Source organism: Stenotrophomonas sp. Marseille-Q5258, from assembly GCF_946900935.1.
Lineage (GTDB): Bacteria > Pseudomonadota > Gammaproteobacteria > Xanthomonadales > Xanthomonadaceae > Stenotrophomonas > Stenotrophomonas nematodicola.
In genome coordinates, this window is record NZ_CAMPPN010000008.1 from 1 (window position 1) to 189,588 (window position 189,588).

Here is a 189,588-nt window from a genome sequence, read left to right on the forward strand (position 1 = left end):
ACGGCATCGCCTTCGACGATGAAGCGATGCGCGCCAGCACGCCGCGCAACCGCTATGCGCTCAGCGCCGGTGCCAAGGTTGCATTCCGCCCGGGCGTTTCGGCCTGGGGTGGGCTGGGCCTGATGCGCGGCGACAGCGGCTACCGCGAAGCCAGTGCGCAGCTGGGGATGTCCTACGCCTGGTAATCCATCCCACCCGTTGGCCGTACAGACAGGAACGCCGGGCACTGCCCGGCGTTCCTTTATCCTGGTGCGTATGGCTCAACCGAAGTGCTGGTAGCCACCCGCACCTGCATCGTCTCCGTCGCAGGCAACGCCCTGCCCGTCGGTGATGGTGCCGATGCAGGTCAGCCGGAGCTGCAACTGCGCCGCCAGCGCCGCCAGCGCATCGCGCCGCGCAGGAGCCGCGGTGAAGCACAGCTCGTAATCGTCACCGCCGCGCAGCGCGCACTGGCGTGCGTCCGCGTCCGCGAACAGGCCGCGCAGGGCATCCGACAATGGCAGCGCGGTGGCATCGAGCTGCGCACCAAGACCGCTGCGTGCGCAGATGTGTCCCAGATCGGCGATCAGCCCGTCGGACACGTCCACGGCGGCATGCGCCAGCCCGACCAGCGCGCGGCCCAGGGCCACGCGCGGGGTAGGCCGTGCCAGGCGCAGGCGCAGGGCTTCCCACCGGGGATCGGCATGGGGCTGGCGCACGTCGAGCGTGCCGGCCTGCCACGCGCGCAGCGCGCCGGCCGCGTCGCCGGGTGTGCCGCTGACCCAGATGTCGTCGCCCGCCTGCGCTGCATCGCGACGCAGCGCGGTACCGGCCGGCACCTGGCCCATCGCGGTCACCGACAGCGACAGCGGGCCACGGGTGGTGTCGCCTCCGATCAGCACGATGTCGTGTGCGTCGGCCAGCGCGAAGAAGCCTTCGGCAAAGGCGTCGATCCAGTCCGTGGTGGCGTCGGGCAGCGACAGCGCCAACGTGCACCAGGCCGGGCGCGCGCCCATCGACGCCAGGTCGGAGAGGTTCACCGCCAGGGTCTTCCAGCCGATGTCGCCGGCCGGGGTCTCGGCAGGGAAATGCACGCCGCTGTTGAGGGTGTCGGCGGTCACCACGAGCTGCTCGCCAGCGCGCGGCTGCAGCAGCGCGGCATCGTCGCCGATGCCCAGCACCACGTCCGCGCGCTCGCGGGTGCGGACGCGGATGCGGTTGATCAGGGCGAATTCGGCGAGCGACACGGGGTCAACCCCCGTTTTCGACCTTGCGCCATTCAACGGCGGCGCGGTCGAGCACGCCATTGACGTAGGTGTGGCCGTGTTCGGAGCCGAACCGCTTGGCCGATTCGATGGCCTCGTTGATCACCACGCGGTACGGCACATCCAAGCGGTAGCGCATTTCGTAAGCGGCCACGCGCAGCGCGGCGCGTTCGATGGCGTCCACTTCTTCGATGCCGCGATCCAGGTACGGGTCCAGCGCCTCGTCCAGGTCCTTGCGGTGGTCGAGCACGCCGTGGACCAAGGCTTCAAAGTACGCCAGGTCGGCGATCTCGCGGGCCTGTTCGTGGGCGAACTGGGCGATCACCGACTGCGCGTTGCCGCCGGAGATCTGCCAGGCATAGATCGCCTGCAGGGCACGACGGCGCGCGCGCGAACGCAGCACGGGGTCGATGCCATCACGGCGGACGGGCTTTCCGGAGGGCTTGCCCGGGGTCGACTTGTTCACGGCAACTGCTCCAGAAGATTGACCATTTCCAACGCCGTCAGTGCGGCTTCCTCACCTTTGTTGCCGTGGCTGCCGCCCGCGCGGGTATCGGCATCCTCGACACGTTCGACCGCCAGCACGCCATTGAGCACCGGCACGCCGAAATCCAGCTGCACGCGCATCAGGCCTTCGGCACAGCCGTCGGCCACGTGTTCGTAGTGGCGGGTATCGCCACGGATCACGCACCCCAGGGCGATGATGGCGGCATGTTCATGCGCGGCCGCCAGGCGGGCGGCCACCAGCGGCAGCTCCCACGCGCCCGGCACGCGGATCACGTCGATCGCTGCTTCCTCGATGCCGTTGCCAGCCAGGCTCTTGCGTGCACCGGCCACCAGCACATCGGTGATGCGGGCGTTCCAGCGGCTGGCGAGAATGGCGAAACGGGCCTTTTCCGGCGTCCGGAGGTCGCCTTCGTAGTGGCTCATGGTCGGCGTAGGGTCCATTTGATAGATGAATATTCTAACAGGCCCCGTAGAGCCGGGCTCTGCCCGGCTGACGCGGCTGTAGCGCCGGGCTCTGCCCGGCTGACGCGGCTGCAGCGCCAGGCGCTGCCCGGCTGACGCGGCAGCGAAGCCCGGCGCTACGGGGGCGTCAGGGCGCGACGGTCTCGACGACTTCCAGGCCGTAACCCGCCAGGCCGATCTGGCGGCGCGGGGTGCCCAGCACGCGCAGCTTGCCCAGGCCGAGGTCGGACAGGATCTGCGCGCCGGCACCGTTGCGGCGCCACTGGCTCACATCCTTGTCCTTGCCCGGGGTCAGCGGGGCCGGCTGCTGGCGCAGGCGGGCCAGCAGACCGTTGGTGTCGCGCGGGGCCGACAGCACCACCATCACGCCACGGTCGGCGGCGGCAATGGCGCGCAGGGCGTCGGTGGAGGCCACGCCGAAGTCGTCGCGACGCCAGTGCAGCAGGTCGGCCAGCGGATTCTCCACCTGCACCCGGACCAGGGTCGGTTCGGCATCGACGGGGCCACGGACCAGGGCGAAATGCAGATCGTGGGCGATCCGGTCGCGGTAGGTGACCAGGGTGAACGGGCCGAACTCGGTGTCGATCGGGCGCTCATCAACGCGTTCGACGGTCTTCTCGGTGGCCAGACGGTAGGCGATCAGGTCGGCGATGGAGCCCATCTTCAGGCCGTGTTCGCGGGCGAACACCTCCAGCTCCGGCCGGCGCGCCATGCTCCCGTCCGGGTTGAGGATCTCCACCAGCACGCCGGCCGGTTCCAGCCCGGCCAGCATGGCCAGGTCCACGCCGGCCTCGGTGTGGCCGGCGCGGGTGAGCACGCCGCCCGGCTGGGCGATCAGCGGGAAGATGTGGCCCGGCTGGTGCAGGTCGGCCGGCCTGGCATCGGGCTTCACGGCCGTGCGGATGGTGTGGGCGCGGTCGTAGGCCGAAATACCGGTGGTGACGCCCTCGGCGGCCTCGATGCTCACCGTGAAGTTGGTCTGGAACTGCGCGGTGTTGGCCTGGACCATCGGGGCCAGGCCCAGGTCGGCGGCGCGCTCGCGGGTCAGCGGCAGGCACACCAGGCCGCGGCCGTGGGTCACCATGAAATTGATGTCCGAGGGCTTGACCAGCTCGGCGGCCATGATCAGGTCGCCTTCGTTCTCGCGGTCTTCGTCATCGACGATGACCACCATGCGGCCCAGGCGGATGTCCTCGAGGATTTCGGGGATGGGGGCGAAGTTCATGCGGCCTCTCCCTGTGCCTGCCCACGCTGGGCGGGCACGCTGATCAGCCGCTCCACATAGCGGGCGACCAGATCGATTTCCAGATTGACCGCACTGCCCACACCGGTCGCGGCGAACGCGGTACTGGCAACGGTATGCGGAATCAACGCGACTTCGAAGCCGGCGTCGTCCACGTCGTTGACCGTCAGGCTGACCCCGTCCACGCAGATCGAGCCTTTCCTGGCGATGTAGCGCAGCAGCGCGGCCGGCGCGGCAAAACGCCAGCGCTGGGCGCGGGCATCGTCGTGGATGGACAGGACCTGACCGAGGCCATCGACATGGCCGCTGACCAGATGGCCGCCGAGGCGGTCGGTCGGGCGCATCGCGCGTTCGAGATTGATCACCGCGCCATCGGCGAGCTGGCCGAGCGTGGTCAGGCCCAGTGTTTCGGTGGAGGCGTCGGCCTGGAAGGTGCTGGCGTCGAACGCGATCACGGTCAGGCACACCCCGTTGATGGCGATGCTCTCACCAAGCTGCACGGCGTCGAACGGCAGGCTGCCGACGTGGAAGGTGAAGCGGACGTCGCCGCCGAGGGTCTCGCGTGCGGCCACATGGCCGACGCCTTCGATGATTCCAGTAAACAAGTAACGTTCTCCGCGAAAAGTGAGCGAAAAACGCCGCAAGGCAAACAGGCGGGCGCAGGGCCGGCAAAGGCCCTGTAGCACCGTCTTCTTTCATCCGGACTATACCGTCGGCTCCGGCATCTGACCGGATCTGCTGACCTTCCAGCAGACCTGGAAGCGCTCGCGGGCTCGTGCTTGCGCACCTACCGCCGGTGGGGAATCGCACCCCGCCCTGAAGACGTTTGTGTACCGGCGAACCGGCCCGCGCATTGTACCAGCGAAGCCTGAGTGCTCGCTTTCTGTAAAAAACTTGTTAATATCCGCGCCGCGCGACACGACGTCGCTCCTGCCGCCGCCAAGAAGGTGGCGGCTGAAACGGACATCACCACCCGTGAGGATCTACCCATGCGCAAGACCCTGATTCTGGCCGCCCTGCTGGCTGCCACCCCGATCGCTGCCTCGGCTGCGGACGGCCTGAGCTACACCTACGCCGAAGCTGGCTGGACCCAGATCCAGGTCAACGACGACTACCTCAACGACCCGAAGGTGGACGGCGGCTACATCCGCGGCTCGTTCGCGATCGCCGAGCAGGTGCATGTCTTCGGCGCGTGGTCGACGGTCTCCAAGAAGTACAACTACGCCGATGGCAGCCTGAAGCTGGAACTGAACCAGCCGGAGCTGGGTATCGGTTACCACATGCCGATGAGCGACCGCGTCGACTTCACCGCCGACATCGCCTGGGTGCGCCAGAACGTGGAAGCCAAGTCGACCTACGACGGCTTTGGCACCGTGCGCGAGAAGGACCACACCAACGGCGGCCGCGCCAGCATGGGCGTGCGTGGCAAGCCCTCGCCGCGCACCGAAGCCTGGCTGAAGGCCGGCTACCTGGACGGCAGCGACATGGACGGCACCTGGATCGGCACCCTCGGCGGCCAGGTCAACTTCACCAAGGCCTGGGGCCTGGTCGGTGAAGTGCAGGCTTACGAAGACGTCACCCAGTACTCGGTGGGCGTGCGCGCGAGTTTCTGATCGGGCGGCGGCCTCCGGGTCGCGCCATGATCGAACGGGCCCCGAAAGGGGTCCGTTTTTTTTTGCCTGGCGGGCGCGCCCTCACTGCCGCAGCAGCAGGCGCAGGTCGTTGCCGAGCACGCGCTGGTCGATCACGCGCAGGCGGCGCTGCTGGTCCATCGCGTGAATGCCCAGTCCGGACAGCAGCGGACGCCCGTGCTCGCCGAGCAGGATCGGCGCCTGGTAGAGCAGCAGTTCGTCGACCAGGCCGGCCTGCACCAGCGCGCCGGACAGGGTGGCGCCGGCTTCGGTATGCACCTCGTTGATCCCACGGTCGGCGAGCAGGGCCAGCACTGCGGCAAGATCGAGGCGACCGTTGTGGCTGGGCACGCTGGCAAACGCCGCATCGGCGGCATCGGGGGGGCTCACGGCTGCGTCGTGCAGGTACAGCGTGGGTGCCCCGCCCTCGCGCACGCGCGCGCACTCCAGCGAGCGCAGGCGCGCATCGAGCACCACGCGCAGCGGCGCGACGACCTCGGTGTCGGCCAGCCGCACGGTGAGCATCGGATCGTCGGCCAGCACCGTGCCGGCGCCGGTCAGAATCGCACCGGCGCGCGCGCGCCAGTGCTGTACGTCCTCGCGCGCGGCTGCACCGGTGATCCATTTGGAACTGCCGTCGGCCATTGCCGTACGGCCGTCCAGGCTGGCCGCCAGCTTGACCCGCAGCCACGGGCGACCGCGTTCGATGCGCGACAGGAAGCCGTGGTTGAGGTCGCGCGCCTGCGCGGCCATCAGCCCTTCGGCGACGTCGATGCCGGCCGCGCGCAGCAGGTCGAACCCACCGCCGTCGACCTTCGGAAACGGATCGCGCATCGCCGCCACCACACGGCCGATACCCGCCTCGATCAGCGCCAGTGCGCACGGCGGCGTGCGCCCGTAGTGGGCGCAGGGCTCCAAGGTGACGTACGCGGTGGCCCCGCGTGCACGCTCACCCGCCTGGCGCAGCGCGAACACTTCCGCATGCGGGCCGCCGGTGCGCTGATGCCAGCCCTCGCCCACCACGTCGGCACCCTGCGCGATCACGCAGCCCACCATCGGGTTGGGTCGCGTGGTGTACGCGGCGCGCTCGGCCAGGCGCAGGGCATGCGCCATGTGCAGGTGGTCCAGTGCGGAGAAGTCGGTCATGGCAACGGTCATCGGCAGGCAAGCAGCCGCGATGGTAGCCCAGCCGGGCCGGCGGCGAAGCGTAGGGGCTCAGCCCTTCTTCTTCTTGCCCAGTGCGATCACATCCCCGAGCAGTTGCAGCTGCTCGGTGCTGGAGGGCAGCTCGCGTTCGAGCTTCTCGATCTCCTCGCGAAAATCGGCCACGTCCTCGAAACTGCGATACACCGAGGCGAAGCGCACGTAGGCCACGTGGTCGAGCTTGCGCAGTTCGTTCATGACGAACTCGCCGACCTTGATCGACGGGATTTCGCGCTCGCCGCAGGTCCGCGCCTGCTGCATCACCGCGCGTACCGCCAGTTCGATCTTGTCTTCCGGCACCGGGCGCTTCTGCAGCGCGCGGTCGAAGCCGCTGCGCAGCTTGCGGGCGTCGAAGGCCTCGCGGCTGCCATCGCTCTTGATGATCGCCGGCAGCTTCAGTTCGATGGTTTCCAGGGTGCTGAAGCGCTCATTGCAGGCCTCGCATTCGCGACGACGCCGGATCGTCGCGCCGTCTTCGGAGACGCGCGAATCGATCACACGGGTATCGGCATGCTGGCAGAACGGACAGTACATGGAACGCCTAGCTGGAGAAAAACGTCATGCCACGGTCATGGCAGCGTCGCAACGGTACCTGAGAAGAACCGGGGCGGCAAATACGCGTCTGTGCATCAGCTTGGTCCCTCCGATCGGCGCAACCACACCAGGTGTGCGCTGGGCACCAGCAGCAGCGGGCCAAACACCAGATACCCCAGCACCTGCCAGCGTCCCACGGCCCCGGCGTACAGGAGGACGAGCAGCAGGCCGCCCGCCGCCAGTGCCCCCATCGCCAGACCGGCCCACGGGAGGGTCCCGGCCCGACGCAGCCCGTCGCGGCCGCGCCGGAGATACCGGGCGCTCAGCCACAGCCAGGCCAGCAGGCCGAGCAGGCCGGCGCCGCCCCAGAGCAGCAGCAGACCGCCCTCGTTGCCCGCGAGCAGAAAACCGCGATGTACATCGACATGGCGCAGGCCCTGGACCCCAGCCACGCCGCAGGCCACCACGGTTGGCAGCCCCAGCAGCCCGCACTGGAGCGCGTACAGACGCCGGTGGACGCCATCGCGCATGACCGGCCCACCTCGCGACCTGGCTCTCATGCCTGCGTCTGGCCCGACCAGCGCATCCATGCCAGTTGTGCGCTCGGCACCAGCAACGGCGGACCGGCGGTCAGATAACCGAGCACCTCCCAGCCGCCCTGGGGGAGAAGGCGCATGACGACCACCAGCACACTCAGCGCGCCGATGACGCCGCAGGCAATGCCGATCCAGCCCAGCGGGCTGCTGCGGCGCAGGCCCTCGCGGCCGTGCCGCAGGTACACGCCGCTCAGCCACAGCCAGCCCAGCAGACCGAGAATGCCCGACAGGCCCCAGGCCAGCAGCGCCAGGCTTTCCAGGGTGCCCATGTAGCTGTTGCGGGAGAAAAAGACGATGACCGCCAGCACCGACAAGGTGCCGCCGACGGCCAGCGTGGGCAGGCCCAGCAGCAGAGCCACCACCGCATAAGTGCGACGTTGCGCGATGTCATTCATCCGTGGTCAGCGTCCGTGCGGGGGGCGTGTGTTTGGCATCAGGCCGGGCGCGCGCGGCCAGGGCCGCGGCGGGCACCGCCAGCAGCAGGCCGGCCACCACCAGTGCGACGGTCTGCCGCCCGCCGTCCTGCCAGTGCCAGAGCAGCGTGGCCAGAACGAACAGGCCGGTGAGCAGCCCCAGCAGCAGGCCGATCCACGGCAGCACCCCGGCGCGGCGCAGCCCCTCTCGACCACGCCGGAGGTAGGCCACGCTCAGCCACAACCAACCGGCCGGTGCGGCTGCGCCAGCCAAGCCGAACGCCAGCGTCAGCAGGCGCTCGGAAAGACCCATGTAGTGCGGTCCGAACACTGACAGGACGATGCCGAACAGCGCCAGGGCGCCGCCCCCGGCCAGGCCGGGGACGCCGAACGCGAGGGCCAGGATCGCGTAGCGTCGCTGCGCGCGGCCCTCGCCCATCTCACCCGTAGACCGGGTACTTGCGGCACTGCGCGCTGACCGCCTCGCGCACGCGGGCGATCACCGCCTCGTCCGCCGGGGCGTCGAGCACGTCGGCGATCCAGTTGGCCAGGTCCACACAGTCCTGTTCGACATAGCCGCGGGTGGTGACCGCCGGGGTGCCCAGGCGCAGGCCCGAGGTCACGAACGGCGAACGCGGGTCGTTGGGCACCGAGTTCTTGTTGACGGTGATGTGGGCCTTGCCCAGTGCGGCTTCCGCGTCCTTGCCGGAGACGTCCTTGCCGATCATGTCCACCAGCATCAGGTGGTTCCGGGTACCGCCGGAAACGATCTTGTAGCCACGCGCGATCAGCGTGGTGGCCATCGCCTGGGCGTTCTTGACCACCTGCTGCTGGTAGGACTTGAAGCCCGGTTCCAGCGCTTCCTTGAACGCCACGGCCTTGCCGGCGATGACGTGCATCAGCGGACCGCCCTGGATGCCCGGGAACACGATCGACTGCAGCTTCTTGACCAGGTCCTCGTTTGCCCCCTTGGCGATGATGATGCCGCCGCGCGGGCCGCGCAGGGTCTTGTGGGTGGTCGAGGTGACCACATGCGCGTGCGGCAGCGGGCTCGGGTACACCCCGGCGGCAACCAGGCCGGCGACGTGCGCCATGTCCACGAACAGGTACGCACCGACCTGGTCGGCGATGGCGCGGAAGCGCGCCCAGTCCACCACCTGCGAATAGGCCGAGAAGCCGGCCACGACCATCTTCGGCTTGTGCTCCAGGGCCAGGCGCTCGACTTCGTCGTAGTCGATCAGGCCCTGCTCGTCCACGCCGTACTGCACGGCGTTGAACAGCTTGCCCGAGGCGTTGACCTTGGCGCCGTGGGTCAGGTGGCCGCCGTGGGCCAGCGACATGCCCAGAATGGTGTCGCCCGGCTGCAGCAGCGCGAAGTAGACGGCCTGGTTGGCCTGCGAACCGCTGTGCGGCTGCACGTTGGCGTAGTCGGCATCGAACAGCTGCTTGAGGCGGTCAATGGCCAGCTGCTCGGCGATGTCCACATACTCGCAGCCACCGTAGTAGCGCTTGCCCGGATAGCCTTCGGCGTACTTGTTGGTCAGCTGGCTGCCCTGGGCCTCCATCACGGCCGGGCTGGTGTAGTTCTCGCTGGCGATCAGCTCGACGTGGTCTTCCTGGCGCTGGGTTTCGGCGGCGATGGCCTTGGCCAGTTCGGGATCGTAGGTTTCGATGCGGACGTCACGCGGGAACATCGGTTACTCCAGGCAGGCAGAGGGGGTACAGCGCGAGCTCTGGATTGTAGTCCCCGCGACGCGGGGTGACCAATCGGGTCGACCGCCCCCAGAACGACGGACGGCGCCCGCGAGGGGCGCCGTCCTGGGTGGCGAGGCCGTGGCTGGCCTTACCGGTTGTTGATCACGTAGTCGGCGATGATGCCGGTGGCGATGGCCACCAGCAGCAGATTGCCACGGTCGTCGCGGATCCAGTGGTGGTCGCGGGGCGGACGGCGCACCGAGTAGCGGCTGTAGTCGTTGACCACGTAGACCGGGCCACCGTAGTACTCGCGGTAGCGGTGGCCACGCGCCCAGCCGTAGGAGCCGTAGCCGGGTGCCGGGCGGTAGACCACGCGCGGCGGGGGCGCCGGGCGGTAGTAGCCACGGTTGTCGTAATAGCGACGGTCGTGGCGGGCTTCGCGGTGGTCATCGCGCCACTCCCGGCGGTCATGGCGGCGGTCGTGGCGATCATCATGACGGTCGTAACGGTCATGGCGGTCGTGACCACGGCCGCGATGGTCGTTGTCGGCGAAGGCCGGTGCAACCGCGCCCAGGGCCAGCAGCGAGGCCACGGCCCCGACCACAATTCGATTCATGCGCATGACGGGCCTCGCTCGAGTGGATGGATGATTACATCATGCTGACCGGATCTGAACGGTTTCCGGCTGGAAACGGTTTCCATTTCAAGGGCTTTGACGACCCGTTCAGGCGGCGGCAAGCCCCACCCTCCCGGGCCGGCCGGCGGTTGTCACCGCTTCCCGCTATAATCGGGGGTATTCCTTTTACATCTGTTCCTGTTCCCAACGGAACGGGCGCAGGGTTGCGCCTTCGGAGACCACATGTCCTCGCAATACATCTACACCATGAACCGCGTCAGCAAGGTGGTCCCGCCCAAGCGGCAGATCATCAAGGACATCTCGCTGTCGTTCTTCCCGGGTGCCAAGATCGGCCTGCTGGGCCTGAACGGCGCCGGCAAGTCGACGGTGCTGAAGATCATGGCCGGCGTGGATACCGACTTCGAGGGCGAAGCCCGCCCGCAGGCCGGCATCAAGGTCGGCTATCTGGCCCAGGAACCGGAGCTGGACCCCAACAAGACCGTGCGTGAAGCGGTCGAGGAAGGCGTGGGCGAAGTGCTGCAGGCGCAGGCCGCGCTGGACGCGGTCTACCTGGCCTATGCCGAGGAAGGCGCCGATTTCGACAAGCTGGCCAAGGAACAGGAGCGCCTGGAGGCGATCCTCGCCGCCGGCGACGCGCACACCCTGGAAAACCAGCTGGACGTGGCCGCCGACGCACTGCGCCTGCCGCCGTGGGATGCCATCGTGGGCAAGCTGTCCGGCGGTGAAAAGCGCCGCGTGGCACTGTGCCGCCTGCTGCTGCAGAAGCCGGACATGCTGCTGCTCGACGAACCGACCAACCACCTGGACGCCGAGTCCGTGGAATGGCTGGAGCAGTTCCTGGCGCGCTACACCGGCACCGTGGTGGCAGTGACCCATGACCGTTACTTCCTGGACAACGCCGCCGAGTGGATCCTGGAACTGGACCGCGGCCGCGGCATTCCGTGGAAGGGCAACTACACCGACTGGCTGATGCAGAAGGACGAGCGCCTGAAGCAGGAAGACAACCAGGAAAAGGCCCGCCAGAAGGCGATCCAGAAGGAGCTGGAGTGGTCGCGCCAGAACGCCAAGGGTGGCCGCACCAAGGGCAAGGCCCGTCTGGCCCGCCTGGAAGAGCTGCAGTCGGTTGATTACCAGAAGCGCAACGAGACCAACGAAATCTTCATCCCGCCGGGCGAGCGCCTGGGCAACTCGGTGATGGAGTTCAAGAACGTGTCCAAGAAGTTCGGCGACCGTCTGCTGTTCGACGACCTGAACTTCCTGGTCCCGGCCGGCGCGATCGTGGGCATCATCGGCCCCAACGGTGCGGGCAAGTCGACCCTGTTCAAGATGATCACCGGCCAGGAAAAGCCGGACTCCGGCGAAATCGTGGTCGGCCCGACCGTGCAGCTGTCCTACGTGGACCAGAGCCGCGACGCGTTGGAAGGCAACCACAACGTCTTCCAGGAAATCGCCGGCGGTCTGGACATCCTCAACATCAACGGCGTGGAAATCCAGTCGCGCGCATACATCGGCCGCTTCAACTTCAAGGGCCAGGATCAGCAGAAGCTGGTCGGTTCGCTGTCCGGTGGTGAGCGTGGTCGCCTGCACATGGCCAAGACCCTGCTGCAGGGGGGCAACGTGCTGCTGCTCGACGAACCGTCCAACGATCTGGACATCGAAACGCTGCGTGCGCTGGAAGATGCGCTGCTGGAATTCCCGGGCAATACCTTCGTCATTTCGCATGACCGCTGGTTCCTGGATCGCATCGCGACCCACATCCTGGCGTTCGAAGGCAATTCGCACGTGGAGTTCTTCCAGGGCAACTACCGCGAATACGAAGAAGACAAGCGCCGCCGCATGGGCGACGACGCCGCCCCGAAGCGCCTGCGCTTCAAGGCGCTGAAGTAACAGCAGAAGAAACGGCCGCGCTCGCGCGGCCGTTTTGCATGTGTGGTTTGTTGATTGGAAACAGAAGCAGAAGAAACAGCAGAAGCGCGGCGTCTGTGTTGGGTGCGAGGTGGGGCGGGCGGCGGGTAGCCCCCTCCGGGACACGCCGTGAATCCATCCCTGGAGGCTTGTCAAAAACATCCATGTTTTTGACAGTCCCTACGGGGGCTACCCGCCCCCCGCCCCCACACAGTGTCATGTGCGGTCAGAAGAAGCAGCCACGCAAGGCGTGGCTCTACGCACTGACGATGGCGTTGCCGTTGCCGTTGATCTTTTCTGGTCACCGACCTGTTATCGGAGGGACGGCGGGTGTAGGGGTACGGGGGGCTTTACGAAACATGGATGTTTCGTAAGAGCCTACACGGACGTATTCACGGCGCCCCCCCGTACCCCTGCAGCCGCCGGCCCTCAGCGCGCGATGCTGCAGCCCAACGCTGTTGCTGTTGCTGTTCCTTGCAGTGCTTTGCTTAGAAATGGATCCCCAAACCATGAACCTGTCAGAACGCCTGTTCCAGCTCCAGCAGCACGGCACCACCGTGCGCACCGAACTGCTGGCCGGGCTGACCACCTTCCTGACGATGTCCTACATCGTCTTCGTCAACCCCGACATCCTGTCCACCACCGGCATGGATCCGGGCGCGGTATTCGTCGCCACCTGCCTGGCCGCCGCGCTCGGCTCGCTGGTGATGGCGTTCGCCGCCAACTTCCCGGTCGGCATGGCACCGGGCATGGGCCTGAACGCCTTCTTCGCCTTTACCGTGGTCGGTGCGGCCGGGCTGCCGTGGCAGCAGGCGCTGGCGGCCGTTTTCATTTCCGGGCTGGTGTTTCTGGTGCTGTCGCTCACCGGCGTGCGCGCCTGGCTGGTGGCGGGCATCCCCGCGTCGCTGCGCGCGGCCATCGTCGCCGGCATTGGTCTGTTCCTGGCGATCATCGCCCTGCAGAAATCCGGCGTGATCATCGCCAACACCGACACCCTCGTCGCGCTCGGGCCCCTCAACACCGCACCGCCCCTGCTCGCGCTGGCCGGCTTCCTGTTGATCGCCATCCTCGAAGCGCGGCGCGTGCGGGGCGCGATCCTGATCGGCATTCTCGCGGTCACCGGCGCGGCCTGGCTGCTGGGTGACGTGCAGTTCCACGGCGTGGTGTCGCTGCCGCCGAGCCTGGCCCCCACCTTCCTGCAGCTGGACCTGCCCGGCCTGCTGCACCACGACGGCGGTGCGCCGATCGCTGTGCTGCTGCAGGTGGTGCTGGTGTTCGTGCTGGTGGAGGTGTTCGATGCCACCGGCACCCTGTACGGCGTGGTGGGACGCGCGGGGCTGCTCAAACTGCCGGGCGCACAGAAGCGCTTCGGCCGCGCCCTGCTCGCTGACAGCACCGCCATTGTTGCCGGCTCGCTGCTGGGCACCAGCAGCACAACCGCCTTCGCTGAAAGCGCCTCCGGCGTGCAGGCGGGCGGGCGCACCGGCCTGACCGCGCTGGTGGTGGCGGCCCTGTTCCTGGCCGCGCTGCTGTTCTCGCCGCTGGCGGCGATGGTGCCCGGCTACGCCACCGCCCCTGCCCTGCTGTTCGTTGCCGGCCTGATGCTGCGCGAACTGGTCGATGTGGAATGGGGTGACCTGACCGAATCGGTTCCGGCGGCCCTGTGCGCGTTGGCGATGCCGTTCACCTACTCCATCGCCAATGGCCTGGCGTTCGGTTTCATCGCCTATGCCGTGCTCAAGGCCGGCACCGGGCGCTGGCGCGACGTGCACCCGGCGGTATGGCTGGTGGCCGGGTTGTTCGTACTGCGCTACGGGCTGGAATAAACGCGGTTCACCCCTCGGCAACGCGGCTCTGGGATGATGCGTGCATGACCGATGTCCGCCAGCCCACCGATCTGTCGTCCCCGCTGCGCCGGCGCCTGCTGCGCGCAGCGCTGCTCGCGCCTGCGGCCGCCGCACTGGCGACCTTGCCCGGGTGTTCGACCCCGCCGCATTTCGACGGCAGCTTCATCCAGCCCTGGCGCAGCCACCTGGACCTCACCGCACAGGACTGGCAACGGCACATGGCGCTGGCCCGGCAGCTTGGCTGCCGCCAGATCGTGGTGCAGTGGGCGGGGCTGTACGGCAGCGGCGGCGACGCCGACTGGGATGTACCCGATCCGGTGATGCAGCTGATCTTTTCCACCGCCGCGGCGGAAGGGTTGCGGGTGCGCGTCGGGCTGCCGTATCACAGCGGCTGGTGGAAGGCGTTGCAGGCAGCAGATCCGGCCGCGCTGGATGCGTTTCTCGCACTCACCCTGGACCACGCCCGCCGCTACCTGCAACGGGCGCCGTGGGCGCGGCAGGCCAATTTTTCCGGCTGGTACCTGCCCTACGAACTGGAACAGTTCCACTGGGCGCAGGACGACCGCCAGCAGCGGCTGTGCACCTGGCTGGCCGCGCTGAGCGCGGCGGCGAAAGCAGGTACGCCGCACGTCACCGCCATTTCCACGTATTTCAGCCGGCTGCCCACCACCGGATCGCTGGCGCAGCTGTGGACCCGCATCCTGGAACAGGCGCCGCTGCGGCCGATGGTGCAGGACGGCGTCGGCGTGGCTGGCCTGGACAACCTGGACGGCGTCGATCCGCTGCTGGCGCTGCTGCGCGCGCGCAACGTCGACTTCGACGTGGTGGTGGAACTGTTCGAGGAACTGGCCAGCTCGCCCGCCGACGGCAGCCATTTCCAGGCACAGACCGCCGACGCCGCCCGCATCGCCAAGCAGCTGGCGTGGGCCGAGCGCAGCGGCGCGGCCGGCGTGTTCGCCTTCGCGCTGGACCCGTGGCTGTCGCAGGACACCCCGCGCGCGCAGGCGTTGCGCCGGCGCTGGCGTACCAGCGCGCCATAGCGCGCGCTAGAGCGCGCGCCCGATGATCTCGCGCAGGATTTCGCTGGTGCCGCCAAAGATGCGCAGCGCGCGCGCGTCGGCCCATGCGCGGCCGATACCGTATTCGCTGCTGTAACCGTAGCCACCGTGCAACTGCAGCAGATCGTCCAGGACCTGCCCCTGCAGTTCGGTGGCATTGAGCTTGGCCATCGCCGCGCGGGTCGCGTCCAGCCGCCCCTCCATCTGCTCGCCCAGACACTGGTCCAGGAACGTGCGCAGCATCGCCAGCCGTGCCGCCGCATCGGCGAGCACGAACCGGGTGTTCTGGTGGTCGATCAGGAACCGGCCGAAGGCCTTGCGCTGGCGCACGTAGGCCACCGTTTCGGCCAGCATGCCCTCGGCCGATGCCGCCGCACGCAGCGCGATCGCCAGGCGTTCGGCCGCCAGCTGTTCGCCGAGATAGTCGAACCCGCGCTGTTCCTCGCCGAGCAGGTGCGATACCGGCACTTCCACGTCCTGGAAGAACAGCTCGGTGGTGTCCTGCGCGTGCTGGCCGATCTTGGCCATCGGCGCGCTGCGGGTGATACCGGGCAGATGCGCGTCCACGCACAGCAGAGTGAGCCCGCGCGCGCCCAGTTCCGGCGCGACCGTCGCCACCACCACCACGACATCGGCATGGGCGCCGTTGGTGATCCAGGTCTTCTGGCCGTTCAGTACGTAGTGGTCGCCACGGCGCTCGGCGCGGGTGCGGATCGCTTTGAGATCGCTGCCGGCGCCGGGCTCGGTCATCGCGATGGCGCCGATCGCCTCGCCACGCGCCATCGCCGGCAACCACGCATCACGCAGCGCATCGCTGCCGTACTGCATCAGATACGGCGCGACCATGTCCGAGTGGATCGAGAAGCCGATACCCAGATAATTGGCGCGCGCCAGCTCCTCGATCACACAGGCGGCGTGCCCGTAATCACCGCCCACCCCATACGGGTCGGGCAATTGGCAGTTGAGCAGTCCGGCCTCGCCCGCCTCGCGCCACAGCGCGCGCGGCGTGATGCCGTCGCGCTCCCATTGCGCGTAGTGCGGCGCGATATGCGCTTCGATGAAGCGCTGCACCTGGTCGCGGAACAGGGTGTGGTCATCGCGGAAAATGGAACGCGCATGCATGGATCAGCGCCCCACCGGATCGGTCCCGCTGAGCTGGCCCTGCAGGACAGGCGCACTGGCGCTGCCGGTCAGGAACAGGCTGTAGTGGTCGCCGGGCTGCAACGAGGGCAGCGCCACCGGCAGGCTGTCCTTGCCGCCGCAGCCGGCGACCAGTCGCGCCTTGACCGGATTGATGGCGCGCGCGCTGCTGGCGCCGGCGGCGACCGCCGGGAACACCACCGCCCCCTTGTCGGCCATCGCCAGCCGCGCCTGCGCGCAGCCCGTGGCCAGGTTGTAGAAGCGGATTTCCGCCTTGAGCGCATCGCTGCTGCCCCCGCCGTCGGCCAGCACGGCCAACGGCCGCGACGGCGTCGCCGGGTCCAGCACCAGCGTGGTGAAGGTGCCGGCGGCGACCTGCCCCTGCGTGCGCGGCTTGCCGGCCACACGGACCGGGAACGGTTTGCCGCCTTCGACGATCGCATAGCGCGTGGCGCGCGTGGCCGGGCCGATGCTCTGGTCGGCACCGTTGCCGACAGCAACCTTCAGCGCGGTCGCGCCGGGATTGAGCACGCGCACGAATGCCGAACCGGCGGGCGGTCGCGCCGCATACAACTGCGCAAGGCGGCCTTCCGGCGCGCCCTGCTGCGCGTTCGCGGCCACGGGGGAGCACGCCAGCAGGGCGGCGGCGAGCAGGGTCAGCGGCATCTTCATCGTTTGGGTTCCTGGCTGCGGAGCGTCCGCGCCAATGCGTAGCGCTGCTCCAGTTGTTTGCGATCGACCTTGTTGGTGGCGCCGGTGGGCAACGCGTCCACGGCAATCAGTTCGGAGGGGATCATGTAAGGCGGCATGCGCCGGCCAAGCTGGTCCTTCCAGTCCTGCAGGGCCTCGGGCAAGGGCTGCACCGCGCCTTCGCCCGGCTGGGTGAGCTCGACGAAACCGATCATGCGCACCAGGCTGCCGTCGGGGCGGCGCAGCACCACCGCCGCACCCGCAACAACGCCCTCCAGCGTGGACAGTGCCGCATCCACTTCGGCCAGTTCGATGCGGTAGCCGTTGAGCTTGATCTGGTCGTCCTTGCGGCCGCGGAAGTACACCCGGCCCTGCGCATCGAGATCGCCGAGGTCGCCGCTGCGGTAGGCACGCTTGCCGTTGTGTTCGAACAGCACGCCCTGATCGAGATCGGGTCGGTCGAGATAGCCCCGCATCACGTGGTCGCCGGCCATGCAGATTTCGCCGTCGTCCAGGAAGACTTCGGCATACGGCTTGGCCACGCCGATCGGGAACGGATTGGGGGCGGCGGCGCGCAGCCCGGCATCGATCTCCACCCAGGTGGTGGAACAGGTTGCCTCGGTGGGGCCGTAGGAGTTGATGATGCGCGCCTGCGGGAACCGCGCCCACAGTTCCTCGGCCACGCGCGGGGTCAGCGACTCGGCGCCGAACACGAACACACGCAGCGACGGCAGCTGGGCGGCGGTGAAACGCGGGTTGAGCATCTGCTGGCGAACGAACGACGGTGTGGAGGCCCACACCGCGACATCGGACTGGCGCAGGTGGTCGACAAAGCGTTCGCTGTCGGCGATCACCTCACGCGGACAGAGTACGCAGCAGCCGCCGAGACCCAGCGCGCCGCACAGATCGAACAACGAGAAATCGAAGCTGAAGAGCATCTGGTTGAGGAACGCCGGTGCCTCCCCCAACGCCAGGCAGTCCCGGATCCAGCCGGTGAACAGCGCCACGCTGTCGCGGCCGATCTGCACGCCCTTCGGATCACCGGTGCTGCCGGAGGTGAACATGATATAGGCCAGCCCCGGCACGGTCAGCGCGCGTGGCGCGGCAGCACCGGGGCCGAACCTATCGGCGGCCGCATCGTAGACCGCAACGGCATGCACCAGCCCGGTGATGCGCTGCAGGCGCGCCGGCGGATTGATGGTGTCCACCGGCACGTAGGTCACGCCCATCTGCAGGCAGCCGAGCATGGCCACAACGAAGGCGGCCTGCTTGTGGCCGGAAATCACCAGGGCATGCCCGGGCAGCACACCGGCCGCCTGCGCCCGGGTCATCCAGGCCTGGGTGGCCCTCTCCAGCTCCGCCCAGTCCATCACCCCGTCGGCATCGTGCAGGGCCGCCGCGTGCGGGGCGTGCGCGTGATCGACGAAGCGGCCGTGGTCGAAATCGAATCGCATGCGGTCGGCTCCTGCGGAAGGTGGGCGGCTCAGCGCTGGTGCGCGGCCACGTAGTCGGCCAGCACCTGCACCGAATCGACCAGCGCGTCGATCTCATCGACCGGCAGGGTGACACCCAGGCGGTCCTTGACCTCGACCATCAGCTGCACCTTGGACATGGAGTCGAACAGCGACTCCATGTACTCGTCGGGCTGCACGCGGGTGCCGATCACCGACTCGACGATGTCGATCAGCTGGGTCTGGAGGGTCTGGATATCCATGTGGTTCACCTTGTCAGAACTGGAAGTAGAGGAAACGCGATTCTTTGTGCAGGCTCATCAGGCACAACCCGAGCAGAACCAGCATCACCAGCAGCCACCGCAGGGTGGGCTGCCAGCGCATCCACGCACGCGGCGCCGGATTCGGCTTGGCCAGCGAAGGCGAGTACACGCCCATGATCTGGTGTGCGTTGGGGGTGCCCCACACGATTGCCAGCAGCACCACGATATACACGAACTGCAGGTGATGCCCGATCAGCAGGCGCGCACCGTCGGCCAGGCCCAGTCCGGCCGCATGGGAAACGCTCTCGAGCGCTTCCCAGCCCCGCACGCCGGCCATGCCCTGCACCAGCTGCCAGGCATCACCCACGCCGTCGGCGCGGAAGAACGCCTGCGCCACCAGGACCGCGCCGAAGGTCAGCAGCAGGTAGCCCACGTGCTGCAGCCTGCTCACCTTGCGCAGCGCCACCGGCGTGCGCCCGCCGACGAACACGCGCCAGGCGTGGTTGATCGCCAGGTAGCCCGCATGCAGCAGGCCGAAGATCAGGAACTGCAGGCCGGCGCCGTGCCAGATGCCCGCCAGGCCCATTGCCCATACCGTGGGCAGCACGATCATCGACAGGAAGCCACCGGCCGAGGCTACCGCGGTGGGGCCGGTCGGGCGGCCGTGGCGGGTGCGCCAACGGGTCACCGCCATCGCCACCGGGTAGTACAGGTAGGCGGTGATGTAGCGGGTCAGCGTCATGTGCCAGCGCGCCCAGAAGTCGATCACGCTGGTCGCCTTGTACGGCGAATTGAAGTTGAGCGGGAAGCGGATGCCGAACATGCGCGCCAGGCCGAGCGCCATGTCCGAGTAACCGGAGAAGTCGAAATACAGCTGCAGTGCGTAGCTCAGCGCCGTGGCCCACGCGCCCCAGAACTGCACGCTGCCGGTCTCGGCGAATCCGGCGTCGGCATACGGGGCGATGGTGTCGGCCAGCAGCACCTTTTTGGCCAGGCCGATCACAAACAGCATGCCGCCCACCGACAGGTTGTCGGCCTGGAAGCGGTAGGTCTCGCGCTTGCTGAACTGCGGCATCATCTCCTTGTGGTGGAGGATCGGGCCGGCGATCAGATGCGGGAAGAAGGTCACAAACAGCACATAGCTGAGCGGGCTGCGGTCGTTGACCACGCCGGCGCGACAGTCGAGCAGATAACCGATCTGGGTGAAGGTGAAGAAGGAGATGCCCAGCGGCAGGATCAACGCGTCCATCGGCCCGACGTTGAAGCCCATCTCGCCGACGAAATTCACCATCGCCGCGAAATACTTGTAGTGGAACAGCAGCAACAGGTCGGCCGCCACGCCCAGCGCGGTGACCAGCACCTGCAGGCGCGGGCGCGTGGCCAGTGACAGGATCGCCAGGCTGACCAGATAGTTGAATACGATGGAGCCGGCCAGCAGCACCACGAACTGCGGGTTCCACCAGCCGTAGAACACGATCGAGGCCACGCACAACCACAGCGCGGCCATCCGCGGCTTCCAGGCACCGAGCAGATAGTGGATGCCCAGTGCGATCGGAAGGAACACCAGCAGGAACAGGAAGGAGTTGAAAAGCATCGTCGTTCGGCGCTCAGTCGATCTCGGCCAGCGTCGCCTGCTCACCGTCGGTCAACGGCAAGGACAGGGCCATTTCGGAGTATTCCCAGATCACCAGTTTCAGGCTGGACGGCCATTGCGCCCGCTGCGGCAGCGCGGCCAGCAATGCGCCGGAGAACTGGCCGCCATCCAGGCTCTGGTTCCACACTTCACGCCCCAGCGCGTTGCCGAGGCGTTCGGCGAACAGGCTGCGGCGGCCGTTGGAACTGCCCAGCAGCAGCACCTCCACCGGCGGGGTGTCATCGAGCAGTCCACCGCTGCGCAGCGGTTCGATCACCTGCACAGGCTCGCGGTCCAGTGCCGGCCGCCAGCGTGGCGGCGCATGCTCCAGCCCGGCCAGCACGATGAGGTCGCCCATACGCGGCTGGGCCGGGCCCGGGGCGCCCACCTCGAACGCCTGCTGTCCGCGACCGCCCAGCAACGGCAGGGCGGACGCGGCGACCGCATCGGCGGCGCGCTGCGCGCCGATCCGGTTCATGTGCACGTCGGTGCGGAAGAACACCGGTTCGGATGCGCCCTGCAGCACCGGCAGCAGGTCGGTGGACGGCACGCCGGCGGCGGCGAGCGCCTGCTGCCACTGCCCCAAGCGCGCGCGCATCGGCGCGGAATGGCGCAGGCCGCAGGTGTGGGACGCCTCAATCCGCGATTTGTCCGGCACCACCACCACCAGCAGTTGCACGCCCTGCGCCTTGAGCTGCTGCGACCAGTGCTGCATCAGGCGCGTACGCTGGGCGAAGACGGCATCGCCTGTACCGGCCGGCGGGCGCAGCCCATCGCGGTAGAACAGCCAGTCCGGGCAGCCCATCGCCACCTGCGGACCGGTGTCGCCCAGAAAGCGGTAGCGCACGGCGGCACTGGCCAGATCGGCCTGCGCCTGTATGGGCAGCTTCAGCGCGTCGTTGATCGCGCGTCCGGCTTCGCCATCGGCCCAGCGCGCCGGCGCCAGTGAGGCCGCCGGCAGTCTGGCGTGGGCCAGCATCCAGGCGCCGGACGCCAGGCCGAACACGAGCAGCACGATCACCACCACAGCGGTGGCGATGTGCGCACGGGCCGGCGCGGCCGGTGGCAGGGGCGCGGGTGCGCCGGGGCGGGCACTCATCGGATCACTGTCCCAGGGCTTTGAGCAGGCGCGCCTGCCACTGCTGCGGCGTCATGATCGAGGCGTTGTCCCACTGGCCACGCGCGTCCGGGCCCTGCACGTAGGAGGGCTCGAACATCTGCCATACCAGCACCTGCGGCTTGTGCTGCTTGAACTCGGGCGATTCCAGGTACTCCAGCAGCATCACCCAGTGACCCACGTTGCCGGGCTTCCAGTTCACCGACACCGGCCGGTCGAGCACATTGGACAGCTTCTGCGGGAACCCGAAGTACGGCTGCACCATGCTGTGTCCGGTCACGTGCACGGGCGCGGGCGCGTCATCCAGCAGCGACTGCTGGTCGGACTGGCGTCGCACGGTGAAGGTGTCGCGACCGATGGCCTTGCGCTGTGCGTCGGTGAGGAACAGCTCGGCCAGATCGCCGAAGCGGCGCTCCTTGATCTCGCTGCCCAGCGCCATGCCGGTGCCGGCCTCGCCAGCGAGCGTGGGCACCTGCTGCCGCACCTGGGCAGCCACGGCCACGGCCACCGCATCGGCGGCGGCCTGGGTCCAGTGCTGATCGCTGCGGTAGAACACGTCCTGCCCGCCCTGCTTGGTCTGGCGCAGCACCTGCAGCGCGTCCACCGCCGGCACGCCCGCCTTCTCCAGGCCGTCGTGCACCAGCGCATAGCGCCCCCGCACCGCATCCCCCAGCCGTTTGCCGTCGGGCAGCCTGTCCTCGTAGAACAGCGCCTTGTCCGGCAGCACCAGCACCTCCAGTTTGACGCCGGCGGCGTCCAGGGCGCGCTTGGCATCGGCGATCAGTGCAGTGTTGCGGGCGATGGCCGGCGCATCCACGTCGGTCAGGCTGCCCCAGGCCGGGAACAACCAGCCGTCCTTGCCGATCAGCACGATCGAGGAATCCTGGTTGGCCGCGGCGGGGGCCGGCGCTGCGGCCGGCGCCTGGGCAACTGCCGGGGCCGTTGCCAGCAACGTGGCGCACAAGGCGGCCGGCAGCAGCAGCGCCGAACGGAGCGGCGGCGTGGGGCGATGGGGTCGGGTCATCGTCGATTCCTTTTCGATGGTCAGTAGTAGAGCGTGGCGGTGGCGAACAGGCCCTTGGCCCGCTGGGTGTCGCCGCCGCCAATGGCAAAGCGGTACTGCACGCCCAGATCGAGGTACGAGCGCGCCGCGTTGTAGTGGTCTTCGCGGAACCAGTAGCGCACGCCCACGCCCGGCCCGGCACCCAGCGACCAGCTGCTGGCGGTGTCGGACAGGTCGAAGGACTGCGCGCCGATCAACGGATAGGCGATGCCGCGCACCTTGGAACGCTGATCGATCCAGTCCGCACCGACCACCAGGTAGGGATTGATCACCCAGCGGGTCTGGTCGGCGCCGAAACGGTAGCTGCGTCCGGCACGCAGCTCGGCCGCGCCAAACCACTGCTGGCGGCGCAGGCGGCCGTCGGAGTCGGTCAGGCGCGCCATCGTGTCACCGTTCATGTCGATGCGGTCGACGGTGAAATGCGCACGGTTGTCATCCCAGCTGAAGCCGGCCTGGGCATAGCCGCTGATGGTCCACCACTGATTGACGTCGGTGCGCACGCCGGTGCCGTTGTAGAAGCCGTAGGTCAGGTAGGACATCCAGCCGCCGGCGTTGTCGCTGAGCCGGTAGCGCGCGGCGGTGGTCATCTGCAGCGGCTGGCTGGATTCCAGCTGGATACGGCACTGGATCGCCGCCGAATCCGGGTAGACGCCGCCGTTGCGGGTGGCCGTGCCGATGAACTGGCGGCGCTCGATGCCGGCGCTCAGGCCGGTCTGGCCGAAGGCGTAGCGGACGCCGAACGAGGCGATGGTGGACGGCCAGCCGGCAATGGAGCGCGACCGGCTGAGGCGTTCGGCACGCGCGCGTGCGTCTTCGGTCGCCACGCCCGTGCAGGGGTCCACAGCCAGGATCGACTCGTAGGTCCCGCCTTCGTCGTACAGCGTGTTGGCGATGCGCGCATACGCCTCCAGCGTCCCGTGGCGGGTGTTCAACGCCGGCGGACGCCAGAACGCTTCCAGCGTACCGAACACCGAATCGCCGGGCGTGCTGATGGCCGCGCCGCCCAGATTGGTGGCGGCCTGGCGGGCACCGCGGTAGCCGGCCGAGGCGGTGATGCCCCATTCGCGCGAGAGATTGGCGATCGAGCTGCGGGTGTTGTAGCGCTGGCTTTTGTCCAGCTTCAGCGTCCCCGCGTCGGCGCTGTCGATGGCGCCGCGCAGCAGGCTCACGGCCTGGCGGTTGTCGCCACTGGCGGCACTGGCGTAGGCCTGGTCCAGCACCACGGTCGGCGGTGCCTTGCCGGTGGCCTGGGCCGCGCGGAAATCGGCCAGCGCCTGGTCGGGCTGGCCGACGCGCTGGTTGAGGTAGCCGCGCTGCATCAGCAGACCGGCATCGGCGGGCCTGGCTGCCAACGCCGTATCCAGCCGCTCACGGGCCTGTGCCGCTTGGGCGCGATCACCGGCCGACAGCGTGGTGGTCAGCAGCGACTGCAGTGTCGGGTTCTGCGGATCCTCCTCCACTGCGCGCTGTGCCTGGCGGATCGCTTCCTGGTAGTCCTGCCGGCCGAACGCCGCGTAGGCACGCTGCGCGGGGCCGCCTTCGCCCTGCAGGTCGGCCGGCATCAGTTCGCACTGCGTGCCGTAGGGCGTGTCGCGGCACTGCTGGAACGGTGCAGGGTAATCGGCCAGGGTGAGTTCCTTGCCGCTCCCGGCATGGCGCAGCGTCTTGGCACGCTGCGCCACAGCAGCCTCGAGGACCTGGCGCGCATCGCCATCCAGGTCGGCATAGGTGTCCTGCTGCAGCGGCTGCAGCAGCGCCGCCGCGCGCGCGCGGTCACCGGCCGCGATGGCGGCATCGGTGGCGAGCAGTCGCACATTGCGCCGCTGCTGGTCGTCCAGCCAGTCCTGCTGCAAGGCCGCATCGAAGTCGGCATTGGCCGCCTCGGTCTTGCCCTGGCGCTGGCGCAGGTATGCGCGCATGACCAGTGCCACGGTATCTTCGCTGTCGTTTTCCAGCGCCTGGTCGGCGGTGCGCTCGGCCGCAGGCAACTGCTCGTCGAGCAGTTGCGCGGTCATCAGCAGCAGCCGGTGGGATGCCACGTCCGGCGCACGCGCAACGGCCTCCCGGGCATAGCCGGTGGCCGCGTTGAAATCCTGCGCGATCAGCGCCTGGTAGCCTTCCTGCGCCGGCTTGACCGCGCGCTGGCGCCCCAGCGCGACACGCTTGGCCTGCAGGTCGCCGACATTGGGCGCGCCCAACTGGATGGCCATCGCCGCCGCCGCATCGGCCTGTTCCAACTGCTGCTGCGCTTCCAGCGACGCCACCCACAGGGTCGCCCAGGCGCCCTGCTGCGGCTGCTGGCGGAAGGCCTGCTCGGCCTTGCTGGCCGCTTCATCCATGCGGTCGTTGTTGTAGGCCTCGTACGCCTGCGTGGCCAGCGCGAAGGCACGCTGGTACGCCTGTTCGGACGCGCTTGGCCGGGCGGCAGCGGACGGGCGGCCGCCGCTGGTGGAGGCACCGCGCGCTGGCGCCGCAGCGGCCAGACCGGGCAGCGCCGGGTCGCGCAGGCCATCGGCGATGGCCCGCTGGGCCAGGCGGCGTGCCTCGTCGGGGCGGCCGAGTTTCTGCGCGGCGTAGATCTGCAGCAGGCGCAGGCGGACCACGTCGGGGCGCAGGCGCGCCGCCTCGGTGGCCGTGCGGTAGGCCTGCGGATAGTCACCGCGCTCGTAGGCACCGAACGCCTGCTCGGCAATGCGGTAGGCGTTGCCGGACAGCGGCAGCGGTTCCTGCGCCTGCGCGCTGGCGCAACCCAGCCCGAGCAGGCTCAGCGCGATCATGCTCGAAAGCAGCGTGGTTCTCATGCCTTCAGCTCTCCGCTGGCACTGTACTGGGGAAGGCCCGAGCGGCGGTGCTGCTCGCGCACGGCGGTGGCGATGGCCGCTTCGGTGGCCACGCCATGTTTGACCAGATAGTCGCCGATGCGGCCGTCGCGCTGCGGCTTGTACTCGTCCAGCACGCGCTCGAACTGGTCGCGCGGGATCAGGCGCATTTCCACCAGCAGGTCGCCGAGCAGCGGCACCGCGTCGATGCGGTAGGTCTCGCCACTGATCAGGCGCAGGCCGGCATTGATCTCGCTTTCGCGGGCGATCGACTGCACCACCGAGGTGGCCGGCAGCCCCTTCAGCAGTTGCGCCTGTTCGGCCTCGGACAACGGGTTGGCGACCGCCACCGACAGTTCGTCGGGCGTGTCCGAGGGCAGCGGCAGCAGCCGCCACTGCACGCATGCGTCCACCGGCAGCGGGAACTGCCCGCTCTGCAGGTACGCCACGTCGATCACCGCCCGCGGCAGGTCACCCTGGAAGGCGATGGCTTCGGCCAGCGTTTCATCATCCAACCACCCCTGCGAGACCAGAATGCGGCCGAGCGGCTGCTGACGCCCGCCCTCCTGCTGCTGCAACGCTTCTTCCAGCCGTTCCGGCTCGACCGCCTGCCAGGTGGTGAGCAGCTCGCCCAGGCGTTTGCGGGTCTGCACAAGCTGCGAGGCGCTGGGGAAATCGTGCATGGTCTTGTCCCATACCATGCGCTTGCCGAACAGCAGGTACAGCAGGAACATCCGCCACGCGCGGGCGGTGGCCATGAAGTTGATCATGTTGCCGACCACCATGCGCGGGATCGACATCAGCGCATGTTCCCAGCCGTACAGCTTGTTGACGAAATAGAAGCGCTGCACCACGCGCGTGGCCAGTGCGGCGGTGGTCAGCAGCGCCACGTTCATCTGCCAGGTGCCGGCCTGGAAGATGGTGGGGAACTGGGTGTTCCACAGGCCGCTGACCTTGAGCACCCAGAACAGCAGCAACTGCAGGAAGATCACGTAGGCAATGATGCTGACGAAGGACGTGACAATGCCCTTGCGATCGCGCGCGAGCAGGTATTTGGTCGCCAGCGAGCCGCGCCAGCCCAGCATTTCCCAGCTCTGCAGGCCGATGCCCAGCACCCAGCGCGCCTTCTGCCGGTAGGACGCGCGGAAGTTGTCGGGGAAGTACTCACGCACGCACAGCGCCATGCCCTGGGTGCGCTCGCGCACCGGACCCCAGCCAAACCACGACGGACGGCGCACGCGGAACTGCACCGGGAAGCGCGCGAAGATGGAATGCATGCCCATCGCCGCCAGTCGCGCGCCGACGTCGTAATCCTCGGTCAGGCTGTCAGTGTTGAACGGCTGGTTGTTGGTGGCCTCGCTCAGTGCCAGCAGTGCCTTGCGCGAGAAACACGTGCCGACGCCGGCCGAGGGCACCATGCCGGAAACGCTCTCGCGCACCACCAGGTCCTTGGCGTGCCATTCGGCGAACTCGTCCATGTACACGCCGGCGATCAGCTCGTACCACTCGCGGTCCAGCGAGGTCACCGGCAACTGGATCATGTCCTTGCGCGGCAGCAGGTAGTTGAAGAAGCGCAGCTCCATCGGGTGCAGCACGTCCTCGCTGTCGTGCAGGATCACCCCGGCAAACTCGATGCCGTGGCGCTTCTCGTAGTCGAAGATCGACAGGATCAGCCAGTTCAGGCAGTCGGCCTTGCTGGTCGGCCCCGGATGCGGCACTTCGACGCGACGCAGCCGCTTGTAGCGGCGGCGCATGCGCTCCACTTCGGCGATGGTTTCGGCATCGTTGGGATAGGTGCCCACGAAGACGATGTACTCGCGGTAGTCGAGCACGTCGATCATGTTCTCGACCATCTGCGCGATCACGTCGTACTCGGCCCAGGCCGGCACCATGATCGCCAGCGGCTGTTCCGGCCGCTGCAGCAGGTCCTGCTGGGTCAGCGGCCGGTATTCGCGGCGCTTCTTCACTGTCAGGGTGCGCCAGGTTTCGCGCACCCAATACCAGACATCGATGAACAGGTCGTCCAGGCTGGAAATCAGGATCAACACGGCCACCGCCGCCGCGACCGTTTCCAGTCCGGCGTAGTAGTTGGCCAGGTAGATATCCCAGTGCAGGCCGTCCACGGCGAATCAGTGACCGGTCGAGGCGGACTTGCGGCGACGACGGACCTGCGCAACGCGCGCGGCCAGCAGCATGAACACCACCACGCCCACCAGCACCAGCAGCCACACCATGTGCTGCTGCCAGACCGGTTCGGGATTGCCCTGCTTGGCGACGTTGGCACCGGTCGGGTCCTGGCCATCGAAGTCCTGGACCACGCCACGCCCGTCCAGCAGCGCGATGTTGCCGCGGATCAGCCGGAACGGTTCGCCGATCTGCGGCGCATGCGCGCCGAGCTCGCGGTAGATCACCCCGGTCCTGTCGCCGCTGCCGACGACTTCCACCAGCGCCGACTGGTCCAGCCCGGCCACATCCAGCAGCACCTGCTTGCCGGTGCCGGCGATCACCAGGTGGCCATCGCGCACCGCGCCGCTGGACGCCACGTCCTGCGGGGCCAGCGCAAAGCTCAGGTAGGCACCGGTCGGCGCGATGGACGCCTTGGCGTCACTGACCTTGAGCACCGCGTGGGTCGGCGAGGCGCCGGCGGCGCTGGCGATGTGGATCACCTTGGCCAGCGAGGCCGGCGCATCCTGCAGCCAGGTCGCCGGTACGAACACGTCGTGCTTGCCGGCGAGCTGCGCGGCGGCGCCGACGAAGTCCGGCGCCATGCTGCGGTCGGCCAGGCGCAGGTGGCTGCTGGGCAGCACCGACACCGGATAGCCGGTGGCCGGGTCATGGCAGTACGGCCGCGCCGGTTGGCGCAGGAAGCTGATTTTTACCTGATTGCGGGCGGCCAGCGCGTAGCTGGGCACGGTGGCGACCAGGCGTTGCGGCTTGCCGTCGTTGGCCAGCACCTTGGCGCCGAGCAGGTAGTCGTTGAAGAAGATGGACGCTACCGCGCCCTGCCCGGCCGGGTTCGGCGCGGCAGACACGTCGAGCACCACTTCGCTGGGCAGACGGCCTTCGCTGGACAGTGCGCCCAGATCGAACGTGGCAATGCGGTCACCGCGCGTGACGATGTCCTGGGTGCCGGCCATCGCTCCGAGGCGGCTGAGCAGCACCACGTCCTTGTCGGCCTGCGGCAGCAGCGCCTGCTCCACCTGCAGCGAACGGCCCAGCGCATAGGCGCGCCACTGTTCGGTCAGCAGGCCGGCCACCTTGGCGCCGGCCCCCACCGCGACCAGCAGGGTCGGACGCCCGCCGACCATCGCCACCTGCACCGACGCGGTCCCCGGGGCGGTTTCCAGGCCGGCCATGTCGGCGCGGCGCCACTGGGTGAATGCCACTGCCGCATCGGGCGACGCCGCAGCGACCTCGGTCGCCAGCGCATCCAGCGCGGCGCGCACGGCGGCACGCAGCGGGTCGCTGGTCACCGCCACGTCCGGCGCGAGCGGACCGTCGGCCAGCGACAGCAGCGCGCCGACTTCGGCCAGACTGCCGATCCGGTGGGTGGCGCTGCCATCGGCAAGGGCGGCATACGCGGGAATGCCGGCCAGGCTGGCCGGGATCACCAGCCCGCGCAGGTCCACCGTGCCGCCCACGGCCGGCAGGCCCACCACGTCCACGCGCTTGCCGCCATTTTCCAGTGCAGTGCCCACGCGCCAGGCCGCGTCGTAGCTTTCCACGCCGAGCGCGCGGCCATCGACCAGCAGGCGGACCCGGGCCGGCAACGCGCCCCATGCCTTGGCCACGGTGTCGATCTGGCGGCCATCGAAGCGATAGCTGAAGCGCGTGTCCGGCGACAGCCGCAACACGTTGGCCGGCGCGCTCTGGTCGGCGCACTGGTAGTCGGACACCACGGACCACCAGCCCACGCCGAAGCGGACGAAGCCGCTGGGACGGGCGAAGCCGTCGATGCCGATCAACTGGCTGGCGTCGCCCTGCGCGTCGGTGATCGAGCGCGCCGAGACCGGGTCGCCATCAACCGACAGCAGACTGGAGGTACGCCCGGTATGGCCGCGCACGTAGCGGGCATCGAGCTGCAGCTGCGCCTCGCGGGTCTCCACCCCGGCGGGCACCGGCAGGTAGATCTCGCGCTGGCTCTCCTGCCCGCTCAGCACCACCGGCTGGGTGAAGCCCAGGTCGCGGAGGGTCATGCTGCGGCTGACCGTGCTGTCGCCGGCCCACTCGGTGAACTGGCCGGCCACACTGTCGGCAGCCAGCGCCGTCGGCAGGGGACAGATCAGGACCAGGGCCAGCGGCAATACCTTGGAGAAGCGTGCGGTACTACGGTTGGTCTTGGTCATGAGGTGGCTTCAGTCAGGAAGGGAGTGGACAGAGCGTCGACCGCACGGCCGGGCACGAACTCGTCAAAGGGCACGCCGCGCAGCGCGGCGACGATGCGCGCGGATGCACGGCCGTCGCCGTAAGGGCTGGCATCGGGGCGGAACCGCGCAGGGGTCGGTGCGGCATCGCAGGCGGCGCCAACCTCGGCAACGATGCGCGCCGCGTCGGTGCCGACCAGCTTGACCACCCCGGCCTGCACGGCTTCAGGGCGTTCGGTGACATCGCGCATCACCAGCACCGGACGGCCGAGCGCCGGCGCTTCTTCCTGCACACCGCCCGAGTCGGTGAGCACCACATGCGCGCGCTGCATCAGGCGGACGAAGTGCAGGTAATCCTGCGGCGGGATCAGGTGCACATTGTCCAGGCCGCCGAGGTGCTGGTGCACCGGGCCCTGCACGTTCGGATTGAGGTGGACCGGATAAACGATTTCCAGATCCGGGCGACGGGCCAGCTCGGCCAGCGCGCGGCAGATGTTGGCAAAGCCGTCGCCGAAGCTTTCGCGGCGGTGCCCGGTGACCAGCAGCAGCTTGCGACCCGGGGTGAGGAACGGGAACGCGGCATCCAGACCCGCGCGCAGCGGCGCGTCGCGATCGATGCGGTCCACGGTCTGTTCCAGCGCGTCGATCACGGTGTTGCCGGTGATGGTGATGCGGCCCCCGAGATTCTCCTGCTCCAGGTTGTAGCGGGAGCTGGCAGTAGGGGCGAACAGATGATCGGCGACCACGTCGATGACGCGGCGGTTCATTTCCTCGGGCCAGGGCTGATCGAGGTTGCCGGTGCGCAGCCCGGCTTCGACATGCCCGACCGGGATGCGCCGATGGAAGGCGGCCAGCGCAGCGGTCATTGCGGTGCTGGTGTCGCCATGCACCAGAACGCGGTCGGGCTGCACCTGCTCGTAGAGCGCATCGAGCTTGGCGAACAACCGGCCGCACAAGCCGTTGAGCGTCTGGTTGGCGACCATGACGTCGAGGTCGTGATCGGGTTGGATGTCGAACAGCGACATCACCTGATCAAGCATCGCCCGGTGCTGTCCGGTGATGCAGACCACGGAGTGGATTCCCGGCGCTGCTTCCAGCGCGCGGACCAGGGGGCCCATCTTGATGGCTTCAGGGCGAGTACCAAAGACAGAGAGAACCTTCACCTGACCGCTCCATGTGCTGACTAACGATGTGTGACGTCCATCACGCAAATCGTAGGCCAAGTGGGGCTTCCTAGCCAGCTCAACGTGATGCGTATCACATTTCGACATCCAATGTGACGCTGTACGTCACTTTGTGTCGCCACCCGAATGTGATTGTCTCTCTGTGGGCGCGTTACTCAGGTGAAAGTTCGAACACCTGGCGCAGATAGGCCAGGTAGCCGGGGTCGTCGCACATGCTCTTGCCGGGCGAGTCGCTGAGTTTTGCCACCGGCTGGCCGTTGCAGCGGACCATCTTGATGACGATGTTGAGGGGCGTCGGACCGAGGTCGTTGGTGAGGTGCGTGCCCACGCCGAACGCCACCTGGCAGCGCCCGCGGAAATAGTCGAACAGCTGCATCACCTTTTCGATGTTGAGCCCGTCGCTGAACACCAGCACTTTGCTGCGCGGGTCGACACGACGTGCGTTGAAGTGCGCGAGCATGCGGTCGCCCCAGGCGAACGGATCGCCCGAATCGTGGCGCACGCCATCGAACAGCTTGCAGAAGTACATGTCGAAATCGCGCAGGAAGGCCTCCAGTCCGACCACGTCCGACAGGGCGATGCCGAGGTCGCCACGGTACTCGCGTGCCCACGATTCCAGCGCCGCCACCTGCGAATCGCGCAGGCGCGGCCCCAATGCCTGGAACGCCTGCAGGTACTCGTGCGCCATCGTGCCGTGCGGCGTCATGCCGTACAGGCGGGCGAAATGCACGTTGCTGGTGCCCACGAACTGGGCGCCCAACGCATCACGCATCATCGGCAGCATGCGCGCGTGCCACGCGCGCGAGTAGCGGCGGCGGCTGCCGTAGTCGGCAATGCGGCACAGCTCGAAGCCGGGCGTATCGCGCAGCAGTGCGGTCTTGGCCTGCAGCCGCCGCTCGCCTTCGGCGAAGTCGGGCGTGCTGGTATTGCGGAACCAGACCTCGTTGATGATCGCCAGCAGCGGTACTTCGAACAGGATGGTGTGCAGCCACGGGCCGGTGATGTCCAGCTCGATCTCGCCGGGAACGGTGTCCGATGCGCGCAGACCGATGTACTTGCGGTCCAGGTGGAACAACCCGAGAAAGTCGGCGAAGTCCGGCTTGACGAAGCGCAGGCCGCGTACGTAGTCCAGCTCTTCGGCGGTGAAACGCAGGCGGCACAGGTGGTCGATCTCGTCGTTGATCTGATCGATGTACTGCGCCAGGTCGATACCCGGCGTGCGGCATTTGAACCGGTACTGCACCTGGGCGCCGGGATGCTGGTGCAGCACCGCCTGCATCATGGTGAATTTGTACAGGTCGGTGTCGAGCAGGGACTGGATGATCATGCGGAATCCACGCGCGTTCGGAAGGTGCGCCGGTAAAGTATGCGCCGGGCGTGGCGTTCACCGCCGCCCGGGCGCGGCCGTGCTTGACCACGCGTTCATCTCGGTGCGGCCTCAGGCCGGGCGTCGTGCCCGCAGCAGACGCGGCACCTGCGCCGCCGCGTGGGCCCAGATCGCTGTCCATACCGCGCCCTGCACCAGCAGGTTGCGGCGCGGCGCCTCGAACTTGCGGAAGTAACGCCACAGTCCGCGGTGCTTGTGCCATTCGACGAAGAACGGCCGCGAGCGGCTGGAGACGCCACGGACGTGGGTGACCTGCAGATCGTTGGCAATGGCCACCACCGCCCCGGCATCGCGGGCGCGGCGGCACAGGTCCAGGTCTTCGGCATGCAGGCGGTAACCGGCATCCCACCCGCCAAGGCGGTCGAACAGACTCCGTGGCATCAGCAGCAGCGCACCGGACAGCGCCGGCACGACCTGCAGTGTCTGCGCCGGATCGGCCGGAATCGCCAGGCGCGCGCCACGGCCGGGATTGCGCAGCATCGCGGCGAAATCCGGATCGCGGCGGCGTACCGCGTCGTCGCGGCGACCGTCCTCGTCCACCTGCTCCACCCCGAGCAGACAGTCGCCCAGTTCGGCGGCGCGGGCGCACAGCCGCGACAGTGTGTCCGGCACGACCAGCAGGTCCGGGTTGATGAAGGCCAACCACGGCGCCTGGCAGTCGGCCACGCCCTGGTTGTTGGCGGCCGCAAACCCGGGGTTGTCCGGATTGGCGATGAAGCGTACCCGCGCATCGGCCGTGGCGTGGCGCTGCACGATGTCCAGGGTCGCGTCGGTCGAGCCGTTGTCGACCACGCGGATCTCGGCGACATCGTGGGCGGCGCGCAGCCGGGTCAGGCAGGCATCGAGGGTGCTGCCGCTCTGGTAGCTGACAATGATGGCGGCGATGGCGTGGCTCAAGCGGGAAACTCCGGTGCGGCGGGCGGCGCGAACAGGTCACCCTGTGCACGTGGCATTATCGCCTGCTGGTAGCTCTGCTGCAGCGCCTGGCGTGCCTGGCGCAGCGGATCGCCCATCAGAAAGGCGGCAAGCCGTGGCCGCCAGCCAGGCCAGCGCGTGCCCAGCGCGTCCATGTCCCCGTCGTGCGCACGGCCCTCGTCTGCCCGCGCGACGAACGCGGTTTCGCACAGCGCATTGCGCCAGCCCAGCCCGGCCATGCGCAGGCTCAGGTCGATCAGCGCCGCATTCCAGGAGCCGTAGCTGTGCGCGTCCAGGCCCCCCGCCCTGCGCCGCGCGTTGCCGCGCAGCAGCACCGCGTGGGTCACCGCCGAGGGCAGTTCGGGGTGCACTGGCGGCAATGCCGCGCAGGCATGGGCCACGGCATCGAGCGCCTCCGGGACCGGATTGATTTCACCCAGCCGTGGCCAGGCGGCGGTTTCACCGGCATTGCACCACGGCGTGGCCGAGCCGATCGATGGATCGTGCGCGAAACAGGCCTCCAGTTGCTGCAACCAGCCCGGCGCGGGGATCGCATCGGGCGCCAGCACCACCACATCGGCACCGGCACAGGCCTGCAGCATCTCATCCAGGTGCGCCACCTCGCCGATGCTGCGCGCGCGCCGGGTGTATTCGGCACGCAGCCGGGTCTGCACCAGCCAGTGCTCGATCACCGCCTGCGCCCGGGGCCCGGCCTGCCCGTCGTCGGCCAGCCACACCGCCGTACCGGCAGCGGTGCCGGTCTCCAGGGCGCCCAGGCACTGGTCCAGGGCGGTGTCGTCGACGCCGATCGGCAGCAACACGATCGTCCCCATCGCTTCCCCCTGTCTGTGGTGGGTGCCGGATGCGCGCAGCGTAACAGGCAGCGCGGGGGGCGCGTCAGTTCTTCTTCGGGTGGTTCGGGAACGGCTCCATCGCACGGAAGCGGCTGCTGTATTCGTCGGTCAGGTTGCGCGACTCCTGCGCGTTGCGCACGATCGTCGGGGTGAGCAGTACGATCACTTCCGAGCGACCGCTGTTCTGGGTCTTCCTGCCGAACAGCGCACCCAGCACCGGGATCTTGCTCAGCCCCGGCACGCCGTTGCTGCCATCCTCGTCGGAGTTGGTGATCAGTCCGGCCAGCATGATGGTATCGCCGCTCTGCACGGCCGCCTCGGTGGAGATCTTGCGGGTATTGATCGGCGGGTTGCAGGTGGTCTTGGTCGGATCGCAGCCGGCGGGAATCGCGCCGGCCGAGCTGACCTCCTGCACGATGTCCAGGAACACCACGCCATCGCGGGTGATGCGCGGGCGCACCTTGAGGATCACGCCCGTGTCCAGGTACTGCACCTGGCTGTAAGTGTTGTCGCCGCCCACGCCGGTGTTGACCGAGACCGAGTTGATCGGGATCTGGGTGCCGACGTTGAGCGTCGCCTCGGCATTGTTGCGGACGAAGATGGAGGGGGTCTGCAGAAGGCGCAGGTTGCTGACCTTGTCCAGCGCGGTGACCACGGCGGCCGCGTTCTTGCCAAGGAAGGTCCAGCCCACGCCTCCATCGCCGACGACCCCGGAAATGCTGCCCCAGATCGAGCGGCCCAAGGCGCTGGGCAGGTCGACGCCGCTTTCGGTCTTGCCGGTGGCCACGGCCTGCTCGAAGAACCAGTTGACGCCGTAGCTGAGGTCGCCGGTGAGCGACACTTCGGCCACCTGCGCCTCGATGTGCACCTGCATCGGCATCACGTCGAGCTTTTCGATCACCTCGCGGATGGAGCGCCAGGCCTGCGGCGTGGACCGCACCAGCAGGGTGTTGGTTTCCTCCACCGCCGACACGCCGACGCTGTCGCCCTGCACTTCCAGGTTGAAGCTGGCGTTGCCTGCCTGCCGCTGCGGCAGGCTCATGCTGCCCTCGCCCAACCCGCCACGGCTGTTGCCGTTGCCGCTGCCGGTGGTACTGATGTTGTTGGTGTTGCCGCCCAGGTCGCGGCTGCCGACCTCCATCTGCGAGCCCCCCGGCGCCAGCGAGGCGCTGCTGCTGCCACGGCCGCGGCCGTTCTCGCTGGCGAACGCCTCGGCCAGGCGCTCGGCCAGGTCCTTGGCTTTGACGTAGCGCAGCTCGTAGGAGAACAGGCGGGCGCTGCCGCCGGCGGTGTCGATGCGGTCCAGCCACTGCTGGATCTGATCCAGGTAACGTGCCTGTGGGGTGATCACCAGCACCGCGTTGGCGTTTTCCAGCGGCAGGAAGCGGAACATGCCCGCGCTGGGGGTTTTGCTCTCTTCGCCGAACACCTTTTCCAGATCCGCAGCGACCTGCTCGGCCTTGCCCGACTGGATCGGGAACACGCCCACCGACATGCCCGACAACCAGTCGACGTCGAAGATCTCCACCGTGCGCAGGTAGTTTTCCAGTTCGTTGCGGGTACCGCCGAGGGTGATCACGTTGCGCCCGCTGTCGACGTTGACGATCGCGTTGGGCCGCGCATACGGCTCCAGGACCTTCTTCATCTCCGTGGCGGAAATGAACTGCAGCGGCACCACGCGCACCTCGAAGCCACGCGCGCTGGCGGCCGGGGCGGTGCTCGGCGCGACCGTGCCGGCGAGCGCCTGGTCGGCGGGCACGATGTTGTACCGGCCGCCGCTGTAGACCATGCGCGCGTTGTTCCAGCCCAGCACCATTTCCAGCAGGTTCAGCGCCTGCGCCGACGACACCGGCTTGGGCGTGGCCAGCGTCACGGTGCCCTGCACGCCCGGCGCGATCACGTAGTTCTGCCCGAGCATGTCGCCCAGGATGGCCTTGACCACGGCATGCACCGATTCGCCTTCAAAGTTGAAGGTCGCCTGCCCGCTGCCGGCCTGCGAGAGCGCCGGCTGCGGCGCCGCAGCGGCGCTGCGGTTGATCATGGTGCCGGTGCCGCGGCGGATCACCGCCTGCGGTGCGCCGGCCTCCAGGCCTTCGGTGGCCACGCCCTCGCGCGAGCCGTCGCCGGCCACCACCTGGTGCGGCCCGTCCAGCACGGCGTCGCGACGCACCTCGGGAGCAGGCACGGTGGCGCAGCCCACCAGCAGGGCCACGGCAAAGGAAATCGGGAAAAGACGCAGTGTCATGCTTTCACTCTAAGGGTTTTGGCCGGAGCCGCCCGCGGGCGGTCGCTGCGACGACTGTTGTTGTTGCTGCTGTTGCTGCAGTTGCTGGCGGCGCGCCTGGATGCGCTCGCGGATCGCACTCATCTGTTCTTCGCTGGGGCCTTCGTTCTGCGCCGGTGCCGGCGCGGGTGCCGGTGCGACCGGCCGCGCCACCGCGGCGGGTGACGGGCCATTGGTCGGCCGGGCCTGGGCCGCCGCCGACGCCGGTGGTGGAAGCGCGGGCATCGGCTGACCAGCTGGCGGCACGCCTCCACCGGGCGTGGGGTTGCCGAGCACGGTGGGCGGCTCGCCGCCCTGCCCGTTGAACACCGGCAGCTCCAGTACCTGGGTGCCGCCGGGGCCGGCGACAGTGGCACGACGCGGCTCCAGCGCCAGCAGCTGCCAGCCGTTGACAGCATCGCCATTGAGGCGCAGGCGCAACGAGTGGTGCTGGTCGGTGGTGAGAATGGCCATCGCGAAACTGTCGGTGAGCAGCACGCCGGTCAGACTGACCGTGCTGGCCGCACCCGGTTCGCTGCCGCCCAGCAGGTAGGGCCGGGGGGTACGGTCTTCGGCAAACAACGGGCGCGTGCCGATGTCGGCGTAGCTCGCGGCCGTGGCCATGCGCTCGGGGGCCGCAGGCGGCAGGACCGGCAGCGCGGCGGCGCCGCGTCCGGGCGGCGGCGCCGGACCCAGGCGACCGCCCAGCCCGAACAGGGTCGCCAGCCAGATTGCCGCGGCCCAGGCCAGTACCGCAGCCAACCACCAGGTGCGCAGGGGCGCCACGTCAATTTTCATGCGCGCCCTCCTCATCCGGCACCGCGTCGCCACCGTCCGCGTCCATCGGTGCGGCGGGCATGGCCATCGCATCCCCCATCGACGGCGCGGCGACCGCTGCGGCGGATGCCGCGGCACCGGCGGCGTCGGCCGCAACGGGCGCCTGCGCGATGCCATCGGTCGCGGTGTCGTCCAGATACCCCACCAGCTCGAACGACACGTCCAGCCCCGTCCCGGTTTCGCTGGGCGACTGCTGGAAGCGCTGCGCGAGCAGGTTGAGATTGTCGATGAACAGACGCGGCGTGCCGGTTTCCAGGGTGTGCAGCACCGCCGCCATTTCCGGTATGCCGCAGCGCAGCCGCACCTGCAGCGCCACCCGTGCAAAGCGCGCATCCGGCGTGGTATCAGGCAGGGGCGAGCGGTTGCTGATCGTGCAGCTGCGATTGCCCGGGCTGGCCGAAGCAACCGCATCCTGCAGGCGGGTGGAGAGCGCGGCGGCGGCGGATTCGGCGGTGGCCTCGCGCAGGAAACCGGGGCGTCCCTGCAGCGCCGCGCGTGCCTGCGCCAGGCCCTGCGCCACCTGTGTGCGCTGCTGCAGCTGGGCCTGCACGCGTTGCTGGCGCTCCTGCAGCCCGGCAATGTCGGCATCGATGGCGCGCAGCGGCTGGGTAAACCACGGGTGCACCAGCAGCAGGTAGGCCACGCCGATCACCGCGATCAGCAGTGCCAGCGCCAGCCAGCGGTCACGGCGTGTCGTTGGTTGCGCCATCGGCACCCTCCGACGTTGACGGGATGGAGGCGGTGCCCTGGCCGGGCAGTGGCTGCAGCTCGGCGGTCAACGTGAAGCGGTCGCGGCCGGCGGCGCCACCGTCGGCCTGCAGCACACCGGTCAGGTTGACCTTGCGCCACAACGGCGACACCTGCAGCAGCGGCACCAGCTGCGAGGCTTCACGGCTGAGCCCGATCAACTGCAGCGTGTTGCCTTCGATGGACAGCTTCTCCAGATAGGTTCCGTCGGGCAGCAGCCGGGTCAGCTCGTTCCAGATTTCCACGCTGCTGGCATGGCGCCCGCGCTGTTGTTCCAGGAACGCCGCACCGTCCACCAGCGACTGCAGCTGCTCGCGTTCGGCCGCCACCTGGCGGGCGTCGCGCGCCGCTGCATCGACCTGCGCCCGCAGGCGCTCGGCCGCCGCCTGGCGGTTGTCCAGCAGCTGCAGGCCAGCAAGTACCAGCAGCAGCACGCTGGCCGCGCCCAGCAGCAGGTTCCAGCGCCGCATCGGATCGCGCGTGGCCTGGCGCTGTGCCGGCGGCAGCAGGTTCACGCCGAGCGGCACGCCGGCTGCATCGACCGCATCCAGTCCGGCCAGCCCCTGCGACCACGCGCCGTACTGCTGCGCCCACTGCGCCAGCGCCTGCAGCGGCACCACCACCAGTTCGACCTGGAGCTGGCCGTCGTCGAGCACGCCGAGCTCGCGTACGTCGAAGGCGACCTGGCTTGCATCGAACGGCGTCTGCCGGTCGATCTCGAAACGCACCACGTCGTGCAGCCGCTCGGCCGCGGCCGCCGGCAGCCGCAGTGGCCGCCGCAGCACCGCCGAGGCCGGCAGCAGCCAATGCCGCGGCAGGGTACGCAGGCGTGCGTCAAGGAGACTGTCCAGCGCAGTGGGCGACGTCGAGAGCGGCACGTCCACGACCGGGCCGATCATCGCGCCGGTTTCCTGCATCAGGCGCACCTGCCCCGCCTGCGCGGATAGCAGCAGGCGCGAGCGCGACCAGCCCAGCGCCCACTGCCAGCGCGCCGGCAACCACGCCAGCAGCGAACGCCGCCACCAGCGCAGGCCACGGCCCACACCCGGCGCCATCTGCCCCTGCGCCCGCACCAGACTGTCACGCCATGCCGTCATCGTGCTGCCATTCCCTGTTCCCAGCGAAACACTGTGTAGACCCTTCCCGGCGTACCCGCCGACCCCATCCGCACGACGGCGCGCAACACCGAAACACGGCCCCGCGCGTCCGTGGCGCGGCTCTCGATACTATAGGTGCCGCCGCCGCTGGCAAGCGGTGCGACAGGAACACCGGCTTCGACCGCCGCCTGCGCACGCTCGCGTTCGGCCAGCAGCCGCTCGGCATCCAGCCCCAGCGCGCTCAGTACCGGACCGGCGGCGAAGCGAGGGTCCGGCCGCGACTGGCGGCTGTACAGCGTCAGCATCGGCTCCATGCGCGCATACAGCGCCGCATCCATGCCGAGCACCCGCTGCAGTTCGCCCAGGCTGTCAAAGCGCGCATTGCGCGCGCCATACGGCAGCCCGGCTGCCCGGTAGTCCGCCGTTTCGGCGCCGCCGCCGGGTTGCTTGAGGTTGTCGGCGTCGCGCCAGTCCAGGATCGCCCCGGCCAACTGCTGGGCACGTGGCGGCGGTTCACCCAGCGCGCGCAGGAAGCCGGACAACAACGCCGCATCGGCAAGGTTGAGATTGATCTTGCCGTTCTCATCGACGATACGCAGGTCGATACGGCGTTCGTCGAACTGCCACCGGTAGCGCCGGCCATCGGGTACCCACGCCGGCTGCGTGGCGGTGGGCTGCAGGCGGTGCAGCGCGTATTCCAGGCCCGCCCGCGCATGCTCCTGGCCGATTGCGTCATCGCCGACCACGCGTTGCTGAAGATGCTCCACCCGGGCGGTAAGCGCGTACGCGCCCACCACGGCCGTCAGCAGCGCGATCAGCCACAGCACCAGTACCAGCGCGGCCCCCCGCATGCGCCGCGTCATGGGCGCGCGGCCTGCTGCTGCGACAACGCCACCACCAGCGTGGGCCAGGCCGGCCCCTGTGCCGGCTGCACATCGATGGACACCAGCAGCGGCAGGCGCCGGGTATCGTCCCACCGGTCCTGCCAGGCGCCGACGTCGCCGGTGCGCGGGTCGATGCCGCGATAGCGGAAGTGCACGCCCCGCAGGCCATCGACGAGCAGTTCGGGGGCGCGCGGCGGGGTTTCCTCGATGCGCTCGCCGTTCTGCACCAGGGTGAGCGTCAGGTCCAGCCGCTGACTGCGGCCATCGGGGCGCAGCGCGAGTTCGTGCACATACGGCCCGCCCCGGCCGAGATAGCCCGGCAGTTCGGACACGAACAGCATGTGCTGCGCGTCACCGGCGAAGTAGACCGGCTCGCGGGTCGGGTCCGGCGGCGTGGTGGCGGTGCGCGTGGCCATTGCCAGGCGGCGCCGCAGGAACCCTTCGACCGCCCGCATGCGCTCGTTGTGCGCGGCCACCGCTTCGCCCCGTTGGCTGATCGCCATCGCCGAGCGGATCGTAGCGAACGCCAGGGCCAGCCCGCCCACCAGCAGTGCGGTGGCCAGCAGCACTTCGATCAGGGTGAACCCTGCGCGGGTGTGAACCGCCAGCGGCCTCATCGGGGTGCCCCCGGCACTGCGGCCGTTGCCGGCGGCAGCAGGCGCAGACTGCGCCACTGCAGCGTCTCGCCGCCACCGTCGCCCCAGCGCACCTGCAGGGTGATCCGGGCCAGGCGCGGCGCAGCGGGGTCGATGACCGACGGCGCGGTATCGCCACGCGCGTCCACGAACGGCTCCACCTGCAGTTGCCAGCGGTAGCGGCCGTCCTCCCACTCACCGCGGGTCTGCCCCGGTTGCAGCGGCGCGTCGATGCCGGTGGCCTCGAGCAGCGACTGCGCATGCAGTACCGCGCGGGTCCGCAGATCGGACTGGCCGACCTGTCGCGACGCGCCGGACAGGCTGCCCAGCAGCAGGGTCAACGCCAGCGCCAGCAGCGCGAACGCGACGATCACTTCCAGCAGCGAATAGCCGCGCTGGCGCTTCATGGGCGGTCCCGCCGCATGCCCGAGCGCACCTCGCCGGTGATCCAGCCCACCTGGATGTCCCACACCGCATCGCGCGCGCTCAATGCGATCCGTCCCCCGCTGGCGCCGCCATCGGGATAGAACGCGATGGCGGCCTGGCCGGGCCCGGGGGCGACTTCGCGCGCCGCACTGACCTGGACCTCCAGCGTCGCCGGCAGGGTGCCGTGGCGGCCATTGGCGGCGGTCCAGGTACGCGCCTTCGGGTCCACCACGAAGCGCTGCTGCTCACCGGTGGCGATCGCCTGGGTCCGGGTGTAGCGCAGCTGGTTGGCCATTTCCTTGCCGGCGTTGCGCAGCCGCATGCCGTCGATGCCCCCCCGCATGCCACTGGCGGTGATCAGCCCGATTACCGCGATCAGGGCCACCACCAGCAGCATTTCCAGCAGCGACAGGCCACGCGCGCCCGTCCGCGGGGCAGCGCGGTGGTGGCGCGGCGGGCGCGGGGCGGCCGCCTCCATCACTCGTAACGGATGTCCGCGTCGTAGCTGCTGCCGCCGACCTTGCCGTCCTTGCCGAGGCTGATCAGCTCGAACGGCTGGCCTTCGCCGGGCACGCGGTACTCCAGCGCGTGGCCCCACGGATCGTTGAGATCGGCCGGCTTGGCGTACGGGCCGAGCCAGCCGCTGCTGCCGCCGGGCTGGGTGACAAGGTCGTCGAGCTTGGCCGGCAGCTTGCCGGTATCCAGCTGGTAGTTCTCGATCTTGCCGGCCACGGTCTGCACCTGGGCCTTGGCGATGTTGGCCTTGCCGCGGTCGGCGCCGCCGAGAACGCGACTGCCGACCAGGGTGAGCACCGCGCCGATCAGCACGATGACGATGATGATTTCCAGCAGGCTCATGCCCGACTGGTTGCGCGGCGAGGAGAAGCGGATCAGGCGGCGTTGCATGCAGTGGGCTCCTTGGATCGGGTCGGTCGGGGATGGGCCGGCGGCGCTCAGCCGATGGCGTTGGTGAGGTCGTACAGCGGCACCAGCACGGCCACGATCACCAGCCCGACCACCGAGGCCAGCACCAGGGTGATCACCGGTACCAGCGCCGACAGCAGGCGGTCGATCGCGCGTGCGCTTTCCTGTTCGAACGTGTCGGCGGTCTTGAGCAGCATGGTATCCAGCGCGCCGGATTCCTCGCCGACCTGGATCATCTGCAGGGCCAGACGTGGGAAGCGCTTGCCGCGCGCCAGCGAGGCGGACAGGCCGTTGCCGTTCTTGACCTCGTCGCTGGCCGCATCCACGTCGGCCGCCAGCGCGCGGTTGCCCAGCACGTTGCGGGCGATGCCCAGGCCGGACAGCAGCGGCACACCATTGCGCAGCAGCGTGCCGAGGGTGCGTGCCAGCCGCGCGGTTTCCAGCTTGGCCACCAGCGCGCCGATGCCGCGGCGCTGCAGCAGCCAGCCATCCAGCGCCAGGCGGAACGCCGGCTGGCGCAGTTTGCGCTCGATCACCAGCGCCACCAGCGCCGGGACCACGATCACTGCGATCCAGCCTTCACGCACCACCGTGCCGGCCGCCAGCACCCACTGGGTGAACCAGGGCAAGGCCACGTCCAGGCTTTCGTACATGGTGGCAAACTGCGGCACCACATAACCGAGCAGGAACAGCAGCGCGCCGCCGACCACGGCCAGCAGGATCGCCGGATAGATCAGCGCGTTGATCACCCGGCCTTTCAGCTCGGCGCTGCGTTCGAGGTAGTCCGACAGGCGCTGCAGGGTGTCGTGCAGGCTGCCGCCGGCCTCACCGGCGCGCACCATGTTGATGTACAGCCGCGAGAACAGGCCGTGCTGGCGTTCCAGTGCGGTGGACAGCGCGGCGCCCCCACGCACGATGTCGCGGATCTCGGTGATCACCCGGCGGCTGCGCTCGTCCTCGGGCAGCTCCAGCAGGATGGTCAGCGCGCGATCCAGCGGCTGGCCCGCGCCGAGCAGCGTGGCCAGCTGCTGGGTGAACTGCACCAGCGCGGCGCCGTCGAACGGTTTGCGCCGCAGCAGCGTGGCCCACGACGATGCGCTGGCCACGCCGTCGCTGGCCAGCCGCGCTTCCATCGGCACGTGGCCCTGGTCCTGCAGCCGCGCGGCGACCTCGGCTTGGCTGGCGGCCTCCATCTGCCCGTCGAACAGCTCACCGTGGGCGTTGAGCGCCTTGTAGCGGTACTGGGGCATGCTCAGCCGCCGCTCCGCTGCCGGCACGCGCGGCGCATCAGGATTCCTCCGTCACGCGCAGCACTTCCTCAAGGGTGGTGTGGCCCTGCAGCGCCTTGGACAGGCCATCTTCATACATGGTGCGCATGCCGGCGGCGCGTGCGATCTGCTCGATCTCGCCCATGCCGGCACGCCGCATCACCGCACGCCGCAGTTCGTCGTTCATCACCAGGAACTCCATGATCGTGGTGCGCCCCAGGTAACCGGTGGGCGCTGCCGCCGACGGCTGCGCGCGGTACAGGAAGATCTCGCCCTGCGGCTGCAGGCGGCGCAGGCCGAACTTCTCGATCTCCTCCGGCGAGGCCGGATAGCGCAGCGCATGCGACGGCTCCAGGCGGCGCACCAGGCGCTGGGCGAGGATGCCGTTGATGGTGGACGTCAGCAGATAATCCTCCACGCCCATGTCGAGCAGGCGGGTGATGCCACCGGCGGCGTTGTTGGTATGCAGCGTGGACAGCACCAGGTGGCCGGTGAGCGCGGACTGGATGGCGATGCGCGCCGTTTCCAGATCGCGCATTTCGCCGATCATGATGATGTCCGGATCCTGGCGCACGATGCTGCGCAGGGCGTTGGCGAAATCCAACCCGATCTGCGGCTTGGCCTGGATCTGGTTGATGCCTTCGATCTGGTATTCCACCGGGTCTTCGACGGTGATGATCTTGACGTCGGCGGTGTTCAGCTGGCTCAGCGCGGTGTACAGCGTGGTGGTCTTTCCCGATCCGGTCGGGCCGGTAACCAGCAGGATGCCATGCGGCTGTTCCAGCACCCGGCGGAACTGCGGCAGGAAGGCGTCGGTGAAGCCGAGGCGCTGGAAGTCGAACACCACCGTGTCCCGGTCGAGCAGGCGCATCACCACACTCTCGCCGTGCGCGGTGGGGACCGTGCTCACGCGCAGGTCCAGCTCTTTGCCCTGCACGCGCAGCATGATGCGGCCGTCCTGCGGCAGGCGGCGTTCGGCAATGTTCAACCGGGCCATGATTTTGACGCGGCTGATCACCGCCGCGGTCAGATTGGCCGGCGGACTTTCGCCGTCGATCAGCACACCGTCGACGCGATAGCGCACCTTCAGGCGGTTCTCGAACGGTTCGATGTGGATGTCCGAAGCGCGCAGTTCCACCGCGCGTTGGATCACCAGGTTCACCAGGCGGATCACCGGCGCTTCGGAGGCCAGGTCGCGAAGATGTTCGATGTCGTCCACCGCAGCGCCTTCGCCGTCAGCGGTCTCGATGATCGCGCCCATCGCGCTGCGGCCCTGGCCGAACCAGCGTTCGATCAGATCGTCGATCTCCGAGCGCAGCCCCACGTGCAGGCGCACCGGAACCGAGGTGGCCAGCTGCACCGCCTCGGCGGCGTACGGGTCCTGCGGGTCGGAGACCCACAGGTCGAGCACGCCGTCCTGCAGCGCCAGCGGGCAGACGTGAAACTGTTTGAGAAAACGCAGCGACAGCGGCAGCGTTTCGAGCAGGGCCTCGGGCGGGCTTTCCGGAACCGCCTTGGCATCCAGCAACGGCAGCCCCAGCACCTCGCTGCTGGTCTGGGCATGGTCGCGCTCGGACACCAGGCCCAGCCGCACCAGCAGCTGCAGCAGGCTGCCGCCGGATTCACGGTGCAACGGACGCGCGCGCGCGAGGTCGCCTTCCTTCAGGCGCCCCTTCTGCAGCAATACGTCGACTAGTCGTGTTTCCGCTGCGGATTCGGCAGTGGGATCGTGGGCAACCGCGTTCACGAAGCTCTCCTGGCAACCCCTGCGACTTTAGCAGTTCGTCGCGATCCTACGCGGGATTCCCCGGTGCGGAATGCAAAAGCGGGAGCCCGTCACAAGACGGACTCCCGCAGCAGGGCCATACGCTTACTGGTTGGCGACGATGCTCACGCCGCTGAACGCGGACTCGCCGACCAGCTTGATGTAGTACGTGCCCGCCACCGGCGCGGTGAAGCGCACGGTTTCACTGTTGCCCGGACGGGTCGACTTGGCGTCGTAGGCCGTCGCGGTCGGTTCCTTGCCCTGGCTGACGTACACCGACACGTTGCCGCTGCCACCGTAGGTCAGCAGGCTGAGCACCTTGCCGGCCTGGGCCTCGAAGCTGTAGAGCACTTCGCTGCCACCGGCGCCGCTCAGGCCGCCCACCGCCACCTTGTTGGTCAGCGGCGTCGCGGTCGGGCCGCAGTCCTCGGTGCACGGCTCTTCCAGCGCCTTGTCCAGCGCGGCCTTGGCATCGAGGATGCCGGTGCCGATCGGGGTGGACGCCGGAATGCTGACCGGGAACGGACGGGCCGTCTCCTTGAGCAGGGTCTCCATCGCCGCCGGGGTCAGCGGGTCGCGGTTGTTGGCGATCAAGGCGCTCTGCACCAGCGCGGCCACGGCGGCCACGTGCGGCGAGGACATCGAGGTGCCGCCCTTGCCACCGTAGGTGGAGGTGCCCAGATCCGGCGAGGTGGTGCTGCTGGACACGGCCTGCCAGACGAAGCCGCCCGGGTTGCCGTCGACGCTGCCGCCGCCACCCGGTGCGGACAGATCCACTGCCGGGCCGTAATTGGAGTAGTAGGTGATGCCACCGGTGATGCGGGTGGCACCGACGGCCACCACGTTGTTGCAGTTGGCCGGACGTGCGTTGGCCACCGGGCCGCCGTCGTTGCCTGCCGCCACGATCACCACCGTGCCGCGCTGCACCGCACCGTTGATCGCGGCCTGGTAGACCGGATCGCACGCGCCACCGCCGCCCAGGCTCATATTGATGATTTCGGCCGGGTTGGGGTTGGCCGGAATGCCGGCCACGGTGCCGCCGGACGCCCAGGTGATCGCATCGGCGATATCCGACAGGCTGCCACCACACTTGCCGAGCACGCGTACCGGCAGCACCTTGGACTTGTACGCGACACCGGCCATGCCGATGCCGTTGTTGGTCGCTTCGGCCACGGTACCGGCCACGTGCGTGCCGTGCCAGGAGCTGTCATCGGCAAGCGAGCCCTGGTAGCACTCGTTGTCGTTTTCCACCCAGTCGCCGTAGTCCAGGGCGCCGGGCACGCGGTCATTGGTGGGGCGACGCGAGCGCGCCGCGTTGCTGATGAAGTCGTAGCCCTCCAGCAGATTGCCGGTGAAGTCCACATGGTTGGGCACGATGCCGGTATCGATCACCGCCACCACCACGCCCTCACCCTGGGACACGTCCCAGGCGGCCGGTGCGTTGATGCCGCCCACGGCGTTGTGGAAATGCCACTGGTATTGCTGGTAGTACTGGTCGTTGGGCACCAGTTGCGGGGTGGCGTCGGCCTTGGCGCGCAGGTCGGCGCGCTGCATCAGCACGTCGGCCACGGCGTACTGCACCGAGGGATCGGCCGACAGTTCGGCCAGTACCTTCTGCAGTTCGGCGCCGCCGAGCCGGCTCTGCAGGCGGATCAGGTCGGCACCCACGCCGAGCGTGCGCACCACCTGCGGGCTGAGCGCGTTGGCGCGCACGGTGCCACCGTTGAGGCTCGCCCGCGACAGCGCCGAATGCACCACCTGCAGCTTGGCCGAGCGGTCGGACGCAGCAGCGGTGCCGCTGCGGTACTTGATGATGATGCCGTCGCTGACCTGCTGCGCGACAGTGGCCGCGCGTACCGGCTCTTCGGCGCGAAGGGTGCCGGCAAACGCGGCACCGGTGCCGACCGACATCGACAGCAGCGCGGCTGCCAGTACGTTGATGCGAAGGTTCTGCTTACTGATCACGTTGAAGTCCTCTTCAAGGTCATGGATCAAACGACTGTTCAGGCCAACACTCCATGCGACAACCACTGGCCGGCCCTGGCCAGGGTTCCCGTGACCCGCCCCCTCAGGCCTTGCATTTCCCGGGGCGACACCCTGCCGGTGCCGCCCCGTTCACGCGCTTACCAGCCGAAGCCGGCACCCACGCCGACCGAGCTGTCATCGCTGCTGAACGCACCGCCCAGGGTGACCGTGGCGCGCTCGCTGATGGCGCGCTGGTAGCCCAGCGACAGCGCCGATTCGCCGCCCTGGAACCCGATGCCGACACCGACGCGGTTCTGCGTGCGTACGCCGGCGGCACTGGTGGCCATGTTGAGCATCGCCGCGCTCATCGCGCCCTGGCGGTCGATGCGGCGATCCTGGTGACGGAGGCGCTGGTCGATCTCGCCCTTGTAGATGTCAAAGCTGTCGGCCATCGTGGTGAAACGCTGGTCGGTGTAGCTGTTGGCGCTGGCGATGCCACCGTCGAGCTGGCCCTTGTTGACCGCGTCGGTGGCCTGCGTACCGGCCGCGACATGGGTGACCTGGCGTTCGTTGCCGGTGGCACCAACCGAGACCGTGTCGGCGCGGTCGGCGACCGAGCCCTGGCCCAGCGCCACCGAGTTGGCTGCGGTCGCCGACGCCCCCTGACCGATCGCGGTGGACGCGGCCCCGCTGGCAACCGCGCCCTCGCCCATCGCCACCGCGTTCACGGCAGACGAGGCGGCGGCGGACGGTGCCACGTAAGCCTGGCTGCCGCCCACGCTGGCGGCGGTTGGCGTGCCCTGCACGTCGGCCAGCGCCGTATCACTGGACAGCGGTACGGCCGTTTCCACGGTGGCCAGACTGGCGCTGGCCACCGTGGCACCGGCACCGCGTGCCCGTGCCGTGCCGCCACTGCCGGCCATGCGCTGGTCAAGCTCGGTGACCTTGCGGTCGAGCGCACCCAATGCATCGCCGACGTTGGCGTAGCTGGCGCCCTGGATCACGTAGTTGGGCGCCACGAACACGCCCTGCATGCCCACACTGGCACCGCCGCCGAGGAAGCTGGCAGCATCGCTCAACGACTGGAACAGCTGGCCGCCGTTGATCGCCTGGCGGCTGCCGGACGCGATCGAGCCGTTGCCCACGTTCTCCAGCGTGGTGCCCTGCAGACCGGACAGGGTCAACGTGTCGCGGCTGCTGTCGTCATAGGTGAGCGCATTGGCCGCCACGTTCTCCACCGTGCCGATGCGGGTGTCGATATCGCCCACGCGGGTTTCCACCGCGCCCACGCGCTGGTTGGTGGTGTTGAGCTGCCCGCCGGTAACCGCATCGGTGCTGCCCTCGGCGATGCGACCGGCGCCGACGTTGACGATCCGGCGCGTGGCCGGACCATCGGTACCGTTGCCGCCGCCCACCGAGACCACGTTGGCTTCCACCGCGCGCGAACCGGCACCCAGCGCGACCGCGTTGGCGCCGGACACGCCCGCCGCAGAGCCGATGGCGATGCTGTTGGCACCGTTGCTGGCGAAGGCACCGTTGCCGATGGCCACGCCGTTGGTCGCATTGGTGGAGGCCTGGCGGCCGATCACCGTGCTGTTGGTGCCGCGTGCGGATGCATCGGCGCCGATCGCGGTGGCTCCGGTGGCCGACGCCACCGCAGCGGTACCCAGCGCACTGCTGCGGGTCGCGCTGGCGGTCGCACCGGCACCGGCGGCGAGTGCGTCGGTGCCGCTCGCCGTGGCGACGCCGCTGCCGCTGGCCTGGAAGTGCTTGCCTACCGCATCGGCAGTGGCGGCCACGCTGTCCAGCTGCGACTTGTTGACCGCATCGGTAGCGTTGACGCCCGCACCCACGTTGGTGATGCGGCGGGTTGCCGGACCGGTGGTGCCGTTGCCGCCGCCGACCGAGACCACGTTGGCCTCGCTGGTTCGTGCACCGGCGCCAAGCGCGACGCTGCCTTCGCCGCTGGCCGAGGCGCTCTTGCCCAGCGCGGTGGCGTTGATGCCGCTGTAGGCATAGCTGTCCTGGCCCAATGCGGTGGAACCGGCCGAGGTCGCCCACGCCAGCTGACCCACCGCCGTGCTCTGCGCGGCAGTGGCCCAGGCGTTGGCGCCGGCGGCCAGGCTGTTGGCGCCGCTGGCCTGCGACGCGTAGCCGATCGCGTTGGCATAGCTGCCCGACGCGGCACTGCCCCAGCCCAGCGCGGCAGCGTAGTCGCCGCTGGCCTCGGCACCGTAACCGAGCGCGGTGGTACGCACGCCGGTGGCGGCACTGAAGGCGCCCACGGCGGTGCTGTAGTCGCTGCCCGCCTCGGCGCTGAAGCCGAACGCGGCCGACTGCAGCCCGGCCGAGGTGGCGGCCGCACCGGTGGCGGTGCTGAACACGCCCTCTGCCTGTGCACCGGCGCCCAGCGCGGTGGCGCCGATACCGCTGGCACTGGTGGCCTGGTCGAGCACCACGTTGCCGTTGGCGTCCTCGTAGTACAGCGCACCACCGATCGCGGTGGCCGAATCGGCCGTGGCCGACGCGTTGAAGCCCGAGGCCGACGCGTTGCGGCCGGACGCCAGCGCGCCGCTGCCGTATGCCGATGCGCCGGTGCCGAAGGCGTTGGCCGCCTCACCTGCCGCCGTGGCGTAGGCACCGTCGACATAGCTGCCGACATCATCGCCGTTGCCGCTGCCCGACGCCTTGAAGTACCGGTTGGTTTCCTCGGCCACATCGGCCACGGCATTCAACTGGTCCAGATTGACCGCGTCGGTGCCTTCGGTACCCGCCGCCACGTTGGTGATCTGACGCTGCGCGGTGGCCGTGCCCACCGAGACGGTATTGTCGCGGTCTGCGGTCGACCCGGCGCCCAGGGCGACGCTGTTGACGCCACTGGCCACTGCGCTTTCACCCAGCGCGGTGGCGCTGGCCGCATCGGCCCATGCATTCCAGCCGATCGCGGTGGCGTAGTCGTCGGTGGCCCATGCGCCGGCACCAAAGGCCGCCGCCCCCGTGCCCGACGCGCGTGCCGGCAGCAGACCGTAGAAGGTCGAGCCGCCGATGGCCACGCTTTCATCGCCGGTAGCCTCGCTGGATTCGCCGAGCGCGACCGCGCTGGCACCGGACGCGGTCGCCGAGGTGCCGACCGCCGTGGCCAGGTTGCTGGAGGCGATGGCGCCGTAGCCCAGCGCCGCCGACAGACGCCCGCTGGCTTCGCTGTAGCTGCCGTAGGCGGTGGCGCCGGCATCGCTGGCGCTGCTGCGGAAGCCGGTGGCGGTGGCCTGCTGGCCGCTGGCGATCGACTCGGCGCCGGTGGCGGTGCTGTAGGCGCCGGAGGCCTGTGCCGCAGTGCCGATCGCACTGGCACCCAGCTCGCTGGCGCTGGCACCGGTACCCACCGCCACGCTGTTTTCGCCGGTGGCCTGGGCATTGCTGCCGATGGCCGAGGCACCTGCGCCGGTGGCCAGAGCATCGACACCGATCGCGGTGGCGTTGTCCGCCAGCGCATTGGCTCCGCTGCCGAGCGCGGTGGTGCCGTCACCGATGGCGTTGGCCGCTTCGCCGGCCGCCAGCGCGTTGTCGCCGTCGACCAGTGCACCGGCATCGCTGTCGTCGCTGCCACTGGCCTGGAAGTACTTGCTGGTGGTTTCGGCCACCGCTGCCACCTCCTTCAGTTGCGCCACGTTGACCGCATCGGTGTCCTGCGTGCCGGCAGCCACGTTGGTGATCTGGCGCTGCGCGTCGGCGCTGCCGACCGACACGGTATCGTCGCGGTCGGCGATGGAGTCGGCGCCGAGGGCAACGCTGTTGGCGCCGCTGGAGGTGGCTGCATTGCCCAGTGCCGTGCTGTTCACACCCGGCGACCACGCCCCACCACCGACGGCAGTGGAATAGTTGCCGGAGGCCTCGGTGGGCAGCAGACCGAACAGGGCGCCACCGACGGCCACGCTGTTGGTGCCGCTGGCCAGGCTGCCCTGGCCGGTGGCGGTGCTGTAGGCGCCGGAGGCTTCGGCATCGCCACCCACGGCCACGCTGTTGGAGCCGGTGGCCTGCGCGAAGCTGCCGAGCGCGGTGGCATTGAAGGCCGAGGCGACGGCATAGCCACCAATCGCGGTGGCGTAGTTGGCGGTGGCTTCGGAGGCGAAGCCGTAGCCGGCTGCGAGCGTACCGCTGACCACGCTCTCCGCACCGACCGCAGTGGCACCCTCGCCACTGGCGGTGCTGAAGTAGCCCAGCGCCACCGATTCTTCACCGGCCGCTTCGGACAGCGCACCGCCGGCGAGACTGCCGGCACCGGAGGCGATGCTGGCCGCGCCGGTGGCGGTGCTCTGCTCGCCGGAGGCTTCGCTTTCGGCACCGCTGGCGGTGGCGTACTCGCCGGTGGCCTGCGCGTTGGCACCCACCGCAACCGCGTTGGCCGCACTGGCCAGCGCATTGAAGCCGACCGCGCTGGCATTGTTGGCCAATGCGAACGCACCACTGCCCAGCGCGGAGGCGCCGTCAGCGCCGGCGTAGCTGCTGGAGCCCACGGCCGTGGCGTAGTCGCCATCGGTGGCGGCGTTGGCACCGGCGGCCACGCTCTCTTCACCACCGGCCACCGCCACGCCATCACCGCTGGCCTGGAACTGGTCGGTTGCCGCGTTCAACTGGTCCAGATTGACCGCGTCGGTGCCTTCGGTACCGGCGGCCACCTGGGTGATCTGGCGCTGGCGTGCATCGCTGCCCACCGACACCGTGTACGCACGATCGGCCACCGAGCCGGCACCGAGCGCGACCGCATTGCTGGCACTGGCCGCGCTGCCGGCACCGATGCCGATCGCGCTCTCGCCGCCGGCCACCACGTTGGTGCCGATGGCAATGCTGTTGATGCTGTTGCCCAACGCCTGGAAGCCGACCGCGACGCTGTTGTCGCCATAGCCGAACGCACCACGCCCGAGCGCGGTGGCACTGCTGCCGCGTGCCCAGCTGTTGTAGCCGATGGAGGTGGAACCGGTGCCGCTGGCCCAGGCCGACTGGCCCACGGCCGTGGCATTGGCTTCGGTGGCCCACGCACTCGCACCGAAGGCGGTCGCGCCGTCTGCCGTTGCCCACGCATAGGCGCCGGTCGCGGTGGATTCCTCACCGCTGGCGAAGGCGTTGTCGCCCTGAGCGACGCTGTAGTCGCCGGTCGCGCGGGCTTTGTAGCCGCCAGCCAGGCTGTTGTCGCCCGTGGCCTGCGCGCCGCTGCCGAAGGCATTGCTCAGTGCACCGGTGGCCTGTGCACCGGCTCCCACCGCAACCGCGTCCGCGACGGCCGTGGTGCCGACCAGGACCGCGTTGCCGTCGGCATCGACCAGCGGCTGGTTGTACGCGTCGTACGCCTGCCCGAGCCCACCGATGGCGACGCTGCCGTTGCCATTGGCGGCCACGTTGCGACCGACGGCCACCGTGTCATCGCCCACCGCGCTGGCGCCGTTGCCCAGCGCAGCGGCACCGGCACCGAGCGCGTTGCTCGCTTCGCCGGCGGCCAGCGCGCCATCGCCGTCGGCGAAGGCACCCACGTCACTGCCGTCGGAGGCGTTGGCCTTGAAGCGGTTGGCGGTGACGTTGGCGACCTGCGCCACGCCATCGAGCTGCGCCTTGTTGACGGCGTCGGTCGCCTCGGTACCGGCGGCCACGTGGGTGATCTGCCGCTCGTTGCCGACATCGCCCACCGAAACGGTGTTGTCGCGGGTGGCGGTGGAGTTTGCCCCCAGCGCCACGCTGTTGGCGCCGCGCGCGGTGCTGTAGAAGCCCACGGCGGTGCTCAGGTCGCCGCTGGCCCAGCTTTCCGCGCCCAGCGCCGAGGCTCCCTCGCCCGGTGCATAGGCAAAGTAGCCGACCGCCGTCGCTTCGGTGCCCGATGCTTCGCTCAGGGTGCCGTTGGCGACCGCGTAATCGCCGCTGGCGATGGCGCCGGCGCCGACGGCCGTGGCGGCTTCGCCGCTGGCCTGGGTCTGCACGAAGAAGCCCAGCCCCGGCAGCAGATCGGCCGGGCCGCCGATGGCGGTACTGCTCGCGCCGGTGGCCACGCTCTGCGTGCCGACCGCCGTCGAATAGTCACCGGTCGCATTGGCGACCGCACCGAACGCCGACGATTGCGCACCGCCTGCGTATGCGCCGACACCGTAGGACGAGGCTGCGAACCCGGATGCTTCGGCGCTGGCACCGACGGCCGTGCCACCGACGCCGGCGCTGGTGGCGCCGGTATCCACCGGCACGCCCCCATTGGTGATCAGCGGATTGCCGTCGGCATCCACTGCTGCACCGCCGACGGCCACGCTGCCCGGGCCGTTGGCCTGTGCGTTGTTGCCGAAGGCCGCGCTGTTCTGGCCGCTGGCCACGGCGTTGTAGCCGACCGCCGTGGCGTTCTGCGCCACGGCCGTGGCGCCGCTGCCCAGTGCGGTGGCGCCGTTGCCGAGTGCATTGGATGCTTCGCCGATTGCCGTGGCGTTGTCGCCATCGACGTACGCACCGGCATCGCTGTCGGCGCTGCCACTGGCCTGGAAGTACTTGTCGGTGGTGGCGGCCACCGCGCCCACTTCATCCAGCTGGGCCTTGTTCACCGCATCGGTGGCTTCGGTGCCTTCGGCAAGATTGGTGATCTGCCGGCGCAGGCCGTTGTCGGCATTGCCGACCGACACCGTGTCCACGCGGTCGGCGTAGGAGCCGGCACCGAGCGCCACGCTGCCGACCGCAACGGCGGCGGAGTTGGCGCCGAGGGTGGCGCTGAAATCGCCGACGGCCACGCTGAACGCGCCGACCGCCACGGAGGCTTCGCCGCCGCTGCCGGCACCGCGGCCAAGCGAGGTGCTGCCCAGGCCGATGGCGAGCGCGCCACCACCGACAGCGGTCGCGCCATCGGCACTGGCTTCGGCCAGGCCGCCGATGGCGGTCGCCGCGCCGTTTTCGCTGGCCGCGACGGCCGACGCGCCGAGCGCGACATCGCCGAGGCCGACAGCGACCGCACTCTGCCCCACGGCGGTGCTCGCATCGCCCAAGGCCAGTGCGTTCTGACCGAAGGCGCTGCCACCGAGGCCGGCGGCGATCGCGTCACTGCCCACGGCCGTAGTCGCATTGGCCAGCGCCTGGCTGCCGCGCCCCAACGCGGTTGCTCCGTCGCCTTCTGCAGTGGCACTGGCGCCGGCCGCCAGCGCACCCTCGCCATCGATACGGGCCGCATCGGTGTCGTCGCCGTCACCATCGGCCTTGAAGTAACGGGTCGCGCCTTCGGCGGCGACCGCGACCTTGTCCAGCTGCGCCTTGTTCACCGCATCGGTGGCGGCGGTGCCGGCCGCGACGTTGGTGACCTGGCGCTCCTTGCCGGCATCGCCGACCGACACCGTGTTGGCGCGGTTGGCGCGCGAGCCGGCGCCCAGCGCCACGCTGTTGGCCGCCGACGCGGTGCTGCTGCTGCCGATGGCCACCGCATTGGTGCCGGTGGCGCTGGCGCTGCCGTCGACCACGCAGCTGTCGAGGATCTTGCTGTTGAGCACCACGCAGTTCGCGTTGCCCCCCACTTCAACCGACTGCGCACGGGCGGTTGGCGTGACAACAGCCGCGCCGAGGCCAAGCGTCAAGGCGATGGCGGCCGACAGCAACGTGGCGTTGCGGCCGCCAGTGGATCGGCGCTGATCGATGACTCCCCCCGGGGACTGGCTGCTGGCCAATTCCGAGGCGACGACCATCTGCCCCAGTGCTTTGTTCCAGACCTTGCGATAAATCCGATTCATCGATACGGCTCCTGATTAGGCTGGTTTTAGGCAAAGCGACGCCAACGCCGGGCCGCGTGGCCCAACGTCCCCTGGGGGCGTTTTCGCTTGATTTACTGCGTTATGCCGAACGGCAGGCAGAGACGTACAGCGTTGCTCGCTTTCCGTGCGGTTACTGCTGACTGAACGCTGTCGAAATGAGAATGCAGTGTTAACTTACCGTGCCGAATCCGTCAAGACATTGACGTGGAAAAACATATGACCGTGTGTTTCGTCACATTTTCGACGCGATACTCGGTTATTTCGTTATAACAGTGTGAAACCACGTGAAAACGGATTTCGGCCATGTAACGCGCTGTAACTCATTGCCAGCGATGAAAATCGCGGCGCAAAAAAAAGTCGCCGGTGATACCGGCGACTTTCTTCATGCGACTTTCACAGTGCAACCATTCGCAACAGTAGGGTTGATCATCCGCACCATACGCGTGCGTTGCGGAACATCCGCAGCCACGGCGAGTCGCCGGTCCACTCGGCCGGATGCCAGCTCAGATTCACCGCGCGCGGCGTGCGCTCGGGGTGCGGCATCATGATGGTGACGCGGCCGTCGGTGGTGGTCAGGCCGGTGATGCCGTCCGGCGACCCGTTCGGGTTGAGCGGGTACTGGCTGGCCACATTGCCATCGCCGTCCACGTAACGCAGCGCGACGCGGGCGGCCGCCTGGTCCACGGCGGAGGCGAACACCGCCTGGCCTTCGCCATGCGCCACGGCCACCGGCAGGCGCGAGCCGGCCATGCCACGCAGCAGGATCGAGGGCGATTCCACCACTTCCAGCAGGGCGGTGCGCGCTTCGAACTGCTCACTGCGGTTGCGGCGGAACTGCGGCCAATGCTCGGCACCCGGGATGATGTCCTTGAGCTGGCTCATCATCTGGCAACCGTTGCACACACCCAGCGCGAAGCTGTCCTGACGCGCGAAGAACGCCGCGAACGCATCACGAAGCGCCGTGCGCTCCAGCACCGAGGTGGCCCAGCCGCGGCCCGCACCGAGCACGTCGCCGTAGCTGAAGCCACCACAGGCAACCAGCCCGGTGAAGTCCGACAGAGCGACGCGGCCTTCGATCAGGTCGCTCATGTGTACGTCGAAGGTGCGGAAACCGGCACGTTCGAAGACGTTGGCCATTTCAATCTGGCCATTGACGCCCTGCTCGCGCAGCACCGCCACGCGCGGGCGCGCGCCGATGTTGATGCGCCGCTCCTGCCCCTCCTGCGCCCGCGACACGGGTGCATCCCGGTACGGCGACGCCACATCCTCGTTGAGGTCGAAGGTCAGCTTCGGCTTCAGGCCCGGCGCGGTGAAGCTGCGCGCGACCGCACGCTCCTGGTCGGCGTTGTCCGGGTTGTCGCGCAGCTTCTGCATGGCGTGGGTCACCGACCACCAGGCATCGAACAGTGCTTCCCAGCGCCACTCGACCAGGCTTTCGCCCTGCAGCGACACCCGCACCACCGGCGCGGTGGTCGGCCGTGCGATGCGCTGCGCGCATTCGGTCAGCGCATGGCGCTCGACCAGATCGGCGAACGCGGCGCGGTCTTCCTTGGCGATCTGCACCACCGCACCGAGTTCTTCGTTGAACAGGCTGCGGAACGGATCATCGCCCCAGGCATCCAGGGTGATGTCCATGCCCAGACGCGAAGCAAAGGCCATTTCGCACAGCGCGGCGAACGCGCCGCCATCGCTGCGGTCGTGGTAGGCCAGCAGCAGGCCGGCCTGGCGCGCGTCACGGATCAGCTCGAAGAACGCACGCAGGCGCTGCGGATCGTCCAGGTCCGGTACGGCACCGGCGAACGCGGGCAGCGCGCTGTGGTCGGCATGCACCTGGGCCAGGATCGACCCGCCCAGACGCTGTTTGCCGGCGCCCAGGCCGATCAGCCACAGCTCGCTGTCGGCATCGCGGTCCAGCAGCGGGGTCAGCTGGGTGGTGGCGTCGGCCACCGGCGCGAACGCGGAGATCACCAGCGAAACCGGCGAGACCGACTTGTGCGCGGTACCGGCGTCGTGCCACTGCGCCTGCATGGACAGCGAGTCCTTGCCGACCGGAATGCTCAGGTCCAGCTGCGGGCACAGCTCCATGCCCACCGCACGCACGGCGTCGTACAGCAGCGCGTCTTCGCCGTTGTGGCCGGCCGCAGCCATCCAGTTGGCCGACAGCTTCACCGTCTCCAGCGCGTCCACCGGAGCGGCGCACAGGTTGGTGATGGCTTCGCCCACCGCCATGCGTGCCGACGCGGCCGCGTCCAGCAGCGCCAGCGGGGTGCGCTCACCGATCGCCATCGCTTCGCCGGCCACGGTGTCGAACCCGGCCAGGGTGATGGCGACGTTGGCCAGCGGCAGCTGCCACGGACCGATCATCTGCTCGCGCGCGGTCAGGCCGCCAACGCTGCGGTCGCCGATGGTGACCAGGAAGTTCTTGGACGCCACCGACGGATGCGCGAGTACGCGCAGGCCGGCGTCATGCAGGTCCAGCCCGGCGGTCTTCAGCGCCGGCCAGCGCGGCGGCGCCGGGTGAACGGTATCGCGGTGCATCTTCGGCGCCTTGCCGAACAGCACGTCCATCGGCAGGTCGATCGGCGCGTCGGCCGGGATGTTGTCCACGGTCGCGCCGTAGGCCACCACCAGGCGTTCTTCGGCGGTCGCCACGCCAACGGCGGCGAACGGGCAGCGCTCACGCGCGCACAGCGCGGCGAACTCGGCCAGGCGCGCCTGCGGCACGCCAAGCACGTAGCGCTCCTGCGATTCGTTGCACCACAGCTGCATCGGCGACAGCGACGGGTCGTCGGTGGGCACCTTGCCCAGATCGATCACGCCGCCCACGCCCGAGTCGTGCAGCAGTTCGGGAATCGCGTTGGAGAGACCACCGGCGCCGACGTCATGGAACCAGCGGATCGGATTGTCCAGGCCCAGCGCGACGCAGCGGTCGATCACTTCCTGGCAGCGGCGTTCCATTTCCGGGTTGTCGCGCTGCACGCTGGCGAAGTCGAGGTCTTCGGCACTTTCGCCCGAGGCCACCGAACTGGCGGCACCACCGCCCAGGCCGATCAGCATCGCCGGACCGCCGAGCACGATCACCGCGTCGCCCGGCTGCAGCCTGAGCTTTTCGACCTGGACCTGGTCGATGGCACCGAGGCCACCTGCCAGCATGATCGGCTTGTCGTAGGCGCGGGTCAGGCCCTCGCCTTCGGGCAGCTCGAAGCTGCGGAAGTAGCCAAGCAGGTTGGGACGGCCGAACTCGTTGTTGAACGCGGCGCCGCCGAGCGGGCCGTCCAGCATGATGTCCAGCGCCGGGGCCATGCGCGGGTTCAGCGCGCGCGGCGCTTCCCACGGTTGCGGCAGGGTCGGGATGCGCAGGTGCGAGACCGAGAAGCCGGTCAGGCCGGCCTTGGGCTTGCCGCCGCGGCCGGTGGCGCCCTCGTCGCGGATTTCGCCGCCGGCGCCGGTGGACGCGCCCGGGAAGGGCGCGATCGCGGTCGGGTGGTTGTGCGTTTCCACCTTGATGCAGAACGCCGAATCGACCACCGCTTCGCTGCGGTACTCGCCCGTGGCCGGGTCCGGACGGTAGCGCGCGGCGGGGAAGCCGGCGACCACCGCGGCGTTGTCGCTGTACGCGCTCAACGTGTGCTGCGGGGTCTGCTGGTGGGTGTTCTTGATCATGCGGAACAGCGAGTGGGGCTGGTCGGCACCGTCGATGGTCCAGCTGGCATTGAAGATCTTGTGCCGGCAGTGCTCCGAGTTGGCCTGCGCGAACATCATCAGTTCCACGTCCGACGGGCTGCGGCCAAGCGCACCGAAGCGCTCGCGCAGGTAGTCGATCTCGTCCTGGGCCATCGCCAGCCCGAGGCGGCGGTTGGCCGCTTCCAGGTCATCCAGCGCGATGCGCTCCAGCTCACCCCGGGCGGGCGCGGTGAACAGCGCCTGGGCCTGATCGGCGCTGTCCAGCACCGACTGGGTCATCGGGTCGTGCAGCACGCGCGCCACCGCCTCGGCCGTGGCCGCGTCGGCCGGCCAGCCGACCAGATCGATGCGCAGGCCGCGCTCGACGCGGCGGATCGGCTGCCCGGCACCGCGGACCAGCTCGGTGGCCTTGCTCGACCAGGGCGACAACGTCCCCAGGCGTGGCACGACGAAGCGGGTAACGGCCCCCTCTTCCTGCCCGGCCAGCGTCGGCTGGGCTTCCAGGATCCGGCTCAGGATCGCCGGGTCCGGGGCGGCATCGCCCTCGGTCTGGATGAAGTAGACATGCCAGGCACCGGCGATGCGCAGGGAGGCGGCGAGGGACTGCAGGCGGGATTCAAGACGTTCGCGGCGGAACGGCGAAAGGGCGGATGCGCCCTCGAGGACCATCATGTCCGGGGAACCGTGGTTGGAGACGGGGCCCACTATTGTACCCAAGTCCACCGCCGGAACCCGCCCGGCCGGGGGAGCAGCCCCCTGCGTCTTCACGGCTGAACCATGCACTGGTTCACGGATTGTCGGCCGAATGCATGACAACGTTATCACCACCTGGCCGGGCGCCTTCCGGCCGGGGCCCCGTCCGCCCCCACTGCTGTCGCCGGCCTCTCTCACCGGCCCCGGACTGCTGCACGCATGGCGCCAACCCGGCGCCATGCGCCCACCACCTGATCGGAGAATTCCCATGCAGGACCCGATAGTGCGCAGTGCAGTGACATCGATATCTCCCCCGGCCCGACATGGCCATGCCCGCTGGCTGCTGGTGCTGGCCCTGGCCGCCGCCGCCGGGGCGCCGACCCTGGCCCAGGCCGCCAGCTGTACCGGCGTGCCGGAATGGAACCCGGCCGCCATCTACCTGGCCGGGTCCACCCTGCAGAAGGGCGGCGTGCTGTACCGGGCCAACCAGGACATCTGGAACGCCCCGCCGGATCACCCGGCCGGCGCGCCCTACTACACCAACCTGGGCACCTGCGACGGCAGCGGCGGCAACCAGCCGCCGAGCGTCAGCCTGACCTCGCCGGCCAATGGCGCCAGCTTCAGCGCCGGCAGCAGCATCACCGTCAGCGCCAATGCGAGTGACAGCGACGGCAGCATCAGCAAGGTCGAGTTCTTCCGCGGCGGCACCTCGCTGGGCATCGACACCAGCGCGCCGTACAGCGTGACCTGGACCAATGCAGCGGCCGGCAGCCACACCCTCAAGGCCGTGGCCACCGACAACTCCAATGCGGTCACCTCCTCGACCACGGTCAGCGTGACCGTCACCGCCGCCAGCAACGACACCACCCCGCCCAGCGTGCCCGGCGGCCTGGCATCGCCATCGAAAACGGCCACCACGGTCAACCTGACCTGGAACGCAGCCACCGACAACAGCGGCGGCAGCGGCGTGGCCGGCTACGACGTGTACCGCAACGGCGGTCTGGTGGGTTCGCCCAGCGCCACCCAGTACACCGACGGCGGCCTGACGGCGAGCACGGCCTACACCTACACGGTCCGCGCACGCGACAACGCCGGCAACGCCTCGGCGCAGAGCGCATCGATCAGCGTGACCACGGCGGCCGGCGGCGGTGGCGGCGGCACCAAGCGGGTGATCGGCTACTTCACCCAGTGGGGCATCTACGGGCGCAACTACCGGGTCAGGAACATCGACACCAGCGGTGCGGCGGCCAGGCTGACGCACATCAACTACGCCTTCGGCAACGTGCGCAACAACCGCTGCGAAGTGGGCGTCACCCAGGCCTCCGATCCGAACACCGGCGTGGGGGGCGATGCCTTCGCCGACTACACCAAGGCCTTCGGCGCCGGCGAGAGTGTCAGCGGCAGCGCCGATACGTGGAACCAGCCGCTGCGCGGCAACTGGAACCAGCTCAAGCAGCTCAAGGCCAAGCACCCGAACGTGAAGGTGCTGATCTCGCTCGGTGGCTGGACCTGGTCGCGCGGCTTCTCCAGCGCGGCGCAGCCGGCCAACCGCCAGGCCTTCGTGGCCTCGTGCATCGATGCCTACATCAAGGGCAACCTGCCGGTCACCGACGGTGCCGGTGGGGTGGGCGCGGCCGCCGGTGTGTTCGATGGCATCGACATCGACTGGGAGTACCCGGTGGCCTGCGGGCTGAGCTGCGGCACGCCGGCCGACAACGCCAACTACACGGCGCTGCTGGCCGAGTTCCGCCGTCAGCTCGACGCGGTGCGGCCGGGGCTGCTGCTGACCGTGGCGGTGGGCGCGGGTATCGACAAGATCCGGGTGACCGATCCGGCCGCGTTCCACCCGTACCTGGACTTCATCAACGTGATGACCTACGACTTCCACGGCGCATGGGACCCGCAGACCAACCATCACTCGGCGCTGTTCGACTCGCCGGCCGACCCCTCCACGGGCGACCAGAAGTTCTACAACAGCAACGATGCGATGGAGGCCTTCATCAGCCGCGGCGTACCGGCCAGCAAGCTGAACCTGGGCATCGGCTACTACGGGCGCGGCTGGACCGGCGTGGCCAGCGGCAACAACGGCCTGTACCGCAGCGCCAGCGGCGCGGCACCGGGCACGTACGAAGCCGGGATCGAAGACTGGAAGGTGCTCAAGAACCTTGCCTGGCCGGTCTATACCGACACCACGGCCAAGGCCACGTGGATCTCCAACGGCACCACGTTCTGGAGCGTGGACACCCCGGCGATGGTCACCGAGAAGATGGGCTACGTGAAGGCCCAGGGCCTGGGCGGCGCGTTCTTCTGGGAGTTCAGCGGCGATGACGCGCAGGGCACGCTGACCAAGGCGATCAGCGACGGCCTGAACTGACCGGTCGCCGGCCGACCCTCGGCCGGCCCCGCAACGGCAACGCCCCGGTCATGCCGGGGCGTTGTTGTTTCAGCGGCTGCCGCCGGCCGAGATGCGTTCCAGCGCGGCCTTGAGCTGCGCCGGGGGCACATAGCCGCCGAGCTGGGTGCCATCGGCGGCAAAGATCGCCGGGGTGCCATTGACGCCGATCTGCTGGCCGAGCGTGTACTGCATGGCCACCGGGTTGGTGCAGCTCCTGGCCGGCACCGGCTTGCCGGTCTTGGCGGCAGTCAACGCCTGCTTGCGGTCGGCTGCGCACCACACCGAGATCATGTCGGTGTAATCCTGGCTGCCCAGGCCCATGCGCGGGAAGGCGAGGTATTCGACGGTGATGCCGTTGCGGTTGAGCTCGGCGATATCCTGGTGAAGCTTGCGGCAGTACCCGCATTCGATATCGGTGAACACGCTGACGGTGTACTTGGCGTTGGGCGCGGCGAACACGATGCGCTCGCCCTGCGGCACCTTGTCCAGCAGACCGCGACGGTATGCGAGCAGGCCGGGGCTGCTGGCCGGCGCCTTGTTCTGGATGTCGTAGGGCTGGGACTGCATGAGGTAGCGACCGTCATCGGAGACGTACAGCACCTGGCCGGCCACCAGCACTTCCCGGAACCCGGCGAACGGTGCAGCGCCGATGAAGTCCGGGGCAAACTTGGGGTCCAGCTGCTGCAGGGCGGTGCGTACGCGCTGCTCGGCGCTGCCGCCGGCCACCGGGGCAGACGCGGCGGGCTTGGCAGCCGGCGCGGAGGGCTGCTGCGCGCAGGCAGTCAGGCTGAGCGCGCCGAACAGGGCGGCAATGGCAACTCGGAGCATGGCGCGATCCGGTAGGAAAGAAGGTCCGGGATTCTCGCATAGCCGGGCCGTCGCCCGGCTGCACGGCAGCGGAACAGTGATGCGTTGCACGCCGGGGGCGGGTCAGCCGCGCGGATGGTGCCGGGCGTGCAGCTTCTGCAGGTGCTCGCGCGCGACGAGGGTGTAGATCTGGGTGGTGGACAGCGAGCTGTGGCCAAGCAGCATCTGCAGCGCGCGCAGATCGGCACCGCGGTTGAGCAGGTGGGTGGCAAAGCTGTGCCGCAGCCCGTGCGGGCTGATCCGGACCGGGTCGATGCCGGCCAGGGCGGCATACTTTTTCACCAGCCCCCAGAACTGCTGGCGACTGAGCGGCTGCAGGGACGGAGCGAGGAACATCGGCACGCTGCCGTCCTGGCCGCCGGGCACGCTGCGCCCACCGGCCAGCCGCGGGCGCGAGTGGGCAAGGTAGCGTTCCAGCCAATGCTGGGATTCCTCGCCCAGTGGCACCAGGCGCTCCTTGCTGCCCTTGCCGGTGACGCGCAGCACGCCCTGGCGCAGGTTGACCGCGTTGGCGGGCAGGTGCACCAGTTCGCTGACGCGCAGGCCGGCGGCATACATGAGTTCGAGCATGGCCCGGTCGCGCAGGCCGATCGGATCGTCGATGTCGGGAGCATCGAGCAGCGCATCGATCTGGCTTTCGGCCAGGGCCTTGGGCAGCAGCCGTGGCAGGCGCGGCGGGTCCAGCAGGGCGGTGGGATCGTCGGCGCGCCGGCCGCGACGCACGGCATCGGCAAAGAACGCGCGCAGGGCCGAGAGCAGACGTGCGTTGCTGCGCGGCGACCATCCATGCTGCGCGCGCCACGCCAGGTAATCGAACAGACCGGCACGGTCGATCGCGGCCAGGCCACCGGCGCGCCCGTCACGCCAGCGCGCGAGCCCTTCCAGATCGCGCCGGTAGCTGTCCAGGGAGGCCCGCGCGAGCCCCTGTTCGGCCCAGATCGTGTCAAGAAAATGCTGAATGACCGCGGCATCGGCATCGCGCAGCGCGGGCAGGTGCTGGACCAGCTGGCGACGTTGCGCCGGGGTGGAGACATCGGACATGCCATCAGCATACGGAGCGCGGCGCGCGCCGGCCATCCACGCCGGGCCGATGCCCGGGTATGCTCGCGGCATGGTCACCACCGCCGATGCCCCCGCCGCGATCCGCCCCGCCTCGCTGCTGCTGTGGCGCCTGCTGGCACTGCTGTACGACTTCTTCCCCGCACTCGCACTGTGGATGCTGGTCAGCTCGCTGTTCGTGGCCGGCTACACGCTGTCCGGGCACGCGGCGCGCGACAACATCGCGCCGTTCAGTACGCTGCAATGGCTGCTGTGGCTGTGCTGCTGGCTGGTCACCGGCCTGTACGCGACGTGGAGCTGGCGTCGCGGCGGCCAGACGCTGGGCATGCGGCCGTGGCGGCTGCAGGTGGTCAACACCGACGGAACGCCGCCCACCCGCCGCCAGCTCTGGCTGCGCTACAGCGTGGGCACCCTCTCGGTACTGCTCGGCGGTCTGGGCCTGTGGTGGGCCCTGCTCGACCGCCAGCGCCTGACCTGGCACGACCGCGCCAGCGGCACGCGACTGGTGCGCCTGCTGAAGCGCTGAAGCGCTGAAGCACCGAAGCACCGAAGCGAAGGCAACTGCAGCGTTTCAGGTGTTCCCGCGCTGGGTACCCGTACCCCAGGGCTGCGGGACACGCCTGCCCCGGGACAACCAAAACGCCGCACGCCCTGCTTCTGCTTAACGCCTGACGCCTGACGCCGCTTACCCCGACTTCCGCCGGAACAGCATGCCCGACACCACCAGCATCACGATCGGTGGCAGCGCGTAGGCGATGCGGTAATCGAATTTGAGCGCGCCGGCCATGCGGCCGAAGAACAACTGCAGCAACCAGAAGCCCAGCGCGAACAGGATGCCGAGGAACAGGCGCTTGCCCATGCCGCCGCTGCGCAGCGAGCCGAACGCGAACGGCACGGCCGCCAGGCACAGCGCCAGCACGTTCAGCGGATAGAACCAGCGGCTCCAGTAGATGTCTTCATAATCGCGCGCATCCAGCCCGTTGCGCTTGCGGTACTCGATGCTGTTGCGCAGGTCCATCGCCGTCAGGTTGCGCGGCTTGGCGATGCCCGTGGCCAGCGCCGCCGCATCCAGCCGCGAATCCCACGGCTCCGAGGCCACGGTCTGGCGCGTTGCCGAGCGGTCGCCGAAGGTATCCCGGCGCACCGTTTTCAGCACCCAGCCCTGCGCATCGTGCTCGGCCGTTGCCGCGTGCGTCAGCGAGGCCAGACGCCCATCGTCGCCGATCTTGTACAGGCGCACATCGTGCAGGACCAGGCGCGTCCCGCCCCCTGCCTGCAGCTGCTCATCGCCACTGGTCGCACTCAGGAACGTGTCGCCTTCGCGCGCCCAGACGCCCTGGTAGCGCGCCGCGCTGAGCGTGCTGCCCCAGCGCGCGCTGATCTTGATGTCGTCGGCCTTGCTCTGGCCCCACGGTCCCAGCGTTTCGCCGCTGAACACCATCACCGCCGTCAGCAGCGACAGCGCCACTGCCACCGACACGCTCAGCCGCTTGCGCGACAGACCCAGCGCCCGCAGCGCCGTCAGTTCCGAGGTGGCCGCCAGCTGCCCCAGCCCCATCAGCGCGCCGATCACCGCGGCCGTCGGGAAGAAGGTGTAGGCGCGGCGCGGCACCGTGTACAGCACCCAGGCCGCCGCATGGCCAGCCGTATAGCTGCCCTTGCCCACGTCCTTGAACTCGCCGGAGAACGCCATCACCACGTCCAGCCCGACCAGAACCGCCCAGGTCAGCAGGACCGTGCCGAACACCGCCCGGCCCAGATAGAAATCAAACCGCATGGGACGCAGTTTCATGCGGTCCTCCGGGGACGCGACAGCTTGCCGTCGCGGAAATACATCCAGATGGCCAGCGCCAGCAACGGCAGGCTCAGCCACCACAGGCCCACACTGCCGGGCACCTTGCCATCGGCGATCCAGCGGGTGCCGATGAACATCAGGTTCATGCCCACCATGTAGGCCAGGAACGCCAGCATCATCCGCCCGTAGCGCTGCTGGCGCGGCGAACTGCGTGCCAGCGGCAGCGTCATCAGCGCGAAGGCAAGCGCGATCAGCGGCGGGGCGATGCGCGCGTGCAGCTGCGCGCGGGCCGCCGGCCGGTCATCGCCGAGCAGCTGACCTGTCGTCAACAGCTCCGGATCGTCGTCCTTGCGCGTGTCGGCCCCGTCCGGCAGCGCCACATCGTTGCGCGCGAAGGTCACCAGCCTGTAGTCCAGGCCGCCGTTGACCGGGCCTTCCACCTGGTGGCCATCGTCCAGCTCGAGATAGCGCTGGCGCTCGCCCTCGAAGAACATCCGGCCACGGTCGGCCGAAACCACCTCGATGCGGTCGCCCTTCTGGCGCTGCATGAACACCTTGCCCAGCTGGGTGCCATCGGGCGACACCGAGGACAGATAGACCACCCCGCCATTGGGCAGCGAGGTGAACTTGCCCGCCTCCAGGCCGGCCATGACGATGCTGCGGTTGGCCTCGTCGATCATTTTCTCGCCGGTACGGTCGGCCCAGGGGCCCAGCCACAGCGAGCACAGCCCGATCACGGCGATCACCGGCAGCACCAGCATCATCAGCGGGCGCAGCAGGCGCCGGGGCCCGACCCCGATGGCGGTCAGCACCGCCATCTCCGAGTCGCGGTACAGGCGGGCGGTGGCCAGCAGCAGGCCCAGCATCAGCGCCAGTGGCAGGATCAGGGGCATGTACACGATGAACTGCAGGCCCAGCTGCGAGAACAGCAGGCGGGCGGGCAGCCGGCCATCGGCGATGTTGCCGAGGATGTCCACCAGGACACCACCGACACTCACCACCAGCAGCACGATCAGGGTGGCCAGGAAACTCTGGAGGAAATCACGCAGGAGATAGCGATCGAGCTTCGACATGGGGCGGTGGTTTAAACTCTCGGATTCGTTCGCGGCATGGTCCAGTCTACTGGCTGGGCGTAAACAGCTCGCGATTGTACGGATTTGCCAACGGAATCTGATCAATGGCCCTGGAATTCACCCTGAACCGCGCAGCACCGGCCACCGCCGCGTGCGACTGCGTCATCGTCGGCGCCTTTGCCGACCAGTCCCTGAGCCCGGCGGCACAGGCCCTGGATGCTGCCTCCGGTGGCCGTCTGTCGGCGCTGGTCGCCCGCGGCGACGTCGGCGGCAAGACCGGCAACACCACCCTGCTGCACGATCTGCCGGGCGTGACCGCACCGCGCGTGCTGGTCGTCGGCCTGGGCGAAACCGCCAAATTCGGCGTGCCGCAGTACCTCAAGGCGGTCGGTGACGCCAGCCGCGCCCTGAAGAGCGGCGTCAACCACCATGCGCTGTTCACCCTGACCGAACTGCCGGTAAAGGGCCGTGATGCCGCCTGGAACATCCGCCAGGCCATCATCACCGCCGACCACGCCGCGTACCGCTACAGCGCCACGCTGGGCAAGAAGAAGGCCGAAGAACCGGGCCTGACCACCCTGGCCATCGCCGGCGACGACGCCCAGGCGCTGACCCAGGGCCAGGCCATCGCCGCCGGCGTGCAGTACGCCCGCGAGCTGGGCAATCTGCCGCCGAACCTGTGCACCCCGGCCTACCTGGCCGAGTCCTCTGTCGCCTTCGCCCAGGCCCACGCCGGCGCCGATGCGGAGATCCTGGACGAGACCCAGATGGAAGCGCTGGGCATGGGGTCGCTGCTGGCCGTGGCCCGCGGCTCGGCCAACCGCCCGCGCCTGGTCGTGCTGAAGTGGAGCAACGGCGGCGACGCCAAGCCGTACGTGCTGGTCGGCAAGGGCATCACCTTCGACACCGGCGGCGTCAACCTGAAGACCCAGGGCGGCATCGAAGAGATGAAGTACGACATGTGCGGTGGCGCCAACGTCATCGGCACCTTCGTGGCCGCGGTCACCGCCAAGCTGCCGCTGAACCTGGTGGTGGTGGTACCGGCGGTCGAGAACGCCATCGACGGCAATGCCTACCGCCCGTCCGACGTGATCACCTCGATGTCCGGCAAGACCATCGAAGTGGGCAACACCGACGCCGAGGGCCGCCTGATCCTGTGCGACGCCCTGACCTACGCGCAGCGGTTCGAGCCGGCCGCCCTGGTCGACGTGGCCACCCTGACCGGTGCGTGCATGGTCGCCCTGGGCCACCAGACCGCCGGCCTGATGACCAAGCACGACGACCTGGCCAATGAACTGCTGGCCGCCGGCGAGCACGTGTTCGACCGCGCCTGGCGCCTGCCGCTGTGGGACGAGTACCAGCCGATGCTGGATTCCAGCTTCGCCGACGTCTACAACATCGGCGGCCGCTGGGCCGGGGCGATCACCGCCGGCTGCTTCCTGTCGCGCTTCACCGAAGGCCAGCGCTGGGCCCACCTGGACATCGCCGGCGTGGCCAGTGACGAAGGCAAGCGCGGCATGGCCACCGGCCGTCCGGTTGGCCTGCTGAGCCAGTGGCTGCTGGACCAGGTCGCACGCGCCTGATGCCGTGTCGATCGGGGCGGCCGACCGGCCGCTCCGATCCCGCCCGGCCGGCTGCCGGGCATTCCCCTCCGCTCCAGGCCTGCCCATGTCCCGTGCTGATTTCTACCTGATCGCCAAGCCCCGCTTCCTGACCGAGCCCCTGCGCCTGGTCTGCGAGCTGGCACGCAAGGCCAACGACGCCGGGCTGTTCACCCTGGTGCTGGCGCGCGACCAGGCCCAGGCCGAAGCGCTGGACGAACTGCTGTGGGCGTTCGACGACGATGCCTACATTCCGCACCAGATCGCCGGCGATGACGTCGACGAGGAAGAGGCACTGGTGCTGATCGCCGCGCCCGGCACCGACGCCCCGGCCCGCCCGCTGGTCATCAATCTGCGCGACGACCCCTACCTGGCCAGCTGCGACCGCGTGCTGGAAGTGGTGCCGGCCGACCCGGAAGCCCGCGAGCCGCTGCGCGAGCGCTGGCGCCAGTACAAGGCGCTGGGCTTTGACCTGAACAAATACGACATGTGACGCCCGGCACCCCGCGCGGGTGCCCGCTGCGTCCGGAGACCCTTGATGCGCCTGCTGATTGCCCTGATCTTTCCCTGGTTGTCGTTCTTCACCATCGGTCGCCCGTTTGCGGGCATCCTCTGCCTGATCCTGCAGATCACCCTGATCGGCTGGCTGCCGGCCGCCATCTGGGCCGCCTACGCGGTCTCGCAGTTCCATACCGACCAGAAGATCCGGCGCGCCCTCGGCCGCTGATTCTCCGGCACCCCCACCTCCCGTCTTCGATCCCGGTTTCCGCATGACCCAACTCGCCTCCAGCTACGACCCCGCCACCTTTGAGACCGACCTGTACGACGGGTGGGAGAAGGCCGGTCATTTCAAGCCGTCCGGCAAGGGCAAGCCGTACACCATCCTGCTGCCGCCGCCGAACGTGACCGGCACGCTGCACATGGGCCATGCCTTCCAGCAGACCCTGATGGATGCGCTGGTGCGCTATCACCGCATGCGCGGCTACGACACCCTCTGGCAGGTGGGGACCGACCACGCCGGCATCGCCACCGAAATGGTGGTGTCGCGCAACCTGGCGCTGGCCGGCAATGGCGAAAGCCGCGATTCGCTGGGCCGTGAGGGCTTCATCGAGAAAGTGTGGGAGTGGAAGGCGCAGTCCGGCGACACCATCGAGCGCCAGATGCGCCGCCTGGGCACCTCCAGCGACTGGTCACGCAGCACCTTCACGATGGACCCGCAGCCGTCCGAGGCGGTGGTCGAGGCGTTCGTGCGCTGGCATGAGCAGGGCCTGATCTACCGTGGCCAGCGCCTGGTCAACTGGGACCCGGTGCTGAAGACCGCCATTTCCGACCTGGAAGTGGAGAGCGTGGAGGAAGACGGCTTCCTGTGGTCGATCAGCTATCCGCTCGCCGATGGCAGCGGCAGCCTGACCGTGGCCACCACGCGCCCGGAAACCATGCTCGGCGACACCGCAGTGATGGTGCACCCCGAGGACGAGCGCTACACGCACCTGATCGGCAAGATGGTCAAGCTGCCGCTGACCGACCGTGAGATCCCGGTGATCGCCGACGATTATGTCGACCGCGAGTTCGGTACCGGCGTGGTCAAGGTCACCCCCGCGCACGATTTCAACGACTACCAGGTCGGCCTGCGCCACAACCTGCCGATGATCAACCTGTTCACCCCGGTGGCGGCGATCAACGACAACGCCCCGGAGAAATACCGCGGGCTGGACCGTTACGAGGCGCGCAAGGTGATCCTGGCCGAGCTGGAAGACCTGGGCATCCTGGTCGAAACCAAGGCGCACAAGCTGCAGGTGCCGCGTGGCGACCGTACCCAGCAGGTCATCGAGCCGTACCTGACCGACCAGTGGTTCGTGAAAATGGACGTGCTGGCCAAGCGCGGCCTGGAGTTGGTGGAGAACGGTTCGATCCAGTTCGTGCCGGCCAACTGGATCAACACCTATCGCCACTGGATGGAGAACATCCAGGACTGGTGCATCAGCCGCCAGCTGTGGTGGGGCCACCGCATTCCGGCGTGGTTCGACGATGCCGGCACCTGCTACGTCGGCCGCGACGAAGCGGACGCCCGCGCGAAGAACAACCTCGGCCCCGACATCGCCCTGCACCAGGACAGCGACGTGCTGGAAACCTGGTTCTCCTCGCAGCTGTGGCCATTCTCGACCCTGGGCTGGCCGAACGAGCAGGCGATGGACGCGCGCGGTTTCGAGCGCTATCTGCCGTCGTCGGTGCTGATCACCGGCTTTGACATCATCTTCTTCTGGGTGGCCCGCATGATCATGGCCACCGACAGCTTCACCGGCAGGATTCCGTTCAAGGACGTGTACATCACCGGCCTGATCCGCGATGCGCAGGGCCAGAAGATGTCCAAGTCCAAGGGCAACGTGCTCGACCCGCTGGACATCATCGACGGCATCTCGATCGAGGACCTGGTCGCCAAGCGCACCACCGGCCTGATGAAGCCCAAGGACGCGCCGAAGATCGAGAAGGCCACGCGCAGGGAGTTCCCGGACGGCATCATTGCCCACGGTGCCGATGCGCTGCGCTTCACCATCGCCGCGCTGGCCACCCACGGCCGTGACATCAAGTTCGACATGAACCGCGCCGAGGGCTACAAGAACTTCTGCAACAAGCTGTGGAACGCCAGCCGCTTCACCCTGATGAACACCGAGGGCAGCTGCTTCACCGGCGCACCGCAGCCGCGTACCGATGCCGAGCGCTGGATCCTGGCGCGTCTTGCCGCGGTCTCGGCCGAGGCGCAGACGCACTACGCCAACTACCGCTTCGACCTGCTGGCGCAGTGCCTGTACGAGTTCGCCTGGAACGAGTTCTGCGACTGGTTCCTGGAACTGACCAAGCCGGCGCTCAACGGTGCCGACGCCGACGATGCCAACAGCACCCGCCACACCCTGCTCTACGTGCTCGAGGCGCTGCTGCGCCTGCTGCACCCGCTGACCCCGTTCATCACCGAACAGCTGTGGCGCCAGGTCGCCCCGCGTCTGGGCATCACCGAAGACACGGTGTCGCTGCGCCCGTACCCGGTGGCGGACGAATTCGCCGGCGACTACGCCCGTGCCGAAGCCGACGTGGAATGGGTGAAGTCGATGGTCAGCGCCCTGCGCCGCGTGCGCAGCGAGTTGAACGTGCCCCCGTCCAAGCTGGTGCCGCTGCTGCTGCAGCGTGGCAACGACGACGACCGCGCGCGGATCGCCCGTTTCACCTCCGCGCTGTCGTTCCTGCTCAAGCTGGAGCGCATCGCGTGGCTGGCCGATGACGGCGAGATCCCGCCGGCCGCCACGGCGATCGTGGGCGACCTGCTGCTGCTGGTGCCGCTGGAAGGCCTCGTCGATCTCGGGGCCGAACGTGCGCGCCTGGACAAGGAAATCGCCCGGGTCGAGGCGGAAAAGGAAAAAAGCGAGACCAAGCTGTCGAAGTTCACCGACAAGGTCCCGCCGGCCGTGGTCGAGCAGGAGCGCGTGCGCCTGGTCGACTGGACCGCCCAGCTTGCCGGCCTGCGCGGACAACGCGCCAAGCTGTGATGCACTGACCGGGGATGCGTCCACGCATCCCCGGTTGCCGGTCAACCACCGCCGCTGCTGGCATCATGGGTGCCCTGACACGGCGCGCGTACCGACACGATGTCGTTGACCATTTTTCTGGTGGTGGTGTTCGCCGCGGCGTTGCATGCCAGCTGGAATGCCATCGTCAAACGCGGCAGCGACACGCTGCTGACCACGATCCTGGTGACCGGTTCGGCGGCCGTGATCGCCGCCCTCGTCCTGCCCTTCCTGCCGGCGCCGGCACGCGTGAGCTGGCCGTGGCTGGCGGCATCGACCCTGCTGCAGGTGACGTACTACGTGCTGGTGGCCCGCACCTACCGGGTCACGGACATGAGTGCGTCGTATCCGCTGATGCGCGGCTGCGCACCGATCCTGGTGGCGCTGGTCGCCACTGTCGTGGTCGGCGAGCCGCTGCCGCCGCTGGCTTGGGCCGGCATCGCACTGGTCTGCCTGGGCATTCTGACCATGACCCGCGGCCGGTCGCGGCAGCACCTGTGGCTGCCGCTGCTCAATGCCGGTGTCATCGCCACCTATACGCTGGTCGATGCCTGGGGCGCGCGCCAGTCCGGTGCCGCGTTGAGCTACACCCTGTGGCTGTTCCTGCTGTCCGGGCTGCCCCTGCCGGTGTGGGCGCTGTGCACGCGCGCGGTGTCGCTGCGGGCGTACGCACGGCGCAACTGGCGGTATGGCGTGGTCGGCGGTGTCGGCACACTGACGTCGTATGCGCTCGCGCTGTGGGCGATGACCATCGCGCCGGTGGCGATGATCGCGGCGCTGCGCGAAACCTCGATCCTGTTCGGCATCCTGATCTCCGCGTTCGTCCTGCGCGAGCGGGTAGACCGCCAGCGCTGGATCGCCGCGGGAGTGATCGTGCTGGGCGCGGCGGTGCTGCGGATCGCGTGATGCCCGCCTACAGCGGGGGCATCGCCTGGATGTCGTCGTCGACCAGTTCCATCGCCATCACCAGCGCATCCTCGCGCCCATCGCGGGCCGGGTAGTAGCGCGGCCGGCGGCCGATCTCGTTGAATCCTTCGCTGTGGTACAGCGCCACTGCCGGGGTGTTGGACGGACGTACCTCCAGAAACACCCGCTGCGCGCCGTGGTCGCGCGCCAGCTTGACCAGCGCCCGCAGCAGGAAGCGGCCATGCCCGCGCGACTGGCACAGCGGGTCCACGCAGACGTTGAGCACATGTGCCTCGTCGGCAGCGATGCTCAGCACGCCATAGCCCATCAGCAGGCCGTCGTCCTCCAGCGCCAGGGCCGGGTAACCGGCGCGCAGACAGTCCTGGAAAATGCCGCGGGTCCACGGATAGGGGTACCCGCGCACTTCGATCGCCATCACGGCGTTGAGATCGCTCTCGCGCAGCGCGCGCAACGACAGCGGCCGCGGTGAGCTGACCGCGCTCACGACCGGCCCTGCCGGCGCAGGGCGCGCAACTGCGGCCACAGCGCGCGCTTGGCGGCCGGATTGCCGCGCAGTTCGTCCAGCGCCCAACCGGCCATCAGGGCCTGGGTCTCCGGTGCGTTGGGGTTGCAGCCGGAGGCGCGCAGCAGGGCAATCTGCAGGCGGTCGGGCATCTGTACCGCCGGGCGGCGACCGGCGCGCGCGCGCGCCGGCGCCGGGGGCGCCTCGGCCGCCAGCGGGGCGGTACGCCGTACCGGTGCGTCGGCCGGCGCGGCGACCGGGGCAATGTCAGGCCGGGTATCCGGTGCGACCGGTGCGCGCGCCACCACCGGCGCCGCACTCCGGTCGATCTGCGCCGCCGGCGCCACCATCGGCTCGGGCGCGACACTGCCATCCACGAACACGGTGTAGCCCATCGCCTGCAGCCACGACTGCTGCGCCGGGGACCACAGCGGCGGCAGCACCGGCGAACTCACGCGCCCGGCTCGGCCGTCTTGCGGGTGCGCTGCCACAGCCAGTACACCGGACCGGACAGGGCGTACAGCACGCCCACCGCGAACAGCACGCGCGGCAGGTCGATGACCATGATGGCGATGCCGATCGGCACCAGCGCCAACGCCAGGAACGGCACGCGGTCGGCGCGCGGCCCCTTCTCGCCACTGCCCTTGAAGCTCCAGAAGCGGATCCGGCTGACCATCAGCAGGGCGGCCACCAGGGTCACCCCGAGCGCCACGTAGCGCAGCTGGTTGCCGTCCCAGCCCAGGTTGCCGTCGGCAAAGGCCCAGACGAAGGACATCATCAGCCCGGCCGCGGCCGGGCTGGCCAGGCCGATGAACCAGCGCTTGTCGACCACGGTGACCTGGGTATTGAAACGGGCCAGGCGCAGCGCCGCGCAGGCGGCATACAGGAAGGCGACCGCCCAGCCGACCCGGCCCATCACCGGATCGTCGAACTTCAGCCAGGACAGCGACCAGTGGTACATCACCAGCGCCGGGGCCATGCCGAAGCTGACCAGATCGGCCAGCGAGTCGTATTGCACCCCGAATTCGCTGCTGGTGCCGGTCAGGCGGGCGACCCGACCGTCCAGGCCATCCATGACGGCGGCCACGAACACGGCGATGGCGGCGTTGACGAAATCGCCGTTGGCCGCGGCAATGATCGCGTAGAAGCCGGCGAACAGGCCTGCGGTGGTGAACAGGTTCGGCAGCAGGTAGATGCTGCGGTTGCGCGGCGGGGGTTTCATCTCATCCATGCCGGCCAGTTTAGTGGGTGCGGCGCTCTTTGGGGCAGTGCGGGCGGCCCGGCTTGCCAGCACGCCGGCGGAATGCTGCAATCGCGCACCTGCCCTGATGCCCGGAGTTGCCATGCGTGCCCTGCCCTCTCTGTGCTGCCTGCTGCTGCTCGCCAGCGCCACGGCCAGTGCCGGTACCGTCTACAAGTGGAAGGACGCCAACGGCGTGACCCAGTACTCGGAGAAGCCGCCGGCCGGCAAGACCTTCGAGACGCGCCAGGTGCAGCACCGCGACCCGGCCGGCCCGCGCGCCCAGGCTGCGGCGCCCGCCGCCGAATCGACCGACTGCACCACCGCCCGCAGCAACCTGGCCCTGCTCAACGGCCAGGGCGCGGTGATGCAGGACACCGATGGGGACGGCAAGGCCGAAACCGCCCTGAACGACGAACAGCGTGGCGCGCAGAAGACGCTGGCCGAAGCGGCGATCAAGGCCTACTGCAAACCCGCCGGCTGAGCGGGCCGGGGCCGTCGCCGTCCCGCGCAGACGACCGCCGCCAGGCCCGCCGTCCCGGCAGTCCCGTCCGCCCCGTCCCCGCTGACCGTTGGTCGATCGGGGCCGGGCTGGCAGAATGTAGGCTTTCCGCCGTTCAGCGAAGCCGACGATGCGCCTCTCCCAGTTCCACCTGCACACCACCAAGGAAACACCCAGCGACGCGGAGCTCACCAGCCACCGCCTGATGCTGCGCGCGGGCATGATCCGCAAGCTGGCCTCGGGGCTGTACACCTGGTCGCCGCTGGGCCTGCGCGTGCTGCGCAAGGTCGAACGCATCGTGCGCGAGGAAATGGACCGTGCCGGCGCCGTCGAGTTCCAGATCCCGACCATCCAGCCCAAGGAACTGTGGGAAGCCACCGGCCGGTGGGAAAAGTTCGGCCCGCAGCTGCTCAAGATCAAGGACCGCAAGGAACAGGTGTTCTGCTACAGCCCCACCGCCGAAGAGGCCGCGGCCGATTTCGCCCGCCAGGAGCTGTCCAGCTACAAGCAGCTGCCGGTCAATTTCTACCAGATCCAGACCAAGTTCCGCGATGAGATCCGCCCGCGTTTCGGCGTGATGCGTTCGCGCGAGTTCCTGATGAAGGACGCTTACTCCTTCCACCTGCACGATGAGTGCCTGGTGCGCGAGTACGAAAACATGAAGGCGGCCTACAGCCGCATCTTCACCCGCTTGGGCCTGGATTTCCGCATGGTGCAGGCCGATTCGGGCGCGATCGGCGGCGACGCGTCGCAGGAATTCCACGTCATCGCCGACTCCGGCGAGGATGCGCTGGTGTTCTCCACCGGCTCGGATTACGCGGCCAACATGGAAGCGGCCGTGGCCGCCGCCCCGGGCCCGCGCCCGGCCGCCAGCGAAGCGCTGCGCAAGGTCGATACGCCCACCCAGAAGACCTGCGAGGCTGTCGCCGCGCTGCTCGGCCTGGGCCTGGAGCGCACGGTCAAGTCGATCGCGATCATGAGCGAGGCCGGCTTCGTGCTGGCCCTGGTGCGCGGCGACCACGACGTCAACGAGATCAAGCTGGCCAAGGTGGCCGGCCTGCAGGGCTACCGCATGGCCAGCGAGGCGGAGATCGCCGCGCACCTGGGCAGCGAGCCCGGTTTCCTCGGGCCGCTCGGCCCGGCCCAGCCGGTGCGCATCGTCGCCGACCGCGACGTCGCGGCCCTGGCCGACTTCGTGATCGGCGCCAATGAAACCGGTGCCCATCTCGCCGGCGTCAACTGGGGCCGCGACCTGCCCGAACCGGAAGTGGCCGATATCCGCAACGCGAAGGAAGGCGACCGTGCCGCCGATGGTGGCGAGCTGAAAATCGCCCGCGGCATCGAGGTGGGTCACGTATTCCAGCTTGGCCGCCAGTATGCGCAGGCGCTCAACGCCACCGTGCTGGATGAGAACGGCAAGGCCGCGGTGATGGCGATGGGCTGTTATGGCGTGGGTATCTCGCGCATCGTCGCCGCCGCCATCGAGCAGAACCACGATGACGCCGGCATTATCTGGCCCGACGCGATGGCGCCGTGGCAGGTGGTGGTGTGCGTGATCAACCCCAAGCAGGACGAGACCATCGCCGCCGCTGCTGCCGAACTGCTCGCCGAGCTGCAGGCCGCCGGGCTGGATGCCGCACTGGATGATCGTGGCCTGCGCCCGGGGGCGATGTTCGCCGACATGGAACTGATCGGCGTTCCACACCGCGTGGTGGTCTCCGACCGCGGCCTTGCCGCAGGGACCTACGAATACCGGGCACGCCGCGCCAGCGAAGCGCAGCACCTGGACCGGGCGGCGCTGATGGCGACCTTGACCGCGTGATGACAGAAAGCCGGGACAATATCCCGGCTTTCCTGTTTTACGATGTGATTGATTATTCCCCGGGGTTTGTACCGCGGACTTCCGGGAATGTATGCTGTTGTCGATGCCAAGGACCGGCTCACCCTGTCCTTATATACATTCCGGAGTGGTAAATGAGCATTGACCTGAGCGGCCTGTCCGCCAAAGAGCTGGGCGCACTGATCAAGAATGCGAAGAAGCAGCAGACCATCGTCGCCAAGCGGCCGGCCATCAGCAAGGTGCGCGCGCAGCTGACCAAGCTCGCCAAGGCGCAGGGTTATTCGGTGGAAGAACTGTTCGGTGGCACCGCGCCGGCACGGGGTCGTGCCGCCAAGGCGGCCACGTCACCGGCCAAGAAGGCCGTGCGCAAGCTGGGCAAGGTGGCGCCGAAGTACCGCAACCCGGCCAATCCGAAGGAAACCTGGACCGGCCGTGGCAAGCAGCCGCGCTGGCTGGCCGCGCATACCGCCAAGGGCAAGAAGCCGGAAGATTTCCTGATCAAGAAGTAATCGCGGCCCGTCCGCGAATGAAAACGCCGGCCCTGTGCCGGCGTTTTTGTTTTCCGCTTCGGCAAAGCCCGTTCAGAGATTCTTGCGCGCCGGCACCAGAAGATTGCCGAACAGCAGCCCCGCCACCAGCGCCATCACCACGTTGAGCACGGTCATCAGCACGGTCTGGCCAGCGCTCATGTCCTGCTGCTGCACCAGGGTGAGCACGCCGCGCAGGCTGGTGCTGCCCGGCACCAGCATGATGATGCCGGGCAGCCGGATGATCGCGCCGGGGCGCTGCACCAGCCGGCCGAACAGATTGCCCGCTGCGGTCATCAGCATCGCCGACATGAAAATGCCGGCCGGCAGGCCCCAGGCCTGGCCGGCGAACTTGGAAATGGCGTAGCCGGCCACCGACGCGGCCATTACCCAGGGATAATCGCGGCGGTTGGCCTTGAACAGCATCGCAAAGGCGAACGCGGCCAGCAGCAGCGCGCTCCACTCCACCCAGTCCGCCTGCGGACGCGAAGCGCGCACGTGCGGTTCCAGGCCGATGATGCCCGACAGCGTGACCGCGATCACCGCCCCCACGGTCAATTTCAGGATCGTGGTGATCGCGCCGGCAAAGCGTGCGGTACCCGATACCCAATGCTGGCTGGCCAGTTCGTTGACCGCGTTGGTCAGCGACATGCCGGGCAGCATGACCACCAGCGAGGCGATGATGACGGTATTGAGGTTGAGCGGCCCGATGAACGAGGCCACCAGCGCGGCCACGGTGCCGGCCAGCAGCGCCGCCAGCGCCTCGCTGGCTTCGCGGCTGGCGGGGCGACGATCGGTGTACAGCGTCATCAGGCCGATCAGCAGCCCGATCATGCCGGCGGTGGCGATATCCAGCCACGGCAGTTTCCACAGCCCGGCCACGCCGGCCGCGCCAAGGCTGTAGGACAGGATCATGCGGATCTTGCCGCGCCGGCCGGGGTCCTTGTCGAGCTGGCGCAGAGCGGTATGGCCCTGGGCGATGCTCATCGTGCCGTTGGCGACCGCATCGGTGATCTGGTCGGCGATGCTGAGTTTGTGCAGATCGTTTTCGCCCGGCGCCAGACGGATCACGCGGGTGATGTCCGACGAGCCGATCGCCTTGGTCGGGTCGCTGAAACTCAGGATCAGCCCGGTCGGGTTCGACCACGGTTCACAGTCCAGGTCCAGTCGCTGCGCCAGCGCCACCACCGCCGCTTCCAGCCGCTGCGCGGTGGTGCCATAGCTGTGCAGGCGCCCGGCGATCTCCGAGACGAACGCCACCCGTTGTGCATAGGTGGCTTGGGGGGTGGGAATGGCGGCGGCATCGGCGGACATGCGTCGTAGTATTACCTGAACCTTGCCCGGGCAGAACATCGGGCGTCGCCGCAGCCCCGCACCGCGCATGGACTGCGGCACGTCCACGCACTGCATCACGCGCTCTAGCCTTGCACTCGGACAAGGTATGCTGCGCGCAGGACGACCCCATGACTTCATCCCAAGCCCCCCATCTCGAGCAGGATGCCCAGGACCCCGGCCTGATCCGGTTGTCCGGCCAATGGACGTTGCGCACCGCGCTGGCGGCCGCCGAGGTGCTGCGCGACGCGCCGGAGAAGGTGACCGGCATCGATGCCAGCGGCATCACCCAGCTCGATTCAGCCGGCGTGCTGCAGGTGCTGCGCGTGGCGCACCGTGCCGACCTGGCCGAGGAGGCGCTGGTCTTCCGCGATGAACACCAGGCACTGGTGTGCACCATCGAGGAAGTTGCCGACGACCGCCCGCGCGCCAAGCGTGACTTCGGCGTGCTGGCCGCGCTGGAGCGCCTGGGCGTCAGCGTGCATGGCATGGGCCACAACATCGTGGCGCTGGCCAGCTTCCTCGGCGAGAACCTGGTCAAGGGCGCCCGCCTGCTCAAGGAGCCGCGCCGCTTCCGGCTCACGGCGACGGTGGCGCAGATGGAACAGGTCGGGCTGGACGCGGTGCCGCTGGTGGCGCTGCTGTCCTACCTCGTCGGCGCGGTGATCGCTTTCCTCGGGTCGACGATCCTGCGCGACTTCGGCGCGGAGATCTACGTAGTGGAGCTGGTCAGCATCGCCTTCCTGCGCGAATTTGCGGTCCTGCTCACCGCGATCGTGCTGGCCGGCCGCACTGCCAGCGCATTCACCGCCCAGATCGGCGCCATGAAAGCGCGCGAGGAGATCGACGCGATGAAGACGCTCGGCCTGGACCCGATCGACCTGCTGGTGCTGCCGCGCCTGGTGGCGCTGCTGGTCACCCTGCCGCTGCTGACCTTCATCGCGATGGCCGCCGGCCTGGCCGGCGGCATTACCGTGGGCGCGTTCGACCTGGATATTCCGCCGCAGATGTACATCGCACGCATGCACGAGACGATGGAAGTGCGCAACATGCTGGTGGGCCTGTCCAAGGCGCCGGTGTTCGCGCTGGTGATTGGCCTGATCGGCTGCCTGGAAGGCCTGAAAGTGGAAGGCACCGCGCAGTCGGTCGGCGAGCGCACCACCTCCAGCGTGGTGCAGGCCATCTCGCTGGTGATCATCCTCGACGCGTTTGCCGCGTTGTGGTTCATGAAGATGGGCTGGTAAGCCATGCACACCGTCCCTGCCCCCGCCCCGGCCCCCGACGACACCGTCTGCGACGACGCGGGCCTGGCCATCCGCGTGCGCGGGCTCACCAACCGGTTCGGCAGCCAGGTGGTGCACGACGGCCTGGATCTGGACGTGCGCCGCGGCGAGATCCTCGGCGTGGTCGGCGGCTCGGGCACCGGCAAATCGGTGCTGATGCGCAGCATTCTGGGCCTGCGTGCGCCCGACGAAGGCCGTATCGAGGTGCTCGGGGTGGATGCGCGTTCGGGCGATCCGGCCGATCGCCTGCACATCGAACGCAACACCGGCGTGCTGTTCCAGGATGGCGCGCTGTTTTCCTCGCTGACCGTGGGCGAGAACGTGCAGGTGCCGCTGAAGGAGCACCATCGCGAACTGCCCGACCGCTGGCACTACGAACTGGCGCTGCTGAAGGTGAAGCTGGCCGGCCTGCCTGCCGATGCGATCAACAAGCTGCCCTCGCAGCTGTCCGGCGGCATGCGCAAACGTGCCGGCCTGGCCCGTGCGCTGGCGCTGGATCCGCCGCTGCTGTTCCTGGACGAGCCCACCGCCGGTCTGGACCCGATCGGCGCGGCCGCCTTCGACCGCCTGATCAAAACACTGCAGGAAGCACTGGGTCTGACCGTGTTCCTGATCACGCACGACCTGGACACGCTGTATGCCATCTGCGACCGGGTGGCGGTGCTGGCCGACCGCAGAGTAGTGGCCAACGCCCCGCTGCACGAGATCGAACAGCTGGACCATCCGTGGATCCAGGAGTACTTCCACGGTCCACGGGCCCGCGCCGCGCGCGCGGCCGTGCCGCCGCCCTCCGACCGCGACGCGACGGCGACCACCTCCTGATGAACCGCATTTTTCCGGGTACCTGACACATGGAAACCAAAGCCAACTACGTACTGATCGGCGCGTTCACCCTGGTGGTGGGACTGGCGCTGCTGGCGTTCGGCCTGTGGGCCGCCAAGTATTCCTCCGACCGCACCTGGACCGAGTACCGGGTGGTGTTCCGTGAGGCCGTGACCGGCCTGTCGGTCGGCAGCCCGGTGCAGTACAACGGCATCGCAGTCGGCTCGATCACCGAACTGAACCTGGTGCCCGACGACCCGCGCCAGGTGGTGGCACGGATCCGGCTCAACTCCAATACGCCGGTCAAGACCGATACCCGCGCCAAGCTGGCGATCACCAGCCTGACCGGGCCGTCGATCATCCAGCTCAGCGGCGGCACGCCCCAGGCGCAGCCGCTCACGGTGGTCAACAAGGACCCGGCGCCGATCATTCCGACCACGCCCTCGGCGCTGCAGAACATCACCGACGTGGCCAACCGCATCGTCGAGCGCATGGACCAGGTGCTGAGCGACCGCAACGTGGCCAGCATCAACGCCACGCTGGCCAACCTGGAAACCATCAGCGGCGGCCTGGCCGACCGCGACCAGGGCACGCAGGCGCTGCTGCTCAGCGCGCGCGACGCCGCGCGCAGCCTGGACACCACGCTCAAGACCACCAACGGCACCATCCAGCGCCTGGACACCAATCTGGTGCAGCAGCTGCCGCCGATCCTGGACAAGCTGGAAACCACGCTGACCAAGCTGGATTCGGCCGCCGGCAACGCCGATTCGATCCTCGGCGAGAACCGCGCCGCGATCAACAGCTTCGCCAACGACGGCCTGGCCCAGCTTGGCCCGACCCTGACCGAGCTGCGTGGGCTGATCCGCGACCTGCGCCGGGTCAGCGACCGCCTGGACAACAATCCGGCACGCTATCTGCTGGGCCACGACGCGCCCAAGGAGTTCGAACCCAAATGAGCCGCCCGACCCTGCTCCGCACCCTGTTGCCGATCGCTCTGACGACCCTGCTGGGCGGCTGCTCGCTGCTGGGCAGCAGCGAGCGCAGCGCCGTGACCATCTATTCGCCGGTGGTACGCATCCAGCCCGATCCGGCGTGGCCGCGCGTGGACTGGCAGCTGATCCTGGTCAAGCCCACCGCCGCGCGCGTGGTCGACAGCCCGCGCATCAACGTACGCCCCTCGCCCTCCGAGCTGGAGGTGTACAAGGGCGTGAGCTGGGCGCAGCCGGCCACCGACATGGTCGACGACGCGCTGGTACGCGGCTTCGAGGATTCCGGCCGGATCGGCGGCGTGGCGCGCGCCACCACCGGCATCCGCGCCGACTACAAGCTGGCCCTGGACGTGCGCCGCTTCGAGGCCGACTACCGCGGCCAGGCCACCCCGACCGCGCTGCTGGAGATCAACGCCAAACTGATCCATGTGGTGGACCAGCGGGTGGTGGCCGACCGCACCTTCCGCCAGGAGCGTCCGGTTGGCAGCACGGCGGTGGCCGATGTCGCCCAGGCCATCGAGCAGAGCCTGCAGGCCTTCACCACCGAGGTCGTCGGCTGGACGTTGACCACCGGCCAGGCCGATCACCAGAAGTGACATCGGGCGGTGCGTCACTACATCGCCACACCGCTGTCAGGAAGGCGCGATCCAGCGGAAAGTCAGGTTGATGCGCTCGGCCAGCGGCCGCGCGGTCTTGGGCAGCGCATGCTGGTAATGACGCTGCGTCTGCCCCCCCATCAACAGCAGATCGCCGTGGCCCAGCGTCACCTCGGCCTTGCGGGCGTGGTCGTCGCGACGGCGCAGCAGGAAACGCCGCTCGGCCCCCAGGCTGAGTGAGGCGATCAGCGGGGCCGGACCCAGCTCGGCTTCGTTGTCGCTGTGCCAGCCCATGCCGTCGTCGCCATCGCGGTAGCGGTTGAGCAGCACACTGTTGAACGCGGTCCCGCACAGCGCGGCGAGCCGCTCGCGCAGCGGCAGCAGCGCCGCATGCCAGGGCACCGGCACGAAGTCCGTGCCGGAATAGCGGTAGCGCGCTGCGGGGTCGCCCATCCAGCAGCTCAGCCGCGGCGAATCAACCTGCCGCCCGAACAGGCGGATGCGGTGTACCTCCCACGGCACGTCCTCGCGCAGCTGCCGCTGCAACGCGTCGGCCTCCGGGGCCGCCAGCCAGTGGCGGTGCCAGTGCACCCGGGCATCGGGAAGGTGGAGATCCATGCACTCCTCAGGGCTGCCGCAGCGCCCGCGGACGGGACGCTGCGATGCGCCTCCGGTCCGCTCAGGCCTGGACGAACGCCACGCCGGTTTTTTCCTTCAGTTCGTCCATGCCCACGCCAGGGGCGGCTTCCACCAGCACCAGGCCGCTGTCGGTGACGTCGAACACGGCCAGATCGGTGATGATGCGGTCGACCACGCCCACGCCGGTCAGCGGCAGGGTGCAGTCGGGCAGGATTTTGTGCTCGCCGTTCCTGGCGGTGTGCTCCATCAGCACCACCACGCGCTGCACGCCGGCCACCAGGTCCATCGCACCGCCCATGCCCTTGACCATCTTGCCGGGCACCATCCAGTTGGCCAGGTCCCCCTTGTCGGTGACCTGCATCGCGCCCAGGATGGCCAGGTTGATGTGGCCGCCGCGGATCATCGCGAAGCTGTCGTGGCTGCCGAAGTAGCTGGCGCCGGCACGGGCGGTGACGGTCTGCTTGCCGGCATTGATCAGGTCGGCATCGACCTCGTCTTCGGTCGGGAACGGGCCGATGCCGAGCAGGCCGTTTTCGGACTGCAACCACACATCCACGCCGTCGGGAATATGGTTGGCCACCAGGGTCGGCAGGCCGATGCCCAGATTCACATAGGCGCCGTCGGTCAGTTCGCGGGCGGCGCGTGCCGCCATTTCATCGCGGGTCCATGCCATGTCAGTTGCCCTCCGCACGGATGGTGCGCTGTTCGATACGCTTCTCGGGATGCGGGTTGTGCACGATGCGGTGCACGTAGATGCCGGGCAGGTGGACCTGGTCCGGATCGATGCTGCCCACCGGCACCACCTCCTCCACCTCGACGATGCACAGCCTGCCGGCCATCGCGCAGGCCGGGTTGAAGTTGCGCGCGGTCTTGCGGAACACCAGGTTGCCGGCTTCGTCGGCCTTCCACGCCTTGACCAGCGCCACGTCGGCGCGCAGCGCGGTTTCCATCACGTAGTGCTTGCCGTCGAACTCGCGGGTTTCCTTGCCCTCGGCTACCACGGTGCCGTAGCCGGTGGCGGTGAAGAACGCGGGAATGCCCGCGCCGCCGGCGCGCAGGCGCTCGGCCAGGGTGCCCTGCGGGTTGAACTCCAGTTCCAGCTCACCGGCCAGGAACTGACGCTCGAATTCCTTGTTCTCACCCACGTAGGACGAGATCATTTTCTGGATCTGGCGCGTTTCCAGCAGCTGGCCCAGGCCGAAGCCATCCACGCCGGCATTGTTGGAGATCACCGTCAGGCCCTTGGCCCCGGTGTCGCGCAGCGCTGCGATCAGCGCCTCGGGAATGCCGCACAGGCCGAAACCACCCACCGCCAGGGTCTGGCCATCGGCGATCACGCCCTGCAGTGCCTCGGCGGCGCTGGCGTACTGCTTGCCACGCCGCGTGGCGGTGTCCGGGGACTTGCTCATCTACGCCCTCACCTCGTTGATGTAAGCGCGCATTGTAGCGGCTGGACGCTGTTTTCCCTGCCGCGCTGCAGCGCGTTCAGCGCGCGGGGAACTGCGCCATCACCTGCGCAAGGCCGTCCTGCCAGGTCGGCAGAGCAAGGCCGAAGTCGGCCTGCAGGCGCGTCACATCAAGGTGCGAGCAGGCAGGCCGGAGCGCAGGCGTGGGGTACTCGGCGGTGGTGATCGCCTCCACCCGCGGTGCACGCGACAACACGCCTCGGGCCACCGCCGCCGCGAAGATCGCTTCGGCAAATCCATGCCAGCTGGTGTCGCCCGTGGCCGTCAGGTGCCACGTGCCGGACAGGCCACCGGGATGTCGCAGCGCGTGCGCGGTGACATCGGCGATCAGGGCTGCCGGCGTGGGTGTGCCGATCTGGTCGGCGACCACGCGCAACACATCACGCTCGGCGCCCACCCGCAGCATCGTGCGCAGAAAATTGGTGCCGTGCGGGGCGTATACCCAGGCGGTGCGGAAGATCAGATGGCGGCCGCCGGCGGCACGGATGGCGTCTTCGCCGTCGCGCTTGGTGGTGCCGTATACGTTGAGCGGCGCGGTGGGCGCGTCCTCCCGATACGGCACGCGTGAGCGCCCATCGAAGACGTAGTCGGTCGAGTAGTGCACAAACGGCACGTCGTGCCGTGCGCACCAGCGTGCGATGGCCGCAGGGGCCTCGGTGTTCGCCCGGCGCGCGGCGTCCGGCTCCTGCTCCGCCCGGTCGACAGCCGTGTACGCGGCCGCATTGACCACCACGGAGGGCCGCAGGCGGTCGAGCATCACCGGCAGCGATGCCGGTCGATCCAGATCAGCCACCTCGCACACCGTGCCGTCGGCGAGCCGGCCGCTGCGGGTGGTGGCGGTCAGCGGTCCGGACGGCGCCAGCGCGCGCAGCAGTTCCTGCCCGAGCTGGCCATTGCCGCCCAGCACCAGCGCGGTCATGCCGTGTAGACCGGCAGCCGGTCGGGGTCGATGTCCGCCAGGAACGGGGCCTGCTCATCCTTGGCCGACAGCGACGGGGCGCTGATCGGCCAGTCGACGGCGAGGTCGGCATCATTCCAGCGGATGGCCGCATCGGCCTCTTTGACGTACACGTCGGTGCACAGGTAGTTGAACAGGGCCGTCTCGGACAACACCGCAAAGCCATGCGCGAACCCCGGCGGAATCCACAGCTGGCGGCGGTTCTCGCCGCTGAGAATGAACGCCTCCCAGCGGCCGAACGTGGGCGAGCCGCGGCGGATGTCGACTGCCACGTCATACACCTCGCCCTGCAGCACCGTCACCAGTTTTCCCTGCGGGCGCGGCCACTGGTAATGCAGGCCGCGCAGGACCCCCTTCGACGAGGAGGACACATTGCTCTGGACGAAACCGCCCGGAAGGTCGTGCGCGGCAAAGCGCTCGGCATTCCAGGTCTCGAAGAAGAACCCGCGGTCATCGCCGAACACACTCGGCTCGATTACCTTGCAGCCCGGAAGCAAGGTGTCGATGATTTTCACGGCACCGTTCCTCGCTGCACCAGCTTGTGCAGGTACTGGCCGTAACCGTTCTTGATCAACGGCGCGGCCAGCGCTTCCAGCTGCTCGGCATTGATCCAGCCCTGACCGAACGCGATTTCTTCCGGGCAGCACACCTGCAGGCCCTGTCGGGTCTGGATGGTTTCAATGAAGTTGGACGCCTCCAGCAAGGACTGGTGCGTACCGGTATCCAGCCAGGCATACCCGCGGCCGAGCGCTTCCAGGTGCAACTGGCCTTCGCGCAGGTAGCGCTGGTTGAGATCGGTGATCTCCAGCTCGCCGCGCGGCGACGGCTTGAGGTCGGCGGCATAGTCGCTGGCATTGCCGTCGTAGAAGTACAGGCCGGTGACCGCGTAGTTGGAACGCGGCTGGCTCGGCTTCTCCACCAGATCCACGACCTTGCCGGCGCTGTCGAATTCGGCCACGCCATAGCGCTCCGGGTCATTGACCCAGTAGCCGAACACCGTTGCGCCGTTCTGCCGTTCGTCGGCGTTGCGCAGCATCTGCCGCAGGCCGTGACCGTGGAAAATGTTGTCGCCCAGCACCAGGCAGCTCGGCTTGCCGCCGATGAAGTCGCGGCCGATCAGGTACGCCTGCGCCAGCCCGTCCGGGCTCGGCTGCACGGCGTACTCGATGTTCATGCCCCACTGCGAACCATCCCCCAGCAACGCCTGGAACAACGCCTGCTCGTGCGGGGTGTTGATGATCAGCACATCGCGGATGCCCGTCAGCATCAGCACGCTGAGCGGGTAGTAGATCATCGGCTTGTCGTACACCGGGAGCAGCTGCTTGCTGACGCCCTTGGTGATCGGATAGAGGCGGGTGCCTGAGCCACCGGCGAGAATGATGCCCTTGCGTTGCGTCATGCGGTTGTCCTGTGTCTGGTGGTCGCCGCCGGTCAGGCGGCGGTGCCGATGCGCTGCAGGCGGTAGCTGCCGTCGAGCACGCCGTTGACCCATGCCTGGTTGTCCAGATACCAGTCCACGGTCAAGGCGATGCCCTGCTCGAAGGTGTACTTGGGCTCCCAGCCCAACTGATCCTTCAGCTTGGAGGCATCGATCGCATAACGACGGTCATGGCCGGGGCGGTCGGCCACGTAGGTGACCTGGCTGCTGCGCGGCTGGCCGTCCTCGCGCGGACGACGCGCATCGAGCAGCGCGCAGATCGCATGCACCACCTCGATGTTCTCCTTCTCGGAGTTGCCGCCCACGTTGTAGGTCTCCCCGACCTGGCCCTTGGCCAGCACGGTGCGGATCGCTTCGCAGTGGTCGGACACGAACAGCCAGTCGCGCACCTGCCTGCCGTCGCCATACACCGGCAGGGGCTCGCCGGCCAGCGCCTTGGCGATCACCAGCGGGATGAGCTTCTCGGGGAAGTGGTACGGGCCGTAGTTGTTGGAGCAGTTGGTGGTCAGCACCGGCAACCCGTAGGTGTGGTGGAACGCACGCACCAGGTGGTCCGACGCCGCCTTGGACGCCGAGTACGGCGAGTTCGGCGCATACGGGGTGGTTTCGCTGAACTTGCCCGTCTCGCCCAGGGTGCCGTACACCTCATCGGTGGACACGTGCAGGAAACGGAATGCCGCGCCCTGCTCTGGCGGCAGCGCCTTCCAGTAGTCCCGCACCGCTTCCAGCAATCCCAGCGTGCCGACTACGTTGGTCTGGATGAACGCGCCCGGACCATCGATGGACCGGTCCACATGGCTTTCGGCCGCGAAGTTCAGCACCGCGTCGGGCCGATGCTCCGCCAGCAGACGGGTCACCAGCGCCCGGTCACCGATGTCGCCCTCGACAAACACGTGGTTGGCATTGCCTTCCAGCGAGGACAGGGTCTTGAGGTTGCCCGCGTAGGTCAGCGCATCGAGATTGATGACGCGCACGCCGTTGGCAACCGCCTCCAGTACAAAATTACCGCCAATGAAGCCGGCTCCGCCAGTTACAAGCCAAGTGGGCACTACCCGTTCTCCTGTTCGGTTACGTCCCGGGCGGGTAGGTGGGCCGCCCCGGCACAGCGGCACAGCATACATCGCACCCGCCTTCACGACTGCCTGCCGGAGGTGAACGCCCCCCGCGCTGGCGCCCGTTTCTGCTGCATTGCGGCATCACCATACGCATTCGCATGGTGCCGCGCAGGCAGTTAGAATCCAGGTCCCACCCCCGAACCGGTTGCTGTTCCAAGGACCGGACGTTCCCCCGTTATTGAAGGATCCCGCACCAGATGAAAATCCTCGTCGCGTACAAGCGCGTGGTGGACTACAACGTCCGCATTCAGGTCAAGCCGGACGGTTCCGGCGTGGTCACCGACGGCGTCAAGCTGTCGCCCAACCCCTTTGACGAGATCGCCCTGGAAGAAGCGCTGCGCCTGCGCGACAAGGGCATCGCCACCGAGGTGGTGGTCGCCACCATCGCACCGGCCGATGCCCAGGCCCACCTGCGCAACGGTCTGGCGATGGGCGCCAACCGGGCCGTCCACGTGGTCACCGACCAGGCCATCCAGCCGCTGACCGCCGCGCGCACCCTGCTCAAGCTGGTCGAGAAGGAACAGCCGGACCTGGTGATCCTCGGCAAGCAGGCGATCGACGACGATGCCAACCAGACCGGCCAGATGCTGGCCACGCTGTGGGGCCGCCCGCAGGCGACCTTCGCCAGCAAGCTGGACATCGCCGACGGCAAGGCCACGGTCACCCGTGAAGTCGACGCCGGTCTGGAGACGCTGGAAGTGGACCTGCCGGCCGTGGTCACCACCGATCTGCGCCTGAACGAGCCGCGCTTCATCAAGCTGCCCGACATCATGAAGGCCAAGGCCAAGCCGCTGGAAACCCTGCAGCTGGCCGATCTGGGCGTGGACGCCGCCGACACCTTCAACACCACCCACTACGCCGCGCCGGTCAAGCGCAGCAAGGGCGTGATGGTCAAGGACGCGGCCGAACTGGTCGCCGCACTCAAGCAGAAGGGGTTGCTGTAATGACCAAGATCCTCGTTGTTGCCGAACACCATGACGGCAAGCTCAACGCCGCCACCGCCAAGACGGTCAGCGCTGCGGCCGCCATCAGCGGCGCCAGCATCGACGTGGTCGTGCTGGCGGCCGACCCGGCGGCTGTGGCCGCCCAGGCCGCCGAACTGGCCGGTGTGGCCAAGGTACTGACCGTGGCCAACGCCGCCAATGCCCAGGCCCTGGCCCAGGTGCTGGCACCGCAGATCGCACAGCTGGCCACCGGCTACACGCATGTGTTCGGGCCGTCGACCACCTTCGGCAAGGACCTGATGCCCTGCGTGGCCGCCCTGCTCGGCGTCAACCAGGTCTCCGACCTGATGACCGTCGAAGGCAGCCACAGCTTCAAGCGCCCGATCTATGCCGGCAATGCGATCATCACGGTGGACGTGCCGGCCGACCAGATCGTGGTTGCCACCGTGCGCGCCGCGTCCTGGCCGGAAGCGGCCAAGGGCGGCAGCGCCGCCGTTGAAGCGGCCAGCGTGGACGCGGCCCTGCCGACCCACACCCGCTTCATCGGGCTGGCCGCGGGCGCCACCGACCGACCGGACCTGCAGAGCGCCAGGCGCGTGGTCTCCGGCGGCCGCGGCGTCGGTTCGGAAGAGAACTTCAAGGTCATCTTCCAGCTGGCCGACAAGCTCGGCGCCGCCGTCGGCGCATCGCGTGCGGCGGTGGATGCCGGCTATGTCCCCAGCGACCTGCAGGTCGGCCAGACCGGCAAGATCATCTCGCCGGAGCTGTACGTGGCCGTGGGCATCAGCGGCGCCATCCAGCACCTGACCGGCATCAAGGATGCCGGCACCATCGTGGCCATCAACAAGGACCCGGATTCGCCGATCTTCGAGATCGCCGACATCGGTCTGGTCGGGGACCTGTTCACGTTGCTGCCTGAGCTCGAAGCGGCGCTGTAAGCGCTGTGTGACGCCTGGGCCGCGCCACCAGAGGGTGTCGCGGCCCTTTCATTCTCTGGCCCTGGAAGGCCCTCCGCTCGAAAAAGCGACCCGTTCCTCAGAACGCTGTCGCTATAATCGGCGGTCACCCCCGTAAGGACTGCATTGATGACGCTCCCCTGTTTCAAGGCATACGACATCCGCGGCCGCGTTCCGGAAGAACTGGACGTGGCCCTCGCCGAGCGCATTGGCGCCGGCACCGCGTCCCTGCTGGGACCGGGGCCTGTCGTCCTGGGACGCGACATCCGCCTGAGCAGCCCGGAGCTGCAGGCTGCCCTGGAAAAAGGATTCACCGGTGCAGGCCGTGATGTGATCGACATCGGGCTGTGCGGTACCGAGGAGGTCTATTTCCAGACCTTCCACCGCCAGGCCGCCGGCGGCGTGATGGTCACCGCCAGCCACAACCCGATGGGCTACAACGGCATGAAGCTGGTGCGTGAACACGCGCGCCCGATCAGCGGCGACACCGGCCTGTTCGACGTGCGCGACTTTGCCGCCGGTGATGCACCGCTGCCCTCGGGGGAGGGTGTGGTGCGCAGCGATACCGACAAAACCGCCTACATCCAGCACCTGCTGGGCTATGTCGATGTGGCCGCGCTGAAGCCGTTGAAGATCGTGGTCAACGCCGGCAACGGCGGTGCCGGTCTGGTGATCGACGAACTGGCACCGCACCTGCCGTTCGAGTTCATCCGCATCCAGCATGAGCCCGACGGCACGTTCCCCAACGGCATCCCCAACCCGCTGCTGCCGGAAAACCGCGCCGCCACGGCCGATGCGGTGCGCGCCCACGGCGCCGATTTCGGCATTGCCTGGGACGGCGATTTCGACCGTTGCTTCTTCTTCGACAGCACCGGCGCATTCATCGAGGGCTACTACCTGGTCGGCCTGCTGGCCGTGGCACTGCTCAAGCGCCGGCCGGGCGGCAAGATCATCCACGACCCGCGCCTGACCTGGAACACGGTTGAAATGGTCGAACAGGCCGGTGGCGTGCCGATCATGAGCAAAACCGGCCACGCGTTCATCAAGGAGCGCATGCGCGCCGAAGATGCCATCTACGGTGGCGAGATGAGCGCGCACCATTACTTCCGCGACTTCGCCTACTGCGACTCCGGCATGATTCCGTGGCTGCTGATCGCCGAACTGGTCTCGCAGACCGGCACGTCGCTTGGCGACCTGGTCGCCGATCGCATGCAGGCCTTCCCCTGCAGCGGCGAGATCAACTTCCGCGTCGACGACGCCAAGGCCGCGACCGCCCGCGTGCTGGCCCACTATGCGGACCAGGCGCCCGAACTGGATCACACCGATGGGGTCAGCGTCGAATTCGCCACCTGGCGTTTCAACCTGCGCAGCTCCAATACCGAACCGCTTCTGCGGCTGAACGTCGAGACCCGTGGCGATGCCGCGCTGCTGCGCGCCCGGACCGAAGAGCTCACCGCTCTGATCGGCGGACAAGCCCCCCAACACTGATTCAGGACGATCTCCATGTTGCCCATTCTCCCCGTCATCCTTTCCGGTGGCTCCGGTACCCGCCTCTGGCCGCTCTCGCGCGAGGCATACCCGAAACAGTTCCTGCCGCTGGTGGGCGATGTCACGATGCTGCAGGCCACCTGGAACCGCGTGGCCGCCATCGCCGGCAGGGCGCCGATCGTGGTGGCCAACCAGGAACACCGTTTCATGGCCGCCGAACAGCTGCGCGAATGCAGCGTGGTGCCGCAGGCGCTGATTCTCGAACCGATCGGGCGCAACACCGCACCGGCGATCGCCATCGCCGCGCTGCAGGTGCTGGCCGGCGGTGAGGACGCGCTGCTGCTGGTGCTGCCGTCCGACCATGTGGTCCGCAACGATGCCGCCTTCCACGCGGCGGTCAAGCAGGCGGCTGTGGCCGCTGATGCCGGCAAGCTGGTCACCTTCGGCATCGTGCCGACGGCCCCGGAAACCGGCTATGGCTACATCAAGGCCCACGCCGGCGAAGGCGTGCGCGGCGTCGACCGCTTCGTCGAGAAGCCGAACCTGGAGACCGCCCAGCAGTACGTCAGCTCCGGCGAGTACTACTGGAACAGCGGCATGTTCCTGTTCAAGGCATCCCGTTACCTGCAGGAGCTGGAGGCGCTGCAGCCGGCCATGCTGGCGGCCTGCCGCGCCGCGCTGGACAAGGCCTCGCGTGACAGCGACTTCATCCGCCTGGATGCCGAAGCCTTCGCGGCCAGCCCCAACGATTCGATCGACTATGCGGTGATGGAGAAGACCGCCGATGCCGCCGTGGTTCCGCTGGATGCCGGCTGGAATGACGTGGGCTCCTGGTCGGCGCTGTGGGACGTGTCAGACAAGGACGCCGACGGCAATGCCTGCCACGGCGACGTCATCGCGCTGGACTGCCGCAACAGCTATGCCTACGGCACCCGCCTGATCGCGATGGTCGGGCTGGAAGATGTGGTGGTCGTGGAGACCGACGACGCCGTATTCGTGGGCCACAAGGACCGCGTGCAGGACGTCAAGGAAATCGTCGGCCAGATCAAGCGCGACGGCCGCAGCGAAGCCGCTGCGCACCGCAAGGTCTACCGCCCGTGGGGTGCGTACGACTCCATCGACAACGGCGCCCGTTTCCAGGTCAAGCGCATCACGGTCAAGCCCGGTGCCACGCTGAGCCTGCAGATGCACCACCACCGCGCCGAGCACTGGATCGTGGTCAGCGGCACTGCCGAGGTCACCCGCGGCGACGAGGTGATCCTGCTCACCGAGAACCAGAGCACCTACATCCCGCTCGGCGTGACCCATCGCCTCAAGAATCCGGGCAAGCTGCCGCTTGAGCTGATCGAGGTGCAGTCGGGCAGCTATCTCGGCGAGGACGACATCGTGCGGTTCGAAGACCAGTACGGTCGCGCCCAGTAAGGCCATCGCCCGCCCCTTCCCTCTTTTCTTGCAGCCAACATCCATGACCACCCAGATTCCCGTCAACTCCCTGTCACGGCATATCGCCCCCCTGCAGGAGCAGTTGGGCGCCATCGCGGGACAGATCATCGCGAGCGGTTATTACGTGCTCGGCCCGAACGTCAAGGCCTTCGAGCAGGAGTTCGCCGCGTATTGCGGCGCCGCGCACTGCGTCAGCGTGGCCAACGGTACCGATGCGCTGGAACTGTCCCTGCGTGCCCTTGGCGTGACCGAGGGTGACACGGTCGGCGTGGTCGCCAACGCGGCGATGTACGGCACGTCGGCCGTCCTGGCCTGCGGCGCAACGCCGCTGTTCATCGACACCGAGGCAACCACCGGCGTGATGTCGGTGGCGTGCCTGCAGGCAGCGCTGGACGACGGCGCTGCGCCGAAGGCGGTCATCGTCACCCACCTGTACGGTCAGCTGGCCGATATCGAGGCGATCGTGGCACTGTGCCACGCGCGTGGCATCAAGGTAGTGGAAGACTGCGCCCAGGCACATGGCGCCACGCGCAACCAGACGCGCGCCGGCAGCTTCGGCGACATCGCCAGCTTCAGCTTCTACCCGACCAAGAACCTGGGTGCACTGGGCGACGGCGGCGCGATTGTCAGCAATGACGCTGCACTGGCCCAGACTGCCGCACAGCTGCGCCAGTACGGCTGGTCGGCCAAGTACACCAACAGCCTGCGCGGTGGCCGCAACAGCCGACTGGACGAAATCCAGGCGGCGATGCTGCGCGCGATGCTGCCGCACCTGGATGCGTGGAATGCGCGCCGCCGCGACATCGCCAACCGCTATGCCGCTGGCATCCGCAACCCGCGCATCCAGGTGGCAGCGCCGGTGGGCGAGGACAACGTGGCCCACCTGTACGTGGTGCGCACCGATGATCGCGATGCCCTGCGCAGCCACCTGCAGGCGGCCGGCGTGCAGACAGAGATCCACTATCCGCTGTGCGACCACCGCCAGCCGTGCCATGCCGGCGCGTTCGATGCCGTGCGGCTGCCTGCCACCGAAGCCGATGCCGAGCGCGTGCTCACCCTGCCCTGCTTCCCGGAACTGACCGACGAAGAAGCCGACCAGGTCATCGCCGCATGCAACCGGTTCTGAGCCGCGCGGCGCCATCGCTTGGGCTGGTCGTCCCGATCTACCGCAACGAGGGGTCGATCGACGACCTGCTGCAGGCGGTCGATCACATCTCCCGGTCGGTGGACGGCGACTTCGAAGCCATCTTCGTGGTCGACGGCAGTCCGGATCGCAGCCATGCGCTGCTGCGCGAGAAACTGCCGCAGTGCGCGTTCCGCGCCCAGCTGGTCAACCTGACCCGCAACTTCGGCGCGTTCCCGGCCATCCGTACCGGCCTGCAGCAGAGCCGGGCCGACGTGACCGCAGTGATGGCGGCCGATCTGCAGGAGCCGCCGGATCTGGTGATCAACTTCTGGAAGCGCTACGCCGCCGACCACTACGATGTCGCCTTCGGCATCCGCGAGGCACGGCAGGACCCGATGGGCTCCAAGCTGGCGTCCACCGCCTTCTGGGCGCTGTACCGCCGGTTGGTCATCAAGGATATTCCGAAGGGCGGCGTGGACATCTTCGCGGTAAGCGCGGATTTCCGCGAGCGCCTGCTGCTGCTCAACGAATCGCATTCCAGCCTGCTGGCACAGCTGTTCTGGCTCGGGGGCAAGCGCGAGTTCGTCCCGTATCAGCGCCGCGAACGCCAGCACGGCAAGAGCGCGTGGACGCTGAGCAAGAAGCTGCGCTACCTGTCCGACAGCGTATTCGCCTTTACCGATCTGCCGGTGCGGATGCTCACGGCACTGGGCCTGCTGGCGCTGGTGTTCACCGTGCTGCTCGGCGTACTGGTGGTGGCAGCCAAGCTGTCCGGCCTGGTCACCGTGCCCGGCTATGCCGGCACCATCCTGACGGTCCTGTTCTTCGGCGCCCTCAATTCTTTGGGCCTCGGCATTGTCGGCACCTACGCCTGGCATGCGTTTGAGAACACCAAGGCGCGTCCCCTGTCGATCACCCAATCGGTCGAGACCTTCGAGAAGGAAGTCACGTGAGTCATTTCGTTCATCCCAACGCCCTGTGCGAGAGCGACCAGATCGGCGACGGCACCCGGATCTGGGCCTTCGCCCATGTACTGCCGGGCGCGCGCCTGGGCAGCGACTGCAACATCTGCGACGGCGTCTTTGTCGAATCGGACGTGGTGGTCGGCGACCGCGTCACCATCAAGTGCGGTGTCCAGCTGTGGAACGGCGTGCGCCTGGGTGACGACGTGTTCGTCGGCCCCAATGCCACCTTCACCAATGACCTGTTCCCGCGCAGCAAGGTCTACCCCGACCAGTTCCTGGGCACCGTGGTGGAAGCCGGCGCGTCGATTGGTGCCAACGCCACGATCCTGGCGGGCACCACCATCGGCAGCGGCGCGATGATCGGTGCCGGGGCGGTGGTGACCCGTTCGGTCCCCCCGAATGCGATCGTGGTCGGCAATCCCGGGCGCATCGTCGGCTACGTCAGCGACAAGGACGGCGCCGCGCACGCGCCGCAGATCAACGCACCGCAGGGCATCGCCGAAACCGCCGTACCGGGCGTCAAGCTGTACACCATGCCGAGCTACGTGGACATCCGCGGCTCGTTGTCGGTCGGTGATTTCGATTCCTTCCTGCCGTTCGCAGCCAAGCGCTACTTCCTGGTGTACGGCGTGCCCACCCAGGAAACCCGCGGCGAGCACGCGCACAAGCGTTGCCACCAGTTCCTGGTCTGCGTGTCGGGGTCGGTGCGTGTGCTGGCCGATGACGGTACCCGCCGCATCGATGTCGAATTGAATTCGCCCAGCCAGGGCATTCACCTGCCGCCGATGATCTGGGGTACCCAGTACAAGTACTCCAAGGATGCCGTACTGCTGGTGTTCGCGTCCGAACCCTACGATTCGGACGAGTACATCCGCGACTACGCCAGCTTCAAGTCGCTGGCACATGCCGCAGGTTGATACCGGCGCTCCCGGCGGTCTGCCGACCGGACCGCAACGCCCGCCGCTGCACGTGCTGGCGCTGCGTTTCCTGGTCGGTGGCGCCCTCAACACGGGCGCCACCCTGGTGCTGTACTGGGTGCTGCTGCGGTTCATGCATTACCAGGCGGCGTACCTGATCAGCTACTGCGCCGGCATCGTACTCAGCTACGCCTTGAACACGCGCTATGTGTTCAAGGCCCGGCACAGCTGGCTGAAGTTCGCGGCGTTCCCGCTGATCTACGCCGTTGTCTATGTACTGGGTGCGCTCACGCTCAAGGTGACGGTGGGCTACTTCCACGTCCCGGCCGCACTGGGTCCCATCATTTCCATCGTCGTCACGCTTCCTGTTTCCTTCCTGCTGACCCGTGCGCTTCTGCAGCGTCCGGATCGCTAACCGCATCGCAGCGCGGAGTCATCCTCCGTCTGCCCGGCATCGAGTCCGTCCATGAGCCTGAACACCCCGCCTTCCCCATCCACCGCGCTGTTCCGCCGCTGGAGCTTCCTTGTCCTGCCGTGCGCGATCATGGTCGCGCTGCTGTGGTTGCCCTTTGGCTTCAGCATCACCGGCCTTATCGAAGAATGGGACGTGCTTGCGCTGTTCACGCTGCGCGAGCCCTTCATCTGGGTGAGCCCCGACGGCCCGCTGGCTCCGCACCGGCTGCGTCCCCTGACCGTGGCTCCGCATGCGATCGGCTACCTGCTCGATCCCAACTCGTTCGCCTATTGGCACGCGCTGTTGATGGGCTCGCTGCTGCTCAAGGGTATCGGCGCCGGCCTGATGGGTTGGTGGCTGACCCATTCGCGTCGCTGGGCGGCGGTGCTCGGGCTGCTGGTGGTGTTCTACCCCGCCGACACGATGCAGCTCTCGTTCCGCTCCTTCCATATCGACTGGTCGATCTCGCTGTCGCTGCTTGCCGTGGCCCTGTGCGCGTTCGGTTACACCCTGCAGAAGCCCTGGCAGCGTGCCATTGCGATGCTGCTGGCGGTTCCCTGCGCCGTCCTCGCCACGTTCGCCTATGAGGCCGCGCTGACCTTCGTCGTCGTTCCGCTGCTGCTGCTGTACGCGCGCTTCGGTGTGCGCGGCGCTCTGGCCAAGGTCAACGGACACCGCATCGTCAGCGCTGCCTGGATCGCCGGCATTCTGGTCAACGTCGCCTACGTGCTGTACGCCAAGGGCAGCGGTGAAACCTACCAGGCCAGCCTGGTGGGAACCGCCATGCAGATCGACGTGGTGGACCGCCTTCAGCGCGTGGTGGGAATCGGCTTCGGTCGCACCCTCGTCGGCGGTTGGCTGGATGCCCTGGCCATCACCTGGTTCGAGTACCGCACCCACCTCTATCTGGCTCTGTGCGCGGTCCTGGTCGGTTACACCGTCTGGCGCAGCAGCCGGGCCCTGCCGGGCGAGAATGCCCTGGCCGACATCGCCACGCCGTCCACCTCGGTGGTACGCCTGGGGATCACCGGTCTGGTGATGATCGGCCTGGGCTACCTGCCCTTCGCCGCGTCCCTGCCGCACCTGGAGATTTCCCAGCGTACCTTCCTGGGGGCAGCACCCGGTGGCGCCCTTCTGTGCGTCGGCGTGCTGATCGCCCTCACCCGCCGCAGCTGGGGGCTGGGCGTGGTCGTGACGGCGGCTGCCCTGGTGGTCGCCTTTGCCGCCCAGATGTTCCAGTTCGACCATTACCGACGCCTGTCGGCCACGCAGCAGACCCTGCTCGGCGACATCGTCGGGAACGTGCCCCCGCCCCGGCTCGACCAGACCCTGGTCATCATCGACAAGCGCGACCAGCTCAACGACGTCTGGATGGTCCGCGAGGGGATGGTGATGGCACTGACCTATCTGTACGACCGCCCGATCGAGCGGCCGATCATCTGCAGCCCGTCTGGCAACGTCTGGCAGTTCCCCAACGTGGAGGGACGGCTGGGTACCTGCGAAGCAACCGAGGACGGCTGGAACCTGACCGAGGCGCCGCTGGTGAGTGCCCCGGGCACCCCGGCAGCGACCCGCCAGATCAAGCGCGGTGCCGCCGTAGTGGTCACCCTGGAGGCGGACGGCACCACCACGTCCAGCGCTTCCCCGGAGGCGCTGGAGAACTACCGGCGCTTGCTCGAAACCGGCCACTCCAGCGTGGCCGAACGCTACCGCAACATCCTGCGCCGTCAGCCCTGGCCGCTGGCCTTCGAGCAGTTCCGTACCGAGCGCGCCAGCGACCGCTTCCGCTGGGACTTCGGTCGGTGGTGGAGCATGGAGCAGCCGACCCGTGGGTCGGGCTGGATCGCCGGCCGCTGGACGATTGCCAACCACACCCTGCCGGTCTGGCGCTCGGCCGCCTGGAAGACCCTCCCGGAAGCGACCCTGCAGTTCGACCTGCTGCCGGACGCCCGCCCGTATACGCTGACGGCCCGTGTCCTGCAGATCGTGCCGCCGACCACGCCGGAGTCGATCAAGCTGCGCGTCAATGACCATCTGATCGCAGTGACGTGGAAGGACGCCAGCACGCTGAGCGCCGAGGTTCCAGCCGACGCGCTGAAGATCGGCACCAATGTGATCGCCTTCGACAGCCCGGTGACCCGCGACCCCACCCCCCTGAGTTTCCTCATCGACTGGGTGTCTCTGGACCCCGTGCCCCCCTCTCCCGCGAACTGATCCGGCGCTGTATCATTCGCCCGGTTGCATGTCCACCATTCCACGCCCTGGAAGGATTGCCGTCGATGGATCCGACCACTTCAATCCAACAGCTCATCGAGCATTTCATGAATACACAGTACCGCAGGTTTGCATTCCCCCTGATTCTTGCCTCCACCTTCGCACTGGCGGCCTGTTCCTCCAACGAAAGCGAAGCGCCGGCGGCGGCTGAACAGGCTGCTGCTCCGGCAGACGCGCCGGCGGCGGCGGCCAGCCAGAACAAGCCGCTGACCCAGGAAGAAGTCTCGATCGCCATCGAACAGGTGGGTCAGGCCACCTACAACGCGGCTGACGACACCCTGACCGTGGCCTTCAAGGTCACCAACAACGGCAAGGTCGCGCTGCCGGCCAACGGCGGCCAGAATGTGTCCGCCGGCGTGCTGCAGCTGGTGCCGGACCCGGCCAACCCGGAAGGCAAGCGTGGCCAGGACATCGGTCGCGCCGTGCTGAATGGCGATCTGCAGGTCGGCCAGTCGCAGGAACTGAAGGCCTCCGTGCCGGCAGCCCTGCTGGTCGGCAACAAGCTGCAGGTTGAACTGCTGCAGGAAGCCGTTGCATGGTTCGGCTTCAACTTCCAGCAGCCGGTGCTGGTGCTGGGCCCGTTCGCGCGCTGCGCCGACGGCAAGGGCCTGTGCGACGACAAGGGTGCGCCGATCACGGCAGCTACCCCGTAATTTTGCGGTAAACGCTTGAAAAAACGCCCCGGCAGCGCGCTGCGCTCCGGGGCGTTTTCATGTCAGGACCGCGCCATCGGCACCGTCCGGGAGGCCGCCAGGATCAGGCGTCGAGCATCCACTGCAGGGTTTCCCGCAGCGGCCGGAAGGTGATGCCGCCGGTCAGCGCCATGAAGCGCGCATTGGAGCCGGCAAGCCGGTCCACGTCATGGCTGCGGATCAGGCCCGAATCGCTTTCAATGGCGAAATCCAGGCCGGACAGCTCGCTGACGATATCGATGACCGTGCGCAGCGAGGTGGATACGCCGCTGCAGATGTTGACGACATCGCCGCGGCAGCGCTGCTCGATCAGCATGCCGTAGCAACGGACCAGATCGCGGACATCGGTGAAATCCCGCTCCACGTCCAGGTTGCCAAGCCGCAGGTCGGTACTGCCGCGCCGGGCGTGGTCGATCACCTTGGCCACAAAGAACGAGGGCGACTGGCCGACCCCGGTGTAATTGAACGGACGCGTCACCATGATCGGCAATCGGTCCATATACAGGCGCGCCACATGTTCGCTGGCGACCTTGCTGATGGCGTAATCGTTGAAGGGTGCCATCGGCGACTGCTCGGTGAGCAGTTCGCTGGAGGAGGCACCGTACACGTGCGCGCTGCTGGGCAGCACCACGCTGTGCAGGGGCGTATCCAACTCGACCAGCGCATCGAGCAGATTGCGCGTGCCCATGATGTTGGCCTGGTAGATCGCCGAGACGTCACGGTGCGCGACGTGCGAGACGCCCGCCAGGTGGACGACGACCTGGGGCTGGATGCGGGACAGCGCCGCCGCCAGTGCATCGCGGTCCAGGATGTCGGCGATGACGTGCTCACGCCCTGCGATCGGGCTGCGGCTGATTCCCTGCACCTGGTAACCAAGCCGTTCCAGCTCGGCGGCCATGTAAGGGCCCGTGAATCCCTCGATTCCGGTTATCGCTGCGATGGGCTTCATGGGAGAGTTCCGTTGAGGTTCGACTGCCTAGGTGGAACCGCGGTGGACGGACCGGAGTACCGGCCCGTCCCACGCGATTGGACGATTAAGCAACGACTTCGCCGGTCAGAACGATGCGCCGGCCTCATTGCGGCGCAGGTCGGCAGCCACCATCATCTCGCACAGCTCTTCCAGCGTGGTGGACGGTTCCCAGCCCAGCTCGCGCTTGGCCTTTTCCGGGTTGCCGATCAGCAGGTCCACTTCGGCCGGACGGTGGAACTTCGGGTTGATCTTGACCAGGGTCTTGCCCGAGGCGCTGCAGGTGCCCACTTCGTCCAGGCCGGTGCCATTCCAGGCCAGGTCCACGCCGATGGCCTTGAACGCCATCGTCACGAAGTCGCGCACGGTCTCGGTACGGTTGGTGGCCAGCACGTAGGTGTCCGGCTTGTCGGCCTGCAGCATCCGCCACATGCCTTCCACGTATTCCTTGGCAAAGCCCCAGTCACGCTTGGCGTCCAGGTTGCCCAGCTCCAGCACATCCAGCTTGCCCAGCTTGATCTTGGCGACCGAGTCGGTGATCTTGCGGGTCACGAACTCGCGGCCGCGCAGCGGGGACTCGTGGTTGAACAGGATGCCGCTGGACGCGAACATGTCGTAGGACTCGCGGTAGTTCACCGTCATCCAGTGCGCGTAGAGCTTGGCCACGCCGTACGGGCTGCGCGGGTAGAACTGGGTCTGCTCGGTCTGCGGCACCTGCTGTACCAGGCCGAACATCTCCGAGGTCGACGCCTGGTAGAAGCGGATCTTCGGGTTGACCGCACGGATGGCTTCGAGCAGGTTCAGTGCGCCCAGCGCGGTGATCTGCGCGGTCAGCACGGGTTGGTCGAAGGACACGCCCACGAAGCTCTGGGCAGCCAGGTTGTAGACCTCGGTGGCCTCGCTTTCCTGCAGCAGGCGGATCGACGACCCCAGGTCCTGCAGGTCGTGCTCGACCAGGTGCAGATTCGGGTGCTTCTCGATGCCGAGCTCTTCAATACGCCAGAAGTTGACCGAGCTGGTACGGCGGTAGGTGCCGTAGACCTTGTAGCCCTTTTCAAGGAGCAACTGCGCCAGGTAAGCGCCGTCCTGGCCGGAAATACCGGTGATAACTGCAGATTTCATGGTTTTCATTCCTGGGTGATGAGGTGAAAGTGAAGGTCGGCGCGACGCTCACAGGGCAAACATGCGGTCCAGCGCGTCAGCGACCCTGCCGGCGGCGGGACTGTTGCCCGGGATGCCCATCCGGCCAAGCTCACGGCCCAGCGCCTTGCTGGTCAGCAGGTACGGCTCGCATGCGATGAACTCGGGGATGAGCTGATCCAGGCCGGTGGCATAGTGTTTGGCGGAGAACTCGCCGTGTGCCCATTCGCGGGCACGTGCGCCCATCTGCCGACCTTCGGCGCGATGGCGGTCGATGTGCTGGAGCTGTGCAAGCAGTTCGTCTTCGCAATCGCCCTGCGGAATCTTGAGCACGTACTCATCGGGCAGATCGGCATAGAAGCCTGCGTTGGAGACAATCACCGGGACGCCGGACTGCATGCCTTCCACCGCCGACGCAGACGCGCCTTCCAGCGCCGGATCGCGCAGGCAGCAGATGGCATCGGCCTCGGCCATGCCTTCGATCAGGCGTTCGTCGCTGACGCGGCCTTCCAGGGTCAGTCCGAGGAAACCGACCTCGGCGCAGATCGCCTCCAGGCGCCGGCGTTCCTGGTCGCCCACACCGCCGAGCACGTGGTACTCGGTGCGTGCCGCCAGTTCGGGGTCGCGCGCCAAGGCGCGCACGACCTTGTCCACGCACTTGTTCGGATTGACCACACCCAGCGTGCACAGGCGCAGGCGCGAGCGGTCCTCCACCGGCGCGCGGCGATCCTGCGGCACGTTCGGCGCGGGGTAGGCAAGCGACAGCTTGTGCACCGGCCCCGGGCAGCGGGCCTGGACCTTGGCGCGGTAGAACTCGGAATGGATGATGCAGCCGAGCAGGTCGGAGACCGCCCACTGCGTCATCGGGAAATGCTCGGCAGCCACGGTCATGATGGTTTCGCTGGTCGCTGCCGCGCACAGTTCACCCGCCTCCTGGCCGTAAAGGCCCTGGATCACGCGCGGGGCATCCTGCGGCCGGCCTTCGGCCTTCAGGCGATCCCAGAACAGGTTCAGCACGAACCAGTCATGCATGACACCGACGAACGGGCGCTTGCGTGCCAGCTCGAAGATGCCGCCGTGGAACCCGTAGTGGTCGCCGATGTTGGCAAATACCAGATCGGCCGTCCGCAGCCACTCCTCTTCCATCGCACTGCCCGGCACGAGTACCACCGGATCGGGCAGCGGGGCATTGAGTGCGGCGTCGCCGGTTTCGGTGCGGTAGATCGCCACATCGTGGCCCAGCGCGCGCAGTTCGGCGACGACATGGCTGCTGAAACGTGCGATTGCCGAAGGACCGCAGTAGGGGCCCGCCCAGATAAGCTTCATCGGGTCAGTTTCTCCACCGTTGTGGCCCAGTTGATGTCCAGGCGGGTCCAGCTTTCGTAGGCGTTCCGCCCACGCTCCAGCGTCACCGCCCGGGTGGCGAAGGCCTGCGTCAGTGCCGCGGCGATCTGCGTGGTGTCGTCGGCGCAGACCCAGCCGTTGTCGCCGTCCTTGATCAGCTCGGTCAGGTCGCCCGAATCGTCCACCGTGATCACCGCCTTGCGGGCCTGGCAGGCTTCCATCGTGACGTACCCGAAGGAGTCCTCGGCCATCGGCAGGTAGGCGCAGGCCAGTGCACCGTTGACGTAGTCGGCGATGGTCTGGCGCGGATGGAAGCCGATATCCAGCTTCACCCGGCCCTGCAGACCGTGCGTCTCGACCAGCGCGCGCAGGCGGTCGGCATCTTCCGGCGTGTCGGCCGGCCCGGCCACGATCAGCTTGACCGGCGCCTTGGTCAGCGCCATCGCCTCGATCAGGCGGTGCTGGCGCTTGCCGGCATTGATGCGGCCACCGGCGAAGATGTAATCGCCGTGGGCGCCACCGGTAAACAGCTCGGTATCGTTCAACGGCGCACGCAGCAGCTCGGACGGAATGCCGTTGTAGTGCATCAGGCGATCCTGCACCGTACGGCCGACGGCGTAGACGCCACGGCCCAGGGAGAAGGCATCGTTGTCGGCCTCGGTGATCGCCGAGCGGATCTGCCGGCCCTCCGGGGTGTTGGGAATATTGCTGTGGCCCGAATCCCACATGTCATAGGCCTGGCGATACTGGTGCGCCAGCCAGAACACCTTGTCATCGAAGGGCAGCAGATAGGCCGGGAACTTCATCGCGATCACGCGATCGACGTTGATCAGGCGCATGCTGCGGCACATCAGCATTTCGCCGACGATGCGTTCCGGCGGATGCCAGGTGAACGGAATGCGCAGCAGCTCGGACTGGTGACCGGCCTTGCGCAGGTTCAGCACCAGCTGATCGGCCAGCTCCTCGGCGCCACCGCGCAGCCCGGGCACCATGTTGTTGACGACCAGTACCTTCATGACAGCAACCGCTCCAGCACGTGGTCCCAATTGATCTTCAGTTCCTGCACGCGCGCCTTGGCCGCCTCACCCATGCGACGGGTGTGCTCACGATCGCGCCACAGTGCATCGATCACCTCGGCCAGCGCACGTGGATCCGGCTCGGCGATCATGCCGTTGACGCCATGCTCGACGAACTCGAGCACGCCGCCCGAATCGGTGGTGGTGATGACCGGCTTGGACGATTGTGCCGCCTCCAGCGAGGGATACCCATAGGAATCCTCGTCTTCCGGCAGGTACGCCGCCGCCAGCGCGGTGGACAGCCACTGCGCCTTCTCTTCCTCGGTGATCCAGCGGTCCACGCAGGCCACGCGATCCTGCAGCCCTTCGGCCACGATGAAGGCGCGCAGACCATTGGTGTAGCCCGGCCCGCTGCTGGTGCCGCACAGGCGCAGCTTGACCGGCGTGGTCACGTACTTGAAGGCCTCCAGCAGCAGGTGCTGGCGCTTGTGGTGCTCCATCCGGCAGATGTAGACGATCTCGTCGCCCTGCTGGTCGTTGCGGAAGTGCGACACGTCGAACAGCGGCGGATACAGCACCTCCGCGTTCAGGCCGTTGTAGCGCTTGACCCGGTCGGCGACCACCTGCGAGTTGGTGAACAGACGGTGCGATTCAGCCAGTGCCGTGGTATCGGCCCGCACCAGCGCCCCGCGCAATGCGCGATGACGCGCATCGTCTGGGAAGCCGCGGTAGGAGGTGTCCCACATGTCGTAGTACATGCGGAAATGGTGGATGAACCACGCCACCTTCTTGGGGTGCTGGATCAGATGCGCCGGCGGCCGGGTGGTGATCACCCGGTCCACCGAATCGGACAGATCCATCATCCGGTACGCGGCCATCTGCTGCAGCAGGTCGGTGGGGGTCTCCACCATTGGCAGGTAGATGATCTCGACCTCGTGCCCGTGTTCACGCAGTCGGCTTCCGAGCCAGTCAACGATGAAGCGCGCTCCACCATTGACGAAGGGGACGAACGAGGAGCAGATGGCGATACGCAAGGTCAGCTGCCCACGCGTCGCAGTGCCGACACCAGCGAGGCGACCACGCGCTCGATGTCTTCGGCTTCCAGCTGGGCATGCGTCGGCAGGTTGATGCCACGCGCGGCCTGGTCGTTGGCGACCGGGTAGCGGCTGCCATCCTCCAGGTACGGCGGCAGCACGTGCATCGGATAGAACACCGGGCGGGTTTCGATCCCGTCGGCATCCATCAGGCGCATCACTTCGTCGCGCTGCGCGTCGGTCAGACCGGTCAGCAGCACGGTGTACATCCAGTACACGTGGTGCGCGTAATCGGCCACGACCGGACGCTCGATGATATCGGCATGCGCCGCCAGGGCCTGCTCATACCAGCCAGCCACCTTCTGGCGTGCTGCCAGGGCATCGTCGATACGCTCCATCTGCGCCAGGCCGATGGCGGCGGCGATGTTGGTCATGCGGTAGTTGAAGCCCACCACCGGGAACCAGTAGCGACGCTTCGGGTCCATGCCCTGGCCACGGTACAGGCGCAGGCGCGCGGCCAGTTCGTCGTCATCGGTGGTGACCATGCCGCCTTCACCGGTGGTGACGATCTTGTTGCCGAAGAAGCTGAAGGTCGCGCAGTCGCCGATGCCGCCCACGCGCTTGCCGTTGTACTCGGCACCGTGTGCTTCGGCAGCGTCTTCGATCACCTTGAGGTTGTGCTTGCGCGCCAGTTCCATCACCGGCCCCATGTCGGTCGGGTGACCGTACAGGTGCACCACGATGATGGCCTTGGTGCGCGGGGTGATCCTGGCTTCCAGCTGGGCCGGATCCATGTTCATCGTGCCGGGTTCGGAATCCACCAGCACCGGCTTGGCATTGCAGTACGCCACCGCATTGGCGGTAGCGATGTAGGTCAGGGTCGGGATCAGGACTTCATCGCCTTCGCCGATACCCAGTGCGACCAGTGCCAGATGGATGGCAGTGGTGCCGTTGTTGATGGCTACCGCGTGGCGCACGCCACAGAAGTCGGCGAAGCTCTGCTCGAACTTGCCGATGAACTCACCGGCCGACGAGATCCACGTCGAGTCGAGACACTGTTCCACGTACTTCTTTTCGTTGCCGGTCAGGCTTGGAACAGCAACTGGAATCCGCTTTGACGCCAACATTGATCAGTCCTTGTTTTTAATTTGTCTTGCCGGCACGCCAACCCAGGTTCCGGGCGAGGCAATGTCCCTTACCACGACCGTACCGGCGCCAACGACGGCACCGTCCATGATCTTGACCCCGGGAATCGCACGCGTCCCGGCGCCCATGAATACGGCGGCACCGACCTCGACGCCGCCCGCAAGGGCGCTGCCAGGTGCAACGTGGGAATAAGGCCCGACGACACAGTCATGGTCGATGGAGGCGTTTGTATTGATTATAGCAAACTCACCAATCCGGGCGTCCGCATTCACCACGGCACCCTCCATGATGGCGCAGCCGCGGCCGATCCTGGCACTGGGGGATACGACCGCCGATCGCCCGATTGCGGCGACCATGTGCAACCCGAGCGCGGCGACGGAGGCGGCGACTTTCTGACGCAGGCGATTGTCACCGAGCGCCACGAACGCCGCATCCACGCCCTGCTCCATCAACCGCGGCAGTTCAACACGCTCGTCGCCCAGCACCGGCACGCCATTGACTACCTGCCCCACCCGCCCCGCGTCCAGGCATGCCACCACCTCGTGCCCTCCGCAGCGCAGCAGGTCGATGATCACCTTGGCATGGCCACCGGCACCGATCACGGCGACCCGGCTCATGCGGCGGCTCCCGTATTCATCGTGGACGGAAGCGTGCTGCCCGGGCGGCACAGCAGGATGTTGGAGCTGACTTCGTCGCGCAGCGCGGCGAACGCCTCCACCGGCAGACAGGCACCGGTGAGATCGTCGATGCGGTACAGGTCGAAGCCGTGCCGCACCCGGAATGCCTCCCAGTCGGCCTCGCTGGTCCCGGCCCGGCCGAGGTGCGACACCGCATACTCTGCCACCACGCCGATCTCGGGATTGGCCGCCAGCAGTCCTTCCATACCGGCCAGGACGTCCAGTTCAGCGCCTTCGACGTCGATCTTGACCAGATCGATCCGCCGTTCGCCCAGCAGGCCATCCAGGGTTCGCACGTCCACCCGAACGGTCTCGACCTCTTCATCCAGCGGGTACAGCGAGCTGTGGCCGGCAACAGCGCCGACGTGGAAGGCACGGCCATCCTCGTCCTGGGCGCCCAGCGCCACCGGCAGGACCTTGACCTGCGGCTCAACGCCGCTCAGCCGCAACGATGCCCGCAGGTGTTCAAGGGTGCGCGGCATGGCCTCGATGGCAATCACCTTGCCGCCAGGGCCAACGGCGTGCGCCGCCGCCACGGTGTGCAGGCCGATGTTCGCACCGGCGTCAACGAACACGTCACCGGCCTTCAGCGCATGCTCGATGAACAGGCGCAGACCGCGCTCCACATCGCCGCTGTCGAGCAGGCACATGGCCAGCAGATCGTCGCTTTCGCTGCAGGAGAAGGAACCGAACTCGGTGGCGATGATCCAGCCGTCATGGCGGCGCAGGACGCGGCGCGGAGAGGCGGATGCCCCTTGTACCGCCAGGCTGTCCAGCTGCGCCTGCTGCGCGTCCACGCGCTGCTTGATGCTCAGCAGCAGCTCCAGCATCTGACCGACTTCGATCTCGCCGTTGTCCAGCTTCTGGTGCACCAGCCCGACCAGGTGCAGCGCCTGGATGGCTGCGCTCTCGTTGGTCTGCGGTGCGCCACGGGCGACCACGCCCAGGCCATCCACGCGTTCACGCAGCGCGATCAGGTGCTCGTGGATCGCGTCCACGTCCACTTCCGGGCGCGCATCCATCGCCTGGACGCCTTCTTCCAGGGTCTCCTGCAACAGCGTGCGCAGGCGCTCGCGTTCGGCCTCATGCCGCTCCTCCATCTGCTGGAGGGTGGTATGCAGGTGCCGGCGCAGCTCATCACCGTCGGCCCATTGGCGTTCGATCACGCTCTGCAGGCTCGACTCGATGCTGCTCTGGGACTGGGTCGCGCGCTCGTGCTGCTGCTGCAGTGACAGGTGCAGCTGCTCGCGGAGTTCACGGATGCCGGTGATCGCATGGCGCGCGTGTTCCTCGCCCTGCTGCTGCACGCGTCGCAAGGCCTGGTCCATGCCGGCCAGCTTGGTATCCACGCTTTCGAACTCACGCAGCATCCGGACCGATTCGCTCAGGGTCTTGTTCAAGGTATCCAGCACGACCGCCACGTCCCGGCCCAGGCCGTCGGTGGTGGCCACGATGGTCTCCAGATTGTCGGCATGCTCGGTGCGGCTGGCTTCCTGCAGCCGCTCGACCTGCTGCGCCGATTCCTCGATGGCCAGCAGGCGCGCGTGGTTCAGTTCAAGGCGATGGATGATGGCATCCACGTCGGAGCCGGCCTTCTGCCGTTCGCGCTCCTGGACCCGTGCATCGATCTCGATATTGTCCACCCGCTCGGCAAGCTCGCGGGTCTGGCGCGCCGAATCGATGCGGATCTGGTCCAGCTGGTAGCGCATCTCGGACAGGTTGCGGCTGACCCGCCGCATCCAGCGCACCACGCGCACGACCGGATTCTTGTCGAGCAGCACCATGCGCCAGATCGGGCCGCGCTTGGCCAGTTCGCGGATGGTTTCGGTTGGACTCTGCGTCAAACGTTCCATTGTCGAACTCCCGTCATGCGCCGGCGCGGTCGCGTCGGCTGGTTCGTCCAGGGGTATCGTCTGGGCAACGGTGGCCGGAGCGACCACGGCGGCGGGACCGATGTCCATGAACTGCAGCGACCGGACCTTGAAGCCCAACAACCGGTTGTCGTCACCCAGGCTCAACGCAGTGGGCGACATCGGGTTGGCGACCTGGAATTCGATCCGGATCATCGGCACCTTGCCGACCATCCGCACGTCGCAGTCGGCGCTGATGCTCGACCAGCCCGACCCGTTGGCCAGGACCTGGTGCGCAGGTCCGCCATTGATCCCGATCGATACCAGCGCACGGTGGCCGGCCGCTTCGAACGCCAGCGCCCCCATGACCACCCGATAACGCCGATCGGCGCTGACGTCGCGCAGGCGGACATCGATCGAGCTGATCGCACCGCTGGACCAGATGCCGTCGGTCTCCGGCAGCGCGAAGCCGCGCATGGTCACCGCATCCATGCTGGAGTACGGCGAGCTGCTCAGGACAACTTCTTCGCCTGGCGCCAGGTAGCCATCGCTGGCCCGGGACTGCGCCGCCATGTCGGCGGCGTTGCGGACCGCATTACCCAGCGTGAGATTCAATGCCATATCCTTCTGACTTGAGTTGTGAGACCGAAATTTCCCGCAGCGTGCCGTGATTCAGCACGAACACCCGGTTGCAGTACTCGGCGATCGTCTCCGGCGAGTGCGAGGCCAGACAGAAGATCTGCGAGGACTTGATGAACTCGCGCATGCGCTTGGCCGCGCGTTCCTTGAAGGCTTCGTCGCCGACGTCGAACACCTCGTCGACCAGCAGGATGTCGGGCGTGGTGCAGGTGGCCACGGCGAACATCAGGCGCATCGCCATGCCCGCCGAGTAGGTCCGCACCGCCAGCTGCAGGAAGTCGCCAAGATCGGTGAATTCCTCGATCTCGGGGATGCGTGCGTTGATCTCCTTCAGCGGCAGGCCAAGCATCATGCCCATGCGGCGGATGTTCTCGTAGCCGGACAGTTCGGGATCCATGCCGGCACCGACCTCGAACATGGTGGCGACGCGGCCGACCCGCTCGATGCGGCCTTCCAGCGGCGTGTAGATGCCCGCCATCGTGCGCAGCATGGTGCTCTTGCCGGCGCCGTTGTGACCAACGATGCCAACCGCATCGCCGCTGCGCAGGCTGAAGGAGACGTTCTCCAGCGCGGTGACCTGGGTCACCTGGCCGCTGCCGGCCATCAACCGGCCACCGGTTGCGATGCCGACCAGGTTGCGGCGCAGCGACAGGCTGTGCGAGTTGTAGATCGGGTAACGCAGGGTGACGTTTTCGAAGGTGAGCTTGGCGGTCATGTCAGATCCAGAAAGGCAGGCGCAGCTTGGCTTTGTGCAGGAACCAGAAGGCCAGCAACCAGCCCAGCACCGCCATCGCCACCAGCACCAGGTAGGTATGCAGGCTCGGCACGTGGCCCAGCATCGGCGCGCGCAGCACCTCGATCAGATAGGTGAAGGGGTTGTATTCAAGGATGGCCGAGGAGAAGGGCAGGAATTCCAGGCGGTACATGACCGGGCTGATCAGGAACAGCATCGGCATCACCGAGGCCACACCGTACTCCAGGTCGCGATACCGGGCGCCCATCACGCCGAACACGAACGACAGCCAGAGCAGGTTGGCCACGACCAGCAGCATCCCGGGAATGAACAGCAGCGTATTGAGATTCACGTCGATGCGCATCACCACCGCGACGATGACGAACACCAGCAGGCTGTGCACGAAGTTGACCAGGTAGCGGGTCACCACGCTCATCGGGTGCACCGACAACGGCATCACCACGTTGCGGATGATCGAGGCCTGGCGCACGAACAGGCCGCAGCTCTCGATCAGTACGCCGGACAGCATCTGCCAGATGATCAGGCCGGCGGTCAGCGTGGGGATGAACTTCTCACGCTCGATGTTGAGCAGCTGGCTCCAGAGCAGGCCCAGACCGACCACACCGATCGCGGTGGCCAGGGATTGCCAGAAGGGCCCCAGGATGCTGCGACGGTAGCGCGCACGGATGTCGCCCATCGCGATGTAGAAGGAGACCTTGGCACCCTTGATGCCCTCCTGCAGGTCTTTGAAGGTGGTGGAATAGCTGTGCATCAGTGCGGACTTCCCTGAGGTGGCGTCATTGTCGCCGTGGCATTGCGTGACATCTGGGGGGTGCCGTTGATCGCACTCAAGCGTGCGATGAGTGCGGCAGCGGCGCGTTCGGGGGACAGCGTCTGGAGAACCGAGGCGCGCGCACGCGCACCGATCGCATCGGCCAGCCCGGGCTCGTCGGCCAGCCGGCGCATCCAGTCGGCCGCCTGACCCTCGTCGGCGGCGGCCCAGCGCTGGCCCTCGTGGTGGGCATACTCGCCCTCCTCGACCGGCACCAGCGTGTAGCCGACCAGGGCGCTGTTGTCGGCATCCATGAACTCCATGTTGCCCGACCAGGCCGTGCCGATCACCGGCTTGCCCTGGGCCATGCACTCGGCCAGGCCGAGACCGAAGCCCTCGGCATGGTGCAGCGACACGTACACATCCGCGCAGCGCTGCAGCGCCTGCACGTCGGCCCGGTCCAGCACATGGTCGCGCACGACGATGCGGGCATCCTCGCCGATGCTGTCCAGCAGCAGCTTGAGGCGCTCGGGATTGCGGTGTCCGTTGCTGGTCTTGATCAGCAGCTGCACGTTGCGGTCGCGATCGGGGAACGCGCGCTGGAAGGCACGGATCACCGCGAATGGATTCTTGCGGTGCACGAAGGAGTTGAAGTCGAACGACGTCATGAACACGAACGCACGCGCGTCGATGCCGAAATCGGCCCGCTGCAGCCCGCTGTCGCCGACGTCGCTCAACGGCAGCGGCACGCACAGGATCGGCTTGTCGGTCACCCTGGCGAACGCATCGCCAACGTACTGCGACGCCACCAGAATCTCGTCCACCAGTTCAAGTGCCGGCAACCAGGAGGTCGGAATGTTCTCCAGCTCCCAGAACCAGCACGCGATGATGTACTTGCCGGCCAGGCGTGCCTCGCCGATCTGGTCCAGCGATGCCTGCAGGTAGTCCGGATTGATGAAGACCAGGTGCACGCCGTGCGGTGCGTCCTCGCGGATATACGCGTCCAGGCTGCGGTCGTTCCAGTCGTGGGGCAGCTTGATGTCCACGTCGATCAGCGCGGTGGGGTAGCCGGCACCCAGCAGTGCGCGCGCGTACATGCGCGCGCACTCGGCCAGGCCGAACTGCCCGCGCAGGTAAGCAAAGACGTTCACCCCCTGCTCCGGCCCGAAGACCGTGGTCTGGTCGAACAGCCGGACCGGCGCGTCGGTGACGGGCTGCTTCTTGGCGGCCCAGCGCTCGCTGTTGGCGAAGCGGACACCGGCCAGTTCCACCGGCGCGTTCAGGCGCGAGGTGACCCGGTCGCGCAGCGACGCCGGGACATGCTGGTACACCGCTTTCAGCCACGGTTGGCGGATCACCCACTGGACCAGGCGGCGGCGGAAGGGGACCTGGAGGGTCGTGTTATGCAACCTGCTTTACCTCGATGAAAAAACGAAGGAACAACCGGCGGATCGGCGGCGTCAGCCCGCCAGCGCCCGCTCCAGATCCACCTGCAGATCCCCCAGGTCTTCCACGCCCACGCTCAGGCGCACCAGGGCATCGCTGATGCCGAGCTGTTCGCGGCGTTCGACCGGGATCGAGGCATGGGTCATGACCGCCGGATGGTTGACCAGGCTTTCCACGCCACCCAGCGATTCGGCCAGGGTGAACAGCGTGGTGCGCTCGCAGAAGCGCTTGGCGGCCTCGTATCCGCCCTTGAGCACGATCGAGACGATGCCGCCGTAGCCGTTCATCTGGCGCGTGGCCAGTTCGTGCTGCGGGTGCGAGGTCAGGCCGGGGTAGATGACCTTCTCCACCGCCGGGTGCTTCTCCAGCCACTGGGCCAGGGCCAGCGCATTGGCGCAGTGGGCCTTCATGCGCAGCGGCAGGGTCTTCAGGCCGCGCAGGGCCAGGAAGCTGTCGAACGGGCCCTGCACGCCCCCGATGGAGTTCTGCAGGAAGGCCATCTGCTCGGCCAGCTCGGGATTGTCGCCGACCACGACCATGCCACCGACCATGTCCGAATGGCCGTTGAGGTACTTGGTGGCCGAGTGCAGGACCAGGTCCGCGCCCAGTTCCAGCGGACGCTGCAGCATCGGCGAGGCGAAGGTGTTGTCCACCACCACGATCAGGCCGTGGCGCCTGGCGATGGCGGCCACCGCGGCGATGTCCACGATCTTCAGCATCGGGTTGGTCGGGGTCTCGATCCAGACCATCTTCGTCTGCGCGGTGATCGCCGCTTCGAAGGCAGCCAGGTCGGTCAGGTCGACGAAGCCGAACTGCAGCCCGGCGGTGCGGCGGCGCACGCGCTCGAACAGGCGGAAGGTGCCGCCGTAGATGTCGTCCATCGCCACCACGTGGCTGCCGGCATCGAGCAGTTCCATCACGGTGGAGCTGGCCGCCATGCCCGAGGCGAAGGCGTAACCGCGGGTGCCGCCTTCCAGCGAGGCCACGCAGCGCTCATAGGCGAAGCGGGTGGGATTGTGCGTGCGCGAGTACTCGAACCCCTGGTGCTCACCCGGGCTGGACTGTGCATAGGTGGACGTCGCGTAGATCGGCGGCATCACCGCACCGGTGCTCGGGTCCGGCGACTGGCCGCCGTGGATGGCCAGGGTGGCCAGGGCGAGCGCGCGGGCGTCGTGCGCGGAGGAAGCGTGATCGGACATGTTGTTTCCCAGCCAGAGGGGCCCCGGAGGGCCCCCGCAAAAGGAGCGGAAGTCTATCAGCGGCAGCTTAATCAGCCATTGACGCGGATAAACGGGAGTTCAGAGCAGCGCGCGCGGCCTGCCGCGGTTACTGGACCCGCCGGCGCAGGTAGTTCAGCAGGTCGATGCGGGTGATCAGGCCCAGGAAGCTGGCACCGTCCATCACAATGGCCACCTGGCCGCGGTCGAATACCGGCAGCAACGCCTCGATCGGGGACTTCACGTCCAGCCGGTCCAGTTTGCTGACCATCGCGGTGGAGACCGGGTCGCGGAAGCGCGCTTCATCGCCGTACACATGCAGCAGCACGTCGCTTTCGTCGACGATGCCGACCAGCTGGTCGCCATCCATCACCGGGAGCTGGGACACGTCATACAGCTTCATGCGCTGGTAGGCGGTGGTGAGCAGGTCGTTGGGACCGATCACCACAGTGTCGCGCTGGCCGTACGGGCGCAGGATCAGGTCGCGGAGGTCGCCGTGCTGCGGGCGCTCCAGGAAGCCGTTGTCCAGCATCCAGTAGTCGTTGTACATCTTGGACAGGTACTTGTTGCCCGTGTCGCAGACCAGGACCAGCACCTTCTTCGGGGTGGTCTGGGCCTTGCAGTACTTGAGTGCGGCGGCCAGCAGGGTACCGGTGGAGGAGCCACCGAGGATGCCTTCCTTGCCCAGCAGCTCGCGCGCGGTGTGGAAGCTCTCGGCGTCGCTGATCGCATAGGCCGTGGTGACGCGGCTGAAATCGGCGATGGAGGGCAGGAAATCTTCGCCGATGCCTTCCACCAGCCAACTGCCCGACTTGTCGTTGAGCACGCCATCATTGATGTACTCGGCCAGGATCGAGCCGACCGGATCGGCCAGCACCAGTTCGGTCTTCGGCGACAGCGTGGCGAAGGCGCGCGACAGGCCGGTCATGGTGCCCGAGCTGCCGCAGCCGAACACGATCGCGTCCAGGTCCCCGCCCATCTGCTCGAGAATCTCCGGACCGGTGCCGAACTCATGCGCCGCCGGGTTGTCCGGATTGCCGAACTGGTTGATGAAGTAGGCGCCCGGGGTTTCCTCGGCCACGCGCTTGGCCATGTCCTGGTAGTACTCGGGGTGGCCCTTGGCCACGTCCGAACGGGTCAGGCGCACTTCGGCGCCCATCGCCTTGAGGTTGAAGATCTTCTCGCGGGACATCTTGTCCGGCACGACCAGGATCAGCTTGTAGCCCTTCTGCTGCGCCACCAGCGCCAGGCCCAGGCCGGTATTGCCGGCAGTGCCTTCCACCAGCGTCGCCCCGGGCTTGAGATCCCCGCGCTGCTCGGCCGCCTCGATCATCGACAGGCCGATGCGGTCCTTGATCGACCCTCCGGGATTGGCGCTTTCGAGCTTCAGGAACAGCTCGCAGACGCCGGTATCCAGGCGCTGGGCCTTGACGATCGGGGTCTGGCCAATGAGGTCGAGTACGGAGGAGTGGATTGCCATCGGGTCACATCGATTCGCGCCGCAGAGCGGCCGGACCGGTGATTATCCGACGGTTGACGACGAATGTCAGGTTGGCGGGCGCGATAGGCGTCGAACCGCCAGATTCATCGGGGCCGGCCGGGCGAGCGCATCGGCAGCGGCAGGAGCGACGCGGACGGCACCCGTCGACGAGGTGACAGGTACCGCCCGCGGCGGTGGGGTGCCGGGTGCCGACCGCCTTGGGCCGGCACCCGAATAGCGTCAATGCGTGGGGGAGTCGTACATCCGTTCCAGCTTCTGCTTGGTCAGCAGCTTCTCACGCTTCATCTGGCCCAGGGTGAGATGGTCTATCGGAAGCACGCCCAGCTCGGCATCCATGCACTTCTTGTTCAACTTCTGGTGCCGTTCGTAAAGCGCCTTGAATTCCGGATCACGCTTGCGACGTGCATCGATCTCGCTCTGGGGCTGACCTTCAAACATGATGAACCTCCTATCGCTTCTTGCTGAAACAAGAACGCCCCGGCCTTGCGGCACGGGGCGTTGCTTTGGGGGCGGAGCACGCGGCGCGGCGGGCGTCCTCGACACAGCCTGCGTCCAACCCATGCGGGGCGACAAACGGCTGTGATTCGCGACGCTGACGCATTACCGGCCCTCCAATCGTCCGGGCCGCGGAGGCGTCCCGGACAATTGACCCTACGCTTGCTTGGGAGGCGGTTCAAGCGTTTCAGAAGATATTTTCGACCCCACCAAGGTGGGGTTCAGCCTGAACGCGCAGGACAACGAAAATTCAACAAAAACAGCAACCTGCCGATACCCGGCCGGCATCAGGGCGCGATGATCACCTCGGCCGACCGGGCCTTGGTGGCCGGCGCCTTCTTGCCAGTGGCCTGCAACCGGCTGGCGCTGACGCCGGCGGCCACCAGGGCATCGCGCAGGGCGTCGGCGCGCTGCTGGCCGACCCCGGCCGCGGCATCGTAGGCCTCGATCCGCACCCGCCCCTTCCTGCCGATGTTCAGGTACTCGGCCAGGGCCTTGGCCTGCCCCTTGGCCCCGCTGGACAGGGCGCCCTTGCCGGCGGCGAAGGCATCGCCATTGAAGGTGAACACCTCCCCGCGGGTATCGAACTTGGAGCCGGGAAGCTTCTGGCCGGACACCAGTTCAGCCTCTTCCCGGGCCAGCTTGGCCGCGCTCTGCTGGGCCGCGCTGAGACGGGCGGTCTGCTTGCCGGCGACGCTGGTCAGCGCGGTCTCGGCATCCTGGCGGGCCAGCGCCTCGGTTTCGGCCGCGATCCGCAGGCGCTCGCTTTCCTCGGCCTGGATCTGGGCCTGCACGCGCAGGCGCTCGGCCTCCTGGCGGGCACGTACCGCATCGCGGCGGCTGGCCTCGATCAGCAGTTCGCTGCGGGTACGCTCCAGGCGATCCACCTCACGCTGGGCCAGGGCGGCACGCACGCTGGACTCGGCAATCTCGACCCGGCGTTCGGCCAGATAACGGGCCTGGTCGACGTCGCGGCGCTTGGCCTTGGCCAGGTCGGCCACGGCCTGCTGGGCCTGCAGGCGCTGGAACGCGGCCAGTTCGGCCGTGTCGGGATTGGCCTGGATCGTCAGCAGGCGCTGATTGAGCTGGGCCACGGCCGGGTCTTCGGCGGCCAGGCTCGTGAACGGCAGGGACAGGCTCAGGGCCAGCAGCAGCATGCGGGTGTGCTTCACGGGCGGTCTTCTCCGGTGGCGAGCTGGCGCTGCAGCTGGGCCACCTCGTTGCGCCGCAGTTGCAGCTGCGCGGTGGCGGTGGCTTCTTCGCTGCGGGCCCGGGCCAGGTCGGCATCGACCGTGGCCCGCAGCGCCAGCGCCGGGGCGTTCTTGCGCTCGCGGCGATCGCCGGCGGCGCGCTGGGCCTGTTCCAGCCCCTGGCGCGCGACGGCGATCAGGTCCGGTGCGTACTGGTCGGCATCGGCCTGGGTGGCCTTGTCCACGGCCTGACGGGCCTGCGCCAGCTCCAGGGCCGCTTCCTGCGCCGTGGCGGTGCCGGCAAGCGCTAATGCGCACACCATCACATACAGAGGGTGTCGTATTTGTGCGAAGCTAGTTTTCATTGGGGTGCCGTCGCCGGGTTGTCTGTGCGCGGCCATTGTCGGAAGCCTGCGGCGTGCTTGCAACGGTACGCCGCTGATTTGTTGGGGAAACATTGCGCATGGATATCGGCTACTTCCTGAAGCTGATGACCGAAAAGAACGCTTCGGACATGTTCTTGACCACCGGAGCCCCGGTGTACATCAAGATCGAGGGCAAGCTGTACCCGCTGGGGAACACCGGCCTGCCGCCCGGCATGGTCAAGAAAATCGCCTACTCGCTGATGGACGAGGGCCAGGCACCGCAGTTCGAGCGCGAGCTGGAGCTCAACATGGCCATCGCCCTGCCGGACGCGGGGCGCTTCCGCGTGAACGTGTTCAAGCAGCGCGGCGAAGTGGGCATGGTGATCCGCGCCATCCGCAGCAAGATCCCCAGCATCGAGGAGCTCAACCTCCCGCAGGTGCTCAAGGACGTCATCATGACCCCGCGCGGGCTGGTGCTGGTGGTCGGCTCGACCGGTTCGGGCAAGTCGACCTCGCTGGCCTCGATGATCGACCACCGCAACAGCACCACGACCGGGCACATCCTCACCATCGAGGACCCGATCGAGTACCTGCACAAGCACAAGATGTCCATCGTCAACCAGCGCGAGGTCGGCCTGGACACCCACGCCTTCCACAATGCGCTAAAGAACGCGATGCGCGAGGCGCCGGACGTGATCCTGATCGGCGAGATCCTGGATGCGGAGACGATGGAGGCGGCGATCGCCTTCGCCGAGACCGGGCACCTGTGCCTGGCCACCCTGCACTCCAACAACGCCGACCAGACCATCGAGCGCATCCTCAACTTCTTCCCGGAGAGCGCACATCGCAACGTGCTGATGAACCTCTCCCTCAACCTGCGCGCAGTGGTCTCCCAGCGGCTGGTCAAGGGCAAGGACGGACGCCGTCTGCCGGCCACCGAAGTGCTGATCAACACCCCGATGATCCGCGACCTGCTGCGCCGCGGCCAGGTGCACGAGATCAAGGCGGCGATGGAAGCCTCGCTGGAGGAAGGCATGGAGAGTTTCGACCAGTGCCTGTTCCGGATGGCCAAGTCGGGGATCATCGAGCAGGAGGAAGCGCTGCGCGCGGCCGACTCGCGCGATGGCCTGGCGCTGAAGTTCCGCCTGTCCGAAGGCGGCAGCGGCGAGCACGACCCCTACGCCGATTATTCGGCCGCCACCCCGGCCGCGATCACGCACGGGTTCTGATCCGGCGCCGGTGGGTACCGACCGTTGGTCGGTACGCCTTCGTCAGGCCGACGCGTCGGCCTGGCTTTCCGGCTTGGCCGCCGCGAACGCCGGCAGGGCCAGGCACGCCGCATCGATGCGGACCAGGGTCGGGTACGGCTCCAGGTCCAGCTTGAAGCGGCGCGCGTTGTACATCTGCGGTACCAGGCAGCAGTCGGCCAGGGTCGGGATGTCGCCGTGGCAGAACCGGCCGGTATCGACCGATTCGACCAGCATCCGCTCCATCGCGTCGAACCCCACCCGGATCCAGTGTCGGGTCCAGTCGTCGCGCTCGGGCTGCGGCACGCTCCAGGTATCGCTGAAGAACTGCATCACCCGCAGATTGTTGAGCGGATGGATGTCGCAGGCCACCAGCTGGGCCAGCGCCCGCACACGCGCCCGTCCTTCAGCGTCGTCGGGCAGCAGCGCCGGGTCCGGGAACACCTCGTCGAGATACTCCAGGATCGCCATCGACTGCTGCAGCACGCGTTCGCCATGCCGCAGGGTCGGTACCAGCTCCTGCGGATTGAGCGCGGCATAGGCGGCGGTGTGCTGCTGTCCGCCGTCGCGCACCAGATGCACCGGCGTGATCTGGTGCGGCAGGCCCTTCAGGTTCAGGCCGATGCGCACGCGGTAGGCCGCGCTGGAGCGCCAGTAGCTGTACAGCTCGATGCGGTCCATGTGCGCTCCGTAACGTGCGTTCAGGGCTTGACTGCCTGTTCGATGCGCTGCTCGATCGCACCGAAGATGCTCTTGCCGGCGGCATCCAGCATTTCGATCCGGACCACGTCGCCGAAGGACATGAACGGCGTGCTCGGCTTGCCGTCGCGCAGGGTTTCAACGGTGCGCTGCTCGGCGAAGCACGAGGCGCCCTTGCTGGTGTCTTCGTTGGCGATGGTGCCCGAGCCGACGATCGCGCCGGCGCCCAGCGGGCGGGTCTTGGCCGCATGGGCAACCAGCTGGGCGAAGTTGAACTGCATGTCCACCCCCGCTTCCGGCGCGCCGAACCAGACACCATTGATATGCGTGACCAGCGGCAGGTGCACCTTGCTGTCCTGCCAGGCCTCGCCCAGCTCGTCAGGGGTGACGAACACCGGCGACAGCGCCGAGCGCGGCTTGGACTGCAGGAAGCCGAAGCCCTTGGCCAGCTCGCCCGGGATCAGGTTGCGCAGGGAGACGTCGTTGACCAGGCCCACCAGCTGGATGTGGCCGGCGGCCTGCTCGGGAGTGACTGCCATCGGCACGTCGTCGGTGATCACCACGATCTCCGCTTCCAGGTCGATCCCGTAGTCCTCGCTGACCACCTTGACCGCATCGCGCGGGCCGTAGAAGCCGGCGCTGGTGGCCTGGTACATCAGCGGATCGGTGTAGAAGCTCTCCGGCACCTCGGCACCACGGGCGCGACGGACGCGCTCGACGTGCGGCAGGTAGGCGCTGCCGTCGACAAATTCATAGGCCCGCGGCAACGGTGCGGCCAGCGCCTGCATGTCGATGTCGAACACCCCGTCGGCGCTGCCGTCGTTGAGCGACTCATACAGCGCGTTCAAGCGCGGCGCCACGTGGCTCCAGTCTTCCAGGGCCTGCTGCAGCGTGCCGGCGATGCCGGTGGCGCGCACGCCGTGGGCGAGGTCGCGCGAGACGACGATCAGGGTGCCGTCGCGGCCGCCTTCCTTCAAAGAACCAAGCTTCATGGGTGGGTATCCGGGATCGCTGAAAATAGGTTTCAAGTGTAATCAAATGCGCGGCGCAGCCAAGCTGCGTTGCGACAGAAATCCACCATAAACGATACCCCCCCGCCGTGCTGGCCGGGCCCGTGCGGCAACGGCCCTCCGTCCTGCGCGCCACGGCGCCACCCCGCGCTCAGGATCGGGGGTCCATGTCCTCCAGAGGCAGGCGCGCCCCGCGGCGGACGTGGGCCATGCGGCGCTCGTCGGCCGTTCCCTGCCCTTGGCCCATAACTGAACAGGTCGATTTGGTATGGATCTCAAACATCCGTTAGACTAGGCGGGTCTGCAGCGGCCGTCCGTTTCCCTTCGGGATCGCCGGCGATATGGATCAACGATCCGTCGCCCGCCCCCACTCCGACGCCATTCGTCATGCATTCCAGTCTGCGCACCGCGCCGGCTGCACCCAATTCTCGCAGCGCGGTTTACGGGAACGCTCCGAGTCAGCCGATCTCAATGATCTGCCTCACGTCCGGCCATTCGGCCTGGCGTTACTTCGTTTTTGGAGCTTCCACCCGATGTCTTTTGAATCGCTGGGCCTTGCGCCCTTCCTGCTGCGTGCCTTGGCCGAGCAGGGTTACGACACCCCTACCCCGATCCAGGAACAGGCCATCCCGCTGGCCCTGGACGGCCGCGACCTGCTGGCCGGCGCCCAGACCGGCACCGGCAAGACCGCTGCCTTCGGCCTGCCGCTGCTGCAGCATCTGGCCACCAACCCGCAGGCCGTCAACGGCCCGCGCAAGCCGCGTGCGCTGGTGCTGGCACCGACCCGCGAGCTGGCTACCCAGGTGCATGACAGCCTGCGCGGCTACAGCAAGTACCTGCGCATTCCGAGCGCCTGCATCTACGGCGGCGTCGGCATGGGCAACCAGTTCGACGTGCTGCGCCGTGGCGTGGACCTGCTGGTGGCCTGCCCGGGCCGCCTGATCGACCACCTGGAGCGTCGCAGCGTCGACCTGTCCGGGATCGAAGTGCTGGTGCTGGACGAAGCCGACCGCATGCTCGACATGGGCTTCCTGCCGTCGATCAAGAAGATCCTGGCCAAGCTGCCGCGCCAGAACCGCCAGACCCTGCTGTTCTCGGCCACCTTCGAGGAGAGCATCAAGCAGTTGGCGCTGGAGTTCATGCGCAACCCGGAACAGATCCAGGTCACGCCGAAGAACACCGTCGCCGAAACCATCACCCACCGCGTGCACCCGGTCGATGGCGCGCGCAAGCGCGAACTGCTGCTGCACCTGCTGGCCCAGGACAGCCGTGAGCAGACCCTGGTGTTCGGCCGTACCAAGCACGGCTGCGACAAGCTGGCCACGTTCCTGGAGAAGTCCGGCATCAAGACCGCGGCGATCCACGGCAACAAGAGCCAGGGCCAGCGTCTGCGTGCCCTCGGCGACTTCAAGGCCGGCCGCGTGACCGTGCTGGTGGCCACCGACATTGCCGCACGCGGTATCGACATCAACGAGCTGCCGAAGGTCATCAACTACGACCTGCCGATGGTGGCCGAAGATTACGTGCACCGCATCGGTCGTACCGGCCGCAACGGCTCGACCGGCCAGGCGATCTCGCTGGTGGCGCAGGACGAGGCCAAGCTGCTGCGCCAGATCGTGCGCCTGCTGGACAAGGACATGGACATCCGCGACGTGCCGGGCTTCGAGCCGCAGACGCCGATCCGCTGGGGCAACAGCGCGCCGGGCAAGGCCGAGCAGCCCGGTGGCGACCGTTCGCCGCGCAAGCACGCGCGTCGTCCGCACAGCGAGGCCCCGCGCCACGCCCATGCCGGCCCGAAGAAGGCCGGTGGCGGCCAGCGCGATGGTGCCGGCCGCGGTGCGCCGCGTGGCGGCCAGCCGCAGGGCCAGCGCCGTGGCAGTGGTGGCCGCGGTCCGGGTGGCGGCAGCCGCGCGGGCTGATCCGTTCGCGGAGTGCTGAAACAGAAAAAGGGCGACGCATTGCGTCGCCCTTTTTCATTGCGCGGGGGGCCGGGGTTGGCGTGGAGGGCCGCCGGGCAGAGCCCGGCTCTACCCGCGTTGCTTGGCCGGGTTGAGCTGGTTGCCGAAGAAGATCGCGTTCAACAGCAGCCGCTCGGTGCCGTGCCAGTACTTGCGGTGCGCCGGATCGTCAGCGAACAGGACCACGTTGCCCTGCCCCTGCGGCGAGACCAGCAGCCATGCCGAGCCCGCCACGCGGTTGCGGTTGGCCTCGGACAGATAGCCGTTGACGCGCGGCGTGGCGTCGATGCGCACCACCGTGGAAAACGGATTGCGGCTCGGCTTGAAGCTGATGCCGTTCTCCTTGTTGACCGCCAGTTCCGTGCGTGGCAGGCCGAAGCCCAGCGGATGGCTGGTGTCCACATCGGCACTGAGGATGTTGCCACTCACCCGCTCGATCGCGGCGATGTCGCGCTGGTCGCCGAATGCCCGGCGCGAGGCATCCGGTTGCGTTTCTTCTGCGCCCAGCACTTCGTCGGCGAGCTTCTGCTCGATCGCCCAGCGCGCGGCGCTGCCATAGGTGACCAGTGATCCACCGGCGTTGATCCAGCGCTTCAGCGCCGCCACCGCGGCCGCGTCGACACCGGCATAGGTGCCGCCGGCGAGCACGATCGTGGTGTAACGGTCCAGCGTGACCTTGCCCAGCTGGGCCGGGTCCAGCTTGCTGGCCGGCAGCCGCACCTGCTGGTCAAGCAGGAACCACGCCGATCCGATCTCGGTGGCACTGACGCCCTCGCCCATCACCAGCGCCACTGCCGGTGTGCGCAGCGATTTCACGCTGTCGCTGCCCAGGTCGATACCGCTGCGGCTCTGGCCACTGGCCACCGCGTACAGGCGCACACCACTGTCGCGCGCGATCTGCTCGACCGCCGCCAGCAGTTCCCCTCCGGCCAGCGGCTGGCCGGCTACCGGAATCACCACGCTGCCGCGCGCGAACGACTGCTCGCCGTCGGCGGTGGCCGCCGTGAACGGCTGGAAGGCGGCACGGGTCTTCAGCCCCCGTGCCTGCAGCGCGTACAACGCCTGGCTGGCGTTGTAGTCGCGCCAGTCGAGCACGTACGCGAAGCCGGCCTGGCCGCCACTCACGCCCCCCTGTGCCGGTGCCACTGCGGTGATGCGCGGACCGCCGTCGAGGCGGCTGCGGCTGCCGGCAAAGGCCACCCCGTAGGCCGGCGCGATGGCGTAGGACGTGCTGCCATAGAACACGTCGCCCTTGATCGGCGGTGTGTCGGCGAAGATCGAATGCACCAGTCGGAACTGGGGCTGTGCGGTCGGCACCACGTATGCACTCCCGGGGAGGAAGCGCTGGCCGTCCACGGTCACCGCCGCGGTCAGCGGCTGCACGGTGATCCGGTGCTGCAGCAGCAGGTCGAGCAGTCGGGCGGTCAGGCCGGGATCATGCGCGTCGCCGAACACGAATGCCTTCACCGGCTGCTGGCCCGCCTGCGTCAGCGCGGACTGGAAGAAATCCTTCTGCAACGCAATCAGCCCGTCGCGTTCGGTGACCGCACCGCGCACGGTGCCCAGGCCGGTGGCCACCTGGTTGCGGATGGTGAAGGGGAACGTGAGCAGGCCGTTGACCGACTCCTGCACGCGCCCGCGCGAGCTGGCCTGCTCGACCGTCACTCCGACGGCACCGTGGAAGTCGGGGTAGGTGGAGCCGTACACCGGCGAGAAGTTGTCGAAGTTCTCGCCGGTGTAGTACAGCGAGCCCAGCGCATCCAGCGCCTGTGCGTGGTACCTGGCCAGGGTCCTGTTGAACGCGTACGACGCGGCCGGGATCAGCGGGCTGTGCATGCTCGCCGGCGACGGCTCGAAGTAGTAGGTGCTGTCCTTGCCCATCTCGTGGAAGTCGATCTGGACGTTGGGATACCAGCGATGGAAGTAGGCGATCTTCGGCCGCGTATCCTGCTGGGTCAGCGCCAGCCAGTCGCGGTTGAGGTCGGTGAAATAGTGGTTGGTACGTCCCTGTGGGAACGGTTCGACGTGTTCCTTGTCGGCCGGATCGGCCGATGCCGGCGACGACGCGTAGGCGTTGTGCCAGCTTGCCGCGCGGTCGCGGCCGTCGGGGTTCTGCGCGGGATCGAACAGCACCACCGCCCGATCCAGCCACTGGGCGGTATCGGCACTGCGGTTGGCCACCAGGTAGTAGGCAGTCAGCAGTGCCGCCTCCCCGCTGGAGGTTTCATTGCCGTGCACGCTGTAGCCCAGCCAGACCACCACCGGGCTGTTGCCGGCCGCCGACAGCGGCTGTGCCGGATCGGCCAGGGTGACGTGCTGGCGGCGGAGGGTCTCCAACTGCTGATGGTTCTGCGCCGAGGTGACGGTGGCGATCAGCAGGGGGCGGCCTTCGTAGCTGGTGCCGATGCGCTCGACCTTGATTTTGTCCGAATGCCGGGCCAGTTCGTCGAAATAGGCCACCAGCTGGTCGTGGCGGGTGTAGCGGCTGCCGATCTCGTAGCCGAGGAACTGCTGCGGGGTGGGAATGGACGGATCGAAATCACCGCCCTGCGGAAAGAAGTACGCGCTCTGCGCGAAGGCTGGCGCAGCCAGCAACCAGAGCGATCCCACCAGCCAGGCGATGGGACGTGACACGACACGATGCAAGGACACAGCGGTTCCCCATGAAACGGGGGCCGGCGTGCATGCCGGCCCCGATGGTGACGGACGTGGTCAGAAGCGGTAGTCGAAACCGACCGTGACATAGCGGCCACGCAGGTCGTACTGACTGAAGTCGTACGGCGCGCGGATGCCCGGGAAGGAGGCGTCGTACGGCGGTTCCTCATCGGCCAGGTTCTGGATCTTGGCGTACAGGGTCAGCTTCTCCAGCCCGGTGTAGGCCAGGTACAGATCGAACTGGCTGTAGGCATCCACACGATCCTGCACCGCGGTGGCGGCGGCGCTGGCCTTCTGGTCATAGCCACTGGTGTAGTACCAGGTCAGCGCGGTGCGGATGTCGCCATAGCTCCAGTCCAGGGTGGTGGTGGCCTTGTTCCTGGGCAGCGTGGCGCCCCGGTTGCTGCCGGCATAGTCCACCAGCGGCCCACCGACCACGGTGGGGCGGCGGTAGCTGCGCACGTGGGTGAAGGCGCTGCTGAGCCCGAAGTCGCCGGCGCGCTCGGTCGGGAAGCGCTGGCGCAGTTCCACGTCGACGCCGGAGGTCTTCAGTTCGCTCAGGTTCTGGTAGCGGTTGTACACCGCCAGCAGCTTGCCGCGCTCATCGCGCAGGACCGCGCCGGGCACGTTGTCGGTCACCAGGGTCTGGGTGTTGTTGGTACCCACCAGGTTCTCCAGCTCGATGCGGTAGTAGTCCACGCTCAGGCTGGTGTTGGACCACGGCGACAGTACGATGCCGGCGTTGAAGCTCCTGGTGCGTTCGGGCTTGAGGTCGTTGTTGCCGACGGTGAAGAAGGTCGGATTCTGGCGCGAGCCCGGCACGTCCGGATCACGCGGGTCGATCACGCTGCCGTAGGCGATGCTGGTGCTGTTGGAGTTCTCCGACAGCGACGGCGCGCGGAAGCCCCTGGAGGCGGCGGCACGCACCAGCAGGATGTCCCACGGCTGCCAGCGCAGGCTCAGCTTGGGCGAGAACGCATCGCCGAAATCACTGTAATGGTCGGCACGCGCGGCGGCCTGCAGTTCCAGCCGCTCGGCCAGCGGCACATTGACCTCGGCATAGGCTGCGGTGACCTTGCGCTCGCCGTGCACCTCGGCGATGGCCGGGCGGATCTGCAGGCCGGCATCGATCTGCCACGGGTTGTTGGAGTCGAGCTTCTCGCGGCGCCACTCGGCACCGGCGGCGAAGCCGATCTCACCGGCCCAGGTGTGGCCGAGCGCACCGGATATCCTGGCATCCACGCCCTGCAGCACCGATTCGGCCGGCCGCAGCGTGCTGATGTTGATGGCGTTGAGCACGTCCGGTGCGGTTGCGGACGGGTTGAGCAGGTTGTAACTGCCATCGGCCAGCGCCGCAGCCAGCGCATAGCGGTTGGCAAAGCCGCCGGAGACGGTTTCGCGCTCGCTGCTGCGTGCGCCGAACGCGCCCACTTCCCAGTCCCAGTTCTGCAGGCTGCCGCGCACCCCGACCAGGCCGCGGTAGGCCTGCGACCGGTTGGTCTTGATGGTCGGCCCAAGGTTGAAGAAGGTGTACTCGATCGGCACCGCGCGGCCATACGGGTTGTACGGGCTGCTGGCGGGCAGGTTGGACGACACCGGCTCGGCCAGGCCGGTATCGGCATTCAGAGCGAAGCGGCCGCTTTCCAGGGTGAAGAACGGGCTGCTGCCGAACCAGGAGACGCCCTTGATGTCGCTGTACAGCACTTCGCCGAAGGCTTCGACGGAATCGTTCACGCGGAAGGTGCCGTTGACGTAGGCCTGGTAGCGCTTGGTGGAGGGAATCAGCGTGGTGTACGGCGCCTGGTTGAAGCCGCAGGTGTTGCCGGCAAGGCCGTCGATCGGCGCGCTGGCCACCAGCGTGGTGCCTTCCGGGCAGTTGCCGCTGGCATCGAGCATCGGCACCGAAGCGCCGTTGATCAGATAGCGCGCGCCCTTGGCCGACCAGCCGTTCCAGCGGCCGCCGGGCGTGTCGGTATAGATGCCGGACCTGGTGAGGTCGCGCTGGTCCTGGTCCAGGCGCTCGCGGTTGTAGCCTTCCAGGCTCACCAGGATGTTGTAGCCATCGGTGTCGAGGTCGCCGATGCCGCCGATGAACTTCAGGTTCTGCTCGTCCAGCCCGCCCTGGTCGGCCGTGCCGAGGCTGCCACCGAGGTCGGCGCCCTGGAAGTTCTGCCGGGTGATGATGTTGACCACACCGGCTACCGCGTCGGAGCCGTACACCGCCGAGGCGCCGTCCTTGAGCACTTCGATGCGTTCCACCGCCACCAGCGGCAGCGCGTTGAGGTTGACGAAGGTGTCTGACAGGCCGCCGGCCGGGAAGCCGTAGTTGGCCAGGCGGCGCCCGTTGAGCAGCACCAGCGTGTTCTTCTGCGACAGGCCGCGCAGGCCGATACCGGCCGAACCGGACGCCCAGCCGTTGTTGGTGGTTTCGTTGGTGGCATTGCCGGTGTTGGCCGAGATCGAGCGCAGCAGGTCGGCGACGGTGGCCTTGCCGGTCTCCTCCAACTGCTGGCGGTCGATCACCTGCACCGGATTGGCGCTTTCGGTGTCGGTACGTTTGATGTTGGAGCCGGTGACCCGCACCGCGGCGAGCGTCGTGCTCTCGCCGGCGGCATCGGCAGCGGCGGTATCGGCGGAGGAATACGCCAGCGCAGGCAAAGGCGTGGCCAGTGCAGCGGAAAGAGCCGCTACAAGAAGAGTGTGCTTGGGCATGAACTTCAGTGGGGTGGTGGACGACAAGTTCCGCAGTAGTCCATGCCTGGCCGGCGGGCGGCCAATAACATCTCTTCATACGGATATAATAGAAACTAACATCTCTTCATCCGGATGGAAATGTTTTTGTGAGGGCGACGTGGCATCTCGCGCCCACCCACGGCCAGTGAGCCCAGTACAATGGGCCGATGGAAATCTTCAAAGTCTTCACCCTCGAGGCCGCGCACCGCCTCCCCAACGTGCCGCCGGGCCACAAGTGCGCGCGCCTGCATGGCCACTCCTTCCGTGTGGAGCTGAAGGTGGAAGGCGAGCCAGGCGAACAGACCGGGTGGATCATGGATTTCGGCGACGTCAAAGCCGCCTTTCAGCCGATCTACGACCGCCTGGACCACCACTACCTCAACGACATTCCCGGCCTGGACAACCCGACCAGCGAACGGCTGGCGATCTGGATCTGGGACGAGCTCAAGCCGGCGCTGCCCCAGCTCAGCGAAGTCACCGTGCACGAGACCTGCACCTCGGGCTGCCGCTACCGCGGCTGAGGCCTGGAACGCGGCAGCAGGGCCGGCCACTGGCCGGCGACCGCCCGATGAACACCGCAATCGGCAAGACAACCCATTGATCTGCAAGTGGTTTGACTGAAACCGGACCGTAACGGGCAGGAATTTGTTGCATCGCAATAAATTCGGCGTATGCTGCATTGCATCAACGTTCTCGAGCCGTCCTGCCATGACGTCCGCGTTCACCGATTCCTTCAGCGACTACACCCGCCAGCTGGCCGCCACGGCCACGCGTGCCAACCGGCTCGCACTGGAGAATGCCGAAAGCATGTTCGGCGTGCAGTTGAAGACGCTGGAGAAGAACATCACCGCCACCAGCGGGTTCTTCGGTGAAATCGTGCAGTCACAGGAACCGGGCACGCTGTTGCCCAAGGGCGCCCAGCTGGCCCGCGACAACCTCGCGCGCTGGGCCAGTGCCCACCAGGAAGTGGTTGGCCTGGGGCTGAAGGCCTCCGAGGCGTTCGGCGAACTGGCGCGGCAACCGTTCGCAGGCGCTGCCGGTACCGGCCGCCGCTGAACCCCATCGACATCGCATTTGCGTGGGTCCCTCCCCCCACGCAATCCCAGACCCGACAGAACCCTCCCTCTGTCGGGTCTTTTTTTGTCCTGGCTCGCGGGTCAGCGCGCCGGCGCCGCCGGCAGGGTGAAGGCGAACAAGGCGCCTTCCCGGCTGTCGAGCAGGTGGATGTCGCGCTGGTGCAGCTGCAGGATGCGGTGCACGATCAACAGACCCAGCCCGCCACTGTCCGGGCGTGCACTGCCCAGCGCGGGCGGCGTGGTGAACAGCGTCGCGCGCCGCTCGATGGGGATGCCGGGACCACTGTCGGCGATGCTGACCTGCACCTCGCCGTCCTCGGCCCGCAGCACCACCTCGATGCGCCCGCCTTCGGGGGTGTGGCGGATCGCATTGTCGAGCAGGTTGGTCAGTACCCGCTCGATCAGACCCAGGTCGCCCACCACCGTCGGCAGCCCGGGCGGGATGTCGGCAGTCAGTGTCTGCCGGCGCGCCTGCGCGGACAGTTCGAATTTCTGGAAGACGTCCTGGAGGAGGTCCGGAAGCGAGAACGCCTGCCGATCCAGCGTGACTCCACCGTGCTCCAGCCGCGCCAGTTCGAACAGCGCCTGGGCCAGTGCACCGACCTTGCGGCTCTGCGCCAGTGCGATGCCGAGATAACGCTGGCGCTCGTCGGCACCGAGCGTGGCATCCTTCAGCGCCAGCGTTTCCAGGTAGCCATGCAGCGACGACAGCGGTGTGCGCAGGTCGTGGGAGATGTTGGCGACCAGCTCGCGCCGCTGCAGATCCTGCTGGCGCAGCTGCTGCCATTGCTCGCCCAGCCGCTGGGCCATGTGCCCGAAGCTGTGCTGGAGGATGGCCAGTTCGTCGCGCTCTCCCGGTCGCAGCGGGGTCGGCGGCGGCACCGTGCCGGGGGCCGCACCGTCGACGTCGAACGCCTGGATGCGCCGGGTCAGCTGGCGCAGCGGTCGGGTGACCCAGCGGAACGCCACCACGCCGGCCAGCAGGCCGACCAGGGCCACGATCGCCAGTGACCACAACGTGGTGCGCAGCGTGGCGTTGGCGGCGATGTTGGCCGCCAGGGCTTCACGCTGTTCGCCGACCAGCACCACGTAGATATAGCCGGCCTGGCGCCCCTGCACCCATAGCGGCGCCGCGTTGAACACCTTGCGTCCGGTCGTGCTGCGCGGGTCGTCGCCGAGGATCGGCAGCGGTTCATCGCGCAGCAGTGCACGCACCGGCGCCAGATCCACGCGGCTGCGCTTGAGATGGCCGTCCGGCGCATCGTGGCCGAGGATGCGGCCCTGGTCGTCGAGCAGGTACACCTCCACGCTGGGATTGACCGCCATCAGCTTGCCGAACAGCGCGCGCACTTCGCCGCCACGCATGCCGCGTGCATCCATCAGTTCGCCGCTGCGCGCGATGTGCTCGGCCAGGCCGCGCGACAGCCGCTGCACGGTTTCCTGCTCGTGCACCGCGGTGCTGCGCATCTGGATCATCACCAGCGCCGCGCAGCACACCAGCAGCAGCGCGCAGAACACCACCGACAGGCGCTGGGACAGGGTCAGGCGGATCATGCCGGTGCGCCCTCGCTGCCATCGACCAGTTTGTAGCCGCGCCCCCATACCGTCTGGATGCGCTGCGGCGTGGCCGGATCGCGTTCGATCTTGTTGCGCAGGCGGTTGATGTGCGTGTTGACGGTGTGTTCGTAGCCGTCGTGCTGGTAGCCCCAGACCTGGTTGAGCAGGTCCATGCGGGAGTACACCTGGCCCGGGTGCCGGGCGAAGAAATACAGCAGGTCGAACTCGCGCGGCGTCAGGTCCAGCGCCCGGCCCTCCAGTTGCGCGGTGCGCGCGACCGGATCGATGCGGATGCCGGCCACGTCCAGCTCGCCGGCATCGATGCGGGCATTGAGCGCCATCGCCTCCACCCGGCGCAGCAGGGCCTTGACCCGCGCCACCAGCTCCAGCATCGAAAACGGTTTGGCCAGGTAGTCGTCTGCCCCCAGCTCCAGCCCGAGGATGCGATGCACTTCGCTGGCCCGCGCGCTGGTGATGATGATCGGGGTATAGCGCGCCATCGCACGCGCGCGCTTGCAGATCTCCAGACCATCCACGCCCGGCAGCATCAGGTCCAGCACCAACGCGCTCCACGGCTGTGCTTCGAGCAGGGCCAGACCCTCATCACCGGTGGCGGCATGGGTGACGTCATAGCCTTCGTCACGCAGGTGCATGCGCAGCAGGGTGGCAATGTGGACATCGTCTTCGACGATCAGGACACGCTTGGCGCTGCTCATCGGTACGGGGCGATCGGCAAGGGACATGGCCGCATTGTCGACCGATCCGCACCTGAATGTGTCACGGAAAATTTAACCCTGCGTGAGGATTCGTTGACCGGGCCGGGCGCAGCATGGCCGCATCGTATCCCCCCCTGGAGATCGGCCATGCGTTACACCCGTCGCAATGTGCTCGGCATGGGCGGCATGGCCGCTGCCGCCGGCCTGTTCGGCCTGTCCGCCTGCAGTGGCCCCGCACCTGCCGCGCCCGCCGCACCGGTGCGCCAGTTCGAGGTGATGCGCACCGATGCGCAATGGCGGGCGCAGCTCACCCCGGCGCAGTACGCAGTGCTGCGCCGGCAAAGCACGGAACGTCCGTTCAGCAGCCCGCTGAACAAGGAGCACCGGCGCGGCACCTTCACCTGTGCCGGCTGCGCGCTGCCGTTGTTCTCCTCGTCCACCAAGTTCGACAGCGGCACCGGTTGGCCGAGCTTCTGGGCGCCGCTGCACGACGCCGTCGGCGAGGATCGCGACACCACCTTCGGCATGGTGCGCGTGGAAGCGCATTGCCGGCGCTGCGGCGGCCACCTCGGCCACGTCTTCGATGACGGCCCGCGTCCCACCGGCCTGCGCTACTGCATGAACGGTGTCGCGATGCAGTTCGTGCCGCGCGGCGCCGACGACAGCACCTGACCCCCGGCCCCTGCCCGGCCTTCCCCCCTTCCTGAAAGGACTTTCCGATGCTCCTGCTTGTGCTGGCCTACCTGGGTGGCGTGCTGACCATCCTCAGCCCCTGCATCCTGCCCGTGCTGCCCTTCGTGTTCGCGCGTTCGGACCGGCCGTTCCTGCGCAGTGGTCTGCCGCTGCTGGTTGGCATGGCGCTGATGTTCGCGGTGGTCGCCAGCCTGGCGGCGGTCGGCAGCCAGTGGGTGGCCCAGGCCAACCAGGTGGGCCGCTGGATCGCGCTGGTGGTGATGGCGGTGTTTGCCGTAGCGCTGCTGTGGCCGACCCTGGCCAACCGGCTGCTGTCGCCGTTCCAGCGCCTGGGTGCGCGACTGAGTGCGTCGGCCGACGCGGCCAGCGATGCCGGACGCGGCGGGGTGGGTACCTCGCTGCTGATCGGCGTGGCCACCGGCCTGCTGTGGGCACCGTGCGCCGGCCCGATCCTGGGCCTCATCCTGACCGGCGCGGCGTTGCAGGGCGCCAGCGTGGGCACCAGCACGCTTCTGCTGGCCTATGCCCTGGGCGCGGCCACCTCGCTGGCGCTGGCGATCTGGATCGGCGGGCGCGTATTCGCCGCCCTCAAGCAGCGTCTCGGCGTAGGGGAATGGGTGCGGCGCGGACTGGGCATTGCCGCGCTGCTGGCGGTGGTGGCCATCGCGATGGGCTGGGATACCGGCGTGCTGACGCGCCTGTCCACGGTCAGTACCGCGCGGCTTGAGCAGGGCCTGCTGGATGCGCTGCCGGCGCAGTCGCCGCCGGCGGGCGGAGCGATGATGATGCGGGCCGCCGATCGCGCGGTCGATGGCGACTTGCCGGTTGAAGGCACACTGCCCTCGCTCGCCGGCGCCACCGGCTGGCTCAACAGTCCACCGCTGGATGGGCCGTCGCTGCGCGGCAAGGTCGTGCTGGTCGATTTCTGGACCTATTCCTGCATCAACTGCCTGCGTGCCCTGCCCTATGTGCGCGAATGGGCCGAGCGCTACCGCAACCACGGGCTGGTGGTCATCGGCGTGCACGCGCCGGAATTCGCCTTCGAGCGCAACCTCGGCAACGTGCAGCGCGCGGTCAGGGATCTGCAGGTCACCTATCCGGTGGCGATCGACAACGACTTCGCGATCTGGCGTGGCTTCAACAACCGCTACTGGCCGGCGCACTACTTCATCGATGCCCAGGGCCGCATCCGCGCGCACCACTTCGGCGAAGGCAACTATGCGCAGTCCGAGCAGATCATCCGCCAACTGCTGCGCGAGGCCGGCAACACGCTGCCCGGCGAACCGGCACAGGCCATGACGGCCACGGCACGCGAGGGCGTGGAGCGCCAGGCCGACATGCGCAACCTCAAATCGCCCGAGACCTACCTGGGCCATGCGCGCGCCGAGCATTTCGCCTCACCGGGTGGCCAGCAACCCGACCGCCAGGCCGCCTACGCACTGCCCGCCTCGCTGGCGCTCAACGAGTGGGCGCTGGGCGGGCGCTGGACGGTCGGCGATGAGGACGTGCAGTTGGCGCAGGCCGGCGGCCGCATCGCGTTCCGCTTCCACGCGCGCGACCTGCACCTGGTGCTGGCCCCCGCGCAGGACGGCAAGCCGGTGCGCTACCGCGTGCGCCTGGATGGACAGCCGCCGGGCGCGGCCGCCGGCGGCGACGTATCCGCCGATGGCAGCGGCCAGGTCGGCGAGCACCGCCTGTACCAGTTGATCCGCCAATCCGGCGATGTGCGTGAACGCACCTTCGAGATCGAGTTCCTCGATCCGGGTGTCCATGCCTACGCCTTCACCTTTGGTTGAGCCGGGAGGCCTTCGATGAAGCTCACTATCGACAAACTGGTGGCCGGCGGGATTGCCGGTGTCATTGCGGCATTGACCGTGACCGCCGTGGTCAGCCTGGATCGTCCCGCCCATGCGGCGGCCGCGATGGTCAGCGTCCCGGCGCCCAGCGGGCCGGCCAACGTTGCGCAGCCGGGCAGCCGGCGTGCGCAGGTGGTGTTCGCCGGAGGCTGTTTCTGGGGCGTGCAGGGGGTGTTCCAGCACATCAAGGGCGTCAACAACGCGGTGTCCGGCTACATCGGCGGCAACGCCGGCACAGCCAGCTACACGCGCGTGGGCAGCGGCACCACCGGCCATGCCGAGGCGGTGCAGGTCACCTACGATCCGAGCCAGGTGAGCTACGCACAGCTGATGCAGGTGTTCTTCTCGGTGGTGCACGATCCCACCCAGCTCAACCGGCAGGGCCCCGACCAGGGCACCCAGTACCGCTCGGCGATCTACATCGACGACCCGGCACAGCGCGATGCCACCCGCGCCTACATCGCCCAGCTGGAACAAGCCAAGGTGTGGGCCGCGCCGGTGGTCACCCAGGTCGATGGCGGCAAGCGCTTCTTCGCGGCCGAGGACTACCACCAGAACTACCTCACCCTGCACCCGGAATCGCTGTACATCCGCATCAACGACCTGCCCAAGGTCGAGGCGCTGAAGCGCCAGTACCCGGCGCTGTACCGCGACACCCCGCGCCTGGTATCGACGCTGTCGGCGCGCTGAGGGAACGGGAAAAAAGCGCACGGCGAAACACGCCACCGCCGTGCGCGAGGGACGTACGGGATGCGCGGCGGGTGACGTCCGCCGGGCTGGCCAGGCCATGCTAGGCTGCGCGGACCAGCGGATACAGCGCCAGAGTCGCTGCATCCGGATGGATACAGATTTCCGTGGATGAGCCCGCATGGCAGCCAACCTTTACCAGTCCCTGGCCGATGAAATGGCCGATGCGATCCACAGCGGCCGGTTGCCGGCCGGTGCACGCCTGCCCTCGCTGCGCGGCCTGGCCGCGCAGCGCAGGCTGAGCCTGAACACCGTGATCGCCGCCTACCGTCAACTGGAAGACGCCGGGCTGGTGATGCCGCGGCCCAAGGCCGGCTTCGTGGTCAGCCCGCGCCTGCCCGAGCCCACCCGTTCGCTGCGCCAGGCGCCGTCACTGGCGACCGCCCCGGCGCAGCAGGTGATGATGGCCCGCGTACTGGCCGCCCAGCAGCAGCCGGGCGTCGTCGACCTGGCCTTTGCCGGCCCGCGCGGCAAACGCTTCTATCCCGGTGCGAAGCTGGCGCGCAGCACCGCGCAGGTGCTGCGGCGTTCGGCGGGCATGGTCGAAACCTATGCGCGCCCGAATGCGGCCACGCGGCTGCTGGAGCAGATCGTGCGGCGTGGTCCACGCCTGGGCCTGCACACCAGCGTGGAGCGGCTGGTGCTGACCCACGGCGCGATGGAGGCGCTGCAGCTGGCATTGCGCGCGGTGACGCGCCCCGGCGATGCCGTCGGTATCGAAGCCCCCTCGTACTTCAATCTGTACCCGTTGCTGGGCAGCCTGGGACTGAAGGCGATCGAACTGCCCACCGATCCGCGCCACGGCCTGGACGTGGACGCGGTGGAGGCACAGCTGCAGCACCGCGCGCTGGCCGCGATCGTGGCGATGCCGAGCGTGCACAACCCGCTGGGCTGCACCATGCCGGTCGCTGCCAAGCAGCGGCTGGCCGCGCTGGTCAATCAGTTCCGCATCCCGCTGATCGAGGATGCGGTGTACGCCGAGCTGCAGTACCAGGAACCGCTCGCGCCGCTGCTCAAATCCTTCGATGACGAAGGCTGGGTGATGGTGTGCAGCAGTTTCTCCAAGACGCTGGCACCGGATTACCGGATCGGCTGGCTGGACGGCGGTCGCTTCGCCGCGGACATCCAACTGCTCAAGTTCCAGTCCACCGGCGCCGAATCGCGCCTGCTCGGCGAGGCCGTGGCCGCGTTCCTGGAAGCGGGCAGTTACGAACACCACCTGCGGGGACTGCGGCGGCTGTACAGCGAGCAGGTCGGCCGCGTGCGCAGCCTGATCGCGCAGCATTTCCCCCCCGGCACCCGCGCCACCCAGCCAACCGGCGGTTTTCTGCTGTGGGTGGAGCTGCCCGTCGACATCGAGGCCGGGACGCTGTTCGACCTGGCGCTGGCCGAGGGCGTGGTGTTCATGCCGGGCCAGGTGTATTCACGTGGTGCGCGCTACCGCCACTGCCTGCGCCTGTCGTGCTGCCAGGAGCTGGATGAGCGCTACGTCGGTGCGATCGCCACGCTCGGCCGCATCGCCCACACCCTGCAGGCGGCCGCGCGCGGCTAGCTAGATGGCCAACCGCGCGGCCAACGTGGCCGGGTCGGCCCCGGGCGCGTACGGCAGGCGCCCCCAGCACGGCATCGGCAGGCGCGCACGCAGCAGGGCCATGTTCTCGTCGCGACGCGCCATCGACGGGTCCACTTCGTTGGCGATCCAGCCGATGCAGGTGGCCCCGCTGGACTGGATCGCCGCAGCGGTCAGGCGCGCGTGGTTGAGGCAGCCCAGCCGCAGTCCAACGACCATCACCACCGGCAGCTGCAGGGCCTGCACCAGGTCGGCCTGGTCGAGCGTGCCCGACAGCGGTGCCAGCCAGCCCCCCACCCCTTCCACCACCACGGTGTCGGCGCTGGCACGCAGGCGGGCGAACGCCGTCTCGATCGGGCCCAGCGACAGCGTCACGTCGGCCTCGGCGGCGGCGATCTCCGGCGCCAGGGGCTGCTCCAGCGCGAACGGGTTCAGATCGTCATAGGACGGCATCGGGTCGCTGGCCGCCATCAGCGCGGTCGCATCCTCGTTGCGCAGGCCCTCGGCGGTGCGGATGCAGCCGCTGGCCACCGGCTTCATGCCCACGGCCTGCCGGCCACGCTGGCGCAGCGCATGCAGCAGCACGCAGCTGCTGAAGGTCTTGCCGATCCCGGTATCGGTACCGGTCACGTACAGGGCAGCGGGCAACGACACGGGCAGGGACATGGACGTCTCCGGGAGGAAAGCGCCCATTATCGGCCTGCCGCCGTCCGCCGCGACGGCGCATCGCTGCGTTGCACTGCGCCCGGCGCAGGCGACGGCCCTGCTTGCTAGACTGCGGGCATGTTCGATACTTCCACGCTCACCGGCAGCAAGCCGGAACAGTACGGTCAGCTGCTGGCCCAGGCACGCGCCCTGGTGCACGGCGAGCGCGACCGGATCGCCAACGCGGCCAACCTGTCGGCGCTGGTCTACCACGCGCTCCCCCACCTGAACTGGGTCGGGTTCTATTTCTACGACGGCACCGAGCTGGTGGTCGGGCCATTCCAGGGCCTGCCGGCCTGCGTGCGCATCCCGCTGGACAAGGGCGTGTGCGGCGCGGCCGCCTCGCAGCGACGCACCCAGCGGATCGAGGACGTGGATGCCTTCCCCGGCCACATCGCGTGCGATTCGGCCTCGCGCTCGGAACTGGTGGTGCCGCTGCTCAAGGGCGACACGCTGATCGGCGTGTTCGACCTGGACAGCCCGTCGCTGGCCCGCTTCGACGCCGAGGACCAGGCCGGTCTGGAAGCGATCGCCGCGGTGTTCGTCGAGGCGCTGGGATGAGTGCCAAACTGCGCAACATCGGCCCCAAAAGCGCAGCCTGGCTGCGTCAGGTCGGGCTGCGCACCCCGGAGGATCTGATCGCCGCCGGTGCGGTGGGCGCGTTCGTGAAGGTCAAGCGCGCCGGCTTCAAGCCCAGCCTCAACCTGCTGTACTCGCTGGAAGGCGCGCTGCAGGACTGCCATTGGCAGGAACTGCCGGAGGCGCGGCGGATTGAACTGGTTGCCGCCTACGACGCGATCATCGCCGACAACCCGTTGAAGAAGGCGCCACCAGCGTCCGGGCCGGTCTACGACCGCACGCCCGAGCCGCAGGATGACGAGGACGACCGCTAGGGTTGCTGCAGTTCCAGCAGCTCGCCCCACAGGCGATCCTCGTCGCGCTCCACGCGCAGCTGCAGCCGCGTGCCGTGATCGATGCGCAATGCCCAGCACATCGCCAGTGGCAGGCCACACACCTGCGACAGCACCATCCGCAACGGCCCGCCGTGGCTGACGACAACGGTGGGAACCGGCTCCGGATCATCCAGCAGGCGGTGCAGGCCACGCGCGATGCGGCGCTCGAAGTGTCCCCAGCTTTCGCCATGCGGCGGTGGATTGGCGTGCGGGTCCAGGTGGAAGGCCGACACGGCCTCCATCGGCAAGGCGTCCAGTGCCGCCCCGTCCCAGTCGCCGAAGTCGAGTTCTTCCCACTCCTCGTGCGCCTCCACGTGCAGCCCGCGCGGCACGGCCAGTGCGTCGGCGGTGCCCATTGCACGCGTGCGTGGTGAGCTCAGCACGCGCTGCCAGGACAGCGACGCGTAGCGCTCGCACAGGGCCACGGTGCTGTCCGCGTCCAGCGGCGGATCGGTGCGGCCATCCAGGTGGTTGTCGCGGCCGGTGCTGGCGTGGCGGATCAGGTCGAAGATCACGCCATGCCCCCTGTACCCGGCGCTGCGGTGGGCCGGCGGTACGCACGGGCGTCCGCGCATGGGTGCTGCAACCACAGTGGGGTCATGAGGATCACATCGAAAAGACGAGGCGCATTCTAACCGCTGCGTCCCATCGGCCCGGGCCGATGGCTTAGACTTCGCCCACTTTCAGGTGACCTGCGGCGTATGCCGGCAGGTTGAAACGGGAAGCCGGTGACGCGTCAGGCAATGCCTGTCCGCCACTCCGGCACTGCCCCCGCAACGGTAAGCGTGGAGACACCAGGCAGTACGCCACTGTGCTTCGGCATGGGAAGGCGCCTGGTGGGATGGGGCTGCCATCCACCCGCAAGTCCGGAGACCGGCCTGGGAGACGACGGATCGCGACGTGTCGCGACCTTCCCCACCCTTTGCCGCGCGGGCGTGCGCGGCACCCGGAGTCCACGATGAAGCTGCAAACCCGAATTCTCTCCCTGGCCGTGCTGTCGACATTGCCGCTGATGGCGGCCGCCCAGGATGAGGCAACCGCACTGGACCAGGTCCTGGTCACCGCCACGCGCACGCCGATCGCCCTGCAGGACAGCATCTCGCCTGCGCAGGTGATCGACCGCGCGGAGATCGAGCGCAGCCAGGCGCCGTCGCTGCAGGACCTGCTGCGCGGCCGTGCCGGCATCAACCTCAACAACAGCGGCGGCCTGGGCAAGCAGAGCTCGCTGTTCCTCCGCGGCACCAACTCGGCCCACACCCTGGTGCTGGTGGACGGCGTGCGCATCAACACCGGCGATCTCGGCCTGGCCATGCTCCAGGACCTGCCACTGGCGCAGATCGAACGCGTGGAAATCGTGCGCGGCCCGCAGTCCAGCCTGTACGGCGCTGATGCGATCGGTGGCGTGATCCAGATATTCACCCGCCGCAACGCCGGCCAGTTCGCCCCGCACCTGCAGCTGGGCGCCGGCAGCAACGGCCTGCGCGAGGCCAGTGGCGGCTTCGGTGGCAGCGGCGAGCGCGGCTGGTTCGGCACCGACATCGCCTACCAGCACACCGACGGCATCAATGCCTGCCGCGGCAACCCGATCACGTTCGCCGGCTGCGGCGCCGACGAGCCCGACCGCGACGGCTACCGCAATCTGTCGATGAGCCTGCGTGGCGGCTACGCGCTGGGCGATGCCTGGCACGTGGAAGGCACCGCGCTGCGCGCCGAAGGCGAGAACCACTACGACGGTTACTACAACTATTCGGAAACGCTGCAGCAGGTGCTGGGCGGCAAGGTGCGCTACACCCCGGGCGCGCACTTCAACCTGACCGTCAGTGCCGGCCGGGCTGACAACGAGTCGCAGAACTACAACGGCAGCACCTGGCTGGGCGCGGCGCAGACCCACCGTGACACCGCGTCGGTACAGGCTGACATCGGCGTGGCCGAAGGCCAGCTGCTCAGCGCAGGCGTGGACTGGAGCCAGGACAACCTGGACGGCAGCAGCGCCGGCTACGGTGTCGACAGCCGCGACAACACCGGCGTGTTCGTGCAGTACCAGGGCCGCTTCGGCGCGCACCACCTGCAGGCCAACGTGCGCAACGACGACAACGAGCAGTTCGGCAACCACACCACCGGCAGCCTCGGCTGGGGCATGGAACTGGATGGCGGCTTCCGCCTCAACGCCAGTTACGGCACCGCGTTCAAGGCACCGACTTTCAGCGACCTGTACGACCCGTGGAGCGGCGTGCCGACGCTGGACCCGGAAACCTCCCGGAGCGCCAACCTCGGCATTGCCCAGCAGGGCGATGGCTGGCGATGGGGCCTGGATGTGTATGAGACCCGCATTGACGACCTGATCACCTACGACGCCACCACCTTCATGATGTCGCAGGTGGAGAAGGCGCGCATCCGCGGCGCCGAGTTGACCGGTGCCATCACCGTGGCCGGCGTCGATATCAGCGCCCAGCTCAGCCACACCGATCCGCGCAACCGCACCGACGGCAGCGCGCAGTTCGACAACTGGCTGGCGCGCCGCGCGCAGAACACCGCGCGCCTGGACATCGACCGCCGCTTCGGCGACTTCCGCGCCGGCATTACCGCCAATGGGGCGGGCAAGCGCTATGACGATGCCGCCAACACCGTGCGCCTGGGCGGCTATGGCACCGTCGACCTGCGTCTGGAGTACGCAATCAGCCGCGACTGGTCGGTGCTTGGCCGGGTGAGCAATCTGTTCGACCGCGACTACGAAACGGTGGCCTGGTACAACCAGCCCGGCCGCGAGTACCGCCTGAGCGTGCGCTACCAGCCGAACTGAGGCACCGGGATGGCGGCATCGCCGCCGTCCCGCACGCAGGGGTGCAGACAGGCATCCGGTGGGTGCCGACCGTGGGTCGGCGCCTCCCTCACCCGCGCGCGGACACCCCCGGCAGATCGCGCAGATCATCCACCACCGCTACCGCCTCGACCGTCTCCAGGTCCAGCCCGCGCGGATAGCCGTAACGCACCAGCGCCACCGGCATGCCCGCATCCACGGCAGCACGGTAATCGGTGATCGAATCGCCCACCATCAGCGCCGCCTGCGGTGCCAGCCCGAAGTGGGCGGCGATATGCCGCAACGGCACGCCGCTGGGCTTGCGCTCGGCCAGCGAATCGCCGCCGAGCACCAGCGCGAACAGATCCTGCAGGCCGAAATGCCGCAGCAGAGGCGCCACCAACGCTGACGGCTTGTTGGTGCAGATCGCCAGCGTCACGTTGCGCTCGCGCAGCGCCTGCAGCGCCGCTTCAACACCCTCGAACAGACGCGGGCTGCGCAGCAGGCAGGCCTCGTAGTGGCGCATGAAGCCGGGCATGACCGCGTCCAGATCGGCATCACTGCCCGCCGCGGTGAACGCCTGCTCCACCAGCCGGCGCACGCCGTCGCCGATCCAGGTGAGCACCGTGGCCTCGGGAACCCGCGGCAACTGCCAGTCTTCGAGCGTGCGGTTCAGCGCTTCGGCGATATCGGCCGCGCTGTCGACCAGCGTGCCATCCAGATCGAACACCACCAACGGATACGGACAGGACAAGGCGCGGCTCACTTCAACGACGTGGGAACGCCATTGTACGCGGCGTCCTGCGCTCAGATCCGCGACAGAAACGCCGGGCTGGAGAAGCGCTCCACGAGGAAATCCAGGAAGCTGCGCATGATCGTGGGCAACTGCCGCCGCGACGCATACACCGCGTGGATGCCCAGGCCCTCCACCTCGTAGTCCGGCAGTACCTCGATCAGTTCGCCGCTGCGCAGCAGCGGGCCGATCTGGTAGGTGGGCAGCATCGCGATGCCGGCGCCGGCGCGCACCGCTTCCAGCAGCAGCGACGCCTCGTTGGCGCTGATGTTGCCACCCACGGCCACGGCAATCGCACGGCCGTCGCGCTTCAGGTGCCACACGCTCTTGCCGACGTAGTGGTGGGTAAGACAGTTGTGCGAGGCCAGCGCGTCGGCAGTCGTCGGCGCGCCGCGTTCGGCCAGGTACGACGGTGCCGCGCACAGCACCGAGCGGCACGGCGCCAGGCGCCGCGCGATCAGCGCCGGATCGATCGCGCGCGAGATGCGCACGGCGATATCCACGCGTTCCTCGACCAGGTTCACCACGCGGTCCACCAGCAGCAGTTCGACCCGCGTCAACGGATGCCGCTTCACGAAGTCCGCCACCGCCGCTGCCAGGTGGATCTGCCCGAACGAGACACTGGCCGTGACCCGGATCAGGCCATGCGGTTCTGGATTGTCGTTGGCCAGTTCGCCGTGCAGTTCCTCGCCGATCGCCAGCATCTGCCGGAAGCGCAGCAACGCGGCTTCGCCCGGCGCGGTGAGGCTGATCCGGCGCGTGGTCCGGTGCAGCAGGCGGGCGCCCAGCCAGCGCTCCACCTCGGCCAGGTAGCGGGTGACCATCGCCCGCGACATCTCCAGCGCCTCGGCGGCGGCGGTCAGGCTGCCGCGCTCGACCACCTCGACGAACACGTTCATGGCGGTCATGCGGTCCATTTGATCGTTCTACGCAACAAATTAGGCCGTTATACGCGGCTTTTCGGACGATTTCAGGCGCATATGCTGGCCTTCCTCCCGCAACGGACCTCGCCCCATGAAAATCGCGCTTGTTGGTGCCACCGGCAACATCGGCCGTGAAATCGCCCGCCAGGCCCTCGCCCGCGGCCACCAGGTCACGGCCATCGTGCGCCGCGACACCGCGCTGCCTGCCGAACTGGACGGCGCCACGCTGGCCGTCGCCGCGCTGGACGACACCGATGCCCTGGCCGCCGTGATCGCCGGCCATGACGTACTCGCCAGCGCCTACGGCCCGCGCCCGGGTGACGCCCCGGCCGATGTGGCCGCCGTGGCTACCCACCTCACCGGGGCCGCGCGCCAGGCCGGCGTGCGCCGGGTGGTGGTGGTCGGCGGTGCCGGCAGTCTGGAGGTCGCGCCAGGCGTGCAGCTGGTGGACACCCCCACGTTCCCCGACGCCTACAAGCCGATCGCGCTGGCGCACCGAGAGGCCTTCAAGGTCTACCAGGGCATCGATGATCTGGATTGGACCTTCTACTCTCCCGCCGCCGAGATCGGCCCGGGCCCGCAGCAGGGCGGCTTCCGTACCCAGGCCAAGGCCTTCCTGGCCAGTGCCGACGGCCATAGCCGGATCAGCTACGCCGACTACGCCGACGCGTTCGTCAACGAAATCGAGACGCCGCGGTACCTGCGCCAGATCGCCACCGTCGCGTACTGACGAACGGCCCGACCCGCCCCGGCTCCACCAGGCCCCGGCATGCCGCCGGGGCCCTGTCGCACAGGACCCCACACCATGCCCCCTCTTTCGCGCGCCCCGCTGTTGCTGGCGCTGGCCGTCGGCGCCGCACTCGGCGTGGCTGCACCTGCGGCCAGCCATGCAGCCCCTGCCACCACGCAACGCGCACCGCTGCAGGTGCAGCCTTACCATCCGGGCGCGAAGGCGCTGTTCCAGGTGTCCTCCAGCCTGGTCACCGGCGAGCACGACGCGATCCTCATCGACGCCCAGTTCGCGGCGTCGGATGCGGCACACCTGGTGCAGCGTGTCCGCGCCAGCGGCAAGCGCCTGACCACCCTCTACATCAGCCACGGCGACCCCGACTACTACTTCGGCCTGGCTACCCTGCAGGACGCCTTCCCCGACGCCCGGATCGTTGCCACCGCGCAGACGGTGGCCCACATCCAGGCGACGCAGGCCGGCAAGCTCGCCTACTGGGGGCCGAAGATGGGTGCCGACGCGCCTGCGCGCATCGTGGTGCCGCAGGTCCTCGACGGCGACACCCTCACACTGGACGGGCAGACGCTGCAGATCATCGGGCTGGACGGCCCCACCCCGGACCGGACCGTGGTGTGGATTCCCGCGCTGCGGACCGTGCTCGGCGGCATTCCCGTGGTCAGTGGCGAACATGTATGGATGGCCGATACGCAGAGTGCGCAGTCGCACGCGGACTGGCTGGCGACCCTGGCGAAGATCAAGGCACTCAAACCGGTGCGCGTCATTCCCGGGCACTACGCCACGGGCGCGGCGCTGGATGTCGGCGCGCTGGACTTCACCGCAGCCTATATCCGTGCCTTCGATGCGGAAGCCGCGCGCAGTGCCGACGCCGATGCCCTGGTCGCGGCGATGAAAACGCGCTACCCGCGCCTGCAGGGAGTGGATTCACTGGCGTTGAGTGCCAAGGTCGCCAAAGGCGAGATGCGCTGGCCGTAAGCGGCGGTCACGCCTCGTCGAGGTGATCGAACAGGCCGGGCTGGCGCACCGGTTCGCGCTCGCGGAACCCCCCCAGCCCGACGCCAACGAGGCGATAGCGCGTGTCATCCGGCAGGTCGACGCGCGCGCGCAGCGCCAGCGCGATATCGCGCAGTTCTTCCAGCGTGTCCGGCGGCGACTCCGGCGTGAAGCTGCGGGTGATGATGCGGAACTGCGCGGTCTTCAGCTTCAGCACCACCGTATGCCCGACCCGCTCGGTTCTGCGCGTTGCCTGCCAGGTCTTCGTGGCCAGCTCGACGATGGCCGCGTCCAGCGCATCCAGCGGCAGGTCCTCGGCGAAGGTGTCCTCCGAGGAGATCGACTGCACCGGCTGGTCCGGTTCCACCGGGCGCTCGTCGATGCCGCGTGCGCGCCGGTACAGGCTGGCGCCGAAGCTGCCGAAACGCGTTTCCAGCACCTCCAGCGGCAACGCGCGCAGATCGCCCACGGTGACGATGCCCAGTTCGGCCAGCTTGCCTTCCATCACCTTGCCCACGCCGGGTACCCGCTTGACCGGCAACGGCGTAAGGAACTGTTCGACTCGATGCGGCGGCACCACGAACTGGCCATCCGGCTTGCGCCAGTCCGAGGCGATCTTGGCCAGGAACTTGTTCGGCGCGATCCCGGCCGACGCGGTCAACTGCGTTTCCTCGCGGATCTGCGCCCGCACGATCGCCGCGATCTCGGTCGCCACCGTCATGCCGCCTTTGTGCACGGTCACGTCCAGGTAGGCCTCGTCCAGCGACAGCGGTTCGACCAGGTCGGTATGCCGCAGGAAAATCTCACGCACCTGGCGCGACACTGCCTTGTAACGGGCGAAGTCGGGCGGCACGAACACCGCGTCCGGACACAGCCGCTCGGCACGCAGCGCCGGCATCGCCGAGCGGATGCCGAACACCCGCGCCTCGTACGACGCCGCGCACACCACCGAGCGCGCGCCTTTCCACGCCACCACCACCGGCCGGCCACGCAGCGCGGGGTCGTCGCGCTGCTCCACCGACGCGTAGAACGCGTCCATGTCGACGTGGATGATCTTGCGGAGGGCGGGCACGGCGTGACGGACTCGGGTCAGATGAACAAGATTACAGCCACACGCTTGAGTATGGTCTTTTCATAACAACAACATGCGTTTTTGAACCTGAAAACACTACGCTGGCGTACGGTTAAAACGTTTGATTGAAACGATTTTCCTCTGCACTCTTGAACACTTGTCTTTTATCAAGAGCAGCCGAGCGGCGCTCGGATGTACCCGATGACAACTTCAGGATTGCGCTTTTCATGACTCGTCTCAACGCGTTCTCGCGCGAACAGCTGCTGGCCAGCGCCCGCGGCGAACTGTTCGGCCCGGGCAGCGGTCGCCTGCCCAACGATCCGATGCTGATGTTCGATCGCATCACCGATATCCGCGAGGACGGCGGCCCACACGGCAAGGGACTGGTACGCGCGGAACTGGATATCCGCCCGGACCTGTGGTTCTTCGGGTGCCACTTCATCGGCGACCCGGTGATGCCCGGTTGCCTGGGCCTGGATGCGATGTGGCAGCTCACCGGCTTCTACCTGACCTGGCTGGGCGCTCCCGGCCGCGGCCGTGCATTGGGCTGCGGCGAGGTGAAGTTCACCGGCCAGGTGCTGCCCGAGGCCAAGCAGGTCAGCTATGAAATCGACATCACCCGCGTCATCAACCGCAAGCTGGTGATGGCGCAGGCCGACGCCCGCATGCTGGTGGACGGCCGCGAAATCTACACCGCCAAGGACCTGCGTGTGGGTCTGTTCACTTCCACTGAGAACTTCTGATGCGTCGCGTCGTCATTACCGGAATGGGCATCACTTCGTGCCTGGGCAACGATCTGGACACCGTGTCCACCGCGCTGCGTGAAGGCCGCGCCGGCATCCGCACTCTGCCCGACCACGCCGACGCCGGCCTGCGCAGCCACGTGGGCGGCAACATCGAACTGGACCTGGACGCACAGATCGACCGCAAGCTCAAGCGCTTCATGAGCGACGCGTCGGCGTATGCGTACATCGCCATGCGCGATGCGATCGCCGATGCCGGCCTGGAGGCCGACCAGGTCGCCAACCCGCGCACCGGCCTGATCGCCGGTTCCGGCGGCGGCTCCAGCCAGTGGCAGGTCGAATCGGCCGACATCCTGCGCGCGCGCGGCGTGCGCAAGGTCGGCCCGTACATGGTGCCGCGCACGATGTGCTCCACGGTGTCGGCATGCCTGTCCACCGCGTTCCAGATCAAAGGCCTGAGCTATTCGCTGTCGGCCGCCTGCGCGACGTCGGCACATTGCATCGGCGCCGCCGCGGACCTGATCCGGCACGGCGCGCAGGACGTGATGTTCGCCGGTGGCGGCGAAGACCTGCACTGGTCGATGAGCGTGATGTTCGATGCGATGGGCGCACTGTCCACCCGCTTCAACGAAACCCCGGCCAGTGCCTCGCGCCCGTACGACAAGGACCGCGACGGCTTCGTCATCGCCGGTGGTGGCGGCATGCTGGTGCTGGAGGATTACGACCATGCCGTTGCGCGTGGCGCACGCATCTATGCCGAGCTGGTCGGCTATGGCGTCACCTCCGATGGCGCCGACATGGTGGCACCGTCGGGTGAGGGCGCGGTGCGCTGCATGAACATGGCAATGGCCAATCTGTCCGCCCCGATCGACTACCTCAACACGCACGGCACCTCGACCCCGCTGGGCGATGTCACCGAGCTGAAGGCGGTGCGCGAGGTGTTCGGCGAAAACGTGCCGCCGCTGTCGTCGACCAAGGCGCTGTCGGGCCATTCGCTGGGCGCCGCCAGCGTGCACGAAGCGATCTACTGCCTGCTGATGATGCGCGACGGCTTCATCGCCGGCTCGGCCAACATCGGCGAGCTGGACCCGCTGGTGGAAGGTTTCCCGATCGTGCGCGAAAGCCACAATGCACAGTTGAACACGGTGATGTCCAACAGCTTCGGCTTCGGCGGCACCAACGCTGCGCTGGTGTTCGGCCGGGTGTGAATCCAGGCGGACCACGCGCGAAGGAAAGCCCGGCCAAGCGCCGGGCTTTTTTCTGCGCGGCCAGGTAGGGGCCATCCGCGCGCACCGGTCGAGCCGACTGGACGTCGGCTCTACCTGGTGGGCAGCAAAGGCAGCAGGAGCGTGCGGGCGTCGAGCAGCGAGTCGACGATGCGGTGACCCAGGGCGCGGAGCGCGTCGTCAGGGCGCACCAGGTCCGGGACCTGGATGGCCGTCATGCCGGCGCCTACCGCGGCGCGGATGCCGGCCGGCGAATCTTCCAGGGCCAGGCAGCGCGCGGGTGCCTTGCCCAGCTTCTGCGCGGCCAGCAGGTAGATGTCCGGCGCCGGTTTGGGATGGGCCACGTCGCTGCTGGTGACCACCACCTCGAAGAACGGCAGCAGCCCCGCCGCGTGCAGCTTGCGCGACGCACGCGGCTGCCGCGTGGAGGTGGCGACCGCGCGCGGAATGTCATGCGCCTGCAGCAACTGAAGGATGTCCACGATGCCCGGCCGCAGCGGCAGGCCCGCCTGGGTACGCGCCTCGTACAGAGCGTGGCAGCGCGCGAACAGCGCGGCGACCTGCCCGGCAGGGATGTGCTCCAGCAGCAGGCGCTCGCAGTCACGGTCACCCAGGCCGACCATCCCCAGCCAGAAGTCCTCCGCGAACGGCAGCTGCAGCTCCCGCGCCGCCGCCGACCAGCAGGCGATCGACACGCGTTCGCTGTCGATCATCAGGCCATCCATATCGAAGATGACGGCGTCGGGCAGGAACGGCAGCGCGGCAATGGCGGTCATGGGACGTCGAACAGGGTGTCCAGGTCGGTGGCATCGAGCATGCGCCACTGGCCTTCGGCCAGGTCGCCCAGCGACAACCCGCCGATGCGGCTGCGGTGCAGCGCTTCTACATGGTTGCCGACGGCGGCGAACATGCGACGCACCTGATGGTAACGGCCTTCATGCAGCACCAGCTGCGCCTGGCGCGGTGACCGCACGTCCAGTTCAGCGGGCAGCAAGGGCTTGTCGTCCGATTCCAGCAGCAGCGTGCCGCTGGCGAACCGGCTCACTTCATCGCCCCGCAGGTCCTCGGCAAGGGTCACCTCGTAGGCCTTGTCCAGGCGCGACTTCGGCGAGACGATCCGGTGCAGCAGCGCGCCATCGTCGGTCATCAGCAGCATCCCGCTGGTATCGCGGTCCAGCCGGCCCACCGAGGACAGCACCGGCGACCGCTCGCGGAAGCGCGGCGGCAGCAGGTCGTAGATCAACCGGCCGGTGTCCTTGGTGGAGCAGGTGTAACCGCGCGGCTTGTGCAGCAGTACGGTCAGCCCCTGCGGCGGGTCCAGCGGCTCGCCTTCAACACGGATCGCCTCATGCGCAACCACGTCGTCGGCGTACAGCACCTCGCCGTCAGCGTCGGTGATCAGGCCGGCACGGAACATCCCCTGCACCTGCTTGCGGCTGCCATAGCCGAGGTTCGCCAACAGCTTGACCAGCTTCATGCGCGGCCTCCGCGGCCCCACGTCGGCTCGGTGCTGCGCGGGGTCCTGACGGGGGTGGGGCTCCTGCTGGCCTTGGTGGCCTCGATCAGCTTGAAACCGTCGCGCTCGGCCGCCACGCGCACCTGGCCGAAGCTCTCATTGAGGATCTGCTCGTACGGCAGGTGGCGGTTGGCCACCAGCCACATGCGCCCGCCCGGGCGCAGCGCCTCCGCCGCCACGGCGATGAACCGCTGGCCGATGTCGGGGCGGTCGGCACGGGACGGGGTGTGGAACGGCGGATTGGTGACGATGAAGTCGTACCGGCCTTCGATGCCGGCGGTGACATCGTGCCAGTGGTAGTTCAGCGCGGCCGGCTTGCCCAGCGCGGCCAGGTTGGCGCGCGCCAGTGCCAGCGCGCGACCTTCGGCTTCGTACAGGTCCAGCGCGGTCACGCCCGGGCAGCGGGCCATCACTTCGGCCGAGAGGTAACCGAAACCGCTGCCCAGATCGGCGCCGACGCCGGCCAGGTCGGCCGGCAGCTGCTCGACCAGCAGCGCCGAGGCCGGATCGATGCGATCCCACGCGAAGATGCCCGGGCGGCTCTGGAAGCGCCCGCCGAGGATGGCGCGCGGTGCGTCAAGGCTGGCCCAGCGCTGTGCCAGCGCCACGTCGTGCTGGCCGTTCAGCGGTGCGGTCCAGTAGGCACGGCAATGGTTCTTGGTGAGTTTTCCGCCCAGACCGGCCAGCGACTGCAGATCGCTTTCGCCGGAGCGCGCGCCTTCGTTGTTGTGCTGGCAGGCCACGACGGTGCCGCCCGGCGCTGCCAGCGCCAGCGCGCGTGCGAACAGGGCGCGTGCCTCCTCGCGCTGGCGCGGCGGCAGCACCAGCACCAGCGCATAGCGGGTGGTGTCATCGATCAGCTGCTGCTCATCGCGCACCTGCCAGCCACTGGCCTCCAGCGCATCGGCGAAGGGGCGGAAGCTCTGCTCGCAGACCAGCTGCGCCGGCTGGGCGTGTTCGCGCAGCGGCCAGCCGTCGCGGGCGCGCAGGAACAGCACCGGGCCGGCGGGCCAGGACAGCGCGCCGTTGGCGAACGGCAGGAACAGGGTTTCCAGGGGGGCGTCGTGCTGGGCAGCCATGCAGGGGGGCACATCGTCAAAAGAGGGGGCCATTCTACCGGTTCGTCCGTAGGGCCCGGTTTTGCGTTTATTCAACGTCCCGTTGATGCCACGGCAACACCCGTGCCGTCAGGGTGGAGGCTCCCCTCGAGATGGAGATGACTCATGCGTGCACTGTTTGTCGGCGGCGTGGTGGACAACAGCGAAATGGACCTGGAGGGCAACCACCCGCCGGTGCACTACCCCGAGGACACCGGCGGCGGCCATTCGCGCTACCGGCTGCACCAGGTGGGCAAGACCGCCGATGGCACCGTGGCATATGCGGTGTACGGCGCGCCGGACATGGCCGATGACGAAGTAGGCAGGATCGCCGACGAACGCGCCTATGCGCGCCGTTTCGAGGCCGAAGCCGAGGTCTTCACGCACTGAACGACGCGGTGCCCGGCACTGCGGTGCCGGGCGCAGGCTCACTCGCGCGGCGGCAGCTGGCGTACGGCGGCGATGCTGTCCAGCCATACGAGGTGCTGCTGCACCGGCGCATCCAGGTCATCCAGGCGCAACTGGCCGTTGCTGCCTTCGTTCTCCGCGGCGTCGCGGTACTGCTGCACGGTGGGCTGCACCGCCACCGTGCCGAGCAGGCGACGGCCATCGACGAGGGTCAGCTCCACCTGGGTCTGGCCACGCAGCTGCGGCAGCAGCGCCTCCAACGCGGCGATGTCGGCGGGGTCGGTATGCACGGCGGGGGCAAGGCGGGACATGGCGTTCTCCGGACTACGGCAGCCCAGTGTGCCAAGCCGGGCGTATACGGCCCGGCAACACGGCTAGCGCGCGGCCAGCACCGTCCGTACCGCTGAGACCAGCTGCGCCACCGAATAGGGCTTGGCCACGTGCTCCTGGAAGCCGGAGGCCAATGCCCGCTTGCGGTCGTCGGCACGGGCCAGCGCCGTGACCGCCACGGCGGGCAGCACCTGGGCGTCCACGCCGATGTCCTCGCGCAGGGTCCGCACCAGACCGTAGCCATCCATGCCGGGCATGCCGATATCGGTCAGCAGCACGTCAATCGCGGCGTGTCCACCCGCATCGAGCAGGGCCAGGGCCTCGCCGGCCGAGGCGGCCGCCGTGACCTGGGCCCCCTGCTCTTCGAGCAGTCGCCGCAGGTACTCCAGCACTTCCGGCTGGTCCTCCACGGCCAGCAGGTGCAGGCCCTTGAGCGGGAAGGGCTCGATGATCTGCTCGTTGATCGGGCCACTGAACACCTCGCGCAGCGGGCGCCCGTCGGCCTGCGGCTGGTAACGCGGCAGACGCACGGTGAACGTTGCGCCGTGGCCCTGGCCATCGCTGCTGGCCGCCACCGCACCCCCATGCAGTTCCACCAGCTGCTGCACAATCGCCAGGCCCAGGCCCAGGCCGCCATGCCGGCGGGTGGTGGTGCCGTCGGCCTGACGGAAACGGCCGAACAGGTGGCGCAGGAACTCGGGGGCGATGCCGTCGCCGGAATCGGTCACGGTGATCGACCAGTGCCCGGCATCGGCAGCCAAGGTCACCGCGACGGTGCCCTCGGCGGGGGTGAACTTGATCGCGTTGGAGAGCAGGTTCCACAGTATCTGCTGCAGGCGCGTGGCATCGCCCAGCACCAGACACGGGTCGTCGGGCAGCACCAGGCTGGTGTTCAGCGCCTTGCCCTCGGCTACCAGCTCCTGGGCGCGCATCGCCTCGATCAGCTGCGCGCGCAGGTCCAGCACTTCCACTTCCAGCTGCACCTTGCCCAGCAGCATGCTGCTCAGGTCCAGCATGTCCGAGATCAGGCGCTTCTGTGCCATTGCGCTGTTGGCGATCACGCCCAGCCCTTTGTACATCGGGCTGGTCTCATCGATGCGCTGGAGCAGCAGTTCGCTCCAGCCCAGGATGGTGGTCAGCGGTGTGCGCAGCTCATGCGACAGCGTGGCCAGGAATTCATCTTTGACCCGCGCCATGTTCTCTGCGGCGCTACGCGCGGCGCGTTCGGACTGCAGCAGCTCCTCGCGCGCCATTTCGATTTCACGCCGTTCGGTCACGTCCGGGCTGCTGCCGGCCAGGCCGATGAAACGACCCATGCGCGAGAAGCGCGGGCGCGCGTTCATTTCCAGCCAGCGCCACTGGCCATCGGCGCGCCGCCCGCGTACCAGTGCATGCATCGACCGCTGCGCCTTGAGTGCTTCCTGCAGTTCGTACTCGAACACGGAGGCATCGTCGGGGTGCACCAGGCCGCGCCAGACATCCTCGGGCACACGCTGTTCGTCGCCGCCGAAAAACTCGGTGAAGGCACTGTTGACGAAGCGGGCGTGGCCACGCTCGTCCAGCACCCATACCGGCATCGGCAGGCCATCGGCCAGCGCGCTGAAGCGCGCCTCGCTTTCGGCCAGTTCCACTTCGATCTGCTTGCGTGCGGTCACGTCGAAGAACAGCACCGCCACGTGGTGATCGGCCGGATCGCCCACCCGCACCGCTTCCACCGAATACCAGCGTGACAGCGCGCGGGCCTCCAGCTCGAACTGCAGCGGTGTGCCGGTGCGTGCCACCTGCCCGTACAGCCGGTACCACTCCGGTTCATGCTGCGGCTGCAGCGCCTTCATGCGCTTGCCGACGGCATCAGTGATACCGGTATTGCGCTCGAAGGCGTCGTTGACCTCCAGGAAGCGGTAATCCACCGCATGATCGCCATCAAACAGCACTTGGATGATGCAGAACCCGGCATTCATCCGTTCCAGCACCCCGCGGTGCAGGACGGGGTCAGACGCCGGGATCATGACCGGGGGACGTTCCAGGGTGGTAGGGGGCAGGCTGGACAAAGGCGTCAAGTGGGCAACTGGCGTAACAGAGGGACACAGGATGTTCCAGAGCGCGTATTCGCAGCGTCAAGCGCCAAGGGTGGGATTGACGCCGATGAATTGGCGGCAACGCCGGTGGAGCGGGCGCGGTGGAAGGATTGTCCCTCACCCGGATCAGGATCACACTGCCTTTCGTATTCCCTGTCTCAATGACGCAGGAGGACATGCCATGAAACGTTCGATGATCATCAGCACCGCGCTGGCGTGCGTGCTGGCGATGGGGGCGGCCCAGGCCGCGGGCCCAAGGACCGTGACGGACCCGCAGGCCCCGCGGGCGCTGAGCGGCGATGGCCCGGTGCGCGTGCAGTGGACCGATCCGGCGCAGTTCACCGAGATCCGCAAGAGCACCAATCGGTTTGATGCGGAGCGCGGGAACTGGGTGCAGCAGTTGGGCCAGTACGTGCAGACCGCCGCCGGAAAGCAGTTGCAGCCGGGTCAGACGCTGGATGTGACGCTGACCGACATCAAGCGCGCCGGCGACTATGAGCCGTGGCACGGCCCGCGCGCCAGCGACGTGCGGATCATGCGCGACATCTATCCGCCGCGCATCTCGCTGACATTCACCCTGAAGGATGCGCAGGGTACGGTGGTGTCCCAGGGCGAGCGCACGCTGGTGGATACCGGCTACCTGCACAACATCGGCCTGCAGAGCGATACCGACCCGCTGCGGTACGAGAAGAAGCTGCTGGACGACTGGATCCAGCGTGACGTGCGCGCGCCGGCCACTGCCAGCCGCTGAACGGGCGTGGCACCCCGGAAAAAGGCGGCGCCCCTGCGGGTGCCGCCTTTCTTTTACCGGGCCGGCGCTGCGGGTCAGGCGTGCAGAAAACGGCGCGGCACGCGCTTGACCCCACACGGCAGCTGATAGGCGCTCACCCCGCACAGCGGCGCCAGCACATCCAGCCGCGGCGACGCGCCCCACAGGGTCACGGTGCTGCCGATGCCGGCCTGCGGCAGATCGGTGAGGTCCACGGTCAGCATGTCCATCGACACCCGCCCGATCACCCGGCCGGGCTGGCCATCGATCTGCACCGGGGTGCCATTGGGGGCGAACTGCGGGTACCCATCGGCGTAGCCCAGGGCGACCACGCCGACCCGCGTGCGCTCCTCGGCGACGAAACGGGCGCCATAGCCGACCGGCTCGCCCGCTTCGATCCAGCGCTCGGCGAAGATCTTCGATTCCATCGTCATCACCGGGCGCAGGCGTTCGGTCGCCATCGATGCGACCGGCAACGGGTTGGCCCCATACAGCATCAGGCCCGGGCGCACCCAGTCGCTGCGCACATCCGGCCAGCCCAGCAGCGCGGGCGAATTGCACAGACTGGTCTCACCGGCAAGCCCCTCGATGGCGGCCGCGAAGACGGCGGCCTGCTCGCGGGTGCGCGGGCTGTCCAGTTCATCGGCGCGGGCCATGTGACTCATCAGTACCATCGGCCCGACCTGCGGCAGCGCGCCGAGACGGGCGTGCGCGGCCCGGAAGTCGGCCGGCGACAGGCCCAGCCGGTGCATGCCGCTGTCCAGCTTCAGCCAGATGCTCAGCGTGGCCGTGGTCTGGAACGCGGCGACGGCGTCGACCTGCCAGGGCGCCGCCACGGCGAACCACAGGTCGTGCTGGACGATCAGCGGCAGTTCGTCGGCGTCGAAGAAGCCTTCCAGCAGCACGATCGGGGTGGTGATGCCGGCCTCGCGCAGTTCCAGCGCCTCTTCGATGCAGGCCACGCCGAACGCATCGGCGGCCTCGTCCTGCAGCGCGCGCGCGCAGGCCACGGCACCGTGGCCATAGGCGTCGGCCTTGATCGCGGCCAGGGTCTTGCGGCCGCCACCGAGCTCACGGGCCAGACGGTAGTTGGAGCGCAATGCATCCAGGTCGATCAACGCGCGGGCGGGACGCATGCTTCAGGCTCACTATGACGTACGGATGCGGCCGCGTGGCCGTAACGGAAGATATCCAGGCCTTCGGTGCTGATCTGCGGCTGGCGCGCGCTCATCAGGTCGGCGAGGTAACGGCCGGAGCCGCAGGCCATCGTCCACCCGAGGGTGCCGTGGCCGGTGTTGAGGAACAGGTTGCGGTACGGCGTGGCGCCGATCACCGGGGTGCCATCGGGCGTGGCCGGGCGCAGGCCGGTCCAGAACTCGGCGCGGCTCAGATCGCCGCCCTCCGGGTACAGGTCACGCACGACCTTCTCAAGGGTGGCGCGGCGGCGCGGCGACAGGGACAGATCGAAGCCGCCGACCTCGGCCATGCCGCCGACGCGGATGCGGTCGTCGAAGCGGGTCACGGCCACCTTGTAGCTTTCGTCCAGGATGGTCGAGGTAGGCGCCATTGCCGGGTTGGTGATCGGCAGCGTCAGCGAGTAGCCCTTCAGCGGGTACACGGGCAGGCGCAGGCCGAGCGGGTCGACCAGGGCCGGCGAATAGCTGCCCAGCGCGACCACATAGCGGTCGGCGGTTTCCAGCGCGCCGTTGATGTGCACTCCGGTGATACGGTCGCCCTGGGTCTGCAGGCCGGCGATGTCCTGGTCGAAGCGGAACTCGACACCGGCATCGACGCACATCTGCGCCAGGCGACGGGTGAACAGCTGGCAGTCGCCGGTCTGGTCACGGGGCAGGCGCAGCGCGCCGACCAGGGTGTCGGCAACGGCGGCCAGCGCCGGTTCGTGGGCGATGATGCCGGCCCGGTCCAGCACTTCGTAGGGCACGTCGTACCGGGCGAGAATTTCGATGTCCTGGGCCGAGGCATCCAGCTGCTGCTGGGTGCGGAACAGCTGGGTGGTGCCGAGGTCGCGGCCTTCGAACTGGATGCCGGTCTGGGTGCGCAGTTCATTGAGGCAGTCGCGGCTGTACTCGGACATGCGCACCATGCGCGCCTTGTTGATGGCGTAACGCGCGTGGGTGCAGTTGCGCAGCATCTGGGCGAGCCAGCGGTACTGGTGCCAGTCCAGGCCGGGCCGGATGGCCAGCGGGGCATGTTCGGAGAACAGCCATTTGACCGCCTTGAGCGGCACGCCGGGGGCGGCCCACGGTGAGGTGTAGCCGAATGACAGCTGGCCGGCATTGGCGAAACTGGTTTCCAGCGCCGGACCGGGCTGGCGGTCGACGACCGTGACTTCAAACCCGGCCTGCCGAAGGTACCAGGCACTGGTGGTGCCGATTACCCCACTGCCAAGGACTAGAACGCGCATGACACTTCTCCAACCCGATCATTCCCTGCACATAAGCGTGCCGGGACCACAATTGAGGAAGTATAGTCAGCCGAAACCAATCAATTCGCCTGTTTTTGGGAGTTGAGGCAGGATATTGTCCTGCAAACATCCTCGAGAGGCTGACACGATGGCCGTACGCGCGCGCGAGCTGGACAAGATCGACCGGAAGATCCTGCGCATTCTGCAGGCCGAGGGCCGGATTTCCTTCACCGAGCTGGGTGAGCGGGTGGGCCTGTCGACGACGCCCTGCACGGAGCGGGTACGTCGGCTGGAGCGCGACGGGGCCATCACCGGGTACTACGCCAAGCTGGATCCGCACTACCTCAAGGCGAGCCTGCTGGTGTTCGTGGAAATCAGCCTGGCGTACAAATCCGGCGACATTTTCGAGGAGTTCCGACGGGCGGCGCTGAAGCTGCCGAACGTGCTTGAGTGCCATCTGGTGTCCGGCGATTTCGACTACCTGCTCAAGGCACGGATCAGCGAGATGGCCTCCTACCGCAAGCTGCTGGGCAGCACGCTGCTGACACTACCGCACGTGCGCGAGTCGAAGAGCTACATCGTGATGGAAGAAGTGAAAGAGACGCTGACGCTGCCGATTCCCGACTGACAGACGCAGAAGGCGGCGCGCAGGGTGCGCACCGCCTTGATCATTGCGTGTAACGCGTCAGCGCTGCTGTTTCGAGTCCGGGTGGCGCTGCTGGTCCTGCTGCTTGCCGCCCTTCTGGTTCTGCTGATCCCACTGCTGCTGGTTCTGCTGGCCCGCCTTCTGGTTCTGCTGCTGACCCTGCTGTTCCTGCGGTGCCTTGCCGGGATTGCGGTTCTGCTGGTTAGCCATGATTGCACTCTTCTCGAAATGCCTTGGGGGATGCGCTGTGTAGTGCGGCGCACGCACAGCGTCCGTGAAAAACGGTTAATCGCAGGCGAAAAAGCGGTGAGCTTGCACGTTGATGCGGATGACTGGGGGACGCGGTTGTGAAGCGTTCATGCGCTGGCCCGCTCACTCACTCGTGCACGCATGCACATCGCATCGGAACCAGAACCCAGGGTCCGGGATTGCCGCAGAGGCCGTGCGCGACCATCAGGATGACGGTGTGCGCACGTACGGGCGTGCGCTGCTTCGCTCCTACGCAGTCTGCGACGCTCTATGGCCGGATCTGTTGTCCGCCAGCGCTGGGAACCGAGTCGTAATACCTGCCGGTGCGCGTATCCAGCACGCGGTTGGGGCCGACCTGTCTGGCGCCGGGGATGATGCGGCCGTGACGGTCGTAGACCTTGGGCTGCAACGCGGGGCCCCGGAGGGGGGCCGTGCCGGCCGGGCCTTTGCTCTGGATGGGATGGGTGCGCAGCTGCTGTTGCACCTGGCTGTTGGACTTCACCGGGGCCAACTCGCCGGAAAGGCTGTCGGCCGGTGCGGGGCGCACGGGCGTGGGCAGCGGCGCCGGGGCCGGTTGCGGCGCGACCACCGGTCGGGTGGCGGTGGGTGATGGCGGGGGGCCGATCTGCGCCAATGCCGGGAGCGGCAGCAGAAGCAGCAGCACGGCACCGAGGCGGCGTGGGCGGTTCATGGCGGGCTCCTGGTTGGGGGGACAGGACGTCACCTTGCGCCCGCGCGGGTATCAGCACGATGAACGCAGCCGCTTGAACGCCCTGCCCGCCGGCCCAATCTTGCCGGTACGCCCCCGAGGAACCGCCAATGACCGCTTTCGACCTTGCCCCGCCCAGCGCCGACCAGCGCCAGGCACTGATTGCCGGGCTCAGTGCCGACGAGCAGCGCGTGCTGCTGCACCACGGCACGGAGGCCCCGTTCTGCGGGGTCTTCCTGGACAACAAGCAGCACGGCGTCTACGGCTGCCGGCTGTGCGGTCTGCCGCTGTTCCGCTCCAGCACGAAATTCGACTCGGGGACCGGGTGGCCGAGCTTCTTCGCGCCGTTCGACCCGGCCCATGTCCGCGAAATCCGTGACATCAGTCACGGCATGATCCGGACCGAAATCGTTTGCGCGCGGTGTGACAGCCATCTGGGCCATGTGTTCCCGGACGGCCCGCCGCCGACCCATGAGCGGCACTGCCTGAACTCGGTCTCGCTGTCGTTCACGCCCAATGGCACGCCGTATCCGGACCCGCTGCGGCGGGGCGGTGCCGAGGCCGGCCCCGCCAGCTGACGGACCCGGGGTGGCGGCGAGGATCTCCGCGTCCTGAAAACTGTGACGTCCAACCAACGCCCCCCTTCAGAAAAGCGGGGGCCGGGCCGACATGGAGGTATCCCCTCCCCGCGTCCGCCCCATGCTCATCATCGTTGGACTCCTCGTCGTCATCCTCAGCGTGCTTGGCGGCTATGTCGGCGCGCACGGCAAACTGGCTGCCCTGTGGCAGCCCTATGAACTGGTCATCATCGGTGGCGCGGCGCTGGGCGCGTTCCTGATCGGCACGCCGATCAAGACCGTCAAGCAGACCCTGCAGGCCACGGTGGGCGTGTTCAAGGGCCCGCGCTACAAGCAGCAGGACTACATCGATGTGCTGAGCCTGCTCTACGAACTGCTCAACAAGGCCCGTCGCGAAGGCTTTATGGCGCTGGAAGACCATGTCGAGCGGCCGGCCGAGAGCGCGATCTTCGCCAACTACCCCAAGGTGCAGGCCGATCACCATCTGGTCGACTTCATGACCGACTGCCTGCGCCTGATGATCGGCAGCAACATCGAGCCGCACGAACTGGAGCCGCTGCTGGAAATGGAGCTGGAAAAGCACCATGCCGAAGCGATGCAGCCTGCGGCCGTACTCAACAAGGTCTCCGACGGCCTGCCCGGTTTCGGCATCGTGGCCGCCGTGCTGGGCATCGTGATCACGATGGGCTCGATCGGTGGTGAGATCACCGAAGTGGGCGCACACGTGGCCGGCGCACTGGTCGGTACGTTCCTGGGCATCCTGCTGGCCTACGGCTTCGTCGGCCCGCTGGCGGCGGCCGTGGAGGCCCGCGCCGAGCAGGACAGCCGCATCTATGAGTCGGTCAAGACCGCGCTGCTGGCCTGCCTGCGTGGCTACAACCCGAAGATCGCCCTCGAATTCGCCCGCAAGACCCTGCCGTCCAACGTGCGTCCGGGCTTCAGCGAGTTCGAGCAGCATCTCAAGACGGTCAAGTAAGGCACCCTCATGGCCGAGAACAAACCCACCGTCATCGTCCGCCGGGTCAGGAAGGCCGGCCACGCCGCCCATCACGGGGGTGCCTGGAAGGTGGCGTACGCCGATTTCGTGACCGCGATGATGGCGTTCTTTCTCGTGCTGTGGCTGATGGCGGCCACCACCAAGCCCGAGCGCGCCGCCATTTCCGAGTACTTCCGCAATCCCAGTCCGCTGGCCGGCCAGAGCGCCACGCCAGCGCCGGGCATGGCCGGCCCTGGCGGCGCCAGCACCTCGATGATCAAGCTGGGCGGCGCCACCGACATCTCGCGCGGCAACAGCAACGATCCCTTCCATGACCAGCAGGCTGCCAAGCCGGTTCCGCAGACCGAGCGCGAACGGGAACAGCAGCAGCTGGAAGCGCTGAAGAAGGAGCTGGAGGAGGCGATCAGCAAGAGCCAGGCGTTGGAGCCGTTCAAGGACCAGCTGCTGCTCGATCTCACCCCGGAGGGGTTGCGCATCCAGATCGTGGACAAGCAGAACCGGCCGATGTTCGACATGGGCAGTGCCGCGCTCAAGCCGTACACGCGCGAGATCCTGCGCGAGCTGTCGCAGTTCATCAACCACGTGCCGAACCGGATCAGCATCACCGGCCATACCGACACCACCGCGTACACCGCCGTGCATGGCTACAGCAACTGGGAGCTCAGTGCCGACCGCGCCAATGCGGCCCGGCGCGCGCTGCTGGATGGCGGGATGACCGAGGACAAGGTCACCCGCGTGGTCGGGCTGTCGTCGTCGGTGCTGTTCGACAAGACCCAGCCGGACAATCCGATCAACCGCCGGATCAGTATCGTGGTGATGACCAAGGCCGCCGAGGCAGCGGCGCTGGCCGGTGCGGGCCAGGAAGTGGCGTTGTCGCCGACCGCCCAGGACGCCGACATCCAGGCGACCCAGGGCGTGCCGGCGCGGCCGGCAGCACCGGTGGTACCGGCGCCCGTCTCGCCCTGAGACGGGCTGGCCGGCGACGCGGGTGCGGAATCCGTGGAGCCGGCCGACGGCCGGCACTACAATGACGGTCTTTCCCGTACAGATAGACCGTTCCCATGTCCAAGCAGTCCAAGGCCAAGCGCGACAAGCGCAAGAAGCAGCAGCCCAAGCGTCCGATCCAGCGCCTGAACGCCCAGCAGCCGGTGCAGAACCACGCCGTCCTGCAGAACGAGGAAGGCCAGGTGGTTGCCGCGATCGGCCTGCAGGGCACCGAATGGCTGCTGGCCATCGGCGGCCAGACGATGGGCAACGCGGACAACCCGATCCCGATGCTGGCCATGCTCAAGCACCTGTCCAATGTCCAGGAGAAGGAAGGCCGCAAGGTCACTCTGGAATACTCGACCCAGATGCAGCAGATGATCGACGACCTGGCCGCCGAAGAAGGCAAGACCGCCGACGAGTACCTGGCCCAGCTGGTGTCCGAGTTCGAAGGTGTGGACGGTGAAGACGAAGCCGCCGACGGCGACGCCGATGCCGGCACCGAGGTGGCTGCCGATGCCGCCGATGCCGCTGACGCTCCGGCTGCCGACGCCACCCCGGCCGACGCCGACGCGCAGCCCAAGGGCTGATCGCGGCCCCCGGTGACGGTCTATGTGGACGATGCGGTACACCCCTGGCGCGGCGAGCGCTGGGCGCATCTGATGGCCGACACCCTGCCCGAGCTGCACGCCCTGGCGGCGCAGCTCGGGATTCCGCGGCGGGCCTTCCAGAACCGCCGCAGCGGCGCGCACTACGACGTAACCGCCCCGATGCGCCTGCAGGCCATCGCACTGGGCGCGCGGCCGATTTCGCGCCACACCGACCGCGCCCTGGTCAAAGCAGTGATCGCCAACGCCCGCGCGCAGTACGCGCCCTGACCCCCATCGCGTGGTTGCCGGCCACACTCGGCCGCCCCACAGCCGGCGCCTCCGCTGGTGTCAGAACGGATCGCTGCCCGGCCGCACTTCCACGCCCAGCAGCGAGCACAACGCAAGCATCGCGTCATCGTCGCGGCTGAGCGCCATCCAGCCTGCCAGGCCATCGGTACCGGCATCCACGCTCCACAACGAATAGTTGTGCTCGCGCAGGCGGTCGTACGCCGTGGCCATCAGCTGCGGGGCGTCCACGCCGGCAGCGAAGTCTTCGTCGTCCAGGTCGCCGCCCCAGTCCAGCTGCAGGTTCCAGCGCGCGGACAGTTCGTTGACCGCCGACATCAGCGCATCGGCATCGCCGCGTTCGACCTCGAAGCCGGACTGCCAGGCGATGGCCGTCAGCAGCGGGGGCAGCCACTCGGCCTCTTCATCGATCTCCTCGCCGCTTTCCAGCAGCGTTTCGCGCCAGCGGTTGAACTGCTGCAACGCCAGTTCCTCGTCGCCCGGGTTGATCAGGACGAACAGGTTCCAGATGCGCGCCTCGAAGTCGTCTTCGTCGAAATCGCGTTCTTCTTCTTCGAAGTCGAAATAATCGCTGTTGTCGGGCATGACCGGTATTCCTGGAGGCAGGGGCGCATTCTGCCGTGGGATGGCGTTGGCAGGAAGCGAAATTCGGCCTGGGCGCCGCTGCGGTTTATCCTGTACGGCAGAAGATGGCCGTGGTGGCCGTCAGTACCCGATGACCATGAGCGATACCCCTCCCGATCACCTGGCGATCAACCCGGCCAGCCCCTTCCACGACGCCGCCGCGCTGGAGCGCGGGGTTGGCATCCGCTTCAACGACGTCGAGCGCGACAACGTCGAGGAGTATTCGGTCAGCGAAGGCTGGATCCGCGTGCAGGCCGGCAAGGCGCGTGACCGCCGCGGCAACCCGATGACGATCAAGGTCAAGGGCACCGTGGTGGCTTACTACCTGGACCAGAAGGCCGAGTAACCGGTCCACCGGCCCGCGGTCGGTGGCTGCCCGGGATTGGCGGCTGGGCCGTCAATCCCGTTGCCGGGTTTCCAGCAGATCCAGGTTGCGGATCAGCCGGCGCGAGACCTCATCGGAGATCTTGCCGCGCCGGGTCAGGCGGAACAGCTCTTCACGCTCGGCGGTGAGACCGGCGGTGCGCAGCTGCCGGTAGCCCTGCTCCATCCGCTTCACCTTTTCCGGATCGGCATCGGGTCCGTTGTCCTTCTCCAGATTGCGCTGGTACAGCAGGCTGACCCGCGAGGCGGCATCGTTGTAGAGCTGCACGTTCTCGGTGGTCTGGTTCTGCACCAGTTGCTGGCGCATGCGCTCCACGCCGGCCAGGGCCGCCTTGGAAGCGAGCTTGCGGGCCAGGTCCTCGGCCTTGCGGTCACCCGAATCGGCGGGCAGCTCCAGTCCCTTCAACAGACGCGGCAAGGCCACGCTGGCGCCGATCAGCGACACCAGGATCACCGCCGCCGCCAGGAAGATCACCAGATCGCGCGCCGGGAAGGCGCTGCCATCGGGCAGGAACAGCGGCAGGGTCAGCACGCCGGCCAGGGTGATCGCGCCGCGTACGCCGGCGACCGACGTTGCCACCACCACCCGCCACGGCGTGCCCTGCTGGACTTCGCCACGGTGGCGCGCACGCAGCAGGCTCCAGCGCAGCGACAACCATACCCAGGCCAGGCGCAGCACCACCAGCGCCAGGTTGATCACCACCACGTACACCAGCAGCCACCACGGACTGTGATGGCCACTCTCGCTGACGGTGGTGATCGCGCGCTCGACGATGCCCGGAAGCTGCTCGCCGAGCAGCACGAACATGATGCCGTTGAAGCTGAACTGCAGCATCCCCCACACCGCGGCACGCTGCACGCGCATGCTGCCGGAGACGCGGCCGGTCAGCTCGACATAGCTCATCGTGATGCCTGCGGCGACGGCCGACAGGATGCCCGAGGCATTGGCTTCTTCGGCCAGCAGATAGGCCGCGAAGGGAATCAGCAGGTTGACCAGCAGCGCCGCGCCCGGCTCCTCGCCGAAGCGCCGCCACAGCCAGCGCTGGAAGGTGGACACGCCCAACGTCACCGCCACGCCGATCGCCAGGCCCGCCACGGCCACCCACAGGAAGGTCAGCGAGGCGCTGGCCAGCGAGAACGTTCCGGTCATTACCGCCGCCACCGCGAAGCGGAAGCAGACCAGTCCGGACGCATCGTTGAGCAGCGACTCACCTTCCAGGATGTGCATCAGGCGTTTGGGAATCGGCGCACGCGCGGCGATCGACCCGACCGCCACCGGATCGGTGGGCGAGATGATCGCGGCCAATGCGAAGGCCACCGCCAGCGGCATCACCGGAATCATCCAGTGAATCAGCAAGCCCGCACCGATCACGGTGAACACCACCAGCCCGAAGGCCAGTTCCAGGATCACGCCCTTGTCGCGGAACAGGCCCTGTTTGGGAATGCGCCAACCATCCAGAAACAGCAGTGGCGGCAGGAACAACAGGAAGAACATCTCCGGTTCCAGCGCGTGGCCGCGGTTGAACACGCCGGCGATCACCGCCCCGAGGCCGATCTGCACGAGCGGCAACGGCAGCGACAGCGGCAGGACCCGGACGAGGTAGCCGCTGGCCACCACGGCCACCAGCATCGCCAGGACGACTTCAATGGTATGCATGCATTTTCCAGTGGGCAGCGCGGGGGGAGGCTGCGGACAGCCGGCGCCGGAAACGGAAAAAACGTACCACACCCCTGCCGTCGCGCGAACGCGCGCGTGCGCGTCGGCTCAGTGGAGGGACAGCCGATGCTGCGTGGTCCATCGGATAGTCCGTTGCCGCATGCCGCACACCGGGTGGCCCTGCACATCACGCGTGGCGATGCCGGGGCTCATGGTCCCGCACTGGCTGAAGCCGGCCGGGCGACATCACCGCCATCGAAGCGGTAGATGTCCATCGCCAGGAAACCGGCATCGATACCGGCATCGATGCGCTGCGCGCCCAACGTGTCCGCACCGGCCGCGCCCATCGCGACGTACAGCGGCTGCAGGTGTTCATCGGTGGGATGCGCGCGCTCGGCATACGGTGCCTGGCGGCGGTAGTCGAGCAGCGCGGCGCTGTCGTCGGCCGCCAGCCGCTGCTCCACCCAGTCGATGAAGGGCCGCACATAGGGTGCGTCCTTGCCGTCCTGGTAGTGGCCCCAGTCATGCAGGTTGTGGGTGATGCTGCCCGATCCGATCACCAGCACCCCCTGCTCGCGCAACGGTGCCAGCGCGCGGCCCAGCGCCAGTTGATGGGCCGGCCCGAGCAGCGGCTGGATCGCCAGCGGAACCACCGGAATGTCCGCCTGCGGGTAGAGGAAGCGCAGCGGCACCCACGCGCCGTGGTCCAGGCCACGAGCGGCATCGATCACCGTCGGCAGTCCGGCCGCCCCCAGCCGCTCGGCAACCTCGCGGGCCAGCGTCGGATCGCCCGGCGCCGGGTACTGCAGGTCGAACAGCGCCTGCGGGAAGCCGCCGAAATCGTGGATGGTCGGCGGCCGCGGGTGCCCGCCGACCGCCGGCTGGCGGGTCAGCCAGTGGGCCGAGGCCATGACGATCGCGCGCGGGCGCGGCAGCGTGGCGGCCAGGTCGGCCAGGCGCTCACCGACCAGGCCGGGGTTGAGCGCGGTCATCGGCGAACCGTGCGAGATGTACAGCGACGGCAGACGGGTCATCGGAAGCTCCAGTAAGAGGCGGGGGGGCGTGGGCAGATTCAGCGCGAGGCCAACGTCCATTTGCCGTCGCCAATGCAGAACAGCACCAGCAGGGCCAGCGCCCAGAACGCCGGGTATTCCCAACCGCCCCCAGCGTTGGCGAAGCTGAAGCCGTTGGCGCCGTGAACGGTAACGATGGTGCCCAGCAGCAGCGGCACGCCGATCAGGCCGACCCAGCGCGCGAAGAGGCCCAGCAGGAGCGCGGCGGCGAGGGTCAGCTCCAGGGCGATGGTGGCGTAGCCCAAGGCACCGGGCAGGCCCAGCGACTGGAAATAGGCGGCGGTGCCGGCCGGGGTGAACACCAGCAGCTTGGTCAGCCCGTGGACGAGGAACAGCGCCCCCAGCGCCCAGCGCAGCGCGGTCGCGCCATAGGGGGCCAGGGAGGCGGTACGGTGGGCGGGGGCGTGCATGGGAAACCTCGGCGGAGTGCGGTGTGGACAGGTTATTGCGCACACCAGCACCAATAAATACGATCACCCGACGCTGTTTATTACCGGAACCGCAACAATGGACACTCTGGATGCAATGCGCGTGTTCGTGGCCGTGGTCGAGCGCAACGGGTTCAGCGCCGCCGCGCAGGCGCTGGACATGTCCACGGCCGGGGTCACCCGGCAGATCGCGGCACTGGAACAGCGCCTGTCCACGCGCCTGCTCAACCGCACTACCCGCCGGGTGAGCCCGACCAGCACCGGCGCGGCCTACTACGCCCAATGCGTGCAGCTGCTGGCGCAGTTCGACGCACTGGAGGCCAGCATCGGCGCGCAGGCGCTGGAGCCCTCCGGCCTGCTGCGGGTCAACGCGCCGGTCAGCTACGGCATCGCCCGGCTTGGCCCGCTGCTGGCCGGCTACCGCGCGCGGTATCCGCAGGTGCAGTTGGATCTGTCGTTGTCCGACCGCCTGGTGGACATGGTCGAAGAAGGCTTCGACGTGGCCATCCGCATCACCCGGCAGCCGGGCCCGACGCTGATCGCGCGCAAACTCGCCGACGCCCGCATCACCCTGTGCGCGTCACCGGCCTACCTGGCCGCCTATGGCCACCCGCAGCAGCCGGAGGACCTGGCCGGTCACCAGTGCCTGAATTACAGCGACTGGGGCGGCGGCGATGCCTGGCAGCTGCGCGGCCCACGCGGCGAGGTCAGCGTGGCCATCCGCGGCGGCATCCGCGCCAACAACGGCGATGTGCTGCGCGACGCGGCGATCGCCGGCCTGGGCATCATCCTGCAGCCGGATTTCCTGGTTGACGATGCGCTGGCCGATGGCCGACTGCAACGCATTCTTCCCGACTGGGAAGTGCCGCCCGTCGGCATCCATGCGGTCTACACCAGCCGCAACCACCTCGCACCGAAGGTGCGCAGCTTCATCGACTACCTGGTCCAAGCGCTGGCCTGAACCGCGTGAAGCGCAGCGCGCGGCGCTACACCGCGTCGGCGGTCTCCAGCCGCGCGATCACCTCGCACAGCGGCGCCGGCCGGCCCAGCAGGTAGCCCTGCACCTGGTCGCAGCCGTGCGCGGCCAGCCACTGGTGCTGCCCGGGCGTTTCCACGCCTTCGGCGATGATGGTCAGCCCCATGCTGTGGCCCAGCGACAACAGCGCACGGCAGATCGAGGCGTTGCGCGGATTGGTTTCCACATCGGCCACGAAGCTGCGGTCGATCTTCAGAATGTCCAGCGGCAGATGCTGCAGGTAGGACATGTTGGAATAACCCGTGCCGAAATCGTCCAGCGAAATGCAGATGCCCTGCTCGTGCAGGCGCTGCATGGTCTGCTTGGCCTGCGCCGGCTTGCGCATCAGGCTGCTCTCGGTCAGTTCCACCTGCAGCGCGCCCCGCGCCAGGCCGAACTCCTGGCTGGCGCGGGTGAACTCGGCCACCAGGTCGCTGTTGAAGAACTGCACCGCCGAGACGTTCACCGCGATCGGCAGCACGCCCCAGCCGGCATCGACCAGTTGCCGCTGCGCCTGTGCCGCCGCACGGATCACCCAGCGGCCCAGCGCCAGGATCAACCCGGTGTCTTCGCACAGCTGGATGAACTCGCCCGGGGGAATGAAGCTGCCATCCGGCTGCGGCCAGCGCAGCAGTGCCTCCAGCGCGGCCGGGGTGCCGTCGCTGGCATGGCAGATGGGCTGGAAGTACAGCTCGAACTCGGCATCGATCGCGCTGTGGATGCGACCGGCCAGGCGCAGCCGCTCGGCCAGCCGCGAGCTGACCGTGTTGTCGTACCAGGCGATCACGCTGCCTTCGTCGCGCGCCGCGTGCGCGGCCTGCGCGGCCATGCCGATCACCTGTTCGGCCGGCAGCACATCGCCGTCGAACTTCACCGCCACGCCGATGCGCGGCTCGAACTGGTGCAGCCAATCCTGCCCGCGTACCGGTTCGGACACGGTCTGCACCAGCGTGTCCAGCGCCGACTGGCGGTCGTGGCCGTCGTCGATGGCAAAGATGAAGTCCTCGGCCGGCTGGAACGCCAGCGCGCCATAACGCGCACCGAGCCCGCCCAGGCGCTTGGCCATCGCCTGCAGCACCACCTCGCCCACTTCGCGGCCCAGCGTATCGGCCACCAGCTGCAACCCGCGGAACTGCACATAGGCGATGGTGTAGCCGCCGCCGGCGGCGTCCAACTGTTCGGCCAACGCACGCGTATTGAGCAGGCCGGTGGCCGGGTTGTGGGTGGCGTGGTAGGCCAGGTCGCGCTCGTAGGCCAGACGCTCGCTGACGTCCTCGGCCAGGACCAGGCACGCCTGGCGCCCGTCGAAGTCCAGCCGTGCCAGGTGGGCGCGGACCTCGAACACGGTGCCGTCCTTGCGCCGGTGCATGCGCACCGTGGCGTCCTGCACATCGCCGATGCGCGCCTGTGCGATGGCGCCACGGATCTCATCCCAGCCTTCGCGCGGGCGGATGTCGAGAATGCTCATGGACAGGAACTCGTCACGGCTGAACCCGTACTGGCGGACCGCGGCCTCGTTCACTTCCAGGAAGCGCAGCGTATCGGGGTCGAACACCCAGAACGGTGCCGGATTGCGGTCGAACAGCAGGCGGAACTGGCGCTCGGCCTGCTGCACCCGTGCCAGCGCCTGCACGCGCTCGCTGACATCGGTGAGCGCGCCGATCATGCGCCGCTGCCGATCCACCACCGCCACCCGCTGGCCGCGCGCGGACACCCAGCGGACGGCCCCGCCAGGCAGCACCACGCGGAACATTTCATCCAGCACCGCCGTACCGGCGAAGGCGGCGTCGAAGGCGGCCTGCATGCGCGGTGCGTCGTCGCGGTGCACGCGGGCGAAGAAATCGGCAACCGGCAGGCTGTCGATCTCCACGCCGAAGATCTCGCGCGCCAACGGTGACCAGCGCAGCACGCACGCATCCTCGTCCACGTACCAGGTGCAGACCTTGCCGACCTGGTGGGCCAGGCGCAGCTCGGCGTGGCCGGTACGCAGTTCCTCGGTCAGCACATCCTGGTGCACGCTGGCGCGGCGCAGGCTGAAGTACACCCCGAGAAAGACCACCCAGTACGCCAGGTACACGCCCATCGATGCGTACGCGTAAGGCCACCACGGTGCCAGCACATCGCGACGGCCCAGGCCGGCGTAGACCGCCAGCGGATACTGGCCGAGCGTGGTCAGCGTGGAGATGCGTTCGATCTGGTCCACCGCGCTGGTTTCGATGCCCAGTGGCGTCACCGCATCGGTGCGCAGCATCTCGCGCCGGGCCAGGCCGAAGCGCTGTCCGGTGGCCCCGAGCGGGTCGGGGCTGCGTGCCAGCACATAGCCCTGGGCGTCGGTGATCGAGATCACCCCGTACTCGCCGGTGTCCAGGCCGCTGATGATCGAGGTCAGCTCGTCGGTGTGCAGGCGGCTGAGCAGCCAGCGGTCCTCGCCCATGCGCAGCGCCAGCGGCAGCACCCAGCGATAGCCGTCCAATGCCTGCGGCGGGCCGATGTACAGCGCGCTTCCGGTGCCCCGGTTGGACTCCATCGCCCACAACGGCAGGTGCAGATCACCGCTGCCGCTGGTCAGCGCGCGCCCGTGCTGGTCCACCACCACGATGCTGTCCAGCTCGGCATGCCGCTGCAGCACCCCGGCGATGGCGTCATCGAGCAGCTCCGGCGCCTGCTCCGGCACGCGCTGGAACAGTTTGGCGCCGTCGTCGGCAATGCCCAGCATGGCCCGTTCCAGGTTGCGCAGTTCCAATCGCAACAGGCGCTGCGAGCCCGCCGCCAGCGCGGAGCTCTGGCGTTGCGCGGCTTCCAGGCGCCGCTGGTAGTCGTTGGCCAGCATGACGCCCAACGCAGCGGCCAGCAGCACGGCCAGCGCACTGCCCAACCAGACGATCGTCCGCAGTGGCCGAGCCATCACACGGTTCAACGCGGGCATCGCAAACGGCTCCCTTCATAGCGGGCTGACTTCATGCGCAAACGCTTCCTGGTTTCCCCCAAACCTGAGCGGCCGAAGCCCCCGTTTCTTGACGCCTGCAATCGTGTCCACGCGATGCCTCCCCTGGCACCCTGGCGCGGAACGGTCCTGCCGGCCCCAGCATGCACCAGCGGCAGCCGTGCGGGAAGAGCGGAATCTGGCCAATGGGCGATCGGGCATGCGGCCCGATCCGACCTGCGCCGGAGGACTAAACTAGGTTCTTTCCGTTGCCTGAGAAGGTCCATGTCCAAGCTGCGCCGCCCCACCCTGATGCTCGCCATTGCCGCCAGCCTGTCGCTGAGCCTGGCTGCCTGCGACCGTGAACCGGCCGCACCGCCGGCCTCCCCCGCCACGGACACCGCCGCCGCGCCCGCCCCGGCCAAGCCGCAGCTGGGCAGCTTTGGTTTCGATATCGCCGGCATGGACCGCAGCCTCGCCGCAGGCGATGACTTCTTCGGCTTCGCCAACGGCACCTGGGTGAGGACCACCGAGATCCCCGCCGACCGCTCCAGCTATGGCAGTTTCAACGTCATCGCCGAAAAGACCCTGGCCGACACCCGCGCGATCCTCGAAGGCGCTGCCGCCGATGCCAAGGCCGAAGGCGAAGCCAGGCTGATCGGTGACTACTACGCGGCCTACATGGACGAAGCGGGCATCGAGTCGCGGGGCCTGGCCCCGGTGAAGCCCACCTTGGATGCCATCGCCGCCGTTGCCGACAAATCCGCGCTGGCCACCACCCTGGGCGGCACCCTGCGCGCCGACGTCGACCTGCTGAACGCGACCAACTTCTACACCGACCGCCTGTTCGGCGTGTGGGTCTCGGTGGATCTGCTGCAGCCGGACCGCACCGCACCGTACCTGGTGCAGGGCGGCCTGGGCATGCCGGACCGCGACTTCTACCTGCAGGGCGGCCGCATGGCCGAACTGCGCAAGCAATACCAGGCCTACATCGCCCAGGTGCTGCAGCTTGCCGGCGTTGCCGATCCCGCCGGCAAGGCACAGCGCATCCTCGCCCTGGAAACCCGGATCGCCCAGGCGCACGCCACCCAGGAAGAAACCAACGATGTGGCCAAGGGCGCCAACGCCTGGACGCAGGCCGACCTGAGCGCCAAGGCGCCGGGCATGGACTGGAGCGCGTTCCTGGCCGGCGCCAGTCTGGGCGGGCAGCAGGACTTCATCGTGTGGCAGCCCAAGGCCGTGGCGGGCATCTCGCGCCTGGTCGCCACCGAGCCTCTGGAAGTGTGGAAGGACTATCTCGCCTTCCATGCCCTGGATCGCGCCGCGCCTTACCTGCCGAAGGCATTCGCCGACGCGCGCTTCGCCTTCCACGGCACCGCGCTGAACGGCACCCCGCAGCAGAGCGAGCGCTGGAAACGCGCGGTGGACGACAGCAACCACGCCGTCGGCGAAGCGATCGGCAAGCTGTACGTCGAGCGTCACTTCGACCCGGCCACCAAGGCACGCGCCGACGAGATGGCCAGGAACATCATCGCCGCCTTCGCCAAGCGGATCGATGCGCTGGCATGGATGTCGCCGCAGACCAAGGCCCGCGCCAAGGCCAAGGTTGCCGGGCTTACCGTGGGCATGGGCTACCCGGACACCTGGCGCGATTACAGCGGGCTGGAGGTCAAGCGCGACGATGCGCTGGGCAATGCCGCGCGTGCGGAGCTGTTCGAGTACCAGCGCAACATCGCCAAGCTGGGCAAGCCGGTGGACCACACCGAGTGGGCGATGCTGCCGCAGACCATCAATGCGATGAACGTGCCGCTGGAGAACCGCCTGGTGTTCCCGGCCGCGATCCTGCAGCCGCCGTTCTTCGACGGGGCCGCCGACGACGCGGTGAACTACGGCGCGATCGGCGCGGTGATCGGCCACGAGATCAGCCACGGCTTCGACAACGCCGGTGCGCTGTTCGACGAAACCGGCAAGCTGGACAACTGGTGGACTGCCGATGACCTCAAGCAGTTCAACGCCGCCGGCGACGCGTTGGCCGCGCAGTTCAGCAGCTACCAGCCCTTCCCGGGTGTGTCGGTCAACGGGCGCCTGACGCTGGGCGAAAACATCGCCGACGTGGCCGGTCTGGCCACCGCCTACGATGCCTACCAGCTCTCGCTGCAGGGCAAGCCGGCACAGACGCTGGAAGGCTTCACGCCGGACCAGCGCTTCTTCCTCGGGTTCGCCCAGGCCTGGCGCAGCAAGGCCCGCGAGCAGGCGCTGCGCAACGCGCTGCTGACCAACGTGCATGCCCCCGGCCAGTTCCGCGCGCTCACTGTGCGCAACCTGGACGCGTGGTACCCGGCGTTCGACGTCAAGGAAGGCCAGAAGCTGTACCTGGCCCCGGACAAGCGGGTCAAAGTGTGGTGATCATCGCGGTGCGATGATCGGAAAACGGGCGCTTCGGCGCCCGTTTTTTTATGCGCGCCACTCTGTCACCACCTCGTGAGCACGCTGGCCGGCACACCGACGCGGGCGCAGGCGCGGGTGGCCACACCATCCGGCAGCGCGCGGCGGAACAGCGGCGCCATGCCACGCAACAGGCGGGCCGAGGTCTGCGCCTGCGCCCGTTGCAGCGCAGTGCGTTCCAGCATCGACACCGCCCACGGCGGCAGCAACGCGGCGCCCGCACCGAGGAACAGATCACGCGACAGCCCCGCCATCGGCACCGGCAGTCGGATGCCGGCGAGCACCGCCAGCACCTCGCGCGAGCGCGCATCGAAGCGCAACCGCGGCAGCTCCCGCACGAAGTACGCCGCCACCTCCGCTTCCGAGGCCGGCACTGCGGTCGCCCCCAATGCCTCGGCCACGCGGCGGTACTCGTCGTAATAGCGGTCGGCAACCGACGCCGGTACCTCACGGCAATAGCGGCGGCAGCCCTGCAGGAAGCCGTACGCCTCGGTGACGTGAACCCAGGTCAGCAGATCCGGATCGTCGGCGGCGTAGGCCTGCCCGTCCGGGGTATGCCCGCGCACCTGCGCATGAATGCGTTTGACCCGGGCAACCAGCGTCTCCACTTCGCCGGCGGGGGCATAGCTCGTGCCCGCCACGAAAGCGGTGGTGCGGCGCAGCCGGCCGACCAGGTCGCCGCGGAAGTTGGAGTGGTCGTATACCCCCGCCAAGGCCAACGGGTGCAGGGTCTGCAGCATCAGCGCGCACAGGCCGCCGGCGAGCATCCCGGGCAGCTCCGCATGCACGCGCCAGGTGGCGCTGTCCGGGCCAAACCAGCCCGGATCGCCCTGCGGATGGTCGTAGTCGATGTTGCTCTGGCCGCGCGGGAACGCGTCCAGGACCCAGCGTCGGATGGGCGCCGCAATCGGGCGGGAGAGACGGTTGAGCAGCGGCGGCATCGCAGGTCCGGTCGGCGGGAGAAACGACCGCTGGCTGCGCGGTCGGCCTCGATTCTGGCCGATCCCGGCCGGGGCGGCGACCCACCCCGGTCACGGCGCGTTTCATGTGCACCCGCAACATGAATCACCCTGCGACATCTTGTCGCAGGCTGCGCGCGCAATGATGCACTGCATCACGCCACCCGCATTCAGAAAAACGGTCGGCCGCCCTTCGCGTTCTCCCCATTGCACCGTCCGCTGGAAGTGCTAGAACTGAATCCGCCTCAAGTTCGTCCAATGCGCTGCCGCACGTTCCAGAAGGAGCACGTCATGATCGCTTTGTTCAAGGGTTTGGGTTTGCTGTTGCAGGACAACGAGCTGTACAACAGCCCGTTCGAAAAACAGGTCGCGCATTGGCGTAACAAGAGCGAGCAGCAGATCCGCGAGGAAGTGGCCGTGCTCGCCAAGGCCAAGGGTCAATGGCTGATGGCTTCAATCGTCGGGTGGCAGGCGTCCTCGCTGCTCATCCTCGGCCTGATCAGCAACTACCTGTGGAAGGACGACTTCCATATCACCTTCACCCGCGTGGTGATCGTGTTCGGTTCCTGGGTCTCGATCCTGTTCGTGATCTGGTTCATGGCCAACATGTTCGACCACAAGGCCGGTTTCGAGCGCTGGATGAAGGCGTTCAACAGCCGCGAGCGGATCACCGCCGATGCCGACAGCGTCGAGTGCGTGGCCGATGCGCTGGAGATGGCCCAGCACTATCCGGAAGTGCTCAACTACAAGCAGGTCGTCAGCGCGCGGCGCGAGCTGCGCCACGAAGACATCCGCATCATGCGCGAGATCGGCCGGATGCATCAGCATTCCGAGCTGGTTGGCCGCCTCAATCATGTCGGCGAGCAGGACCCCGGCAACAATCTGCACCTGCAGCCGGCCTTCTGACCGGCCCGTGAAGTGGGGGGAGCCACGATGCCACCGTGATCAGTCACGGTGGCATCGTTCTTTGCGGACCTCGCTGACGCACAGCTTGAAACCGGTCGGCAGGTCGGGCATCGCCCGGGTCTGCCCCACCGCCACCGCGAACTGCTGCAGTGGCGGCTGCGCGCACGCCGCCTCCAGCGTACAGCGCGGATCCAGCACCAGGTAGTGGCATTGCCCGCTGCGGCTGGCAATGCACGCGAAGCGCGCAACGCCATCCACGACCGTGGTGCGGCTGTACAGCGTATCCACCCCGTTGGCGCTGACGCGGGTGACGGAGGTGTTGCCGGACTGCTGGCAGGCCGCGAGGAGCAGCAGACAGGCAGCGGCAAGAGCGGGCGTACGCATACGGGACGACTCCGTGCGGGAGCGGCTTACATGCCGCGGAACAGGCTCATGAACGGTTGGCTGACGTTGAGGATCTCCGGCCGGCATTTCAGCCGCAGCTGGCCCCGTCCGGTGTCATCACGGCTCACCGCCGCCACCGCCTGCATGTTGACGATGGTGGAACGGTGGACCTGACGGAAGCGCTGCGGATCCAGCACCTCCAGCAACTCGCGCAGTGGCGTGCGCAGCAGGCTTTCGCCCTGCGCGGTGACCACCGTGGTGTATTTGCTGTCGGCGCGGAAGTACACCACGTCCTCCAGCATGATCAGGTGAGTATCGCGGCCGTTGCTGGCGGTGATCCAGGCCAGCGGCGGGGCCGTGGACCGTGCCGCCGGCTGCTGGCCCAGCCGCTGCAGCAGCTGTTCCAGCATCGCACTGTCCGGGCGCCCGGCCTGCATGCGGGTGAGGATGCGCTCGCGCGTGGCCAGCAGGCGCTCGTCGCTGACCGGCTTGAGCAGGTAGTCCACCGCGCCCTGCTCGAACGCATCGATGGCGTACTGGTCATAGGCGGTCACGAACACCACCTGGGTGCGCGGGCTGATCTCGGGCAGCGCGCGCGCCACCTCGATACCGCTGATGCCGGGCATGCGGATGTCCAGCAGCGCCAGGTCCGGCTTGAGCTCCGCCAACCGCTCCAGCGCGCTGGCGCCGTCTTCGCATTCGGCCACCAGCCGCAGGTCCGGCCACAGGCGTTGCAACTGGCTGACCAATGACTGGCGCAGCAGGTCTTCGTCTTCGGCGATGAGGGCATCAAGCTGCATGGATTGCCTCGCGTGCGTCATACGGCAGGGTGATGGTGGCCGCCACGCCGCTGGGGAAGTTGGCCACGATCGCGACACCGGCGTGTTCACCGCAGGTCAGGCGCAGGCGCTCGCGCAGGTTCTTCAGCCCGATGCCGGTGCCACTGGTGGTGTGGCCGAAGCCCAATCCGTCGTCGGCCACGGTCAGGGTGACATGGTCATCGAAGGCACGCGCGATGATCCATACCGTGCCGCCGCCGGGCTTGGGTTCCAGGCCGTGCTTGATGGCGTTCTCCACCAGGGTCTGCAGCGCCATCGACGGCAGCGGCAGCACGTTCAGTGCCGGCGGCACGTCCACCTGCAGCAGCAGGCGTGCGCCCATGCGGATCTTCAGGATCTCCAGGTACGCCTGGGTACGCTCCAGTTCCACGCCCAGCGTGGACATCGACTCGTCCACGCGGGGCAGCGAGCTGCGCAGGTACTGGATCAGGTGGCCCAGCATCTGGTCCGCGCGCGGCGGATCGGTGCGGGTCAACACCTGGGCGTTGGCCAGCGTGTTGTAGAGGAAATGCGGTTCCACCTGCGCGTGCAGCAGGTTCAACCGCGCCACGCTCAGTTCCTTCTCGGTCGCGGTCTGCGCAGCGGCGGCCTGTTCGTCGCGGCGCTGCTCGGCGACGCGGCGGGTAATCGCACGCCCGACTGCTTCGGCGTTCTCGTAGTTGCTGCCTTCATCGACGGCGAGCAGGTCGGCCCACACACCGGCGTCGGGTTCGAACAGCAGGGTCACGCTGCTGGTGCCCTGCCCCGGCGTGACGGTGGCCAGTACGCTGTTGCGCTTGATCGCCAGGCGCGCGGGCAGATTCCAGCGCGACGGCGGGCGGCCGTTGTAGGGGTCGACACGGCGCACGTAGGCGCGCACCTGCAGGCTGCCGGCAGCGCTCTCCATGTCTTCCACGCGGGGCAGCTCGGCCAGCGCCGCCTCGACCAGCGCAAAGGCCGGGCCGGCATCCATCGGCAGTTCGATCTGCCGGCGCTGTCGGCTGGACAGGGTGGTGCCGTCCAGGCGTCCGGCCACCAGCCACACCCGGCGGATGTGGGTGATGCAGCTGCCCAGAGCGGTCACCATCAGGAACATCGCCAGCAGCCCGAACACCCAGCCAGGGCCGTCGCGCATGCCGCTGAAGATGCCACTCCAGACGAAGCCGGCCACGATGACCGCGGCGGTCCAGGCCAACAGAATGCGGACGATCAGAGCGAGACTGGCAAGCACGGCGGCGTTTCCGGCAAAGGGGTGAAGCGAGCATAGCCCTGCCGCCCGCAAGGACAAGCCGCATGCGACGAAGCCGGGAATCGGGAGGATGAAGCGGGATCAGCCGGGTCTGGCTGTCGGAACGGTTGCCACGACAGCCGACCTGCGGCCGGCCTGCCGGGATGCCCCGCCGGCGGGACCGGCGGGGCGTGCCGCGTTACTTGCGCTCGGCCGCGCTGGCGTCACGCGGGGCGCGGAACTGCGAATCGGCGCTCCAGTTCGGCCAGGCGTTCGAGTTGGCCAACTGGTTGCCCAGCGTGTACAGCACTTCCAGATCGCGTGCCGCGCCGGCAAAGGTCCAGTCCGGCTGCCATTCGTCGCCCTGCTGGTGGTAGCGCTTGGCGGTGTAATCGTCGGAGGCCTTCTTGCCGGCCGCCACACCCCCGTCCACCCAGTCCTGGCCCGCCGAGTACGACACCGCCGGCACACCGCGCTTGGCGAACGGGAAATGATCGGAACGGAAGAACAGGCCGGCTTCCGGCTTGGGATCGGGGGTGTAGCGGATATCCCAGCCCTTGGCCACGTCCTTGAGCTGGTCCAGCAGTTCCAGCTTGGCCGAGCCGTAGATGCCGAAATCGCGCGACGGACTGAACGGCGCCATCCCGTCCATGTTGATCACCGCCACCGTCTTGGCCAGCGGGTACAGCGGATGGCTGGCGTAGTACTCCGAGCCCAGCAGGCCCTTTTCTTCGGCGGTCACCGCCAGGAACAGCACCGAGCGCTCCGGGCGCTTGCCCTTGGCGAAGCCGCGCGCCAGCTCGATCAGCGAGGCGGTGCCGCTGGCGTTGTCCAGCGCGCCGTTGAAGATGGTGTCGCCGTTGGCATCGGGCTTGCCCACACCGATGTGATCCCAGTGCGCGCTGTAGACCACGGTCTCGTCCGGGCGCGTGCTGCCTTCCAGGCGGGCGGCCACGTTGTGCGAGGTGATCACTTCGGTCTTGACCGCGTAGTTTGCCGAGAAGGTTTCACCCTTCAGTTCCACCGGCTTGAAGTCGCGGGTCTGCGCCTGCTTCTTGAGCGCCTCGAAATCCAGGCCGGAACGCTTGAACAGTTCGACCGCCAGATCGCGCTGGATCCAGCCTTCCAGCAGCGGATGCGCCTCGGCCGGCCTGTCGCGGACCACATCGAACATGGTGTTGGTGTTGGAGCCGGCCACGGTGGCCCAGCCGTACGACGCCGGTGCGGTCTCGTGCACGATCAGCACGCCGAGCGCGCCCTGGCGTGCGCCTTCCTCGTACTTGTAGGTCCAGCGGCCGTAATAGGTCATGCCCTTGCCGTCGAAATCGCCCTGACCGGTCTCGAAGTCGGGATCGTTGATCAGCACCACGGCGATCTTGCCCTTCAGGTCGACGCCCTTGAAGTCGTCCCAGTTGCGCTCATCGGCCTTGACGCCGTAGCCGAGGAAGACCAGCGGCGCGTTGCGGATATCCACTTCGCTGGCGCCGTTCATGGCCGCGCGCACGGCGATTTCCTTGCCCTGGCTGAGGGCCTGCGGCGTGCCCTTGCTGCTCAGCGACAGGGTCGGGGTACCCACAATATCGCCCTTGAGCAGCGGCACGGCCTGGGTCCACAGGCGCTTGCCGTCCTTGAGGTCGCCGCCCGGCTGCAGGCCGGCCGCAGCGAACTGCCTGCTCAGGAACGCGACGGTTTTTTCTTCACCGGCGGTGGCCGGCGAGCGGCCCTCATAGGCGTCCGATGCCAGTTCCTTGACGTCGGCGGAGATCCGCGCGCCATCGAATTTGGGGGTGGCCGCCATCAGGGCCGACGACACCGACAACGCCAACAGGCTGATTACCACTCGCTTCACGCTGCACCTCAGTACGGGACGACAATCGCCCGAGTGTAGGACAGCCGACGCGGTTTGCGGCAGTGCCGGTCTACAGGGCGGCCGCGCGTGCGAGCAGCAGGTCTTTTTCGCGCGCATTGGCGGTCAACGCGGCGGCTTCCTCGAACGCCGCCCGCGCTTCGGCCGGGCGCCCCAGCTGCTGCAGCACATCGCCACGCACCGCCGCCAGCGGCACGTAGCCACGCAGGCGTGGATCGTCCTGCAGCGGTTGCAGCAGCGCCCAGGCCGCCTCGGCACCGTCCGCGCGCGCCACCGCCACCACCCGGTTGAGCTCCACCACCGGAGAGGGATGATGATGGGCAAGCGTGGCGTACAACGCGGCCAGACGCGGCCAGTCGGTGTCCTGCGCGCGTCGCGCGCCGGCGTGGCACTCGGCGATGGCCGCCTGCAGCACGTACGCGTCAGTGCTGCCACCCAGTGCCTGCGCCTGCCGCAGTGCCGCCTGGCCGCGCGCGATCTGCAGCCAGTCCCAGCGCGTGCGGTCCTGGTCGGGCAGCAGGACCGGACGACCCTCGGCCGTGGTCCGTGCGGCGGTACGCGACGCCTGCAGCTCCATCAGGGCCAGCAGGCCGTGCACCTGCGGCCAGGTGGGCAGGCGATGCGCCAGCACCCGCCCCAGGCGCAGCGCTTCCTCGCACAGCGCCGGCCGCATCCAGTCATCGCCGGCGCTTGCCGTGTAACCCTCGTTGAAGATCAGATAGACCGCTTCCAGCACCGACGCCAGCCGCTCGGGCAAGGCAGCCTGCCGGGGCACTTCGAACGGCACCTGCTTCTGCGCGAGGGTGCGCTTGGCCCGCACGATGCGCTGGGCGATGGTCGGCTCGGGGGTGAGGAAGGCGCGGGCGATTTCATCGGTGGTCAGGCCGCCCAGCAGGCGCAGGGTCAGCGCCACCCGTGCATCGGCGGCGAGGACCGGGTGGCAGGCCACGAACATCAGCCGCAGCAGGTCATCGCCGATGTCATCTTCCAGCGCGGCGGTGTCATCCGGTGCGGGCAGCGGCTGAGGTTCCAGCGCGCTGCCCCACTGTGCATGCTGGCCCGCCACCCGCTGGTGCTGGCGCAGGACGTCGATGGCGCGGTTGCGCGCGGTGGTCATCAGCCACGCTCCGGGGTTGTCTGGAACGCCCTGCTGCGGCCAGCGCTCCAGCGCGGCCAGCCAGGTGTCCTGGGCCAGTTCTTCGGCACGCCCCACATCGCCGCCCAGCATCCGGGTCAGGCGTGCGATCAGGGCCGGCGCTTCCATGCGCCAGAGGGTGTCCAGCCGGTGCGTCAGAGCAGTGTCCATGCCGCCGATCAGAGCATCGCCCCGCGCATCGCACAAGCCACCGGGCGGCTCATCCCGGCTGGCCCTCCATGTACGCGACCTCCCACAGGTGACCGTCGAGGTCCTGGAAGCCACGCTGGTACATGAAGCCGTAGTCACGTGCCGGTTGCGGTTCGCTGGCGCCGGCCTTGAGTGCCTTGTCCAACGTGGCGTCCACCGCCGCGCGGCTGGGTGCGGACAGCGCGGTGATCACCTCGGTCTGCGCGCGCGCGTCACTGATCGGCTTGTGGGTGAACTGGGTGAAGAACGACTCCACCAGCAGCATGACGAAGATGCTGTCGCTCACCACCATGCACGCGGCGTTGTCATCGGTGAAGGTGGGGTTGAAGGTGTAGCCCAGCGCGGCGAAGAAGGCCTTGGAGGCCTCCAGGTCGCGCACCGGCAGGTTGACGAAGATCATCTGCGGCGAATCGGTCATGGTCGGTATCCTTGGTGGGAGATCAGGGTTGTTTCATGCAGTTGACCATCCACGGCTTGCCGTAGCGGTCGATCAGGAAACCCCAGCGATGCGCCCAGAAGGTCTCGCCGATCGGCATCCTGACCTCGCCGCCCTCGGCCAGGGCCGCGAACACGCGCTCGGCTTCGTCCACCGACGCGACGTCGATGTTGATGGTCGTGCTGCCCTCACCCGCGCCCGACGGACTGTCGGCGGCCATCAGGATGGCCTGGCCTACCTCGAGCTGGCTGTGCGCCACGTGGTCCAGGGTCTCCGGCGGCATCTCGCCGCAGCCGTCGGTGTTCTCCATCGGCGGCATGTCGCGGTACTTCATTTCCGAGGTGACCTTGCCGTTGAGAACCTTGGCGTAGAAGGCCATCGCCTCATGGGTCTGGCCGTTGAAGCTCAGGAACGGAATCAGTTTCATGGGAATGCTCCAGGGGATGCGGGGGGATGGTCAGCCGGCGTTGCCGATCTGGTCGCGCAGACGCTGTTCCTGCGCCTGTAGTTCGGGAGTGAAGGCCGCACCGAAATCCTCGGCACTGAGAACAGGCCGCAGCTCGACGACATCGCCGGCGGCGAACGGGGCGCGGGTGAGCCATTCGGTGGCCTCGTCCAGCGAGCGCACCTGCCACAGCCAGAATCCACAGACCAGTTCGCGGGTTTCAGCGAACGGGCCGTCGATGACCCGTGGCGCATCGGTGCCAAAGGCGACGCGCCGGGCGCGCGAGGTGGGGTGCAGGCCCTCCCCGGCCAGCATGATGCCGGCCTGCACCAGCTGTTCGTTGTAAGCGCCCATCGCGCGGATCTCCTCCTCGGTCGGCATCTGACCGGCTTCGGTCGCCGCGCTCGCCTTGACCAGTACCATGACTTTCATCGGTGTCTCCTTCGGTGCGGGTCCGGTTGGCGGGCCCTTCATGGATACAACGTCGCAGCGGGGCGGAAATCGACACGTCGGCGAAAAGAAATTCGTCTTTCCTTTCCCTCCGCCTGTTCAGGCCATTGCCGACAGCGGGAGGGCGTCCTGGTCCAAGGGCCGTTGCGGATAGCGCCTGATGTCTCCGCCCGCGCTGCCGCAGCTTGCGGGGCCTCTTGGCAACCGGCGCTCGAGCGGCCGGGCGCGGCATCCGCTGCGGCGTTGCAACACGGCCGTTGCGGCGTCTGGGGCATCATGGACACCCCCTGCCGACACGGACCCGGCCATGCAGTTCCTGCTGCTGATCTATATCGACGAAAGCCTGCTGCAGGCCCTGCCCGGCGAGGAGTACGATCGCCTGATGCACGACTGCCTGCAGCATGCCGATGCCCTGCAGGCCGAGGGCACGCTGGTGCTGGCACAGAAGCTCGAACCGGTTGCCAGCGCGCAGACGGTTCGCGTGCGCCAGGGCCAGTCGCGGATCACCGACGGCCCCTTCGCTGAAACCCGCGAACTGCTGGCCGGCTTCAACCTGATCAACGCCCCCGACCGCGACGCGGCGATGCGCATCGCCCAGCAGTTCCCGTGGTCGCGCTTCGGCAGCATCGAAGTGCGGCCGCTGGCGGACATGGACGCCGAGCGCGAGCGCGTCGGCGCCTGAGATGCCAGTTCAGGGCAGCAGCGTGATCTTCAGGTCGCGCGGGCCGGTCGCCTCGTTGCCGCTGTAGTCGCGCGCACTGCCACGGATCACGTAGTCGCCCGCCGGCAGCGCATCGGCCTGCCAGCGTCCGGTCTCCACCAGCCCGTCGCGGACGGTATTGGTGACCAGGTAGCGGAAGCGGGTCACCGCACTGCCATGCACGGTGATGCCGCTGTCCGGTGCATAGGCCACCACGGTGGCACTGTCCTGCGGCGGCATGCGGTTGAACACGATGTTGAAGCGGGGCTGCTCGTAGCCCGGCAGGGGGTGTCCCTGCGCGTCGAGAATCTGGTAGCCGACCTGGTACAGGCCCAACCGGCGCCGTGGCAGGTTGCGGTCCACCTGGTCCCACGCCTCCACCACGATCTGCACGCCCGGCCCCTGCCGTGGCACTGCCACGCGACCGTCGGCACCGGCGGCGAGCGGCTGCTCCAGATCATCCAGCAGGCTCACCGCCGTCATGCGCGGAGCCACCGTATCGGCATAGTGGACAAATCCCAGCGCCACGGCATTACGTTCGAACCCGCTGGCGCCCACGCTCAGGTGCACATGCGCCATGCGATTGATGCTGCCCAGCGGTTCGCCCGCCTGGAAGCGCGTGCCGCGCCGCACGCGGATGCGTTCCAGGTTGCCGTCCGCATCCCGCAGCTGCTGCCAGCGCGCATCCAGCGGGCGGTCGCGCGGATCGCGCCCGACCTTCATGTGGATGTATTTGAGCGTGTCCAGCGCCAGACCTTCGCCCTGCCCACCCACTGCCCAGCTTGCGGCCGGGCTGCTGACCTTGGCGTCGGCAATCGCCAGCACCGGCTGGCCCACATCGCCACGGATATCGAAACCGCCGTGCAGGTGGTGGCGGCTCTCGCCACTGAAGTTGCCGCGTACTTCGCCCAGCGTGCCCACCACTTCGTGCCAGCCATCCTGCGGGGCGAGCGGCCAGCGCCCGCCGGTGGCCGGCAACGGCGCGTCCGGCGCAGGGCCGACCAGGGCCGGTGGCGCGACCTTCCCCTCTCCCAGCGCACGCAGCCGGTGTATGCGGTAGGCGGCCGCATCGGCGAGATACAGCCCCCCCTCGGCGTCCAGCGCCAGCGCGGTCGGGCGTGCAAAGCGCGGCTGCGGCGGAACACCGGCCAGCGCAAGCTGATGGCCGTGTGCCGAGATCTGCACCACCCTGCCGTTGATGTCGCTGGCGTAGATCACCCCGTCATGGGTCACCGCCATCGACAACGGGCCACTGAGCAGGCCGCCGCTGGCGACGCGGGTGGTCAGCGTGCCATCCGGGGCAAGCTGGCGGATCGCATTGTTGAAAAGATCGGCGATCAGCAGGTTGCCCTGCCCATCCAACGTCAGCGACACCGGCGTATCCAGCCGTGCACCGATGCCGGCGCCGTCGATGTGACCGGGCACCTCGCCACCGGCCAGCGTGCGCACCTGGCCGTCGGTCTCGATCACACGGATGCGGTCGTTGTAGGTGTCGGCCACGAACACGCGGCCACCGGCATCCACCGCCACGCCCATCGGCGCATCGAAGCGGGCCTGGCCCGCCGGGCCGTCGCGGAAGCCACGCTGGCCATCGCCCGCCAATGTGCTGACCGTGCCATCGCGGCCGATGCGCCGGATCGCATGGTTGCCGGTGTCGGCCACGTACACCGTGCCAGCGGCGTCCAGCGCGATCGCCGACGGCGTGTGGAACTGTGCCTGCAGCGCCGGGCCGTCGCGCCAGCCTTCCCCCTGACCCGCCAATGTGTCTACGCGACCATCCGGATGGATGCGGCGAATGCGGTTGTTGTCACCGGCATCGGCAACGTACACCACGCCCTGCGCATCGACCGCCATCCCGTTCGGATCGGCGAAGCGGGCCTGCATGCCCGCACCTTCGCGCGCACCGGCGACACCGTCGCCGGCCAGCGCCTCGATCCGCGCCGTCCAGCCCAGCACGGTGGGCGGCGGACCCGGCGGAGGCGCGGGCGGCGCGGGCGCGTCCAGAAAGGTCCACGCCAGCAGCGCGGCCGTGACCACGGCGATTCCTGCTGCCCAGTACGCACGCGCCATGCCGCTTCCTGTCTGATGTCGGGGCCACGACGATAGTCGCTCCACGCGCGCATGCAAACCCGCCGCATCGTCAGTGGCGCACACGCGCGACTTGTGCCGATCGGCCATCCCGGGTTCAATCCCTGTTGTTGCCACGGAAGGACCCCACCATGCCCCTGCGTCGTCATGCTCTTGCACTGCTGCTCGCGTTGGCGGCCAGCAGCGCTGCGTCGGCCGCCATCAGCGTTGCCTCCGACACGCCGCTCAATGCGGATGCACAGCGTCTGGTCGATTCGGTAGCCGAGGCGATCATGCAGTCCGATCGCGGCGACACGCTCGGCGCAATGATCGTGTTCGAGCGCGTGCTCGCCGACCCGGCACTGTCCCAGGTGCCGGTAGATGCGCGTCAGGATGCCTGGGTGGCGGCCGGCATGACCGCGCTGAAGAGCGGGCAGCAGGCCGATGCCGAGCGCTACCTGCGTACGGCGCTGGCCGCGCGCGACGACGATCCCCGTGCCGTGTACCTGCTCGGCCGCCTGCAGGTGCAGCAGCAGAAGCCGCGCGATGCCGCCCTCAGCCTGGCCCGTTCGCTGCAGCTTACCGACCGCTTCAACGACGATATCGACGTCGATCTGATCGGCTATCTGCTGCATCAGCTGAAAGACGATCCCGCCACCCGCCGTACCCTGCTGCAGGCGCTGTTCGATCGCAAATGGCAGAACAAAGGGACGGAGCCGGCACGCCTGTGGCGCTCGCTGGCCACGCTGCAGGCCGAGGCCGGCGAGCAGGATCGGCTGGCCGACACCATCGCGCGCATCGATGACCCGGTCCAGCTGATCGCGCTGCGCAGCGACAAGCGGTTCGACCGGGTCGTTGACCGCGCCAGCCCACGCTTCGATCCGGCGCTGGCGGCACGGCGCCATACCGACGCCCTGCGCGTGGCCGCACTGCTGCGGCCCGAGGAAGGTGTCCTGCCGGTGCGCATGGCCGACACCCTGCTGATGACCGGCGACAACGCTGCCGTGATCGCCATGACCGACAGCATCGCCGCATCGGTACAGGCGCAGGACCCGACGGCGCAGCGCACCTACGAAGGCGCCGACAACCTGGCGTGGCTGCTGTCCTACCGTGCAGGCGCGCAGCGGCGTCTGGGCGAGATGGACGCGGCGTTGGCCACTCAGACGCAGGCCCTGCGGTTCCACGATTCAGACGCGCCCAACACGGTTCAGCACCTGCTGCTCGCTGGCTGGCAGATGTCGCTGCAGCGACCGCAGCAGGGCCTGGATACCCTGGCAGTGCTGCCGGCGGAGCTGGGCTTCTGGGAGTTCGGACGCCATTGGCTGCGCCTGATTGCGTTCCGCCAGCTGGACGACCGCACCCAGGGCGATGCCGCACGCGACTGGCTGCTGGGCCATCCCGACGACGCCGACCTGATCCTGCTCGACGTCCTGCTTGAAGAGAATCGCATGGACGAGGCGGCGGCCCGCCTGATCGCCAAGCTGCGCGCCCCGGAGGAGCGCGGCGATGCGCTGGTGTCGCTGCAGAACTACCGCACCTTGCCGTCGTTGCCCGGCGATGCCGTGCGCGACCAGCGCTGGCGCCAGCTCAAGCAGCGTGCCGACGTGCGTGCCGCGGTGCAGGCGGTTGGCCGTATCGAACGCGTTGACCTGTTTGGTTCCAACCCGACCCGCTGAGCGGTGCCGCGCGGCTCGCCAGCCTACTTCGCCGGCGTTTCCACGCGGAACCCCATTGCCTCGCGGTACCGCACATACAGCGCGCTGACCTTCTCCACGTAGGCCAGCGTCTCGGCGTAGGGCGGCACGCCCTTGTAACGCGTCACTGCACCGATGCCCGCGTTGTAGGCCGCAGCGGCCAGCACGCGGTCGCCGTTGTAGCGGCGCAGCAGCGTCTTCATGTAGCGCGCGCCGCCGTTGATCGACTGCTCGGCCGACAGTGGATCGGCCACGCCGAACTCGGTGGCCGTATCGGGCATCAGCTGCATCACGCCCTGCGCCCCCTTGGGTGATACCGCGCCGGCATCGAAACCACTCTCGGCGTGCGCGATCGCCCGCAGCCACGCATCGTCCACCCCGGTGGCTTTCGCGGCGGCCTTGAACTGCCTGGCATGCCGGTTCAACTGCGGCGCACCGACCTTGCCCAGCCCTTCATGCGCGGGCTCGCCCGGCGGCGTGGCAACGGTGAACTTCAGGAACACCCGCGAGCCGGGCAGATTGCGGGTCGAGTAGACCCGCGTGCCGTCCTGCTCGCGCTCATACAGGGTGCCGCTGAAGACCCCCATGTTTCCCCACAGGTTGGGGGTCTGCACCGCGTTGTCGTCGATCTGCCGCGGGGTGCATGTCGACCCCGGCTCGGGCGCGGTGGCCAGGCTCACCGTATTGCCCTGCACGCAGCGATACACCGTGCGCGCGCCTGCAACACCGGGCATCAGCAACAGCAGCACAACCAGCGCGGCGGGCAGGGACAGGTTCATGGGCTCGGTGCGGGGCACGTCAGTCGTGCGGCGCGATCATCCGGCCACGGCTGCGAACCGAAGGTGAATGCCGGTCCCGGCATCAGGGCAGGCCCGCGCAGCGTCACGCCGGGCGCGAAGACCGCCTCACCAAGGACAGCATCGCCGGTGATCAGGGAGACCGGCACGATGGGCGGGCCGGCCAGGCTGATGGTCCTGCCCGAGCCCCGGAACAGGCCGGTACCGATGGCGGTCGGGTGCCGATGCCGTTGGAGAGGCTGCGCCGGCGGTGTTCTGACCCTCGAAGACGGCCCGCGCGGCCGCCCGCCCGGATCAGGTGCGAGGTGCCCGCGGTGGCCGCAGTGCGCGCGGCTGTCGGGTTTCACCCGCTGCTGCCGTGGCGGAGACCCGCCTGGGCCTTGTCCGACCACGAACGCGGGGTTTTCCTGTTCCTTTCCGTGCGCGCAGGTGGTGAGATAGGGCTTCCAGGCCACGGGCCGGCTGGCACGAGGTCTGCTTGAACCGCACCCGGAACATCGCCGTCACCGTGCTGTTCGCCCTGCTGGGCGCGCTCGTGCCGATGGCCACCCTGCTCTATTTCAACGTCAATCGCGCCAACGATGCCGCGCGGGATCGGCTGCAGTTCACGGCCGAACGGACCCTGCTGCGCGCCCACCGCGCCTACGAAGCCGGGCTGACCGCTCTCCGCCAGGCCAATGCCAGCACGCTCGAACCCTGCTCGGCGGCCCACCTGCAACTCATGCGCGGCCTGGTGATCAATACCGTCTCGGCCGAGCAGATGGGCTATTTCCAGGACGACCGGCTGATCTGCACCTCCTGGGGGCCGATGGAGGCGCCGATCCGCCGCCCCGAGCCGGACCACCTCACCGCCGACGGCGTCGGCATCAAGCTCGACGTGCGCCCGCTGGCCGGCAATGGCGTGCCGCTGCTGGCCCTGTACTACGGCCGCTACGACATCCTGATGAACCCCGAACGGCTGGTTGACGTCATCACCGACCCGGACGTACGCCTGGCCGTGGCCAGCCCGGACGGACGCCTGATCGCCCATCAGCCGATCGCCGATCCGCAGCTGATGCTCGATCTGCTGCGCTCGCCACGCAGCGGCATGGATGCACGCACCCTGTTTGCCACCGCCCAGGACCAGCAGTGGCTGGCCATCGCCACGGCGCCACGCACCCCTCTGGTGGCCAGCATCCGCCCGCTGCTCTGGCAGTTCGCCCCGGCCGGCGCGCTTGGCGCTGCCGCCGCGATCGCCCTGGCGGTGTGGCTGTCGCGCCGACGTCTGTCGCTGCGCGCCGAGCTGGCCACGGCGGTCCGGCGGCGCGAGTTCTTCATGCACTACCAGCCCATCATCGAGCTGGACACCGGCATCTGCATCGGTGCCGAATCACTGGTGCGCTGGCAGCGGCCCGACGGCAGCCTGGTGCGCCCGGACCTGTTCATCCCGCTGGCCGAGGATACCGGCCTGATCGAGGCGCTGACCGACCAGGTGATGGACAACGTCATCGCCGACATGCGCGACCTGCTGGTACAGGACCGCAGCGCCCACATCGCGATCAATCTCGCCGCCGAGGACGTCAGCAGCGGCCGCGCACTGAAGGTGCTGACGCAGAAGCTGCAGGGGACGGGCATCCATCCCCAGCAGATCTGGCTGGAGGCCACCGAACGCGGCTTCATCGACATCCAGCGCGCCCGCAACAGCCTGGCCGCCACGCGCCGCGCCGGGCACTGCGTGGCCATCGACGACTTCGGCGTCGGCTATTCCAGCCTGCAGTACCTGCAGCAGTTGCCGCTGGATGCCTTGAAGATCGACAAGTCCTTCATCGATGCCATCGGCACCGACAGCGCCACCAGCCCGGTCACCTCGCACATCATCGACATGGCGAAAACGCTGGGCCTGTTCACCGTGGCCGAGGGGGTGGAAACACCTGCCCAGCTCGCCTACCTGCAATCGCGCCAGGTCGAGTTCGGTCAGGGCTGGCTGTTCTCCAAACCGCTGCCACCGGAGGCCTTCGCCGCCTTCCATTGGCAGCGCAAGGAACAGTACGGCAAGGCCCGCGAGAACATGCAGAACCCAAACCACAGCATCACCGACTAGGCCACTGCCGGGCTCAGTCGGCGTCCACTCCGGCCAACGCCTGCACCCAGCGCGGCACCACCGGTTCACCGGCATGGAACGTGCGCGGCACGTGATCGGCCATCGCCCATCGATGGATCCAACTGATGCCACTGTCGCCGTTGTAGCCATCGGCGTGCTGGTAGGCCGGGTCCTGCAGGGCCTGCTCCAGCGAAATGAAGCGGTAGCCACGGCGCTGCGTGGCCGCCACCAGGTCCTCGAACGTTGCCGCGTTCAGCGCATTGGCGTGCATCAACCACACCTGTGCCGGCAGGCGGCCGAGCAGCTGCTGCGACTGCGCTTCGTAGTAGTCCAGCTTGTTCAGCATGTAGGGGATGTAGCCGCGACGCAGCTGCGCCAGCCGCGCCTCGCGTTCGGCCGGCGGCAGGTCGCTGACCCGCACCGTGTCGTAGGCGAACGCCCAGACCCATTCGCTGTTGTCCACCGTCACAGGGGCGATGCGGTACCCGTGCTCCTGCAGGAATGCCGCCAGCGCGTCGCGCTGTGCCGGCGAGCGGCCGGCGCGCAGGTACGGATGGCGGAACCAGCGCAGCGACTGCCCGCGCTCGGCCAGCAGCGGCCGCAGCGTGTCTTCGCCGCGCAGGATGTCCTGCGTATACGCTGGCAGGCCCACCGCGTGCAGATCGACGTGACCCCAGGTGTGGTTGCCCAGCTCGGCACCGGCGTCGAGCCAGTCGCGCAGCATCTGCACGCGCGCCGGCACCACCTCGCCCTGCTCGACCAGCTTGCCCGCGTTGACGAAGCCCACCACCGGGATGCCTGTGGCGTTGAGCGCGGCCATCAACTGCGCGTGCCGCTCGGCCAGCTCCGGTTCGGCACGTGTGTCCAGCCGCTGCCACGGCAGGTCGTCGATCGTCATCGCGATGCGACGGTCCGGCGTGGCCGCCTGCGCCAGGCCGGCCATGCACAGCAGCGCCAGCCCCCATCCACTACATAAACCTCGCTGCACCTGCATCTCCTCCCGGTCGATGCCGACCAGCATACCGGTGCGCGATCGCCCGCTCCGCAGGCGTCACGGCAGCACCGGCTGCCAGGCGCGTGGCTGTCGCAGCACCACCGCCAACGCCGCCACCAGCACCGCCAACAGCGCCACCGGCAGCCAGCGTTCGCCCACCGTCTCCAGCATCACGCCACCGGCCACCCCACCCAGCGCGATCGCCAGGTTCCAACCGGTCACCACGAACGACTGCGCGATGTCGGCCGCCTCACCGGCGCGCCGCGCCACTGCCGTCTGGAACTGCGTCGCCACGCCGCCGAAGGCCAGGCCCCACACCACCGTGGCGGCCACCAGCACCGTCGGCGAACCTGGCCAGCAGGCCAGCGCCAGGGCGGCCACGATGAAGCCCAGCGTGCTCGCCACCACCAGCAGGCCAAGGCCGCGATCCACCCACACGCCGGTGATCCAGATCCCCACCAGCGACGCCACGCCGAACACCAGCAGCAGCCGGTCCAGCCAACCGGCCGCGCCGGCCAACGCTGCGAACGGCTCGATGTAGGTGTAAAGCACGTTGTGCGCCAGCACGAACAGGAACATCGCCAGCAGCGCCGTGCGCAGCCCCGGCAGCCTCAGCACCGTCAGCAGCGGCTGGCGGGCAGCCGCACCGGGCGCCGACAGCGCGGGCAGCGTCAGCCGTGCCCACACCAGCAGCGCCACGCTGATCAGCGACATCACCCCGAACGCCCAGCGCCAGCCGATGGTCTGCCCCAGCAACGTCCCGGCAGGAATGCCGAGCGACAGCGCCAGCGGCGTGCCCACCATCGCCACCGCGATCGCGCGGCCCTGCAGCGACGGCACCACCATGCGGCTCGCATAGCCGGCCACCAGCGACCACAACAGACCGGCACTGATCCCGGCCACGAAGCGCGCCACCAGCATGACCGTGTAGTCGTGGGTCAGCGCGGTAAGCGTGTTGACCACGGCGAAGCCGGCAATCGCAGCCAGCAGCAGCGGGCGACGCGGGAGCCGCCGGGTCAATGCGGTCATCGGCAGCGCCGCCAGCAGCGAGCCCAATGCGTACACGGTGACGAGCTGTCCGACCAGCGCCCGGCTCACGCCCAGGTCGACACTCATCGGCGACAGCAGACCGGCCGGCAGTGCCTCGGTCAGAATCGTCACAAAGCCCGCGCAGGCCAGGGCCAGCAGGCCCCCCAGCGGCAGCCGCGTGACTGCGGTCGCTGCCACGCCCTGACAGGCCTCGGCCGGCGCGCTCATGGCGCCACCGCCACGGCGCAGTCGGCATACACCGCGTCGCGCAGGCGATCCACGAAGGCGCCGTGCATGCCTTCGTACAGCGTATTGGTCAGTGCGACCACGCTCAGCCCGCAGGCCGGATCGACGAACCAGCTGTGCCCATACGCACCGCCCCAGCGCCAGCTGCCGTCGGCCTGCGGCGTGGCTGCCGCGATCCGGTCGCGCAGCACCGCAACGCCCAGCCCGAAGCCCCAGCCTGGCGGGTCCGGCGGGCCCTGCTCACCCACCTGTGCGCGCGTCATCTCCGCCACGTGCGTGGCCGCAAGCCAATCGCGGTGCGCTTCGCCGCGCAGCGCCTCCAGCAGCCGCATCACATCGTCGGCCGTGCCGACCATGCCGCCACCGGCCGAGGCAAATGCCAGCGGATCGCTGGCACGGGCGAGGCTGTAGGCGATGCCGACCGTGCCGTCGAACACCGGCACCACCTCGCCTTCGCGCAGGCGGCGCGGCCGTGGCTGATCGCTGACATAGGGCGTGGCCAGCCGCGTCGGCGTGTCCGTATGAAAGCCGGTGTCGTGCATGTCCAACGGCGCGGTGACCTGCACACGGACAATCTCGGCCAGCGGCAGGCCGGTTGCCGCCTCCAGCATCGCCCCGGCCACATCCACCCCGAGCGAGTAGTGCCAGCCGTGGCCCGGCGCGAACGCAAGGGGTACCTGCGCGATCCGGCGCACGTTCTCCTGCAGGCTATGGGCGCATGCATCCATGCCATCGCTGACCCCGGCCATCGCCAGCGGCCCGTCGGCATCGGTTTCCAGGAAACGGTATCCCAGACCCGCGCTGTGACTGAGCAGATGGCGCAACGTCAGCGCCGGTCGGGTGCCATCGGCCAGCGCCGGGCGGAAGTCGGGCAGCAGCGCATGGGCCGGCGTGTCCAGCGACAGCACGCCCCTCGCCACCAGGCGCAGGGCTGCGGCCGTCACGATCGGCTTGCTGACCGAGGCCAGGCGGAACTGCGTCCCGCGCGACATCGGCCGCTGCTGCTCACGATCCGCCCAGCCCGTGGCATCGGCGTGCAGCAGCTGGCCGTGCCGGCGTACCAGCACCACCGCACCCACCAGGCGCGCGTCGTGGTGCTGCTGGCGCAGCAGGGCATCCACGGCAGGCAGCCGGGGCGTAGCGGAAAGGGCGTCAGGGGAGGAGACGGTCATCGGGGCAGTGCCAGTGGAATCGGAGCGCCACGGTAGGCGCTGCCCGCAGCGGCAAAAAGCCCGGTAACGCTCCGCACATTCCGGACAGTTTGTTCCGCAATTGCATAACACCCAGTCCCCGCAAGGGTTTCCCGCCCCCCGGCCGGCGCGCCACTGCTG

At 68.3% G+C, this 189,588-nt stretch carries 168 protein-coding genes, 1 pseudogene and 2 riboswitches; of the genes and pseudogenes, 59 read left to right on the top strand and 110 right to left on the bottom strand.

Annotated elements, in window-relative coordinates; all coding sequences use genetic code 11:
* The coding region (locus tag OC534_RS05995; protein ID WP_262071557.1) for an autotransporter outer membrane beta-barrel domain-containing protein at positions 1 to 185 on the top strand (185 nt) is incomplete at its 5' end.
* Between the two features lie 75 nt (positions 186 to 260).
* Here OC534_RS05995 and thiL read toward each other — a convergent pair.
* The 5 genes from thiL to OC534_RS06020 all read right to left on the bottom strand — a co-directional run bounded on the left by thiL (position 261) and on the right by OC534_RS06020 (position 4,061).
* Positions 261 to 1,226 (bottom strand): thiamine-phosphate kinase, encoded by a 966-nt coding sequence (gene thiL / locus OC534_RS06000; RefSeq protein ID WP_229296511.1) that lies wholly within the window; start codon positions 1,224 to 1,226, stop codon positions 261 to 263.
* A gap of 4 nt (positions 1,227 to 1,230) precedes the next feature.
* Positions 1,231 to 1,710 carry a transcription antitermination factor NusB gene (nusB, locus tag OC534_RS06005; RefSeq protein WP_017356154.1) on the bottom strand — a complete coding sequence of 160 codons (480 nt, stop codon included), beginning with the start codon at positions 1,708 to 1,710 and terminating at the stop codon, positions 1,231 to 1,233.
* A complete protein-coding gene (ribH, locus tag OC534_RS06010) occupies positions 1,707 to 2,174 on the bottom strand; it encodes a 6,7-dimethyl-8-ribityllumazine synthase (RefSeq protein WP_017356153.1) in 468 nt (155 codons plus the stop codon). The genes nusB and ribH overlap by 4 nt, the downstream gene beginning before the upstream one ends.
* Positions 2,175 to 2,340: 166 nt before the next feature.
* Positions 2,341 to 3,438 (bottom strand): 3,4-dihydroxy-2-butanone-4-phosphate synthase, encoded by a 1,098-nt coding sequence (gene ribB, locus OC534_RS06015; protein WP_017356152.1) that lies wholly within the window; start codon positions 3,436 to 3,438, stop codon positions 2,341 to 2,343.
* On the bottom strand, positions 3,435 to 4,061 hold the full coding sequence (locus OC534_RS06020) for a riboflavin synthase (RefSeq protein WP_262071558.1): 627 nt from the start codon (positions 4,059 to 4,061) through the stop codon (positions 3,435 to 3,437). Before OC534_RS06020 ends, ribB begins: the two co-directional genes overlap by 4 nt.
* A gap of 78 nt (positions 4,062 to 4,139) precedes the next feature.
* Positions 4,140 to 4,284, bottom strand: a riboswitch (FMN riboswitch).
* A 161-nt stretch (positions 4,285 to 4,445) separates the two neighbouring features.
* On the opposite strand from OC534_RS06020, the gene OC534_RS06025 reads away from it, so the two are divergent.
* The gene (locus OC534_RS06025) at positions 4,446 to 5,069 is read left to right on the top strand and encodes an autotransporter outer membrane beta-barrel domain-containing protein (RefSeq protein WP_017356150.1); all 624 of its coding nucleotides are present in this window, start codon (positions 4,446 to 4,448) and stop codon (positions 5,067 to 5,069) included.
* A gap of 81 nt (positions 5,070 to 5,150) precedes the next feature.
* Here OC534_RS06025 and ribD read toward each other — a convergent pair whose 3' ends face one another.
* The 7 genes from ribD to OC534_RS06060 all read right to left on the bottom strand — a co-directional run bounded on the left by ribD (position 5,151) and on the right by OC534_RS06060 (position 10,150).
* Positions 5,151 to 6,233: a bifunctional diaminohydroxyphosphoribosylaminopyrimidine deaminase/5-amino-6-(5-phosphoribosylamino)uracil reductase RibD gene (ribD, locus tag OC534_RS06030; protein ID WP_051008603.1), complete on the bottom strand. Its 1,083-nt coding sequence runs from the start codon at positions 6,231 to 6,233 to the stop codon at positions 5,151 to 5,153.
* 69 nt (positions 6,234 to 6,302) lie between these two features.
* On the bottom strand, positions 6,303 to 6,824 hold the full coding sequence (gene nrdR, locus OC534_RS06035; protein WP_017356148.1) for a transcriptional regulator NrdR: 522 nt from the start codon (positions 6,822 to 6,824) through the stop codon (positions 6,303 to 6,305).
* A 95-nt stretch (positions 6,825 to 6,919) separates the two neighbouring features.
* Positions 6,920 to 7,354 (bottom strand): hypothetical protein, encoded by a 435-nt coding sequence (locus tag OC534_RS06040; protein WP_017356147.1) that lies wholly within the window; start codon positions 7,352 to 7,354, stop codon positions 6,920 to 6,922.
* A gap of 26 nt (positions 7,355 to 7,380) precedes the next feature.
* Complete coding sequence (locus OC534_RS06045) at positions 7,381 to 7,815, bottom strand: hypothetical protein (RefSeq protein ID WP_017356146.1); 435 nt, start codon at positions 7,813 to 7,815, stop codon at positions 7,381 to 7,383.
* Entirely contained in the window at positions 7,808 to 8,272 is a 465-nt protein-coding gene (locus tag OC534_RS06050; RefSeq protein WP_262071559.1) for a hypothetical protein, read from the bottom strand. The genes OC534_RS06045 and OC534_RS06050 overlap by 8 nt, the downstream gene beginning before the upstream one ends.
* 1 nt (position 8,273) lies before the next feature.
* Positions 8,274 to 9,527, bottom strand: coding sequence for a serine hydroxymethyltransferase (gene glyA, locus OC534_RS06055; protein WP_262071560.1), 1,254 nt, complete (start codon positions 9,525 to 9,527; stop codon positions 8,274 to 8,276).
* Positions 9,528 to 9,676: 149 nt separating this feature from the next.
* Positions 9,677 to 10,150: an RcnB family protein gene (locus tag OC534_RS06060; protein WP_262071561.1), complete on the bottom strand. Its 474-nt coding sequence runs from the start codon at positions 10,148 to 10,150 to the stop codon at positions 9,677 to 9,679.
* Positions 10,151 to 10,387: 237 nt separating this feature from the next.
* On the opposite strand from OC534_RS06060, the gene ettA reads away from it, so the two are divergent.
* From ettA to OC534_RS06075, 3 genes are all read left to right on the top strand, one after another.
* Positions 10,388 to 12,052, top strand: coding sequence for an energy-dependent translational throttle protein EttA (gene ettA, locus OC534_RS06065; RefSeq protein ID WP_017356142.1), 1,665 nt, complete (start codon positions 10,388 to 10,390; stop codon positions 12,050 to 12,052).
* Between the two features lie 527 nt (positions 12,053 to 12,579).
* On the top strand, positions 12,580 to 13,896 hold the full coding sequence (locus OC534_RS06070) for an NCS2 family permease (RefSeq protein WP_262071562.1): 1,317 nt from the start codon (positions 12,580 to 12,582) through the stop codon (positions 13,894 to 13,896).
* Between the two features lie 44 nt (positions 13,897 to 13,940).
* Positions 13,941 to 14,957: a DUF4434 domain-containing protein gene (locus OC534_RS06075; protein WP_262071563.1), complete on the top strand. Its 1,017-nt coding sequence runs from the start codon at positions 13,941 to 13,943 to the stop codon at positions 14,955 to 14,957.
* Positions 14,958 to 14,963: 6 nt separating this feature from the next.
* Here OC534_RS06075 and OC534_RS06080 read toward each other — a convergent pair whose 3' ends face one another.
* From OC534_RS06080 to purL, 28 genes are all read right to left on the bottom strand, one after another.
* Entirely contained in the window at positions 14,964 to 16,097 is a 1,134-nt protein-coding gene (locus OC534_RS06080) for an acyl-CoA dehydrogenase family protein (protein WP_136003648.1), read from the bottom strand.
* Positions 16,098 to 16,100: 3 nt separating this feature from the next.
* Positions 16,101 to 16,787 carry an alginate O-acetyltransferase AlgF gene (locus OC534_RS06085; protein ID WP_136003646.1) on the bottom strand — a complete coding sequence of 229 codons (687 nt, stop codon included), beginning with the start codon at positions 16,785 to 16,787 and terminating at the stop codon, positions 16,101 to 16,103.
* Positions 16,784 to 18,259 (bottom strand): AMP-binding protein, encoded by a 1,476-nt coding sequence (locus OC534_RS06090; RefSeq protein ID WP_262071564.1) that lies wholly within the window; start codon positions 18,257 to 18,259, stop codon positions 16,784 to 16,786. Before OC534_RS06090 ends, OC534_RS06085 begins: the two co-directional genes overlap by 4 nt.
* A 29-nt stretch (positions 18,260 to 18,288) precedes the next feature.
* Complete coding sequence (locus OC534_RS06095) at positions 18,289 to 18,519, bottom strand: phosphopantetheine-binding protein (protein WP_017357450.1); 231 nt, start codon at positions 18,517 to 18,519, stop codon at positions 18,289 to 18,291.
* Positions 18,520 to 18,532: 13 nt separating this feature from the next.
* Positions 18,533 to 20,113 (bottom strand): MBOAT family O-acyltransferase, encoded by a 1,581-nt coding sequence (locus tag OC534_RS06100; protein ID WP_017357449.1) that lies wholly within the window; start codon positions 20,111 to 20,113, stop codon positions 18,533 to 18,535.
* A 13-nt stretch (positions 20,114 to 20,126) separates the two neighbouring features.
* A complete protein-coding gene (locus tag OC534_RS06105) occupies positions 20,127 to 21,251 on the bottom strand; it encodes a cell division protein FtsQ (RefSeq protein WP_168355608.1) in 1,125 nt (374 codons plus the stop codon).
* A 4-nt stretch (positions 21,252 to 21,255) separates the two neighbouring features.
* Complete coding sequence (locus OC534_RS06110) at positions 21,256 to 22,293, bottom strand: twin-arginine translocation pathway signal (RefSeq protein WP_136003642.1); 1,038 nt, start codon at positions 22,291 to 22,293, stop codon at positions 21,256 to 21,258.
* 20 nt (positions 22,294 to 22,313) lie between these two features.
* Positions 22,314 to 25,133, bottom strand: a complete 2,820-nt coding sequence (locus OC534_RS06115; protein WP_136003640.1) for a hypothetical protein — start codon at positions 25,131 to 25,133, stop codon at positions 22,314 to 22,316.
* Complete coding sequence (locus tag OC534_RS06120) at positions 25,130 to 27,274, bottom strand: glycosyl transferase family protein (protein ID WP_262071565.1); 2,145 nt, start codon at positions 27,272 to 27,274, stop codon at positions 25,130 to 25,132. The genes OC534_RS06115 and OC534_RS06120 overlap by 4 nt, the downstream gene beginning before the upstream one ends.
* 6 nt (positions 27,275 to 27,280) lie before the next feature.
* A complete protein-coding gene (locus OC534_RS06125) occupies positions 27,281 to 29,497 on the bottom strand; it encodes a cellulose biosynthesis cyclic di-GMP-binding regulatory protein BcsB (RefSeq protein ID WP_262071566.1) in 2,217 nt (738 codons plus the stop codon).
* Positions 29,494 to 30,678, bottom strand: a complete 1,185-nt coding sequence (gene wecB / locus OC534_RS06130; protein WP_017356675.1) for a UDP-N-acetylglucosamine 2-epimerase (non-hydrolyzing) — start codon at positions 30,676 to 30,678, stop codon at positions 29,494 to 29,496. The genes OC534_RS06125 and wecB overlap by 4 nt, the downstream gene beginning before the upstream one ends.
* A 172-nt stretch (positions 30,679 to 30,850) precedes the next feature.
* Positions 30,851 to 32,026 carry a nicotinate phosphoribosyltransferase gene (gene pncB / locus OC534_RS06135; RefSeq protein WP_017356674.1) on the bottom strand — a complete coding sequence of 392 codons (1,176 nt, stop codon included), beginning with the start codon at positions 32,024 to 32,026 and terminating at the stop codon, positions 30,851 to 30,853.
* Positions 32,027 to 32,137: 111 nt separating this feature from the next.
* Positions 32,138 to 32,983, bottom strand: a complete 846-nt coding sequence (locus OC534_RS06140) for a glycosyltransferase family 2 protein (protein WP_017356673.1) — start codon at positions 32,981 to 32,983, stop codon at positions 32,138 to 32,140.
* Positions 32,980 to 33,834, bottom strand: coding sequence for a glycosyltransferase (locus OC534_RS06145; RefSeq protein WP_136003633.1), 855 nt, complete (start codon positions 33,832 to 33,834; stop codon positions 32,980 to 32,982). The genes OC534_RS06140 and OC534_RS06145 overlap by 4 nt, the downstream gene beginning before the upstream one ends.
* A 64-nt stretch (positions 33,835 to 33,898) precedes the next feature.
* The gene (gene gspD / locus OC534_RS06150; RefSeq protein ID WP_136003631.1) at positions 33,899 to 36,100 is read right to left on the bottom strand and encodes a type II secretion system secretin GspD; all 2,202 of its coding nucleotides are present in this window, start codon (positions 36,098 to 36,100) and stop codon (positions 33,899 to 33,901) included.
* 9 nt (positions 36,101 to 36,109) lie between these two features.
* Entirely contained in the window at positions 36,110 to 36,916 is an 807-nt protein-coding gene (locus OC534_RS06155; RefSeq protein ID WP_262071567.1) for a general secretion pathway protein GspN, read from the bottom strand.
* Entirely contained in the window at positions 36,906 to 37,664 is a 759-nt protein-coding gene (gene gspM / locus OC534_RS06160; protein ID WP_136003626.1) for a type II secretion system protein GspM, read from the bottom strand. The genes OC534_RS06155 and gspM overlap by 11 nt, the downstream gene beginning before the upstream one ends.
* Positions 37,639 to 38,799, bottom strand: coding sequence for a PilN domain-containing protein (locus OC534_RS06165; RefSeq protein ID WP_262071568.1), 1,161 nt, complete (start codon positions 38,797 to 38,799; stop codon positions 37,639 to 37,641). The genes gspM and OC534_RS06165 overlap by 26 nt, the downstream gene beginning before the upstream one ends.
* A complete protein-coding gene (locus tag OC534_RS06170) occupies positions 38,796 to 39,662 on the bottom strand; it encodes a type II secretion system protein GspK (RefSeq protein ID WP_017357531.1) in 867 nt (288 codons plus the stop codon). Before OC534_RS06170 ends, OC534_RS06165 begins: the two co-directional genes overlap by 4 nt.
* A complete protein-coding gene (locus OC534_RS06175) occupies positions 39,659 to 40,300 on the bottom strand; it encodes a prepilin-type N-terminal cleavage/methylation domain-containing protein (protein WP_136003622.1) in 642 nt (213 codons plus the stop codon). Before OC534_RS06175 ends, OC534_RS06170 begins: the two co-directional genes overlap by 4 nt.
* Positions 40,297 to 40,725 (bottom strand): prepilin-type N-terminal cleavage/methylation domain-containing protein, encoded by a 429-nt coding sequence (locus OC534_RS06180; RefSeq protein ID WP_017357533.1) that lies wholly within the window; start codon positions 40,723 to 40,725, stop codon positions 40,297 to 40,299. Before OC534_RS06180 ends, OC534_RS06175 begins: the two co-directional genes overlap by 4 nt.
* The gene (locus OC534_RS06185) at positions 40,722 to 41,222 is read right to left on the bottom strand and encodes a GspH/FimT family pseudopilin (RefSeq protein WP_262071569.1); all 501 of its coding nucleotides are present in this window, start codon (positions 41,220 to 41,222) and stop codon (positions 40,722 to 40,724) included. Before OC534_RS06185 ends, OC534_RS06180 begins: the two co-directional genes overlap by 4 nt.
* Positions 41,222 to 41,650, bottom strand: a complete 429-nt coding sequence (gene gspG, locus OC534_RS06190) for a type II secretion system major pseudopilin GspG (protein WP_017357535.1) — start codon at positions 41,648 to 41,650, stop codon at positions 41,222 to 41,224. Before gspG ends, OC534_RS06185 begins: the two co-directional genes overlap by 1 nt.
* A 47-nt stretch (positions 41,651 to 41,697) precedes the next feature.
* A complete protein-coding gene (locus OC534_RS06195; protein WP_262071570.1) occupies positions 41,698 to 42,918 on the bottom strand; it encodes a type II secretion system F family protein in 1,221 nt (406 codons plus the stop codon).
* 37 nt (positions 42,919 to 42,955) lie between these two features.
* Entirely contained in the window at positions 42,956 to 44,683 is a 1,728-nt protein-coding gene (gspE, locus tag OC534_RS06200; protein ID WP_136003618.1) for a type II secretion system ATPase GspE, read from the bottom strand.
* A 123-nt stretch (positions 44,684 to 44,806) separates the two neighbouring features.
* Positions 44,807 to 46,666, bottom strand: a complete 1,860-nt coding sequence (locus OC534_RS06205; protein ID WP_026070909.1) for a S8 family peptidase — start codon at positions 46,664 to 46,666, stop codon at positions 44,807 to 44,809.
* Positions 46,667 to 46,824: 158 nt separating this feature from the next.
* Positions 46,825 to 54,402 (bottom strand): ESPR-type extended signal peptide-containing protein, encoded by a 7,578-nt coding sequence (locus tag OC534_RS06210; RefSeq protein WP_136003615.1) that lies wholly within the window; start codon positions 54,400 to 54,402, stop codon positions 46,825 to 46,827.
* Positions 54,403 to 54,849: 447 nt separating this feature from the next.
* The gene (purL, locus tag OC534_RS06215; RefSeq protein WP_037591298.1) at positions 54,850 to 58,779 is read right to left on the bottom strand and encodes a phosphoribosylformylglycinamidine synthase; all 3,930 of its coding nucleotides are present in this window, start codon (positions 58,777 to 58,779) and stop codon (positions 54,850 to 54,852) included.
* Between the two features lie 289 nt (positions 58,780 to 59,068).
* On the opposite strand from purL, the gene OC534_RS06220 reads away from it, so the two are divergent.
* The gene (locus OC534_RS06220; RefSeq protein WP_262071571.1) at positions 59,069 to 61,174 is read left to right on the top strand and encodes a glycosyl hydrolase family 18 protein; all 2,106 of its coding nucleotides are present in this window, start codon (positions 59,069 to 59,071) and stop codon (positions 61,172 to 61,174) included.
* Positions 61,175 to 61,243: 69 nt separating this feature from the next.
* Here OC534_RS06220 and OC534_RS06225 read toward each other — a convergent pair whose 3' ends face one another.
* A complete protein-coding gene (locus tag OC534_RS06225) occupies positions 61,244 to 62,023 on the bottom strand; it encodes a thioredoxin fold domain-containing protein (RefSeq protein ID WP_017356283.1) in 780 nt (259 codons plus the stop codon).
* 102 nt (positions 62,024 to 62,125) lie between these two features.
* Complete coding sequence (xerD, locus tag OC534_RS06230; protein ID WP_166473630.1) at positions 62,126 to 63,103, bottom strand: site-specific tyrosine recombinase XerD; 978 nt, start codon at positions 63,101 to 63,103, stop codon at positions 62,126 to 62,128.
* A 70-nt stretch (positions 63,104 to 63,173) separates the two neighbouring features.
* On the opposite strand from xerD, the gene OC534_RS06235 reads away from it, so the two are divergent.
* Positions 63,174 to 63,647 carry an RDD family protein gene (locus OC534_RS06235; RefSeq protein WP_262071572.1) on the top strand — a complete coding sequence of 158 codons (474 nt, stop codon included), beginning with the start codon at positions 63,174 to 63,176 and terminating at the stop codon, positions 63,645 to 63,647.
* Between the two features lie 159 nt (positions 63,648 to 63,806).
* On the opposite strand, the gene lptG is transcribed toward OC534_RS06235, so the two are convergent.
* The gene (lptG, locus tag OC534_RS06240; RefSeq protein ID WP_017356286.1) at positions 63,807 to 64,913 is read right to left on the bottom strand and encodes an LPS export ABC transporter permease LptG; all 1,107 of its coding nucleotides are present in this window, start codon (positions 64,911 to 64,913) and stop codon (positions 63,807 to 63,809) included.
* Positions 64,910 to 65,989 (bottom strand): LPS export ABC transporter permease LptF, encoded by a 1,080-nt coding sequence (gene lptF, locus OC534_RS06245; protein WP_017356287.1) that lies wholly within the window; start codon positions 65,987 to 65,989, stop codon positions 64,910 to 64,912. The genes lptG and lptF overlap by 4 nt, the downstream gene beginning before the upstream one ends.
* Before the next feature lie 104 nt (positions 65,990 to 66,093).
* On the opposite strand from lptF, the gene OC534_RS06250 reads away from it, so the two are divergent.
* The 5 genes from OC534_RS06250 (at position 66,094) to OC534_RS06270 (ending at position 72,053) form a co-directional block, all read left to right on the top strand.
* A complete protein-coding gene (locus tag OC534_RS06250; protein ID WP_136003611.1) occupies positions 66,094 to 67,572 on the top strand; it encodes a leucyl aminopeptidase in 1,479 nt (492 codons plus the stop codon).
* A gap of 85 nt (positions 67,573 to 67,657) precedes the next feature.
* Positions 67,658 to 68,083, top strand: a complete 426-nt coding sequence (locus tag OC534_RS06255; protein ID WP_017356289.1) for a DNA polymerase III subunit chi — start codon at positions 67,658 to 67,660, stop codon at positions 68,081 to 68,083.
* 45 nt (positions 68,084 to 68,128) lie between these two features.
* On the top strand, positions 68,129 to 68,317 hold the full coding sequence (locus OC534_RS06260; protein WP_017356290.1) for a YqaE/Pmp3 family membrane protein: 189 nt from the start codon (positions 68,129 to 68,131) through the stop codon (positions 68,315 to 68,317).
* A gap of 43 nt (positions 68,318 to 68,360) precedes the next feature.
* Complete coding sequence (locus OC534_RS06265) at positions 68,361 to 71,129, top strand: valine--tRNA ligase (protein ID WP_136003609.1); 2,769 nt, start codon at positions 68,361 to 68,363, stop codon at positions 71,127 to 71,129.
* A 99-nt stretch (positions 71,130 to 71,228) separates the two neighbouring features.
* On the top strand, positions 71,229 to 72,053 hold the full coding sequence (locus OC534_RS06270; RefSeq protein WP_262071573.1) for a DMT family transporter: 825 nt from the start codon (positions 71,229 to 71,231) through the stop codon (positions 72,051 to 72,053).
* A 7-nt stretch (positions 72,054 to 72,060) separates the two neighbouring features.
* Here the strand turns inward: OC534_RS06270 and rimI are convergent, their stop codons facing one another.
* Genes rimI through pssA form a run of 3 tightly spaced genes read right to left on the bottom strand, consistent with a single transcriptional unit; the run spans position 72,061 to position 73,807 of the window.
* Complete coding sequence (rimI, locus tag OC534_RS06275; protein WP_017356293.1) at positions 72,061 to 72,558, bottom strand: ribosomal protein S18-alanine N-acetyltransferase; 498 nt, start codon at positions 72,556 to 72,558, stop codon at positions 72,061 to 72,063.
* Entirely contained in the window at positions 72,555 to 73,019 is a 465-nt protein-coding gene (locus OC534_RS06280; protein WP_262071591.1) for a hypothetical protein, read from the bottom strand. The genes rimI and OC534_RS06280 overlap by 4 nt, the downstream gene beginning before the upstream one ends.
* 8 nt (positions 73,020 to 73,027) lie before the next feature.
* On the bottom strand, positions 73,028 to 73,807 hold the full coding sequence (pssA, locus tag OC534_RS06285; protein ID WP_136003604.1) for a CDP-diacylglycerol--serine O-phosphatidyltransferase: 780 nt from the start codon (positions 73,805 to 73,807) through the stop codon (positions 73,028 to 73,030).
* A 112-nt stretch (positions 73,808 to 73,919) separates the two neighbouring features.
* Here pssA and OC534_RS06290 point away from each other — a divergent pair, with 112 nt between their 5' ends.
* The 3 genes and pseudogenes from OC534_RS06290 to OC534_RS06300 form a co-directional block, all read left to right on the top strand.
* Positions 73,920 to 74,300 carry a DUF4124 domain-containing protein gene (locus tag OC534_RS06290; protein WP_136003602.1) on the top strand — a complete coding sequence of 127 codons (381 nt, stop codon included), beginning with the start codon at positions 73,920 to 73,922 and terminating at the stop codon, positions 74,298 to 74,300.
* Positions 74,301 to 74,448: 148 nt separating this feature from the next.
* Complete coding sequence (locus OC534_RS06295; RefSeq protein WP_262071574.1) at positions 74,449 to 76,140, top strand: proline--tRNA ligase; 1,692 nt, start codon at positions 74,449 to 74,451, stop codon at positions 76,138 to 76,140.
* A gap of 152 nt (positions 76,141 to 76,292) precedes the next feature.
* Positions 76,293 to 76,664 (top strand): annotated as a pseudogene (locus OC534_RS06300) (H-NS histone family protein); the annotation flags it as partial.
* Positions 76,665 to 76,739: 75 nt separating this feature from the next.
* Here the strand turns inward: OC534_RS06300 and OC534_RS06305 are convergent.
* The gene (locus OC534_RS06305; RefSeq protein WP_017354685.1) at positions 76,740 to 77,999 is read right to left on the bottom strand and encodes a threonine/serine exporter family protein; all 1,260 of its coding nucleotides are present in this window, start codon (positions 77,997 to 77,999) and stop codon (positions 76,740 to 76,742) included.
* Positions 78,000 to 78,148: 149 nt separating this feature from the next.
* Between OC534_RS06305 and OC534_RS06310 the strand changes: the two genes are divergently transcribed.
* From OC534_RS06310 to OC534_RS06325, 4 genes are read left to right on the top strand one after another with little or no spacing between them, the layout of a single operon-like run.
* Complete coding sequence (locus OC534_RS06310) at positions 78,149 to 79,261, top strand: ABC transporter permease (protein WP_017354686.1); 1,113 nt, start codon at positions 78,149 to 78,151, stop codon at positions 79,259 to 79,261.
* A 3-nt stretch (positions 79,262 to 79,264) separates the two neighbouring features.
* The gene (locus OC534_RS06315) at positions 79,265 to 80,122 is read left to right on the top strand and encodes an ABC transporter ATP-binding protein (protein WP_017354687.1); all 858 of its coding nucleotides are present in this window, start codon (positions 79,265 to 79,267) and stop codon (positions 80,120 to 80,122) included.
* Between the two features lie 29 nt (positions 80,123 to 80,151).
* The gene (locus tag OC534_RS06320; RefSeq protein WP_017354688.1) at positions 80,152 to 81,078 is read left to right on the top strand and encodes an MlaD family protein; all 927 of its coding nucleotides are present in this window, start codon (positions 80,152 to 80,154) and stop codon (positions 81,076 to 81,078) included.
* Entirely contained in the window at positions 81,075 to 81,707 is a 633-nt protein-coding gene (locus OC534_RS06325) for an ABC-type transport auxiliary lipoprotein family protein (RefSeq protein WP_017354689.1), read from the top strand. Before OC534_RS06320 ends, OC534_RS06325 begins: the two co-directional genes overlap by 4 nt.
* Positions 81,708 to 81,743: 36 nt before the next feature.
* On the opposite strand, the gene OC534_RS06330 is transcribed toward OC534_RS06325, so the two are convergent.
* From OC534_RS06330 to rfbB, 7 genes are all read right to left on the bottom strand, one after another.
* Complete coding sequence (locus tag OC534_RS06330) at positions 81,744 to 82,325, bottom strand: alpha-ketoglutarate-dependent dioxygenase AlkB (protein WP_136003597.1); 582 nt, start codon at positions 82,323 to 82,325, stop codon at positions 81,744 to 81,746.
* 61 nt (positions 82,326 to 82,386) lie between these two features.
* The gene (locus tag OC534_RS06335; protein WP_136003595.1) at positions 82,387 to 83,019 is read right to left on the bottom strand and encodes a CoA transferase subunit B; all 633 of its coding nucleotides are present in this window, start codon (positions 83,017 to 83,019) and stop codon (positions 82,387 to 82,389) included.
* Position 83,020: 1 nt separating this feature from the next.
* Positions 83,021 to 83,755, bottom strand: coding sequence for a CoA transferase subunit A (locus OC534_RS06340; protein WP_017354692.1), 735 nt, complete (start codon positions 83,753 to 83,755; stop codon positions 83,021 to 83,023).
* A gap of 76 nt (positions 83,756 to 83,831) precedes the next feature.
* A complete protein-coding gene (gene rfbD / locus OC534_RS06345; RefSeq protein ID WP_017354693.1) occupies positions 83,832 to 84,731 on the bottom strand; it encodes a dTDP-4-dehydrorhamnose reductase in 900 nt (299 codons plus the stop codon).
* Positions 84,728 to 85,285: a dTDP-4-dehydrorhamnose 3,5-epimerase gene (gene rfbC / locus OC534_RS06350; RefSeq protein ID WP_153164926.1), complete on the bottom strand. Its 558-nt coding sequence runs from the start codon at positions 85,283 to 85,285 to the stop codon at positions 84,728 to 84,730. Before rfbC ends, rfbD begins: the two co-directional genes overlap by 4 nt.
* The gene (gene rfbA / locus OC534_RS06355; RefSeq protein WP_017354695.1) at positions 85,282 to 86,169 is read right to left on the bottom strand and encodes a glucose-1-phosphate thymidylyltransferase RfbA; all 888 of its coding nucleotides are present in this window, start codon (positions 86,167 to 86,169) and stop codon (positions 85,282 to 85,284) included. The genes rfbC and rfbA overlap by 4 nt, the downstream gene beginning before the upstream one ends.
* Before the next feature lie 32 nt (positions 86,170 to 86,201).
* A complete protein-coding gene (rfbB, locus tag OC534_RS06360) occupies positions 86,202 to 87,257 on the bottom strand; it encodes a dTDP-glucose 4,6-dehydratase (protein ID WP_166472594.1) in 1,056 nt (351 codons plus the stop codon).
* A gap of 263 nt (positions 87,258 to 87,520) precedes the next feature.
* Between rfbB and OC534_RS06365 the strand changes: the two genes are divergently transcribed.
* The 10 genes from OC534_RS06365 (at position 87,521) to OC534_RS06410 (ending at position 98,543) form a co-directional block, all read left to right on the top strand.
* Positions 87,521 to 88,267 (top strand): electron transfer flavoprotein subunit beta/FixA family protein, encoded by a 747-nt coding sequence (locus OC534_RS06365; RefSeq protein ID WP_017354697.1) that lies wholly within the window; start codon positions 87,521 to 87,523, stop codon positions 88,265 to 88,267.
* Complete coding sequence (locus OC534_RS06370; protein ID WP_136003583.1) at positions 88,267 to 89,205, top strand: electron transfer flavoprotein subunit alpha/FixB family protein; 939 nt, start codon at positions 88,267 to 88,269, stop codon at positions 89,203 to 89,205. The genes OC534_RS06365 and OC534_RS06370 overlap by 1 nt, the downstream gene beginning before the upstream one ends.
* 147 nt (positions 89,206 to 89,352) lie before the next feature.
* A complete protein-coding gene (locus OC534_RS06375; RefSeq protein WP_017354699.1) occupies positions 89,353 to 90,711 on the top strand; it encodes a phosphomannomutase/phosphoglucomutase in 1,359 nt (452 codons plus the stop codon).
* Positions 90,712 to 90,726: 15 nt separating this feature from the next.
* Positions 90,727 to 92,133 (top strand): mannose-1-phosphate guanylyltransferase/mannose-6-phosphate isomerase, encoded by a 1,407-nt coding sequence (locus OC534_RS06380; protein ID WP_262071575.1) that lies wholly within the window; start codon positions 90,727 to 90,729, stop codon positions 92,131 to 92,133.
* 43 nt (positions 92,134 to 92,176) lie between these two features.
* Positions 92,177 to 93,280 (top strand): DegT/DnrJ/EryC1/StrS family aminotransferase, encoded by a 1,104-nt coding sequence (locus OC534_RS06385; protein ID WP_153164927.1) that lies wholly within the window; start codon positions 92,177 to 92,179, stop codon positions 93,278 to 93,280.
* Complete coding sequence (locus tag OC534_RS06390; RefSeq protein ID WP_017354702.1) at positions 93,265 to 94,233, top strand: glycosyltransferase family 2 protein; 969 nt, start codon at positions 93,265 to 93,267, stop codon at positions 94,231 to 94,233. Before OC534_RS06385 ends, OC534_RS06390 begins: the two co-directional genes overlap by 16 nt.
* Positions 94,230 to 95,162: a WxcM-like domain-containing protein gene (locus tag OC534_RS06395; RefSeq protein WP_017354703.1), complete on the top strand. Its 933-nt coding sequence runs from the start codon at positions 94,230 to 94,232 to the stop codon at positions 95,160 to 95,162. Before OC534_RS06390 ends, OC534_RS06395 begins: the two co-directional genes overlap by 4 nt.
* Positions 95,149 to 95,577, top strand: coding sequence for a GtrA family protein (locus OC534_RS06400; protein ID WP_017354704.1), 429 nt, complete (start codon positions 95,149 to 95,151; stop codon positions 95,575 to 95,577). Before OC534_RS06395 ends, OC534_RS06400 begins: the two co-directional genes overlap by 14 nt.
* Before the next feature lie 51 nt (positions 95,578 to 95,628).
* The gene (locus OC534_RS06405; RefSeq protein ID WP_051008556.1) at positions 95,629 to 97,830 is read left to right on the top strand and encodes a hypothetical protein; all 2,202 of its coding nucleotides are present in this window, start codon (positions 95,629 to 95,631) and stop codon (positions 97,828 to 97,830) included.
* 107 nt (positions 97,831 to 97,937) lie between these two features.
* A complete protein-coding gene (locus OC534_RS06410) occupies positions 97,938 to 98,543 on the top strand; it encodes a hypothetical protein (RefSeq protein ID WP_154081106.1) in 606 nt (201 codons plus the stop codon).
* A 103-nt stretch (positions 98,544 to 98,646) separates the two neighbouring features.
* Here the strand turns inward: OC534_RS06410 and OC534_RS06415 are convergent, their stop codons facing one another.
* The 16 genes from OC534_RS06415 to OC534_RS06490 all read right to left on the bottom strand — a co-directional run bounded on the left by OC534_RS06415 (position 98,647) and on the right by OC534_RS06490 (position 116,114).
* A complete protein-coding gene (locus OC534_RS06415) occupies positions 98,647 to 99,531 on the bottom strand; it encodes an NAD-dependent epimerase/dehydratase family protein (protein ID WP_026070554.1) in 885 nt (294 codons plus the stop codon).
* Positions 99,532 to 99,636: 105 nt separating this feature from the next.
* Positions 99,637 to 100,671, bottom strand: a complete 1,035-nt coding sequence (gene gmd, locus OC534_RS06420; protein WP_026070555.1) for a GDP-mannose 4,6-dehydratase — start codon at positions 100,669 to 100,671, stop codon at positions 99,637 to 99,639.
* 48 nt (positions 100,672 to 100,719) lie between these two features.
* Entirely contained in the window at positions 100,720 to 102,015 is a 1,296-nt protein-coding gene (locus tag OC534_RS06425) for a glycosyltransferase family 4 protein (protein ID WP_017354710.1), read from the bottom strand.
* On the bottom strand, positions 102,012 to 103,049 hold the full coding sequence (locus OC534_RS06430; protein ID WP_262071576.1) for a glycosyltransferase family 4 protein: 1,038 nt from the start codon (positions 103,047 to 103,049) through the stop codon (positions 102,012 to 102,014). The genes OC534_RS06425 and OC534_RS06430 overlap by 4 nt, the downstream gene beginning before the upstream one ends.
* On the bottom strand, positions 103,046 to 104,083 hold the full coding sequence (locus OC534_RS06435) for a glycosyltransferase family 4 protein (protein ID WP_017354712.1): 1,038 nt from the start codon (positions 104,081 to 104,083) through the stop codon (positions 103,046 to 103,048). The genes OC534_RS06430 and OC534_RS06435 overlap by 4 nt, the downstream gene beginning before the upstream one ends.
* A gap of 2 nt (positions 104,084 to 104,085) precedes the next feature.
* Complete coding sequence (locus OC534_RS06440; RefSeq protein WP_026070556.1) at positions 104,086 to 105,210, bottom strand: DegT/DnrJ/EryC1/StrS family aminotransferase; 1,125 nt, start codon at positions 105,208 to 105,210, stop codon at positions 104,086 to 104,088.
* A gap of 3 nt (positions 105,211 to 105,213) precedes the next feature.
* Positions 105,214 to 105,846, bottom strand: a complete 633-nt coding sequence (locus OC534_RS06445) for an acetyltransferase (RefSeq protein WP_017354714.1) — start codon at positions 105,844 to 105,846, stop codon at positions 105,214 to 105,216.
* Complete coding sequence (locus OC534_RS06450) at positions 105,843 to 108,371, bottom strand: FkbM family methyltransferase (RefSeq protein ID WP_262071577.1); 2,529 nt, start codon at positions 108,369 to 108,371, stop codon at positions 105,843 to 105,845. Before OC534_RS06450 ends, OC534_RS06445 begins: the two co-directional genes overlap by 4 nt.
* Positions 108,352 to 109,110, bottom strand: a complete 759-nt coding sequence (locus OC534_RS06455; protein ID WP_017354716.1) for an ABC transporter ATP-binding protein — start codon at positions 109,108 to 109,110, stop codon at positions 108,352 to 108,354. Before OC534_RS06455 ends, OC534_RS06450 begins: the two co-directional genes overlap by 20 nt.
* A 1-nt stretch (position 109,111) precedes the next feature.
* A complete protein-coding gene (locus OC534_RS06460; RefSeq protein ID WP_017354717.1) occupies positions 109,112 to 109,900 on the bottom strand; it encodes an ABC transporter permease in 789 nt (262 codons plus the stop codon).
* Positions 109,900 to 111,309 (bottom strand): glycosyltransferase family 4 protein, encoded by a 1,410-nt coding sequence (locus tag OC534_RS06465; RefSeq protein WP_262071578.1) that lies wholly within the window; start codon positions 111,307 to 111,309, stop codon positions 109,900 to 109,902. Before OC534_RS06465 ends, OC534_RS06460 begins: the two co-directional genes overlap by 1 nt.
* A gap of 51 nt (positions 111,310 to 111,360) precedes the next feature.
* On the bottom strand, positions 111,361 to 112,545 hold the full coding sequence (locus tag OC534_RS06470; RefSeq protein ID WP_017354719.1) for a cystathionine gamma-synthase: 1,185 nt from the start codon (positions 112,543 to 112,545) through the stop codon (positions 111,361 to 111,363).
* A 127-nt stretch (positions 112,546 to 112,672) separates the two neighbouring features.
* Positions 112,673 to 114,043, bottom strand: a complete 1,371-nt coding sequence (locus tag OC534_RS06475) for a pyridoxal-phosphate dependent enzyme (RefSeq protein WP_017354720.1) — start codon at positions 114,041 to 114,043, stop codon at positions 112,673 to 112,675.
* A gap of 240 nt (positions 114,044 to 114,283) precedes the next feature.
* The gene (locus OC534_RS06480) at positions 114,284 to 114,502 is read right to left on the bottom strand and encodes a YdcH family protein (RefSeq protein WP_017354721.1); all 219 of its coding nucleotides are present in this window, start codon (positions 114,500 to 114,502) and stop codon (positions 114,284 to 114,286) included.
* 344 nt (positions 114,503 to 114,846) lie between these two features.
* Positions 114,847 to 115,716 (bottom strand): OmpA family protein, encoded by an 870-nt coding sequence (locus OC534_RS06485; protein WP_037590765.1) that lies wholly within the window; start codon positions 115,714 to 115,716, stop codon positions 114,847 to 114,849.
* An 11-nt stretch (positions 115,717 to 115,727) separates the two neighbouring features.
* Positions 115,728 to 116,114: a DUF4398 domain-containing protein gene (locus tag OC534_RS06490; RefSeq protein WP_017354723.1), complete on the bottom strand. Its 387-nt coding sequence runs from the start codon at positions 116,112 to 116,114 to the stop codon at positions 115,728 to 115,730.
* Positions 116,115 to 116,212: 98 nt separating this feature from the next.
* On the opposite strand from OC534_RS06490, the gene OC534_RS06495 reads away from it, so the two are divergent.
* Positions 116,213 to 117,343, top strand: coding sequence for a PilT/PilU family type 4a pilus ATPase (locus OC534_RS06495; protein ID WP_017354724.1), 1,131 nt, complete (start codon positions 116,213 to 116,215; stop codon positions 117,341 to 117,343).
* 42 nt (positions 117,344 to 117,385) lie between these two features.
* On the opposite strand, the gene maiA is transcribed toward OC534_RS06495, so the two are convergent.
* Entirely contained in the window at positions 117,386 to 118,042 is a 657-nt protein-coding gene (maiA, locus tag OC534_RS06500; RefSeq protein WP_017354725.1) for a maleylacetoacetate isomerase, read from the bottom strand.
* 20 nt (positions 118,043 to 118,062) lie between these two features.
* Positions 118,063 to 119,052, bottom strand: coding sequence for a fumarylacetoacetate hydrolase family protein (locus tag OC534_RS06505; protein WP_017354726.1), 990 nt, complete (start codon positions 119,050 to 119,052; stop codon positions 118,063 to 118,065).
* A gap of 551 nt (positions 119,053 to 119,603) precedes the next feature.
* On the opposite strand from OC534_RS06505, the gene OC534_RS06510 reads away from it, so the two are divergent.
* Positions 119,604 to 120,989 (top strand): DEAD/DEAH box helicase, encoded by a 1,386-nt coding sequence (locus tag OC534_RS06510; protein ID WP_136003557.1) that lies wholly within the window; start codon positions 119,604 to 119,606, stop codon positions 120,987 to 120,989.
* Between the two features lie 108 nt (positions 120,990 to 121,097).
* Here OC534_RS06510 and OC534_RS06515 read toward each other — a convergent pair whose 3' ends face one another.
* Together OC534_RS06515 and OC534_RS06520 are read right to left on the bottom strand one after the other, a co-directional pair.
* Entirely contained in the window at positions 121,098 to 123,662 is a 2,565-nt protein-coding gene (locus tag OC534_RS06515; RefSeq protein ID WP_262071579.1) for a M14 family zinc carboxypeptidase, read from the bottom strand.
* Between the two features lie 78 nt (positions 123,663 to 123,740).
* Complete coding sequence (locus OC534_RS06520) at positions 123,741 to 126,395, bottom strand: TonB-dependent receptor (RefSeq protein ID WP_136003765.1); 2,655 nt, start codon at positions 126,393 to 126,395, stop codon at positions 123,741 to 123,743.
* Between the two features lie 188 nt (positions 126,396 to 126,583).
* On the opposite strand from OC534_RS06520, the gene queD reads away from it, so the two are divergent.
* Positions 126,584 to 126,937, top strand: coding sequence for a 6-carboxytetrahydropterin synthase QueD (queD, locus tag OC534_RS06525; RefSeq protein WP_017356822.1), 354 nt, complete (start codon positions 126,584 to 126,586; stop codon positions 126,935 to 126,937).
* Positions 126,938 to 127,124: 187 nt separating this feature from the next.
* Positions 127,125 to 127,472 (top strand): phasin family protein, encoded by a 348-nt coding sequence (locus OC534_RS06530; RefSeq protein ID WP_136003553.1) that lies wholly within the window; start codon positions 127,125 to 127,127, stop codon positions 127,470 to 127,472.
* 101 nt (positions 127,473 to 127,573) lie between these two features.
* On the opposite strand, the gene OC534_RS06535 is transcribed toward OC534_RS06530, so the two are convergent.
* Together OC534_RS06535 and OC534_RS06540 are read right to left on the bottom strand one after the other, a co-directional pair.
* A complete protein-coding gene (locus OC534_RS06535) occupies positions 127,574 to 129,046 on the bottom strand; it encodes a HAMP domain-containing sensor histidine kinase (RefSeq protein WP_153164932.1) in 1,473 nt (490 codons plus the stop codon).
* Complete coding sequence (locus OC534_RS06540) at positions 129,043 to 129,765, bottom strand: response regulator transcription factor (RefSeq protein ID WP_153165015.1); 723 nt, start codon at positions 129,763 to 129,765, stop codon at positions 129,043 to 129,045. Before OC534_RS06540 ends, OC534_RS06535 begins: the two co-directional genes overlap by 4 nt.
* 147 nt (positions 129,766 to 129,912) lie before the next feature.
* On the opposite strand from OC534_RS06540, the gene msrB (OC534_RS06545) reads away from it, so the two are divergent.
* The 4 genes from msrB (OC534_RS06545) (at position 129,913) to OC534_RS06560 (ending at position 134,613) form a co-directional block, all read left to right on the top strand.
* Positions 129,913 to 130,437: a peptide-methionine (R)-S-oxide reductase MsrB gene (gene msrB / locus OC534_RS06545; protein WP_017356826.1), complete on the top strand. Its 525-nt coding sequence runs from the start codon at positions 129,913 to 129,915 to the stop codon at positions 130,435 to 130,437.
* Positions 130,438 to 130,484: 47 nt separating this feature from the next.
* Positions 130,485 to 132,254 carry a cytochrome c biogenesis protein DipZ gene (locus OC534_RS06550; RefSeq protein WP_262071580.1) on the top strand — a complete coding sequence of 590 codons (1,770 nt, stop codon included), beginning with the start codon at positions 130,485 to 130,487 and terminating at the stop codon, positions 132,252 to 132,254.
* A gap of 15 nt (positions 132,255 to 132,269) precedes the next feature.
* Positions 132,270 to 133,004 (top strand): peptide-methionine (S)-S-oxide reductase MsrA, encoded by a 735-nt coding sequence (msrA, locus tag OC534_RS06555; protein WP_017356828.1) that lies wholly within the window; start codon positions 132,270 to 132,272, stop codon positions 133,002 to 133,004.
* Positions 133,005 to 133,182: 178 nt separating this feature from the next.
* Positions 133,183 to 134,613 (top strand): PLP-dependent aminotransferase family protein, encoded by a 1,431-nt coding sequence (locus tag OC534_RS06560; RefSeq protein WP_136003547.1) that lies wholly within the window; start codon positions 133,183 to 133,185, stop codon positions 134,611 to 134,613.
* Here the strand turns inward: OC534_RS06560 and bioD are convergent, their stop codons facing one another.
* Positions 134,614 to 135,297, bottom strand: coding sequence for a dethiobiotin synthase (bioD, locus tag OC534_RS06565; protein ID WP_262071582.1), 684 nt, complete (start codon positions 135,295 to 135,297; stop codon positions 134,614 to 134,616). It lies immediately after the preceding gene.
* Between the two features lie 117 nt (positions 135,298 to 135,414).
* On the opposite strand from bioD, the gene OC534_RS06570 reads away from it, so the two are divergent.
* Positions 135,415 to 135,897, top strand: a complete 483-nt coding sequence (locus OC534_RS06570; RefSeq protein ID WP_136003543.1) for a GAF domain-containing protein — start codon at positions 135,415 to 135,417, stop codon at positions 135,895 to 135,897.
* Positions 135,894 to 136,229, top strand: coding sequence for a TfoX/Sxy family protein (locus OC534_RS06575; protein WP_017355702.1), 336 nt, complete (start codon positions 135,894 to 135,896; stop codon positions 136,227 to 136,229). Before OC534_RS06570 ends, OC534_RS06575 begins: the two co-directional genes overlap by 4 nt.
* On the opposite strand, the gene OC534_RS06580 is transcribed toward OC534_RS06575, so the two are convergent.
* Positions 136,226 to 136,804 carry a histidine phosphatase family protein gene (locus tag OC534_RS06580; protein WP_316044053.1) on the bottom strand — a complete coding sequence of 193 codons (579 nt, stop codon included), beginning with the start codon at positions 136,802 to 136,804 and terminating at the stop codon, positions 136,226 to 136,228. The genes OC534_RS06575 and OC534_RS06580 overlap by 4 nt on opposite strands.
* Positions 136,805 to 136,957: 153 nt before the next feature.
* Positions 136,958 to 137,186, top strand: a riboswitch (cobalamin riboswitch).
* Between the two features lie 61 nt (positions 137,187 to 137,247).
* Here OC534_RS06580 and btuB point away from each other — a divergent pair.
* Positions 137,248 to 139,089, top strand: a complete 1,842-nt coding sequence (btuB, locus tag OC534_RS06585; RefSeq protein ID WP_136003541.1) for a TonB-dependent vitamin B12 receptor — start codon at positions 137,248 to 137,250, stop codon at positions 139,087 to 139,089.
* Positions 139,090 to 139,177: 88 nt separating this feature from the next.
* Here the strand turns inward: btuB and gph are convergent, their stop codons facing one another.
* A complete protein-coding gene (gene gph, locus OC534_RS06590) occupies positions 139,178 to 139,840 on the bottom strand; it encodes a phosphoglycolate phosphatase (protein ID WP_153164938.1) in 663 nt (220 codons plus the stop codon).
* A 53-nt stretch (positions 139,841 to 139,893) separates the two neighbouring features.
* Complete coding sequence (locus tag OC534_RS06595) at positions 139,894 to 140,796, bottom strand: LysR family transcriptional regulator (RefSeq protein WP_017355698.1); 903 nt, start codon at positions 140,794 to 140,796, stop codon at positions 139,894 to 139,896.
* 97 nt (positions 140,797 to 140,893) lie between these two features.
* Here OC534_RS06595 and OC534_RS06600 point away from each other — a divergent pair, with 97 nt between their 5' ends.
* Together OC534_RS06600 and OC534_RS06605 are read left to right on the top strand one after the other, a co-directional pair.
* On the top strand, positions 140,894 to 141,532 hold the full coding sequence (locus OC534_RS06600; RefSeq protein ID WP_136003537.1) for an NAD(P)H-binding protein: 639 nt from the start codon (positions 140,894 to 140,896) through the stop codon (positions 141,530 to 141,532).
* Between the two features lie 75 nt (positions 141,533 to 141,607).
* Positions 141,608 to 142,522, top strand: a complete 915-nt coding sequence (locus tag OC534_RS06605; protein ID WP_017355696.1) for an MBL fold metallo-hydrolase — start codon at positions 141,608 to 141,610, stop codon at positions 142,520 to 142,522.
* Positions 142,523 to 142,529: 7 nt separating this feature from the next.
* Here the strand turns inward: OC534_RS06605 and dinB are convergent, their stop codons facing one another.
* On the bottom strand, positions 142,530 to 143,612 hold the full coding sequence (gene dinB / locus OC534_RS06610) for a DNA polymerase IV (protein WP_017355695.1): 1,083 nt from the start codon (positions 143,610 to 143,612) through the stop codon (positions 142,530 to 142,532).
* Between the two features lie 227 nt (positions 143,613 to 143,839).
* Between dinB and fabA the strand changes: the two genes are divergently transcribed.
* The gene (gene fabA, locus OC534_RS06615) at positions 143,840 to 144,355 is read left to right on the top strand and encodes a 3-hydroxyacyl-[acyl-carrier-protein] dehydratase FabA (protein ID WP_017355694.1); all 516 of its coding nucleotides are present in this window, start codon (positions 143,840 to 143,842) and stop codon (positions 144,353 to 144,355) included.
* A complete protein-coding gene (gene fabB, locus OC534_RS06620) occupies positions 144,355 to 145,563 on the top strand; it encodes a beta-ketoacyl-ACP synthase I (protein WP_136003535.1) in 1,209 nt (402 codons plus the stop codon). The genes fabA and fabB overlap by 1 nt, the downstream gene beginning before the upstream one ends.
* Positions 145,564 to 145,673: 110 nt before the next feature.
* Here the strand turns inward: fabB and OC534_RS06625 are convergent, their stop codons facing one another.
* Genes OC534_RS06625 through OC534_RS06635 form a run of 3 tightly spaced genes read right to left on the bottom strand, consistent with a single transcriptional unit; the run spans position 145,674 to position 148,176 of the window.
* The gene (locus OC534_RS06625; protein ID WP_017355692.1) at positions 145,674 to 146,357 is read right to left on the bottom strand and encodes an HAD family phosphatase; all 684 of its coding nucleotides are present in this window, start codon (positions 146,355 to 146,357) and stop codon (positions 145,674 to 145,676) included.
* Positions 146,354 to 147,058 (bottom strand): pseudouridine synthase, encoded by a 705-nt coding sequence (locus OC534_RS06630; protein ID WP_017355691.1) that lies wholly within the window; start codon positions 147,056 to 147,058, stop codon positions 146,354 to 146,356. The genes OC534_RS06625 and OC534_RS06630 overlap by 4 nt, the downstream gene beginning before the upstream one ends.
* The gene (locus OC534_RS06635) at positions 147,055 to 148,176 is read right to left on the bottom strand and encodes a class I SAM-dependent methyltransferase (protein WP_262071584.1); all 1,122 of its coding nucleotides are present in this window, start codon (positions 148,174 to 148,176) and stop codon (positions 147,055 to 147,057) included. Before OC534_RS06635 ends, OC534_RS06630 begins: the two co-directional genes overlap by 4 nt.
* Before the next feature lie 144 nt (positions 148,177 to 148,320).
* Here OC534_RS06635 and OC534_RS06640 point away from each other — a divergent pair, with 144 nt between their 5' ends.
* Entirely contained in the window at positions 148,321 to 148,584 is a 264-nt protein-coding gene (locus OC534_RS06640; RefSeq protein ID WP_017356497.1) for a hypothetical protein, read from the top strand.
* A 38-nt stretch (positions 148,585 to 148,622) separates the two neighbouring features.
* Here the strand turns inward: OC534_RS06640 and OC534_RS06645 are convergent, their stop codons facing one another.
* A complete protein-coding gene (locus OC534_RS06645; RefSeq protein ID WP_017356498.1) occupies positions 148,623 to 148,913 on the bottom strand; it encodes a DUF3247 family protein in 291 nt (96 codons plus the stop codon).
* A 63-nt stretch (positions 148,914 to 148,976) separates the two neighbouring features.
* On the bottom strand, positions 148,977 to 150,941 hold the full coding sequence (locus tag OC534_RS06650) for an ATP-binding protein (RefSeq protein ID WP_136003530.1): 1,965 nt from the start codon (positions 150,939 to 150,941) through the stop codon (positions 148,977 to 148,979).
* Positions 150,942 to 151,191: 250 nt separating this feature from the next.
* Between OC534_RS06650 and OC534_RS06655 the strand changes: the two genes are divergently transcribed.
* Positions 151,192 to 151,761: a DUF3016 domain-containing protein gene (locus OC534_RS06655; protein WP_017356500.1), complete on the top strand. Its 570-nt coding sequence runs from the start codon at positions 151,192 to 151,194 to the stop codon at positions 151,759 to 151,761.
* Positions 151,762 to 151,835: 74 nt separating this feature from the next.
* On the opposite strand, the gene alr is transcribed toward OC534_RS06655, so the two are convergent.
* Positions 151,836 to 152,915, bottom strand: a complete 1,080-nt coding sequence (gene alr, locus OC534_RS06660) for an alanine racemase (RefSeq protein ID WP_166472573.1) — start codon at positions 152,913 to 152,915, stop codon at positions 151,836 to 151,838.
* Positions 152,894 to 154,204 carry a D-amino acid dehydrogenase gene (locus OC534_RS06665; RefSeq protein ID WP_153164940.1) on the bottom strand — a complete coding sequence of 437 codons (1,311 nt, stop codon included), beginning with the start codon at positions 154,202 to 154,204 and terminating at the stop codon, positions 152,894 to 152,896. Before OC534_RS06665 ends, alr begins: the two co-directional genes overlap by 22 nt.
* Before the next feature lie 148 nt (positions 154,205 to 154,352).
* On the opposite strand from OC534_RS06665, the gene OC534_RS06670 reads away from it, so the two are divergent.
* Complete coding sequence (locus tag OC534_RS06670; RefSeq protein WP_017356503.1) at positions 154,353 to 154,832, top strand: Lrp/AsnC ligand binding domain-containing protein; 480 nt, start codon at positions 154,353 to 154,355, stop codon at positions 154,830 to 154,832.
* Between the two features lie 57 nt (positions 154,833 to 154,889).
* Here OC534_RS06670 and OC534_RS06675 read toward each other — a convergent pair whose 3' ends face one another.
* Together OC534_RS06675 and OC534_RS06680 are read right to left on the bottom strand one after the other, a co-directional pair.
* Complete coding sequence (locus OC534_RS06675; protein WP_017356504.1) at positions 154,890 to 155,060, bottom strand: hypothetical protein; 171 nt, start codon at positions 155,058 to 155,060, stop codon at positions 154,890 to 154,892.
* 307 nt (positions 155,061 to 155,367) lie between these two features.
* Positions 155,368 to 155,790 carry a hypothetical protein gene (locus OC534_RS06680; protein ID WP_017356505.1) on the bottom strand — a complete coding sequence of 141 codons (423 nt, stop codon included), beginning with the start codon at positions 155,788 to 155,790 and terminating at the stop codon, positions 155,368 to 155,370.
* A gap of 128 nt (positions 155,791 to 155,918) precedes the next feature.
* Between OC534_RS06680 and msrB (OC534_RS06685) the strand changes: the two genes are divergently transcribed.
* The 5 genes from msrB (OC534_RS06685) to OC534_RS06705 all read left to right on the top strand — a co-directional run bounded on the left by msrB (OC534_RS06685) (position 155,919) and on the right by OC534_RS06705 (position 159,245).
* A complete protein-coding gene (msrB, locus tag OC534_RS06685) occupies positions 155,919 to 156,386 on the top strand; it encodes a peptide-methionine (R)-S-oxide reductase MsrB (RefSeq protein WP_017356506.1) in 468 nt (155 codons plus the stop codon).
* Between the two features lie 121 nt (positions 156,387 to 156,507).
* Positions 156,508 to 157,362 (top strand): flagellar motor stator protein MotA, encoded by an 855-nt coding sequence (gene motA / locus OC534_RS06690; protein ID WP_017356507.1) that lies wholly within the window; start codon positions 156,508 to 156,510, stop codon positions 157,360 to 157,362.
* Between the two features lie 9 nt (positions 157,363 to 157,371).
* Positions 157,372 to 158,349, top strand: coding sequence for a flagellar motor protein MotB (motB, locus tag OC534_RS06695; RefSeq protein WP_017356508.1), 978 nt, complete (start codon positions 157,372 to 157,374; stop codon positions 158,347 to 158,349).
* A gap of 95 nt (positions 158,350 to 158,444) precedes the next feature.
* Positions 158,445 to 158,957 (top strand): hypothetical protein, encoded by a 513-nt coding sequence (locus tag OC534_RS06700; protein WP_136003522.1) that lies wholly within the window; start codon positions 158,445 to 158,447, stop codon positions 158,955 to 158,957.
* Between the two features lie 12 nt (positions 158,958 to 158,969).
* Entirely contained in the window at positions 158,970 to 159,245 is a 276-nt protein-coding gene (locus tag OC534_RS06705) for a DUF4031 domain-containing protein (protein WP_017356510.1), read from the top strand.
* 60 nt (positions 159,246 to 159,305) lie between these two features.
* Here the strand turns inward: OC534_RS06705 and OC534_RS06710 are convergent, their stop codons facing one another.
* Positions 159,306 to 159,848 carry a hypothetical protein gene (locus tag OC534_RS06710; protein WP_017356511.1) on the bottom strand — a complete coding sequence of 181 codons (543 nt, stop codon included), beginning with the start codon at positions 159,846 to 159,848 and terminating at the stop codon, positions 159,306 to 159,308.
* A gap of 136 nt (positions 159,849 to 159,984) precedes the next feature.
* On the opposite strand from OC534_RS06710, the gene OC534_RS06715 reads away from it, so the two are divergent.
* Positions 159,985 to 160,233 (top strand): DUF3297 family protein, encoded by a 249-nt coding sequence (locus tag OC534_RS06715; RefSeq protein WP_026070836.1) that lies wholly within the window; start codon positions 159,985 to 159,987, stop codon positions 160,231 to 160,233.
* A gap of 51 nt (positions 160,234 to 160,284) precedes the next feature.
* Here OC534_RS06715 and OC534_RS06720 read toward each other — a convergent pair whose 3' ends face one another.
* The 3 genes from OC534_RS06720 to OC534_RS06730 all read right to left on the bottom strand — a co-directional run bounded on the left by OC534_RS06720 (position 160,285) and on the right by OC534_RS06730 (position 163,411).
* Complete coding sequence (locus tag OC534_RS06720) at positions 160,285 to 161,928, bottom strand: Na+/H+ antiporter (protein ID WP_017356513.1); 1,644 nt, start codon at positions 161,926 to 161,928, stop codon at positions 160,285 to 160,287.
* A 209-nt stretch (positions 161,929 to 162,137) separates the two neighbouring features.
* Positions 162,138 to 162,962 carry a class III extradiol ring-cleavage dioxygenase gene (locus OC534_RS06725; RefSeq protein ID WP_017356514.1) on the bottom strand — a complete coding sequence of 275 codons (825 nt, stop codon included), beginning with the start codon at positions 162,960 to 162,962 and terminating at the stop codon, positions 162,138 to 162,140.
* Positions 162,963 to 163,000: 38 nt separating this feature from the next.
* Positions 163,001 to 163,411 carry a DoxX family protein gene (locus OC534_RS06730; protein WP_136003518.1) on the bottom strand — a complete coding sequence of 137 codons (411 nt, stop codon included), beginning with the start codon at positions 163,409 to 163,411 and terminating at the stop codon, positions 163,001 to 163,003.
* A gap of 97 nt (positions 163,412 to 163,508) precedes the next feature.
* Here OC534_RS06730 and OC534_RS06735 point away from each other — a divergent pair, with 97 nt between their 5' ends.
* Positions 163,509 to 164,390 carry a LysR family transcriptional regulator gene (locus OC534_RS06735; RefSeq protein ID WP_262071586.1) on the top strand — a complete coding sequence of 294 codons (882 nt, stop codon included), beginning with the start codon at positions 163,509 to 163,511 and terminating at the stop codon, positions 164,388 to 164,390.
* Positions 164,391 to 164,415: 25 nt separating this feature from the next.
* On the opposite strand, the gene OC534_RS06740 is transcribed toward OC534_RS06735, so the two are convergent.
* Complete coding sequence (locus OC534_RS06740; RefSeq protein WP_243746311.1) at positions 164,416 to 167,349, bottom strand: EAL domain-containing protein; 2,934 nt, start codon at positions 167,347 to 167,349, stop codon at positions 164,416 to 164,418.
* Between the two features lie 303 nt (positions 167,350 to 167,652).
* Between OC534_RS06740 and OC534_RS06745 the strand changes: the two genes are divergently transcribed.
* Complete coding sequence (locus OC534_RS06745; protein WP_136003516.1) at positions 167,653 to 169,773, top strand: M13 family metallopeptidase; 2,121 nt, start codon at positions 167,653 to 167,655, stop codon at positions 169,771 to 169,773.
* 65 nt (positions 169,774 to 169,838) lie between these two features.
* Here OC534_RS06745 and OC534_RS06750 read toward each other — a convergent pair whose 3' ends face one another.
* Positions 169,839 to 170,753 carry an oxygenase MpaB family protein gene (locus OC534_RS06750; protein ID WP_153164945.1) on the bottom strand — a complete coding sequence of 305 codons (915 nt, stop codon included), beginning with the start codon at positions 170,751 to 170,753 and terminating at the stop codon, positions 169,839 to 169,841.
* A 309-nt stretch (positions 170,754 to 171,062) separates the two neighbouring features.
* On the opposite strand from OC534_RS06750, the gene OC534_RS06755 reads away from it, so the two are divergent.
* Positions 171,063 to 171,677: a hypothetical protein gene (locus tag OC534_RS06755; protein ID WP_206147344.1), complete on the top strand. Its 615-nt coding sequence runs from the start codon at positions 171,063 to 171,065 to the stop codon at positions 171,675 to 171,677.
* 39 nt (positions 171,678 to 171,716) lie between these two features.
* On the opposite strand, the gene OC534_RS06760 is transcribed toward OC534_RS06755, so the two are convergent.
* From OC534_RS06760 to OC534_RS06795, 8 genes are all read right to left on the bottom strand, one after another.
* A complete protein-coding gene (locus OC534_RS06760) occupies positions 171,717 to 172,061 on the bottom strand; it encodes a hypothetical protein (RefSeq protein WP_136003510.1) in 345 nt (114 codons plus the stop codon).
* A 26-nt stretch (positions 172,062 to 172,087) separates the two neighbouring features.
* Positions 172,088 to 172,861, bottom strand: coding sequence for a LytTR family DNA-binding domain-containing protein (locus OC534_RS06765; RefSeq protein WP_017356522.1), 774 nt, complete (start codon positions 172,859 to 172,861; stop codon positions 172,088 to 172,090).
* Entirely contained in the window at positions 172,851 to 174,110 is a 1,260-nt protein-coding gene (locus OC534_RS06770; RefSeq protein ID WP_136003508.1) for a histidine kinase, read from the bottom strand. Before OC534_RS06770 ends, OC534_RS06765 begins: the two co-directional genes overlap by 11 nt.
* A 196-nt stretch (positions 174,111 to 174,306) precedes the next feature.
* The gene (locus OC534_RS06775; protein WP_153164946.1) at positions 174,307 to 175,956 is read right to left on the bottom strand and encodes a M28 family metallopeptidase; all 1,650 of its coding nucleotides are present in this window, start codon (positions 175,954 to 175,956) and stop codon (positions 174,307 to 174,309) included.
* A 70-nt stretch (positions 175,957 to 176,026) separates the two neighbouring features.
* Positions 176,027 to 177,280 carry a sigma-70 family RNA polymerase sigma factor gene (locus OC534_RS06780; protein ID WP_136003505.1) on the bottom strand — a complete coding sequence of 418 codons (1,254 nt, stop codon included), beginning with the start codon at positions 177,278 to 177,280 and terminating at the stop codon, positions 176,027 to 176,029.
* Between the two features lie 49 nt (positions 177,281 to 177,329).
* On the bottom strand, positions 177,330 to 177,737 hold the full coding sequence (locus OC534_RS06785) for a VOC family protein (RefSeq protein ID WP_017357120.1): 408 nt from the start codon (positions 177,735 to 177,737) through the stop codon (positions 177,330 to 177,332).
* 22 nt (positions 177,738 to 177,759) lie between these two features.
* On the bottom strand, positions 177,760 to 178,182 hold the full coding sequence (locus OC534_RS06790; RefSeq protein ID WP_017357121.1) for a VOC family protein: 423 nt from the start codon (positions 178,180 to 178,182) through the stop codon (positions 177,760 to 177,762).
* A gap of 30 nt (positions 178,183 to 178,212) precedes the next feature.
* Positions 178,213 to 178,632 carry a YciI family protein gene (locus tag OC534_RS06795; protein ID WP_026070933.1) on the bottom strand — a complete coding sequence of 140 codons (420 nt, stop codon included), beginning with the start codon at positions 178,630 to 178,632 and terminating at the stop codon, positions 178,213 to 178,215.
* A 325-nt stretch (positions 178,633 to 178,957) separates the two neighbouring features.
* Here OC534_RS06795 and OC534_RS06800 point away from each other — a divergent pair, with 325 nt between their 5' ends.
* Positions 178,958 to 179,332 carry a YciI family protein gene (locus tag OC534_RS06800; protein WP_017357123.1) on the top strand — a complete coding sequence of 125 codons (375 nt, stop codon included), beginning with the start codon at positions 178,958 to 178,960 and terminating at the stop codon, positions 179,330 to 179,332.
* Positions 179,333 to 179,341: 9 nt separating this feature from the next.
* Here the strand turns inward: OC534_RS06800 and OC534_RS06805 are convergent, their stop codons facing one another.
* Positions 179,342 to 181,420: an NHL repeat-containing protein gene (locus OC534_RS06805; RefSeq protein ID WP_262071587.1), complete on the bottom strand. Its 2,079-nt coding sequence runs from the start codon at positions 181,418 to 181,420 to the stop codon at positions 179,342 to 179,344.
* A 149-nt stretch (positions 181,421 to 181,569) separates the two neighbouring features.
* On the opposite strand from OC534_RS06805, the gene OC534_RS06810 reads away from it, so the two are divergent.
* Complete coding sequence (locus OC534_RS06810; RefSeq protein ID WP_262071588.1) at positions 181,570 to 183,093, top strand: hypothetical protein; 1,524 nt, start codon at positions 181,570 to 181,572, stop codon at positions 183,091 to 183,093.
* A gap of 23 nt (positions 183,094 to 183,116) precedes the next feature.
* Here the strand turns inward: OC534_RS06810 and OC534_RS06815 are convergent, their stop codons facing one another.
* On the bottom strand, positions 183,117 to 183,890 hold the full coding sequence (locus OC534_RS06815; RefSeq protein WP_136003500.1) for a lytic transglycosylase domain-containing protein: 774 nt from the start codon (positions 183,888 to 183,890) through the stop codon (positions 183,117 to 183,119).
* A 496-nt stretch (positions 183,891 to 184,386) separates the two neighbouring features.
* Here OC534_RS06815 and OC534_RS06820 point away from each other — a divergent pair, with 496 nt between their 5' ends.
* Positions 184,387 to 185,988 carry an EAL domain-containing protein gene (locus OC534_RS06820; RefSeq protein ID WP_262071589.1) on the top strand — a complete coding sequence of 534 codons (1,602 nt, stop codon included), beginning with the start codon at positions 184,387 to 184,389 and terminating at the stop codon, positions 185,986 to 185,988.
* Positions 185,989 to 186,001: 13 nt separating this feature from the next.
* Here the strand turns inward: OC534_RS06820 and OC534_RS06825 are convergent, their stop codons facing one another.
* From OC534_RS06825 to OC534_RS06835, 3 genes are all read right to left on the bottom strand, one after another.
* The gene (locus tag OC534_RS06825; RefSeq protein ID WP_017355661.1) at positions 186,002 to 186,931 is read right to left on the bottom strand and encodes a polysaccharide deacetylase family protein; all 930 of its coding nucleotides are present in this window, start codon (positions 186,929 to 186,931) and stop codon (positions 186,002 to 186,004) included.
* 108 nt (positions 186,932 to 187,039) lie between these two features.
* Positions 187,040 to 188,239: an MFS transporter gene (locus tag OC534_RS06830; protein ID WP_262071590.1), complete on the bottom strand. Its 1,200-nt coding sequence runs from the start codon at positions 188,237 to 188,239 to the stop codon at positions 187,040 to 187,042.
* The gene (locus OC534_RS06835; RefSeq protein ID WP_153164952.1) at positions 188,236 to 189,429 is read right to left on the bottom strand and encodes a serine hydrolase domain-containing protein; all 1,194 of its coding nucleotides are present in this window, start codon (positions 189,427 to 189,429) and stop codon (positions 188,236 to 188,238) included. Before OC534_RS06835 ends, OC534_RS06830 begins: the two co-directional genes overlap by 4 nt.
* Positions 189,430 to 189,588 lie beyond the last annotated feature (159 nt).

What these genes read in the sequence shown, in the direction of transcription:
- OC534_RS06665 (WP_153164940.1), bottom strand. Translation starts at nt 154,204, where the DNA reads ATGCGCGTTCTAGTCCTTGGCAGTGGGGTAATCGGCACCACCAGTGCC.
- OC534_RS06800 (WP_017357123.1), top strand. Translation starts at nt 178,958, where the DNA reads ATGCAGTTCCTGCTGCTGATCTATATCGACGAAAGCCTGCTGCAGGCC.
- OC534_RS06790 (WP_017357121.1), bottom strand. Translation starts at nt 178,182, where the DNA reads ATGAAACTGATTCCGTTCCTGAGCTTCAACGGCCAGACCCATGAGGCG.
- gspG (WP_017357535.1), bottom strand. Translation starts at nt 41,650, where the DNA reads ATGCAACGCCGCCTGATCCGCTTCTCCTCGCCGCGCAACCAGTCGGGC.
- OC534_RS06760 (WP_136003510.1), bottom strand. Translation starts at nt 172,061, where the DNA reads ATGCGTACGCCCGCTCTTGCCGCTGCCTGTCTGCTGCTCCTCGCGGCC.
- OC534_RS06410 (WP_154081106.1), top strand. Translation starts at nt 97,938, where the DNA reads ATGAATACACAGTACCGCAGGTTTGCATTCCCCCTGATTCTTGCCTCC.
- OC534_RS06375 (WP_017354699.1), top strand. Translation starts at nt 89,353, where the DNA reads ATGACGCTCCCCTGTTTCAAGGCATACGACATCCGCGGCCGCGTTCCG.
- OC534_RS06025 (WP_017356150.1), top strand. Translation starts at nt 4,446, where the DNA reads ATGCGCAAGACCCTGATTCTGGCCGCCCTGCTGGCTGCCACCCCGATC.
- OC534_RS06735 (WP_262071586.1), top strand. Translation starts at nt 163,509, where the DNA reads ATGGACACTCTGGATGCAATGCGCGTGTTCGTGGCCGTGGTCGAGCGC.
- OC534_RS06460 (WP_017354717.1), bottom strand. Translation starts at nt 109,900, where the DNA reads ATGCACAGCTATTCCACCACCTTCAAAGACCTGCAGGAGGGCATCAAG.
- OC534_RS06805 (WP_262071587.1), bottom strand. Translation starts at nt 181,420, where the DNA reads ATGGCGCGTGCGTACTGGGCAGCAGGAATCGCCGTGGTCACGGCCGCG.
- msrB (WP_017356506.1), top strand. Translation starts at nt 155,919, where the DNA reads ATGACCGCTTTCGACCTTGCCCCGCCCAGCGCCGACCAGCGCCAGGCA.
- gmd (WP_026070555.1), bottom strand. Translation starts at nt 100,671, where the DNA reads ATGAAATCTGCAGTTATCACCGGTATTTCCGGCCAGGACGGCGCTTAC.
- OC534_RS06635 (WP_262071584.1), bottom strand. Translation starts at nt 148,176, where the DNA reads ATGGCTGCCCAGCACGACGCCCCCCTGGAAACCCTGTTCCTGCCGTTC.
- OC534_RS06605 (WP_017355696.1), top strand. Translation starts at nt 141,608, where the DNA reads ATGCCCCCTCTTTCGCGCGCCCCGCTGTTGCTGGCGCTGGCCGTCGGC.
- OC534_RS06250 (WP_136003611.1), top strand. Translation starts at nt 66,094, where the DNA reads ATGGCCCTGGAATTCACCCTGAACCGCGCAGCACCGGCCACCGCCGCG.
- OC534_RS06330 (WP_136003597.1), bottom strand. Translation starts at nt 82,325, where the DNA reads ATGGATCTCCACCTTCCCGATGCCCGGGTGCACTGGCACCGCCACTGG.
- OC534_RS06595 (WP_017355698.1), bottom strand. Translation starts at nt 140,796, where the DNA reads ATGGACCGCATGACCGCCATGAACGTGTTCGTCGAGGTGGTCGAGCGC.
- OC534_RS06295 (WP_262071574.1), top strand. Translation starts at nt 74,449, where the DNA reads ATGCGCCTCTCCCAGTTCCACCTGCACACCACCAAGGAAACACCCAGC.
- OC534_RS06700 (WP_136003522.1), top strand. Translation starts at nt 158,445, where the DNA reads ATGTCCAAGCAGTCCAAGGCCAAGCGCGACAAGCGCAAGAAGCAGCAG.
- btuB (WP_136003541.1), top strand. Translation starts at nt 137,248, where the DNA reads ATGAAGCTGCAAACCCGAATTCTCTCCCTGGCCGTGCTGTCGACATTG.
- OC534_RS06575 (WP_017355702.1), top strand. Translation starts at nt 135,894, where the DNA reads ATGAGTGCCAAACTGCGCAACATCGGCCCCAAAAGCGCAGCCTGGCTG.
- OC534_RS06655 (WP_017356500.1), top strand. Translation starts at nt 151,192, where the DNA reads ATGAAACGTTCGATGATCATCAGCACCGCGCTGGCGTGCGTGCTGGCG.
- msrB (WP_017356826.1), top strand. Translation starts at nt 129,913, where the DNA reads ATGCGTTACACCCGTCGCAATGTGCTCGGCATGGGCGGCATGGCCGCT.
- OC534_RS06110 (WP_136003642.1), bottom strand. Translation starts at nt 22,293, where the DNA reads ATGACCCGACCCCATCGCCCCACGCCGCCGCTCCGTTCGGCGCTGCTG.
- OC534_RS06155 (WP_262071567.1), bottom strand. Translation starts at nt 36,916, where the DNA reads ATGAAAATTGACGTGGCGCCCCTGCGCACCTGGTGGTTGGCTGCGGTA.
- OC534_RS06825 (WP_017355661.1), bottom strand. Translation starts at nt 186,931, where the DNA reads ATGGCCGGCCTGGCGCAGGCGGCCACGCCGGACCGTCGCATCGCGATG.
- OC534_RS06710 (WP_017356511.1), bottom strand. Translation starts at nt 159,848, where the DNA reads ATGCCCGACAACAGCGATTATTTCGACTTCGAAGAAGAAGAACGCGAT.
- OC534_RS06195 (WP_262071570.1), bottom strand. Translation starts at nt 42,918, where the DNA reads ATGCCCCAGTACCGCTACAAGGCGCTCAACGCCCACGGTGAGCTGTTC.
- OC534_RS06325 (WP_017354689.1), top strand. Translation starts at nt 81,075, where the DNA reads ATGAGCCGCCCGACCCTGCTCCGCACCCTGTTGCCGATCGCTCTGACG.
- glyA (WP_262071560.1), bottom strand. Translation starts at nt 9,527, where the DNA reads ATGTTCCCGCGTGACGTCCGCATCGAAACCTACGATCCCGAACTGGCC.
- OC534_RS06380 (WP_262071575.1), top strand. Translation starts at nt 90,727, where the DNA reads ATGTTGCCCATTCTCCCCGTCATCCTTTCCGGTGGCTCCGGTACCCGC.
- OC534_RS06745 (WP_136003516.1), top strand. Translation starts at nt 167,653, where the DNA reads ATGTCCAAGCTGCGCCGCCCCACCCTGATGCTCGCCATTGCCGCCAGC.
- fabA (WP_017355694.1), top strand. Translation starts at nt 143,840, where the DNA reads ATGACTCGTCTCAACGCGTTCTCGCGCGAACAGCTGCTGGCCAGCGCC.
- OC534_RS06535 (WP_153164932.1), bottom strand. Translation starts at nt 129,046, where the DNA reads ATGATCCGCCTGACCCTGTCCCAGCGCCTGTCGGTGGTGTTCTGCGCG.
- OC534_RS06220 (WP_262071571.1), top strand. Translation starts at nt 59,069, where the DNA reads ATGCAGGACCCGATAGTGCGCAGTGCAGTGACATCGATATCTCCCCCG.
- OC534_RS06095 (WP_017357450.1), bottom strand. Translation starts at nt 18,519, where the DNA reads ATGGATATCCAGACCCTCCAGACCCAGCTGATCGACATCGTCGAGTCG.
- motB (WP_017356508.1), top strand. Translation starts at nt 157,372, where the DNA reads ATGGCCGAGAACAAACCCACCGTCATCGTCCGCCGGGTCAGGAAGGCC.
- OC534_RS06835 (WP_153164952.1), bottom strand. Translation starts at nt 189,429, where the DNA reads ATGACCGTCTCCTCCCCTGACGCCCTTTCCGCTACGCCCCGGCTGCCT.
- OC534_RS06320 (WP_017354688.1), top strand. Translation starts at nt 80,152, where the DNA reads ATGGAAACCAAAGCCAACTACGTACTGATCGGCGCGTTCACCCTGGTG.
- xerD (WP_166473630.1), bottom strand. Translation starts at nt 63,103, where the DNA reads ATGTCCGATGTCTCCACCCCGGCGCAACGTCGCCAGCTGGTCCAGCAC.
- OC534_RS06785 (WP_017357120.1), bottom strand. Translation starts at nt 177,737, where the DNA reads ATGACCGATTCGCCGCAGATGATCTTCGTCAACCTGCCGGTGCGCGAC.
- OC534_RS06425 (WP_017354710.1), bottom strand. Translation starts at nt 102,015, where the DNA reads ATGAAGCTTATCTGGGCGGGCCCCTACTGCGGTCCTTCGGCAATCGCA.
- OC534_RS06225 (WP_017356283.1), bottom strand. Translation starts at nt 62,023, where the DNA reads ATGCTCCGAGTTGCCATTGCCGCCCTGTTCGGCGCGCTCAGCCTGACT.
- OC534_RS06100 (WP_017357449.1), bottom strand. Translation starts at nt 20,113, where the DNA reads ATGCTTTTCAACTCCTTCCTGTTCCTGCTGGTGTTCCTTCCGATCGCA.
- OC534_RS06475 (WP_017354720.1), bottom strand. Translation starts at nt 114,043, where the DNA reads ATGGCAATCCACTCCTCCGTACTCGACCTCATTGGCCAGACCCCGATC.
- OC534_RS06105 (WP_168355608.1), bottom strand. Translation starts at nt 21,251, where the DNA reads ATGAGTGCCCGCCCCGGCGCACCCGCGCCCCTGCCACCGGCCGCGCCG.
- OC534_RS06050 (WP_262071559.1), bottom strand. Translation starts at nt 8,272, where the DNA reads ATGGGCGAGGGCCGCGCGCAGCGACGCTACGCGATCCTGGCCCTCGCG.
- OC534_RS06675 (WP_017356504.1), bottom strand. Translation starts at nt 155,060, where the DNA reads ATGGCTAACCAGCAGAACCGCAATCCCGGCAAGGCACCGCAGGAACAG.
- OC534_RS06725 (WP_017356514.1), bottom strand. Translation starts at nt 162,962, where the DNA reads ATGACCCGTCTGCCGTCGCTGTACATCTCGCACGGTTCGCCGATGACC.
- alr (WP_166472573.1), bottom strand. Translation starts at nt 152,915, where the DNA reads ATGCGTCCCGCCCGCGCGTTGATCGACCTGGATGCATTGCGCTCCAAC.
- OC534_RS06490 (WP_017354723.1), bottom strand. Translation starts at nt 116,114, where the DNA reads ATGAAAACTAGCTTCGCACAAATACGACACCCTCTGTATGTGATGGTG.
- OC534_RS06265 (WP_136003609.1), top strand. Translation starts at nt 68,361, where the DNA reads ATGACCCAACTCGCCTCCAGCTACGACCCCGCCACCTTTGAGACCGAC.
- OC534_RS06045 (WP_017356146.1), bottom strand. Translation starts at nt 7,815, where the DNA reads ATGAATGACATCGCGCAACGTCGCACTTATGCGGTGGTGGCTCTGCTG.
- ribH (WP_017356153.1), bottom strand. Translation starts at nt 2,174, where the DNA reads ATGAGCCACTACGAAGGCGACCTCCGGACGCCGGAAAAGGCCCGTTTC.
- OC534_RS06540 (WP_153165015.1), bottom strand. Translation starts at nt 129,765, where the DNA reads ATGAGCAGCGCCAAGCGTGTCCTGATCGTCGAAGACGATGTCCACATT.
- OC534_RS06385 (WP_153164927.1), top strand. Translation starts at nt 92,177, where the DNA reads ATGACCACCCAGATTCCCGTCAACTCCCTGTCACGGCATATCGCCCCC.
- OC534_RS06650 (WP_136003530.1), bottom strand. Translation starts at nt 150,941, where the DNA reads ATGATCCCGGCGTCTGACCCCGTCCTGCACCGCGGGGTGCTGGAACGG.
- OC534_RS06310 (WP_017354686.1), top strand. Translation starts at nt 78,149, where the DNA reads ATGACTTCATCCCAAGCCCCCCATCTCGAGCAGGATGCCCAGGACCCC.
- OC534_RS06480 (WP_017354721.1), bottom strand. Translation starts at nt 114,502, where the DNA reads ATGTTTGAAGGTCAGCCCCAGAGCGAGATCGATGCACGTCGCAAGCGT.
- OC534_RS06085 (WP_136003646.1), bottom strand. Translation starts at nt 16,787, where the DNA reads ATGAAGATGCCGCTGACCCTGCTCGCCGCCGCCCTGCTGGCGTGCTCC.
- OC534_RS06550 (WP_262071580.1), top strand. Translation starts at nt 130,485, where the DNA reads ATGCTCCTGCTTGTGCTGGCCTACCTGGGTGGCGTGCTGACCATCCTC.
- OC534_RS06315 (WP_017354687.1), top strand. Translation starts at nt 79,265, where the DNA reads ATGCACACCGTCCCTGCCCCCGCCCCGGCCCCCGACGACACCGTCTGC.
- OC534_RS06755 (WP_206147344.1), top strand. Translation starts at nt 171,063, where the DNA reads ATGATCGCTTTGTTCAAGGGTTTGGGTTTGCTGTTGCAGGACAACGAG.
- OC534_RS06270 (WP_262071573.1), top strand. Translation starts at nt 71,229, where the DNA reads ATGTCGTTGACCATTTTTCTGGTGGTGGTGTTCGCCGCGGCGTTGCAT.
- lptF (WP_017356287.1), bottom strand. Translation starts at nt 65,989, where the DNA reads ATGTCGAAGCTCGATCGCTATCTCCTGCGTGATTTCCTCCAGAGTTTC.
- bioD (WP_262071582.1), bottom strand. Translation starts at nt 135,297, where the DNA reads ATGTCCCTGCCCGTGTCGTTGCCCGCTGCCCTGTACGTGACCGGTACC.
- OC534_RS06810 (WP_262071588.1), top strand. Translation starts at nt 181,570, where the DNA reads ATGCCCCTGCGTCGTCATGCTCTTGCACTGCTGCTCGCGTTGGCGGCC.
- OC534_RS06440 (WP_026070556.1), bottom strand. Translation starts at nt 105,210, where the DNA reads ATGTTGGCGTCAAAGCGGATTCCAGTTGCTGTTCCAAGCCTGACCGGC.
- OC534_RS06040 (WP_017356147.1), bottom strand. Translation starts at nt 7,354, where the DNA reads ATGCGCGATGGCGTCCACCGGCGTCTGTACGCGCTCCAGTGCGGGCTG.
- gspD (WP_136003631.1), bottom strand. Translation starts at nt 36,100, where the DNA reads ATGACACTGCGTCTTTTCCCGATTTCCTTTGCCGTGGCCCTGCTGGTG.
- OC534_RS06170 (WP_017357531.1), bottom strand. Translation starts at nt 39,662, where the DNA reads ATGACGCGGCGCATGCGGGGGGCCGCGCTGGTACTGGTGCTGTGGCTG.
- OC534_RS06570 (WP_136003543.1), top strand. Translation starts at nt 135,415, where the DNA reads ATGTTCGATACTTCCACGCTCACCGGCAGCAAGCCGGAACAGTACGGT.
- OC534_RS06340 (WP_017354692.1), bottom strand. Translation starts at nt 83,755, where the DNA reads ATGAGCAAGTCCCCGGACACCGCCACGCGGCGTGGCAAGCAGTACGCC.
- OC534_RS06815 (WP_136003500.1), bottom strand. Translation starts at nt 183,890, where the DNA reads ATGAACCTGTCCCTGCCCGCCGCGCTGGTTGTGCTGCTGTTGCTGATG.
- OC534_RS06365 (WP_017354697.1), top strand. Translation starts at nt 87,521, where the DNA reads ATGAAAATCCTCGTCGCGTACAAGCGCGTGGTGGACTACAACGTCCGC.
- gspM (WP_136003626.1), bottom strand. Translation starts at nt 37,664, where the DNA reads ATGGCGCAACCAACGACACGCCGTGACCGCTGGCTGGCGCTGGCACTG.
- OC534_RS06255 (WP_017356289.1), top strand. Translation starts at nt 67,658, where the DNA reads ATGTCCCGTGCTGATTTCTACCTGATCGCCAAGCCCCGCTTCCTGACC.
- ettA (WP_017356142.1), top strand. Translation starts at nt 10,388, where the DNA reads ATGTCCTCGCAATACATCTACACCATGAACCGCGTCAGCAAGGTGGTC.
- OC534_RS06335 (WP_136003595.1), bottom strand. Translation starts at nt 83,019, where the DNA reads ATGGCATGGACCCGCGATGAAATGGCGGCACGCGCCGCCCGCGAACTG.
- OC534_RS06185 (WP_262071569.1), bottom strand. Translation starts at nt 41,222, where the DNA reads ATGGAGGCGGCCGCCCCGCGCCCGCCGCGCCACCACCGCGCTGCCCCG.
- OC534_RS06470 (WP_017354719.1), bottom strand. Translation starts at nt 112,545, where the DNA reads ATGTCCGATCACGCTTCCTCCGCGCACGACGCCCGCGCGCTCGCCCTG.
- OC534_RS06750 (WP_153164945.1), bottom strand. Translation starts at nt 170,753, where the DNA reads ATGCCGCCGCTGCTCAACCGTCTCTCCCGCCCGATTGCGGCGCCCATC.
- pssA (WP_136003604.1), bottom strand. Translation starts at nt 73,807, where the DNA reads ATGGATGAGATGAAACCCCCGCCGCGCAACCGCAGCATCTACCTGCTG.
- OC534_RS06445 (WP_017354714.1), bottom strand. Translation starts at nt 105,846, where the DNA reads ATGAGCCGGGTCGCCGTGATCGGTGCCGGTGGCCATGCCAAGGTGATC.
- OC534_RS06235 (WP_262071572.1), top strand. Translation starts at nt 63,174, where the DNA reads ATGGTCACCACCGCCGATGCCCCCGCCGCGATCCGCCCCGCCTCGCTG.
- OC534_RS06715 (WP_026070836.1), top strand. Translation starts at nt 159,985, where the DNA reads ATGAGCGATACCCCTCCCGATCACCTGGCGATCAACCCGGCCAGCCCC.
- fabB (WP_136003535.1), top strand. Translation starts at nt 144,355, where the DNA reads ATGCGTCGCGTCGTCATTACCGGAATGGGCATCACTTCGTGCCTGGGC.
- OC534_RS06485 (WP_037590765.1), bottom strand. Translation starts at nt 115,716, where the DNA reads ATGCTGCTGCTGGCCCTGAGCCTGTCCCTGCCGTTCACGAGCCTGGCC.
- OC534_RS06765 (WP_017356522.1), bottom strand. Translation starts at nt 172,861, where the DNA reads ATGCAGCTTGATGCCCTCATCGCCGAAGACGAAGACCTGCTGCGCCAG.
- OC534_RS06405 (WP_051008556.1), top strand. Translation starts at nt 95,629, where the DNA reads ATGAGCCTGAACACCCCGCCTTCCCCATCCACCGCGCTGTTCCGCCGC.
- OC534_RS06520 (WP_136003765.1), bottom strand. Translation starts at nt 126,395, where the DNA reads ATGCCCAAGCACACTCTTCTTGTAGCGGCTCTTTCCGCTGCACTGGCC.
- OC534_RS06115 (WP_136003640.1), bottom strand. Translation starts at nt 25,133, where the DNA reads ATGAGAACCACGCTGCTTTCGAGCATGATCGCGCTGAGCCTGCTCGGG.
- lptG (WP_017356286.1), bottom strand. Translation starts at nt 64,913, where the DNA reads ATGAAACTGCGTCCCATGCGGTTTGATTTCTATCTGGGCCGGGCGGTG.
- OC534_RS06625 (WP_017355692.1), bottom strand. Translation starts at nt 146,357, where the DNA reads ATGACCGCCATTGCCGCGCTGCCGTTCCTGCCCGACGCCGTCATCTTC.
- OC534_RS06670 (WP_017356503.1), top strand. Translation starts at nt 154,353, where the DNA reads ATGGCCGTACGCGCGCGCGAGCTGGACAAGATCGACCGGAAGATCCTG.
- motA (WP_017356507.1), top strand. Translation starts at nt 156,508, where the DNA reads ATGCTCATCATCGTTGGACTCCTCGTCGTCATCCTCAGCGTGCTTGGC.
- OC534_RS06210 (WP_136003615.1), bottom strand. Translation starts at nt 54,402, where the DNA reads ATGAATCGGATTTATCGCAAGGTCTGGAACAAAGCACTGGGGCAGATG.
- OC534_RS06305 (WP_017354685.1), bottom strand. Translation starts at nt 77,999, where the DNA reads ATGTCCGCCGATGCCGCCGCCATTCCCACCCCCCAAGCCACCTATGCA.
- OC534_RS06080 (WP_136003648.1), bottom strand. Translation starts at nt 16,097, where the DNA reads ATGCATGCGCGTTCCATTTTCCGCGATGACCACACCCTGTTCCGCGAC.
- OC534_RS06290 (WP_136003602.1), top strand. Translation starts at nt 73,920, where the DNA reads ATGCGTGCCCTGCCCTCTCTGTGCTGCCTGCTGCTGCTCGCCAGCGCC.
- OC534_RS06640 (WP_017356497.1), top strand. Translation starts at nt 148,321, where the DNA reads ATGCGTGCACTGTTTGTCGGCGGCGTGGTGGACAACAGCGAAATGGAC.
- OC534_RS06495 (WP_017354724.1), top strand. Translation starts at nt 116,213, where the DNA reads ATGGATATCGGCTACTTCCTGAAGCTGATGACCGAAAAGAACGCTTCG.
- OC534_RS06415 (WP_026070554.1), bottom strand. Translation starts at nt 99,531, where the DNA reads ATGAAGCCCATCGCAGCGATAACCGGAATCGAGGGATTCACGGGCCCT.
- ribD (WP_051008603.1), bottom strand. Translation starts at nt 6,233, where the DNA reads ATGACCGACTTCTCCGCACTGGACCACCTGCACATGGCGCATGCCCTG.
- OC534_RS06370 (WP_136003583.1), top strand. Translation starts at nt 88,267, where the DNA reads ATGACCAAGATCCTCGTTGTTGCCGAACACCATGACGGCAAGCTCAAC.
- nrdR (WP_017356148.1), bottom strand. Translation starts at nt 6,824, where the DNA reads ATGTACTGTCCGTTCTGCCAGCATGCCGATACCCGTGTGATCGATTCG.
- OC534_RS06455 (WP_017354716.1), bottom strand. Translation starts at nt 109,110, where the DNA reads ATGACCGCCAAGCTCACCTTCGAAAACGTCACCCTGCGTTACCCGATC.
- OC534_RS06740 (WP_243746311.1), bottom strand. Translation starts at nt 167,349, where the DNA reads ATGGCTCGGCCACTGCGGACGATCGTCTGGTTGGGCAGTGCGCTGGCC.
- OC534_RS06125 (WP_262071566.1), bottom strand. Translation starts at nt 29,497, where the DNA reads ATGACCAAGACCAACCGTAGTACCGCACGCTTCTCCAAGGTATTGCCG.
- OC534_RS06530 (WP_136003553.1), top strand. Translation starts at nt 127,125, where the DNA reads ATGACGTCCGCGTTCACCGATTCCTTCAGCGACTACACCCGCCAGCTG.
- OC534_RS06680 (WP_017356505.1), bottom strand. Translation starts at nt 155,790, where the DNA reads ATGAACCGCCCACGCCGCCTCGGTGCCGTGCTGCTGCTTCTGCTGCCG.
- OC534_RS06180 (WP_017357533.1), bottom strand. Translation starts at nt 40,725, where the DNA reads ATGAAGCGCCAGCGCGGCTATTCGCTGCTGGAAGTGATCGTCGCGTTC.
- OC534_RS06510 (WP_136003557.1), top strand. Translation starts at nt 119,604, where the DNA reads ATGTCTTTTGAATCGCTGGGCCTTGCGCCCTTCCTGCTGCGTGCCTTG.
- purL (WP_037591298.1), bottom strand. Translation starts at nt 58,779, where the DNA reads ATGATGGTCCTCGAGGGCGCATCCGCCCTTTCGCCGTTCCGCCGCGAA.
- OC534_RS06795 (WP_026070933.1), bottom strand. Translation starts at nt 178,632, where the DNA reads ATGAAAGTCATGGTACTGGTCAAGGCGAGCGCGGCGACCGAAGCCGGT.
- OC534_RS06260 (WP_017356290.1), top strand. Translation starts at nt 68,129, where the DNA reads ATGCGCCTGCTGATTGCCCTGATCTTTCCCTGGTTGTCGTTCTTCACC.
- OC534_RS06505 (WP_017354726.1), bottom strand. Translation starts at nt 119,052, where the DNA reads ATGAAGCTTGGTTCTTTGAAGGAAGGCGGCCGCGACGGCACCCTGATC.
- OC534_RS06600 (WP_136003537.1), top strand. Translation starts at nt 140,894, where the DNA reads ATGAAAATCGCGCTTGTTGGTGCCACCGGCAACATCGGCCGTGAAATC.
- OC534_RS06075 (WP_262071563.1), top strand. Translation starts at nt 13,941, where the DNA reads ATGACCGATGTCCGCCAGCCCACCGATCTGTCGTCCCCGCTGCGCCGG.
- OC534_RS06165 (WP_262071568.1), bottom strand. Translation starts at nt 38,799, where the DNA reads ATGACGGCATGGCGTGACAGTCTGGTGCGGGCGCAGGGGCAGATGGCG.
- OC534_RS06145 (WP_136003633.1), bottom strand. Translation starts at nt 33,834, where the DNA reads ATGGGGACGATCGTGTTGCTGCCGATCGGCGTCGACGACACCGCCCTG.
- OC534_RS06090 (WP_262071564.1), bottom strand. Translation starts at nt 18,259, where the DNA reads ATGCGATTCGATTTCGACCACGGCCGCTTCGTCGATCACGCGCACGCC.
- OC534_RS06720 (WP_017356513.1), bottom strand. Translation starts at nt 161,928, where the DNA reads ATGCATACCATTGAAGTCGTCCTGGCGATGCTGGTGGCCGTGGTGGCC.
- maiA (WP_017354725.1), bottom strand. Translation starts at nt 118,042, where the DNA reads ATGGACCGCATCGAGCTGTACAGCTACTGGCGCTCCAGCGCGGCCTAC.
- OC534_RS06630 (WP_017355691.1), bottom strand. Translation starts at nt 147,058, where the DNA reads ATGAAGCTGGTCAAGCTGTTGGCGAACCTCGGCTATGGCAGCCGCAAG.
- pncB (WP_017356674.1), bottom strand. Translation starts at nt 32,026, where the DNA reads ATGATCATCCAGTCCCTGCTCGACACCGACCTGTACAAATTCACCATG.
- ribB (WP_017356152.1), bottom strand. Translation starts at nt 3,438, where the DNA reads ATGAACTTCGCCCCCATCCCCGAAATCCTCGAGGACATCCGCCTGGGC.
- OC534_RS06780 (WP_136003505.1), bottom strand. Translation starts at nt 177,280, where the DNA reads ATGGACACTGCTCTGACGCACCGGCTGGACACCCTCTGGCGCATGGAA.
- OC534_RS06070 (WP_262071562.1), top strand. Translation starts at nt 12,580, where the DNA reads ATGAACCTGTCAGAACGCCTGTTCCAGCTCCAGCAGCACGGCACCACC.
- queD (WP_017356822.1), top strand. Translation starts at nt 126,584, where the DNA reads ATGGAAATCTTCAAAGTCTTCACCCTCGAGGCCGCGCACCGCCTCCCC.
- OC534_RS06430 (WP_262071576.1), bottom strand. Translation starts at nt 103,049, where the DNA reads ATGAAGGTACTGGTCGTCAACAACATGGTGCCCGGGCTGCGCGGTGGC.
- OC534_RS06730 (WP_136003518.1), bottom strand. Translation starts at nt 163,411, where the DNA reads ATGCACGCCCCCGCCCACCGTACCGCCTCCCTGGCCCCCTATGGCGCG.
- OC534_RS06060 (WP_262071561.1), bottom strand. Translation starts at nt 10,150, where the DNA reads ATGCGCATGAATCGAATTGTGGTCGGGGCCGTGGCCTCGCTGCTGGCC.
- rfbD (WP_017354693.1), bottom strand. Translation starts at nt 84,731, where the DNA reads ATGACCGCGCTGGTGCTGGGCGGCAATGGCCAGCTCGGGCAGGAACTG.
- msrA (WP_017356828.1), top strand. Translation starts at nt 132,270, where the DNA reads ATGAAGCTCACTATCGACAAACTGGTGGCCGGCGGGATTGCCGGTGTC.
- OC534_RS06560 (WP_136003547.1), top strand. Translation starts at nt 133,183, where the DNA reads ATGGCAGCCAACCTTTACCAGTCCCTGGCCGATGAAATGGCCGATGCG.
- OC534_RS06830 (WP_262071590.1), bottom strand. Translation starts at nt 188,239, where the DNA reads ATGAGCGCGCCGGCCGAGGCCTGTCAGGGCGTGGCAGCGACCGCAGTC.
- OC534_RS06175 (WP_136003622.1), bottom strand. Translation starts at nt 40,300, where the DNA reads ATGAGGCCGCTGGCGGTTCACACCCGCGCAGGGTTCACCCTGATCGAA.
- OC534_RS06400 (WP_017354704.1), top strand. Translation starts at nt 95,149, where the DNA reads ATGCCGCAGGTTGATACCGGCGCTCCCGGCGGTCTGCCGACCGGACCG.
- rfbA (WP_017354695.1), bottom strand. Translation starts at nt 86,169, where the DNA reads ATGACGCAACGCAAGGGCATCATTCTCGCCGGTGGCTCAGGCACCCGC.
- OC534_RS06645 (WP_017356498.1), bottom strand. Translation starts at nt 148,913, where the DNA reads ATGTCCCGCCTTGCCCCCGCCGTGCATACCGACCCCGCCGACATCGCC.
- OC534_RS06390 (WP_017354702.1), top strand. Translation starts at nt 93,265, where the DNA reads ATGCAACCGGTTCTGAGCCGCGCGGCGCCATCGCTTGGGCTGGTCGTC.